201 protein-coding genes, 1 tRNA gene, 13 pseudogenes and 2 riboswitches (2 of these 217 only partly in view) are annotated in these 230,686 nt (G+C 63.5%); of the genes and pseudogenes, 94 read left to right on the top strand and 121 right to left on the bottom strand.

Translation table 11 applies throughout. From position 1 onward, the window contains the following. Window positions 1-1,172, bottom strand: partial view of an SUMF1/EgtB/PvdO family nonheme iron enzyme gene (locus B2D37_RS22275; RefSeq protein WP_079204736.1) — the 5' portion only. The gene continues 178 nt to the left of window position 1, outside the view; the window shows 1,172 of its 1,350 coding nt (coding positions 1-1,172); it begins with the start codon at window positions 1,170-1,172; its stop codon lies beyond the left edge, outside the window. A 311-nt stretch (window positions 1,173-1,483) separates the two neighbouring features. Here B2D37_RS22275 and B2D37_RS22270 point away from each other — a divergent pair, with 311 nt between their 5' ends. Beyond that, the gene (locus B2D37_RS22270) at window positions 1,484-2,323 is read left to right on the top strand and encodes a DMT family transporter (protein ID WP_079204735.1); all 840 of its coding nucleotides are present in this window, start codon (window positions 1,484-1,486) and stop codon (window positions 2,321-2,323) included. A gap of 131 nt (window positions 2,324-2,454) precedes the next feature. Beyond that, window positions 2,455-2,940, top strand: a complete 486-nt coding sequence (locus tag B2D37_RS22265) for an LEA type 2 family protein (protein WP_079204734.1) — start codon at window positions 2,455-2,457, stop codon at window positions 2,938-2,940. A gap of 24 nt (window positions 2,941-2,964) precedes the next feature. Here the strand turns inward: B2D37_RS22265 and B2D37_RS22260 are convergent, their stop codons facing one another. Continuing rightward, window positions 2,965-3,792, bottom strand: a complete 828-nt coding sequence (locus B2D37_RS22260; protein ID WP_079204733.1) for an AraC family transcriptional regulator — start codon at window positions 3,790-3,792, stop codon at window positions 2,965-2,967. A 199-nt stretch (window positions 3,793-3,991) separates the two neighbouring features. Between B2D37_RS22260 and B2D37_RS22255 the strand changes: the two genes are divergently transcribed. Then, complete coding sequence (locus B2D37_RS22255) at window positions 3,992-4,165, top strand: hypothetical protein (RefSeq protein ID WP_154067141.1); 174 nt, start codon at window positions 3,992-3,994, stop codon at window positions 4,163-4,165. A 59-nt stretch (window positions 4,166-4,224) separates the two neighbouring features. After that, window positions 4,225-4,773, top strand: a complete 549-nt coding sequence (locus B2D37_RS22250; RefSeq protein WP_079204731.1) for a cytochrome P460 family protein — start codon at window positions 4,225-4,227, stop codon at window positions 4,771-4,773. 90 nt (window positions 4,774-4,863) lie between these two features. Here the strand turns inward: B2D37_RS22250 and B2D37_RS22245 are convergent, their stop codons facing one another. Continuing rightward, entirely contained in the window at window positions 4,864-6,321 is a 1,458-nt protein-coding gene (locus B2D37_RS22245; protein ID WP_371915465.1) for a cytochrome c3 family protein, read from the bottom strand. Window positions 6,322-6,998: 677 nt separating this feature from the next. Between B2D37_RS22245 and B2D37_RS22240 the strand changes: the two genes are divergently transcribed. Further along, window positions 6,999-7,628 (top strand): glutaredoxin, encoded by a 630-nt coding sequence (locus tag B2D37_RS22240; protein WP_079204729.1) that lies wholly within the window; start codon window positions 6,999-7,001, stop codon window positions 7,626-7,628. Between the two features lie 54 nt (window positions 7,629-7,682). After that, window positions 7,683-8,452 (top strand): annotated as a pseudogene (locus B2D37_RS22235) (phytanoyl-CoA dioxygenase family protein). 40 nt (window positions 8,453-8,492) lie between these two features. Here the strand turns inward: B2D37_RS22235 and B2D37_RS22230 are convergent. Beyond that, on the bottom strand, window positions 8,493-9,809 hold the full coding sequence (locus B2D37_RS22230; protein ID WP_079204728.1) for a GspE/PulE family protein: 1,317 nt from the start codon (window positions 9,807-9,809) through the stop codon (window positions 8,493-8,495). A 269-nt stretch (window positions 9,810-10,078) separates the two neighbouring features. On the opposite strand from B2D37_RS22230, the gene B2D37_RS22225 reads away from it, so the two are divergent. The 3 genes from B2D37_RS22225 to B2D37_RS22215 all read left to right on the top strand — a co-directional run bounded on the left by B2D37_RS22225 (window position 10,079) and on the right by B2D37_RS22215 (window position 12,279). Further along, window positions 10,079-10,453 carry a hypothetical protein gene (locus B2D37_RS22225; RefSeq protein WP_079204727.1) on the top strand — a complete coding sequence of 125 codons (375 nt, stop codon included), beginning with the start codon at window positions 10,079-10,081 and terminating at the stop codon, window positions 10,451-10,453. A 144-nt stretch (window positions 10,454-10,597) separates the two neighbouring features. Further along, window positions 10,598-10,942: a zinc ribbon domain-containing protein YjdM gene (locus B2D37_RS22220; RefSeq protein WP_079204726.1), complete on the top strand. Its 345-nt coding sequence runs from the start codon at window positions 10,598-10,600 to the stop codon at window positions 10,940-10,942. 611 nt (window positions 10,943-11,553) lie between these two features. Then, window positions 11,554-12,279: a TorF family putative porin gene (locus B2D37_RS22215; protein WP_079205072.1), complete on the top strand. Its 726-nt coding sequence runs from the start codon at window positions 11,554-11,556 to the stop codon at window positions 12,277-12,279. A 115-nt stretch (window positions 12,280-12,394) separates the two neighbouring features. Here the strand turns inward: B2D37_RS22215 and B2D37_RS22210 are convergent, their stop codons facing one another. The 3 genes from B2D37_RS22210 to B2D37_RS22205 all read right to left on the bottom strand — a co-directional run bounded on the left by B2D37_RS22210 (window position 12,395) and on the right by B2D37_RS22205 (window position 14,670). After that, window positions 12,395-13,258 carry an oxaloacetate decarboxylase gene (locus B2D37_RS22210; protein WP_079205071.1) on the bottom strand — a complete coding sequence of 288 codons (864 nt, stop codon included), beginning with the start codon at window positions 13,256-13,258 and terminating at the stop codon, window positions 12,395-12,397. A gap of 267 nt (window positions 13,259-13,525) precedes the next feature. Further along, a complete protein-coding gene (locus B2D37_RS23260) occupies window positions 13,526-13,711 on the bottom strand; it encodes a hypothetical protein (protein ID WP_154067140.1) in 186 nt (61 codons plus the stop codon). A gap of 11 nt (window positions 13,712-13,722) precedes the next feature. After that, entirely contained in the window at window positions 13,723-14,670 is a 948-nt protein-coding gene (locus B2D37_RS22205) for a substrate-binding domain-containing protein (RefSeq protein ID WP_079204725.1), read from the bottom strand. A gap of 237 nt (window positions 14,671-14,907) precedes the next feature. Between B2D37_RS22205 and B2D37_RS22200 the strand changes: the two genes are divergently transcribed. From B2D37_RS22200 to B2D37_RS22190, 3 genes are all read left to right on the top strand, one after another. Beyond that, on the top strand, window positions 14,908-15,630 hold the full coding sequence (locus tag B2D37_RS22200; RefSeq protein ID WP_079205070.1) for a VC0807 family protein: 723 nt from the start codon (window positions 14,908-14,910) through the stop codon (window positions 15,628-15,630). 58 nt (window positions 15,631-15,688) lie between these two features. Next, a complete protein-coding gene (locus tag B2D37_RS22195; protein WP_079204724.1) occupies window positions 15,689-16,141 on the top strand; it encodes a YqaA family protein in 453 nt (150 codons plus the stop codon). 210 nt (window positions 16,142-16,351) lie between these two features. Next, window positions 16,352-17,620 carry an Hsp70 family protein gene (locus B2D37_RS22190; protein WP_079204723.1) on the top strand — a complete coding sequence of 423 codons (1,269 nt, stop codon included), beginning with the start codon at window positions 16,352-16,354 and terminating at the stop codon, window positions 17,618-17,620. A gap of 160 nt (window positions 17,621-17,780) precedes the next feature. Here B2D37_RS22190 and B2D37_RS22185 read toward each other — a convergent pair whose 3' ends face one another. Then, window positions 17,781-20,120, bottom strand: coding sequence for a YgiQ family radical SAM protein (locus tag B2D37_RS22185; RefSeq protein ID WP_079204722.1), 2,340 nt, complete (start codon window positions 20,118-20,120; stop codon window positions 17,781-17,783). Window positions 20,121-20,316: 196 nt separating this feature from the next. Between B2D37_RS22185 and B2D37_RS22180 the strand changes: the two are divergent. Further along, window positions 20,317-22,223 (top strand): annotated as a pseudogene (locus B2D37_RS22180) (diguanylate cyclase domain-containing protein). 23 nt (window positions 22,224-22,246) lie between these two features. Here the strand turns inward: B2D37_RS22180 and alr are convergent. From alr to rnr, 8 genes are all read right to left on the bottom strand, one after another. Continuing rightward, entirely contained in the window at window positions 22,247-23,326 is a 1,080-nt protein-coding gene (gene alr / locus B2D37_RS22175; RefSeq protein ID WP_079204721.1) for an alanine racemase, read from the bottom strand. Window positions 23,327-23,548: 222 nt separating this feature from the next. Next, window positions 23,549-24,943: a replicative DNA helicase gene (dnaB, locus tag B2D37_RS22170; protein ID WP_079204720.1), complete on the bottom strand. Its 1,395-nt coding sequence runs from the start codon at window positions 24,941-24,943 to the stop codon at window positions 23,549-23,551. 131 nt (window positions 24,944-25,074) lie between these two features. After that, window positions 25,075-25,524: a 50S ribosomal protein L9 gene (rplI, locus tag B2D37_RS22165; RefSeq protein WP_079204719.1), complete on the bottom strand. Its 450-nt coding sequence runs from the start codon at window positions 25,522-25,524 to the stop codon at window positions 25,075-25,077. 21 nt (window positions 25,525-25,545) lie between these two features. Continuing rightward, window positions 25,546-26,439 carry a hypothetical protein gene (locus B2D37_RS22160; protein ID WP_079204718.1) on the bottom strand — a complete coding sequence of 298 codons (894 nt, stop codon included), beginning with the start codon at window positions 26,437-26,439 and terminating at the stop codon, window positions 25,546-25,548. Between the two features lie 36 nt (window positions 26,440-26,475). Beyond that, window positions 26,476-26,706, bottom strand: coding sequence for a 30S ribosomal protein S18 (gene rpsR, locus B2D37_RS22155; protein ID WP_069519637.1), 231 nt, complete (start codon window positions 26,704-26,706; stop codon window positions 26,476-26,478). Window positions 26,707-26,734: 28 nt separating this feature from the next. Then, the gene (rpsF, locus tag B2D37_RS22150; RefSeq protein WP_079204717.1) at window positions 26,735-27,166 is read right to left on the bottom strand and encodes a 30S ribosomal protein S6; all 432 of its coding nucleotides are present in this window, start codon (window positions 27,164-27,166) and stop codon (window positions 26,735-26,737) included. 261 nt (window positions 27,167-27,427) lie between these two features. Beyond that, on the bottom strand, window positions 27,428-28,186 hold the full coding sequence (rlmB, locus tag B2D37_RS22145) for a 23S rRNA (guanosine(2251)-2'-O)-methyltransferase RlmB (protein ID WP_079204716.1): 759 nt from the start codon (window positions 28,184-28,186) through the stop codon (window positions 27,428-27,430). Further along, window positions 28,183-30,729 (bottom strand): ribonuclease R, encoded by a 2,547-nt coding sequence (gene rnr / locus B2D37_RS22140; protein WP_079204715.1) that lies wholly within the window; start codon window positions 30,727-30,729, stop codon window positions 28,183-28,185. Before rnr ends, rlmB begins: the two co-directional genes overlap by 4 nt. Before the next feature lie 205 nt (window positions 30,730-30,934). On the opposite strand from rnr, the gene B2D37_RS22135 reads away from it, so the two are divergent. Next, window positions 30,935-31,021, top strand: a tRNA-Leu gene (locus B2D37_RS22135). 172 nt (window positions 31,022-31,193) lie between these two features. On the opposite strand, the gene B2D37_RS24280 is transcribed toward B2D37_RS22135, so the two are convergent. The 14 genes and pseudogenes from B2D37_RS24280 to B2D37_RS22070 form a co-directional block, all read right to left on the bottom strand. Next, on the bottom strand, window positions 31,194-32,078 hold the full coding sequence (locus tag B2D37_RS24280; protein WP_371915464.1) for a methyl-accepting chemotaxis protein: 885 nt from the start codon (window positions 32,076-32,078) through the stop codon (window positions 31,194-31,196). Further along, window positions 32,052-32,312: pseudogene (locus B2D37_RS24275) on the bottom strand (HAMP domain-containing protein); the annotation flags it as partial. The gene B2D37_RS24280 and the pseudogene B2D37_RS24275, both read right to left, overlap by 27 nt. A gap of 944 nt (window positions 32,313-33,256) precedes the next feature. Beyond that, window positions 33,257-34,552, bottom strand: a complete 1,296-nt coding sequence (locus B2D37_RS22125) for an adenylosuccinate synthase (protein WP_079204713.1) — start codon at window positions 34,550-34,552, stop codon at window positions 33,257-33,259. Between the two features lie 109 nt (window positions 34,553-34,661). Then, window positions 34,662-35,849: an ATP phosphoribosyltransferase regulatory subunit gene (locus tag B2D37_RS22120; RefSeq protein ID WP_079204712.1), complete on the bottom strand. Its 1,188-nt coding sequence runs from the start codon at window positions 35,847-35,849 to the stop codon at window positions 34,662-34,664. Window positions 35,850-35,886: 37 nt separating this feature from the next. Beyond that, a pseudogene (locus B2D37_RS22115) lies at window positions 35,887-36,071 on the bottom strand (DUF2065 domain-containing protein). A 106-nt stretch (window positions 36,072-36,177) separates the two neighbouring features. After that, window positions 36,178-37,047, bottom strand: a complete 870-nt coding sequence (gene hflC, locus B2D37_RS22110) for a protease modulator HflC (RefSeq protein ID WP_079204711.1) — start codon at window positions 37,045-37,047, stop codon at window positions 36,178-36,180. Further along, window positions 37,047-38,201: an FtsH protease activity modulator HflK gene (hflK, locus tag B2D37_RS22105; protein ID WP_079204710.1), complete on the bottom strand. Its 1,155-nt coding sequence runs from the start codon at window positions 38,199-38,201 to the stop codon at window positions 37,047-37,049. Before hflK ends, hflC begins: the two co-directional genes overlap by 1 nt. 97 nt (window positions 38,202-38,298) lie before the next feature. Continuing rightward, window positions 38,299-39,600 (bottom strand): ribosome rescue GTPase HflX, encoded by a 1,302-nt coding sequence (gene hflX / locus B2D37_RS22100; protein ID WP_079204709.1) that lies wholly within the window; start codon window positions 39,598-39,600, stop codon window positions 38,299-38,301. A 14-nt stretch (window positions 39,601-39,614) separates the two neighbouring features. Continuing rightward, entirely contained in the window at window positions 39,615-39,893 is a 279-nt protein-coding gene (hfq, locus tag B2D37_RS22095; RefSeq protein ID WP_079204708.1) for an RNA chaperone Hfq, read from the bottom strand. Between the two features lie 102 nt (window positions 39,894-39,995). Beyond that, entirely contained in the window at window positions 39,996-40,970 is a 975-nt protein-coding gene (gene miaA, locus B2D37_RS22090; protein WP_079204707.1) for a tRNA (adenosine(37)-N6)-dimethylallyltransferase MiaA, read from the bottom strand. Between the two features lie 48 nt (window positions 40,971-41,018). Continuing rightward, window positions 41,019-42,890, bottom strand: a complete 1,872-nt coding sequence (gene mutL, locus B2D37_RS22085; RefSeq protein ID WP_079204706.1) for a DNA mismatch repair endonuclease MutL — start codon at window positions 42,888-42,890, stop codon at window positions 41,019-41,021. Next, a complete protein-coding gene (locus B2D37_RS22080) occupies window positions 42,887-44,317 on the bottom strand; it encodes an N-acetylmuramoyl-L-alanine amidase (RefSeq protein ID WP_218190350.1) in 1,431 nt (476 codons plus the stop codon). The genes mutL and B2D37_RS22080 overlap by 4 nt, the downstream gene beginning before the upstream one ends. 10 nt (window positions 44,318-44,327) lie before the next feature. Continuing rightward, a complete protein-coding gene (tsaE, locus tag B2D37_RS22075; protein ID WP_079204704.1) occupies window positions 44,328-44,795 on the bottom strand; it encodes a tRNA (adenosine(37)-N6)-threonylcarbamoyltransferase complex ATPase subunit type 1 TsaE in 468 nt (155 codons plus the stop codon). Then, window positions 44,792-46,282 carry an NAD(P)H-hydrate dehydratase gene (locus B2D37_RS22070; protein ID WP_079204703.1) on the bottom strand — a complete coding sequence of 497 codons (1,491 nt, stop codon included), beginning with the start codon at window positions 46,280-46,282 and terminating at the stop codon, window positions 44,792-44,794. The genes tsaE and B2D37_RS22070 overlap by 4 nt, the downstream gene beginning before the upstream one ends. A 59-nt stretch (window positions 46,283-46,341) precedes the next feature. Here B2D37_RS22070 and queG point away from each other — a divergent pair, with 59 nt between their 5' ends. Next, a complete protein-coding gene (gene queG, locus B2D37_RS22065; RefSeq protein WP_079204702.1) occupies window positions 46,342-47,415 on the top strand; it encodes a tRNA epoxyqueuosine(34) reductase QueG in 1,074 nt (357 codons plus the stop codon). 153 nt (window positions 47,416-47,568) lie between these two features. Here the strand turns inward: queG and orn are convergent, their stop codons facing one another. Both orn and B2D37_RS22055 read right to left on the bottom strand, forming a co-directional pair. Further along, window positions 47,569-48,111, bottom strand: coding sequence for an oligoribonuclease (orn, locus tag B2D37_RS22060; RefSeq protein WP_079204701.1), 543 nt, complete (start codon window positions 48,109-48,111; stop codon window positions 47,569-47,571). 80 nt (window positions 48,112-48,191) lie between these two features. Continuing rightward, window positions 48,192-48,998: a trans-aconitate 2-methyltransferase gene (locus B2D37_RS22055; RefSeq protein WP_256573122.1), complete on the bottom strand. Its 807-nt coding sequence runs from the start codon at window positions 48,996-48,998 to the stop codon at window positions 48,192-48,194. A gap of 139 nt (window positions 48,999-49,137) precedes the next feature. Between B2D37_RS22055 and rsgA the strand changes: the two genes are divergently transcribed. Then, window positions 49,138-50,169: a small ribosomal subunit biogenesis GTPase RsgA gene (gene rsgA, locus B2D37_RS22050; protein ID WP_079204700.1), complete on the top strand. Its 1,032-nt coding sequence runs from the start codon at window positions 49,138-49,140 to the stop codon at window positions 50,167-50,169. A gap of 48 nt (window positions 50,170-50,217) precedes the next feature. On the opposite strand, the gene motB is transcribed toward rsgA, so the two are convergent. Both motB and motA read right to left on the bottom strand, forming a co-directional pair. Then, window positions 50,218-51,237 carry a flagellar motor protein MotB gene (gene motB, locus B2D37_RS22045; protein ID WP_079204699.1) on the bottom strand — a complete coding sequence of 340 codons (1,020 nt, stop codon included), beginning with the start codon at window positions 51,235-51,237 and terminating at the stop codon, window positions 50,218-50,220. Between the two features lie 6 nt (window positions 51,238-51,243). Continuing rightward, a complete protein-coding gene (gene motA / locus B2D37_RS22040) occupies window positions 51,244-52,095 on the bottom strand; it encodes a flagellar motor stator protein MotA (protein WP_079204698.1) in 852 nt (283 codons plus the stop codon). Window positions 52,096-52,213: 118 nt separating this feature from the next. Between motA and B2D37_RS22035 the strand changes: the two genes are divergently transcribed. From B2D37_RS22035 to B2D37_RS22010, 6 genes and pseudogenes are all read left to right on the top strand, one after another. Continuing rightward, the gene (locus B2D37_RS22035) at window positions 52,214-53,746 is read left to right on the top strand and encodes an HDOD domain-containing protein (RefSeq protein ID WP_079204697.1); all 1,533 of its coding nucleotides are present in this window, start codon (window positions 52,214-52,216) and stop codon (window positions 53,744-53,746) included. 48 nt (window positions 53,747-53,794) lie between these two features. After that, window positions 53,795-54,610 (top strand): rhodanese-like domain-containing protein, encoded by an 816-nt coding sequence (locus tag B2D37_RS22030; protein ID WP_079204696.1) that lies wholly within the window; start codon window positions 53,795-53,797, stop codon window positions 54,608-54,610. 50 nt (window positions 54,611-54,660) lie between these two features. After that, the gene (gene asd / locus B2D37_RS22025; protein WP_079204695.1) at window positions 54,661-55,524 is read left to right on the top strand and encodes an archaetidylserine decarboxylase; all 864 of its coding nucleotides are present in this window, start codon (window positions 54,661-54,663) and stop codon (window positions 55,522-55,524) included. Window positions 55,525-55,753: 229 nt separating this feature from the next. After that, a complete protein-coding gene (locus B2D37_RS22020; RefSeq protein ID WP_079204694.1) occupies window positions 55,754-57,565 on the top strand; it encodes a molecular chaperone in 1,812 nt (603 codons plus the stop codon). 63 nt (window positions 57,566-57,628) lie between these two features. Continuing rightward, on the top strand, window positions 57,629-59,698 hold the full coding sequence (locus B2D37_RS22015; protein ID WP_079204693.1) for an EAL domain-containing protein: 2,070 nt from the start codon (window positions 57,629-57,631) through the stop codon (window positions 59,696-59,698). 173 nt (window positions 59,699-59,871) lie between these two features. Continuing rightward, a pseudogene (locus B2D37_RS22010) lies at window positions 59,872-60,649 on the top strand (zinc-binding dehydrogenase). On the opposite strand, the gene serB reads toward B2D37_RS22010, so the two are convergent. Continuing rightward, window positions 60,558-61,772 (bottom strand): phosphoserine phosphatase SerB, encoded by a 1,215-nt coding sequence (gene serB / locus B2D37_RS22005; protein ID WP_079204692.1) that lies wholly within the window; start codon window positions 61,770-61,772, stop codon window positions 60,558-60,560. The pseudogene B2D37_RS22010 and the gene serB sit on opposite strands and share 92 nt — an antisense overlap. 165 nt (window positions 61,773-61,937) lie before the next feature. Between serB and B2D37_RS22000 the strand changes: the two genes are divergently transcribed. Further along, on the top strand, window positions 61,938-63,461 hold the full coding sequence (locus tag B2D37_RS22000) for an AhpA/YtjB family protein (protein WP_079204691.1): 1,524 nt from the start codon (window positions 61,938-61,940) through the stop codon (window positions 63,459-63,461). 61 nt (window positions 63,462-63,522) lie between these two features. Here the strand turns inward: B2D37_RS22000 and B2D37_RS21995 are convergent, their stop codons facing one another. The 11 genes from B2D37_RS21995 to B2D37_RS21950 form a co-directional block, all read right to left on the bottom strand. Beyond that, window positions 63,523-64,227, bottom strand: a complete 705-nt coding sequence (locus tag B2D37_RS21995; protein ID WP_079204690.1) for a membrane integrity-associated transporter subunit PqiC — start codon at window positions 64,225-64,227, stop codon at window positions 63,523-63,525. 7 nt (window positions 64,228-64,234) lie between these two features. Then, window positions 64,235-65,188 carry an MlaD family protein gene (locus B2D37_RS21990; RefSeq protein ID WP_079204689.1) on the bottom strand — a complete coding sequence of 318 codons (954 nt, stop codon included), beginning with the start codon at window positions 65,186-65,188 and terminating at the stop codon, window positions 64,235-64,237. Beyond that, window positions 65,185-65,955 carry an ABC transporter ATP-binding protein gene (locus B2D37_RS21985; RefSeq protein ID WP_079204688.1) on the bottom strand — a complete coding sequence of 257 codons (771 nt, stop codon included), beginning with the start codon at window positions 65,953-65,955 and terminating at the stop codon, window positions 65,185-65,187. The genes B2D37_RS21990 and B2D37_RS21985 overlap by 4 nt, the downstream gene beginning before the upstream one ends. A gap of 1 nt (window position 65,956) precedes the next feature. Further along, window positions 65,957-67,087, bottom strand: coding sequence for an ABC transporter permease (locus tag B2D37_RS21980; RefSeq protein ID WP_079204687.1), 1,131 nt, complete (start codon window positions 67,085-67,087; stop codon window positions 65,957-65,959). Between the two features lie 15 nt (window positions 67,088-67,102). After that, window positions 67,103-69,361: a DNA topoisomerase IV subunit A gene (parC, locus tag B2D37_RS21975; RefSeq protein ID WP_079204686.1), complete on the bottom strand. Its 2,259-nt coding sequence runs from the start codon at window positions 69,359-69,361 to the stop codon at window positions 67,103-67,105. 7 nt (window positions 69,362-69,368) lie between these two features. Next, on the bottom strand, window positions 69,369-69,869 hold the full coding sequence (locus tag B2D37_RS21970; protein WP_079204685.1) for a TIGR02281 family clan AA aspartic protease: 501 nt from the start codon (window positions 69,867-69,869) through the stop codon (window positions 69,369-69,371). Window positions 69,870-69,904: 35 nt separating this feature from the next. Further along, the gene (locus B2D37_RS21965; RefSeq protein WP_371915416.1) at window positions 69,905-70,888 is read right to left on the bottom strand and encodes an esterase-like activity of phytase family protein; all 984 of its coding nucleotides are present in this window, start codon (window positions 70,886-70,888) and stop codon (window positions 69,905-69,907) included. Next, entirely contained in the window at window positions 70,885-72,774 is a 1,890-nt protein-coding gene (parE, locus tag B2D37_RS21960) for a DNA topoisomerase IV subunit B (protein ID WP_079204684.1), read from the bottom strand. Before parE ends, B2D37_RS21965 begins: the two co-directional genes overlap by 4 nt. Window positions 72,775-72,791: 17 nt before the next feature. Next, window positions 72,792-73,400 carry a YqiA/YcfP family alpha/beta fold hydrolase gene (locus B2D37_RS21955; RefSeq protein ID WP_079204683.1) on the bottom strand — a complete coding sequence of 203 codons (609 nt, stop codon included), beginning with the start codon at window positions 73,398-73,400 and terminating at the stop codon, window positions 72,792-72,794. Window positions 73,401-73,675: 275 nt separating this feature from the next. Continuing rightward, window positions 73,676-74,419 (bottom strand): 4Fe-4S binding protein, encoded by a 744-nt coding sequence (locus B2D37_RS23255; RefSeq protein ID WP_154067139.1) that lies wholly within the window; start codon window positions 74,417-74,419, stop codon window positions 73,676-73,678. Continuing rightward, window positions 74,416-75,810: an FMN-binding protein gene (locus tag B2D37_RS21950; RefSeq protein WP_154067138.1), complete on the bottom strand. Its 1,395-nt coding sequence runs from the start codon at window positions 75,808-75,810 to the stop codon at window positions 74,416-74,418. Before B2D37_RS21950 ends, B2D37_RS23255 begins: the two co-directional genes overlap by 4 nt. A 209-nt stretch (window positions 75,811-76,019) precedes the next feature. Here B2D37_RS21950 and B2D37_RS21945 point away from each other — a divergent pair, with 209 nt between their 5' ends. Further along, the gene (locus tag B2D37_RS21945) at window positions 76,020-76,232 is read left to right on the top strand and encodes a DUF3079 domain-containing protein (RefSeq protein ID WP_079204682.1); all 213 of its coding nucleotides are present in this window, start codon (window positions 76,020-76,022) and stop codon (window positions 76,230-76,232) included. 338 nt (window positions 76,233-76,570) lie between these two features. After that, window positions 76,571-77,827 (top strand): TIGR03862 family flavoprotein, encoded by a 1,257-nt coding sequence (locus B2D37_RS21940; protein WP_079204681.1) that lies wholly within the window; start codon window positions 76,571-76,573, stop codon window positions 77,825-77,827. A gap of 370 nt (window positions 77,828-78,197) precedes the next feature. Here the strand turns inward: B2D37_RS21940 and B2D37_RS21935 are convergent, their stop codons facing one another. Beyond that, the gene (locus B2D37_RS21935) at window positions 78,198-79,535 is read right to left on the bottom strand and encodes a DEAD/DEAH box helicase (RefSeq protein ID WP_079204680.1); all 1,338 of its coding nucleotides are present in this window, start codon (window positions 79,533-79,535) and stop codon (window positions 78,198-78,200) included. A 259-nt stretch (window positions 79,536-79,794) separates the two neighbouring features. On the opposite strand from B2D37_RS21935, the gene B2D37_RS21930 reads away from it, so the two are divergent. From B2D37_RS21930 to B2D37_RS21920, 3 genes are read left to right on the top strand one after another with little or no spacing between them, the layout of a single operon-like run. Continuing rightward, window positions 79,795-80,397: a LemA family protein gene (locus B2D37_RS21930; protein WP_154067137.1), complete on the top strand. Its 603-nt coding sequence runs from the start codon at window positions 79,795-79,797 to the stop codon at window positions 80,395-80,397. Between the two features lie 37 nt (window positions 80,398-80,434). Continuing rightward, entirely contained in the window at window positions 80,435-81,124 is a 690-nt protein-coding gene (locus tag B2D37_RS21925) for a YgcG family protein (RefSeq protein WP_079204678.1), read from the top strand. A gap of 26 nt (window positions 81,125-81,150) precedes the next feature. Then, window positions 81,151-81,768, top strand: a complete 618-nt coding sequence (locus B2D37_RS21920; protein WP_079204677.1) for a TPM domain-containing protein — start codon at window positions 81,151-81,153, stop codon at window positions 81,766-81,768. A 94-nt stretch (window positions 81,769-81,862) separates the two neighbouring features. Here the strand turns inward: B2D37_RS21920 and B2D37_RS21915 are convergent, their stop codons facing one another. The 3 genes from B2D37_RS21915 to B2D37_RS21905 all read right to left on the bottom strand — a co-directional run bounded on the left by B2D37_RS21915 (window position 81,863) and on the right by B2D37_RS21905 (window position 84,411). Beyond that, window positions 81,863-83,191, bottom strand: coding sequence for a mechanosensitive ion channel family protein (locus B2D37_RS21915; RefSeq protein ID WP_079204676.1), 1,329 nt, complete (start codon window positions 83,189-83,191; stop codon window positions 81,863-81,865). A gap of 101 nt (window positions 83,192-83,292) precedes the next feature. Then, window positions 83,293-83,910: a PolC-type DNA polymerase III gene (locus tag B2D37_RS21910; RefSeq protein ID WP_079204675.1), complete on the bottom strand. Its 618-nt coding sequence runs from the start codon at window positions 83,908-83,910 to the stop codon at window positions 83,293-83,295. 21 nt (window positions 83,911-83,931) lie between these two features. Beyond that, the gene (locus B2D37_RS21905) at window positions 83,932-84,411 is read right to left on the bottom strand and encodes an NYN domain-containing protein (RefSeq protein WP_079204674.1); all 480 of its coding nucleotides are present in this window, start codon (window positions 84,409-84,411) and stop codon (window positions 83,932-83,934) included. A 233-nt stretch (window positions 84,412-84,644) separates the two neighbouring features. Between B2D37_RS21905 and B2D37_RS21900 the strand changes: the two genes are divergently transcribed. Together B2D37_RS21900 and B2D37_RS21895 are read left to right on the top strand one after the other, a co-directional pair. Next, window positions 84,645-85,307, top strand: a complete 663-nt coding sequence (locus tag B2D37_RS21900; protein ID WP_079204673.1) for a YciC family protein — start codon at window positions 84,645-84,647, stop codon at window positions 85,305-85,307. Window positions 85,308-85,353: 46 nt separating this feature from the next. Then, window positions 85,354-85,788: a VOC family protein gene (locus tag B2D37_RS21895; RefSeq protein WP_079204672.1), complete on the top strand. Its 435-nt coding sequence runs from the start codon at window positions 85,354-85,356 to the stop codon at window positions 85,786-85,788. Between the two features lie 264 nt (window positions 85,789-86,052). Here B2D37_RS21895 and B2D37_RS21890 read toward each other — a convergent pair whose 3' ends face one another. Further along, window positions 86,053-86,898: an SDR family oxidoreductase gene (locus tag B2D37_RS21890; RefSeq protein ID WP_079204671.1), complete on the bottom strand. Its 846-nt coding sequence runs from the start codon at window positions 86,896-86,898 to the stop codon at window positions 86,053-86,055. Between the two features lie 32 nt (window positions 86,899-86,930). Next, window positions 86,931-87,170 (bottom strand): CDGSH iron-sulfur domain-containing protein, encoded by a 240-nt coding sequence (locus B2D37_RS21885; RefSeq protein WP_079204670.1) that lies wholly within the window; start codon window positions 87,168-87,170, stop codon window positions 86,931-86,933. 328 nt (window positions 87,171-87,498) lie between these two features. Here B2D37_RS21885 and B2D37_RS24270 point away from each other — a divergent pair. After that, a pseudogene (locus tag B2D37_RS24270) lies at window positions 87,499-88,244 on the top strand (bifunctional lytic transglycosylase/amino acid ABC transporter substrate-binding protein). Window positions 88,245-88,261: 17 nt separating this feature from the next. On the opposite strand, the pseudogene hrpB reads toward B2D37_RS24270, so the two are convergent. Further along, window positions 88,262-90,821: pseudogene (gene hrpB, locus B2D37_RS21875) on the bottom strand (ATP-dependent helicase HrpB). Window positions 90,822-90,960: 139 nt separating this feature from the next. Here hrpB and B2D37_RS21870 point away from each other — a divergent pair. The 5 genes from B2D37_RS21870 to B2D37_RS21850 all read left to right on the top strand — a co-directional run bounded on the left by B2D37_RS21870 (window position 90,961) and on the right by B2D37_RS21850 (window position 94,421). Next, window positions 90,961-91,380 carry a polyribonucleotide nucleotidyltransferase gene (locus B2D37_RS21870; protein ID WP_079204669.1) on the top strand — a complete coding sequence of 140 codons (420 nt, stop codon included), beginning with the start codon at window positions 90,961-90,963 and terminating at the stop codon, window positions 91,378-91,380. Between the two features lie 100 nt (window positions 91,381-91,480). After that, on the top strand, window positions 91,481-92,335 hold the full coding sequence (locus tag B2D37_RS21865) for a cation diffusion facilitator family transporter (RefSeq protein ID WP_079205067.1): 855 nt from the start codon (window positions 91,481-91,483) through the stop codon (window positions 92,333-92,335). A 153-nt stretch (window positions 92,336-92,488) separates the two neighbouring features. After that, window positions 92,489-93,244, top strand: coding sequence for a VIT1/CCC1 transporter family protein (locus B2D37_RS21860; RefSeq protein WP_079204668.1), 756 nt, complete (start codon window positions 92,489-92,491; stop codon window positions 93,242-93,244). A gap of 391 nt (window positions 93,245-93,635) precedes the next feature. Further along, window positions 93,636-94,115, top strand: coding sequence for an Lrp/AsnC family transcriptional regulator (locus B2D37_RS21855; RefSeq protein WP_079204667.1), 480 nt, complete (start codon window positions 93,636-93,638; stop codon window positions 94,113-94,115). A gap of 102 nt (window positions 94,116-94,217) precedes the next feature. Continuing rightward, entirely contained in the window at window positions 94,218-94,421 is a 204-nt protein-coding gene (locus B2D37_RS21850; protein ID WP_079204666.1) for a DUF2788 domain-containing protein, read from the top strand. 120 nt (window positions 94,422-94,541) lie between these two features. Here the strand turns inward: B2D37_RS21850 and B2D37_RS21845 are convergent, their stop codons facing one another. Beyond that, complete coding sequence (locus tag B2D37_RS21845) at window positions 94,542-95,108, bottom strand: pseudouridine synthase (RefSeq protein ID WP_177345300.1); 567 nt, start codon at window positions 95,106-95,108, stop codon at window positions 94,542-94,544. 203 nt (window positions 95,109-95,311) lie between these two features. On the opposite strand from B2D37_RS21845, the gene B2D37_RS21840 reads away from it, so the two are divergent. Further along, complete coding sequence (locus B2D37_RS21840; protein WP_079204664.1) at window positions 95,312-96,346, top strand: NAD(P)-dependent alcohol dehydrogenase; 1,035 nt, start codon at window positions 95,312-95,314, stop codon at window positions 96,344-96,346. A gap of 94 nt (window positions 96,347-96,440) precedes the next feature. Here B2D37_RS21840 and amn read toward each other — a convergent pair whose 3' ends face one another. The 5 genes and pseudogenes from amn to B2D37_RS21815 form a co-directional block, all read right to left on the bottom strand. Then, entirely contained in the window at window positions 96,441-97,916 is a 1,476-nt protein-coding gene (gene amn / locus B2D37_RS21835) for an AMP nucleosidase (RefSeq protein WP_371915415.1), read from the bottom strand. A 72-nt stretch (window positions 97,917-97,988) separates the two neighbouring features. Next, on the bottom strand, window positions 97,989-98,315 hold the full coding sequence (locus B2D37_RS21830; protein ID WP_177345254.1) for a DUF3703 domain-containing protein: 327 nt from the start codon (window positions 98,313-98,315) through the stop codon (window positions 97,989-97,991). 253 nt (window positions 98,316-98,568) lie between these two features. Beyond that, window positions 98,569-100,218, bottom strand: coding sequence for an acyl-CoA dehydrogenase family protein (locus B2D37_RS21825; protein ID WP_079204661.1), 1,650 nt, complete (start codon window positions 100,216-100,218; stop codon window positions 98,569-98,571). Then, window positions 100,215-100,856: a TetR/AcrR family transcriptional regulator gene (locus tag B2D37_RS21820; RefSeq protein WP_079204660.1), complete on the bottom strand. Its 642-nt coding sequence runs from the start codon at window positions 100,854-100,856 to the stop codon at window positions 100,215-100,217. The genes B2D37_RS21825 and B2D37_RS21820 overlap by 4 nt, the downstream gene beginning before the upstream one ends. 272 nt (window positions 100,857-101,128) lie before the next feature. Further along, window positions 101,129-103,508: pseudogene (locus B2D37_RS21815) on the bottom strand (7TM diverse intracellular signaling domain-containing protein). Between the two features lie 318 nt (window positions 103,509-103,826). Here B2D37_RS21815 and B2D37_RS21810 point away from each other — a divergent pair. The 5 genes from B2D37_RS21810 (at window position 103,827) to B2D37_RS21790 (ending at window position 107,905) form a co-directional block, all read left to right on the top strand. Then, entirely contained in the window at window positions 103,827-104,621 is a 795-nt protein-coding gene (locus B2D37_RS21810; RefSeq protein ID WP_079204659.1) for a hydroxymethylpyrimidine/phosphomethylpyrimidine kinase, read from the top strand. Window positions 104,622-104,634: 13 nt separating this feature from the next. Beyond that, window positions 104,635-105,264, top strand: a complete 630-nt coding sequence (gene thiE / locus B2D37_RS21805; protein ID WP_079204658.1) for a thiamine phosphate synthase — start codon at window positions 104,635-104,637, stop codon at window positions 105,262-105,264. A 54-nt stretch (window positions 105,265-105,318) separates the two neighbouring features. Further along, entirely contained in the window at window positions 105,319-106,608 is a 1,290-nt protein-coding gene (hemL, locus tag B2D37_RS21800; protein ID WP_079204657.1) for a glutamate-1-semialdehyde 2,1-aminomutase, read from the top strand. After that, on the top strand, window positions 106,608-107,264 hold the full coding sequence (locus B2D37_RS21795; protein WP_079204656.1) for a hypothetical protein: 657 nt from the start codon (window positions 106,608-106,610) through the stop codon (window positions 107,262-107,264). Before hemL ends, B2D37_RS21795 begins: the two co-directional genes overlap by 1 nt. A gap of 92 nt (window positions 107,265-107,356) precedes the next feature. Further along, on the top strand, window positions 107,357-107,905 hold the full coding sequence (locus B2D37_RS21790; RefSeq protein ID WP_079204655.1) for a tetratricopeptide repeat protein: 549 nt from the start codon (window positions 107,357-107,359) through the stop codon (window positions 107,903-107,905). Window positions 107,906-108,027: 122 nt separating this feature from the next. Here the strand turns inward: B2D37_RS21790 and B2D37_RS21785 are convergent, their stop codons facing one another. After that, window positions 108,028-108,351, bottom strand: a complete 324-nt coding sequence (locus tag B2D37_RS21785) for a DUF1820 family protein (protein ID WP_079204654.1) — start codon at window positions 108,349-108,351, stop codon at window positions 108,028-108,030. Window positions 108,352-108,482: 131 nt separating this feature from the next. Here B2D37_RS21785 and miaB point away from each other — a divergent pair, with 131 nt between their 5' ends. The 5 genes from miaB to lnt all read left to right on the top strand — a co-directional run bounded on the left by miaB (window position 108,483) and on the right by lnt (window position 114,118). Beyond that, window positions 108,483-109,814: a tRNA (N6-isopentenyl adenosine(37)-C2)-methylthiotransferase MiaB gene (gene miaB / locus B2D37_RS21780; RefSeq protein ID WP_079204653.1), complete on the top strand. Its 1,332-nt coding sequence runs from the start codon at window positions 108,483-108,485 to the stop codon at window positions 109,812-109,814. 200 nt (window positions 109,815-110,014) lie between these two features. Beyond that, entirely contained in the window at window positions 110,015-111,016 is a 1,002-nt protein-coding gene (locus tag B2D37_RS21775) for a PhoH family protein (protein WP_079204652.1), read from the top strand. Next, window positions 111,009-111,467, top strand: coding sequence for an rRNA maturation RNase YbeY (gene ybeY, locus B2D37_RS21770; RefSeq protein ID WP_079204651.1), 459 nt, complete (start codon window positions 111,009-111,011; stop codon window positions 111,465-111,467). Before B2D37_RS21775 ends, ybeY begins: the two co-directional genes overlap by 8 nt. A gap of 32 nt (window positions 111,468-111,499) precedes the next feature. After that, a complete protein-coding gene (locus B2D37_RS21765; RefSeq protein ID WP_079204650.1) occupies window positions 111,500-112,339 on the top strand; it encodes an HlyC/CorC family transporter in 840 nt (279 codons plus the stop codon). 258 nt (window positions 112,340-112,597) lie between these two features. Continuing rightward, the gene (lnt, locus tag B2D37_RS21760) at window positions 112,598-114,118 is read left to right on the top strand and encodes an apolipoprotein N-acyltransferase (RefSeq protein WP_079204649.1); all 1,521 of its coding nucleotides are present in this window, start codon (window positions 112,598-112,600) and stop codon (window positions 114,116-114,118) included. Between the two features lie 201 nt (window positions 114,119-114,319). On the opposite strand, the pseudogene B2D37_RS21755 reads toward lnt, so the two are convergent. Together B2D37_RS21755 and B2D37_RS21750 are read right to left on the bottom strand one after the other, a co-directional pair. Then, window positions 114,320-115,086 (bottom strand): annotated as a pseudogene (locus B2D37_RS21755) (YdcF family protein). Between the two features lie 26 nt (window positions 115,087-115,112). Then, the gene (locus B2D37_RS21750; RefSeq protein WP_371915414.1) at window positions 115,113-115,508 is read right to left on the bottom strand and encodes a hypothetical protein; all 396 of its coding nucleotides are present in this window, start codon (window positions 115,506-115,508) and stop codon (window positions 115,113-115,115) included. Between the two features lie 257 nt (window positions 115,509-115,765). Here B2D37_RS21750 and leuS point away from each other — a divergent pair, with 257 nt between their 5' ends. The 5 genes from leuS (at window position 115,766) to B2D37_RS21725 (ending at window position 121,918) form a co-directional block, all read left to right on the top strand. Then, window positions 115,766-118,372 carry a leucine--tRNA ligase gene (leuS, locus tag B2D37_RS21745; RefSeq protein WP_079204647.1) on the top strand — a complete coding sequence of 869 codons (2,607 nt, stop codon included), beginning with the start codon at window positions 115,766-115,768 and terminating at the stop codon, window positions 118,370-118,372. Window positions 118,373-118,446: 74 nt separating this feature from the next. Beyond that, entirely contained in the window at window positions 118,447-119,058 is a 612-nt protein-coding gene (lptE, locus tag B2D37_RS21740; protein ID WP_079204646.1) for an LPS assembly lipoprotein LptE, read from the top strand. Window positions 119,059-119,100: 42 nt separating this feature from the next. Beyond that, window positions 119,101-120,147 carry a DNA polymerase III subunit delta gene (gene holA / locus B2D37_RS21735; protein WP_079204645.1) on the top strand — a complete coding sequence of 349 codons (1,047 nt, stop codon included), beginning with the start codon at window positions 119,101-119,103 and terminating at the stop codon, window positions 120,145-120,147. A 253-nt stretch (window positions 120,148-120,400) separates the two neighbouring features. Continuing rightward, on the top strand, window positions 120,401-120,559 hold the full coding sequence (gene arfA, locus B2D37_RS21730; RefSeq protein ID WP_079204644.1) for an alternative ribosome rescue factor ArfA: 159 nt from the start codon (window positions 120,401-120,403) through the stop codon (window positions 120,557-120,559). Window positions 120,560-120,631: 72 nt separating this feature from the next. Further along, the gene (locus B2D37_RS21725; RefSeq protein ID WP_079204643.1) at window positions 120,632-121,918 is read left to right on the top strand and encodes a lytic murein transglycosylase; all 1,287 of its coding nucleotides are present in this window, start codon (window positions 120,632-120,634) and stop codon (window positions 121,916-121,918) included. Between the two features lie 15 nt (window positions 121,919-121,933). On the opposite strand, the gene B2D37_RS21720 is transcribed toward B2D37_RS21725, so the two are convergent. Continuing rightward, on the bottom strand, window positions 121,934-122,368 hold the full coding sequence (locus B2D37_RS21720) for a GFA family protein (RefSeq protein WP_079204642.1): 435 nt from the start codon (window positions 122,366-122,368) through the stop codon (window positions 121,934-121,936). 65 nt (window positions 122,369-122,433) lie between these two features. Continuing rightward, window positions 122,434-123,372, bottom strand: a complete 939-nt coding sequence (locus tag B2D37_RS21715) for a carbon-nitrogen hydrolase family protein (RefSeq protein WP_079204641.1) — start codon at window positions 123,370-123,372, stop codon at window positions 122,434-122,436. A 103-nt stretch (window positions 123,373-123,475) separates the two neighbouring features. Here B2D37_RS21715 and B2D37_RS21710 point away from each other — a divergent pair, with 103 nt between their 5' ends. Together B2D37_RS21710 and lipA are read left to right on the top strand one after the other, a co-directional pair. Further along, window positions 123,476-124,198 carry a helix-turn-helix domain-containing protein gene (locus B2D37_RS21710; protein WP_079204640.1) on the top strand — a complete coding sequence of 241 codons (723 nt, stop codon included), beginning with the start codon at window positions 123,476-123,478 and terminating at the stop codon, window positions 124,196-124,198. A gap of 275 nt (window positions 124,199-124,473) precedes the next feature. Then, on the top strand, window positions 124,474-125,526 hold the full coding sequence (gene lipA / locus B2D37_RS21705; RefSeq protein WP_079204639.1) for a lipoyl synthase: 1,053 nt from the start codon (window positions 124,474-124,476) through the stop codon (window positions 125,524-125,526). A 171-nt stretch (window positions 125,527-125,697) separates the two neighbouring features. On the opposite strand, the gene lipB is transcribed toward lipA, so the two are convergent. The 11 genes from lipB to B2D37_RS21650 form a co-directional block, all read right to left on the bottom strand. Next, entirely contained in the window at window positions 125,698-126,342 is a 645-nt protein-coding gene (gene lipB, locus B2D37_RS21700; RefSeq protein WP_079204638.1) for a lipoyl(octanoyl) transferase LipB, read from the bottom strand. Next, window positions 126,342-126,620, bottom strand: a complete 279-nt coding sequence (locus B2D37_RS21695) for a DUF493 domain-containing protein (protein ID WP_079204637.1) — start codon at window positions 126,618-126,620, stop codon at window positions 126,342-126,344. Before B2D37_RS21695 ends, lipB begins: the two co-directional genes overlap by 1 nt. A 244-nt stretch (window positions 126,621-126,864) precedes the next feature. After that, window positions 126,865-128,025, bottom strand: coding sequence for a D-alanyl-D-alanine carboxypeptidase family protein (locus B2D37_RS21690; protein ID WP_079204636.1), 1,161 nt, complete (start codon window positions 128,023-128,025; stop codon window positions 126,865-126,867). Between the two features lie 116 nt (window positions 128,026-128,141). Further along, entirely contained in the window at window positions 128,142-129,143 is a 1,002-nt protein-coding gene (locus B2D37_RS21685; protein ID WP_079204635.1) for a septal ring lytic transglycosylase RlpA family protein, read from the bottom strand. Beyond that, window positions 129,143-130,153 (bottom strand): lytic murein transglycosylase B, encoded by a 1,011-nt coding sequence (mltB, locus tag B2D37_RS21680; RefSeq protein WP_079204634.1) that lies wholly within the window; start codon window positions 130,151-130,153, stop codon window positions 129,143-129,145. Before mltB ends, B2D37_RS21685 begins: the two co-directional genes overlap by 1 nt. An 18-nt stretch (window positions 130,154-130,171) precedes the next feature. Then, on the bottom strand, window positions 130,172-131,275 hold the full coding sequence (gene rodA / locus B2D37_RS21675) for a rod shape-determining protein RodA (RefSeq protein WP_177345299.1): 1,104 nt from the start codon (window positions 131,273-131,275) through the stop codon (window positions 130,172-130,174). Window positions 131,276-131,313: 38 nt separating this feature from the next. Then, window positions 131,314-133,203 (bottom strand): penicillin-binding protein 2, encoded by a 1,890-nt coding sequence (gene mrdA, locus B2D37_RS21670; RefSeq protein WP_079204632.1) that lies wholly within the window; start codon window positions 133,201-133,203, stop codon window positions 131,314-131,316. Window positions 133,204-133,242: 39 nt separating this feature from the next. Further along, entirely contained in the window at window positions 133,243-133,710 is a 468-nt protein-coding gene (gene rlmH / locus B2D37_RS21665; RefSeq protein ID WP_079204631.1) for a 23S rRNA (pseudouridine(1915)-N(3))-methyltransferase RlmH, read from the bottom strand. Between the two features lie 12 nt (window positions 133,711-133,722). Further along, window positions 133,723-134,088, bottom strand: a complete 366-nt coding sequence (gene rsfS, locus B2D37_RS21660; RefSeq protein ID WP_079205066.1) for a ribosome silencing factor — start codon at window positions 134,086-134,088, stop codon at window positions 133,723-133,725. Window positions 134,089-134,125: 37 nt separating this feature from the next. Continuing rightward, window positions 134,126-134,770: a nicotinate-nucleotide adenylyltransferase gene (gene nadD, locus B2D37_RS21655; protein WP_079204630.1), complete on the bottom strand. Its 645-nt coding sequence runs from the start codon at window positions 134,768-134,770 to the stop codon at window positions 134,126-134,128. Beyond that, window positions 134,763-136,031 carry a glutamate-5-semialdehyde dehydrogenase gene (locus B2D37_RS21650; RefSeq protein ID WP_079204629.1) on the bottom strand — a complete coding sequence of 423 codons (1,269 nt, stop codon included), beginning with the start codon at window positions 136,029-136,031 and terminating at the stop codon, window positions 134,763-134,765. Before B2D37_RS21650 ends, nadD begins: the two co-directional genes overlap by 8 nt. Before the next feature lie 192 nt (window positions 136,032-136,223). On the opposite strand from B2D37_RS21650, the gene B2D37_RS21645 reads away from it, so the two are divergent. Beyond that, the gene (locus B2D37_RS21645) at window positions 136,224-136,940 is read left to right on the top strand and encodes a DNA-3-methyladenine glycosylase (protein WP_079204628.1); all 717 of its coding nucleotides are present in this window, start codon (window positions 136,224-136,226) and stop codon (window positions 136,938-136,940) included. After that, window positions 136,937-138,253, top strand: a complete 1,317-nt coding sequence (locus B2D37_RS21640; RefSeq protein ID WP_079204627.1) for a bifunctional DedA family/phosphatase PAP2 family protein — start codon at window positions 136,937-136,939, stop codon at window positions 138,251-138,253. Before B2D37_RS21645 ends, B2D37_RS21640 begins: the two co-directional genes overlap by 4 nt. 16 nt (window positions 138,254-138,269) lie before the next feature. Here the strand turns inward: B2D37_RS21640 and B2D37_RS21635 are convergent, their stop codons facing one another. The 3 genes from B2D37_RS21635 to B2D37_RS21625 are packed head-to-tail and all read right to left on the bottom strand — an operon-like array spanning window position 138,270 to window position 139,946. After that, window positions 138,270-138,860, bottom strand: coding sequence for an LON peptidase substrate-binding domain-containing protein (locus B2D37_RS21635; protein WP_079204626.1), 591 nt, complete (start codon window positions 138,858-138,860; stop codon window positions 138,270-138,272). Window positions 138,861-138,870: 10 nt separating this feature from the next. Beyond that, entirely contained in the window at window positions 138,871-139,587 is a 717-nt protein-coding gene (locus B2D37_RS21630; protein ID WP_079204625.1) for an LrgB family protein, read from the bottom strand. Continuing rightward, window positions 139,584-139,946 carry a CidA/LrgA family protein gene (locus tag B2D37_RS21625; RefSeq protein ID WP_079204624.1) on the bottom strand — a complete coding sequence of 121 codons (363 nt, stop codon included), beginning with the start codon at window positions 139,944-139,946 and terminating at the stop codon, window positions 139,584-139,586. The genes B2D37_RS21630 and B2D37_RS21625 overlap by 4 nt, the downstream gene beginning before the upstream one ends. A gap of 529 nt (window positions 139,947-140,475) precedes the next feature. Between B2D37_RS21625 and B2D37_RS21620 the strand changes: the two genes are divergently transcribed. From B2D37_RS21620 to B2D37_RS21595, 6 genes are all read left to right on the top strand, one after another. Then, on the top strand, window positions 140,476-140,931 hold the full coding sequence (locus B2D37_RS21620; protein ID WP_079204623.1) for a MaoC family dehydratase: 456 nt from the start codon (window positions 140,476-140,478) through the stop codon (window positions 140,929-140,931). A 131-nt stretch (window positions 140,932-141,062) separates the two neighbouring features. Next, entirely contained in the window at window positions 141,063-142,829 is a 1,767-nt protein-coding gene (locus B2D37_RS21615; RefSeq protein ID WP_079204622.1) for a C13 family peptidase, read from the top strand. A 50-nt stretch (window positions 142,830-142,879) separates the two neighbouring features. Continuing rightward, window positions 142,880-143,521, top strand: coding sequence for an oxidoreductase (locus B2D37_RS21610; protein ID WP_079204621.1), 642 nt, complete (start codon window positions 142,880-142,882; stop codon window positions 143,519-143,521). A 30-nt stretch (window positions 143,522-143,551) separates the two neighbouring features. Further along, window positions 143,552-143,905, top strand: coding sequence for a DUF5629 family protein (locus B2D37_RS21605; protein ID WP_079204620.1), 354 nt, complete (start codon window positions 143,552-143,554; stop codon window positions 143,903-143,905). A 17-nt stretch (window positions 143,906-143,922) separates the two neighbouring features. Next, entirely contained in the window at window positions 143,923-144,534 is a 612-nt protein-coding gene (locus tag B2D37_RS21600; RefSeq protein ID WP_079204619.1) for a class I SAM-dependent methyltransferase, read from the top strand. A 108-nt stretch (window positions 144,535-144,642) separates the two neighbouring features. Further along, window positions 144,643-147,225, top strand: a complete 2,583-nt coding sequence (locus B2D37_RS21595; protein ID WP_218190349.1) for an EAL domain-containing protein — start codon at window positions 144,643-144,645, stop codon at window positions 147,223-147,225. 33 nt (window positions 147,226-147,258) lie between these two features. Here the strand turns inward: B2D37_RS21595 and B2D37_RS23930 are convergent, their stop codons facing one another. From B2D37_RS23930 to B2D37_RS23920, 3 genes and pseudogenes are all read right to left on the bottom strand, one after another. Further along, a complete protein-coding gene (locus B2D37_RS23930) occupies window positions 147,259-148,194 on the bottom strand; it encodes a bifunctional diguanylate cyclase/phosphodiesterase (protein WP_256573118.1) in 936 nt (311 codons plus the stop codon). A gap of 85 nt (window positions 148,195-148,279) precedes the next feature. Beyond that, window positions 148,280-148,513, bottom strand: a pseudogene (locus B2D37_RS23925) (diguanylate cyclase domain-containing protein); the annotation flags it as partial. Then, window positions 148,501-149,028 (bottom strand): PAS domain-containing sensor histidine kinase, encoded by a 528-nt coding sequence (locus B2D37_RS23920; RefSeq protein ID WP_256573117.1) that lies wholly within the window; start codon window positions 149,026-149,028, stop codon window positions 148,501-148,503. The gene B2D37_RS23920 and the pseudogene B2D37_RS23925, both read right to left, overlap by 13 nt. Before the next feature lie 206 nt (window positions 149,029-149,234). Between B2D37_RS23920 and B2D37_RS23915 the strand changes: the two genes are divergently transcribed. Next, window positions 149,235-149,417: a hypothetical protein gene (locus B2D37_RS23915; RefSeq protein WP_256573116.1), complete on the top strand. Its 183-nt coding sequence runs from the start codon at window positions 149,235-149,237 to the stop codon at window positions 149,415-149,417. On the opposite strand, the gene B2D37_RS21585 is transcribed toward B2D37_RS23915, so the two are convergent. Both B2D37_RS21585 and B2D37_RS21580 read right to left on the bottom strand, forming a co-directional pair. Next, window positions 149,414-150,061 carry a response regulator transcription factor gene (locus B2D37_RS21585; RefSeq protein ID WP_079205064.1) on the bottom strand — a complete coding sequence of 216 codons (648 nt, stop codon included), beginning with the start codon at window positions 150,059-150,061 and terminating at the stop codon, window positions 149,414-149,416. The two genes, B2D37_RS23915 and B2D37_RS21585, sit on opposite strands and share 4 nt — an antisense overlap. Beyond that, window positions 150,058-152,355, bottom strand: a complete 2,298-nt coding sequence (locus B2D37_RS21580; RefSeq protein ID WP_079204618.1) for a PAS domain S-box protein — start codon at window positions 152,353-152,355, stop codon at window positions 150,058-150,060. Before B2D37_RS21580 ends, B2D37_RS21585 begins: the two co-directional genes overlap by 4 nt. 265 nt (window positions 152,356-152,620) lie before the next feature. On the opposite strand from B2D37_RS21580, the gene B2D37_RS21575 reads away from it, so the two are divergent. The 5 genes from B2D37_RS21575 to B2D37_RS21550 all read left to right on the top strand — a co-directional run bounded on the left by B2D37_RS21575 (window position 152,621) and on the right by B2D37_RS21550 (window position 159,342). Further along, a complete protein-coding gene (locus B2D37_RS21575) occupies window positions 152,621-154,243 on the top strand; it encodes an acyl-CoA synthetase (protein WP_079205063.1) in 1,623 nt (540 codons plus the stop codon). A gap of 227 nt (window positions 154,244-154,470) precedes the next feature. Beyond that, window positions 154,471-155,844 carry a solute carrier family 23 protein gene (locus B2D37_RS21570; protein WP_079204617.1) on the top strand — a complete coding sequence of 458 codons (1,374 nt, stop codon included), beginning with the start codon at window positions 154,471-154,473 and terminating at the stop codon, window positions 155,842-155,844. 70 nt (window positions 155,845-155,914) lie between these two features. Next, window positions 155,915-157,687, top strand: a complete 1,773-nt coding sequence (locus B2D37_RS21565) for an acyl-CoA dehydrogenase C-terminal domain-containing protein (protein ID WP_079204616.1) — start codon at window positions 155,915-155,917, stop codon at window positions 157,685-157,687. A gap of 320 nt (window positions 157,688-158,007) precedes the next feature. Then, window positions 158,008-158,874, top strand: coding sequence for an MBL fold metallo-hydrolase (locus B2D37_RS21555; protein WP_079204614.1), 867 nt, complete (start codon window positions 158,008-158,010; stop codon window positions 158,872-158,874). A gap of 96 nt (window positions 158,875-158,970) precedes the next feature. Then, window positions 158,971-159,342: a DUF393 domain-containing protein gene (locus B2D37_RS21550; protein ID WP_079204613.1), complete on the top strand. Its 372-nt coding sequence runs from the start codon at window positions 158,971-158,973 to the stop codon at window positions 159,340-159,342. 100 nt (window positions 159,343-159,442) lie between these two features. Here the strand turns inward: B2D37_RS21550 and B2D37_RS21545 are convergent, their stop codons facing one another. The 9 genes and pseudogenes from B2D37_RS21545 to B2D37_RS21505 form a co-directional block, all read right to left on the bottom strand. Beyond that, on the bottom strand, window positions 159,443-159,751 hold the full coding sequence (locus B2D37_RS21545; RefSeq protein WP_079204612.1) for a YceK/YidQ family lipoprotein: 309 nt from the start codon (window positions 159,749-159,751) through the stop codon (window positions 159,443-159,445). Then, window positions 159,744-160,373, bottom strand: a complete 630-nt coding sequence (ubiX, locus tag B2D37_RS21540; RefSeq protein ID WP_079204611.1) for a flavin prenyltransferase UbiX — start codon at window positions 160,371-160,373, stop codon at window positions 159,744-159,746. Before ubiX ends, B2D37_RS21545 begins: the two co-directional genes overlap by 8 nt. Before the next feature lie 204 nt (window positions 160,374-160,577). After that, entirely contained in the window at window positions 160,578-161,930 is a 1,353-nt protein-coding gene (mpl, locus tag B2D37_RS21535; protein ID WP_079204610.1) for a UDP-N-acetylmuramate:L-alanyl-gamma-D-glutamyl-meso-diaminopimelate ligase, read from the bottom strand. A gap of 270 nt (window positions 161,931-162,200) precedes the next feature. Further along, window positions 162,201-165,356, bottom strand: coding sequence for a GAF domain-containing protein (locus B2D37_RS21530; RefSeq protein WP_177345253.1), 3,156 nt, complete (start codon window positions 165,354-165,356; stop codon window positions 162,201-162,203). 127 nt (window positions 165,357-165,483) lie between these two features. After that, window positions 165,484-165,852: a response regulator gene (locus B2D37_RS21525; RefSeq protein ID WP_079204608.1), complete on the bottom strand. Its 369-nt coding sequence runs from the start codon at window positions 165,850-165,852 to the stop codon at window positions 165,484-165,486. 103 nt (window positions 165,853-165,955) lie between these two features. Beyond that, on the bottom strand, window positions 165,956-166,948 hold the full coding sequence (locus tag B2D37_RS21520) for a chemotaxis protein CheX (protein WP_079204607.1): 993 nt from the start codon (window positions 166,946-166,948) through the stop codon (window positions 165,956-165,958). A 65-nt stretch (window positions 166,949-167,013) separates the two neighbouring features. Further along, a complete protein-coding gene (locus tag B2D37_RS21515) occupies window positions 167,014-167,607 on the bottom strand; it encodes a hypothetical protein (RefSeq protein ID WP_079204606.1) in 594 nt (197 codons plus the stop codon). A gap of 179 nt (window positions 167,608-167,786) precedes the next feature. Next, window positions 167,787-168,027 (bottom strand): annotated as a pseudogene (locus B2D37_RS24265) (methyl-accepting chemotaxis protein); the annotation flags it as partial. Window positions 168,028-168,797: 770 nt separating this feature from the next. Continuing rightward, entirely contained in the window at window positions 168,798-170,696 is a 1,899-nt protein-coding gene (locus B2D37_RS21505; RefSeq protein ID WP_079204604.1) for a sigma-54-dependent Fis family transcriptional regulator, read from the bottom strand. Between the two features lie 319 nt (window positions 170,697-171,015). Here B2D37_RS21505 and B2D37_RS21500 point away from each other — a divergent pair, with 319 nt between their 5' ends. The 5 genes from B2D37_RS21500 (at window position 171,016) to B2D37_RS21480 (ending at window position 176,934) form a co-directional block, all read left to right on the top strand. Further along, window positions 171,016-172,536 (top strand): aldehyde dehydrogenase family protein, encoded by a 1,521-nt coding sequence (locus tag B2D37_RS21500; protein WP_079204603.1) that lies wholly within the window; start codon window positions 171,016-171,018, stop codon window positions 172,534-172,536. Window positions 172,537-172,725: 189 nt separating this feature from the next. Then, entirely contained in the window at window positions 172,726-174,006 is a 1,281-nt protein-coding gene (gene eutH / locus B2D37_RS21495; protein WP_079204602.1) for an ethanolamine utilization protein EutH, read from the top strand. A 73-nt stretch (window positions 174,007-174,079) separates the two neighbouring features. After that, window positions 174,080-175,474 (top strand): ethanolamine ammonia-lyase subunit EutB, encoded by a 1,395-nt coding sequence (locus B2D37_RS21490; RefSeq protein ID WP_079204601.1) that lies wholly within the window; start codon window positions 174,080-174,082, stop codon window positions 175,472-175,474. Window positions 175,475-175,531: 57 nt separating this feature from the next. After that, window positions 175,532-176,347 carry an ethanolamine ammonia-lyase subunit EutC gene (eutC, locus tag B2D37_RS21485; RefSeq protein ID WP_079204600.1) on the top strand — a complete coding sequence of 272 codons (816 nt, stop codon included), beginning with the start codon at window positions 175,532-175,534 and terminating at the stop codon, window positions 176,345-176,347. A gap of 131 nt (window positions 176,348-176,478) precedes the next feature. After that, complete coding sequence (locus B2D37_RS21480; RefSeq protein ID WP_079204599.1) at window positions 176,479-176,934, top strand: GNAT family N-acetyltransferase; 456 nt, start codon at window positions 176,479-176,481, stop codon at window positions 176,932-176,934. An 87-nt stretch (window positions 176,935-177,021) separates the two neighbouring features. Here the strand turns inward: B2D37_RS21480 and B2D37_RS21475 are convergent. Further along, window positions 177,022-178,625: pseudogene (locus tag B2D37_RS21475) on the bottom strand (protein kinase). A 121-nt stretch (window positions 178,626-178,746) separates the two neighbouring features. On the opposite strand from B2D37_RS21475, the gene B2D37_RS21470 reads away from it, so the two are divergent. Next, window positions 178,747-179,586, top strand: coding sequence for a zinc-dependent peptidase (locus B2D37_RS21470; RefSeq protein ID WP_079204598.1), 840 nt, complete (start codon window positions 178,747-178,749; stop codon window positions 179,584-179,586). Window positions 179,587-179,663: 77 nt separating this feature from the next. Beyond that, on the top strand, window positions 179,664-180,191 hold the full coding sequence (gene ppa / locus B2D37_RS21465) for an inorganic diphosphatase (protein WP_079204597.1): 528 nt from the start codon (window positions 179,664-179,666) through the stop codon (window positions 180,189-180,191). Between the two features lie 154 nt (window positions 180,192-180,345). On the opposite strand, the gene B2D37_RS21460 is transcribed toward ppa, so the two are convergent. Both B2D37_RS21460 and B2D37_RS21455 read right to left on the bottom strand, forming a co-directional pair. Continuing rightward, a complete protein-coding gene (locus B2D37_RS21460) occupies window positions 180,346-182,064 on the bottom strand; it encodes a ShlB/FhaC/HecB family hemolysin secretion/activation protein (protein ID WP_079204596.1) in 1,719 nt (572 codons plus the stop codon). Next, entirely contained in the window at window positions 182,061-188,552 is a 6,492-nt protein-coding gene (locus B2D37_RS21455; protein WP_079204595.1) for a YDG domain-containing protein, read from the bottom strand. The genes B2D37_RS21460 and B2D37_RS21455 overlap by 4 nt, the downstream gene beginning before the upstream one ends. Window positions 188,553-188,873: 321 nt before the next feature. Here B2D37_RS21455 and B2D37_RS21450 point away from each other — a divergent pair, with 321 nt between their 5' ends. After that, on the top strand, window positions 188,874-189,629 hold the full coding sequence (locus B2D37_RS21450; protein WP_256573115.1) for a Fic family protein: 756 nt from the start codon (window positions 188,874-188,876) through the stop codon (window positions 189,627-189,629). Window positions 189,630-189,821: 192 nt separating this feature from the next. Then, window positions 189,822-189,974: a hypothetical protein gene (locus B2D37_RS23250; protein WP_154067135.1), complete on the top strand. Its 153-nt coding sequence runs from the start codon at window positions 189,822-189,824 to the stop codon at window positions 189,972-189,974. Here B2D37_RS23250 and B2D37_RS21445 read toward each other — a convergent pair. Continuing rightward, window positions 189,922-190,218 carry a DUF2905 domain-containing protein gene (locus B2D37_RS21445; protein WP_256573114.1) on the bottom strand — a complete coding sequence of 99 codons (297 nt, stop codon included), beginning with the start codon at window positions 190,216-190,218 and terminating at the stop codon, window positions 189,922-189,924. The genes B2D37_RS23250 and B2D37_RS21445 overlap by 53 nt on opposite strands. Window positions 190,219-190,314: 96 nt before the next feature. Continuing rightward, entirely contained in the window at window positions 190,315-190,590 is a 276-nt protein-coding gene (locus B2D37_RS21440) for a hypothetical protein (protein ID WP_079204593.1), read from the bottom strand. A 233-nt stretch (window positions 190,591-190,823) separates the two neighbouring features. Here B2D37_RS21440 and B2D37_RS21430 point away from each other — a divergent pair, with 233 nt between their 5' ends. The 4 genes from B2D37_RS21430 (at window position 190,824) to ispA (ending at window position 194,177) form a co-directional block, all read left to right on the top strand. Beyond that, on the top strand, window positions 190,824-191,984 hold the full coding sequence (locus B2D37_RS21430; RefSeq protein WP_256573113.1) for an EAL domain-containing protein: 1,161 nt from the start codon (window positions 190,824-190,826) through the stop codon (window positions 191,982-191,984). A gap of 165 nt (window positions 191,985-192,149) precedes the next feature. Beyond that, on the top strand, window positions 192,150-192,920 hold the full coding sequence (locus B2D37_RS21425; RefSeq protein ID WP_079204590.1) for a sulfite exporter TauE/SafE family protein: 771 nt from the start codon (window positions 192,150-192,152) through the stop codon (window positions 192,918-192,920). Between the two features lie 130 nt (window positions 192,921-193,050). Next, window positions 193,051-193,293: an exodeoxyribonuclease VII small subunit gene (locus tag B2D37_RS21420; protein WP_079204589.1), complete on the top strand. Its 243-nt coding sequence runs from the start codon at window positions 193,051-193,053 to the stop codon at window positions 193,291-193,293. Continuing rightward, window positions 193,290-194,177 carry a (2E,6E)-farnesyl diphosphate synthase gene (ispA, locus tag B2D37_RS21415; RefSeq protein ID WP_079204588.1) on the top strand — a complete coding sequence of 296 codons (888 nt, stop codon included), beginning with the start codon at window positions 193,290-193,292 and terminating at the stop codon, window positions 194,175-194,177. The genes B2D37_RS21420 and ispA overlap by 4 nt, the downstream gene beginning before the upstream one ends. Before the next feature lie 227 nt (window positions 194,178-194,404). Here ispA and B2D37_RS21410 read toward each other — a convergent pair whose 3' ends face one another. After that, complete coding sequence (locus tag B2D37_RS21410; protein ID WP_079204587.1) at window positions 194,405-195,325, bottom strand: LysR family transcriptional regulator; 921 nt, start codon at window positions 195,323-195,325, stop codon at window positions 194,405-194,407. Window positions 195,326-195,483: 158 nt separating this feature from the next. On the opposite strand from B2D37_RS21410, the gene B2D37_RS21405 reads away from it, so the two are divergent. From B2D37_RS21405 to B2D37_RS21390, 4 genes are all read left to right on the top strand, one after another. Further along, the gene (locus B2D37_RS21405; RefSeq protein ID WP_079205062.1) at window positions 195,484-197,175 is read left to right on the top strand and encodes an AMP-binding protein; all 1,692 of its coding nucleotides are present in this window, start codon (window positions 195,484-195,486) and stop codon (window positions 197,173-197,175) included. Between the two features lie 55 nt (window positions 197,176-197,230). Beyond that, entirely contained in the window at window positions 197,231-200,512 is a 3,282-nt protein-coding gene (locus tag B2D37_RS21400) for a carboxyl transferase domain-containing protein (RefSeq protein ID WP_079204586.1), read from the top strand. 312 nt (window positions 200,513-200,824) lie between these two features. Continuing rightward, a complete protein-coding gene (gene dxs, locus B2D37_RS21395; RefSeq protein ID WP_079204585.1) occupies window positions 200,825-202,723 on the top strand; it encodes a 1-deoxy-D-xylulose-5-phosphate synthase in 1,899 nt (632 codons plus the stop codon). 131 nt (window positions 202,724-202,854) lie between these two features. Then, a riboswitch (cobalamin riboswitch) is annotated at window positions 202,855-203,079 on the top strand. 100 nt (window positions 203,080-203,179) lie between these two features. Then, window positions 203,180-205,081, top strand: coding sequence for a TonB-dependent receptor (locus B2D37_RS21390; protein WP_079204584.1), 1,902 nt, complete (start codon window positions 203,180-203,182; stop codon window positions 205,079-205,081). 55 nt (window positions 205,082-205,136) lie between these two features. Here B2D37_RS21390 and B2D37_RS21385 read toward each other — a convergent pair whose 3' ends face one another. From B2D37_RS21385 to nrdR, 13 genes are all read right to left on the bottom strand, one after another. Beyond that, window positions 205,137-205,934 (bottom strand): cobalamin-binding protein, encoded by a 798-nt coding sequence (locus tag B2D37_RS21385; protein ID WP_079204583.1) that lies wholly within the window; start codon window positions 205,932-205,934, stop codon window positions 205,137-205,139. After that, window positions 205,934-206,350 (bottom strand): MFS transporter, encoded by a 417-nt coding sequence (locus tag B2D37_RS21380; RefSeq protein WP_079204582.1) that lies wholly within the window; start codon window positions 206,348-206,350, stop codon window positions 205,934-205,936. Before B2D37_RS21380 ends, B2D37_RS21385 begins: the two co-directional genes overlap by 1 nt. Then, window positions 206,347-206,967, bottom strand: coding sequence for a GTP cyclohydrolase II (ribA, locus tag B2D37_RS21375; protein WP_079204581.1), 621 nt, complete (start codon window positions 206,965-206,967; stop codon window positions 206,347-206,349). Before ribA ends, B2D37_RS21380 begins: the two co-directional genes overlap by 4 nt. A 153-nt stretch (window positions 206,968-207,120) precedes the next feature. Continuing rightward, the gene (locus tag B2D37_RS21370) at window positions 207,121-207,768 is read right to left on the bottom strand and encodes a TIGR02281 family clan AA aspartic protease (protein ID WP_079204580.1); all 648 of its coding nucleotides are present in this window, start codon (window positions 207,766-207,768) and stop codon (window positions 207,121-207,123) included. A gap of 17 nt (window positions 207,769-207,785) precedes the next feature. Next, window positions 207,786-208,511, bottom strand: coding sequence for an ABC transporter substrate-binding protein (locus B2D37_RS21365; protein ID WP_079204579.1), 726 nt, complete (start codon window positions 208,509-208,511; stop codon window positions 207,786-207,788). A gap of 17 nt (window positions 208,512-208,528) precedes the next feature. Then, a complete protein-coding gene (locus tag B2D37_RS21360) occupies window positions 208,529-209,041 on the bottom strand; it encodes a phosphatidylglycerophosphatase A (RefSeq protein WP_256573112.1) in 513 nt (170 codons plus the stop codon). Next, the gene (thiL, locus tag B2D37_RS21355) at window positions 209,034-210,002 is read right to left on the bottom strand and encodes a thiamine-phosphate kinase (protein WP_079204578.1); all 969 of its coding nucleotides are present in this window, start codon (window positions 210,000-210,002) and stop codon (window positions 209,034-209,036) included. Before thiL ends, B2D37_RS21360 begins: the two co-directional genes overlap by 8 nt. 103 nt (window positions 210,003-210,105) lie before the next feature. Continuing rightward, window positions 210,106-210,531, bottom strand: coding sequence for a transcription antitermination factor NusB (gene nusB / locus B2D37_RS21350; RefSeq protein WP_256573217.1), 426 nt, complete (start codon window positions 210,529-210,531; stop codon window positions 210,106-210,108). A 68-nt stretch (window positions 210,532-210,599) separates the two neighbouring features. Continuing rightward, window positions 210,600-211,076, bottom strand: coding sequence for a 6,7-dimethyl-8-ribityllumazine synthase (gene ribE / locus B2D37_RS21345; RefSeq protein ID WP_079204576.1), 477 nt, complete (start codon window positions 211,074-211,076; stop codon window positions 210,600-210,602). Window positions 211,077-211,261: 185 nt separating this feature from the next. Next, entirely contained in the window at window positions 211,262-212,356 is a 1,095-nt protein-coding gene (gene ribBA / locus B2D37_RS21335) for a bifunctional 3,4-dihydroxy-2-butanone-4-phosphate synthase/GTP cyclohydrolase II (RefSeq protein ID WP_079204574.1), read from the bottom strand. 12 nt (window positions 212,357-212,368) lie between these two features. Continuing rightward, the gene (locus B2D37_RS21330; RefSeq protein ID WP_079204573.1) at window positions 212,369-213,031 is read right to left on the bottom strand and encodes a riboflavin synthase; all 663 of its coding nucleotides are present in this window, start codon (window positions 213,029-213,031) and stop codon (window positions 212,369-212,371) included. A gap of 125 nt (window positions 213,032-213,156) precedes the next feature. Further along, a riboswitch (FMN riboswitch) is annotated at window positions 213,157-213,317 on the bottom strand. A 257-nt stretch (window positions 213,318-213,574) separates the two neighbouring features. Next, a complete protein-coding gene (gene ribD / locus B2D37_RS21325) occupies window positions 213,575-214,693 on the bottom strand; it encodes a bifunctional diaminohydroxyphosphoribosylaminopyrimidine deaminase/5-amino-6-(5-phosphoribosylamino)uracil reductase RibD (protein WP_079204572.1) in 1,119 nt (372 codons plus the stop codon). Beyond that, complete coding sequence (nrdR, locus tag B2D37_RS21320; RefSeq protein ID WP_079204571.1) at window positions 214,690-215,157, bottom strand: transcriptional regulator NrdR; 468 nt, start codon at window positions 215,155-215,157, stop codon at window positions 214,690-214,692. Before nrdR ends, ribD begins: the two co-directional genes overlap by 4 nt. A gap of 144 nt (window positions 215,158-215,301) precedes the next feature. On the opposite strand from nrdR, the gene B2D37_RS21315 reads away from it, so the two are divergent. From B2D37_RS21315 to trxA, 3 genes are all read left to right on the top strand, one after another. Then, on the top strand, window positions 215,302-215,751 hold the full coding sequence (locus tag B2D37_RS21315; RefSeq protein WP_177345298.1) for a hypothetical protein: 450 nt from the start codon (window positions 215,302-215,304) through the stop codon (window positions 215,749-215,751). Continuing rightward, entirely contained in the window at window positions 215,748-216,404 is a 657-nt protein-coding gene (locus B2D37_RS21310; RefSeq protein WP_079204569.1) for a methyltransferase, read from the top strand. The genes B2D37_RS21315 and B2D37_RS21310 overlap by 4 nt, the downstream gene beginning before the upstream one ends. A gap of 71 nt (window positions 216,405-216,475) precedes the next feature. Continuing rightward, complete coding sequence (gene trxA / locus B2D37_RS21305) at window positions 216,476-217,348, top strand: thioredoxin (RefSeq protein WP_079204568.1); 873 nt, start codon at window positions 216,476-216,478, stop codon at window positions 217,346-217,348. 159 nt (window positions 217,349-217,507) lie between these two features. Here the strand turns inward: trxA and B2D37_RS21300 are convergent, their stop codons facing one another. After that, complete coding sequence (locus B2D37_RS21300) at window positions 217,508-217,846, bottom strand: hypothetical protein (RefSeq protein WP_079204567.1); 339 nt, start codon at window positions 217,844-217,846, stop codon at window positions 217,508-217,510. A 127-nt stretch (window positions 217,847-217,973) separates the two neighbouring features. Here B2D37_RS21300 and B2D37_RS21295 point away from each other — a divergent pair, with 127 nt between their 5' ends. The 5 genes from B2D37_RS21295 (at window position 217,974) to B2D37_RS21275 (ending at window position 221,915) form a co-directional block, all read left to right on the top strand. Then, entirely contained in the window at window positions 217,974-218,555 is a 582-nt protein-coding gene (locus B2D37_RS21295; RefSeq protein ID WP_079204566.1) for a DUF2796 domain-containing protein, read from the top strand. Window positions 218,556-218,619: 64 nt separating this feature from the next. Then, window positions 218,620-219,330, top strand: a complete 711-nt coding sequence (locus B2D37_RS21290) for an ABC transporter ATP-binding protein (protein ID WP_079204565.1) — start codon at window positions 218,620-218,622, stop codon at window positions 219,328-219,330. Window positions 219,331-219,332: 2 nt separating this feature from the next. Continuing rightward, a complete protein-coding gene (locus B2D37_RS21285; RefSeq protein WP_079204564.1) occupies window positions 219,333-220,598 on the top strand; it encodes an ABC transporter permease in 1,266 nt (421 codons plus the stop codon). Between the two features lie 11 nt (window positions 220,599-220,609). Next, window positions 220,610-221,131 carry a DUF3299 domain-containing protein gene (locus B2D37_RS21280; protein WP_079204563.1) on the top strand — a complete coding sequence of 174 codons (522 nt, stop codon included), beginning with the start codon at window positions 220,610-220,612 and terminating at the stop codon, window positions 221,129-221,131. A 181-nt stretch (window positions 221,132-221,312) separates the two neighbouring features. Further along, the gene (locus tag B2D37_RS21275; RefSeq protein WP_079204562.1) at window positions 221,313-221,915 is read left to right on the top strand and encodes a YajG family lipoprotein; all 603 of its coding nucleotides are present in this window, start codon (window positions 221,313-221,315) and stop codon (window positions 221,913-221,915) included. Window positions 221,916-222,050: 135 nt separating this feature from the next. Here the strand turns inward: B2D37_RS21275 and B2D37_RS21270 are convergent, their stop codons facing one another. From B2D37_RS21270 to B2D37_RS21245, 6 genes and pseudogenes are all read right to left on the bottom strand, one after another. Further along, the gene (locus B2D37_RS21270) at window positions 222,051-223,148 is read right to left on the bottom strand and encodes a lipopolysaccharide assembly protein LapB (protein ID WP_079204561.1); all 1,098 of its coding nucleotides are present in this window, start codon (window positions 223,146-223,148) and stop codon (window positions 222,051-222,053) included. A gap of 1 nt (window position 223,149) precedes the next feature. Beyond that, a complete protein-coding gene (locus tag B2D37_RS21265; RefSeq protein WP_079204560.1) occupies window positions 223,150-223,833 on the bottom strand; it encodes an energy transducer TonB in 684 nt (227 codons plus the stop codon). Continuing rightward, window positions 223,833-224,243: a biopolymer transporter ExbD gene (locus tag B2D37_RS21260; RefSeq protein ID WP_079204559.1), complete on the bottom strand. Its 411-nt coding sequence runs from the start codon at window positions 224,241-224,243 to the stop codon at window positions 223,833-223,835. Before B2D37_RS21260 ends, B2D37_RS21265 begins: the two co-directional genes overlap by 1 nt. A gap of 11 nt (window positions 224,244-224,254) precedes the next feature. Beyond that, a pseudogene (locus tag B2D37_RS21255) lies at window positions 224,255-224,739 on the bottom strand (MotA/TolQ/ExbB proton channel family protein). A gap of 55 nt (window positions 224,740-224,794) precedes the next feature. Then, window positions 224,795-226,144, bottom strand: a complete 1,350-nt coding sequence (locus B2D37_RS21250) for a MotA/TolQ/ExbB proton channel family protein (protein WP_079204558.1) — start codon at window positions 226,142-226,144, stop codon at window positions 224,795-224,797. Further along, window positions 226,141-226,911, bottom strand: coding sequence for a DUF3450 domain-containing protein (locus B2D37_RS21245; protein WP_079204557.1), 771 nt, complete (start codon window positions 226,909-226,911; stop codon window positions 226,141-226,143). Before B2D37_RS21245 ends, B2D37_RS21250 begins: the two co-directional genes overlap by 4 nt. A gap of 650 nt (window positions 226,912-227,561) precedes the next feature. Between B2D37_RS21245 and B2D37_RS21240 the strand changes: the two genes are divergently transcribed. Continuing rightward, on the top strand, window positions 227,562-228,248 hold the full coding sequence (locus tag B2D37_RS21240) for an OmpW family protein (RefSeq protein ID WP_079204556.1): 687 nt from the start codon (window positions 227,562-227,564) through the stop codon (window positions 228,246-228,248). Window positions 228,249-228,306: 58 nt separating this feature from the next. On the opposite strand, the gene B2D37_RS21235 is transcribed toward B2D37_RS21240, so the two are convergent. The 3 genes from B2D37_RS21235 to B2D37_RS21225 form a co-directional block, all read right to left on the bottom strand. Beyond that, entirely contained in the window at window positions 228,307-229,239 is a 933-nt protein-coding gene (locus B2D37_RS21235) for an NAD-dependent epimerase/dehydratase family protein (protein ID WP_079204555.1), read from the bottom strand. After that, window positions 229,232-230,116, bottom strand: a complete 885-nt coding sequence (locus B2D37_RS21230; protein ID WP_079204554.1) for a sugar nucleotide-binding protein — start codon at window positions 230,114-230,116, stop codon at window positions 229,232-229,234. The genes B2D37_RS21235 and B2D37_RS21230 overlap by 8 nt, the downstream gene beginning before the upstream one ends. Before the next feature lie 348 nt (window positions 230,117-230,464). Continuing rightward, a protein-coding gene (locus B2D37_RS21225) for an ABC transporter ATP-binding protein (protein ID WP_079204553.1) crosses the window boundary here: on the bottom strand, window positions 230,465-230,686 show its 3' portion. Its footprint extends 834 nt past the window's final position; only the last 222 of its 1,056 coding nucleotides appear in the window; its start codon lies off the right edge, out of view; the stop codon is at window positions 230,465-230,467.

Genomic DNA, 230,686 nt, shown 5'->3' with positions numbered 1-230,686 from the left:
ACCTCGAATCCGGGAAACGGCGCGAAGGCGCTCGCCGTCCACTCCCAGCCATTGCCGACCAGATCATCCACCCCCCAGGCGCTGCGCCCTGCCGGATGACTGCCGATGGGCTGCGGATCCCAGGCATGAAAGTCGAACACGCCGCGCGCGGCATCGGCCGGCGCATTACCCCAGGGATAGCGGCGCGGCTGGCCGTCCGGCGCACCGAACGCGGCCCGTTGATACTGCGCCTCGCTGGGCAGGCTCAGCCCGCGCCAGCGGCAGTAGGCCGAGGCCTCGGCCTGGCTCACCCACACCGGCCAGGCCGCGGGCAAGGCCATCAGATCGAACATCGCGCGCCACAGCCAACGCTCGCCGTCGCGCTGCCAGAACAGCGGATGGCAGATGCCCTCGGCGTTGATCCAGGTCCAATCTGCTGGTCGCCACCAGCGCGCATCGGCGTAGCCGCCGGCCTCGACGAACTCCAGGTAATCGGCATTGCTGACGTTGTGCTGCTGAATCCGAAATGCCGGCACCTGCTCGGCACAGGCCGGCATCTCGTTATCCCAGGCGAACGGCTCGGTTCCAGGGTCGACCCCCAGCGCGGCCTGGCCAGGCGGCACCTCGATCCAGGCCTGTGGCGGCGGCGCACCCTCGCTGCGCGGACGGTAGCCCGCGGGGCGGCGCTTCTGTTCGAGCGGCAGCTGATGCCACATGTACATCAGCGTTTCCAGGTGGGTGGCCTCGTGTTCGAGGATGCAGTGGGCAGCCTCGACCCGTTCGGGCGGCAGGCCATCCGCGCTAACCAAGTCATGCTCCGCCAACGCCGCCCGCACCTGTCGATCGGCCTCGGCGCAGAACGAATCCACTTCGTCGCGCCTGGGCCACCGGTCGGCCTCGTTGCCCCGCGCCCGGACGTTGCTGGAATCCTCATGCGGGTCGATGCCTCGGGCAAACAGCTGCTCGAGCCGTGCATCGATGCTCGGGCGCCCCAACCCCTGCTTGACCAGCGTATTGAAGCTGAACGCCGGAATGTGGCCTTGATAGAAGACGACGGGATTACGCAGCGCGATTGGACGACTGTAATAGGCCTCGTCGGTAATCAACCCAAACAGCTGGGCGGAGCGCTCACGGTTACGGTTGTACCAGGGCAATAGCCCGGGTCGCTCGGCAACAGGAATCGGTCTGGACATGAACGGCCTTCATCATTCGATGGGAGAGTAGGCAATTACTATCTATAGGCCGGTGGCCAAGCTCAAAGGTTCACATCGGCTCACCTCAACCAGGCGCCAAGCATTGGCCAATCCAGCAAATCCACAAGCAAAGCGTAGCCCACTCGCGCGCAGAACCCAGGCCCGTCGTCGGGCGCTGCGCACCCGTGGGCGCCGTCCGGGCGGCACCCTCGTCTCTCCAGAGCGAGCCTGGACAGCGCACGCCCGCTCTATGTTTAGATAGCCCGACTCTGGCTGGCGCCCCCGCCAGACTGCATACACCCGGATGGCCCATGACCGCTCGAACCCTGCTGCTGACCGCCCTGGCCATGCTCGCCTTTGCCGGCAACTCGCTGCTGTGCCGCCTGGCGCTGAAAGACACCGAGATCGACGCCGCTAGTTTCACCAGCCTGCGTATCGCCTCCGGCGCCCTCACCCTCTGGCTGTTGCTGCGCCTGCGTTCAGGCAACGGCGCCCTCGCCGGCAGCTGGTTCGCCGCTGGCGCCCTATTTGCCTACGCGGCGGGGTTTTCCTTCGCCTACATCCACCTGGACGCGGGCGTCGGCGCGCTGCTGCTGTTCGGCGCGGTGCAGATCAGCATGCTGGCCTGGGGCTTTTATCGCGGCGAGCGCCTCAGTCTGCTGACCGGCGCGGGCCTGCTTCTGGCCCTCGCTGGCATGCTCGTCCTGCTGTTACCCGGCGCCAGCGCGCCGGCCTTGGGCAGCGCACTGCTGATGCTGTTGGCTGGCGTGGCCTGGGGCGCCTATTCGCTGCTCGGCCGTGGCGTCGGCGATCCACTGGCCGCCACCGCCGGCAACTTCCTGCGCGCCGTGCCGTTGGCCGTGGTGGTCAGCGCGTTGCTGCTCAGTCGCCTCAGCTGGGATGTGCCGGGGTTGATCTACGCCCTGCTTTCCGGCGCCCTCACCTCGGGCATTGGCTACGCCATCTGGTACACCGCCTTGCGCGAGTTGCGGGCGTTCCAGGCCGCCACCGTGCAACTCAGCGTGCCGATCCTCGCCGCCCTGGCCGGCAGTCTGTTGCTCGACGAGGCCTTGAGCCTGAGGTTGTTGCTGAGCTCGGTCGCCGTACTCGGTGGCATCGCCCTGGTGCTGGGCGCCAAACAGCGCGGGTGAGGCATCGCGCGCCAGGTCGGTTGCGCGGACGCCGCTCAATCGATTCCGGCAAACCGCGCGAGCGACTGAGCAAAACTCATCCGCGACTGTCTTCTATCCTGTAGCCACAGCCCCCAACGGAATCTCACGCCATGTCCATCAGCGCCTCCCACCTGACCCGCGCCCTGCTCTACAGTCTGCTGCTGTTCAGCCTGGCGGCGTGCAGCAGCCTCGGCCTGCGCGACCCTCTGCGCATCGACCTGGTCGGCCTCGAACCACTGGCCGGCGAGGGCCTTGAGGTGCGCTTCGCGGTGAAGCTGCGGGTGCTCAACCCCAATGACACGGCCATCGACTACAACGGCGTGGCCCTGGACCTGGCAGTCAACGGCCAGCCGCTGGCCAGCGGGGTGAGCGACCAGCGCGGCCAGGTGCCGCGTTTCGGCGAGGCGCTGATCAGCGTGCCGGTGAGTATTTCCGCGTTCTCCGCCATGCGTCAGGCCTGGGGCGTGGCCGGCTACCAGCCAGGCCAAGGCCTGCCCTATGAGCTGCACGGCAAGCTGGCCGGCGGTTTGTTCGGGACCTCACGCTTTACCGACAGCGGCACCCTCAACTGGCCAGAGCCCGCGACCGTGCCGTAACCGGCCATTGCAGCCAGACCCTCCTCAAGCCTGCATCAGGCTCTTCAGCCAGTCCCGTGGCGACAAGCCGCAGCAGCGACTGAACACCCGCGACAGCGCTTCCGGGCTGGCATAACCGACTGCCGGCGCCACCAGGCCCATGGGCTTGCCATGCTTGAGCAGGCTCTTGGCCAGGCTCAGGCGCCACTCCGTCAGGTAGCCCAGCGGCGTCATGCCGACCGCCTCGCGAAAGTTCACCGCGAAGCGCGCCCGCGACATGCCAGCCCGCTGCGCCAGGCTTTGCAGGGTCCAACCGGCTTCCGGTTGTTCGTGCATGGCGTTGATCGCCTTGGCCAGGCGCGGCTCGGCCAACCCGGCGAGAATCCCCGCCTGCAACAGGTTGGCATCCATGGCGTGGCGCATCAGCAGAATCAACACGTACTCGACCAATCGATCGATGGCCGCCTGGCGCCCACAGTGATCGGCGAAGGCCTCGTCGAACAGCAAATTCAACACCGGTTCCAGGCTAGGGATCTGCGCCAGCGGCACCAGCATTTCGCCAGGCAGGGTACGCACTAAGGGGTTACCCAGGCCGCCGCCAAAATCGAAGGTGGCGCTCAGCAGCTCAGCCCCCGCCAGCTCTTCGGCATGCAGACGGTGGCTGCTGGGCCGGGGGAACAGCAGCAACGACGGTTGCTCTATCAGGTAACTGCGTATCTGTGGCCCGGAGACCCGCAGGGTGCCACGGCGCAACAGGTGCAGATAGCCGACGCTGCCGCCGTCGAACTGTTCGGAGAAGCCGCACAGCGGCCCGCTGTGGAACACCTTGGCGCTCAGGCTGAAACGGGCAAGCAAGGGAGAGAGACGGTCCATTCGATACCATCGGCTAGATTTAGAAGACTATTCATCATCACTAATATCGACTTCTCGGTCAAAGTGGATATCAAAGTCTCACCACTAGCCGAAGGAAACTCAGCGTGCCCGTATCGCGCCCGTTGACCTCACGCACACCGACGCACAAACCGCTGCCACGCTGAAGGCGCACATCGCCGAACTGGCCACGCGCGTGCTGGTGCAACGCGGATGCATCAGCGACAGCGAGTTGCTCGCCGCCCGCGAGGACGGCTTGGATGACGGCCTGATCCTCGCAGTCGTGGCTCAGGTGGCCCTCCACGTGCTGACCAATTTCACCAACAATCTGGCCCACACCGACATCGACTTCCCGCCGGTCAACGCCGCGTTGTAACGGTTCGGTGGCGCCAAGACGGGCGCCGCCGTTTCTCGTCCCCACAGAGGAGCATCCTCATGAAGACCCTAGCGTCCCTCGCCATCGCCCTCGCCAGCCTCAACGCCAGCGCCGCGGATCTGGCCGAGCACACCTTCAGCACCTACGTGAATGACCAAGGCGAAATCAGCCTGCCCGCCGATGCCCGCAAGAGCTGGAGCCATCTCGGTTCCTGGCTGGTGGCCGACGAAAAGGCGCCCGGTTATGGCTTCCATGACGTCTACAGCCAAGCCGAAGTAGTCGAGGCCTACCGCCAGACCGGCGAGTTTCCGGACGGCGCGGTGCTGATCAAGGAAATCCGCAAGGTCGAGCACGGCATGCAGACCACCGGCCAAGCCCAGTGGGCCGGCGATACCGCGGTCTGGTTCGTGATGGTCAAGGACCGCCAAGGCCGCTTCCAGGGCAACCCGCACTGGGGCGAGGGTTGGGGCTGGGCGCTGTACGAAGCGAAGAACCCGGCGCTGAATGTGTCGAAGAGCTTCGAGGAAACCTGCAAGGGCTGCCACGTCCCGGCCCAGCAGAACGACTGGGTGTTCAGCCAAGGCTACCCGACACTGAACAAGCCTTGAGCCGAGGCACTGGCGTGCCGACCCGGCAGTTCGGCACGCCTTTCAGCTCGCGTGATCGCCCCCTCGCTTACGTTGCGCACACTGACAGGGCTACGGCTCGCCTGCAGCGGCACTGGCCAGCGCCCTCGACAAAGGCACGCGTTGGGTGACGCTGGTCATCTGGGTAATCTCCACCTGCATCTCGCCTGCGCCCAGCAGGAAGTCGGCGAGCTTCTGCGAGAACGGCCAGTAGTTCAGGTGCGCGGTCAATGTCAGCGGCCCGACCGCGTCGGCCGGTACCTGAAAAGTGAACTCACGGACGATGTAGCCCTTGGGCAGGATGCGGTTATCCGAGAGAATTTGCGTGGCGTTCCAGACTTCGATATCCAGCTCGTTACCGTCCTTGTCGCCCAGGTGCACCTTGAAATTTCGCGTGTCCTCCTCGGTTTTACCGTCCTTCACCGCGCCCAGACGATAAATCTCACGACCCGTGGCATCGCGCACCTGAAAATCAATCCAGATCTCCCGCCCTTCCGGGAAGCCGGTCGGCAGTTTGTGTCCGGCGCCGACATTGGCCACCTTGACCGCGACCGTGGTGTATTGCCCTGGCAGCATGTCGGGAGGCAGGGGCTGAAACTGAATGTGCGCCGCGCTCGCCAGCATGTCGCGCGCACGCTGCGCGGCTTCGTGCTGGCCGAGATAGCTGAGCACCGTAGCGTTGGCCCCGCTGAACCAGTGCGAGGCGACCCGCTCACGGTCTGGTCCCATGATCGCGGCCTTGCCGGCAAAGCCCGGCATATGGCAGTCCTGACAGGTCTCATCGTTGAGGCTGTAGGGGCTCTCCAGCCATTCGTCATAGGTGCGTTCGACCGCCACGCTGCTGAAGGGATGGGTGACGTTGTGGCAGGTGGCGCAAAAGTCCGAGCGGGTGTGCAGCGCCGAATACACGGTGTCGTGATAAGGCGAAATGGCATCCCGGCGCGGGCCGAACTTGGTCGACTTGCCGTTCACTCGCGGGCTCATGACATAGGCGCCGTTATCCAACCCGGTGCGCGCACTAATGTTGTGACATGTCTCGCAATCGACCCCCGGCATCGGGTGGTTCTTGGCGCTGTCTTCGATCGAGGAGCGATTGACCTGCGAGGTGATCTGCCCGGTGGTGAGGCCGATCGGCGAGTGACAGCCGGTGCAGAAGTTATCCACCTTGCCCTCGGTGGCCTCGCTGGCCATTTTCAGCAAGGCCCGGTAGACCGGGTCGTCCCAGGCCTGGGACATCATCGACGTACGCCACTGCTTGTAGATCTCGACATGGCAAGTGCCGCACACCTGAGCATCATCGAAGTCCTTCACATTCAACACCAGATTGCCCGTGGTGTTGGCCCGGTGCGGAAAGAACGGCATGGCGCTCATCACACCCGTGAGCTTTGAACGAGCCGGCTCCAGCCATTTTTCATTGCCCGGCTGCTCGTCGCCCACCGCCATGTCGAAGGCCACCAGAGTTGCCAGCAGCGTTGCGGTCAGTAGCAAACCCAACGAATAGAGAAAATGTATGAACGCTGAATTAAGCAAGCGTGTGGTCAGCGGCCGCTCTTCGGGCGCACCCGCTTCGGCACGGATCACTGTTGCTGGAGCCTGCTCTGCCCTCCCCGCTACCCTGCCCATCGCACCACCTCCCTCAGCGCGACTTCGCCAGGCCACAGTCGCCACACGCGCTGCCGAATACTGCAGACAACACGAACCACTCGCGCCATCTACTCGCATGAGCAGGCTTTAGAAAAGGCGCCAATAGAGACCGGGATTGGCCCAGACAGACTTCGCACCATTGCCCTAGCAGCGCACCAGCCTGGATACCCGTCTCAAGCGCATGAAACACTCGTATTTACCTGAGCGTCCATAAGGTATTAGTTCCCAGAGACGGAGTAGTCAATATTTCGACAGTTTCCTTAATTTAAAACTCTTAACCCCTAACGACTTGATAAATCAAACTATTACAAAATATAAATACAAACAGACTGAGGCTTATAGCCAATCAAACGGACTGTTCCCGGGCGTCCATTGCCCTGGGCATGCAGAACGCTGTCGGTGATGTCCCCTATCGGCATGTTCTGGACCTGCTGCGCGCGAAGGTGGAGGACCAGCAGCTTGGCGGAACGCCACAGGCCCGGCCGGTAGACCGGAAGCGGCAGAATTGTTCTTGGCTATTCTCAAACCAGGGCCTGTTCCCTGCTACGTCCAAAGGCATGAACATGAGCAGTGCAGCCGTTCGTATCACCCTCTATCGCTGGGCCGGCGCCTTCGGCCCCTTCAAGATCAAAATCCCCTGCGGCGAGTGCGCCCTGACCCGCGACGTGATCAGCGATACCCTGGCCAACGAGCTGGCGGACATACCGGTCGACCTGCAGACCCGCGACTGGTTGAGCCTGTGGTGGCAGCCGCTGCTCAAGGGCGGCTGGCATGCGCCCATCGTGATGGTCGAGGGCCGGGTGATCAGCCAGGGCAATGCGCTCAACCGCGGCGTGCTCACCGAAGCGGTGATCGCCCTGCACGCCGGCCGTACCCCCGCGACCGGCCACCACCTGTTCGGCAAGGAAACCTGCCCCCACTGCCAGCGCGCCAAGGGCTACCTAAAGGCGGCGGAGATCGATTTTCGCTATCACGACGTGGTCAAGGACCCGCGCGCGCTCTACGAAATGCTGGCCCGGGTCAAGCCGCTGGTGGGCCCCAGCACGCCGATCAGCGTGCCGCAAATCTGGCTGGATGGTCGTTATATTGGCGGCGCCGATGCCCTGAGTGAGCGCCTGCACAGCAGCGTGGAGGCCAACCCCGAACGTGGCCAGTCGTCCCTGTCGGCGCATGACCTGACCCGTAAACCCTAACGCGTGGCCTCACGGGCAGTAGGCCACGCTGCCAGGCGCGGAGGAATCGACAGCATGTCCAGCCGTAGCGTTGCCCGCGAACTGACCGCCGAGCGCTTGCAGGTCATGCATGCGCAGGGCTTCGTGCTGTTACGCGGGTATTGAGTCCAGCCCAGGTCGGTGAACTGCGCGCCGCCATCGACCATCTGCGTCCGCAACACTGGGACTACAGCGGCCTGGTCGACCACTACAAATGCGTGTTCAACCGCGATCCGTTCTGGCTGCCCTACCTCGACCCGCCGGGGGTGATCGAACTGGCCGAGGCGGCCCTCGGCGCCGATTGCCACGTGATCGGCCAGACGGCCTGGCGCTGTCACCCCGGTTTTATCGGTGCCGAGCTGCACCTCGACTACCTGGCCATGCAGCTGCCGCCAACGCTGCTGGCCGACCCGGCCTTCCAGCTGCCCATGCAGATCTGTACCGCGCAGCTGTACCTCGACGACATCGACGCCGACCTCTGCCCGACCCTGGTGATAGCCGGCAGTCACCGCGCCGGGCGCCAGCCGCTGGCGGGCGAAAGCCAGTGGCAGGGCCAGGCCGCGCAAGCGCTGCTGTGCCGCGCCGGCGATGTGCTGATGTTTCGCAGCGAGCTGTGGCATGCCAGCAGCCACAACCGCACGGCGGACCGCACGCGCTACCTGCTGCAGGTGCATTACGGCCGACGCATGGTCGCGCAGAAGTTCTCGCCCTACCTGACGTGGTGCTTCGCCCCGGAGGTGTTGGCCGCCTGCACGCCCCGCCAGCGCCGGCTGCTGGGCGAGCACGAGGAGGCGGAGTACGACTGAGCGCCCCGCAACCCTGCCGCAAACCTACCGGCGCTGGCGTTTACTCCAGGCGCACCCGATACACCTCGGCCAACGAAATCAGTGAGTCGCGCGCCAGGGCCAGAGCGCTCTGGGTCAGGGGGCGCATGCCGTCGGCGATGGCCTGCGCCTCGATGGTCTGGGCCGCCACCGCGGGCTGGATCAGGGCGCGGGCGAAGGTGTAGCCGATCTGCGGTTTGACCTGAATCTGGCGAATTCCATCGATCTGGTACTCCACCGGGTCCTCGACCGTGATGATATTCACCCCGGTGTCCTTGATGCCATTGAGGGCGGCATACAGGGTGGTGCTCTTGCCTGAACCGGTCGGGCCGGTCACCAGCAGGATGCCCTGGCTGTGACTGCTGAGGATGCGAAAGCGCTCGGCATCCGCGCGGCTGAAACCGATCTGATCGAGCGTTTTGAGGCTCTGCTGGGTGTCGAGGATGCGGATCACCACGCTTTCGCCATGCACCGTCGGCATGATCGACAGGCGCAAATCGATAGTGCGATCGGCTAGCCGCACCAGATGACGACCATCCTGGGGCAGGCGCCGTTCGGCGATGTTCATCCCGCCGATGATCTTGAGCCGGCTGACAATCGCCGGCAGGTTGCCGGGCTTGATCCGGCGGATCTCCATCAGCACGCCATCGATGCGAAACAGCACGGTGACCTCGCGCTCGCCGGGGCGCAGATGGATGTCCGAGGCGTGACGGCTGATTGCATCTTCCAGCAGGCTATCGACGAAGCGCACCGTCGGCTTGTCCTCGGCCAACTGCTTGATGCAGTGCAGGCTCAACTCGGGCTCCGGGCCTTGGTGTTCGGGCAACTCCAGCGCAGTGGCCGCGCCGTAGTGCAGATTGATCGCCGCATCCACCTCATCGTCCCGCGCATGGATGGCTTCGACCTGCTTGCCGGTAACAAAACCGAGCAGGTGCAGCAAATCGCCGTTCGATGGCGTGGGCGTGGCCACCACCAACAACTCGCCCTCCAGCATCAGCGGCAATACCTGCTGCTCCCGAGCCAGGCGCTCAGGCAGCAGGAGCAATGCCGGTTGCTCGACCCTGAAGACATCCAGATTGACCCGCGCGATACCCAGTTGCTGCACCAGCGCCTCGGCCAGATGCTGCTTATCGATCAGCTCCTGCTGGAGCAGGATCTGCCCGAGCCGTCCGGTGTCGGGCTGTTGCTCCTGCAGATGCAACGCCTGCTGCAGGTTCTGCGGAGCGAGGTGCCCGCCATCCACCAAGAGATCGCCCAGCAGCTGATGGGGTCGCTCGGTTGCAGCCCGCAAACGCAAATGATCAAGCAATTGCTGGCGATCGGTGATCAGTCGCGACATGGGCAACAGGCCTAGGCAGGGAGCATCCGCCCAGTCTAAGCGCTAGCAATCAGCCAGTACTGCGTTGAATCAATAAAGCTCCTTGGGCCCTCACTGGTTAGCCCAGGTGCCGGCACGCGCGCACGCCAGCAACAGTCCGCACGGTCTTTTGCCAGCACTGGCGCCTGCGGTTTTACACAAATTTTACATCGGCATTCGGTGATTTTTCACCGGCCTGCCAGTCAAATTCTGTAACCGGCACCTGCCGACGATTTGCAGGAGATCCGCTCATGACTGGTCGTGTTCCTTTACTGGCCGTGCTTGTAGCCAGCCTGGCCCTGGCGGGCGAGGCCTCGGCGCATGGTTCCGAGCGCAATGCCGTGATTGCCGGCGCGCTCGTCGGGGCCGTAGTCGGCGGCGTCATCGTCGCCAATAGCCGCTATGACCGGGTGCCGGTGTATGTCGAAATCGGCGCGCCGCCACCACCTGTCCACTACGAGCCCTATCCGCGCTACTACCAGGCGCCGCCGGTGTACTACCAGCCCTACCCGGTGGAGGTCAGGCCGTATTACCAGTACGGGCCGGGCCACAAATTCCGCCAGCACAAGCACCACTACCGCAAGCACCAACGGCATAACCGCGGTTATTACGCGCCACGCTGGTAGCGCCGCCTTTGCCTCCCGCTTATCGCGGCCGGCGGGTGGTCTGCGTGACAGGCCGGGGAGTGCCGCGCGCCGCGCAGGCTCAACCCCACGACAAAACCCTATATAATATGCGGCTTTGAATAATCCTGCCCCAAAGGACCCGCCGTGAGCACTCTGCCTCCCTGCCCCAAATGCAATTCCGAATTCAGCTATGAAGACGGCCAGCTGCTGATCTGTCCGGAATGCGCCCACGAGTGGTCTGCCGATGGCGCAGCCGACGCCGCGACAGACGACGACAAAGTGATCAAGGATTCGGCCGGCAACGTGCTGCAGGATGGCGACACCATCACCGTGATCAAAGACCTCAAGGTCAAAGGTTCCTCGCTGGTGGTCAAGGTCGGCACCAAGGTCAAGGGCATCCGCCTGTGCGACGGCGACCACGACATCGACTGCAAGATCGACGGCATCGGCGCCATGAAGCTCAAATCCGAGTTCGTCAGGAAGGTCTGACCGAGCGAGCGTTCCCACGCCCACGCGGGAACGCTCACCCAGGATGTGCTGTACATAGCCGCCAACCCCCAGCCAAATTCAGCGCCTGCAGGATGCGCCGCGCGCCCATCACCCCACGCAAACGCCGCTCCCCGATCACCTGCTTTCACCGGCCCCCGAAAACCTAGAAAACCTAGAAAACCTTGACCAGGCTGGCCGTTGAAAATCTAGGCAAGGCAACCAAGACATAGCAAAAAAGGCCGCTACGCCGCGCAGCGGAGTAACTGCTGCAGGCTGGCCCACAGGGCGAACGGCCGTGAGTCAAAGACGGCGTTTACCTACTGTAGGTGAGCATCTTTGATGGAGCCGCCGAGCCGGGCGCTCGCATTCGCGGCCATTTTTAACGCCGCATTGCAACGCAGGTAGATTTCAACGGTCTACTAGCACTGCCCATCAATCACTCGCCGCTCACTCGACGGGGAACCTCGCCCGTGAGCCCAGTGGCTATCCTTGCAACCTCGCTAAACCGGCCGTAGCGGTTTCAGCCGCCGCGGCAAGACTCTGCGATACGGAGGTTCACTTCCTGCGCTTCGCTGCAGCGTATCGCTGCTTTTTAACGGCCAATGGACGTGATGTTAAAGAAAACTCTGCTGACACTATTCCTGCTGCTGAGCGCTGGCTGCATCGCCACTAGCGATGTACTGGAACGTGAAGTCGGCGACTTCGACCTCAAGCTCGGCACCGCCCCGACCCGCAGCATGGCCCAGGGCCTGATACAGCCGAGTAGCGCAGGTGCGTTCCACGGCGGGCTGGATCTGACGCATGCGAGTGGCTGGTACATCGGCCAATGGTCGCCCAGCGTCGGCCTGAGCAATGGCAGCCAGCTGAAGATGAATACCTACCTGGGCTTTGCCCAGCAACCCTTCAATTCATCCCTGGGCTATGAGCTGGGGCTGATCAGCTACAGCCTCCCGCAAGCCAGCGATTTGAATCACCAGCAATACTACGCCGGCCTGAATTTCGCCGGCAGCCGGCTCGGTGCGGCGCTGAGCAATGCGCCCGGGCGCCGCGACAGCACCTTGTTGCTCGATCTGGGTTCGCTCACCCCGTTCGGCACCGGACTGCAGCTGGCCTATGCCAACCACGCACTGGATGAGCCGCAGCGTCTCGCCGACGGTCGCAGTGTGCGAGTGTTCCACGACTGGTCGCTGAACCTGTCACGGCCCTGGTTCGGCATCCAGTTCGACCTGTCCTACAGCGATTCGAACCTGAGCGGTACGCAATGCACGGCCTATTCCGGGCTGAATGCCCGGTGCGATACGTTGCTGATGTTCGAGGCCGAGCGGCCGCTGTACTGAGCGCTGGTGAAACACGGGGCCATTTAGCCCACTCAACTCCCCTTCGCTTTCACCCAGCGTGCCTTGCCGCGACCGCACTCGATATTTTCACAACCTCTGAGCGCCGCGGCGCGGCTCATTCCTTGACGTCCATGAACTCCTCGGCCCAGGCCATGTACTCCTCGGGCAAGGTGTATTTGTGCGCCAGTTCGGAGGCGCTGAGATCACTGGCATCGACGCCGCGCTGTTCGCGCAGACAGTCGTAGGTCGCCTTGATCGCGGCGAAGTAGGCGGCGTGGCCGTTGACCACTATGCGCACACCGAGGCTGGCCAGGCGGGCGTTATCGCGCAGCCTGGGGTTGCCGTAGGTAACCAGCATCAGCGGGATGCTCAGGTGTTCGGCGATCTGCTCCAGGTGGGCGAAATCCTCGATGCCGACGAGGCAGATGCCATCGACGCCGGCGGCTTGATACGCGAGGGTGCGGCGGACCACTTCGTCGACCGCCAATAAGCCGGCATGGGTACGGGCGATGATTGCCAGAGCCGGATCGACCCGCGCCTGCAACGCCGCGCGCAGCTTGCCGACGCCCTCCTCAACGGTAATCAGGTCGGTGGATTTGCGCCCGAACTGGGCCGGCAGCAGGGTGTCCTCCAGGGTCAGCGCGGCGATGCCGGCACGCTCCAGCTCGACCACGGTGCGCATTACATTGAGCGCATTGCCGTAGCCGTGGTCGGCGTCGGCGATCACCGGCAGGCGGCTGACCCGACCGATACGGGTGGCCTGTTCGACGAATTCGCTGAGGCTGATCAGGGCGAAGTCAGGTGCAGCCAGCACCTGCAGCGCGGCCACCGAGCCGCCGAGGATGCCAACCTCGAAGCCCAGATCGGCGGCAATCCGCGCCGACATGGGATCGAATACCGAGGCGCTGTGATAGCAGGTGTCCGAGGCGAGCAAGGCACGAAAGGCACTGCGCAACTCATGGTGGGAAGCTCGTTGCATGATCGGCATAAGGTATTTTCCAAAACAGCTGTTGAATCGGCGATGTCCGGCCTGGCGTGATGGTTCGGTAACCAAGGCGTCGAGCCCAGCATGGGGCCGCAAGCAGCACTAAAGGTGGCGCGAAGCGCCGCGGACATGGCGTTAGGTTGATTTAACCTGCAGCAATTATCCCACCAACTCAGCGCAGCTGCGCTGGCAGCATGGCAGGGAGGCAAGGATTGGCGGGAAATCACCTCAGCGCGGTCATCATGACGCATTTCCGCCCGCTCACCCGCTCAGGGTTTCGTCGCTGCACCACTCTGCCTGTGACGGCAGCAAGCGCAGGATCTGTGCGGCCGACCCGCCAGGTTCGATCAGTGCCTGGATGATCGCCACCGACAGGCAGGGGAAACGCAGGAGGAACCTGATGGCCGCGCTGTAGCGCGCCAATGACGGTACCAGACGCCAGAGCACCCGGCCTGACGTCAAGGGCGCCAGGGTAATACCAAGAGTTCCTTGACCTCCGGCCGATCGAGGTTCTCCCGGGTCACCAGCATTACCTCCAGTTCGATCTGCCGCCGCCGCGGCTCCACGCGTTTGTCGCGCAAGGCGCGCTGGGCCAGGCGTACGCTCCGATAGCCCATGGCGTAGGGCTGCTGGATTACCATCGCGTCGAGCTGACCGTTCCCGAGTGCATCAGCCAGCAAGTGGCCGCCATCGAAGCCCACATGCCGCAGCCGTCCAGCCGCGTGCAGACGCAGCAGCGCGGCATGGGTGACGCGGGTGGTGGAGTCGTTTGGGGTAAACAGCGCATCGAGCTGTGGCAGCTGCGCGCGCAGGGCACTGAACGTCACCTCGGGATCATCGCCGAGGGCTTGATTGAAGACGATGCGTAGCCCCGCAGCCTTCACCGCCTGGATAAACCCGCGCTGACGCTCGTCGGTGGAGGCGGCTGGCGGACTCATGCCGATCACCCCGACCCGCCCTTTGCCGCCCAGCACTTGTCCCAGGTGCTGCCCAGCCAGCTGACCGGCCTGGTAATTGTTGGAGGCAATCACCGCTTGCACATCGGCGCCGCCGACATCGCGATCGATGTAGAAGCTGAGAATTCCCCGCGCCTTGAGTTCGCTGACCTTGGCGATGATCTCGGTGCCGCTCGGGGCGATGATTAGCGCCTTGCACCCGCGTTCGACGACCCGGTCGATCAGTTGCAGCTGCGTCTCGACCCGGCCCTCGCGACTTGGCCCGCGAAAATAGATGTCGACGCCGGTTTCCCTGGCCGCCTGCAGCGCGCCGGCTTCCACCTGAGTCCAGAAGATGTGGCCGCCGGCAGGCACTACGCCGATGCACTCCTTCGCCGCAAGCGGGCCAGCCAGCAAGGCGTACACGGCCAACAGCAGGTTGGCCCAGCGCACACGCGTGAAGAACTGCATCGCTGGCCTCCTACGGTCAGGCAACCGCCAACACTGAGTAATATCACCCTAGCATCAGGGTGTTAGGAGCGCCGGGTAACCCGCAAATTATTTCAGCCAGAATTTCGTCGGCTACCGCAAGACCGCCTGCCGGCACAGCCCTGCCGCACAACCTTGTCACAGTCCAACCGACAGTCGGACTGGCGGCAGAGGCCCAAGCAGGCGATGATCAGCACTCATTCCTGCGCCATGAACGACATGACCGATCCCATGCACAGCTCTACCGCCACACACAAGCCCCGTCCGTTTGTGGATTTGCTCGTCAGCATCCTGATTCCCTCACTGATTCTCATGAAGCTCAGCGGCGAATCCAAGCTCGGCGCCGATGGCGCGCTGATTCTGGCCCTGGCTTTCCCCCTCGGCTGGGGCACCTTCGAGCTGCTCAAGTACCGCAAATTCAACTTCATCGCCCTGCTCGGCTTGGTCAGCGTACTGCTGACCGGCGGCATCGGCCTGCTCAAGCTGGACAACCAGTGGCTGGCGATCAAGGAAGCGGCGATCCCTTGCTTGATCGGCATTGCCGTGCTGGTGTCGACTCGCACCCGCTACCCGCTGATCCGCACCATGCTGTTCAATAAAAAAGTGCTCAATGTCGACAAGATCCATGAGCGCCTGGAACAGGGCGGTCATATCCAGCACTTCGAAACGCGCCTGCTGACCGCCACCTACTACCTGAGTGGCACCTTCTTCTTTTCCTCGGCGATGAACTATGTGCTGGCCAAGTGGATCGTGATCAGCCCATCCGGCAGCGAGGCCTTCAATGCCGAATTGGGCCGGATGAATCTGCTCAGCTACCCGATGATCGCAATCCCCTCGATGATCATGCTGATGGTGATCTTCTATTACCTGTGGCGCACCATTCACGGCCTGACCGGCTTGAAGCTGGACGAGATCATGGCCGGCGCCGAGCAGGAGTCGTAATTCCCCCTGCGACTAAGGCGGCGCTGCCTAGTCCAGGCTGCCGCCAGGCCCGCCCACAGTGCTGACCCTTTCCGTCTACCTGGGCCTGTTTCTCTCCGCCTTCGGCGCCGCGACCTTGCTGCCTTTGCAGTCCGAGGCGGTGCTGGTCAGCCTGCTGCTCAGCGAGGCCTACCCGTTGTGGCTGCTGGTGGCGGTGGCCAGCGTCGGTAACGTCCTCGGTGCGCTGGCCAACTGGCTGCTGGGGCGCTACCTCGAACACTTCCGCCAGCGTCGCTGGTTCCCGGTCAGTGAACCGCGGCTGCAACAGGCCCAGGGCTGGTATGCGCGCTACGGGCGCTGGTCGCTGTTGCTCAGCTGGCTGCCAATCATCGGCGATCCATTGACCCTGGTCGCCGGGGTGATGCGCGAGCGCTGCTGGATTTTCCTGTTGATCGTCAGCCTGGCCAAGACCGGGCGTTACCTGGCGCTGGCCGCGCTGACCCTGGGCTGGGGTTCATTCGTCGCGGCATAGGGTAATTGCGGCAGCATTGCGCGGACATATCCCATAGAATGCCCGGCCGTTTTTTGTGTTCAGCACATCCATGTGCCTCACCTTCGGGGCTTTCGCGCAAAAACGCTCCCGGCGTTTTTGTGGCCATGCCATCCATGGCGGCACCCTCCGGGACGTCGCTACGCGACGTCAAAAATTTCTCCCGGTATTTTTTCAGGAACAGCGCGACGCATGACCTTCTCTACTCCCGCCCGCGCCTGCGGCATCGACTTCGGCACCTCCAACTCCACCGTCGGCTGGCTGCGTCCTGACGCCGAGACCCTGATCAGCCTGGAAGACGGCAAGATCACCCTGCCTTCGGTGATTTTCTTCAACCTCGAGGAACGCCGCCCGGTCTACGGCCGCCTGGCCCTGCAGGAATACCTGGAAGGCTATGAAGGCCGGCTGATGCGCTCGCTGAAAAGCCTGCTCGGCTCCAAGCTGCTGAAGAGTGAAACCACGGTGCTGGGCAGCGCCCTGCCGTTCAAGGACCTGCTTGGGTTCTATATCGGTGAGCTGAAAAGTCGCGCCGAAGCCGTGGCCCAGCGACCATTCGAGGAAGTGGTACTCGGTCGCCCGGTATTTTTCGTCGACGATGACCCGCTCGCCGATCAGGACGCGCAGAACACCCTGGTGACCGTGGCACACAAGCTCGGTTTCAAGGAGGTGTCCTTCCAGTACGAGCCGATCGCCGCGGCCTTCGACTACGAGTCGGGCATCGCCCGCGAGGAGCTGGTGTTGATCGTCGATATCGGCGGCGGTACCTCGGACTTCTCCCTGGTGCGTCTGTCGCCCGAGCGGCGCGCTTTGGCCGAGCGGCATGACGATATCCTTGCCACTGGCGGCGTGCATATCGGCGGTACCGATTTCGACAAACAGCTCAGCCTGCAGGGCGTGATGCCGCTGTTCGGCTACGGCAGCCGGATGAAGAGCGCCGCGCCGATGCCCACCAGCACCCACCTGAACCTGGCCACCTGGCACACCATCAACGCGGTCTACTCGGCGCAATCGCAGCGCCAGTTACAGAGCATGCGCTACGACATCGTCGACCCGATCGGCATCGACCGCCTGTTCAAGCTGATCGAGCGCCGCGACGGCCATTGGCTGGCGATGCAGGTGGAAGACAGCAAGATCGGCCTGACTGAGCAGGACGCCCGGCCTATCGACCTGAGCCGGGTAGAACCCGGCCTGGTTGCCGAGCTGACCCGCGAGTTGTTTGAAAACGCCATCGAGCCGCTGCTCGAACGGGTGCGCGCCAGCGTGACGCAGCTGCTCGGCGATGCCGGGGTAAGCGTCGAGCAGGTCGATACGGTGTTCTTTACCGGCGGCTCCAGCGGCATCCCGGCCTTGCGCCAGAGCGTCGCGGCGATGCTGCCCAACGCCCGGCATGTGGAAGGCAACACCTTCGGCAGCATCGGCAGCGGCCTGGCCATCGAGGCAATGAAACGCTACGGCAGCTGATCGACAGCGGTTAAGGCGGGACTCTAAACAGCGCAAAAGCTCGCGGCTAAAGCCCCGTCCACATACACAGTAACTCCCGTGGGAGGGGCTTTAACCGCGACAGACTGATCGATGGGTTACGCCGCTGCGCGGCTAACCCATCCACAGACCGTAAAACCAGTTAGCGCGGTACGGCTGGCTTCTTCGCTGGCTTCTTGCCTTTGCCCTTGCCGGCATCGGCGCGTTCCTTGGCAGCCTGCTGGTTACGCACCTGGGCGGCGGCCTTGGCCTGCTCGCGCTTGTCCCAGGGGTTGCCCGCACTCGCGCCCGCGCCGGTGTCACGCGGCGGCAGGCCGGTGTGCTGGGTCAGCAGCGGCCGAGTCTTGTCGCCAGAATTGCGAGCTGCAGCCGCCCCACCGACCTTCTTGCTGCCGACCGGGGTGGAGTTCTTCCGTCGCGCGCTCTGGTAGCTGTCGGTGGCCGGCTGATGCAGCGGAATCAACTGGTTCTTGCCCGGCCCGATCAGGTCGCTACGGCCCATGCGTTCCAGCGCTTCGCGCAGCATCGGCCAGCCTTTCGGGTCGTGGTAGCGCAGGAAGGCCTTGTGCAGGCGGCGCTGCGCCTCGCTCTTGACGATGGGCACGCCGTCGCTCTTGTAGGTGACCTTGCGCAGCGGGTTCTTGCCCGAATGGTACATGGCGGTGGCGGTGGCCATCGGCGAGGGGTAGAAGGCCTGTACCTGGTCGGCGCGGAAGCCGCTGCTCTTGAGCCACAGGGCGAGGTTCATCATGTCCTCGTCGCTGGTGCCGGGGTGCGCGGCGATAAAGTACGGGATCAGGTACTGCTCTTTGCCCGCTTCTTTCGAGTACTTCTCGAACATGCGCTTGAATTTGTCGTAGCTGCCGATGCCCGGCTTCATCATCTTGTTCAGCGGGCCTTCCTCGGTGTGCTCCGGGGCAATCTTCAGGTAACCGCCAACATGGTGGGTGACCAGTTCCTTGACGTACTCCGGCGACTCCACGGCGAGGTCGTAACGCAGACCCGAGGCAATCAGGATCTTCTTCACCCCCGGCAAGGCGCGGGCCGAGCGATACAGCTGGATCAATGCCGAATGGTCAGTATTGAGGTTTTCGCAGATGCCGGGGAACACGCAAGACGGCTTGCGGCAGGCCGATTCGATTTCCGGGCTCTTGCAGGCGATGCGGTACATGTTGGCGGTTGGACCACCAAGATCGGAGATCACCCCGGTAAAGCCTGGCACCTTGTCGCGAATTTCTTCGATCTCGCGAATGATCGACTCTTCCGAACGATTCTGGATGATCCGCCCCTCATGCTCGGTGATCGAGCAAAAGGTACAACCGCCGAAGCAGCCACGCATGATATTGACCGAGAAGCGGATCATCTCGTAGGCCGGAATTTTCTCCTTGCCGTACGCCGGGTGCGGCACCCGCGCATAGGGCATGCCGAACACGTAATCCATCTCTTCGGTGGTCATCGGAATCGGTGGCGGGGTGAACCAGACATCCACCTCGCCATGCTTCTGCACCAGGGCGCGGGCGTTACCCGGGTTGGTTTCCAGGTGCAGCACGCGGTTGGCGTGGGCGTACAACACCGAATCGGCACGCACCTTCTCGAATGAAGGCAGGCGGATTACCGTCTTGTCGCGCTCCAGCCGTGGGTGCGGCAGCAACTGCACCACCTTGGCCTCATTCGGATCGTCCTGCGGTCCCTTCTCCTGCTCGATGGCGCAGGCCTGAGTGTCCTGGGTGTTCACGTAGGGGTTGATGATCTTGTCGACCTTGCCCGGCCGATCGATACGGCTGGAGTCAATCTCCATCCAGCCGTCCGGCGTATCGCGGCGGATAAAGGCGGTGCCGCGAATATCGGTGATATCTTCGATCTTGTGGCCGTAGGACAGGCGCTGGGCCACTTCGACGATGGCCCGCTCGGCGTTGCCGTAGAGCAGAATGTCGGCACAGGCGTCGATCAGGATCGAGTGGCGGACCTTGTCCTGCCAGTAATCGTAATGAGCGATGCGCCGCAGCGAGGCCTCGATGCCGCCAAGCACGATCGGCACATGCTTGTAGGCTTCTTTGCAGCGCTGGCTGTACACCAGGCTGGCACGATCCGGGCGCTTGCCGGCCAGTCCACCAGGGGTGTAGGCATCGTCGGAACGGATTTTCTTATCGGCGGTGTAACGGTTGATCATCGAATCCATATTGCCGGCCGCGACGCCGAAGAACAGATTCGGCTCGCCGAGCTTCATGAAATCGTCTTTGCTGCTCCAGTCCGGCTGGGCAATGATGCCGACCCGAAAGCCCTGAGACTCGAGCAGGCGACCGATGATCGCCATGCCAAACGACGGATGGTCGACATAGGCATCGCCGGTGACGATGATGATGTCGCAACTGTCCCAGCCAAGCTGATCCATCTCTTCCCGGCTCATCGGCAGGAAAGGCGCCGGGCCGAAGCACTCGGCCCAGTATTTTGGATAGTCGAACAACGGCTTGGCTGCGTGCATGGATATGACCGAGATGTCAGGATTAAACGGTCGCGGAATATAGCACAAATTTTGACCAAGTCCGACCCTGATACTAGGACAATCCCAGGTAACGGGGCCTGCGCCGGGCACACGGCATTTGTGATCACATTCAGACTTATGGCTATACTCGACCGATCGCGTCGCCGGTAACAGTGCCGGGCATAAGGAGTATGCAGTGCAGCGGATAGTCTCCTCGTTCATTCTACTGTTGAGCCTGTTCTGCCTGCCCGCCGCGGTCAGTGCGGCGACTATCCTGCTCGACAGCGCCAGCAGCGGGCGCATGCTCAACGGGCAGATTGAACTGCTGGAGGACACCGGCGCTCGGCTGAGCATCGCCGACATGGCGGACCCGGCCGTGCAAAGCCGTTTTCAGCCGGCGGATGGCCGGGCCACCGTCGGCCAGAGCCGCCACCCTGGTGGATCAAGGTCAGCCTGCAGCGCGGCCAGGACACACCCAGCCAGTGGTGGCTGGAAAACGCCGGCATCACCATCTTCGACCTGCAACTCTACCTGCCCGACGGCCAGGGCGGCTGGCACGCGCGCACCACGGGCACGGCGGCGCCCTACGCCGAGGGTCGCGACTACGCCTATAGACGCATGCTGTTCAAACTGCCCGAGTTGGGTGAAGAACCCCTGACCTTGTACTTCCGCAGCCTCGACCCCGCCGGCAACTCCTTCCCGTTGACCATCTGGCAGCTCGGCGACCTCGCGCAACAGGCCAGCAACGAAAATATCGGCTTCGGCCTGATCTACGGGATGATCCTGGCGTTGCTGCTCTACAACCTGTTCATCCTGATCGCCCTGCGCGACAAGGCTTATCTCTGGTACGTGCTGGCCACCGCCTGCGTGCTGGTGTTCATCCTCAGCATGACCGGTCACGGCTTCCAGTACCTGTGGCCCGACAACGCCGTGCCCTTCTGGCTGGATCGCATCACCCTGCCCTCGCTCTGGGGCATTTTCGTCATGCGCTTCACCCAGGAGCTGCTCTACACCAAACACGGCTTGATCTGGCCGCATCGCCTGCTGAATACCGGCTACCTGCTGTATGTCATCGCCATCACCATCAACGCCTTCGGCTACCGCGCCGAAGCTGCCTTGCTGATCGCCCTGACGCCGCTCGTTACGGTGCCCACCGCCCTGTTCAGTGCCGGCGTGCGCTGCTACCAGGGGTTTTTCCCGGCGCGCTTCTACCTGCTCGGCTACGGCGCCGTACTCGGCAGTACCGTGGTGTTGGTGATGCGCGCGGCCGGGTTGATCGAGCCGCACAACTTCACCGCCTACCTGTTCCCACTGTCGGTCGCCGCAGAAACCATCCTGTTTTCCTTTGCCCTGGCCTATCGCATCCAGATGCTCAAGCAAGAAAAAGCCGCAGCGCTAAGACAAGCCGATTGCGAGAAAACCGCACGCCTGGCACTGGCCCAGGGCAACGCCGACGACCTGCAGCGCGCGGTGGAGCTACGCACCGCGGAGCTGGCCGCAACCAACCAGCGGCTGCTGCAACGCGAACTGGAACTGCAACACGCCGCCTTCCACGATCTGCTGACCGAACTGCCGAACCGCCGCTATCTGGTCGAACGCACCGAAACCGCCCTGGCCAACGCCGAACGCCACGGCGAAAGCGTGGCATTGATGCTGATCGACCTCGACCACTTCAAGCCGATCAACGACCGCTTTGGCCACGATGCCGGCGACCTGATGCTGCAAGTGGTTGCCAAGCGCCTGCGCGAACACGTGCGCAGCGGCGATACCGTGGCCCGCTTGGGCGGCGATGAGTTCGCCGTGCTGATCTGCGGCGACGAGGCCGAACGGCACGCCCGCGAGATCGCCTCGCGCCTGCTTGCCGAACTGGCGCAGCCGGTACTCTATGGCGCCGAACGGCTGACGGTGACCATCAGCATCGGCGTGGCCCTCTACCCGCAACACGCCAGCCACTTCGCCAGCCTCTACAAGGCCGCCGACGAGGCGCTGTACAGGGCCAAGGCCCGCGGCCGCTCGGGCTCGTCAGTGTGTGGCGACGACGGCGAACTGAGCAGCAGTGCACGCCTGCATCTGGATGTGCTCAAGGTCACCAGCGGCCTGTAGTGGCCTAGCTCGCCAGCACCCGCTCAGGCGTTGCGATAACGCCGCGGTACGCGCTGGGTGACCTTGCTCAACAGCTCATAGCCGATGGTGCCGGCCGCCCGCGCAACCTCATCCACCGGCAGTTGTGCGCCCCACAGCTGCACTTCATCACCCATCCGGGCGGCTGGCAGATCGGTGAGATCGACCGTCAGCATATCCATCGATACCCGCCCCGCCAGCGCCACACGCTGCCCGCGCACCAACACCGGCGTACCGCTCGGCGCATGGCGCGGATAACCATCGGCGTAGCCGCAACTCACCGTGCCTATGCGCGACGGCCGCTCGGCTCGCCAACTACAGCCATAGCCGACGCGTTCACCGACGGCCACATCGCGGCAGGCAATCAGCTGCGCCGTCAGGGTCATCGCCGGCACAAGACCCAGCTCGGCAGCGCCCAGCTCGGCAAAAGGCGTGGCGCCGTAGAGCATGATGCCCGGCCGCAACCAATCCATATGCGCCGCCGCAATGGTCAGAATGGCCGCCGAGTTGGCCAGCGAGCGCTGAGCGAAGTCCAGGTCGAGCAGCTCGAGGAATGCCTCGAGCTGCCGCTCGGTCATTTCATGGCCACGCTCATCGGCGCAGGCAAAGTGGCTGAGCAGGTTCAACTCGGCCACCGCCGCCGCGCCGTGCAAGCGCGCATGCCAGGCGCGCAGGGCGGGCCCATTGAAACCCAGGCGATGCATGCCACTGTCCAGCTTTAGCCAGATATTCAACGGCCGGCTCAGCTTGGCCGCGAGAAGATCCGCCGCCTGCTGTTCGCCCTGCAGCACCAGATCCAGGCCCAATTGCGCAGCCAGTTGATATTCCGCCGCCTCGAAACAACCTTCGAGTAACAGGATCCGCGCCTCTGCATGCAGCGCCCGCACCTCGACCGCCTCCTCCAGGCAGGCCACGGCAAAACCATCGGCATGATCAAACAACGCCGTCACCACCTCGCCTACGCCATGTCCATAGGCATTCGCCTTGACCACCGCAAAGGCCTGCCGGCCCGGCGCACAGCGCTTGGCCACGGCATAGTTATGGCGGATGGCGGCAAGATCGATGGTGGCAACGAGGGGGCGCATGGGCGGAATGTCCTGAAAACAAAACGGGCGGCCAGTTTAACCACTGGTCGCCCGTTGTTATTGATCCGACTCGGCAAGAACCTGCATTCAGCCTGCTGCAGGTTCAGAGGTTGTGAAAATATCGAGCGCCGTCGCGAGACCGTCTCCAGGCGTTCGCGGCAAGGCACGCTGCAGCGCTCGTCTGGAGGCGACCGCAGTAGGCGTGCGTTTTTTCACAAGCTGTCAGTCCTCGTCGAACTGATAGCTGCCCGGCGCCAGGTTCTCGAAGCGCGAATATTTGCCGAGGAAGGCCAGCCGCGTAGTGCCGATAGGCCCGTTACGCTGCTTGCCGATGATGATCTCGGCCACGCCCTTGAACTCGGTCTCCGGGTGATACACCTCGTCGCGATAGACGAACATGATGATGTCGGCGTCCTGCTCGATCGCCCCGGATTCACGCAAGTCGGAGTTGATCGGGCGCTTGTTCGGGCGCTGCTCCAGGGAGCGGTTGAGCTGCGACAGGGCGACCACGGGGCAATTGAATTCCTTGGCCAGGGCCTTGAGCGAACGAGAAATCTCCGAGATTTCGTTGACTCGACTGTCGCTACTGGAGCCTGGAATCTGCATCAACTGCAGGTAGTCGACCATGATCATGCCGATCTCGCCGTGCTCGCGGGCCAGGCGCCGGGTACGCGCGCGCATCTCCGACGGCGAGATACCAGCGGTGTCGTCGATAAACAGCTTGCGATCATTGAGCAGATTGACCGCCGAGGTCAGGCGCGGCCAATCGTCGTCATCCAGCCGACCGGCACGCACCTTGGTCTGATCGATGCGGCCGAGCGAGGCCAGCATCCGCATGACGATCGAATCCGCCGGCATCTCCAGCGAGTACACCACGATTGCCTTGTCGCTACGCAACACGGCGTTCTCCACCAGGTTCATGGCGAAGGTGGTCTTACCCATGGACGGTCGGCCGGCGACGATGACCAGATCCGCAGGCTGCAGGCCGCTGGTCTGCGCATCCAGATCGGTAAAGCCGGTGGACAGACCGGTGATCGCATCGCCCGAGTTGAACAGGGTGTCGATGCGGTCGATGGCCTTGACCAGGATGTCGTTGATCCCCACCGGGCCGCCGCTCTTCGGTCGCGCCTCGGCGATCTGGAAGATCAGGCGCTCGGCCTCGTCGAGAATCTCCTCGCCGGTGCGGCCCTGCGGGGCATAGGCGCTGTCGGCGATCTCGCCGCTGATGCCAATCAGCTGACGCAGGGTGGCACGCTCGCGAATGATCTGCGCATAGGCCTTGATGTTGGCCACCGACGGAATGTTCTTCGCCAGTTCACCCAGATAGGCCAAACCACCGACTTGGGACAGCTGGCCTTCCTTGTCCAGCTGCTCGGACACGGTGACCACGTCGAAGGGGTGATTGCGCTCGGCCAGCTTGAAGATGGCGCGGAAGATCAGGCGGTGGTCGTGTCGATAGAAATCGCCATCGGATACCGCGTCGAGCACCCGCTCCCAGGCGTTGTTGTCGAGCATCAGACCACCCAGCACGGCTTGCTCGGCCTCGATCGAGTGCGGCGGCACTTTCAAAGCGGAGGTTTGCAGGTCGTATTGCTCGGGAATGCTGATGTCGTTCATAGGGCTCTGGGAAAGAAATCTGGTGTTGAAAAACAAAGGGCACGGCATCGCTTGCGCAATGCCGTGCCCGATGTTAACGGGCTTGCACCTAAGCGCAAGCCCGTTGAGCAGCTAGCTTCAGAGCGAGGCTCTTAGACGGCTGCAACCACAACGACGCGGACGGTCGCTTCAACGTCGGAGTGCAGGTGCACAGCCACGTCGTATTCGCCAATCTGGCGAATGGTACCGTTCGGCAGACGCACTTCAGCCTTGGCCACTTCCACGCCAGAGGCGGTCAGAGCGTCAGCGATGTCGTGCGTGCCGATGGAGCCGAACAGCTTGCCCTCATCGCCCGCGGTAGCGGTGATGGTGACTTCCAGTTCAGCCAGCTGAGCGGCGCGAGTTTCAGCAGATGCTTTCTTATCGGCAGCCAGCTGTTCCAATTCGGCGCGACGCGCTTCAAACGTAGCCACGTTGGCAGCGGTTGCAGCGGTTGCTTTGCCGAATGGCAGCAGGAAGTTACGGCCGTAACCGGCCTTAACGTTCACTTTATCGCCCAGGTTGCCCAGGTTGGCGATTTTTTCCAGCAGGATCAGTTCCATTTGGTAATAACCTCTTAACTTTTAACCTTCACCGTTCGCGGGACCCGAGCCGTGCTTGCGCTCGAAGCGACCACGAAAATCAAACAGGCTGTCGACAATGGCCAAGACCACCAGTAACGGATAAGTCAGCTGCATGAACAGCAGCAGCGTGATGTACAACCCGACCAGCCAGAACTTGGCCAGTCGCCCTTGCACCACCAACCCATGCAACAGGGCAACGGCGGCAAACACCAACGGCACGCTGCACAGCGGAGTCAACATGGCCATCTGCGGCCCCAGATTGGGGCCCAGTAGCATGCCAACCAGCAGCAACATCGCCGGTGCCAGCGGCAGTCGCAACGCGCGAAACTCGCGCCCGAAACCGCCAGGGTTATACAACAGCGCCTGCCAATAACGCCCAAGCAACAGGCTCAGCAGGCTGACAATCTGCAGCAAAGCTGCCAATAAACCGGTCAGCACCGGTGCAATCAGGCTATCCAGGCGCGCTCGCTCGTCCACCGACATCTGCTGGTGAACCCCATCGAGCATTTGCGGCAGGAGCTTTTGCAGCTCACCTGCCATCGCCGCGATGGGTTCGCGGAACACCGCACCCAAAACCAACCCGTACACCAGACCCAATGCCACGCTGCAAAGCAGCACACGATCCCAGGACAGACTGGCGCGTAACAACAACGCCAGCCCCAGCGCACCGAGCAACACCAACAGGGTGCGCGGCTCACCGAAATACCACCAGCCAATCGCCGGCAGCAGGGCCCAAGCGAGGATGCCCAGGGCATCACTCAGACCGCGCCGCAGGAGCACCAGGCAACCTGCGGCAGCACTTAACCAGAACAGCAGCGGCAATGCCGCCGAAACAACCACCACAAGGATGGCCTGCATACGGCCGCGCATAATAAATTCAGCTAAGGCGCGCATGCGTTTTATCCCTTACTTCTTGTCGAACATCCGATCTCAGCGGCCGTGGCTGTCGGTGTAGGGCAGCAGGGCCAGGAAGCGGGCGCGCTTGATAGCGGTAGCCAGCTGACGCTGATAACGAGCCTTGGTACCGGTGATACGGCTAGGAACGATCTTGCCGGTTTCCGAGATGTAGGCTTTCAGGGTGTTGAGATCTTTGAAATCGATCTCCTTCACCTCTTCAGCGGTGAAACGGCAGAATTTACGACGACGGAAGAAACGTGCCATTTGATAGGCTCCTCAATGAATCCGTGGATTACTCGTCAGCGTTGTCGCTGTCGTTGTTGTTGTCACTGTCATCGCGGTTCGAGTCGTCAGACTCAGCGCTTTCAGGACGGTCACGACGCTCACGGCGCTCACTGCGGTTTTCTTCGGCCTTGAGCATCTCCGACGGTTCAACAACTGCTTCGTCGCGACGGATGACCAAGTTACGGATCACGGCATCGTTGTAACGGAAGTTGTCTTCCATCTCAGCCAGGGCTTTACCAGTGCACTCAACGTTGAGCATCACGTAGTGAGCCTTGTGGACGTTGTTGATGGCGTAAGCCAGCTGACGACGACCCCAATCTTCCAGGCGGTGGATTTTACCGCCGTCTTCTTCGATCAGCTTGGTGTAACGCTCAACCATGCCGCCGACTTGCTCGCTCTGGTCCGGGTGAACCAGAAAGATGATTTCGTAATGACGCATAAATGCTCCTTACGGGTTGTAGCCTGCCGCCAAACGCGGTCAGGCAAGGAGTGAATATCACTTGTGTGTCTTGCTGAAACAGAAAGGCGCAGTAGCGCCTGCCGTCGCGACAAGGGCCGTCATTCTAGAGAAGCCCCCAGGTACAAGCAAGGTCGACTGGTGATTATTTGAACAGTCAGACTGCGCTGACGCGGATTACGCCTGAGCTACGCCAGACAGAGCGTTGCGAAGCCCTGTCTGGCGTGGTCGACCCCGCTGCAGTCAAGGCTTGCTCTTACCCTTGCTACTGCGCTGGCGCAACGCCTCGAACAGACAGACCCCGGTCGCCACCGAGACGTTGAGACTGCTGACGCTGCCGGCCATCGGCAGCTTGACCAAGTAATCGCAATGCTCGCGAGTCAGGCGGCGCATGCCCTTGCCCTCCGCCCCCATGACCAGCACTGTCGGTCCGGTCATGTCGTGCTGATACAACTCCTGCTCCGCCTCACCGGCAGTACCGACTATCCACAGCCCGCGCTGCTGGAGCTTTTCCATGCAGCGCGCCAGGTTGGTCACTGCCACCAGCGGAATCACCTCGGCAGCGCCACAGGCCACCTTGCGCACGGTGGCATTGAGCGTGGCGGACTTGTCCTTTGGCACTATCACCGCCAGCGCACCTGCCGCATCGGCAGTACGCAGACAAGCGCCGAGATTGTGCGGATCGGTCACCCCATCCAGTACCAGCAACAGCGGCGGGCCTATAGCGCGATCGAGCAACTCCTCGAGCATCGCCTCCCCCCACACCTGGCTGGGACTGACATCAGCGACCACCCCTTGATGCACACCCTCAACCCAGGCATCCATCTCGCGCCGCTCGCACTGGCTAACGGCGATCCGCGCCTCTGCGGCCAATGCCAGCAGGACTTGCACCCGCGGATCATTGCGCCCTTCCGCCAACCACACCTGCTTGACCCGCTTGGGGTGATGACGCAGCAGGGCTTCCACGGCATGCACGCCGTAGATTTTTTCCAGCTGACTCATGACTTCGCCTTACGCTTGCGTGGCCCGCCACCAGCGCTCGGCCCCCCGCTTTTTGGCGGACCCTTGCGGTGCTTGGCGGATTTGGCGTCAGCACTCGCCGGCTTGGCGGACTCGTTTTTAGCACCGCGCCCCTTGCCTTTGGATTCGGCTAGCAACGATTTTTTCAGTTCGCGGCTTTTCTCCACATCGGTACCACCAGCAGCGGTAGCTCGCCCGTCCCTGCGCCCGGTTTTACCCGCAGCCGACTCGAAACCACCGCGCCGACGCCCAACCGGGGCATCCACGACGCTCTGCGCCATTTCGAAGTCGATCTTGCGCTCGTCCAGATCGACCCGCATGACCTTGACCTCGACCGTGTCGCCGAGGCGGAAGTTACGCCCACTGCGCTCGCCGGCCAGGCGATGATGAACCGGATCGAAATGGTAGTAATCGCCTGGCAAGGCGGTGACATGCACCAGACCCTCGACGTAGATATCGGTCAGCTCGACGAACAGACCGAAACCGGTCACGGCGGTGATCACCCCCGGAAAGGTTTCGCCGACACGGTCTTTCATGAACTCGCACTTCAGCCAGTTGACCACATCGCGGGTCGCCTCGTCGGCGCGCCGCTCGGACATCGAGCACTGCTCGCCGAGCTGCTCCAGGATCGGCTCATCATAGGGATAGATGCGCGCCTTGGGCATGCTCGCCGCGCCCGCACGCGTGACGTGCGGGGTGTCGAGCTTGGAGCGAATCACGCTGCGTATCGCCCGATGGATCAACAGATCCGGGTAACGCCGGATCGGCGAGGTGAAGTGGGCATAGGCCTCGTAATTCAGACCGAAGTGGCCCTGGTTATCGGCGCTGTACACCGCCTGACTGAGCGAACGCAGCATCACGGTCTGGATCAGGTGGTAATCCGGGCGACCGCGAATGCTTTCCAGCAGCGCCTGATAGTCCTTCGGCGACGGGCCATCCTTGGACTTGCCGCGATGCAGCGACAAGCCAAGCTCGGTGAGGAAGGCCTTGAGTTTTTCCACGCGCTCGGGCGGCGGACCATCGTGCACGCGATACAGCGCCGGGATTTCATGCTTCTGCATGAACGCGGCGGTGGCCACGTTAGCGGCGAGCATGCACTCCTCGATCAGCTTGTGCGCATCGTTGCGCTGGGTCGGGCGAATCTCGGCGATCTTGCGCCCGGCACCGAAGACGATCCGCGTCTCCTGGGTCTCGAAGTCGATGGCGCCACGCTCATGACGCGCCGCCAACAACACCTGATACAGGGAGTAGAGCTGCTTGAGGTGCGGCAGCACTTCCTTGTACTCACTGCGCAAAGCTTTGCCTTCGGTGCCTTTCGGCTCTTCGAGCATGGCACTGACCTTGTTGTAGGTCAGGCGCGCATGGGAATGGATCACCGCCTCGCAGAACTGGTAATCGATCATCTTGCCGGTCTTCGAGATGCTCATCTCGCAGACCAGAGCCAAACGATCCACTTGCGGATTCAGCGAGCAGAGACCGTTGGACAGCTCCTCCGGCAGCATCGGGATCACCCGCTCGGGGAAATACACCGAGTTGCCACGCACCTGCGCCTCGGCATCCAGCGCCGAATCGACTTTCACATAGTGGGAGACATCGGCAATCGCCACGTACAGCTTCCAGCCACCGGAGAACAACCGCCAGTTGCTGCCATTCTTCTCGCAATAGACCGCATCGTCGAAATCGCGGGCATCTTCGCCGTCGATGGTCACGAACGGCAGATGACGCAGATCGATGCGCTTTTCCTTGTCCTTGTCATCGACTTCAGGCTTGAGCTTGCGCGCTTCCTTGACCACCGCCTCGGGCCAGACATGGGGAATATCATAGCTGCGCAGCGCAACATCGATTTCCATGCCTGGCGCCATGTAGTTGCCAACCACTTCCATTACGTCGCCCTGCGGCTGAAAGCGCGGGGTCGGCCAATGGGTGATTTTCACCTCGACGAACTGGCCCTGCTTGGCTGCGGCATTACGCCCCGGCGTGACCAGCACCTCCTGCTGGATCTTCGGGTTGTCGGCGACCACGAAACCGATACCGCTCTCTTCGTAATAGCGACCGACGATGGTTTCATGGGCGCGGGTCAGCACTTCGACGATGCCGCCTTCGCGGCGCCCACGCCGATCCAGGCCGGTAACCCGCGCCAAGCCACGGTCGCCATCGAAGACCAGGCGCATCTGCGCCGGACTGAGGAACAGGTCATCGCTGCCGTCATCCGGAATCAGAAAGCCAAAACCGTCGCGGTGGCCGCTGACGCGCCCCAGGATCAGGTCCAGCTTGTCCACCGGCGCATAGGTGCCACGACGCGTATAGATCAGCTGACCATCGCGCTCCATGGCACGCAGCCGACGACGCAACGCCTCGATCTGCTCTTCGGTGGTAAGGCCGAACTCGTCAAGCAACTGCTCACGATTCGCCGGGGAACCACGCTCGGCGAGATGCTGCAGAATCAGCTCGCGACTCGGGATGGGGTTTTCGTATTTTTCCGCTTCACGAGCGGCCTCAGGGTCGAGGGATTGCCAGTCGGCCATTAGAGAGAGTTCACCTTTTCTATATAAATTCGGTTTTCCATGTGCCTATTGAAGCGCGAAACCACTATCCGGGTCAGCACAGCACACAGAATAAACTTTTTTCTTCACAGGGCTTTACAAGTAAAAAGTCGAACCGTATTATGCGCGCCACAACGACGGCAAACGTAGTTGTAGTTGATAGCAAATGAGCGATCATTGCAATCAAGCCCAGGTGGTGAAATTGGTAGACACGCCAGCTTCAGGTGCTGGTGACCTTACGGTCGTGGAAGTTCGAGTCTTCTCCTGGGCACCAATTCAAAAAACCGAGCCAAGCGCTCGGTTTTTTCTTGCCTGCGATTTAGTGCGACGGACCAGAAACCTACCCGAAAACACGCATTGTGCAGGCCGGACCGGACCGCGAAGCCCGGTAGGGCGATAGTGCTGAGCGTCGCTCCTCAGCGCCAACCTCGCATTTTCAGCCAATCCTAAACGCGGAACTGCCCCAGACTGGCTTTCAGTTGCTTGGCCAAGCCATCCAGCACTCGCCCACTGTCGGCCGTGGCAGTTACCGCCTCGGCCGCACGCTGGGCCTCGGCATGAATCACCTCGACCCGCCCACGCACCGCATCGGCACCTTGCGCCTGATGCGCCGCCGCCTGAGTCGCCGCATTGATGGCGCCATGCACCTCCTCCACCGCCGCCTGCACCGACTGCTGCACCTTGGCACTTTCCAGCAGCGCAGCCAGCCCCTGATCCGCCTGCTGACCTGCCTGCCCGATCGCGCCAACCGCCTCACGCGCGCCTTTTTGCAAGGCACCGATATGCGCCTGAATATCGCCGGTCGACTGCTGGGTCTTGCTCGCCAGCGCACGCACTTCGTCGGCGACCACAGCGAAACCACGACCACTTTCCCCAGCCCGCGCCGCCTCGATGGCGGCATTCAAGGCCAGCAGGTTGGTCTGCTCGGCGATACCATGGATCACCGTCAGCACCACTTCGATCTGCTCACTCTGCCTGGCCAGCCGCTCAATCACTGCAGCCCCCTCCCCAACCCGCAGCACCAGGGTCTCCATCGCCCCACCGACCCGCACCGCAATCGCCGCATTATCCTGAGTAGACTGACGAATCGCCGCCACCCGGCGCAACGCCTCTTGCATCGCCTGGCTTTCCGCCTGCGCCTCACCCGCCATTTGCGCCAAAGCCCGCAGGCTACCTGCCACCTCGTCGCGCTGGCGCCCGGCGGCAGCCTCAGCCGCAGCACTGCGCAACGCCAGAGCGTCGATTTCCCGCCCGGTGAGCACCGCCACCTCACCGGCCTCGCGCACGATGGGTTGCAACCTGGCGACAAACCGATTGACTGCGGCCGCCATGTCACCCACTTCGTCACGACTGTCCAACTCGACCCGCCGGGTCAGGTCACCCTCACCCTCTGCCAGATCCTGCAAGGCCGCGATCAGCAATTGCAGGCGGCTCAACACCCGCCAACCCAGGACCAGCGCCACCGCCAGCAACGCCAGCAAACCGACCACCAAAAGCCCGACAGCGATGCGCCAACGCAAGCTCTCAGCAGCAGCCCTGACCGAACTCAGGCTACCCTGCGCCATACCCTCGGCCGCCTGCTGCGCCTCGGTCAGGCGCCGCTGCAGCGCCCGAGTGCTTTCGCCTGCGGCACTGGCCAGACTGGCATCCACCAACTCGCCCGCATTGCCTACCAGCGCAGAGAAACGCTGATCCAGCGATTGTAATTCCTGCTCCACCGCAGCCCTGGACAGGCCCAACTGGACCTTGCCGATCTGCGCCCCCATGGGACTGATGGGCTCCTCGACCATGAATACCTGCGGGTCGCGCGAAGCCGCTTCGACCAGCTTATCCAGCTTGGTGTCGCCCTGGCCCGCAGCGACCAAGGCCCGCACCCGGGCATCGCTGCGATTGAAATTGCGGGTCAGGCGCTGCCCCTGCGCATCGTAATAAACGGCAAACAAAACCGTAGGATCACGCTGAGCGATGCGCGTGAACGCCGTCAGCGCCGGCACATCGCCATCCCAGATGGCCTTGGGCGCAACACCAGCCAGCAACTGCGCCATCGCACTACCCGACTGCTTGAGATTCTGCTCGAGCACGCCGCGTAACTGCTCCTGCTCGGCCTGAAGCCGCCCGGACAACGCCGCACCAAGGCTCTCGCGGGTATTTGCCGACAGCGCCGCCAAGCTCTGCACCACCTCGCGCTCGGCGGCATCCAACTCGCCACCCAAGCGCTGGCTATCGCCCTCCAGGCGCGTCGCCAGGTCGGCAACCAAGTCATCCACAGTGGTGCGAGTCAGCCATACGGCCAGGAATACCTGCACCAACATGGCCACACCCAGGGCAATAAATACCGGGCGCAACAAACGGCTGTGCAGCAATGCGAACATGGCGGACAAGGTTCCACTCCTTTCAAATCAGGCCAGCTTATAAGCAGTGATCGGCCGCAAAATACAAAGCTGAAGCCCTTGCCACAAAACGACAAAGGGCCGCCCATGGCGACCCTTTGCTGTACCGCTCATGACAATCAGGCGAACGGGTGACGCAGCACGATGGTCTCGTTGCGGTCCGGGCCCGTGGAGATGATGTCGATAGGCGCACCGACCAGCTCTTCCACGCGCTTGATGTAGGCCCGCGCGCTGGCCGGCAATTCGTCCAGGGTCTTGGCGCCCAGGGTCGACTCGCTCCAGCCCGGCAGATCCTCATACACCGGTTGCAGGCCCAGATAGCTGTCGGCATCGGTCGGCGCGTCGACCAGCACTTCGCCGTACTGATCCTTGTAGCCAACGCAGATACGAATGGTTTCGAGACCATCGAGCACATCGAGCTTGGTCAGACACAGACCGGAAATGCTATTGATTTCGATGGCGCGCCGCAGGATCACCGCATCGAACCAGCCGCAACGACGGGCACGACCGGTGGTGGAACCGAATTCATGACCACGCTTGGCGAGAAAAGCCCCGGTTTCATCGAACAATTCGGTGGGGAATGGCCCGGAGCCGACGCGCGTGGTGTAGGCCTTGGTGATACCGAGGATGTAATCCAGGTACATCGGGCCGAAACCCGAGCCAGTTGCAATGCCGCCAGCGGTGGTATTGGAACTGGTCACGTAGGGGTAGGTACCGTGATCGATGTCCAGCAGCGAACCCTGGGCGCCCTCGAACATGATGTCCTTGGACTCGCGGCGCATCTCGTGCAGCACCGCCGTCACATCGGCCATCATCGGCTTGAGCAGCTCGGCGTATTCCATGCACTCATCCAGGGTTTTCTGGAAATCGATGGCCGGCTCTTTGTAATAGTTCTGCAGCACGAAGTTGTGGTAATCGAGCAACTCACCCAGCTTGGCAGCGAAACGTTCGCGATGGAACAAATCGCCGATACGCAGTCCGCGACGCGCCACCTTGTCTTCGTAAGCCGGGCCAATGCCGCGACCGGTGGTACCAATCTTGAGATCGCCACGGGCTTTCTCGCGCGCCTGATCCAGGGCCACGTGATAGGGCAGGATCAGCGGGCAAGACGGGCTGATACGCAGGCGCTCGCGCACCGGCACGCCCTTCCCTTCCAGCTTGATGATTTCCCGCATCAGTGCGTCAGGAGCAACCACTACGCCATTGCCGATCAGGCACTGGACGTTCTCGCGCAGAATGCCCGACGGGATCAGATGCAGGACGGTTGTTTCGCCGTCGATCACCAGAGTATGACCGGCATTGTGGCCGCCCTGATAACGCACGACGGCTGCAGCCTGTTCGGTGAGCAGGTCGACGATCTTACCCTTGCCCTCATCGCCCCACTGGGTGCCCAGGACTACGACATTCTTACCCATAACACTTGTCCTCTTCGCGCAAGCTTGATGTCGACCACGGCCGACGGAAACAATTTAGGACGGCCAATTTGGACGGCCCGCTGGGGATAGAGCCAGAGTGCCGGTCGGCCTAGCCAGCCAACGGCGCGACCTGCCAACGACCATCACACAGCAATAATTGACGATCACAGCCCACCTCGCGAGCATCGGCCAAAGCCTGCCCAGGCAGAGCCTGCACCACACGCTCGCCTTCACCACGCAGTCGCTGCACCGCCTGCCACAGGTACACATCATGATGATCCGGCGCCCAGATTCCCGCAGGCAGTTCGCCGAGCGGCATCTGACCAAGACTGACCAGGGTTTTCAGGTCGGTGGAGAAGCCCGTCGCCGGACGCGCCCGACCGAAATCCGCGCCGATATCGTCATAGCGACCGCCCTGGGCTATCGACTGACCGACACCCGGCACGAAGGCCGCAAATACCACGCCGGTGTGATAGCGATAGCCGCGCAATTCACTCAGATCGAAGTACAGCGGTAACTCCGGATAACGCAGACTCAGTGTATCGGCAATCGCCAGCAAGTCATCCAGCGCAGCATGCACATCGTCCGGCGCCTCGACCAGACAAGCCTGCGCCAGGTCCAACACTTCACGACCGCCACAGAGCTCGGCCAGGGCGCGCAACATCTTGCACAACGCCGCCGGCAAGGCCTCGGTCAGCAGCACAATCTCATCCAGGGCCTTGCGTTGCAGCGCATCGAATAGTTGCTGCTCGACCTCGCCAGTCAAGCCGGCGGCACGTGCCAGGCCACGGTAGATACCTACATGACCGAGATCCATGTGAATGTCGGGCACCTGTGCCAACTCCAGGGTATCCACCAGCAGGCTGATAACCTCCACGTCACTGGCTGGACTGGCATCGCCATACAACTCGGCACCCAACTGGATCGGGCTGCGCGAGGTGGTCAGCGCGCGCGGCTGAGCATGCACCACACTACCGGCATAGCACAGCCGGCTCGGCCCTTCGCGGCGCAGAGTATGCGCGTCGATACGCGCCACTTGCGGCGTGATATCGGCACGAAAACCCATCTGCCGACCCGACAACGGGTCGGTCACCTTGAAGGTGCGCAGATCCAGATCCTGGCCTGCGCCGGTAAGCAGCGACTCCAGGTATTCGATATGCGGCGTCACCACGAATTCATAGCCCCAGCGCTGGAATAGGTCCAGCACCTGACGGCGCGCGACTTCAATGCGCGCCGCTTCCGGCGGCAGTACTTCTTCGATGCCATCTGGCAGGAGCCAGCGGTCTACCGTTGCCATATCGCCATTCCCCTCTTGAACCGGGCGGCACAAGCCTTCAGTGAAGCAGAAAAAGGAGAGCTGTACCCAGCAACATGCTGACCAGCCCCATCAGTCGCAGTCGTCGATCCGACAGCCTTGCAAGCTGTGCGGCTGCCCCACGCCAAAGCGCGGACAGAGGAAGGACAGGGTGCCTTCCAGCACCAGCAGTGGACAAAACGCAACGTCCAACTCCTGCCACATGATACCCACAGACGCAAAAAAGCCGGGATTTTCCCGGCTGCCGCATGATACCACGTTTTCTTCAACGGTCACCCCGACGGACGTCTCGCGCCCGCCGGGGTAAAGGTCAAGGCTTGGATTTTTCCAGGTAGCGGAAGAAATCACTGCTCGGATCAAGCACCAACACATCACGCTTGTCCGCGAAGCTCTCGCGATAAGCCTTCAGGCTGCGATAGAAGGAGTAGAACTCCTGATCCTGACCATAAGCCTTGGCGTAGATCGCCGCCGCCTGGGCATCACCATTACCGCGCAGTTCTTCAGCCTGGCGGTACGCGTCGGCCAGCAGCACACGCCGCTGACGATCGGCATCGGCACGAATACCTTCGGCCAACTCCTTACCCTTGGCACGATGCTCGCGAGCCTCACGCTCACGCTCGGAGCTCATGCGGTCGAATACGCTACGATTAACCTCTTTCGGCAGATCAATACCCTTGACCCGCACATCCACCACTTCAATACCCAACTCGCTCTGTGCAGCGCGATTGAGCGAAGCCGTAACGTCCGCCATAAGCGCATCACGCTCGCCGGACACCGACTCGTGCAGGGTGCGCTTGCCGAACTGGTCACGCAGCGAAGCTTCCAGACGACGTGCTAGACGCTCGTCGGCAATCTGCTTGATACCGGAAGTCGCGGTGTAGTAACGCTCGGCATCGAGCACTCGCCACTTGGCGAAGGCATCGACCATCAGCGCTTTCTTTTCCAGAGTAAGGAAACGCGAACTGGAGGAATCCAGGGTCAGCAGGCGGGCATCGAACTTGCGCACCTGATTGACGTAAGGAACCTTCACGTGCAGACCCGGCTGCACATCCGGCTGAACGATACGGCCGAATTGCAATAACACGGCCCGCTCGGTTTGCGCCACGATATAGAAGCTGTTCCAGGCCACCAACGCCAGCACTACGCCAACAATCAGGGCGATCAGCGATTTATTGCTCATCAACGGCTCTCCCTTGTGCGCAGCTCAACCTGACGCGGGTCTATTTTCACTCGCGAACTTGCATCACTGGCGCCAGCACTCGAGCTCGAGTTGGGCGCAGACGAACTACGGCCATCGATCATCTTGTCCAGCGGCAGATACAGCAGGTTGTTCTGGCCCTTGTCGCCAGTCACCAACACCTTGCTGGTGTTGCTCATCAACTCCTGCATGGTGTCCAGGTACAAACGCTCACGCGTGATTTCCGGTGCCTTGCGGTACTCGGCAACCAGGGCGGTAAAGCGATCCGCCTCACCCGTTGCACGGGAAACCACTTCTTCGCGGTAGCCGCTGGCGTCTTCGATCAGACGTTGGGACTGACCGCGAGCCTCCGGCACCACGCCATTGGCATAGGTTTCCGCCTGGTTTTTCTCACGCTGCTCATCTTCACGGGCGCGAATCACATCGTCGAAGGCTTCCTGCACTTCACGCGGCGCCGCCGCACTCTGCAAGTTGACCTGGGTCACATTAATGCCGGTGCGATAGGTATCGAGGAAGCGCTGCAAGCGATCCTTGACCTCACTGGCCATCAGCTCACGGCCTTCGGTCAGCACCTGATCCATCTCGGTCGAACCGACCACATGGCGCACGGCGCTATCGGTGGCGTGCTGCAAGCTGATTTCCGGCTGATCGACGTTGAGCACGAAATCCTTCAGATTGCTGATCTTGTACTGCACGGTCAGCGGGACTTCGATGATGTTCTCGTCCTCGGTGAGCATCTGCCCCTGCTTGCTGTAAGCACGCTCGCGGGTGACGTTCTCCTGGAATTTGCGATCGATCGGCGGGAAGTAGATGTTCAGGCCCGGCCCTACGGTTTCGTAGTACTCGCCGAAACGCAGCACCACGGCCTGCTCCTGCTCATCGACCACGTAGATCGCGCTGTACAGCCAAACGGCCGCGAGCAAGCCCAAGCCAATGAATAGCAGACCGAAACCACCGCCTTTACCAGCACCGTCGTCACTGCCACGTTTCTTACCGCCACCGAACAGCCCATTGAGGCTTTCCTGCAGCTTGCGGAAGGCTTCGTCGAGATCCGGCGGCCCCTTGCGATCACCGCCTTTGCGGCCGCCCCAAGGATCCTGATTGTTCGAGTTGCCACCCGGCTCATTCCAAGCCATAGCGCTCTCCATCTAAGTAAAGCAAAGACGCGCCCACGGCGCGCCGACCAATGCTACCGAATGCCAGCCATCAACGGCAAAGCCACTGACGCAGGCTTTATTGCAAAGTGTGTTGCTCGATAAACTCCAACGGCTTCAAACCTGCACGGGTAACCAGTCGATTCAACTCAATCCGCGGCAGGCGTACGGCCAACAAACTACTGCCATCCTCGGCATGTTCCTCGCTCTGCACCGCACCCAAGGCAAAAAACTGTGCCCGCAGCCGCGCCAGGCACTGCGGCAACTGCAAGGTAGCGATAAACAGATCATCGCCCAGCAACTCGGCAATGGCCTGCTTCAACAAGGGCAGGCCACGTCCGTCACGAGCAGACAACCAGACCCGCTGCGGCTTGCCGTTCGCGTCTCGCTGAATTTGCGGTTCAACCCCGTCGAGCAGATCCAGCTTGTTGTATACCTCGAGCATCGGCAACTCGTGTGCGCCGATCTCGCCCAGCACCGCCATGACCTGCTCGATCTGCTGATCGCGCTCAGGCTCATGCGCATCGATCACATGCAGCAGCAAGTCGGAATTACTCGACTCTTCGAGCGTCGCCCGAAACGCCTCGACCAGCTTGTGCGGCAGGTGCCGAATAAAACCCACCGTATCGGCCAACACTACCGGTCCCAGGTCATCCAACTCCAGTCGACGCAAGGTCGGATCCAGGGTGGCGAACAACTGATCGGCAGCGTACACATCAGACTCGGTCAAGGCATTGAACAGGGTCGACTTGCCGGCATTGGTGTAGCCGACCAGAGACACTGACGGGATGTCCGCGCGCTGGCGTCCGCGCCGCGCCTGCTTGCGCTGACTGCGCACTTTCTCCAGTTTCTGTTTGATCTGACGAATGCGCACCCGCAGCAAACGGCGGTCGGTTTCCAGCTGAGTCTCACCCGGACCACGCAGGCCGATCCCCCCCTTCTGCCGCTCCAGGTGAGTCCAGCCGCGAACCAGGCGCGTGCTCAGATGATCCAACTGGGCCAGTTCGACCTGCAGCTTGCCTTCGTGAGTACGGGCGCGCTGGGCGAAAATATCGAGAATCAGGCCGGTTCGATCCAGCACCCGGCACCCGAAAACCCGCTCGAGGTTGCGCTCCTGACTGGGCGTGAGCACGTGATTGAAGATCACCAGATCCGCCTCGAGGGTCTTGACCTGGTCGCGTAACTCCTCGACCTTGCCACTGCCAATCAGGTATTTCGCCGTCAGCCGGTTACTCGGCACGCTAAGAAAGGCAACCGTGTCAGCGCCAGCCGAAATGGCCAACTCCTGAAACTCTTGCGGATCTTCGCGCGCCGCGGAGTCTTGACCGTCCAGATGAACCAGAACAGCCCGCTCACCCCCTTCATGGCGCTCGAAGAACAATACGACCTCCTAAATCAGGCGTTGCCCGGCTCGGCTTCAGCGGCTTCAGCGGCTTCAGCCAGCTCAGTCTCGGAAACGCTCGGCAAACGCACGGGGCGGCTTGGCACCACAGTGGAGATAGCGTGCTTGTAGACCATCTGGCTGACAGTATTTTTCAGCAAAATCACGAACTGGTCGAAAGACTCGATCTGACCTTGTAGCTTGATGCCGTTGACCAGGTAGATGGAAACCGGGACGCGTTCCTTACGCAGGGTATTCAGGTAAGGGTCTTGTAGCGAATGCCCTTTTGACATGTGTAGCACTCCTTTGAAAAATCAATAATTAATAGTTTTAGTGAGATAAGAAATGGCTTCAGGCCGCCATACCCCCAAGGATAGACGGCCAATGGCAAGGTCTCAGGTCAATATGGAGGCCGCTGCCAGGTATTTCAAGGCACGCGGCAAATTGTCACAAGCCAGACTATCCAGCCAGTGCAAATCGGCCCAACTGCGCAACCAGGTAAACTGTCTTTTGGCCAACTGACGCGTGGCGATAATGCCGCGTTCGCGCATTTGCGCCTCGCTCAGATTACCTTCCAGAAAATCCCACACCTGGCGATAACCCACCGCCCGTATAGACGGCAACCCCGGATGCAGGTCACTTCTCTGACGCAGGCGTTCGACCTCGCCGACAAAGCCCTGTTCCAACATCACCTGAAATCGTTGCGCAATTCGCGCATGCAACACCTGGCGCTGCGCCGGAGCGATGGCCAAGTGCGCGACAGTATAGGGGAATTGTCCCGCACCGGCGGCGCCCATGACATGATTTTGCTCAGCCTGGCGCTGGCGGTGCGCGGTCATGCTCAAACCGCTGACGCGGTAGACCTCCAACGCCCTAACCAGCCGTTGCGGGTCATTGGGATGGATGCGCGCCGCGGACTCCGGGTCCACCGCCTGTAGCTCACGATGCAGGGCATCCCAGCCTTCGGCCTGGGCACGCGCCTCCAACTCGGCACGCACCTGCGGGTCGGCGCCAGGCATATCGGCCAACCCTTCGAGCAACGCCTTATAATACAGCATGGTACCGCCGACCAGCAGCGGGATGCGCCCTCGCCCACTGATCTCGGCCATCGCCGCCAAGGCGTCGGCACGAAATTCAGCCGCCGAGTAGCTTTCGGCCGGGTCGCGAATGTCGATCAGGCGATGGGGAAATTCGGCAAGAATGGCGTTGTCGGGCTTGGCGGTGCCGATGTCCATGCCGCGGTAGATCAAGGCCGAATCGACACTGATCAGCTCGCACGGCAGCACCCGCGCCAGCTCGAGGGCCAGATCGGTCTTGCCGGCGGCGGTAGGCCCCATCAGGAAAATTGCCGGAGGCAGGCGCTCGGACATCGTCAATGCTTCTCGGTGTGGCGCGAGCGCCAATCGCCCGCAGCCTGGTCAGCGACCACGCAGGAACAGCTTATCCAAGTCGTCCATGCCTAACTGCGTCCAGGTCGGTCGGCCATGGTTGCATTGACCGCTGCGCTCGGTGTGCTCCATGTCGCGTAGCAGAGCGTTCATCTCCGGCAGGCTCAGGCGTCGATTGGCACGCACCGAACCATGACAAGCCATGGTGCCCAGCAGTTCGTTGAGGTGCGCCTGAATCCGGTCACTGGTGCCGTACTCGAGCAGATCGGACAACACATCCGCTACCAGTCGATTGGCCTCGGCCTGCTTGAGCAGCGCGGGAATCTGCCGGATAGCCAGACTTTCCGGCCCCAGACGCTGCAACTCGAAGCCCAGACGCTGGAACCAAGCCGCATGCTCCTCGGCGCAATCCGCCTCACGCTGGCTGACGGCAAGCGATTCGGGCACCAGCAATGGCTGCCCGCGCAAGCCTTCGCTGGCCATGGCGACCTTCAGCCGCTCATAGGTGATCCGCTCGTGCGCCGCATGCATGTCGACCAGCACCAGACCCTGCACGTTCTCGGCGAGGATATACACACCCTTGAGCTGGGCGATGGCATAACCGAGCGGCGGCACATCGCCCTGCCCCTCGGCCAGGCTCGCCGGCGTCGCGCTTAGCGGCGCGAAAAACTCTCGGTAGGCGCCCTGCGCCTCGGCAGCCGGTACTCCGGCCTGCGCCCGCTGCCCCTGATAACCGGCCCCCGGCGAGCGCCAGATCGACTCGCTAGGCGCCGGCTCGAGCAAACTGGCCGCCAGGCCGATCTCGCCCTGGGCACCGAACTCGCCCGCCGCCTGCCCGGTCGGCGCCAGCATGCCGGCCACCGCTGCCGGTGCCGCCAGCTGATCTTCCGGGCGCACATCGCCCAGGGCGCGATGCAGGGTGCCGTAAAGAAAATCATGGACCATGCGCCCGTCGCGAAAACGCACTTCGTGCTTGGTCGGGTGCACGTTGACATCGACCACCGAGGGGTCGATTTCCAGGAACAGGACAAAGGCCGGATGACGACCATTGAACAGCACGTCGCGATAGGCCTGGCGCACCGCATGGGCGACCAGCTTGTCGCGCACCGTGCGCCCGTTGACGTAGAAATACTGCAGGTCCGCCTGGCTGCGCGAGAAGGTCGGCAAGCCGACCCAGCCCCACAGACGCAAGCCATTGCGCTCGACCTCGATGGGCAGCGCCTGTTCGAGAAAGGCCGCACCACAGACCGACGCCACGCGTCGCGCACGACTGACATCGTCATGCGCCTCGTGTAGCCCCAGCACGGTCTTGCCGTTATGGCGCAAGTGGAAAGCCACATCGAAACGTGCCAGCGCCATGCGCTTGATGACTTCCTGCAGGTGATCGAATTCGGTTTTCTCGGTCTTGAGAAACTTGCGCCGCGCCGGGGTATTGAAGAACAGGTCGCGCACTTCTACCGAGGTGCCGACCGGGTGCGCAGCTGGCTGCACGCGCGGCTGCATGTCGCGGCCTTCGGTTTCCACCTGCCAGGCCTGCTCGGCGTCCGCCGTGCGCGAGGTCAGAGTCAGCCGTGCGACCGAGCTGATCGAGGCCAGCGCCTCGCCACGAAAGCCCAGGCTCATCACCTGTTCGAGGTCTTCGAGCTCACGAATCTTGCTGGTGGCATGCCGGGCCAACGCCAACGGCAGATCGTCCGGAGCGATGCCACCCCCGTCGTCACGCACCCGCAGCAGCTTGACCCCACCTTGCTCGATATCCACATCGATGCGGCGGGCGCCGGAGTCCAGGCTGTTCTCGAGCAGCTCCTTGATCACCGAAGCGGGCCGTTCGACCACCTCGCCGGCGGCGATCTGGTTGGCCAACCGCGGACTCAGCAACTGGATACGTGCGTCACCACTCATGGTTGAGCCGCCAGCGCAGTGCTGGGAATCTGCAGGGTCTGACCGACCTTGATCACGTCAGACTTCAGCGAATTGGCATTGCGCAGGGCGCCCAGGCTGACCTGATAACGCAGCGCGATCAACGCCAGGCTCTCACCGGAGCTGACCACATGCTCGCGCGGCCCCTGGACGATTTTGCCGTTATCGCGTTGCCAGGCGACGTAGCTGCCGGGCGGTGGATTCTGCTGAAAGAACTGCCGCACGCCGGTGACGATAGAACGTGCCAGCGCCTGCTGGTGGCCGGAACTGGCCAGTTTGCGCGCCTCACTAGGATTGGAGATAAACCCGGTCTCGACCAGGATCGACGGCATATCCGGCGACTTGAGTACCATGAAACCCGCCTGCTCGACCCGGCGTTTATGCAGCGGGGTGATCCGGCCCATATTGCTCAGCACCTTGTTGCCGACATTCAGGCTGGACGACAGCGAGGCCGTCATCGACAGATCCAGCAATACCCCGGCCAGCATGCGGTCCTTATCGTCCAGGCTGACATTGCCGGCGCCGCCGATCAGGTCCGACTGATTTTCCGAGTCGGCCAACCAGCGCGCCGTCTCCGAGGTGGCACCGCGATCCGACAGGGCATACACCGACGCGCCAAAGGCCGCCGCCCGCGGCGCCGCATCGGCATGAATCGAAACGAACAGATCCGCGCCCTTCTTGCGCGCAATGTCGGTGCGCTTGCGCAATGGGATGAAGTAGTCGCCGGTACGCACCAGCTCACCGCGGAAGCCTTTCTCGGCATTGACCTGGCGGAGCAACTCCTTGGCAATCGCCAGGGTCACTTGCTTCTCGAACAGGCCCTTGATCGGTGACAGCGCGCCAGGGTCTTCACCACCGTGACCGGCATCGATGGCGATGACGATATCGCGCTTGCCACTGGGTAGCGGCGTCCACTTGGGCGGTGCCTGGGTCGGTGTTACCGGCAACTGCGGCGCAGTGGCAACCTGCGTCGCGGGCAGGCTGGGGGCAGCACCCGACTCCTGATCGAACAGATCAACCACCAGGCGATGGCCATATTGCTGGTTGGGCGCCAGGACGAAACTCTTCGGCGTGACCTGCGCCGACAAATCGATCACCACCCGCAGGTCCTCGGGCGTGCGCTGCGCCGAACGCATGCCGGTAATCGGTGTATTGCTCAACGCCAGGTTATCGAACTGGGTCGCGAGTTTGGCGCCGCTAACATCGATGACGATACGGTTCGGCGCTGTGAGGGTAAAGACACTGTGCTGCACCGGACCGGACAGGTCGAACACCAGACGTGTGTTGTCCGGCGCACGCCACAGCCTTACGCTGCGCACATCCGAAGCGGCAAAAACCTCGACAGCCAGTGCCGCCAGTACCACTCCAACCGCGATGAAACGCGCGCCTATGCGCATACCCGACCCCATTTTTTTTTGATCATGCCCCGGCGGCCAAAGTGGCACGCCAGGTTTCGCCGCGCTCGCCTTGCACCTGCAGATACAGGGAACGGCCGGGCGCTTGCGCGGTAATGGTAATATCCATGTCGGCCTTTGGCAAAACGCCTGCTCCGCGCTCTGGCCACTCGACCAGGCACAAGGCATCGCCCTCGAAGTAGTCGCGCACCCCCAGGTACTCCAATTCCTCGGGGTCGACCAGGCGATACAGGTCGAAATGGAACACGCGAACCGCGTCGATTTCGTAAGGTTCGACCAGGGTAAAGGTCGGACTCTTCACCGCCCCGATATGACCCAGACCGCGAATGATCCCGCGCGACAGGGTGGTTTTGCCAGCGCCTAGATCGCCATGCAGATAGATCACCCCACGCCCGCCAGTCACCTGAGCGATACGCGCGCCCAGGCTCAACATCGCCGCTTCATCTGCGGCATACAGCTCTAATTCGGTCAAGCTGACTGCTCCTGCAACAATTGACGAATGGTGGCGCATAGGTCACTCGCCGCCAACCCACAGCCCTGCTCGGCCAGATGCTCGCCGGCACTTGCATGCAGCCAGACTGCCAGACTGGCCGCCGCCAGCGCCGGCAAGCCCTGCGCCAGCAACGCGCCAATCAGGCCCGCCAGTACATCGCCCAAACCGGCGCCGGCCATTACCGGGTGACCGCGATCACAGAGCAACAGCTGCCCGGCAGGATCGGCCAACAGCGTGCCCGCGCCCTTGAGCACACACACCGCCTGATAGCGCTGGGCCAGGGCTCGCGCCGCGGCCGGGCGATCAGCCTGCACGGCGGCGGTACTGACACCCAGCAAGCGCGCGGCTTCGCCCGGATGCGGGGTGATCACACCACCAGCCGGCATCTTGACCGCAGCCGCGGCCAGCAGGTTCAGGGCATCGGCATCCCACACCTGTGGCGCGCCGCTGATCGCCGCCAGCGACAACAGGCTGCGACCCCAGGCTCCCCGACCCAGGCCCGGCCCGACCACCCAGACACTGGCCGAAGCGCCCAACGCCCGAAGCTGATTGGCCGAGGCCACGGCGAAGCCCATTACCTCGGGGATGCGCGCCTGCGCCGCGGCCAGATGCTCGCCACGGGTGGCCAGGGATACCATTCCAGCGCCGCCGCGCAAAGCGCTCTGCGCGGCGAGCAAGGCCGCGCCGGCAAAGCCGCGGTCACCGCCGACCACCAGCACATGGCCCAACTGTCCCTTGTGCACGCTGCGCGGTCGCGCCGGCAAGCGCGGCAGAGTCGCCCCGGCCAGGCGTTGCGCCACGCACGCCTGCGCAGCGACCAGCGCCGGATCGGCCTGCAGGTCATCGAATACCAGTTCGCCGACCCAATCGAGCGCCTCACCGGTGAACAGCCCCAGCTTCAGACCGATCAGGCTCACCGTCAGCTGCGCACGCACAGCCACGCCCAGCACCTGACCGCTGTCGGCGCACAGGCCCGAGGGAATATCCACCGCCAGTACCGGCAGGCCACTGGCGTTGAGCAGGCGGATCGCCTGGGCATAGGGTTCGCGCACCGCGCCGTTCAGGCCAGTGCCGAGCAGCGCATCGAGCACCACGCCATTCAGCGCGGCGCACTCGCTCCAGGGCTGGATCGTCACGCCAGCGGCCTGCGCTTCATCGCGCGCCTGCGCTGCAGCGCCCTGCAATTGCGCCGGATCGCCCACCGCCAGCAGTTGCACGCGCCAGCCGGCACGCAGCGCCAGAGCGGCCACCAGGTAACCGTCACCGGCATTGTTGCCGCAGCCGGCCAGCACCGTCAGCGCCCCGACGTCCGGCCAACGGCGGCGCAGCGCCCGCCAGATGGCATGGGCGGCGCGGCTCATCAGCTCGAAACCGGGGGTACCGGCAGCGATCAGGCGGGCATCCAGTTCGCGCACCTGGGCGGCGCTATATAAAGCGCAGGGAAGATTGTCTGGCGATTGCGGCATGCGTCGGCTCCGATGTCTGGCAGAATTATACCTACCTCCGCTCCGGTTACCCGCCCCATATGACAACTGCCGCACTCGACCTCATCGCCCTCGCCCAATCGATCAAGGACTGGGGCCGCGAGCTGGGCTTTCAACAGGTCGGCATCGCCGGGCTGGAGCTGGGTGAACACGAGGCGCACCTGCAACGCTGGCTGGACGCCGGCTACCAGGGCGAGATGGACTACATGGCCGCCCACGGCAGCAAGCGCTCGCATCCTGACCAACTGGTGCCCGGCACCTTGCGGGTGGTCTCGCTGCGCATGGATTACCTGCCCGGCGACACACAAATGGCCCAGCGCCTGGGCGAGCCGGAGAAAGCCTATGTCTCGCGCTACGCCCTGGGCCGCGATTACCACAAGCTGATCCGCAAACGCCTGCAGCAACTGGCCGAGCGCATCCAGCAACAGGTCGGCCCATTCGGTTACCGCGCCTTCGTCGACAGCGCACCGGTACTGGAGAAAGCCATCGCCGAACAGGCCGGACTCGGCTGGATCGGCAAGAACACCCTGGTGCTCAACCGCAGCGCCGGCAGCTACTTTTTCCTTGGCGAGCTGTTCGTCGACCTGCCCCTACCGGTCGATGCGCCGCACGCCACAGAACATTGCGGGCGCTGCACCGCGTGCCTGGACATCTGCCCGACCGGGGCTTTTGTCGGCCCTTACGTGCTGGATGCACGGCGCTGCATTTCCTACCTGACCATCGAACTGAAAGGCTCGATCCCCGAGGAACTGCGCGCACCGATCGGCAACCGCGTGTTCGGCTGCGACGACTGCCAGCTGGTCTGCCCGTGGAACCGCTTCGCCCGCCCCACCGAGCAGGGCGACTTCCAGCCGCGCCATCAACTGGACAACGCCGAGTTGGCCGCACTGTTCCGCTGGAGCGAAGAAGAATTTCTCAGCCGTACCGAAGGCTCGCCATTGCGCCGCGCCGGCTACGAGCGCTGGCTGCGCAACCTGGCGGTAGGCCTGGGCAATGCACCCTCGAGCATCCCGGTGCTTGAGGCGCTGCAGGCCCGCCGCGAACACCCCTCGGCGCTGGTGCGCGAGCATGTCGAGTGGGCGCTGGCACGCCACGCCGAGCGGGGCGCACCCTAGCAGGTCGTTGAAAACCTACCTGCGTTGGCAATACTGCGTTAAAAACGGCATCAAAATGCTCATTTACAGCAGTAAACTGCGCTTTTTCGGCCGTTTTTTCCTTGTCTTGCCTGCCTCGCCTACGTTTTTTCAACGGCCTGCTAAAGCCAAGGCTCAAGCCTTGATGAAATGCTCGCGGTAGTACTGGAGTTCGGCGATGGACTCGCGAATATCGTCCAGCGCCTGATGGCTGGCTTTTTTCTGGAAACCTTCCTTGAGCTGCGGCGCCCAGCGCTCGGCGAGGATCTTCAGGGTCGAGACATCCAGATAGCGATAGTGGAAATAGGCTTCCAGATCCGGCATGTAGCGATAGAGGAAACGCCGATCCTGACCGATGCTGTTACCGCAGATCGGCGACTGGCCCTTGGCCACCCACTGCTCGAGGAAGGCAATGGTCTGCGCCTCGGCCTCGGCCTGGCTGATCGTGCTCTCCCGCACGCGCTTGACCAGGCCACTTTCGCCATGGGTGCGGGTGTTCCATTCATCCATGCCGGCAAGCGCCTCATCACTCTGATGCACCGCAATCACCGGGCCTTCGGCCAGGATATTGAGCTCGCTATCGGTAATGATCGTGGCCATTTCGATGATCACGTCTTGGTCCGGATCGAGCCCGGTCATTTCCAGGTCGATCCAGATCAGATTCTGCGGGTTCTGCATGCTGTACTCCTCGGCTGATAGCGGCAGTTTAGCGAATAAACCCACACGGGATCTGGCGGACTTACCCTCGCCACGCACGGTCACGCCCGACCGACTCCCGGCATCTGCCATAACAACAGGCGTGAGCGGCGCCAGTCATGCAGTTCGACCTGCTGATCGGCCGGCACCCCAGGCACCTCGAAGCTGTTGCTGACCAGCCAGGCACCAGCAGTCATTTGCGCCACGGCTCTGGTCCATAGCGCCGCCATCGGCGCGGGTGAGAGGAAACAATAGACCACGTCGAATTGCGCCAGATCGGTGCGCCAGAGATTCTCGTAGCGAATCCGGCAGTTGTTCTGCGGCAATGCGCGCAGCCAGGCGATGGCAAACGGCAAGGGCGCGGTCTCCACCCCAACAAACTGCGCCTGGGGAAAGCGCCGCGCCAGCCAGAGCAAGGCCCCCGCCGGGCCGCAACCGAGATCGACGAAGCGAAAATCGACTGGCTGCCGGACGAGCAACTCGGCCAGCTGCTGACGACTGCGCGCCCCGGTCAGATACAGCGGCACCCGCTCGCCGAAGCTGTTCCAGTTGCACAGCAATAGCAGCAGAAAGCCGGCAAGAAACACCCAGGACGGCAGCGGCGCACCGCTGAACAAAATCAGCGCCGGGGCAAAGCCCAAGTTCAGCCACCACCACCAAGACGATAAACCGAACCAGCGACCGACACTCGCCGCCAGCAAGCCCAGGATCAAACCGGCGGCCAAGCTGCTGGGCCGCCAGTTCGAGAACTGCACCGCCAGAACGATCACCCCGCCCACCACCAGCGCCGCGCATAGCTGGGCGAGCAACGCCAGCAGGGCCGGAGAGCGTCCGGCCACTCGAGCAATCATCGGTACGCGCGCAACCATTTATCGCCTCTACTTATCGCGGCTACGTGCCAATCGCCACGGCGCTGCAGTCTAACCCGCAACGCTGCAGCGCGAGTCTGCATGTGCCGCGTGCTAGACTCGCTGGCGGATTTCACCGCAAGTCAACCTCGGAACTTTCATGGCCAAACGCCAACTCAACCGCCGGCAAAGCTGGCGCATCGACAAAATTCAGGGCGAGCGAGCATCCCGCGCGGCCAAGCGCGAGTCGCAGGCCGTGCAAACCCTGGAGGGCGGCGACCTCGGGCCGGAACAGCTCGGCCTGGTCATCGCCCACTTTGGCGTACAGGTCGAAGTCGAAGCCGAGGACGGCGAACTGGCCGGCCAGGTGTTTCGCTGCCACCTGCGCGCCAACCTGCCGGCCATGGTCACCGGCGATCGCGTGGTCTGGCGTGCTGGCAATCAAGGCATCGGCGTCATCGTTGCGCAATTGCCACGCAAAACCGAACTGTGCCGCCCGGATACCCGCGGCCAGCTGAAGCCGGTGGCGGCCAACGTCGACCTGATCGTGATCGTCTTCGCCCCGCTACCCGAGCCCCACGCCAACCTGATCGACCGCTATCTGGTGGCCGCCGAACACGCCGGCATTCGCCCCTTGCTGCTGCTGAACAAGGCCGACCTGATCGACGAGCAGAACGCCGTGGCGCTGAACGTCCTGCTCGGCGTGTATCGCCAGCTCGGTTACCCCGTACTGGAAGTCTCGGCCCATCAGGGTGACGGCATGGAGCAGCTCAAGCAGCAGCTCGACGGCCACGTCAGCGTCTTCGTCGGCCAGTCCGGGGTTGGCAAGTCATCGCTGGTCAACAGCCTGCTGCCAGGCGTGGACACCCGGGTCGGACCGCTGTCGGAACTGACCGGCAAGGGCACCCACACCACCACCACCGCACGCCTGTTCCACTTCCCCGGCGGCGGCGAGCTGGTTGACTCGCCCGGTATTCGCGAGTTCGGCCTGGTGCATGTCAGCCGCGCGGATGTCGAAGCGGGGTTCATCGAGTTCAATGAGCTGATCGGCCAGTGCCGCTTTCGCGACTGCAAGCATGACCGCGAGCCTGGCTGCGCCCTGCTCAAGGCCTTGGAAGACGGTCGCGTCCAGCCACAACGGATGGCCAGCTATCGGCATATCCTGGCCAGCCTGCCCGACGCGGACTACTGAAACGACCAGGCCGCGAGTACTCGCGGCCTGGAGCGTACATGCAGCAATTTATTCGCTCGGTTGGTCGAACTGCAACACCCCGTCCTCGAAAATATTCAAGCGCTCACGCAACGCCTCCGGCCCAACCGGATCCGGGATGAGCGGCGGCGGTAACTCAGGTAGTGCGGCGCCGCCAGGCACTGCAGGCGCGGCATCGACGGCGCCATCCTGCTCGCCTTCGATAGCGCGCTGAGCCTTTTTCGTCAGCACGACGATATCGATACGCCGATTGACCGGATTCAATGGATCGTCCCGGTCGAACAATGCCGACGAGGCATAACCCACTACCCGAGCCACCTGCACCTCGTCGTAACCGCCCGCGATCAAGGCGCGGCGAGCGGCATTGGCCCGATTCGCGGAGAGTTCCCAATTGCCGAATTCGCCAGCACCGGCAAACGGCTTGGCATCGGTATGGCCGCTGATGCTGATCTTGTTCGGCACCGCCTTGATGGTGTCAGCCAGGGCCAGCAAGATGTCCTCGAACTGCGGCTGCAGGTGCGCACTGCCGCTATCGAACATCGGCCGGTTTTCGGCGTCCATGATTTGGATGCGCAAGCCATCCTGGGTGATCTCGAAGAGAATCTGATCCTTGAAGCGTTGCAGTTGCGGATTATCCTCGACCTTGCTCTGCAACTCCTGCAGCAGCAACTCGAGGCGTTCGCGCTCCAGCTCGTCGGCCATTCCTTCGGCCAGCGTAGGGTCGACCTGGGCCGGCTCGATCTCGACTTCCTCGCCCTCGGTTTGATCATCGACCTGCTGGTTGAGCGTGCGATCCGGCGCCGGAGTGGGCGAACCACCGAGATCGATCACGAAGGGACTGGCGCTTTCGGAAAAGCCGATCGGATCCTTGAAGTAACCGGAAATCAACTTCTTCTGTTCAGGGGTAGCCACGGACATCAGCCACATCACCATGAAGAACGCCATCATCGCCGTGGCGAAGTCGGCGAAGGCAATCTTCCAGGCACCACCATGGTGGCCAGCGGCAACCTTCTTGACCCGCTTAACGATGATCGGCTGATTGTTTTCCATTTTCCGTTAGCTTCCGCGCATCGCCTGCTCAAGCTCGGCAAAACTCGGCCGATGGGCCGGGTAGAGCACCTTGCGCGAGAATTCGACGGCCAACGACGGCGGCATGCCGGATGCCGACGCGACCAAACCAGCCTTTATGGCCTCGTAGACATTGAGTTCTTCCTTGGCGTCATGCTCCAGGGCACCCGACAAGGGTCCGAAGAAGCCGTAGGACGCCAGAATACCCAGGAAGGTGCCCACCAGCGCAGTACCCACCTTCTCGCCGATCTGAGCGTTATCCGCTTCGGCGAGAATCGACATGGTAATCACGATGCCCAGCACCGCGGCGACGATACCCATGGCAGGCATGGCGTCGGCAACCTTGGCCACGGCATGCGCGGGATGCTCCAGCTCTTCCTTGAGGCTGGCGATCTCCATATCGAACAAGCCTTCCAGCTCATGCGGCGCCATATTGCCCGAAGACATGATGCGTAGGTAATCGCAGATATAGGCCATCATCCGCTCATCTTTGAGGATGGTTGGATACTTGCCGAATATCGGACTGGCCGACGGCTCCTCGATATCGGCCTCGATCGCCATCATCCCCTCGCGGCGGCTCTTGTTGAGGATTTCGTAGATCAGTTTCAGCACCTCGAGATAGTAGGCGTGACTGAAACGCGAGCTGAACATGCTCAAGGATTTCTTGAACACCTGCATGAACATGCTGCCCGGGTTGGCCTGCAGAAAAGCCCCCAGCGCGGCGCCGCCGATGATCATCACTTCAAATGGATGGACCAGCGCCATGAACTGGCCGCCGGACAGAATAAAGCCGCCGAGCACGCTAGCAATTACAACGATGATGCCAATTATTTTTGCCATAGAAAGGAAACTTGCGCGGCCTGTGGTGAGGGTTATGCAAAACAACCCTTCTATTTATCGGAACTTATGCGCGAGACTATAGCCAGTTAAGTCTAAAAGCCAGCATGGCTAAGCACCGATGCCAACCTCAAAGCCCCTACCGCGCACCCTCGAAGACTGGCTCGAACAGCTGGACAAGCAATTGTTGCCGGTGCCTGTCGATCACCACCTGGATGTCTGTCGTGCCTTGTCCGACAGCCGTCGCTCGCTGCGTGAAATAGCCGAATTGATGCAGGCCAGCCCAGCCCTCGCATTAAGTGTTCTACGCGAGGCCAATCGGCAGGCTGGCAGCTTCAGCGCCCCCTCCGAAAGCCTGGAAAGTGCGCTCAGCCGACTGGGTTTGCAGCGCACCCTGGAGCTGGTGAAACGCCAACCCGCTTGCCCCCTCGACGAAATCCCCCTGGCGCTGCGGCAGATCCAATTGATCAGCCTGCACGCGGCGCAGCAAGCCGGCGGCTTGTTCAGTGGCCGTCTGGCGCGGCTCTGGCAGGAGATCCACTGGGGCAGCCTATTATTTCTCGCACCCATCTGGTCGCTACTGGCGGCCCATCCCGAGCTGTTCGAGCAATGGGAGCAGCGCGTACTGGCCCAAGCTGAGCCGGCAGCCAAGGTCGAGCAGGATCTGCTCGGCGTCCCTTTGCTGGCCCTGTGCCTGGCATTAGCCGAGCGCTGGCGCCTACCCGACTGGGTGATCCAAGGCTACCGCCTGCTGATCGCAGATCGCCGTCAACTGGTCAAGGCGCTGCACATCGCGCGCGACAATCAGCACCCCCTGCACCAGCAGCAAATGCTCGATGCCGATACACCTCTGCGCCGTTGGCTGACCCAGCCAGCCAACAGCATCCTGCTGGCCAACGGCCTGGCGCTGTCGGCCCACCACGCCTGGAATAGCCCCCACAGCCTGCGCTGGCAGCACCTGACCGGGCTCTACCTGCAACTGCCGCTGAGCGATGTGCAGCAACAGATTCACCAGCACGCGGCGCAGAGTGCACGCCAGCAAGCCACGGCCGATCTCTGGCATCCGGCCCAAGCCCTACTCTGGCCCTGGGATGCGCGGCGCTTGCAAGGCAAAACCATCACCCCTGCGGCGACGGCAACGCCGGCAACGCCTACAGACAATGGATGGCGCCAACATTGCGCGCAATTGCTTGCGCAACCGAGTGCATTCCACAACCTCGACCAGCTCACCAGCGGTGCCACTCAAGCCCTGCAAGCCTGCGGCATGTCGCGGGTATTACTGCTCCTGGCCGACCCCAGCCACAGCCGCCTGCGAGCCCAACAACAGGCCGGCCTGGACAAGTCGGCAAGCACCCTGGTCATCGACCCACAGCAGAGCCAGGTGCTGCGGCGCCTGCTCAAGGCACCGGCACAGCTGCGCCTGACGCCAGCCAATATCGCGCAATTCTCGGCCCTGCTGCCAGGCTCGCTGAAGGCGTTATTTCCCAGCGAGCACCTGCTGATCCGCTCACTGGCCAGCAACGACCGTGAGGTAATGGTCATCGTCGCCGACCAGGCCGGCGCCGTGCTCAGCGATGCCAGCGTGCAAGCCTTCGGTAAAACCGCGCAATGTATTCAACGTGCCCTGGACAGTTTTGCCAACCGTGAGCGTTAGCCTTTCCGTTACAATCCGCCCCTTTCCCTATTATTGAAGAGGCCCAGCATGACTGCCTTCGCTGCGTTGCCATTGGTTATCGAACCGACCGAGCTGGCCAAGCGCCTGGATGCGCCCGAACTGATTCTGGTCGACCTCACCAGCGAGGCGCGCTATGCCGCCGGACACATCCCCGGCGCGCGCTTCGTCGATCCCAAGCGCACCCAACTGGGCCAGCCGCCGGCACCCGGCCTGCTTCCAGACCTCGCGCAACTCGAACAGCTATTCGCCGAACTGGGCCATAATCCGAACGCTGTCTATGTGGTCTACGACGATGAAGGCGGTGGCTGGGCCGGACGCTTCATCTGGTTGCTGGATGTGATCGGCCACAGTCATTACCACTACCTCGACGGCGGCCTGCAGGCCTGGCTGGCCGAGGATCGCCCGCTCAGCACGGAGCAACCCGCCGGGTGCGTCGGCACGCTCAAGCTGACCCTCGATGACAGTCCGACAGCCAGCCGCGAATACCTGCAAAGCCGCCTGGGCGCCGCCGACCTGGCGATCTGGGATGCCCGCTCGCCCGCCGAGTATCGCGGTGAAAAGGCCTTCGCCGCCAAAGCCGGTCACATTCCTGGCGCAGTCAACTTCGAGTGGACTGCCGGCATGGATCCGGCTCGCGCCTTGCGCATTCGCCAGGACATGCCCGCGCTACTCGCCAGCCTCGGCATCAGCCCGGACAAGGAAGTCATCACCCACTGCCAGACCCACCATCGCTCCGGCTTCACCTACCTGGTGGCCAAGGCGCTCGGCTATCCGCGGGTCAAGGCCTACGCCGGTTCCTGGGGCGAGTGGGGCAACCACCCTGACACCCCAGTCGAACGCTGAGCCAGCAAGTAACTGCCATCCGCATGCCGTCGAATCCTCAAGGAACACCCATGAAAGATCGCCTGTTCATCCTCAGCCAGTACCTGCTGCCGCACCACCTGCTGTCGCGCCTGATCGGCTGCGCAGCCGAATGCCGCACGGGCTGGTTCAAGAACCGCCTGATCAGCTGGTTCGTCAAGCAGTACCAGGTCGACATGAGCGAGGCGCAGATCGAAGACCCGAGCGCTTTCGAGCACTTCAACGCGTTCTTCACCCGCACCCTGAAAGAGGGCGCGCGCCCGCTCGACACCACCCCTGGCGCGATCCTCAGCCCGGCCGACGGCGCCGTTAGCCAACTGGGCAAGATCGAGCATGGCCGGGTATTCCAGGCCAAGGGCCACAGCTTCAGCGTGCTCGAACTGCTCGGCGGTGACAGTGAGCGTGCCAGCCCGTTCATGGGCGGTGAATTCGCGACTATTTATCTGTCGCCCAAGGACTACCACCGCGTGCACATGCCGCTGGCCGGCACCCTGCGGGAAATGGTCTACGTGCCGGGCCGGCTGTTCTCGGTCAACCAGACCACCGCGGCAAATGTTCCGGAGCTGTTCGCCCGCAACGAGCGGGTCGTTTGCCTGTTCGACACCGAGCGCGGGCCGATGGCCGTGGTGCTGGTCGGCGCGATGATCGTCGCCTCGATCGAAACCGTCTGGGCCGGCCTGGTCACGCCACCCAAGCGCCACCTGAAAACCGTCCGCTATGATGAGGCGGCGCGCGCGCCTATCGCCCTGGACAAGGGGGCGGAACTGGGTCGCTTCAAACTGGGTTCGACGGCTATCGTATTGTTCGGCCCCGACCAGGTGCGCTGGGCAGAAACGCTGGGCGCCAACAGCGACGTGCGGATGGGTCAGAGCATCGGCAATAGCCAGGTCGACTAAATATTGCCCATAGCGCCGCAAGGGACGAACCACTTGCAGCGGCCACATACGGGCTGCACACCCGGCAACCCTCACTGCCGGGTAGGCAGGTAGGCAGCCTGATCCATCACGATTCAAGCACCGGGCCTATGCAAGGCTGCGGCCCAAGCCAGATACTGCTAAAGTTCGCAGCATTGATTATCAAGAGAATGACTCGGCTGAACTCCGGGCGTTGGAGTATCCAAGTTAGATGGATAAACAGACTTCCCACTTACTGCTCCGCGCCCCCACCCCGCTAAAGCCAAGCCTGTCTTTCTGCGATGCCAGCCCGCGCGACCTCAAGCGCTGGATCGCCAACCTGCCAAAAGCCAATATCGGCGAAACCGCCCGCCAGCTTTACCAAGCCCTGATCGAGCTCAACCAGTTGCGCACTGCGTCGGATAACCGCCTGCACTTGCTGGAGTTGCTGCGCCCGGAGGTTTACTACGTCTGCAAACACCTGGAGCGGCACTTCCTCAACCAAGCGATTGTCCTCGATGAACGCCCACGCAAAGTCGCCAATCTCTGCCAGGCCCTGCAAAACCATCTGGCCCTCGGTTACAAACTGATCATCGCCAGTCTGATTCCGCAAAATAATGGCGAGCGCAACCCACTACTGAGCGTCGCCCTGCAGCGCGCTACCCACAGCCTGTGCGGCCCACTGATTCGCGCCAGCCAATTGTATTGTCCCGTGCCTGAAGGTCTCTGGCTGGAACTGCACCAGCTCTACCAGATCGCCCGTGAGCGGAATCTGCACAAACTGGCGATCCGCGATCCACTGGCTCGCCACACGCCGAGTTTGAGCACCGAGCAGAGCTATGTGGTCGCCTTGCTGCTCGGCTGCGCCCGCTGCAACCAGATGCGGCAGAATGGCATCGCGCGCCTTGCCGAAGTGCTCGAGCCCTGGAGCGCGCTGGTCAGCCTGCAAGCCGGCGATGCGCCCTCGAGCCTGTTTGCGCTCACTCCGCAAGTGGATGGCCCACCGCGCTACACCTCGCTGTTTCAGGACAAAGAGCTGCACAACGCGCTGGGTATCGACCCACATCCACTGGTTGATGCAATCCAGGAGTACCTGCTGCTGCCTGCGGAAAACGCCGGCCAGTCGCGCCTGCTGGTACCCGAAGGATTCAGCACGGACATGCTGCAACACCTCAGCGCCGCCTGGGGCGACATCTCCGAACGGACCTTCAATCGCACCCACGGCCAGGGCACCCTGAAGTTGTGCATTGGCATGAGCGCACTGCATTTTTTCCTGGCGAATGAACGCCCCTTCAACGAGATCCTGCAACAGCCGAGTGAAACCAAAACGGCGGTATTCGGCGCCGACACCAGCACTGGCACCCCGGATGTCTGGGCGAAAGCCTTCGACACAGAGAAGAGTGCCAGCTGGGACACCCGATTGCCCTTGGAGGAAATCGAGTACAGCAAATCCACCACTCAAGAGACGCTGACAGAGTCCGCGGGCATCGAGAGCCACCCGACCTTCGCCCTGCCGATCGTCAACCACAGCCCCGGTGGCTACTGCCTGTCCTGGCCCAAAGAGGTGCCGAGCCAGCTGCAAGCCGGCGAACTACTCGGCGTACAGGATTCGCCAGAACAGGGCTGGAGCGTCGCGGTGGTACGCTGGATCCGCCAGGTGCGCGGTGGCGGCACACAGATGGGCATCGAGCTGATCGCCCCGCATGCACAACCTTGCGGTTTGCAACTACTGCGCAAGGCCGAACATAACAGCCAATACCTGCGCACACTGCTGCTGCCGGAAATCAGCGCGATCTCCCGACCCGCTACCTTGATCACCCCACGCCTGCCCTTCCAGGAAGGCAACAAGGTGATGATCAACATCAATGGCACGGAACATCGCGCCGTGCTCAGCCAGCGCAAAACCAGCACCGGCAGCTTCACTCAGTTCGAATACCGTAGTGTCGAACAAAAACCCAGCGAGACCGGGAAACCCGTCACAGCCCATGGCAGCCACAGCGCAGGAGGGGAGGAAGACTTTGACTCGCTATGGAAGTCGCTGTAGATTGCCGAAAGACCAATTTTCGTCGCCTTTTCGCGCACGTTCGCCACAGATTTGACTCCTGATATGGCCATCGAAAAAAAAACCATTCGCCTGCTGATCCTCGAAGACTCGCAGAACGAGGCCGAGCGTCTCGTCAGTCTGTTCCGTAACGCCGGCCGTGCTACGCGCGTGCATCGCCTGACCTCCAGCGACGACCTGGCCGAGACCCTGCAGCAAAGCTGGGATCTGTTGATCTGTGCGCCCAGCAGCGAAAACCTCGATCCGGGCGACGCGATCAACGCGATTCGCCGCCAGGCGAAAGATATTCCCGTCATCCAGCTGCTCGCCGACAACGACTCCGACAGCATCACCGAAGCCCTGGCGCTGGGCGCCCAGGATGCGCTGCCGCAAGGCGAAGACGAGCGCCTGGTGCTGGTGGCCAAACGCGAACTGGCCAACCTCGAAGAACGCCGCGCCCGGCGCGCCGCCGAAGTGGCCCTGCGCGAAGCAGAGAAACGCTGCCAGTTGCTGCTCGACAGCTCGGTCGATGCCATCACCTACGTGCATGACGGCATGCATATCTATGCCAACCGTGCCTACCTCGAACTCTTCGCTTATCCGGATGGCGATGAGCTGGAAGGCATGCCGATGATCGACCTGATCGCCAGCGCCGACCAACGCAACTTCAAAGACTTCCTGAAAAACTACCAGAGTGCCGAAGGCAGCGCCGAACTGGCCTGTACCGGCGTCCGGGCCAACGGCCAGACCGTCCCGGTGCGCATGAGTTTCTCGCCGGCCGCCTACGATGGCGAACCCTGTATTCAGGTGGTGATCCACGCAGCAAGTGGCAACGCCGAACTGGAAGAGAAGCTGCGCGAAATCAGCAGCCAGGACCTGGTCACCGGCCTGTACAACCGCAACCATTTCCTCGGCCTGATGGACGCTGCTGCCGAGCGTGCAGTGAATGCCGGCCAGCCGGCCAGCCTGGCCTATATCCGCATCGACCGTTATGCCAGCCTGCTGGCAGAAGTTGGTCTGGCGGGAATCGACTTACTGCTCACCGACCTGGCCAGCCTGCTGCGCGGTCACTTTACCCACGAGGCGCAACTGGCGCGCTTTGGCGACGATGTATTCACCGTCTTGCAGCCCGGGAAGACCCCGGAGCAAGCCGAAGCCGGCCTGGCAAGCCTGCTGAAAAAGCTCGAAAGCCACCTGTTCGATGTCAACGGCCGCACGGCACAGAGCACCCTGTCGATTGGCGTCGCCGGCCTCAACGAGAAAACCCCGAAAGCTCAGGAAGTGGTCGACCGCGCCCAACGTTGCGCCGACGAACTGGCCGCGGGTAACGCACTGAAATTGTTCAACCCTGGCGATGAGCTGGCCGCGGCGGCCAACCGCGGCAACATAGTCGCCATGGTCCAGCAAGCATTGGAGCACAACAGCTACCGCCTGCTATTCCAGCCGATCATCAGCTTGCGCGGCGACAGCCATGAATACTATGAGGTCTTGCTGCGCCTGCTCAGCCCGCAAGGCGAAGAGGTTCCGCCGCACGAGTTTCTCAACGCCGCCAAAGAGGCTGGCCTGGGCGAGAAAATCGACCGCTGGGTGATCCTCAACTCGATCAAGCTGCTCGCCGACCACCGCAATAAGGGCCACAACACCCACCTGTTCGTCCACCTGTCGAGCGCCAGCCTGCAGGATCAGACCCTGCTGCCATGGCTCAGCGTAGCCCTGACAGCCGCGCGCCTGCCCTCGGATGCACTGACCTTCCAGCTCAGAGAACCGGATGCCATCGCCTACCTCAAGCAGGCCAAGGCACTGACCCTGGGTTTGAGCGAACTGCACTGCAAGGTAGCGCTCAGCCAGTTCGGCTGCGCAATCAATCCCTTCAACACCCTCAAGCACCTGCACATCGATTTCGTCAAGATCGACGGCTCCTTCTCCCAGGACCTGTCTACCCCAGAGAGCCAGGAAGCACTGAAAACCCTGCTGGCCAGCCTGCACGCTCAAGCCAAGCTGACCATAGTGCCCTTCATCGAGAGCGCCAGCGTGCTGGCCACGCTCTGGCAGGCCGGGGTCAATTACATCCAGGGCTACTACCTGCAAGGCCCTAGTCAGGCGATGGACTACGACTTCTCGGCGGGCGACGAGTAGCCCCTCCTGACAGCCAAGCGACTGGCTGTCACTGCCCCCGAATACAACCCTCTGCTGCGCCAAAGCCAGCCCTCTCGGCCGGTACCACGCCCACTTGACCCGGGGCATCCTCCCGGTCAGCCCATGAGTTTGCGGGTTTCGATACCTTGGCTGCCCTGGAAAACCCCGTAACCATGATGAAAACCGTGGCATGGGTCGCGCCCGGTCGCAGCGAGCGGCAAGACAAGCCCATTCAAAAAATCGGTTCAACCGATGCCTTGCGGCGCATCACCACCACTATCTGCGGCAGCGATGTGCGCATCCTCAAGGGGAATACCTGGTAGCCGTCGGCCTGCCCATCGGCCACCAGCCGGTGGGCATCATCGAGCAACGCGAACGTAACGTGCAGGGTTATCGCGAAGGCCAGCGGGTCATTGCGCCATCGCGGGCGCCAAGTTGCGCGGTGTCAGCACCTTCATTGCGCTAGGTCATGTCGATACGCGCCTGGCGGTTGCCCACCAGCTCGGCACTGAGGTCACCCTCAACTTCGAGCAGGTGGACGTGGTGACAGAAATCATGCGCCCGACCGGCGGTCGCGGCATGGATGCCTCGATCGAGGCGCCGGGCCTGCAGTCCACTGTCGAGAGCACCCTGCGGGTACTCAAGCCCGGCGGCACCCTGCCCAGCCTGGGCACTTACTCCTGCGATCTGCAGATCCCGCTGGACGCTTTCAACGCCGGCCTGGGCGACAAGAAGATCGCCTCCTCGCTGCGCTCCGGCGGCAAGGAACGCATGCGCCAACTGATGAATATCGTCGAGTCGCAGCGGGTCGACCTGGCACCGCGGGCCACCCCTCACTATGCACTCCACGACATAGGCGCTACTCCAGACCGTCGCGATCGCGGAAGCCAAGCAGATAGAGGACGCCATCCAGGCCCAGGGTCGAGATGGCCTGCTTGGCCGACTGTTTGACCAGCGGCTTGGCGCGGAATGCCACGCCCAGGCCGGCGATGGCCAGCATCGGCAGGTCGTTGGCGCCATCACCGACGGCGATGGTCTGCTCTAGGCGCAACCCTTCTTTCTCAGCCAGCTCGCGCAGCAGGTCGGCCTTGCGCTGGGCGTCGACGATCGGCTCGACGGCCACGCCAGTGACCAGGCCGTCGACGATCTGCAGCTCGTTGGCAAATACGTAGTCGATGCCCAGTTTGGCCTGCAGTTGCTTGGCGAAGTAGCTGAAGCCGCCGGACAGAATCGCGGTCTTGTAGCCGAGGCGGTGCAACTCGCTGAACAGCGTCTCGGCCCCTTCGGTCAGACGCAAGGAGGCGCCGACATCGGCCAGCACGCTTTCCGGCAAGCCCTTGAGCAGGGCCAAGCGCTCCCTGAAGCTGGCGGCGAAGTCCAACTCACCGCGCATGGCCCGTTCGGTAATCGCCGAAACCTGCTCACCGACCCCGGCGGCCTTGGCCAGTTCGTCGATCACCTCGGCCTCGATCAGTGTCGAGTCCATGTCGAACACCGCCAGACGGCGATTACGGCGGAACAGCGAGTCGCGCTGGAAAGCGATGTCGACATTCAACTCCTGGGCCACACTGAGGAACTCGGCACGCAAGGCCGCCTGATCGGCAGGCTCGCCGCGCACGGAAAACTCGATACAGCCCTTGCCCTGCTCGGCCGGCATATCCAGCGGCATGCGCCCGGACAGACGATCGATATGATCGATGTTCAGGTCGTACTTGGCGGTAATCGCGCTGACGCGCTGCAATTGTTCGGCGGTCACCTTGCGGGTCAACAGCGTCACGATATGCCGTGCCTTGCCCTGACCACCGACCCACTGCTGGTAATCCGCCTCGGACACCGGCGTGAAACGCACCTGCTGCTCGAGTTTGTAGGCGGCGAACAGCAGATCCTTGAGTACCGAGGAGCCCTGCTCGGTAGGCGGAATCTCCACCAAAATGCCGAAAGACAGAGTGTCGTGGATCACCGCCTGGCCGATATCGAGGATATTCACCCCGCCTTGGGCCAGTACACCGGTGATGGCGGCAGTCAGACCGGGACGGTCTTCGCCGGTAATATTGATCAGGACGATTTCGCGCAAGGCGCACCCTCCGGGGCTCGGTTAATGGTCAACAGCAGTGCAAGCCTGCTGAAAAGCCGCATATTCTACCCATTTTCGCGACCATACGGACACGCACGGCGCTTTTCCCTATGCATAGCGGTCGCTATACTGCGCGACACCTACAGTCGATAAGAGCCGAGCTCTGTGAACCGGCCCGCCCCCGTAAAACCCGATAATTTCTTCCTGCTGCTGTTCCAGGCTCTGCGTCAACGCCGCGTGCCCCTGGCCTTGCGCATCGCCAGCCATAGCCTGCTACTCGTGGCCATGGCGCTGGTGATCTACGCCTGGGTGATCGGTATGCAGTTCAAGCATGCGATGGAGCAGCAGGCCGAAGCCCTGGGCACCAGTCTGATCACTCAGACGGCCACTTCAGCCACCGAGTTGCTGGTGTCCAATGACATCCTCAGTCTCAGCGTGCTGCTGAATAACCTGGTGAAAAATCCGCTGGTGGCTCACGCGGCGATTTACAGCGTGGATAACCGCGTGCTCGCCGAAGCGGGTTCGCGCCCGAGCAAAACCATGCTGGGCGAGACCGAAGGCCTGTACTCGACCCCGATTACCTTTCAGGAAGTCATCGCCGGCCAATTGCGCATCAGCCTGGATATGCGTCAATTCCAGCAACCGATGACCATCAGCCTGCAGAGCATGGGCATCCTCAGCCTGATTCTGCTGGCCCTGACCCTGGCCCTGAGCATGCGCCTGGGCCGCCATATCTCCACCCCGCTGCTACAGCTGCGCGTCTGGTTACGCGACCCGGATGACCCGGCGCCCGGTGCCGGCCGCCAGGACGAAATTGGCGATCTGGCGCGCCAACTGCAAATGCGCCTGGTACCGGAAAAACCAGAGCCGGAACCAGAACCGGAGGACTTCCACGACGACGAGGTCGATGAGCACGACTTCGGCGATGAAGACGATGACGATGACGATGAGCCGACCTTCGAGGTGCGCGACCTGCACGACGAGCGTTTCGACGGCCTCAAGCAGACGGACGCTGACAGCGCCGTCGGCCAGCCGCACGATGATGATCCCTTCGCCGAGCTGCGTGACCACGGCGATCAATCGGCAGCGATTCCCACGCTGACCGTCGGCGGCCCACAACAGAGCGCCGTGCTGGCCATTCAGTTGGGCGCCCAGGAGCAGCTCCGACGCCTGCCGCGCACACGCCTGCTGGATTTGCTGCAGCGCTATCGCGATTGCCTGAACCAGGCCTCGGCGCTCTATCAAGGCGAATTGCACACCCTCAACGACGGTAGCAGCCTGATGCTGTTCCATCGCCAGGACAGTGGTGAGGATTACCTGACCCATGCCATCTGCTGTGGCGAACTGATGCGTGCACTCGGCCATGCCTTGCAAATCGAGGTTGCCGACAGCGGCATCACCCTGCAACTGCAATTGGGCCTGACCCAGGGTGAAGACCTGCTCGATTTGAGCCAGGGCGAGCTGTTGCTCAGCGAGACCGCCCAGGATGCGCTGGCCTTGTCCCAGCACAGCCGCAACCTGCTGCTGCTCGAACGCCGTGTGGGTGATGATGCCCTGGTACGCCAGCGTGCGCGTATTCGCACCATCGCCAGCCCGGAAGGGGCCTGCTGCGTGGAGCGCCTGCTGGAGCCTTACCCGTCATTGCTGGAACGCCAGCTGGCGCACATGCACGAACACCGCACGCACTGAAGGCGTTAGCTGGCCGACTGTCGGACCTCGATTACACGAAAACCCGACAGCCTGCTGGTGCTCAGAAGCGGAACACTTCCGTTTGCGTGGCCGGCTCAAGCAGCGGAATCGGCCGACTCTTGACCGGCGGTTTGGTCGGCGCGGCGACCGCCGGCTTGCGCGGCGCAGCTGTCCCGGCAATCGACATGGCCTTGATTGCGCCGGCCAATTCATCGGCCAATTGCTGCAACAGCTGACTCTGCGCCCGCACTTGCCCGACCACCGTGCCGCCGTGCTCGGCCTGCAGGCGCACCACCCGACTGCTACGCTGCACCCCGGCAGAATCGAGCAGACGCCATTGCGCTTCGAGTACCGCAGGCTGCTGCACCCCAGAATCCAGCCGGCTGATGTTCAGTACAACCTGTACCTGACTGGAGAAACCGACGCGATCCGGATACAGCGCGACGCGGCTGGTATCGAGCTGTCCGGCCAATTGGCGCAGCAGCAGTTGGCCGACATCGTCCTGCAGACTACCGGCCCAGCGGGTCTTCTGGCTGAACGAGAGGCTGTCGTCGAGCTCGCGCTGCACCAGGTTCTCGCGCAACAGATAGTCCGCCAGTTTTAACGGGCCGAGCAGTAACGCCGGCCCTTTATCGTCCTGTGGCAGCTCAGGGTTGCCCTGCTCGAGCTGATAGAACTGTGCAGGTGGCTGCAGTATTGCGCAGCCCTGCAGGGTCAAGACCGCAAGAAGCAACAACAACGGCGGCGAGAAGTGCAACGATCTCATTAAAACATTACCTTGATTTGCCAAATATAAGTGATTGGGGCTGCTGATCGAGCCCTTCCATCGTGCGCTGCAACGCTTTTCCAGCCCGACTGAGCTCCTGCAGGGCACGCAATGCTTCGTACTGTACCTCGGATTCCGGGCCGAGACTGCGACGACTGTCGGCTGCCAGCTGGTTGATTTGCTGCAAAGCCTGTACTGCATGCTGCGCCGCGCGACGAATTTCGCCCACTGCGTCCCGCAGGTCAACACTGCTCTGCTGAACATTATCCATGATCGGCGGCAGTTGCTGTTCCAGGCGGCCACTCAGGCGGTCGAGCTTAACCAGCAACTGACTCATGCTCACCAGGCCTTGTTGCAATTGCGGGGAGCCGGTCAATTTTTCCAGCGACTGCAGGGTTCGCGTGGCCGAGACGACCATCTCCTGCAACGGCAATTCGCGCAGGCTGCCAGCCAGCTCGCGCAGCACATCGGCAATCTCATCGATACGCGACGGCACACTGGGAATGGTCGGCAAATCCAGTTCATGCCGCGTACGCACATAGCCGGCCTGCTCCGGAAACATGTCCAGCGCGACTATCGCCTTGCCGGTCAGCAGGCTGGGCGTCTGCAACTGAGCGCGCAGACCACGCTCAACCAGTTGACCGATGAACTGATCGAAACTGCGGGAGCCGGCCTGCTGCCGCTCTGGAGCATTGATGCGCAGCACCACCGGCATCACCACATCCTTGAGCTCAGGGTCGTAGGACAGGCGAATCTCACGCACCGTGCCGACCTTGACCCCGCGGTAGGTGACATCGGCGCCAACATCCAGGCCATCCAGGGCACCGGTAAAATACACCACGTACTCACTGGGCTGACTGAACCAGCTGTCGCGCGACAGCAGCAGCAGACCCGCGGCCAGCAGGGCCAGGCCGCCGAGCAGGAAGGCACCAATCATAAAAGGTTTACGCGCTTCGCTCATGCCGTCTCCACGTTGTCAGCCGTTTCGCCCCGGCGCAAAAAGCGCTGCACCTGCTCCGGCCCATCGGCCAGCAATTCCTGCAGGGTGCCCAGGGCAATCTGGGTGTGGCTCTGATTGTCGAGAAACAGACAGGTATCGGCTACCGCCTGGATGCTCGCCAGCTCATGGGTCACCAGCACAATGCTCGAACCCAGGCTATCGCGTAGCTGCAGGATCAGTTCGTCCAGGGACTGCGAGCTGATCGGATCGAGGCCGGCCGAAGGCTCATCGAAGAACAACACCTGCGGGTCGAGCGCCAGCGCCCTGGCCAAGGCCGCGCGCTTGCGCATGCCCCCAGACAGCTGCGACGGATACAACTCATCGCAGCCGGCCAGGCCAACCAGCGCCAGCTTCAATGCCGCCAGCTCAACCAACTCAGCCGGCTGCAAATGCTGGCGGTAGGCGGCTAGCGGCAGGCAGATATTTTCTCGCAGGGTCATCGAACCCCACAATGCGCCATTCTGGTAGAGCACGCCGAAGTGCTGCTGCAAGGCGCCACGACTATCCTCGTCGCCCGCCCAGAAGTCCTCGCCATTGAACAGCACCCGTCCGGCCAGTGGCGCCTGCAGGCCGATCAGGTGACGCAACAGGGTGCTCTTGCCGCAACCGCTGGCGCCCATGATGACGAACACCTCGCCCCGACGGATGGAGAAATTCAGGTCGTGCTGAATCACCAGACTGCCGTAGCCGGCACTGAGATCCTCGGCGACCAACAGCGCATCGTTCATCTCAGACCCCCAGCCGGGTGCAAATCAGGGTAATCAATGCGTCACTGACCACCAGCGCCACGATGATGCTGACCACCGCCCGGGTGGTTGCCTGCCCAACGGCCTGGGCATTGCGCCCGCAGGCCAAGCCGTAGTGACAGCCGATCAGACCGATCAGCACGGCAAACACCAGGCTCTTGCCAATCCCCACCAGGAAATCGTTGAGGCTAAGCATTTCCAGGCTCTGCCTGAGGTAGAGCGGCGCGGAAATATCGAACAGACCGGAGCCGATGACGAAACCGCCGAGAATGCCGAGGGCGTCGGCGAACACGCAGAGCAGCGGCATGCTCACCACCAGCGCCAGCAATCGCGGCAGAACGAGAAACTCCAGCGGCGGAAAACCGAAGGTCTTCAGTGCATCGATCTCCTCGTTGGCCTGCATGCTGCCCAGCTCCGCCGCGTAGGCCGCGCCGGTACGTCCGGCCATGATCACCGCGGTCATCAGCGCGCCCATCTCGCGGGTCATGCCGATGGCGACCATATTGGCGATGTACAGCTGGGCACCGAAGGCCTCCAGCTGGGCAGCGCCGACGAATGCCAGGATCAGGCCGACCAGCATGGCGATCAGCGCCACTATCGGCAGCGCGCCCGGCCCGCACTGTTGCAGGGCCAGCCAGAAATCACCCCGGCGCATGCGTCCGCGACCGCGCAGCTGACGCCCGAGGGCCAGCAGCACCTCACCAAGAAAGCGGCAGGCCTGAGCGACACTGGCCAGCACGCCGAGTAACAGCAGCCCCAGCCTGGCCACCGCGCCATAGGCCGGCGCCGGTTCTTCCTGGGCCTGGGTCGACGGCTGGGCGGCCATCTGCAACAGCCGTTCGACACCGTCCGGCAAGCCTTGCCAACGCAGCTCCACGTCCTGCGCCACGGCCAGGCGCTGCAGGCGCCGCAGCAGCGCCAGCAGACTGCTGTCCCAGGCCGCCACGGCGACATCCACCGGCAACTGCGCAGGCAATTGCCGCTGGCTGTACCAGATAGCTTCAAGGTCGGGTTTGGGCGCTTGCAGCAGCCAGGCTCCGTCCACGCACAGGCGCGCCGGCTGGCCATCCGCTACCGACCAGTGCAAGCCGGCGCCCTGTCCGCTCCCAACCATCCAGTCCTCCGTCCGCTAACCCTGCTGCTCTACCAGCAGCGCATCGACCCGCTGAAAGCCACGCGGCAGCTTGTTGCCACGGCGGCCCCGCTCACCCTTGTAGTGCTCCAGGTCATCCGCCTTGAGCGACAAGGTACGCTTGCCAGCCTGCAACACCAAGGTCGCGCCGCTCGGCAACACTGCCAGGTCGGTGAGGTATTCCTCGCGACTGGCAACCCGCTCGCCGGGGATGCCGATGATCTTGTTGCCCTTGCCCTTGCCCAGTTGCGGCAAGTCGCGCACCGGAAACAGCAGCAGCCGTCCCTCGGTGGTCACGGCAGCCAGCCAGTCCAGCTCGCGACTGAGCAACGGCTTGGGCGCCAGCACCTTGGCGCCAGGCGGCAGGCTGAGCAGCGCCTTGCCGGCCTTGTTCTTGGCTTGCAGGTCCTCGCCCTTGACCACGAAGCCGTAGCCGGCATCCGAGGCGACCACATAGAGGGCGCTGTCGTCCGGCAGCAACACACACTCGAAGGTCGCCCCCGGTGGCGGCGTCAGACGTCCAGTCAGCGGCTCGCCCTGGCCGCGCGCCGACGGCAAGGAATGCGCCGCCAGCGAATAGCTCCTGCCGGTCGAATCGATAAATACCGCGTACTGGTTCGAGCGTCCCGGTGCAGCGGTCTTGAAGCCGTCCCCAGCCTTGTATGACAGGCCCGTGGCGTCGATGTCATGGCCCTTGCCACAACGTACCCAGCCTTTCTCCGAAATCACCACGGTGACCGGCTCGGTCGGCATCAACTCGGTTTCCGACAAGGCTTTGGCCTCGGCGCGGGCGACGATCGGCGAACGGCGGTCATCGCCGTAGGTTTCGGCGTCCTTGATGATTTCATCGCGCACCAGCTTCTTCAGCTTGGCTTCGCTGCCGAGCAAGGCCAGCAACTTGGCGCGCTCCTTGGCCAGGGCGTCCTGCTCGCCGCGGATTTGCATCTCTTCCAGCCGCGCCAGCTGGCGCAGGCGGGTTTCCAGAATGTATTCGGCCTGCACATCGGTGAGACCGAAGCGCTCCATCAGCACCGGCTTGGGCTGATCCTCGGTGCGGATGATATGGATCACTTCATCCAGGTTGAGGAAGGCGATCAGGCGACCTTCCAGCAGGTGCAGGCGATGCTCGACCTTGTCCAGACGGAACTGCAGGCGCCGGCGTACCGTGCCCACCCGGTATTCCAGCCACTCCTTGAGCAACTGGCGCAGGTTCTTCACCTGCGGTTTGCCATCCAGGCCGATGACATTGGTGTTGACCCGGTAGCTCGACTCCAGCTCGGTGGTGGCGAACAGGTGCTGCATCAGCTCAGCGGCATCGACCCGATTGGAGCGCGGGATGATCACGATGCGGCACGGGTGCTCGTGGTCCGACTCGTCGCGCAGATCGGCGACCATCGGTAGCTTCTTCGCCTGCATCTGCCCGGCGATCTGTTCCAGCACCTTGGCCCCGGACACCTGATGCGGCAGCGCGGTGACCACGATGTCGCCGTCCTCGACGCGATAGACGGCGCGCATGCGCACCGAGCCCTTGCCGGTTTCGTAGATCTTCAGCAAATCTGCGCGCGGGGTGATGATCTCCGCCTCGGTCGGATAATCCGGGCCGAGCACATGCTCGCACAGCTGCTCGACCGTGGCGTCCGGCTGATCGAGCAGGCGGATACAGGCCGCGGCCACTTCGCGCAGGTTATGCGGCGGCACGTCGGTGGCCATGCCCACGGCGATGCCGGTGGTGCCATTCAACAGGATATTGGGCAGGCGCGCCGGCAGGGTCGCCGGCTCGTTGAGGGTGCCGTCGAAGTTCGGCACCCAATCCACGGTGCCCTGGCCCAGCTCGCTCAGCAGCACCTCGGCGTAGCGTGACAGGCGCGCCTCGGTGTAACGCATGGCGGCGAATGACTTGGGATCGTCCGGCGCGCCCCAGTTGCCCTGGCCGTCGACCAGGGTGTAGCGGTAGCTGAACGGCTGGGCCATCAACACCATGGCTTCATAGCAGGCCGAGTCGCCGTGTGGGTGGAACTTGCCGAGCACGTCGCCGACGGTACGCGCCGACTTCTTGTGCTTGGAATCGGCGTCCAGGCCCAGCTCGCTCATGGCGTAGATGATCCGCCGCTGTACTGGCTTGAGACCGTCGCCGATATGCGGCAGGGCGCGATCCATGATCACGTACATCGAATAATTGAGATAAGCCTGCTCGGTGAAGTCGGCAAGGGAGCGGCGCTCAACACCGTCCAGGCTCAAATCGAGGGGTTCGCTCATGCGTGCCTCATTGCAAAGTGGATTGTTGCGAAGTCGACTGGCGCAGCACCAGGGTGCCGTCGCGCTGGGTAAATTCGAGTTGTTTCAGGGCACTCATGCCGAGCAGCACTTCGTCGCCGTCCATGCCCGGAGTGATCAAGGCGGCCACATCGCGCAACTGGATCTCGCCGAGCTGCAGGCTGACCAGCCGGGTACGGTAGCCGATGACGGTGCCATTGGCGGTACGGATCTGCACCGGCGCACCGCGCGCAAGACCGAGGCGTTCGGCCAAGGCCGCTGGCACGGCGACGGCGGTGGCGCCGGTATCGAGCAGCAGGGTCACGCTGGCGCCGTTGATCTGGCCGCCCAGCAGGTAATGACCGCCGCGACTGCTCAGCAGGCGCACCTCGATATAACCATCGACATGCTCCGACTGCGGTGCCTGGTTGGGGTTGTTGCGCCGCTCCTCCCATTTGCCGAAGAAGTGCGTGGCCAGCAGCAACGCGGCGCCCCAGGCCAGCACCAGCATTACCCGGCCGACCCGCCGCCCTGCCGCTGGCGTGCTCACCGACGACCCCAGCCGCCTTTGGGTGCGGCGAAACGCCAGACTACCGGACGCTGTTCGCCATCGGCACGGCTGTGCTGACCATTGTCGATACCGACCCAGGCCCCCTGCTCATCGATCCACAGCGCCTCGGCCAAGCCATAGGGCGATGGATATCGCCGCGCATCGGTCAAGGCTTCGCTGGCAAACGACCAGCAGCGCTCGACCGCACCATCGCTCAGCTTGCGTCGACAGATGCGATGGGCCTGACGCTCGAGGGTGAAGAGTTTTTCCTTGTGCAAGACCACGGCGGAAAAATCCCGGGGTTGCGCCTCGCCGCCCAACTGCGGCGGTGATGGTGCCCTACCGCCTTCACTCATCAGCACACAACCAGTGGTGCAGCGCCAGCTCGAACCCTGCTTGTGCAACGCCAGCAGGCCGCGACGCTGGCGCTCGGCCGCCAACCACAGACGCTCGCCGGCAGGATCGATCGCCACCCCCTCGAACAGCGAGTTGAAGTGCCAGAGCATGCTGCTGGCACGCGCCTGGCGCACCATGCCAGCGGGCAATGCCAGCCACTGCGGTGCCCCGGCAGGAGGAATCTGCAACACGGCGGCGCGCGCCTCACTGACCAGATAGCGATTGCCGATGGCATCGCAGGACAAGCCTTCGAAATCCAGGTAACCGCCACGCACCAGACCGGTGGCCCAGGTGCGCATGCGCAAGCCCCAGGGCAGCGAGTTCGAGGGCGCGGGTGGGGCGACAAAGTGCTCGGCCTCGGCCTGCCAGACGGCGTCACCGCCAGCCAGGCGATACAGCCGGTCATCCTCGCGATCGGAAACGGCCCAGAGCGCCTCGCCGCACCAGGCCAGCCCCGACAGATTGCCGGCGGCGATGCCATCGATCGGATGCTCGCTGACCAGCTTCAGCTCTTCCAGGGCCTGGGTTTCGGCCAGCGCCGGGGCGGCGACCAGCAACAGGGCCACAGCCAGGCGCCGGATCAAAGCAACACCTCGGCCAAGTTGCCCTTCGACTCCAGCCAGGACTTGCGGTCGCTGGCACGCTTCTTCGCCAGCAGCATGTCCATGAGTTCCTGGGTGCCAGGAAAATCTTCCAGAGTCAGCTGCACCAGGCGCCGGGTATTGGGGTCCATGGTGGTTTCGCGCAGCTGCGGCGGATTCATCTCACCCAGGCCCTTGAAGCGGGTGACCTGCGGCTTGCCGCGACGCTTCTCGGCGACCAGGCGGTCGAGGATGCCATCGCGCTCGGCGTCGTCCAGGGCATAGAAAATCTCCTTGCCCAGGTCGATGCGGTACAGCGGCGGCATGGCCACGTAGATGTGCCCGGCATCCACCAGCGGGCGAAAATGCTGGACGAACAGCGCACACAGCAGGGTGGCGATGTGCAGACCGTCGGAGTCGGCGTCGGCGAGAATGCAGATCTTGCCGTAGCGCAGCTGACTCAGGTCGTTGGAGCCGGGATCGATGCCGATGGCCACCGCGATGTTGTGCACTTCCTGGGACGCCAGCACTTCGCCGACATCCACTTCCCAGGTATTGAGGATCTTGCCGCGCAACGGCAGGATCGCCTGGAACTCCTTGTCGCGCGCCTGCTTGGCGCTGCCGCCGGCGGAATCGCCCTCGACCAGGAACAGCTCGGAGCGCATCGGGTCCTGGCCGGCGCAGTCAGCCAGCTTGCCGGGCAGCGCCGGGCCCTGGGTGATGCGTTTGCGCTCGACCTTCTTGCCGGCCTTGAGGCGGCGGTTGGCGTTATTGATCGCCAGTTCGGCGAGCTGCTGACCGAGCTCCGGGTGGGCGTTGAGCCACAAACTGAAGGCATCCTTGACCACCCCGGAGACGAAGGCCGCGGCCTCGCGTGAGGACAGGCGCTCCTTGGTCTGGCCGGAGAACTGCGCATCCTGCATCTTGGTCGACAGGACGAAGGCGATGCGCTCCCAGATGTCTTCCGGGGCCAGCTTGACCCCGCGCGGCAGCAAGCTGCGGAACTCGCAGAATTCGCGCATGGCATCCAGCAGGCCCTGGCGCAGACCGTTGACATGGGTACCGCCCTGGGCCGTGGGGATCAGGTTGACGTAGCTCTCCTGCACCGTATCGCCGCCCTCCGGCAGCCACAGCAGCGCCCAGTCGACCGCCTCCTTATTGCCGCGGAGGCTGCCGCAGAACGGCTCGAGCGGCAGGCGCTCGAACTCGCTGACCGCATCCACCAGGTAGGAGCGCAGCCCCTCCTCGTACAGCCACTCGACCCGCTCGCCAGCGGCCTTGTCCTCGAAGCTGACGTGCAGCCCCGGGCAGAGCACGGCCTTGGCCTTGAGCACATGCTTGAGGCGGCTGACCGAGTACTTCGGTGAATCGAAATACTTGGTATCCGCCCAGAACTGCACGCTGGTACCGGTGTTGCGCTTGCCGACCGTGCCAATCACGGCCAGATCGCTGGCCTTGAAGCCATCGGCAAAGGTCATGCGGTATTCGCTGCCATCGCGCTTGACCCGCACTTCGACGCGGGTCGACAGGGCGTTGACCACGGAAATCCCGACGCCATGCAAGCCGCCGGAAAACTGGTAGTTCTTGTTGGAGAACTTGCCGCCGGCGTGCAGCTTGGTGAGGATCAGTTCGACCCCAGAGACGCCCTCCTCGGGGTGAATATCCACCGGCATGCCGCGGCCGTCGTCCAGTACTTCCAGGGAATTGTCCTCATGGAGGATCACCTGGATCGAGCTGGCATGCCCGGCCAGGGCCTCGTCGACGCTGTTGTCGATGACTTCCTGGGCCAGGTGGTTGGGCCGGCTGGTGTCGGTGTACATGCCCGGGCGCTTGCGCACCGGATCCAGGCCGGAAAGGACTTCAATGGCGTCTGCGTTGTAACTGGCCATGGGGTCTCTGGTGGTTATTAAAGGTCGGAAAAGTCGGTATCGCGCCACAGGTGGGGCGCAATACCGGCGAAGGCAAAGAGCATCGGCAAGCGTGCGGCAAAACCCTGAAAGCCATGATCGCCACCGGCCTGGATGCGCAGCGCGCAGGCGCGGTAATTGGCTTGGGCATCGCGGTAATCGAGGGTTTCATCGGCAGTCTGCAGCCACACCTGGCAGCGCGCGGGGTCTTGCGGTGGCGGCACGTCCAGTTCGGCCAGGGCCAGCACATGATCGGCCGTCAGCTCCCAGGTTTCACCGCTGTAATAATTGTGCTGTGGACCCAGGTGGCCATCGAAACGCAGCTGCGGACGTACTGCCGGATTGATCAGCAACGCACGCAAGCCATGGCGTTCAGCCAAGTGGGTCGCATAGTAGCCGCCCAGGGAGCTGCCGACCAGCACAGGCCGGCCGAGCTCGGCGATCAAGGCCTCGATCTGGGCAATCGCCCGGCGCGGATGATGATCCAGCGCCGGTACTCGCAGATGCGCGGCCAAACCCAGGCGGGCCATGGCGCGCGACAACTGGCTGGCCTTGAGCGAAGCGGGCGAGCTGTTGAGGCCGTGGAGATAGAGAATAGATGCAGTCATGGAGCGGGAGGCTACTAGGACAGAGCGGCAAGCGGCAAGTAGGGCATGCGCAGGTTTAACTGACGGGCATGAGCCATCGGCCCAAACCAGACGCGGCTTTCGCGGCCTGACCTGTACTTCTGGTGAGCGCCGAACAGGGCAAGCCTGCTGGCAATATCGGGGCGTTGACGCAGCCAGCGTCTACTTGACGCTGGCGCAGCGGTTGAGGTGAAGCGCCTGCGGGCCCTCACACAGCATTGCTCGGCCGCGCGTTGGTATCGGTCAATAGCCAAGCCCTACCCTTGCCCCGGCAGCCAATCGGTCACGATGATCCCCTCTCGGCCTTGCTGCCTGCCGGCTTTGTCGGCCTGCTTGCGCGCGCTGATAGTGGCCACGCATTGGTCGTCATTGTTGAGGATCACGATGCATTCCAGGCACTGGATGCACTCGTCGTAGTCGATCCGTCCATCGCGCTCGATGGCGCCGATTTCGCAGTGGTTCTTGCAGTGCTGACAGGGTTTGCCGCAGGCGCCGATGCGCTTGAGCCAGGCGAACAGATGAAACTTGCCGAGCATGGCCAGGCCGGCGCCGAGCGGGCAGACGTAGCGGCAATAGAGCTTGTGCACGAACAGACCGAGGCCGAGCAGGATCACGGCGTAGAGCACGAACGGCCAGCTACGCACGAAGAACAGGGTCATGGAGGTCTTGAAGGGTTCCACTTCGGCCAGGCGTTCGGCCAGGCTCAGGGAGTAGAAGGCCGCGAGCAGCAGGCCGAGCAAGATTACATATTTGAGCTTTTGTAGACGCTGGTGGCTGCGCGCGGAGACTTTCCACTGCCTGATCCGCAGGCTCTTGGCCACCCAACCGAGCATTTCCTGCAGGGCGCCGAAGGGGCAGAGCCAGCCGCAGAACAGACCGCGGCCCCAGATGAGCAGGCTGACGAAGGTGAAACTCCAGAGGATGAAGATCAGCGGATCCATCAGGAAAATGCGGATATCGAAGTCGTGCCCCAGGGTCAGCAGCAGAGTGAAGATATTCACCACCGACAGCTGGCCCTGGGCGTAGAGCCCGATAAACCCAGGGTGAACAGCAGAAAACCGCCACGAAACAGGTGAAAGCCTCGGCTGTGCGCGCTGATGCGCTGCTGGAAGATGAACACGCCGCTCAGCAGAATCAGCGAGCCAACCAGCAGGGCGATCTGCCACCAGCGTTCCTGCCACATGCGCAGCCAGATGGGCACCGGCTCGGCTTGGGCGACGGCCTGCTGAATATCGAACAGACGCTCGTCGAGCTGGAACGCTCGGCTGAAGTGGCTGTTGCTTGCCACCAGATGATTGCGCCGCAGGCTCACGTTCAGCTGCAGAGCGGCGGGCTGCGCCGGGTTGAAGGCGGCGTGGGTCTTGATCCGGAAGACATGCGCATCCACCTCCTGCAGCGGCGTGGCGAGCGTCGCCAACACCTCGCCATTATTCAAGTTCATGTCGTACAACTCGATGGCCTGGCCGTTTTGCACCAGCACCAGGCGGCTGGTGGCGGTCGCCGGAGTGAAATCGCTCGGAACATGCCGATACAGGCCACTGGACATGACCAACAGCGCCTGTTCGCCGGGCAGCAATTCTTCGTTGAGCTGCTGCCAGCCGGCTTCGCCGAGCAGGTTGCGGCCAATGCTCGGCGCGTTGAGGTAGGCGAAATGCAGCTCGCTGAAGGGCACGCGATCGTCCTCCTGAGCAAACTCGGGGTAATCGCGCAACGGATGCCCCAGCTCCGCTTCGACCTCCGCGCGGCCCAGCGTCCAGCGCTGCACGTAGCCGCTGCCGAGCAGACGCTGCCAGTCCATGGGCTGGTAGAGATCGCTTTTCGCCGTGGCCAGCGGCCCGCTGGCAAAGCCTTCGAGCAGTTGCCGGGCGACGCTCATCGCGGCCTGCAGCACGGTTTCATTGAGGATCACCACCGACACCGTGGCCTTGCTGACGCCGTCGAACTGGGTGGTCGACTCACCGTCCGCGCTGCCGGTGCGGCGGCCGCCGACGATGATCGGCCGGCTGATGGGGTGCTGCCGGTACTGCTCGACGAAATCCAGCAGCGGCTGCACCCCCAGGCCATAGAGAAACACCGGCTCGTGGTGTTCGAGCACCTGCACCCCGGCCAACACGCCCTGCAGGTCCATGCCGATGAGCAGGCGGATGGGCTTGCCGGAGAAGCCCTGGAGGCTCGAGTAGTCGCTGGACTCGAAGGCGTAGCCGAGCAGTTCGTCGAGCTGGTAAACGCTGTAGACCGGCGGCGCCGCCTGCTTGGGCTCGATCCGCGTGGCCTTGGGGAACAGCTGCAGGATCTCCTCCGCCAGCGCCTCAGCGGCCAGCGGCTGACTGAACAGCGCGCACACCAGCACCAGCACCCGCAGGCAGGAAAAGCGGCTGAAGCAGGATGGCATGGCGCGCCTCGTCGGTTTTGTCCCTATCCAGCCATGCTATCCAGCGTGCAGCCGAGCGCCATGCGACTTGCCGGCAGGTAAGGCGCTACTTCAGTCGTAGAAAGGCGGAATCTGCAGCCGCGCATGGGCTTCTTGCGCGGGATCAAGCGCTTCTTTCGGCGACAGGAGTAGCCTTGCTGCAACGGCCTGTTAAAACCCAGGAGGCCAGCATGGCCAAGAAATTCCCCTTACATCCACCGCATCCCGAGCGTATCTGCTGGGGCTGCGACAGGTATTGCCCGGCGGGCTCGCTAGAGTGCGGCAATGGCTCCGAGCGCACCATGCACCCGGCCGAAATGCTCGGCGAGGACTGGTACCTGTTCGGCGACTGGGGGATCGAACCGCCAAACGAGACCAAGAAGCCGGAGGACGAAGCACTCTGAGTTGTCAGCGCAGCGACAACCCGCCAGCCTTTGTACCGCGCCGGTGAACCAATGGTGTACTGCCTGCGGCGAGTGCACCCTATAGGCCGCGAATGACGGTCCGTAGGGCGGCCTCGGAGCGCAGCGACAGCCCGCCAGCTTGGCGCCACGCCACCGCGCCAATGGTGCACTGCCTGCGGCGAGTACACCCTAGGCCGCGTGGATTGCTGAAGCGGCCCAATGATTGGCCATCGGCAGTGCATCTCGCCGCTCGACGATTTCCGGCGGCCTGTGGCAAGCCGCACACGCCGGCCCTCGGGTAGAATGCGCCCTCTTCCGCCACGATTAACCCCTCGCCCATGACTGACTCAGCCCAGCACACTGCCTCTTGCGTCGCCATCATCGGTGGCGGCCCCGCCGGCTTGATGGCCGCCGAGGTGCTGGCGCTGGCCGGGGTCAGGGTCGAGCTGTTCGATGCCATGCCCTCGGTTGGGCGCAAGTTCCTGCTGGCCGGGGTGGGCGGGATGAATATCACCCACTCCGAAGCCAAGGAACCATTCCTCTCGCGCTACGCCGAACGCCGCGAGGACATCGCCCGGCTGCTCGCCGAGTTCGATGCCGACGCCCTGCGCAGCTGGATTCATGGGCTGGGCATCGCTACCTTCGTCGGCACGTCCGGGCGGGTGTTTCCCAGCGACATGAAGGCCGCGCCGCTGCTGCGTGCCTGGCTCAAGCGCCTGCGCGAACTGGGGGTACAGATCCATACCCGCCACCGCTGGCTGGGCTGGCGCGATGACGGCGCCCTGCGCATTGCCTCGCCTGCCGGCGAAACCGCAGTGCAGGCCGACGCCACCCTGCTGGCCCTGGGTGGCGGCAGTTGGGCGCGGCTGGGTTCCGACGGCGCCTGGGTGCCACTGCTGCAGGCGCGCGCAGTGGCGATCACGCCGCTGCAAGCGAGCAACTGCGGTTTCGAGGTGACCGGCTGGAGTCCGTTGCTACGCGACAAGTTCGCCGGCGCGCCGCTGAAAAACGTCAGCCTGCGCCTGGACGACGAAACCCCGCGCCCGGGCGAGTTCGTCCTCACCGCTGGCGGCGTAGAAGGCAGCCTGGTCTATGCCTTGTCGGCGCGCATCCGTGAGCGCATCAACAGCCAGGGCAAGGCCACGGTCTATCTCGACCTGCTGCCGCAGCGTCCGCTGGCCACGCTGCAAACGGCGCTGGGCAAGCCGCGCGGCTCGCACTCGATGGCCAAGCACCTGCACCGCCAAGTCGGCATCGACGGGGTCAAGGCCGCGCTGTTGCGCGAACTGGCGCCGAGCGACTGCTTCGCCGACCCCGCCCGCCTGGCCGCCGTGCTCAAGGCGTTGCCGCTGACCCTGGTCAGGTCGCGGCCGCTGGACGAGGCGATCAGCACGGCCGGCGGCGTGCCCTTCGAGGCACTGGACCCGCGGCTGATGCTCAAGCAGCTGCCCGGAGTGTTCTGTGCCGGCGAGATGCTCGACTGGGAAGCGCCGACCGGCGGCTACCTGCTCACCGCCTGCTTCGCCAGCGGCCGGGCGGCGGGGTTGGGCATACTGGAGTGGTTACCCAACCGTAGGATGAGTCCGATCACCTAGGTTGAGCGCAGCGATACCCATGCACCCCTCAGCATCGCGCGCACGCGGTCCCCGACAGTGCCGAGCGCCCGCGAGTGCAATGCTGAGTTACGCGGCGGCGTCATCGCCGGCGTCTCCCCAAACCCCGGCGTCGAGCCTGGCTGCGCGCAGAATCGTAGGGCGGGTTAGGCGCGCCACCCGCTCCCGGTCGACCGCAGGCCAACGCGCGCCGTAACCCGCCGCAAGCGACCAGCCAAGGCGCAGAATGGCTGCGGACGCAACGGCGGGTTACGCGGCGCGAATAGCCTGGCTCGACGTCAATGCAACTTGCCGCTAATCCGCCCTACGAAGCTAGGACGCCGGGCGGAATGCTTCGCAAGCTCAACAGCAACTACGTTTTTCTGCCGCCCTTGGCCGGTTTGCCGCCGAAACTCGGCACCTTGCGCACGGCCTTGACTGCAGGCGCAGCGGGTTCGTCGCTTTCCAGCCAGCGGCCAAGACTGCCGGATTTGCCGCCGCCGACCACTTTTGGCTTTTTCGGCTTCTTCGATTTTTTCACCACCTGGCCGCCGGCCAGGGTCAGCGGCACCCGATGGTCGGGGATGAAATCAGGCTCGTCGATGCGTTGCAGTACCTGCTGGGTCAGGGTCTCGATGGCCGACAGCAGCTCCACCTCGTCGGCGCAGACCAGCGACACTGCCTGGCCCGTGGCGCCGGCACGACCGGTGCGGCCGATGCGGTGCACGTAGTCTTCGGCGACGGTCGGCAGGTCGAAGTTGACCACCAGTGGCATGTCGTCGATATCCAGGCCGCGGGCCGCCACGTCGGTGGCCACCAGCACCTTGATCTCGCCATCCTTGAAGCGTTGCAGGGCGCGCAGACGGGTGGCCTGCGGCTTGTCACCGTGGATCGCATCGGCACTGATGCCGTGGCGCTGCAACTCGGCTTCCAGCTCATCGACGCCCTTGCGGGTCTTGACGAACACCAGTGCCTGGCTCCAGCGCTTGCTCTGGTACAGGTGCAGGAACAGCTCGCTCTTGCGCTTCTTGTCCACCGGAATCAGCCACTGCTTGACCGACTTGGCCGCGGCATTGCGCGGACTGACCTCGATGCTCAGCGGGTCGTGCAGCATCTGGTTGGCCATGACGCGGATGGCTTCGGAGAAAGTTGCGGAAAACAGCAGGGTCTGGCGTTTTTTCGGCAGTGCGGCGAATACGTCCTGCAGCTCACGGGCGAAGCCCAGGTCGAGCATGCGGTCGGCTTCATCCAGCACCAGCACCTGCAGCTGGTTGAACTTGACCGCGTTCTGCCGGTACAGGTCGAGCAGCCGGCCGGGGGTGGCGACCAATACGTCGAGGCCCTTGCGCAGCTTCATCATCTGCGGGTTGATGCTGACCCCGCCGTACACCGCGTAGCTGCGCAGCGGCAGGTCTTGCCCGTAGGTCAGAAAGCTCTGCTGCACCTGCTCGGCCAGCTCGCGAGTCGGCACCAGCACCAAGGCGCGCACCGAGTTGCTGGCCACCTGCGGCCCTTCCATCATCAAGCGCTGCAACAACGGCAGGGCGAAGCCGGCGGTTTTGCCGGTGCCGGTCTGTGCCGCGGCCATCAGGTCGAGGCCCTTGAGGATCGGCGGAATGGCCTGGGCCTGCACTGGGGTGGGGGTGGCATAGCCGAGGCCGTCGAGGGTGCGCAGCAAGGGATCGATCAGGCCGAGGGAAACGAAGGTCATGAGGGCAACCAGAACAGGGAGACTAATAGGCGAATGCGCGCAGTTTACCCTGCCCCGGGCTGGCCATCGCGTTTCTGTTGCGCGACCGGCGCGAACGCGCGGCCCAGCCGCGAAACTTGCGCCTCCAAGGCTGTCAAATGGCTACCGATGCGCGCCGGACAACCACCGCGCAGGACCGTCACGATTGGCTTATCGCCAGGGGGACAGGTAGGGTGAAACTCTATTTATGACTGAAAACGGAAATCAACGGACCATGCAGATGACATCGAGATACGGATTCAGCGGGCGAGTGGCGGCCTTGTTGGTCATGGCTACGCTGCTCAGCGGCTGTGGCGTCAACAACATTCCCACCTACGACGAACAAGTCAAAGCCGCCTGGTCCCAGGTGGAGAACCAATACCAACGACGTGCCGACCTGATTCCCAATCTGGTGGAGACCGTCAAGGGCTTCGCCAAGCAGGAACAGGAGACTCTGGTTGCGGTGATCGAGGCGCGCTCCAAGGCCACCTCCATCCAGGTGGATGCCAGCACCTTGGACAATCCGGAAAAAATGCGCCAGTTCCAGCAGGCCCAGGAACAACTTACCGGCGCCTTGAGCCGACTGATGGCGGTCTCCGAGCGTTACCCGGACCTGAAGTCCAACCAGAACTTCCTGGCGTTGCAATCCCAGCTGGAAGGCACGGAAAACCGCATCGCGGTGGCCCGGCGCGACTTCATCACCTCGATTAGCCGTTACAACACCGAGATCCGCACCTTTCCCGGGCGCGTCTGGCATAGCCTGATGTACAGCGATATGCCGCTGCGCGAGAATTTCGAAGCGACCACTCCGGCGGCGGAAAATGCCCCAGAAGTGAAATTCTGATGGCAGTCACGCTACGCCTGCCGCTGTTCTTGCTGCTGTGCGCCTGTGCCTGGATGGCCCAGGCCAGGAACCCGAGTTCCCGCCACTCAGCGGACGGGTGGTCGATCAGGCCGAGCTGCTCGATGCGCAAACCGAAGCGCGCCTGACGCAATTGCTGGCGGCGCATGAAACAGCCAGCACCGAGCAAGTGGTGGTGGTTACCCTGCCGAACCTGCAAGGGCTGGCCATCGAGGAGTTTGGCTTTCAGCTGGGCCGCCACTGGGGCATCGGCCAGAAAGGCGAGGACAACGGCGCATTGCTGCTGATCGCCCGTGACGAACGCAAACTGCGCATCGAGGTCGGTTATGGCCTCGAGGGTCGCCTGACCGATGCGCAATCCTCGGTGATCATCAACCAGGTCATCACGCCCGCCTTCAAGAGCGGTGATTACGCCAAGGGCATCAGTGACGGTGTCGCGGCGATTCTCCAGGTGCTGGGCGGTCAACCACTGGCCGCCAGCGCCGAGCCGGAGAAAAAGCCCAAGGCGATCCCCTTCTTCGTCTTGCTGCTAATCGTTATCGGCCTGATCGGCGGTGGGCGCGGCGGACGTCGCGGGCTACTGCTCGGCGGACTATTGGCTGCGGGCATGGCCAGTGGCGGTTCGCGCGGCGGCGGCTTCGGTGGCGGCGGCGGTTTTGGTGGTGGCGGCGGTGGCTTCGGCGGCGGCGGTGCTTCCGGCGGCTGGTAATTCAATTCAACGAGTAAACAGACCCCATGGCTTTATTGAATGAAAGCGAACAACAGCAGGTCAACCGTGCGATCAGCGCGGTCGAACGCGAGACCGATGCCGAGTTGGTGACGGTGCTGGCGGCCCAGGCGGACGATTACACCTACATCCCGTTGCTCTGGGCCAGCCTGGTGGCGCTGCTGGTGCCTGGCGCGGTGAATTACTTTGTCGCCTGGCTAAGCGCCCAGGAATTGCTGCTGGTGCAGTGGTTGACCTTTGTCGGCTTGAGCCTGCTGCTGCGCATTCCCGCGTTGGCCAGCCGCCTGATTCCGCGCGCCGTGCGCCACTGGCGTGCCTCCAACCTGGCGCGCCGGCAGTTTCTCGAGCACAACCTGCACCACACGACGGGTGCGACCGGCATGCTGATCTTCGTTTCGGAGGCCGAGCACTATGTGGAGATTCTGGTCGACCGCGGCATTTCCAGCCGGCTGCCCGATGCCACCTGGCAGGCCATAGTCGCGGACTTCACCCAGCGGGTGAAACAGGGCCAGACCCTGGAAGGTTTTCTCGGCTGCATTCAGGCCTGCGGCGAGCAACTGAAACTGCATGTGCCGGCCACCCACGAGCGCAACGAACTGCCCAACCATCTGGTGATCCTGCCCTAAGTCATTCAGGCCATCGAGGTACTACCGCGGCGAAGGATAAAAGGGGCAGGCGCGTTGAATAAATCAACCCCTTCCCCTTTTTTAACAGCGGCGTTTAATCGCCCTGCTTGCGATCGACTGAAAAACCTTTGTTTACCACCCGGATCTCTCGCTGTGGGAAGGGTATTTCATAACCGTGTTCTTGTAGCGCTTCCAAAATCATCAACAGCAGGTCACCGCCCACCCGGTTCTTACCGTCGTCGATGCCTTCCATCCAGAACTCAACAAACATGTTGATGCCGGAATCGCCAAAGCTGTCTATTTCACAATCGGGACGTTCCTCAAACGGTACAGCGTCGCCACTAAACACCTGCGGGTGACTGGCGACTACCGCCTTGATAATCTCGACCAGCTTCCTGATGTCGGAATGATAGGCGACCGAAAAATCAACTCGATAACGTTGACTCTTGTCCTTGTGCGTCCAGTTGGTAAATATTTCGGCGATGAATTTTTCGTTAGGCACCACAATATCTTTGCCATCGAAGGTTTCCAGCGTGGTGGAGCGCATATTCAACTCGCGCACGATTCCGGTGCGACCGTCATCCAGTTCGACATAATCGCCAATCGACACAGAGCGGTCCAGCAGGATGATAATTCCGGATATAAAGTTGGACGCAATGGCCTGCAGCCCTAAACCAATACCGACACCAATCGCGCCGCCAAACACCGCGAGCGTGGTGAGGTTGATGCCCATGACCTGCAAGATCAACAGGGCTATCAGGAAGAATATCGCCACCTCGAAAAGTTTCGCAGCCACTTCGCGGGTGCGTATATCGAGGCTTTCCTGATGGGTGATGAACGATCGGCCGGTTTTACTGCTAATGCGCCCTAGCCAGAACAGCAGCGAACCAAAAATGGCAACGCGGGCGATACCGTAAACTGAAATTTCAATATTGCCTACGGTTACTGATATGGATTCGAGTATGGCTATTAAGCCAGTCAGAATACCCAGCAGGTGCAGAAACAACAGCGGCAGGCCCAGCCATTTGAATACCCCCGCCGCAATCTTGTTCTGGATAAAGTCACGGACAACCGAATAAAACAGCAGCAATATGGCAACCGTCAGCGCTGTCTGCACCAGCCAACCCTGATTTAATGCGCCCTCACTTACTTCAACGGATATTCGCAACATCAAGATCGCGAGCACCGGAAAAATCAAACTGCCCACCTTGCCAATAAATTTACGCAAGGGATGGGTGGCAGCTTCTTCCTGACTTACATCAAGGAAGGGGGCATATTTCCTGATGCGACCAGCAAGCATCCAGGCAACCAGGTAAATCGCTAGAACAATGCCAATCTGCGTATAGATTTCCGGCTGGGAAAATGCCGCGCGAGCGTTATAGACAACGTTTTTAACTAGTTGAATGAGCTCGTCTACTATCATTTTTTGGCAACCTTAAATTCTACCTAACAGGCAAACCAGGCCATTGAAGTGTTGCTATCGGGCTCCGGCTGAAGCGGCAAGCGTACTAATAAGCAGCCTAGTTACTCCCCACGCAAGCGTTGCAGGGTCAGCGCCATTTTGGCCGCGGGAACCTTCTGCAGGCTGCACAGCAACTCGTGGGAAACCCCGGCGATGCCGTGCCGCTCACGCAACAGCGCGGCCATGAAGCAGGTCAGGTTGGCCGCCATTTCCGCATCGGCCAGCGCACGGTGCGCCTGGCCGGTGTCCGGCAGTTGCGCCCAACGGTTCAGGGTGCCGAGCTTGTGGTTCGGTGCCTGCGGCAACAGGCGGCGCGCCAGCAACAACGAGCAGGCGAACGGCTGCACCCGCGTGCGGCGGATCAGCGCCAGTTCGGCATCCCAGAACTTCTGGTCGAAGGAGGCGTTATGCGCCAGCAAGGGAATATCGCCGACAAAATCCGCTACCTCGTTCATCACCTGCGCCGCCGGCGGGGCGTTGCGCAGCATGGCGTTGCTGATCCCGGTGAGCTGCTCGATGAAAGGCGGCACCCAGGCGCCACTGTTCATCAGGCTCTGGTAACGCGCAACTATCTGCCCGCCTTCGACGATGACCACGCCGATCTCGGTGGCGCGGGCCTGCTGCGCCGGCGACATGCCAGTGGTTTCAAAATCGAGGACGGCTATCGGAGCTTCGAGCATTTATCAGTTTCTCAACGACTATCAATTTCTTAACAACAACGCGCCTTCAATCGGCACATAACGGCTGGCCGCACGGACCAGTGATTGTGCCGTCAGCCCCGGCACGCCGTAGGCCACGGCCTCGACCCCGTAGCTGCTGCGGATCTTCTCCAGCAGCAGATCGAAATCGCCATCGCCGGACGCCAGCACCACCTCGTCGACTCGCGGCGCGGTGTCCATGATGTCGATGGTGATGCCCACGTCCCAGTCGCCCTTGGCCGAGCCGTCGCTGCGCTGGATATAGGGCTTGAGCTTCACGGTAAAGCCGAGATTGCGCAGGATCTGCTGGAACTGCTGCTGCTTGGCATCGCCACGGTCGATGGCATAGGCATAGGCCTCGACGATCTGCCCGTGCTGGCTGATGTCGGCCCACAGCGCGGCATAGTCGAAGTGGCAGCCATAGGCCTGGCGCACGGTGTAGTAGAGGTTCTGTACATCGGCGAATACGGCGATCTTCTTCACCGGTAATCCTCTTGAGGGCAACAAACGCCGCTCAGTATGCCAGATACGCCGGGCCGGCTTGTGCGCATGCGCAACAGCGGCCTGATCAGTTACGCCATTTATCCGGAGACCCAAGCCGGCGCATTTGCGTACCGACCACTCGCAACCCGCCGCGGCCTTGCCACGCACCATTTGGAGCGCCTGGCGCTATCGGCTAAAGTGGCGCCCCGCTCTCTCGACCGCGACCACTGCCCATGAATGCGTTTCACGTCTTGCGCGACGCCTGGTTTTTCTTCAGCCACAACCTGCTGGCGATCATCCGTCTGTGCTTGCCCCTGGTGGTACTCGAAGCCGTGGTGCAGCAATTCGTCAGCGCTCAGATCGGGATCGAAGCGGCGGCGGTTTACAGCATTCTGGTTGGCCTGTTGTTCTACCCGCTCTATACCGCGGCGCTGATCCTGTTCCTCGATGCGCGCAGCCGGGGCGAAACGCCAGCCAACCGCGACCTGCTCGCCGCCAGCCTGCGCCTGTGGCCGAGCTTTGCCCTGCTGGCAGGCCTGAGCACCCTGGCGATCATGCTCGGCGCCTCGCTGTTCGTGCTGCCGGGCCTGTGGATGATGATCAAGCTGGCATTCGCCGAGTACCTGCTGGTACTGCGTGGGCTGAGCCCGATAAAGGCGCTGCATGAGAGTTTCGAGCGGACCAGCGGCTACTTCTGGCAGATTCTGACCTGCGTACTGTGCGTCATGCTGCCGTTGTGGCTGCTCGCCTGGGCCAGCCAGCCGGCCGAGGGCACGCAACCGGACGTGCTGCTCAGTCTGCTGCTCGACAGCGCCAACGGCTTTCTCCAGCTGTTCGCCACCGTGGTGCTGTTTCGCCTGTTCATGCTGCGCGCTACGCTGCCGGCAGAGGACTAAATCCGGGCTAGGCTGTTAGGGGTCAATCATCAAGGAGGACCGCAAAATGGCCGACGCCAACCCCAGCATCCTGTCGCACATATCCCTCGGTACCAATCAGTTCGACAAGGCCGTGGCCTTCTACGATCAGCTGCTGCCGACCCTTGGCTGCAAACGCATACTCGCCCACCCAGGGGCCGTGGCCTATGGCCGCGAATACCCGGAGTTCTGGGTGCAGACGCCGATCGATGGTCAGCCGGCGAGTGTCGGCAATGGCACTCACTTCAGCTTTGTTGCGCCGGACCAGGCCGCCGTGCATGCCTTCTACGCAGCAGCCTTGGCAGCTGGCGCGAGCGGCGAAGGTGAACCCGGCCCGCGCGCCGAATACGGCGAACCCTATTACGGCTGCTTTGTCCGCGACCTCGACGGCCACAAGATCGAAGCGACGTACTGGGATCTGGAACAGGACTATGAATTGTATATCGAGCCGGTCGAAGACTGAGCCCCTCGCTTACTGCGGCCGTCTCCAGGCGCCCCTCGCTCAGACCAATCACCTCGAGCAACCCGCGATCCGTGGGGTGTCACTCGCCGCAGGCAGTGCGCCATGGTTGCGCGGCGCGGCACAAAAGCTGGCGGGTTGTCGCTGCGCTCCGATCGGATCGCCGCCCGGACCGCCCTACCGTTCGCCCAACAACCTCGTGCACCAGGGTTCATCGCTACGACACACATTCGGCCACGTCACGTTGGCTATTGTCACGAGCGCGGCTCAACCGCGGCCCGGGCGTTGCGGCTTCATACCGGAGAGGCGCGGCAACAGCACTCGCTCGAACAGCCGTGGGAAGAAGCGCGCCAGCACCCGCGCCCGCCAGTCGACGTTGGACAGGATTAACAAGCGCTTGCGCTTGAGCGCCGCCAGGTAGATGGCTTCGGCGACATCCTGCGGCGAGGCGACCTTGCCCATCGCCAGCGGCGGCTGCGGGGCCACCGAACCATCACCGACCAGGGCGTTTTTGCGCAGGTCGGTGGCGGTAAAGCCGGGGCACACCAGCATCACGCTGACCCCGCTGTCCTTCAGCTCGTAGCGCAGGGTTTCGAACAGGCCATGCAGGGCATGTTTGCTGGCGTTGTAGGCGCTGCGGTACAGCAACGGGGAGAAACCGGACAACGAACTGAGCACGATGATCTGCCCAGCGCGGGCCTGCAGGCTGGGTAGCGCCGCCTTGGTGCAATGCAGGGCACCGAAGTAGTTGACCGCCATAATCCGCTGGAACACCTCCAGCTCGGTCTCGGCGAAGCTGCTGCGGTGGGTGATCCCGGCATTGTTGACCAGCACGTCGATGCCGCCAAAGCGTTCGACGGCCAGGGCGACGGCACGCTGCACCGCCTCGGCATCGGCGACGTCGCAGACCAGCCCCAGCGCCTCGGCGTTGTGATGATCGGCCAGGTGCTGCACCAGGCTATCGAGCGCCTGCTGCTGCAGATCCAGAATCACCAGGCGCGCGCCGGCCTGGGCCAACCGCACGGCCAGGGCGCGGCCAATCCCGGCGCAACCGCCGCTGATCAACACCACCTTGCGATCGAATACTTTACTGGCGAAGACCTTGCGATACATGGATTGCCCCCCGGCTCTGCTGATTGCTGGTACTACAGCTTGTTATGGCTGCCGTCGCAACAGGGCGGCGCCTGGGTATGCTTGCATCCGCAAAAGTACAGGGTGTCGCGCTGCTCGGCATGGTATTTCAGCGGCGTGATGTCAGTGCCTTTATGGCTGCCGTCGCAAAACGGCTGGCTCGCGCTACGCCCGCACCGACACCAGAAATAGTCTTTCCCGGCCTGCACCTCGACCGCAAAGGGGCCTCGTTGGGCAATCAGCGGCTCAGTCATGCTAGCTCCTCACTTCATCATACGAATCCACACCAGCAAAGTCGGCGGCACCAAACCTCATCCAACCGTTGCGCGCCAGCCTCCTGGTTTTTTCAGCATAGTCCACGCACGCCTTGCGCCCTGCGTACCCCGGATTCGGAAGAACTCAGGCCGGCAGGCTGCCAGCCTTGCTAGTGGCGATGATTTAACGAGGTTCGCGTGCCCGCTGTCAGCGACGCTCAACCGGGCCGACAAGAGATTTCGCTGGACAGCGTTCATTGCTCCTCGTCATTCTCAGCTATGTGATGGTTTTATAACTACAAGACGGCCAAGCGCCGCAACCAAGCCAATGCTTAGAATCTTCTGCCTAGTTCTTACCGCCGCCCTCTGGGCCAACGCGAGCCCGGCTCACAGCGCCAGCGACGGGGCACGCCCGCAGATTCAGGTCGGTTTTTATGAATTTCCGCCCTACTCCTACACTGACGACCAGGGCCGCCCACAAGGAGCGCTCCTGCGCTTGACCACGCGGTTGCTGCAGCACGCCGGCTATCAGGCCGTATTCCGTTCTTACCCGGGCGAGAGGCTGTACAACGGCCTGCGCGATGGCAGCATCCAGCTCTGGCCCGGCGCCCCGGGCAAAGCCGGGCTGGCCGAGCACACTCTGGAAACCCGCGCGCAATTGGGGCAATCGTCCTCAACCTGTATTTTCGTCGCGACACCCTGCTGCCGCGAATTCCCGAAGACCTGCAAGGACGCGGGGTGATCATGATCAGCGGCTACAGCTATTGGCCACAGACCAATGCGCTGCTCAACGACCCAGCCCTGGCGATCATGCAACACCGTACCGCGACCCACAGCGCCGCCCTGGAAATGCTGCAGCGGCGCCGCGGCGACTTTCTGCTGGATTACCAGACTCCGGTGGAACAAGCGCGACTCCGTCTGGGCATGACCGAACTGCCCTATGTGCAGCTGCAACGCGTGCCCTTGAAGCTGATCGTCTCGCGCCACGCCCCCGCCGCCGAGGCCCTGCGCGATGCTCTGGACCGCGCCTACCAGGAACTCGACGCGGCAGGCGAGGATCTGCGCCTGCCCTAGGAACTGGTCTTTACCCGTTATTTGCGCGGTTTGGCCCGCGCGGTGGGTTCGGCGATCAGCGGATCGTCCGGCCAGTAATGTTTGGGGTAGCGACCCTTGAGGTCCTTCTTTACCTCGCTGTAGGTGCTGCGCCAGAAGTTGCCCAGGTCCTGGGTCACCTGCACCGGGCGACGCGCCGGCGACAGTAGATGCAGCTTGACCACTTGCCGGCCGCCAGCGATACGCGGCGTCTCGGCCAGGCCGAACAGTTCCTGCAGACGCACCGCCAGCACCGGCGGCTGCTCGCTGTAATCCAGGCCGATGCGCGAACCGGACGGCACCTGCAGACTGCGCGGCGCCAGTTCATCGAGGCGCTGCGGCAGCGGCCAGGGCAACAGCCCCTGAAGTATCCCGGCCAACTCGAGATTGGCGAAATGGCTGAGGCGCTTGACCTTGTCCAGATAGGGTTGCAGCCAGTCTTCCAGGCTGGCGAACAGCGCCGCATCGCTGACATCCGGCCACTCGCTGACGCCCTTGGCTGTCAGCTCCAGCGTACGCAGCAAGGCCACCCGCGCCTGCCACTGGCGCAGTTCCGGGGTCCAGGGCAGCAGCGCCAGGCCCTTGCGCCGCACCAGACCGAGCAAGGCGCGGCTGCGTGCCGCCTCGTCCAGGCCAGTCAAGGGTTCGCGACTAAGCACCAATTCGCCCAGCTTGCGCTGGCGTTCGGCGCGCAGCACGCCTTCGCGTTCGTCCCAGTCCAGCTCCTCGTGCACGCTGACCTGCTCGGCCAGCACCGTCTCGAACAGCTGCGGATCGAGGTCGGCGGCCAGGTAGATGCGTTCCTCGCGCTGGCCCTGACGGCTGCCGAGATCGGCCAGCACCAGCCATTCGTGCTTCATCAGCGCATCGGTCTCGGCGAACAACGCCGCCCGGCCGTTGGCCAGACGGTATTCGCCGCCTCCCGCCCGGCGCTGCTGGGCCACCCGGTCCGGGTAGGCGAATGCCAACAGGGCGCCGAGCCAGCGCGGATGTTCGGGATCGGCCACCGCCGCGGCGACGGCGGTGCGCTTGAGGTAACCGTGAAACTGCCGGGCCAACTGCCGCGCCCGTTGCACCCCGCCTTGGGCGCCACGCGCAGCCTTACTCGCGCCGCAGAGCAGGGCCAGACGGCTGTGCAAATCGGCTCCCGCCCGCACTGTCCGCCGCGCATGATATCGCGCTCGCCGAGCAAGGCGGCGAGGTCGCAGGCCAGCGCGCCCAAGCCCAGCGCCTGGCCGCGCAGCAGCAGATGGGCGATGCGCGGGTGCGCCGGCAATTCGGCCATGGCCTGGCCATGGCTCGTCAGGACCCCGCGCTCATCCAGCGCGCCCAACCGGGTCAGCAGATCCACGGCCTGGGCATAGGCCGCCGCCGGTGGCGGATCGAGCCAAGCCAGCTCCGCCGGCGTCACGCCCCAGCGCGCCAACTGCAGGGCCAGGCCGGCCAGATCGGCCTGGAGGATTTCCGCCGCGCCGTAGGCGGCGAGTTGCTCGTGCTGATGTTGCGACCACAGACGATAACAACTCCCGGCTGCAGGCGCCCGGCACGACCGGCACGCTGGGTGGCGCTCGCGCGGGAAATCCGCTGGGTGTCCAGGCGCGTCATGCCGCTGCCCGGATCGAAGCGCGGCACCCGCGCCAGACCGGCGTCCACCACCACGCGCACGCCGTCGATGGTCAGGCTGGTCTCGGCGATATTGGTCGCCAGCACCACCTTGCGCATACCGGCAGGTGCCGGCTCGATGGCCGCGCGCTGGGCGCTGAGGTCGAGCTCGCCATGCAGCGGACACAGGAGGATCTCGCTGCGCCCGGCCAGCGCCTCGGCCAACTGCTCATTGACCCGGCGGATCTCCGCCTGCCCGGGGAGAAATACCAGCAGGCTGCCCGGCTCGTCGGCCAGCGCCTGCAACACCGTCTGCACCACCTTGGGTTCCAACCACTCGCCGGGTTGATAAGGCGCGCCCCAGCGCAGTTCCACCGCAAACATCCGCCCCTCGCTGCGCAGCACCGGCGCATCGTCGAGCAGCGCGGCCAGCTTCTCGCCTTCCAGGGTCGCCGACATCAGCAGCACCTTGAGCGCCGGCTCGCCGGAATCCTCGCCGCGCCCCGCGCCTTGACGAAATAGCGCGCGACCGTTGAGGCACAGGGCCAAAGCCAGATCGGCATCCAGGCTGCGCTCGTGAAATTCATCGAAAATCACCAGACCGACGCCTTCCAGCGCCGGGTCGTCCTGCAAACGGCGGGCGAGGATGCCCTCGGTGACCACCTCGATGCGGGTGCGCGGTCCGACCTTGCTGTCCAGGCGGATGCGGTAGCCGACGGTTTCGCCAACCGCCTCGCCCAGCTCGCTGGCCAGGCGTTCAGCGGCGGCACGCGCGGCCAGGCGGCGCGGCTCGAGCATGATGATGCGTTGCCCGGCCAGCCAGGGTTCGTCGAGCAGGGCCAGCGGCACGCGGGTGGTCTTGCCGGCGCCGGGCGGGGCCTCCAGCACGGCCTCATGACGGCTCGCCAGGGCTTGGCGCAGCGCGGGTAACAGGACGTCGATAGGCAAGGAATTCATGAACGCTCCAATCTGGCCGGCGATTATAGCGGCGAACCGCCACCCTGCTCTGCAGGTCTTACCTTAGTCATATCAATGCGCAGCAGTTTTGCCCCAGCCGGCTTGCTATAGTTGCGCCACTTATATCTGGAGGTATGCCATGCGCACCCAATACCGTGTTATCGGCGGCGCTCTCGCCGTCGCCCTGCTCACCCAATTGAGCGCATGCGGCACGTTGTTCTTCCCCGATCGGCGCGGCCAGATCGAAGGCCGGATCGACCCGGTGGTGGCGGCACTGAATGCCGTCGGCATCCTGTTTTATGTGATCCCCGGCCTGATCGCCTTCGGCATCGACTTTGCCACTGGCGCCATCTACCTGCCGAACGGGCAACATGCCCAGGTCGATCCGCAAGAGCTGAACAAGGCGATGGATGCCGATGGCAAGATCGATAACGCCCGCCTCAAAGCCCTGATCGAGCAGCACACCGGTCACAGCCTGCCGCTCGACGACCCACGCCTGATCCACAGCAGCGCCAGCGCCGAGCAACTGGCGGTCTACGGTCTGCGACCGGCCGCTTAAGCGCCCGCGAGCCCCGCCACAACCCTGGCCTAGTTCTCTAGGCCAGGCCTGACACCGAGAGCAAGATTTTGTGACTATACCGCCGCAGCATGCCCGCCTGATGCGCCAGGCCACCTTCGCGGCGCTGGCCGTGGCCTTGACCCTGGCATTGGCCAAAGCCATCGCCTGGTGGTTGAGTGGCTCGGTCAGCCTGTTGGCCGGCCTCACCGACTCGCTGCTGGATGGCGCCGCCTCCCTGCTTAATTTGATCGCCGTGCATTATGCCTTGCGCCCGGCGGACGAAGACCATCGCTACGGACACGGCAAGGCCGAGGCCCTGGCCGGACTTGGCCAGGCGCTGTTCATCGGCATCAGTGCGGTACTGGTCGGCATGCATGGCGTAGAACGCCTGCTCAACCCGCAACCACTCGGCGCAGCGACCCTGGGCGTGGCGGTGATGCTGCTGTCGCTGGCATTAACCGCCGTCCTGCTGCTGTTCCAGCGCCATGTGGTGCGCGAAACCGGCTCCACCGCGATCCGTGCGGACTCGCTGCACTACCGTTCCGACCTGTTGCTCAACGCCAGCATCCTGCTCGCCCTGCTGCTGGCCAGCTTCGGCTGGCCGCAACTGGATGCGTTGTTCGGTATCGGCATTGCCTTCTTCATCCTCTGGAGCGCCTTGAGCATCGCCCGCGAGGCCTCGGCCGTGCTGATGGACAAGGAGCTGGCGCCGGAGCTCAGCGAGCGCATGCACCTGCTGGCCTGCGGCATACCCGGCGTGCTCGGCGTGCATGACCTGCGCACGCGCATGTCTGGCACCCGCTGGTTCGTCCAGCTGCATGTGGAGTTGCCCAGCGAACTGAGCCTGTTGCAGGCCCATGAACTGTGCGAGCGGGTGGAGCACGCGATTCACGCCGAATTCTCCCGCGCCGAAGTGCTGGTGCATGCCGATCCACTCGACCCCAGCGCCGCCTGATGATCATCGCGGTCGCGGCAAAAACCCGCCTGCGGCCAAGGCCTGGATAGTCACCCAAGCGCCGATCGGCGGGCAGGCGGCCGGCCAAACCCATCGCACAACGCATTTCCCGCATATGCTGAGAGGGCGTATCCGCTCTGTGGACATGGCCCCATGAAGAAGCCCAGCCTCGAGACGCTTTACCGCGAGCACCAGCCCGCCGCCATCGAAAAGCGCCTGAATAGCAAGAACAAGCCGCAAACCATCTCCGATGCCGTGCTCGGCGGAATAGACGGCTGCGTCACCACCTTTGCCATCGTCGCCGGCGCTGTCGGTGCCGGATTTTCGGCCTCGGTCGCCTTGATCATGGGCTTCGCCAACCTATTTGCCGATGGTTTCAGCATGGCCGTCAGCAACTACGAGGCGATCAAGGCTCAGCGCGAGTTCCGCGAACAGGCCCGGCGCATGGAAGAGGAACACATTGACAGGGTGCCCGCCGGTGAACGCGAAGAAATCCGCCAGGTGTTCTGCCGCAAGGGCTTCAGCGGCGACATTCTCGAGGCGATCGTCAGCACCATCAGCCAGGATCGCCAACTCTGGGTTGAAACCATGCTCATCGAAGAGCACGGCCTGCAGACCGTCGAGCTGGACCCTGCGCGCTCAGCCGCGGTGACCTTTACGACCTTTCTGGTCGCCGGCGCCATCCCGTTGCTACCGTTCTTTTTCACCAGCCTGGACACCCAGCGCCAATTCTTCCTGAGCACGGCCCTGGCCGCGGCGGTGTTCTTTTCCATTGGCATGTTGAAGAGCCTGGTATTTGCCAAGCCGCTGCTGCGCGCCGGCCTGGGCACCCTGCTCACCGGCGGCGCGGCGGCCGCTCTGGCGTACCTGACCGGCTATCTGCTGCGCTACGTCTTCGGCATCGAATGATGCAATGAACAGAGAGAGCGGCCAAACATCGTTCCGACGAGGACGCTGATGTCTTGGGATCGCGCCAAGAAAAAAGGGAGACCTTACGGTCTCCCTTTTTTCTTGCCTGGGGCAAGTGTCCGCTATTGGCAATTCTGTTGCCGCTTTCGTCGCCCGCCTGATTGGGCAGTGCGGACCCGGGTGCCGTGACGGCCTGGTAAGGCCGGCGGCGCCGGTTCGCCTGATTGAGCGAGCCGGGTGGACGTGTCGTCCGGGCCGTGAAACTAAGGCAAAGATTACAGATACCGGCGCAGTTAAAGATTGCGAATAATGCTGATTAACACGCCACTTGCGCAATTTTTAACTAACAGCGCATGATTGATCGCAACCAATAGATTAAAGAACGCCAGACATGACCAGACTCGATCGCTACGACCTGAATATCCTCACCGAATTGCAGCGCGACGCCACCCTGTCCAATCAGGACCTGGCCGAGCGCATCGGCCTGTCACCTTCGCCCTGCTCACGGCGGGTCAAGCAACTGGAGGACGACGGCTACATCCTCGGCCAGGTCGCCCTGCTCGATCGCAAGAAGCTCGGCCTGACCCTCACCGCCTATGTCCTGATCGGCATGGACAAACACACCCCCGAGCGTTTCGAGCACTTCCAGGACATGATCCGCCAATGCCCGGAAGTGCTGGAGTGCAGCCTGGTCACCGGCATGGATGCCGACTACCAGCTCAAGGTGGTGGTGCCGGACATGGATCATTACCAACAATTCCTCCTCGGCACCCTGACCCGCATCGAGGGCGTCTCCAGCGTGCGCTCGAGCTTCGTCCTGCAACAGATCCTCTCCAGCACCCAGTTGCCACTGCAGCACCTGCGCAGCTGACCGGCGCTTACCGACGGTCGCCGACAAGCCCAAGGGCTGGCGTATAATCGCCGGCGTTTTGCCCTGCCCCTGGCAGCCCGATGTCAGCCAATTGAGGTCACGATGGATCCGCAAGTGCTCGAAGAATTGATGATGACCGTACTGGTCGGCGGCCTGGTGCTGTTCATGGCGTTCATCGTTTGGGACCTGGCGAAGAAGTCCAAGGCCGGACGTTTCGGCAGCATGATCCTGTTCCTCGCCCTAGGCCTGGGCGTGCTCGGCTTCCTGATCAAGACCGTGGTGATTGCCAGCCTGGAAGGCGTCTGAGCCATAGCAATCCGCATTGTAGGGTGTCACTCGCCGCAGGCAGTGCACCGTGGGTCACCGACGCGGCACAAAGCTGGCGGGCTGTCGCTTCGCTCCGAACGGAACGCCGCCCGGACCGCCCTACAACCGCGCCTCGACTTCTTTCCACTCGCCGGGTTGCAGACCGTCCAGACTCCACGGGCCGATGCGCACGCGCACCAGACGCAGGGTCGGCAGGCCCACAGCCGCGGTCATGCGCCTGACCTGACGGTTGCGCCCCTCACGAATCACCAGCTCCAGCCAGGCGGTCGGCACGCTTTTACGAAAACGCACCGGCGGATCGCGCGGCCATAACTGCGGCTCATCCAGCAAGCGCGCCTCGGCCGGCAGGGTCGGCCCGTCGTTCAGCTCGACGCCTTCGCACAGGCGCTGTAGCTGTTCGGCCGTCGGCTCGCCTTCCACCTGCACCCAATAGGTTTTCGCCAGCTTGTGCTTGGGATCGGCAATTCGCGCCTGCAGGCCACCGTGATTGGTCAGCAGCAGCAAGCCCTCGCTGTCACGATCCAGGCGCCCGGCCGGGTAGACCCCGGGAACCGCGACGAAGTCCTTGAGGGTGGCGCGACCCTGCTCGTCGTTGAACTGGGTCAATACATCGAAGGGCTTGTTCAGCAGCAGCAAGCGCGGCGCGGTCGGTGGCGCCTTGGCCACCCGTCGGATGACAGGCTTGCCGGCGGATCGCGATGGCGTGGCAGAACGGGGCGGGCGTGGCATGCAGGCTCCGGGAGCAGAAACGGGGCGGCCAGTGTAACCGAGGCCACCCTTCGACCATCAGCCCGGCTTATGGGGGATTCCTTCGGCCGCGCGGGCGACTATGCTGGTTGGGTTCTGTTACCCGCACAGAGGGAATCCGCATGAGCTCGTCCGAATCCGTACTCGACACCTTCACCGGCTGGGCCGCCAAGACGCCAGGCGCGCCTCTCGAACAGCACAGCTACGACCCCGGCCCACTGGGCGCCGAGGAGGTCGAGGTGGCCGTCGAATACTGCGGCATCTGCCACTCCGACCAGTCGATGATCGATAACGAATGGGGCAACGCCCGCTATCCCTTTATCCCCGGGCACGAGGTGGTCGGCCGCATCGTCCGTGTCGGCGAGCAGGTGCGCGGCCTCGAACTTGGCCAGCGGGTCGGTATCGGCTGGTACAAGGGCAGCTGCATGCACTGCCACTCCTGCATGGAGGGCGCGCACCAGCTCTGCGGTTCGGTAAAACCGACCATCATCGGCAGCAACGGCGGTTTCGCCGACCGCCTGCGCAGCCACTGGGCCTGGGCCATCCCCCTGCCGCAAGGACTGGACCCCAGTCTGGTCGGTCCGCTGTTCTGTGCCGGTTCGACGGTATTCAGCCCACTCCTGGAGTTCAACGTAAAACCCACCGACAAGGTCGGCGTGGTCGGCATCGGCGGCCTGGGTCATTTGGCCCTGGGCTTTCTCAACGCCTGGGGCTGCGAAGTCACCGCCTTCACGTCGTCGCTAAACAAGCAGGAAGAAGCCAAGCGCCTGGGCGCGCACAAGGTCGTCGCCTCGACCGACAGCGCGGCCCTCAAGGCCATCGCCGGCAGCCTGGATTTCCTCCTGATCACCGCCAGCGCGGATCTGGACTGGAATGCCTTGATCGGCACCCTCGGAGGCAAGGGTCGCCTGCACTTCGTCGGCATAGTGCCGAGCGCCATCCCGGTGCATGTGTTCAACCTGATCCCGCGCCAACGCAGCCTGTCCGGCTCACCGGTGGGCTCGCCCGCGAACATGGTGACCATGCTCGAGTTCTGCGCCCGTCACCAGATCCTGCCGCAGGTCGAGATGTTCCCCATGAGCCGGGTCAACGACGCCATCGACCACCTGCGCGCCGGCAAGGCGCGCTACCGGGTGGTGCTGGACGCCAGCAAGTAATTGCCGAGGCCATGAGGTGCGCCCGCCCTACCCCTGTAGGAGCGGGGGCGGACGCCCAGTCCCATGCCCGCGAACCGAGACGGCGGTCAGCTAGCTAGCGGAACGGCGGCTCGTCGAAGCTGCGTAGCTTGCGCGAGTGCAGCGAGTTGAGCTGACTGCGCAGCAGATCGAGGGCGGCGATGCCGATGTGCAGGTGCTGGGTCACCGCCCGCTCGTAGAAGGCGCCAGCCGCACCAGGCAATTTGATCTCGCTGTGCAGCGGCTTATCCGAGACGCACAAGAGGGTGCCGTAGGGCACCCGCAGGCGATAGCCTTGGGCGGCGATGGTGCCGCTTTCCATGTCCACCGCCACGGCGCGCGACAGGTTGATCAGCGGCCGCTCCTGAGCCCAGCGCAACTCCCAGTTGCGATCATCGTAAGTCAGTACGGTGCCGGTACGCAGGCGCCGCTTGAGCGCATCGCCATGCTCGCCGGTGACTTGCGCGGCGGCCTCTTGCAAGGCCATCTGCACTTCGGCCAGGGCCGGCAGGGGAATATTGGGCGGCAGCACCCGATCGAGAATGCCGTCGCGGCGCATGTAAGCGTGGGCCAGCACGTAATCGCCGATGGTCTGCGATTGGCGCAGGCCACCGCAGTGACCGATCATCAGCCAGCAGTGCGGACGCAGCACGGCCAGGTGGTCGGTGATATTTTTTGCGTTGGACGGCCCCACGCCGATGTTCACCAGGGTGATGCCGTCGCCAGGACTGGCGCCCTGCAGGTGGTAGGCCGGCATCTGATAGCGGTGCCAGACCACGGTCTCGATGATCGCCTGCATTTCGCCTTCGGCCATGCCGCGTTCGATCACCACGTTGCCCGGCAGCACCATGCGCATGAAACGCGAATCAGCCTGCAGCACATCCAGGCCGTGACGAATGAACTGGTCGACGTAGCGGTGATAGTTGGTCAGCAAAATCCACGGTTGCACATGGCGCCAGTCACTGCCGGTGTAATGCACCAGGCGGCGCAGGGAAAAATCGACGCGCGCCGCATCGAACAGCGCCAGCGGCAATTGCTCCGCGCTCTCCCAGTCGTAGAGGCCATCGGCAGTGCCGTCGGTGGCGGCGGACAGGTCGGTGCTGGGGAAGACCCGCGCCAGTTGGGCGGCGGTAACCCCCGACCCTGCCAGCTCATCGCCATGCTCGACCACATAGGGATAGGGAATATTCTGCTGACTGATACCCACTTCGACACACACGGTAAAGTCATGCATCAGCGGCTGCAGTTGCTCCAGCAAGTAACTGCGGAACGCCTCGGGGTGAGTCACGGTGATGCTATAGGTACCCGGCACCTGGACCTTGGCATAGGCACGCAAAGTCGTGGGCACCTCGCCCTGACACAGGTAGGTCAGGCGCAGCTCGGGGTAGTGGAACTGGCGCAGTTGCTCGGCGTCCGGCTTGATACCCTCCTTGACATAGCGCTTGAGCGCCCGATTCAGGGCGCTGGTGGCCTGCTGATGGAGGGCGGCCAGGCGATCCACAGCCTCTTCGGCAGTAGTGGCGACGACGAAGTCTTCTGAACTGAGGGTCACGGCAGCTATTCCTGGCTGAATACACCTCCCTATCTTGCCCTGATCGCCGCGCCTTGGCATAGCGCGGCGTGGCTACTCCAGCAATCGCTGGAGATCCTCCGGCAACGGCTGCGCAGTCAAGGGCCCGACCCGCCGGGTGCCGGGGTTACCGAGCGGATACCAGCCAAGCAGCGAACCCAGGCTACCCGGCACCCGCAGCAACTGCGCGGCCAACTCCGCCCAGTCACGCTGGCGCCAGGCCCAGGCCAGCAGCCAGAGGTGGCTGCGCAGGTGATCGGCGAAGCGCGACTGGCCGAGGATATGCGCGCGCTCCAGATGCCGCAATTCGGCCTGTAGATCGATGCCGCGCTGCAGGCGGGCCTGATGGTACTCGTGCTGGAAGGCTTGTTGGCGGGTCATTTCACTCACTCCATTGCAAGGGGGGCCGCCAGTCTGCAACCGCGGGGCGGCCCCCGGGTCAAGCGCTGGATCAGTTACATCGCTTACCCCTATTGATGCAGGGGTACCTGAGCAGCTCGATAGCAGCACCCTGCCCGCTGCCATCCCCGCTGACGCGGGGAACACTTACAGAGGAGGCCGACTGGCTGCCACCGTACGGTTCACCCCCGCTGGCGCGGGGAGCATGTCGCTACTCACCTCCCTCCCTACTGCCTCAAAGCAGCTGCGGCGTGCTGCGCGCGACCAGTGCGGCGACGTCGATGCCGCGCGGCAGGGTGCCGTAGACCCGTCCGCCGCCGCCCAGACGGCTGGCGATAAAGGCATCGCTTACCACGGTGTTGCCGGCTTCCAGCAGTAGCTTGGCCTGCAGGGCCAGGGCCACGTCTTCGGTGAGTTGGCGGGCGCGGTACTGGATGTCGTCGGCATCGCGAAAATCCGCCTGGAGTTGGTCGATATGCCTTTTCAGCCGGGCATCGCCATGGCCGTCGCCCAGCTCGGCGAATAGTGCATCGAGCACGCCCGGCTCCTTCGACAGCGCGCGCAGCACGTCCAGGCACTGCACGTTGCCGGAGCCTTCCCAGGTCGAGTTGACCGGTGCCTCGCGGTACAGCCGCGGCAGGATGCTGTCTTCGACGTAGCCGGCGCCGCCCATGCACTCGGCGGCCTCGTTGATCATGGCCGGCGCGCGCTTGCAGATCCAGTACTTGCCCACCGCCGTGACCAGGCGGGCGAACTTGTCTTCCTGTTGGTCATGCGCGCTGTCCAGCGCCTTGCCCAGGCGCAGGGTCAGGGCCAGGGCGGCTTCGCTTTCCAGGGCCAGGTCGGCCAGGACGTTCTGCATCAGCGGTTGCTCACTGAGCACACGGCCGCCAACCTGACGGTAGGCGCAGTGATGGGCGGCCTGGGTCAGGGCCTGACGCATCAGGGCGCTGGAGCCGATCATGCAGTCGAAGCGGGTCAGCGCGACCATTTCGATGATGGTCGGCACGCCGCGCCCCTCCTCCCCGACCATCCAGGCCAGGGCGCCGCGGTACTCGATTTCACTGGAGGCGTTCGACCAGTTGCCCAGCTTGTTCTTCAGGCGCTGGATATACAGTTCGTTGCGCGTGCCGTCCGGGCGATGGCGCGGCAGCAGGAAGCAGGTCAGGCCCTTGTCGGTGTAGGCCAGGGTGAGGAAGGCGTCGCACATCGGCGCCGAGCAGAACCACTTGTGGCCGACCAGCTCATAGGCCTGACCCGGCCCGCCCGCGCCGACCGGGTAGGCGCGGGTGGTGTTGGCGCGCACGTCGGTGCCGCCCTGTTTCTCGGTCATGGCCATGCCGATGGTGGCGCCGCTCTTCTGCTCGATCGGCAGGTTGCGCGGGTCGTACTGGGTCGAGAGGATCTTCGGTAGCCAGATCTCGGCGATATCAGGCTGCAATTGCAACGCCGGCACGCTGGCGTAGGTCATGGTCAGCGGACAACCGCTGCCGGCTTCGGCCTGGCTGTGCAGGTAGCTCATGGCGGCGCGGGCGACCTGCGCACCGGCACGCGGCTCGGTCCAGGGCCGAGTGGGGATGCCATGCTCGATCGCCGCGCTCATCAGCTGGTGATAGGCCGGGTGGAACTCGACCAGGTCGATGCGCTGGCCATAGCGGTCGTGACTCTTGAACACCGGCTTGTTCTCGTTGGCGAGGAAGCCGGCGGCCATCAACTCGCCACCGGCCAAGGCACCATAACCGTCGATCCGCGCCTCGGCCCAGCCACCACCGAAGCGTTTGTTCCACTCCTGCAAGGGCAAGTCGATACGGTACAGATTGACCCCGTCCAGCGGCGGCACCTGATTGAACACTTCATGGGTTTCGGCTTGCTGACTGGCATTCATGACTGAGGCTCCTCGGCGCCGACGGCGCGTAGACAGAAGGTGACCAGACCCTGGCTGACTTCACTCAGGCTCAGGGCGGGATAACCCGCTTCGCGGGCAGCGCGCGCGGGGGGAGACAAGGGACCGACCAGGGCTTCGGCAATAGCGCCGACCAGGCAGGCAGCGCTCAAGCCGAGATGGGTGACGCGGAATACACCTGCAGCATTGCCTTCCTCGAGCAGCTCGCCGAACAACTCGGCATAGGCCTCGCGGTAGAGCAGACGCTGCTCGTCGACCTGTGGCTCGACCGGCTCGGCGATCAAGGCAAAGGCCAGGCGCCGGCTGTGCCAGGCCCGCGCAGCGAACTGCCGCAAGCCGGCGGCCAGGCGCTCGGCTGGTGGGCCCGGGGCACGCAGGGTCTGCAGCAGCGCCTCGAGCTCGCCCTGACTGGCGATAGCGAAGACTTCGGCGGCCAATTCGCCCTTGTTGTGAAAATGCCGGTACAGGCTGCCGGTGGCGATGCCCACGTCCTCGGCCAGCGCCTGCATGGTCAGGGCGGCAAAACCGCCAGCGACTACGCGGGCCAGGGCGCGGGCGAGAATCCGCTCGCGTAGCGCTTGATCGCGGTCGAGACGCAGGGCACTGGTACGATAAGTCATAGCCTGAATCCTGATTCATTAATTGAATTCAGTGAATCATGCTTCAGCGTTTGCGCAAAGGGGCATTTCGGCCAAGAGAGAGGGTTGGAGTCTGGACAACCGACGCGCCACATCGAGGTCGATCAGGCTTTTGCGTCCGATTTCGGTGGCGCAGATTCCGCTCGGATAGAGCCTATGCCCAAGCGCAATCCGGGAGAGCGACCGCTGATTGCGTCGACGCTTAGTCGGACTACGCGCCTGCGGTCCACCCCCATCATGCCTATGCGTTCGGTTCAGCCGGCGCGGCACAACACCCAGTCATGCAACAGGCCGCGCAACGCCTCGAATTTCACCGGCTTGGCCAGATAGTCATTCATTCCGGCCGCCAGACAGTGCTCGCGGTCGCCGCTGTGGCTGTGGGCGGTGATCGCCAGCACCGGCAGCTCAAGGCAACCGGGCAAAGCACGCAGCGCCCGGCAGGTGGCGAAACCGTCCATCACCGGCATCTGGCAATCCATGAGCACCGCATCGACCGATTCGCCACGCAGCACCTCAAGGGCCTCGGCACCGTTGTCGGCGGTGCGCACGCGGTAACCGAGCTTGAGTAACATGCCACGGCTCACCAGTTGATTGATCGCATTGTCCTCGACGATCAGCACCGTGCACCGTTCGGGTGGCGCAGCGCCTGGGTGCCGGTGCGGCGCACGAGGGCGGGCTGAGCGGCCGCCGGCAGCGGCAAGGCCAGCGGCACATGCAAGCGGAAGCGACTGCCCTGGCCGGGCTGTGACTCATGACTGAGGCTACCGCCGAGCAGATCGACCAGCTGCCGACAGATCGCCAGACCGATGCCCAGGCCACCGTACTCGCGGGTCATGGAACCGTCCAACTGCTGGAAGCGCTGATACAAGGACGCGTCCTGCGGCGCAGTGAAACCCACCCCGGTGTCGATCACCTCGATGCTCAGCGGCAGGCTCTCGGGCACTGTGCCGGCGCGGCCGACCCGCAGGCGAACCTCACCCTGGGCGGTGAACTTGACGGCGTTGTCGAGCAGATAGCTTAGGCACTGCGCCAGCTTGCCGACATCGCCTTCGAGGGTATCGGGCAGGCTTTCGTCCAGCTCCAAGACAAAGCGCAGACCCTTGTCCTCGGCATGCCGCGCGTACTGCGCGCGCAGGCCGTCGAGCAACCCGCGCAGGCTGAACGGCTCGCGCCGCGGATAGAGCTTGCCGGCCTGCAACTCGCTGAGGGCGAGGATGTCGTTGACCATGCGCATCATGTCCCGCGCCGAACTGGCGGCGGTTTTCTGGTACTGCGCCAGCTCGGCGTCCAGACTGACCGTCTGCATCAACTCCAGCGAGCCGATCACCCCGTTCATCGGCGTACGCAGCTCGTGGGTGACGGTGGCGAGGAATTCGTCCTTGAGCCGGTTACTGTTGGCCAGTTCCTGGTTCAGCGTCTCCAGCTTGCGCCCGCTATCCTGGAGAATCCGCGTGCGCTCCTCCTTCATCGCGTTGATCCGGTCGGCCAGGGCCAGCGACAGCAAGCCGACCTCCAGCGCCGAACCGATCTGGCTGGCATACATAGTCAGGAACATATTGGGCAGGTAGCCGAGCACCATCAGGCTGTTGATTGCGCCGCCGAGCAAAAAGGCGCTCCAGGCGATGATGAAGTAACGCGCCACGCGCATGCCGCGCAGCCAGGCGATGACCCCGGCGGCGAAGACCACCACGGTGAACAGCAGCGCCAGGTAGGTGGCCAGGCGCAGCGACAACGCATAGCTGACGGTCAGCGCCAGGATCATCACCCCGACACCGCTGGCCATCAGCGCCAGCAGCGTGCGGTCGACCCAGGGCTGTGTTCGGCGGTATGCAGGAAGCTGCGCGCGAACTGGCAGCCGAACAGCGCGGCCGAACCAATCAGAAAGGGCGTTGCGGCATTCGCCCACCAGGGGTTGTTGGGCCAGAAATACTCGATGCCGGCGCCGTTGACCGATACCTGATAGAGGCCGAACGAGGCGATATAGAGGATGTAATAGAGGTAGCTGGCATCCCTGACGCTGAGGAAGATGAACAGGTTGTAGATCAGCATCACCAGCAACACGCCGTAGATAATGCCGAGTACATAGACGCGTGCGGGCTGCTCTTCCAGGTAGGCATTGGGTGCCCACAGACTCAGCGGCGCCTGGATCGAACCCTGGCTTTGCAGGCGCAGATAGACGCGCCGCGGCTGGTTCGGCTGCAGGTCGAGTTCGAACAGGTAGTTGTGGTGCTTGATCTGCCGGCTGGCGAATGGCAGTGAGTCGCCGGTCCGCTGGGCTAGCTGGAACGTGCCCCGGGCGTCCGGCAGATACAACGCCAACTGATCCAGCGGCGGATAGGCCAGCTCCAGCAACCAGGGCTGCGGCCCGTCCGGCCGCTGCGGACGATATTCCAGGTCCAGGCGCAGCCAGAACACCGAACGCGAATAGCCGGCGTTGAGCACCGGCTGGTCATGCTGGCGAAAACTCGCCTGCAGCGCCGACGAGGTCACCTCGTCGATAGTCGCGTCACCGCGCACGTCCTCGAACACCTGGATGACCTGGCCAAGCGGCAGCATGCGGGTATGTTCATCGAACACCACGGCAGAGGCGCATAGCGGCCAGACTACGAACAGAAGAATCAGGAGGTAGCGCATGCGGACCCACGAAGGCGAAGTCGGGTAATGTCGGGATGCGCCGGAGAGCCCTCCTCTCCTGACTGACGCCGCCTCGCCTACCCGGTAATTTGAATGGCAGTCACTCTAGCACAGGCCTTGCGGCGGGAAACGGCGGCTGGCGCAAACATCCTGAACAGGCCATGCAAGGCTCTGCAATCAACGCCAGAGGCCGGCAGCAGCGCCTGACGAAAACTGCCGGCACGCTCAGGATCCCCCGCTGCAGCCGGGGCAATTTGACGTGAGCGCCGCGCACGCCCCGCGGTTCAATCGGGCCGTTTAATGCTAAGCTCGCGCACCATGAAAACGCCTACTTCCCGCCCCGTAGTGCTCTGCTTATCCGGCCACGACCCCAGTGGTGGTGCCGGCCTGCAAGCCGATATCGAAGCCTTGCTCGCGCAAGGCTGCCACGCCGCTCCGACGGTCACCGCGCTGACCGTGCAGGATACGGTGAATGTCTCCGACTTCCGCGTACTCGATCGCGACTGGGTGCTGGCCCAGGCCAATGCGGTGATCGCCGACCTGCCGATAGAGGCCGTCAAGCTGGGCATGCTCGGCTCGGTCGAGATGGTCGAGACCGTGCTGCAGATCATGCACAAGCTGCCGGGCATTCCGCTGGTCTGCGACCCGGTCTTGCGCGCTGGCGGCGGTGGCGCCCTGGGCAAGGATGAAGTCGGCTACGCCATGCGCGAACGCCTGTTTGCGGTCTCCACCATCGCCACGCCGAACCTGCCGGAAGCGCGCATCCTCGCCGAACTGCCGGACGGCACACCTGACCAGTGTGCGGAAAAGCTGCTGCCCTATATCCAGCACCTGCTGATCACCGGCGGCCACGGCGATGAGCACCAGGTACACAATCGCCTGTATTGCCGAGACGGCAGCCGTCACACCTTTACCTGCCAGCGCCTGCCGGGCAGCTACCACGGCTCCGGCTGCACCCTGGCCAGCGCCCTGGCCGGCCGCCTGGCCCTCGGTCAGGAGCTGGTCAGCGCCGTGCAGTTCGCCCTCGATTACACCTGGCGCACCCTGCGCGACGCCGAACAACCCGGCCACGGCCAGCACATCCCGCGCCGCCTGCCCCTGGATTTCTGCTGATGGAGAGCCGTCGATGAAACTGCGTGGCCTGTATGCCATCACCGACAGCCAACTGCTGGCTGGCGGCAAGCTGTTGCCTTACGCCGAGGCGGCGCTGAAAGGCGGCGCCACGCTACTGCAATACCGCGACAAATCCAGCGACGAGGCGCGCCGCCTGCGCCAGGCCGAAGCCCTGCGTGAGCTGTGCAACCGCTACGGCGCCGGACTGATCATCAACGACGACGCCGAACTGGCCGCACGCCTCGGCGTCGGCCTGCACCTGGGCCAGACCGACGGCTCGCTGTCCGTCGCGCGCGCCCTACTCGGGCGCCAGGCGATCATCGGCGGCACCTGCCATGCGCAACTGGAACTGGCCGAAGCGGCCGCCAAGGAAGGCGCCAGCTATGTTGCCTTCGGCCGCTTCTTCGACTCCAACACCAAGCCCGGCGCCCCCAGTGCCACGGTCGAACTACTGGATGAGGCGAAAAGACGCATCAGCCTGCCGATCGTCGCCATCGGCGGCGTGACCCTGGACAATGCCGCCCTGCTGATTGCCCGTGGCGCCAGCATGGTGGCGGTGATCCACGCACTGTTCGGCGCCGACTCGGCCGCCGAAGTCGAACGCCGCGCTCGCGCCTTCAGCGCCCTGTTCGCCACCCACTAACTGATTTGCGGGGCGGCCCGACTCGCCCCGATTCGATATCTGAGAGGCCCTGCCATGTCCCGTTCCGAAATCCTCTTCGCCCACGCCCAGGAGCATATCCCCGGCGGAGTCAACTCGCCGGTACGCGCCTTCAAGAGCGTCGGCGGCACGCCGCTGTTCTTCAAGCACGCGGCCGGTGCCTATGTAACGGACGAGGATGACCAGCGCTACGTGGACTACGTCGGTTCCTGGGGCCCGATGATCCTCGGCCACAGCCACCCGGATGTGCTCGACGCCGTGCGCCGCCAACTGGAACACGGCCTGTCCTACGGCGCGCCAACCGCCATGGAAACCGAGATGGCCGACCTGGTCTGCGCCATGGTGCCGTCCATCGAGATGGTGCGCATGGTCAGCTCCGGCACCGAAGCGACCATGAGTGCGATCCGCCTGGCGCGCGGCTTCACCGGCCGCGACAGCATCATCAAGTTCGAAGGCTGCTACCACGGCCATTCCGACAGCTTGTTAGTTAAAGCCGGCTCCGGCCTGCTGACCCAGGGCGTACCGAGTTCGGCCGGGGTGCCGGCGGCCTTCGCCAAACACACCCTGACCCTGCCGTTCAACGACAGTGCCGCGGTCGAGCAGATGCTCGCCGAGGTCGGCCAGGAAGTCGCCTGCATCATCGTCGAGCCGGTGGCCGGCAACATGAATTGCGTACCGCCGGCACCGGGCTTTCTCGAAGGCCTGCGCGCGCAGTGCGACAAGCATGGCGTGGTGCTGATCTTCGACGAAGTGATGACCGGCTTCCGCGTCGCCCTCGGCGGAGCCCAGGCGCATTACGGCGTCACCCCGGACCTGACCACCTTCGGCAAGATCATCGGCGGCGGCATGCCGGTCGGCTGCTTCGGCGGCAAGCGCGAGATCATGCAGTGCATCGCTCCGCTCGGCCCGGTCTACCAGGCCGGCACCCTGTCCGGCAACCCGCTGGCCATGGCCGCCGGCCTGGCCACCTTGAAGCTGATCAGCCGCCCGGGCTTCCATGCCGAGCTGAGCGACTACACCGCACGCATGCTGCAGGGCCTGCAGGATCGCGCCGATGCCGCCGGCATCCCCTTCGTCACCACCCAGGCCGGCGGCATGTTCGGCCTGTACTTCAGCGAGCGCGAGGCCATCGTCACCTTCGAAGACGTGATGAGCAGCGATGCCGGGCGCTTCAAGCGCTTCTTCCACCTGATGCTGGATGGCGGCGTCTACCTGGCTCCGAGCGCATTCGAAGCCGGCTTCACCTCCATCGCCCACGGCCAGACGGAGCTGCAGATCACCCTGGACGCCGCCGAGCGCGCCTTCGCCGAACTGAAAAAAGCCTGATGCAGTACAGCACCGCCCTGTCCGACGGCATCCTGGCGTTGGCCTGTCTGGCCTGCGTCATTGCCATCGGCAAGGCGCGCAAGGGTTATGGCGAAGCCGATCAGCCGGCGCTGTTCTGTGCCCTGCTCGGCTTTCTCCTGGCGGCCGCCGCCGCCAGCGTCGGCGTCATGCGTTACGCCGTCGACCCGGGCTGGCAGGCTGCCCACCTGTGGCTGAGCCAGGCCAGCAATTTTCTCGGTCTGCCGCTGCTGGGCGTGGCCGCGCTTGCCCTGGGCCGTGGCTGGGCCTGGAGCCGACCGAACTGGGGCCGCGTGGTGCTGGGGCTGTGCGCCTTCTTCGAGCTGTTCCGGCAAATGAACCTGCTCGAGGACTACCGCCTGCTGCTGACCCTGACGAGCCTGCTGCTGATTGGCTATGCCGGCGCTATCCAATGGCCGCGGCGCACGCCCGCATGTGCCGCGGTGGCAGTTGCCGGCCTGTTTTTGCTGGCCACGCTGGCGGTCGGCAGCGACGACTTTATCGGTCCGTTGCGCCGCATCGACCTGCTGCATGCCTTGCTGACGCCGGCCTACCCGCTGCTGGCCTGGCTGCTACTGACCCTGCCGGGCCACGCAGAAGATTGCGCCGACAGAGAAAACCCCGTAAAGACTTTGTAAGAACGCCACTGCTTATTTCATAATGCCAACGCCGACGCACCTTGTCGGCCGGATTCGACCCCCGCACCGCTTCCCGAGGTACACGGATTTCCATGAACTGCACCGGCCGCACCCTATCTCTGGGCTGCCTGCTGCTTCTTCTGCCGCTGCTTGCGCTCGCAGGTGGCAACACCCTGCTGATCCCCGCAACCGGCAGTTGCTCGCTGAATACAGCGCCCGAAGACCTGCCCGACGCGCTGGCCGCCTGCCAGCAAGCGGCGCAGAACGGTGACCCGCAAGCCGAATATGAGCTGGGCGAATTCTTTTACGAGGGCAAGCGTGCGCCGCGCGACCTGGCGCAAGCGCTCAACTGGTTCGAGCAGGCTTCGCTGCAAGGTCATGCCCAGGCGCAATACCGCCTGGGCATGATGTTCTTCCGTGGCGAAGGCGTACCGGCGAACAACGTGCAAGCTTATATAGTGCTGAAGATGGCCGCAGTAAATGGCTCGGACGAAGCCATGGACAGTGCAGACCTAGTCTCGGCGCGCATGCAGCGCGAGGAACTGGAGATTGCCGGCCAGGTACTCGGCGAAATATTCCGCAACTACCTGCTCGAACTCCAGGCCGCCGACGGCCAATCGCCGTTCGCGCCACTGCCGTAGCCTGGACTGACTCGCAGGACGGGCCAAGCCGCGCAGGCTGAGCCGATACACCGATCACCAAGCGACATGGGTATCGCTTCGCTCAACCCATCCTACCGGCTACATCAGGTTCGCTTGACGCCTTATTTATCCGGCATCGGCATCGGGAACGGCATGACGTTGCCGCCCCCCTTGGCCTCGCTGATCTTCGGCGTGCCCAGCCGCTCGACCTCGTCGATACGGATGATCGCGTGCATGGGCAAGAAGCTGCGCACCACGCCGTCGAACTGGGCCTTGAGTTTCTCTTCGCTGGGATCGACCACCACCTGGGTCCGCTCCCCGAAGACGAACTCCTCCACTTCCAGGAAGCCCCACAGATCGCTCTGAAAGATCTGCTTGGCGTACATTTCGTACACCTGACCCTGGTTGAGGAAAATCACCTTATAGATAGGTTCGCGTTTGCTCATGAATGCAAGTCTAGACTGGAGGGGAAATAAGAGGGCGCAAATCATAGCACAGCCACCGGGCAGGCAATGCTAGGAAGCCAGCCGTTCGGCCACTATAATGTGCGGTTCTTCGAATCACCCTTTGAGGGCGCATGACCAAGAAGCTTTATATCGAAACCCACGGTTGCCAGATGAACGAGTACGACAGCTCGCGCATGGTCGACCTGCTGGGCGAACATCAAGCCCTGGAAGTCACCCCACGGGCAGAAGACGCCGATATCATCCTGCTCAACACCTGTTCGATCCGCGAAAGAGCCCAGGACAAGGTGTTTTCCCAGCTTGGCCGCTGGCGCGAGCTGAAACTGGCCAACCCGGACCTGGTGATCGGCGTCGGTGGCTGCGTGGCCAGTCAGGAAGGCGCGGCGATCCGCGACCGCGCGCCCTATGTCGACGTCGTCTTCGGCCCGCAGACCCTGCACCGCCTGCCGGAAATGATCGCCGCCGTGCGCAGCACCAAGCTGCCGCAGGTGGATATTTCCTTCCCCGAGATCGAAAAATTCGACCGCCTGCCCGAACCACGGGTCGACGGTCCCAGCGCCTATGTCTCGGTGATGGAAGGCTGCAGCAAGTACTGCACCTTCTGCGTGGTGCCCTATACCCGCGGTGAGGAAGTCAGCCGACCACTGGCCGGCGTCCTCGCCGAAGTGCTGCACCTGGCCGAAAACGGCGTGCGCGAAGTCACCCTGCTCGGGCAGAACGTCAACGGCTACCGCGGCGAAGCCCAGGAGGGTCAGCTCGCCGATTTTGCCGAATTGCTCTACGCCGTGGCCGCCATCGACGGCATCGACCGCATTCGCTACACCACCAGCCACCCGCTGGAATTCTCCGATGCGCTGATCCAGGCCCATGCCGAGATCCCCGAACTGGTGAAATACCTGCATCTGCCGGTGCAGTCGGGCTCCGATCGCATTCTCGCGGCCATGAAGCGCAACCACACCGCCCTCGAGTACAAATCGCGCATCCGCAAGCTGCGCGCCGCAGTGCCGGACATCCTGATCAGCACGGACTTCATCATCGGCTTCCCCGGCGAAACCGAGAAAGATTTCGAGCAGACCATGAAGCTGATCGAGGAGGTCGGTTTCGACTTCGGCTATTCCTTCATTTACAGCTCGCGCCCCGGCACCCCGGCGGCGGACCTGGTCGACGACACTCCGGAAGAGCTGAAAAAGCAGCGCCTGGCGATCCTGCAACAACGCATCAGCCAACAAGGTGCCGAAAACAGCCGGCGCATGGTCGGCACAGTGCAGCGCATCCTGGTCAGCGATTACTCGAAAAAGGACCCCGGCATGCTCCAGGGTCGTACCGAGAGCAACCGGGTGGTCAACTTCCGCACCGACAACCCACGCCTGATCGGTCAGTTCGTCGACGTGCATATCGACGACGCGCGGCCCAACTCGTTGCGCGGCAGCCTGCTTGGTGAGTGAGCGGACGCGGATTATGAAGCAATGCCATGGACCCGCACGCCATGCGCAGCATTGGCCTCGGGCCTATGCCGCGCACTCCGCACCCTATCCAGACCGACCACAGACGATGCTAAAGTTGCAGCAGTCCGCGCTTTCCCGCGCGCACGCCTAGCGGTATTCTTCGCCTCACTACCCAGCCGACTGGCGGCCATCAAACGACCTTGAACGCATCCATAGAACCACATCGCTTTATCCTCGAACCCTTTGAAGCTCGCCGCTTTGCCAGTCTCTGCGGGCAATTCGACGAGCACCTGCGCCTGATCGAACAGCGCATGGCCATCGAGATCCGCAACCGCGGCAACCAGTTCGAGCTGATCGGCACACCGGAGCAAACCACCTCCGCCGAACAATTGCTGCGCCGCCTCTACCGCGAAACCAAAAGCACGGAGCTGTCACCGGACATGGTGCACCTGTTCCTGCAGGAATCCGGCATCGAGGATCTGGCCAACCCCAACGCCGAGCCCAGCATCGCCCTGCGTACGCGCAAAGGCATGGTGCGGCCGCGCGGGGCCAACCAGCAGCGCTACGTCAAAGCCATTCTCGAGCACGACATCAACTTTGGCGTCGGCCCGGCCGGCACCGGTAAGACCTACCTGGCGGTGGCCTGCGCCGTGGATGCCCTGGAACGCGAGCAGATTCGCCGCATCCTGCTGGTACGCCCTGCGGTGGAAGCCGGCGAGAAGCTCGGCTTTCTGCCTGGCGATCTGTCGCAGAAGATCGACCCCTACCTGCGCCCGCTATACGACGCACTCTACGAGATGCTCGGTTTCGAGCAGGTGGCCAAGCTGATCGAGAAACAGGTGATCGAAGTCGCGCCGCTGGCCTATATGCGCGGCCGCACGCTGAACAACAGCTTCATCATCCTCGACGAAAGCCAGAACACCACCCTGGAACAGATGAAGATGTTCCTCACCCGCATCGGTTTCGGTTCAACGGCCATTATTACCGGCGATATTACCCAGGTCGACCTGCCGCGCGGCACCAAGAGCGGCCTGACCCACGTGATCGACGTGCTGCACGACGTCCCAGGCATCAGCTTCACTCACTTCAAGTCCAAGGACGTGGTGCGCCACCCCCTGGTGCAACGCATCGTCGAAGCCTACGAACGTTACGACAACCGCATGCACGGCAAGCTGGCAGACGAGGACGACGGCAATGCTTGAGCTGGACCTGCAGGTCGCCAGCAAAGCTGCCGACCTGCCGAGTGAGGCGCAATTTCGCGCCTGGTGCGAAGCCGCCCTGCGCCAGCGTAGTGCCGATTCCGAACTGACCATCCGCCTGGTCGATGAGACCGAAGGCCGCGAGCTCAATCACACCTACCGCCAACGCGACTACGCCACCAATGTGCTGTCGTTCCCCGCCGATGTGCCCGACGAAATGCTCGACATCCCCCTGCTCGGCGATCTGGTGATCTGCGTGCCGGTGGTCGAGCGCGAGGCGCTGGAGCAGGCAAAGACCCTGGAAGCGCATTGGGCCCACATGGTGATCCACGGCTGCCTGCATCTACTCGGTTACGACCATATCGAGGATGAGGAAGCCGAGGAAATGGAAGCCCTGGAACGAGAATTGCTGGCTGATCTGGGTCATCCCGACCCTTACGCCGACCACGAATAACCAACCCGACACAAGGATTTGAGTACAACCCCATGAGCGAAGACCGATCGAGCAACGAGCAGAAGTCCTGGTTGAATAAACTGACCCAGGCTTTTGCTCATGAGCCGAAAAATCGCCAGGAACTGCTGGAAGTTCTGCGCGAAGCACACCAGAACAAGCTGCTCGACAGCGAAGCGCTGGCCATAGTCGAAGGCGCCATCCAGGTGGCCGACCTGCAAGTTCGCGACATCATGGTCCCGCGCTCGCAAATGATCAGCATCAAAGCCAACCAGACGCCCAAGGAATTCCTGCCCTCGATCATCGAAGCCGCTCACTCGCGTTATCCGGTAGTGAGCGAGAGTCTCGACGATGTGATCGGCATCCTGCTGGCCAAGGATCTGTTGCCACTGGTGCTGCTGAATGAGCAGCCGAACTTCGATATCAAGGATGTGCTGCGCCCGGCGACCTTCGTCCCCGAATCCAAGCGGCTCAACGTGCTGCTGCGCGAGTTCCGCGCCAACCACAACCACATGGCCGTGGTAATCGACGAATACGGCGGCGTGGCCGGCCTGGTGACCATCGAAGACGTGCTCGAGCAGATCGTCGGCGACATCGAGGACGAGCACGATGTCGAGGAAGACAGCTACGTCAAGCCACTGCCCAGCGGCGACTTCCTGGTCAAGGCGCTGACCCCGATCGACAGCTTCAACGAATCCTTCGACACCCAGTTCTCCGACGATGAGTTCGATACTGTCGGCGGCCTGGTGATGAGCGCCTTCGGCCACCTGCCCAAGCGCAACGAAGTGACCGAAATCGGCGAATTCCGTTTCCGCGTACTCAACGCCGACAGCCGCCGCATTCACCTGCTGCGCCTGACCCCACTGGTGCGCTGAAGCGCTTGCAATGCTTTGGTCGGATGGCCCACTGAAAAATGTAATGCGCAACGACTAGGCGCGCAGGCCTAGTCGCTGGCGCATTCGAGGCCGCATGACTCGCTTCGCGGCGTAGCAACGCTGCATAGCCGGGCGTAGTAGTTTTTCAGTGGCCGGTTAGGCGTGCAACGCCGTACCCATCAATACCCCCGACAAACCTTCCCCCCTTCCGCATTCCGCTCTACCCTTGCGCCACCCCAATCCAAGGACCTGCATTCAATGCACTGGATAACTCGCTCCGGCTGGCCGGGCAACCTGATCGCCCTCGCGGCCGGCGCTATAACCACGCTGGCGCTTGCGCCTTTCGACCTGTGGCCGCTGGCACTGCTCTCGCTTGCTCTGTTTTATCTCGGCCTGCGCGACCTGAACCCGCGCCAGGCGGCATGGCGCGGCTGGTATTACGGCTTCGGCCTGTTCGCCGCCGGCACCAGCTGGGTCTACGTCAGCATCCACGACTACGGCGCCGCCTCGCCGGCCCTGGCCGCCTTCCTCACCCTCGGCTTTGTCGCCGGCCTGGGCCTGCTGCTGGCCCTGACCGCCTGGCTGTGGGCGCGCTGGCTACGCCGCAATGAAGCACCACTGGCCGACGCCCTGGCCTTCGCGGCCCTGTGGCTAGCCCAGGAAGTCTTCCGCAGTTGGTTCCTCACCGGTTTCCCCTGGCTCTACGCCGGCTACAGCCAACTCGACGGCCCATTGGCCGGCCTCGCACCCGTCGGCGGAGTATGGCTGCTGTCCTTCGTCCTGGCCTTGAGCGCGGCGCTGCTGGTCAACCTGGCGCAACTGCGCGCGCGCAAGGTCTTTCTCGCCACCGGCGTGGTGCTGCTGGCCGCCCCCTGGATCGCCGGCCTCGCCCTCAAGGGCCACGCCTGGACCAGTCCGGCCGGCGAGCCGCTCAAGGTTGCGGCCATGCAAGGCAATATCGAGCAGAACCTGAAATGGGATCCGGCCCAACTCAACGCGCAACTGGCGCTGTACCGCGAGCTGAGCTTCAGCGCCCAACCGACTGACCTGATCATCTGGCCGGAAACCGCGGTGCCGGTGCTCAAGGAGCAGGCGGCCGGCTACCTCAGCGTCATGGCTCGCTTCGCCAGCGAGCGCCAGGCCGCACTGATCACCGGCGTACCCATTCGCCAGGCCAACGAGCGGGGTGAGCCGCGTTACTACAACGCGGTCAGCGTGGTAGGCCAGGGCGGTGGTGACTACCTCAAGCAGAAACTGGTGCCCTTCGGCGAATACGTCCCCCTACAGGAGGTGCTGCGCGGGCTGATCGCCTTCTTCAACCTGCCGATGTCGGACTTTGCCCGCGGCTCGGCCGACCAGCCGCTGCTACAGGCCAAGGGCTACAAGATCGCCACCTTCATCTGCTACGAAGTGGTCTACCCGGAGTTTGCCGCCGGGCTCGCCGCACAGAGCGAACTGTTGCTGACGGTGAGCAATGACGCCTGGTTCGGCAGCTCGATCGGCCCGCTGCAGCACTTGCAGATGGCCCAGATGCGCGCCCTCGAAGCCGGACGCTGGATGATCCGCGCGACCAACAACGGCATGACCGTGCTGATCGATCCCTTCGGCCGGATCACCGAGCAACTGCCGCAGTTCGAACAAGGCGTGCTCTACGGTGAGGTGGTGCCCATGCAACAGCTGACGCCTTATCTGTATTGGCGCGGCTGGCCACTGCTGATCCTCTGTACCCTGCTGTTTGCCTGGGCACTACTGGCCGGGCGCATGGCCAAGACGCTGTAGCTGCGGGGATTAGCGCTGCCTGGCTGCGCGGCCAGCGCAAGCAGGCTGCGCATTCGGCGGCCTGCTTTGGTCGCCCGGATTACCTTGACCGATGAGAGCTGGGCAGGCTGGGTGACGCCTTTTGCATCTACCCGCGCGATTGGTGGATGAATAAAGCCTGCCGCAGACCTTGCCCATGAACACAGGATCTACGGGAGCAACTTACGGCTGGCCGTAGACCAGGGGATAGAACAACAAGCCCAGCGCCTCGTTGAGCAACAGACTGCTCTGCCATAGCGCCTTGCTTTCCGGTAGCCAGCCGCCCGCCGGGCGGCCGTTGGCTACGCCGAGAAAGCCAACCGGCGCGCTTAACACCTGAAACCCCGCCTGTTCGAAACACCAGCGCGCCCGGGGCATATGCCAGGCCTGAGTGACCAGCAGCACACGCCTGACCCCGTCCTGGTGCAGCAACTCGGCGCTGTGGGTCGCGTTTTCCCAGGTCGTGCGGCTCGCCTCTTCCTGCCAGCGCACCGGCATGCCGTAATCACGCGCCAGCACCTCAGTCATCAGGGCGGCTTCACTGGGCGGCTGACCATCATGCCGGCCGCCACTGATCGCCAGCGGCACGCCCGAGGCCTTGGCCAGACGCGCGGCATAGCGCAAGCGTTCCAGCGCCAGCGAACTCGGTTGATCGCCACCCCAGGCCGGATCACCCTGTTCGCGCCCAGCGCCGAGCACGACAATCGCATCCACCTGCTGCGCCAGATCGACCCAGCGCGCCTCGGCCAGCGCCGGCTCACGCTCCAGCAGACGCGCCGACCACTGCACCGCGACGGGCAGGCTCAGCAACCACAGCCCCCGACCGCCAGGCCGAAACAGGCGGTGGCCACACGCGGAAAACGCTTGCGTAACCACCAGGCGACAAGCAACGCGAGCAGCAATACGCCCGGCGGCAGCAACAGTTGTTTGAATATGTAGCGAATAGCCATCAGACACCTCTCGGGTGCCCGGCAGCCTAACGTTGATCGCTCGCCCGGAACAGCTGCGAACCACACGAAGTGCAGGCGTGCACCCTCTGTCCTGGTCGCCAGCTGGCAACCACACCGCATAGCGCGCAACACAGCTGTACCCGCCGTTTGACCAGCGGTTTGATCTTGCCGAGTGGCTTACCCGCCGTTCTCAGCGTGGCACGGTTGGCCTTGGCTGCGCGCGCGGGCCAGTGCTCGATCACCGCCAACTCCTCGGCCGCGGCATGCCAGCCACGCAACCAATTCAGGTCATGATCCATATAGGCATGAATCAACTCCAACTCCGCCGCGGTCAGGTCGCGCAACTCCAACTCATCCGGCGCCTTGGCAGACAGGCGAGCCATATTGTCGGCTTCATCCAGCGCCACGGAAAGGCGCTGCAACAACCGCTCATATAGCCCCCCGACCCCGACGCCTCTACTCGTCGCAACTCACCCATCCAATCACCTCATGCCGGACTCAATCGTCCGGCTCATACATCAAGCTTAGCGGCAGGCTTTGAACCGGCCCAGCGCCGCGACAAACGGCGAGGCGTCGGCCTTGGGCCGGCCTTGCAGTGCAATCAGGGTTTCCCTCAGTTGCGGGGGGTCATGTATGCTACGGCGTTTCCAGAAAGTCCCTTTCCTTAGCGCCAGTAGCCATGCACGAACAGTATCAGCCACGCGAAATCGAAGCCGCCGCGCAATCCCACTGGGACTCGCAAAAATCCTTTGTAGTGAGCGAACAGCCAGGCAAGGAAACCTTCTATTGCCTGTCGATGTTCCCCTACCCCAGTGGCAAGTTGCACATGGGCCATGTGCGCAACTACACCATTGGTGACGTGATTGCCCGCTACCAGCGCATGCTCGGCAAGAACGTGCTGCAGCCGATGGGCTGGGACGCTTTCGGCATGCCGGCGGAAAACGCCGCGATGAAGAACAAGGTCGCGCCCGCCAAGTGGACCTACGAGAACATCGAGTACATGAAGACCCAGCTGAAAAGCCTGGGCCTGGCCGTCGACTGGTCGCGCGAAGTGACCACCTGCAAGCCGGACTACTACCGCTGGGAACAATGGCTGTTCACCCGCCTGTTCGAGAAAGGCGTGATCTACCGCAAGAACGGCACGGTCAACTGGGATCCGGTGGATCAGACCGTACTGGCCAACGAGCAGGTCATCGACGGTCGCGGTTGGCGATCCGGCGCGGTGATCGAAAAACGCGAAATCCCCATGTACTACTTCAAGATCACCGCCTACGCGGAAGAGCTCTTGAGCAGTCTGGACGACCTGGATGGCTGGCCGGAACAGGTCAAGACCATGCAGCGCAACTGGATCGGCAAATCGCGCGGCATGGAAGTCAGCTTCCCCTATGACCTCGCCAGCATCGGCGAGAGCGGTGCGCTGAAAGTCTTCACCACCCGCCCCGACACCCTGATGGGCGCGACCTATGTCGCAGTAGCCGCCGAGCACCACCTGGCGACGCTTGCCGCGCAGAACAACGCCGAACTGCAAGCCTTTATCCACGCATGCAAAAGCGGCAGCGTCGCCGAAGCCGACGTGGCCACCCAGGAAAAGAAAGGCCTGCCCACCGGGCTGTTCGTCGAGCACCCGCTGACCGGTGAAAAGCTGCCGGTATGGGTCGCCAACTACGTGCTGATCCATTACGGCGACGGTGCGGTGATGGCCGTACCGGCTCACGACGAGCGCGATTTCGAGTTCGCCCGCAAGTACGACCTGCCGATCAAGCCAGTGATCCGCACCAGCGCCGGCGATGAAACTCCGGCGCCCTGGCAGGACGCCTATGGCGAGCACGGCAGCCTGATCAACTCCGGCGACTTCGACGACCTGGATTTCCCGGGGGCCTTCGACGCCATCGAAGTCGCCCTGCAGAAGAAGAATCTCGGTCAATCGCGCACCCAGTTCCGCCTGCGCGACTGGGGTGTCAGCCGCCAACGCTACTGGGGCTGCCCGATCCCGATCATTCATTGCGACAGCTGCGGCGACGTGCCGGTGCCGGAAGACCAGTTGCCGGTGGTGCTGCCCGAGGACGTGGTACCGGACGGCGCCGGCTCGCCGCTGGCGCGCATGGCCGAGTTCTACGCGTGCAGCTGCCCGACATGCGGCGCACCGGCCAAGCGTGAAACCGACACCATGGACACCTTCGTCGAATCGTCCTGGTACTTCGCCCGCTACACCTCTCCGCAGTACAGCAAAGGCATGGTCGACCCGGCCGCCGCCGACCACTGGCTGCCGGTGGATCAGTACATCGGCGGTATCGAACACGCCATTTTGCACCTGCTCTACGCGCGCTTCTTCCACAAGCTGATGCGCGACGAAGGCCTGCTCAACTCCGACGAGCCGTTCAAGAATCTGCTGACCCAGGGCATGGTGATCGCCGACACCTATTACCGCACCCTGGAGAATGGCGGCAAAGACTGGTTCAACCCGGCCGACGTGGAAATCGAGCGCGACGCCAAGGGCAAGGTCATTGCCGCCAAGCTGAAGAGCGACGGCCTGGCCGTGGAAATCGGCGGCACCGAGAAGATGGCCAAGTCGAAGAACAACGGCGTCGACCCACAGGCGATGATCGATGCCTACGGTGCCGACACCTGCCGGCTGTTCATGATGTTCGCCTCGCCGCCAGACATGAGCCTGGAGTGGTCCGACTCCGGCGTCGAGGGCGGCAGCCGTTTCCTCCGTCGAGTCTGGCGCCTGACTCAGGCCCACGTCAGCGCCGGCCTGCCGGGGACGCTCGACAAAACCGCCCTGAGCGATACCCATAAAGAAATCCGCCGCGCCATCCATCTGGCGATCAGGCAAGCCAGCCAGGATATTGGCCAGCATCACAAATTCAACACTGCCATCGCCCAGGTGATGACCCTGATGAACGTGCTGGAAAAGGCCGCCCAAGAGACCGCCCAGGATCGCGCCCTGCTCCAGGAAGGTCTGGAAAGCGTGGCCCTGCTGCTGGCCCCGATCACTCCGCATATCAGCCATCAACTGTGGCTGGAACTTGGCCACCCGGGCGCGATCATCGACGCCCAGTGGCCGGCAGTGGATGAGTCGGCGCTGGTGCAGGACAGCCTGCAGCTGGTGATCCAGGTAAACGGCAAGTTGCGCGGCCATATCGACATGCCTGCTTCGGCCACCCGCGAGGAAGTCGAAGCGGCGGCGCGGGCCAACGAAAATGTATTGCGCTTCACCGAAGGCTTGAGCATCCGCAAAGTGATTGTGGTGCCGGGCAAGCTGGTCAACATAGTCGCCAACTAAATAGTCGCCAACCGACAAAGCTCGACACGGCCGCAAAGCGCCGCGTCGAGAGGTTCGCCAAGGGGATAGCAAAGATGATGAAACGGAATCTGTTGGTAATCGGCCTCGCTGCACTGCTCAGCGCCTGCGGCTTCCAGCTGCGCGGTACCGGTGACGTCGAGTTCGCCCTCAAGGAACTCGACGTCAGCGCGCGCAACGCCTATGGCGATACCGTCAAGCAGGTGCGTGAGGTACTGCAAGACAACGGCGTGCGCGTCCACTCCGGCGCCGCCTATCACCTGGTACTGAGCAACGAGCAGGAAAACCAGCGCACTGCCAGCTACACCAGCTCTGCACGGACTGCCGAGTACGAACTGACCATGACCCTCGATTACGAGATTCGTGGCGCACAGAACCTGCTGCTGACCAGCAACCAGCTAGAAGCGCAGAACTTCTACGCGCAGGACGGCAACAACCTGGTCGGTTCCGATCAGGAAGCGGTGCAACTGCGCAGCGAAATGCGCCGCGAGCTGGTGCAGCAACTGGTCCAGCGCCTGCAACAGGTTACCCCGGCCCAGCTCGACCAACTGCAGCAGACCGCCGAAGCCAAGGCCAAAGTCGAAGCCGACGCCCTGGAAGCCGTGCGCCAGCGTGAAGCCGCACAACCGCAGCAGTCGCCCGTGCAACTGCCGATACCAAGCCAGTAGACCTGTCGGGGTCGCAGCCGCGGCCCCGCCTGTTAGCGCCTGATGAAACTCAACCCCGCACAACTCGGCAAACACCTCCAGGGCAACCTGGCGGCGGTGTATGTGGTCAGTGGCGACGAACCGCTGCTGTGCCAGGAAGCCTGCGACACCATCCGCGCCGCCACCCGTGAGCAGGCGTTCAGCGAACGCCAGGTGTTCAACGCCGACGCCAGTTTCGTCTGGGGTAACCTGCTCCAGGCCAGCGCCAGTCTCTCGCTGTTCGCCGACAAACGCCTGCTGGAACTGCGCCTGCCTTCCGGCAAGCCCGGCGACAAAGGCGCGGCCGCCTTGCTCGAATACCTGTCGCGCCCGCCGGAAGACACCGTGCTGCTGATCAGCCTGCCAAAACTCGATGGCAGCGCGCAGAAAACCAAGTGGGCCAAGGCGCTGATCGACGGACAGCACTGTCAGTTCGTCCAGATTTGGCCGGTGGATGCCCACCAGTTGCCGCAATGGATTCGCCAACGCCTGGCCCAGGCCGGCCTCAGCGCCAGCCAGGAAGCGGTCGAGATGATCGCCGTGCGGGTGGAAGGCAACCTGCTGGCCGCCGCCCAGGAAATCGAGAAACTCAAGCTGCTCGCCGAAGGCGGCCAGATCGAGGTCAGCACGGTGCATGCGGCGGTCGCCGACAGCGCCCGCTTCGATGTATTCGGCCTGATCGATGCGGCACTCAACGGCGAAGCCGCGCATGCCTTGCGCATCCTCGAAGGCTTGCGCGGCGAAGGCGTCGAGCCGCCAGTGATTCTCTGGGCGCTGGCCCGCGAAATCCGCCTGCTCGCCACCATCGCCCAGCAATACGGCCAGGGTATGCCACTGGACAAGGCCTTCAGCTCGGCGCGTCCACCGGTCTGGGACAAGCGCCGGCCATTGGTCAGCAAAGCCCTGCAACGTCTTTCTGCCGCACGCTGGGCCTCGCTTCTGCTGGACGCCCAGCGCATCGACGCGCAGATCAAGGGTCAAGCCGCGGGCGACCCCTGGAGCGGCTTGCGCATGCTGGCCCTGAGCCTGTGCGGGCAACGCCTGAGCCTGCCCAGCGACCCCGGCCTGTAACCCCGGCCCGCCGATTGCCGCCAGGGGAATGAACCCAGCAACGGGTATCTCATCCCTCCCCGCGCACAGCCGCATGCCTCACGCGCCCTCCTCGCCCCCGCTGCTAGTGGCCTGATCACGGGGTTCGTTTACCCATGGACTCAAGCGTGCCAATGTAGTTAACCCACCGTGCAGGCCACTAGCTGGACATCGTTTAACCAGCGGATCATCATTCAGCCACCCGCACGTCGCGGGCCGCCAATGAGGATCCAGCATGGCCAAAAACCGCAAACAGCGCCCGAACAAGGCCAAATCCCTGATCGCCCAGCCGCTGTTCCGCTGTCGTCAGGAAAAACCCGGCAAAGGCAAAGGCAGTTACCGCCGCGAAGCCTCCCAGCAAAACTGGGAGGCTTCGGTCCTTCTGGCAGCCTGAAGCCCCACTGCAGCACGCCTGAAGGCTCAACCGTGCTAAGGTAGCGGCCTGCAAAAACGCCTTGAGACCACCATGCCCAACCTGCTATTTCGCGGCCTGAGCCACTTGACCTCGGCCTGCTTCCTTCTGTTCATGACGGCCTGCGCCGAAGCGCCCGCGCAATCGCTGGTGGCTGCTGCCGACAACCCGAGTAGCCCGCCGAACAACCAGCCCGAAGCTGTCAGTGAAAAGCTCAGTTTCGCCGACTGGCGAACTCTGCTGCGCAGCGACGCGATTGCCGCCGGGATCGACCCAGCGCTGTTCGATCGCGCCTTCGCCGGCGTCAGCCCCAACCCCGACGTATTGCTCGCCGACAGCAGCCAACCGGAGTTTACCCGTCCGGTATGGGAATACCTGGATGGTGCGGTCTCCTCCCAGCGCGTCGCCCGCGGCCAAAGCCTGTTGCTGCAACATGGTAATACCCTCGAACGCGTCGAGAATCGCTATGGCGTGGATCGCGAAACCTTAGTGGCAATCTGGGGCCTGGAGAGTAACTTCGGCAGCAATATCGGCCATCACAACGTGATCCGCTCGCTTGCCACCCTGGCCTACGAAGGCCGCCGCCAAGTATTCTGGCGCAGCCAACTGCTCGCCGTGCTGCAGATCCTCCAGCATGGCGACATTACCCCGGAACGCCTGGTCGGCTCCTGGGCCGGCGCCATGGGCCAGACCCAGTTCATGCCCACCACCTACAACGAACATGCCGTGGATTTCGACGGCGATGGCCGCCGCGACCTCTGGAGCTCCTCGGCTGACGCCCTGGCCTCGGCAGCCCACTACCTACAGAACTCGGGCTGGCAGAAAGGCCAACCCTGGGGGTTCGAGGTGCGCCTGCCGCAGGCCTTCGACTACAGCCTGGCCGATCCGGAAGTACGCCGCAGCCTGGCCGAGTGGACAACGCTGGGCGTCGAACCGCTCAATCCGCCAGCCCAGCACCTGGCAACCGAAACCATGGCGACCCTGCTGCTGCCGGCCGGGCATCGCGGTCCTGCCTTCCTGTTGCTGAGCAATTTCCGCAGCATCCTCAAGTACAACAACTCGACCTCCTACGCCCTGGCTATTGGTCTGCTGTCCGACGGCCTGCGCGGTGGCGATGGCGTACGTGCCGCCTGGCCCCGTGGGGAGCGGCAACTGGGTCGCAGCGAGCGCATCGAGTTGCAGCAATTACTTTTGCGCAACGGCCTGGAACCGGGCCCCGCCGATGGCATCATTGGCGCCAACACACGCAAAGCCGTGCGTGCCTTTCAACTGAAACTGGGCTGGCCAGCCGACGGCTATCCGACCCAGGAGCTGCTGGTGCGGCTGCGTACGCCGCTCTGATACAGAATGGCCGGGCTATTCAGCCATACTCAGCCCCGAGCCGCCCATCTCTACGGGCACATCCTGTAGTTTCGCCAGCCCATCTTTGATGTGCAGCACTGTCTCCTGATAATGCACATGGACCTCTGGCGTGTATGCCAGTCGCGGGACGAGGGCGGCATACACATCGACCAGCCCCATTTCCGGATGATCGGTGAACAGGTGGCCGCCGCAGCTCTTGCACCACTTGCGGCTACTGCGCGGCGTCTTGTTGTAGCTGCCGATGTTGTCGGCGCCGCGAATCACGGTCAGCGCCTCGGGCTGCCACAGAGTGAAGGCATTGACCGGTGCGGCCGACCACTGCCGACATGACTGGCAGTGGCAATAGCCCATTGCCACTGGCTCGCCGCTGACACTGAACTGGACCGCGCCGCAAAAGCACTGACCCTGATAGGTTGGTTCGCTGTTCATGTTCTGTCTCCTGTCGATTGCCACGTATTGCCGAGCGCCCATCGCCCAGATAGTGCCGACTCGCACTAATCGATATAGCGCACGGGCTGCGCCGGCGTGCGCCTTACCTGCAATTCGAAGATATCCGGGCGCGCGTAGTGACCACTGACGTCGAGCGTGCGCCGCGCTGGCGCCACCCGCGTGCTGTCGATATCCGCGTAGAGGATGCCGACCTCGCGGTGCAGCGGTCCGGCGACGGTCCGGCCCTGCGGGTCGATCACCACGGAGTCGCCGTCATTGATCCACTCGCCTGGTTCAGGGAACAACTGCGCCCGTCCGGGGAAGCCGTCGGGGATGTCCTCGCCGCGCAGCACGGTGCCGCTGCCCAGTACCCAGCAGCGGCCTTCCAGGGCGATGTGACGCAGGGTCGCCAGCCAACCCTCGCCGCAGTCGTAGGTGGGCGCAACGTAGATTTCCACGCCCTCGGCATACAGGGCGTAGCGCGCCAGCGGCATGTAGTTTTCCCAGCAGATCAGCGTACCGAGCCGGCCAACCGGGGTGTCGACCGTGCGCAGCCCGCTGGCATCGCCCAGGCCGTGGACCATGCGTTCGGGGTTGGTCGGCATCAGCTTGCGATGGCGGTTGAGCAAGGTACCGTCGGCACCGATCAGCACCACGCTGTTGTAGAGCGTGCAGCCACCCCGGCTGCGCTCGCATTCATTGAGACCGCAGACGATGGTCAGCCGATGATTGCGGGCGACCTCGCAGAGTGGCTCGAGGTCACCGCGGGCAATGTCCACGGCATTGGCCTGCAGTCGCTCGTGAAGCTGGCCCATCAGCGCCCCGTCCCTGCCTGCGGCCAGCCGCCAGATCCACGACGGGTAGCCGGGAATGAACAACTCGGGCAAGACCGCCAGCTCGGCGCCTGCCGCCGCGGCCTCGGTCAGCGACTGCACGGCCAGCGCGAGTGTGGCCTGGCGATCGAGCAATACCGGCGGGCGCTGGATAATCGCAATCATGGTCATCACCGTTCTCCTCGTTGTGGTGAACCTACGAAGGTCAGCCTGCGCCTGGCGTAATGGTCGAACTAGTCCAGAATCTGAAGTGTTGTCACTCGGAGGTAGGACGATGGAAGACAGCTACGGTCAGTTCTGCACCGTCGCGCGTGGCGCCGAGGCGCTGTGCAATCGCTGGACGCCGCTGGTGGTGCGCGAACTGTTGTGCGGCAGCAAGCGCTTCAACGACCTGCACCGCGGCGTGCCGCGGATGTCCACCAGCCTGCTGAGCCAGCGCCTGCGTCACCTGGAAGAAATCGGCGTGGTCCAGCGCAACGCCGTCGGCAAAGTCTGGGAATACAGCCTGACCGAGGCCGGCGAAGACTTGCGACCCATCATCATGGCGCTCGGCCATTGGGGCGCGCGCTGGATCGGTAGTCGCCTGCGCAACGATGAGCTCGACGCGGGCCTGCTGATGTGGGATGTGCGCCGCTTTGTGCGCATCGCCGAATTCCCGCCGCGGCCGGTGGTAATCCATTTCAGCTTCCGCGACGCGCGGCCCGGCGAGCGGCAATGGTGGTTGCTGGTCGAGCAGGGCATGGCCGATCTGTGCCGCGACGACCCCGGACGCGAGCCGACCCTGGTGGTAGACGCGACAGTGCGCGCCCTGACCGAAGTCTGGAGCGGCGAACGCAGCCCGCAAGAGGTGCTGCAAGCGCGCGAGCTGCAGGTGCTCGGCGCGCCTGGGGATGCGCAGAACCTCTGGTGCTGGCTTGGCACCAGCGCCTTCGCCACAACCCGCAGCAACGCCCGCCACGCACCGCGGCCGCAGAACGCTGGCAACGATTCCTCGTAGGGTGCGCGCGGCGCCCCCTACCCTGGCCAATCGCAGCGACAGCACACTCACGCCCCCAGAAATAACAAAATCTCCTGACGGGGGCCTGCTGTGCGGACATCCTGGCCAGTTGGTCTTGACCTCATGGGCCCGCTGGTCGGCATGCTAAGTGGAACGCACCAACGGGCCTGGACCGCACGGCGCTCGACGGACTGCACGGTCAGCTTCTGTGGTAAGCTGCGCGGCGGCCACAAGCCGCCTCGTCCACGGAGCCTCTAGCGGAGCCCAAATTGCCGATGTCCGATACCTCCCCGCCCAAAACCGTTTCCAGCGGCGAAAAATTTCGCACCACTCAAGGCACCACCGCGATCAAGGACGGGCAGAAGCGCCGCGCCTCAAGCGAACCCCAGGTATTTGAACCCAAGCCCAAGTGGCTGCGGATCAAGGCGCCCGGCGGCAGCCGTTTCGAAGCGGTCAAGCGCAATGTCAGCGAACACCGCCTGAGCACCGTGTGCCAGGAATCCCACTGCCCGAACATGGGCGAATGCTGGTCTAACGGTACCGCCACCATCATGCTGATGGGCTCGGTGTGCACCCGCGCCTGCCGCTTCTGCGCGGTGGATACCGGCAACCCCAACGGCTGGCTGGACCTGGAAGAGCCACAAAACACTGCCAAGTCGGTGGAGTTGATGGCGCTGCGCTATATCGTGCTGACCTCAGTGGATCGCGATGACCTGGACGACGGCGGTGCCGCGCACTACGCCGCCTGCGTGCGCGCGATCAAGGAGCGCACCCCGCAAGTGGTGGTGGAAGCCCTGACTCCGGACTTCGACGGCGACCTGCTGGCCATCGAGCGCGTGGCGGACTCCGGTCTTGAGGTCTTCGCGCAGAACATCGAGACGGTCAAGCGCCTGACCTATGAAGTGCGCGACCCCCGCGCCGGTTATGAGAAGACCCTGCGCGTGCTGGAGCACGCCAAGCGCCACCGCCCGAGCATGCTGACCAAGACCAGCCTGATGCTGGGCCTGGGCGAGACCGACGAGGAAATTCTCGAGACCATGGATGACCTGCGCGCCATCGGCGTCGACATCCTCACCCTTGGCCAATACCTGCAACCCACGCGCAACCACTTGAAGGTCAAGCGCTGGGTCAGCCCGGAAGAGTTCAATCGTTTCCGCGACATCGGCCTGCAGAAGGGTTTTATGGAAGTGGCCGCCGGCCCGCTGGTGCGCTCCAGCTACCGCGCCGACCGGGTGTTCGAGAAGAACAACCTGGGCCTGGCCGCCCCTGTGCCGGTGCCGGGCCAGCAGGTCAATAGCACCCTGATCCCGACGCTCAATCTGAACTGATAGGACCGCGCAACGCCTACCCCTGCGCTTTGCCTCGCCGCCTGTCGGACTTAGGGCTTTTGCCGCAGGACAGCCCTAAGCCCGACAGGCGGCGACGGGCAGGCGCCTTGTTTATCCGCCATGGACAGCGCATAGCGGATGGATAAAGCGCTCCACCCTCCCCGCTATTTATCAGTCTATTGCGCCCGCCAGAGTCTTCTGCTCAGGGTAGTCGAGGTGTTTGGCCAGCTGCTCTCGCAGCCGGGCACTTACCTCGGAGAATTCTATCGGCCCAGCGACCAGATCGGCCAACTGGGTCATGGCCATGCCGGCATAGCCGCAGGGATTGATCCGCCGGAACGGCGCCAGATCCATGTCCACATTCAGCGCCAGGCCATGGAAAGACCGGCCATTGCGAATGCGCAGGCCGAGCGAGGCGATCTTCGCCCCATCCACGTAAACCCCAGGCGCATCGGGCTTGGCACTAGCGCTCACCCCATAGCTGGCCAGGGTGGCGACCAGGCTGCGCTCGATACGGCTGACCAGCTCGCGTACGCCAAGACCAGAGCGACGCAGGTCCAGCAGCAGGTAGGCCACCAGTTGACCGGGGCCGTGATACGTCACCTGGCCGCCGCGATCGACCTGTACCACCGGGATGTCGCCGGCAAACAAGACATGCTCAGCCTTGCCAGCCTGGCCCTGGGTAAATACCGGCGGATGCTGCAACAACCAGATTTCGTCGGCGGTGTCCGCGCCACGCTCATTGGTGAAGCGCTGCATGGCCTGCCAGGTCGGCTCGTAGTCGACCAAGCCGAGCTCGCGAAAGCCCAGGCTCATCACAACACCATGTGCACGCGGCCAGTGGCACGCAGATCGAGATGAAGCGCTTGCAACTGCTCCACCCCGGTGGCGGTGATCAGCACCTGCACCGTAAGGAAACGGCCATTGCGGCTGTCACGCACCACCAGCGAGGTCGAATCGAAATCCGGCGCGTGGCGCTGGATCACTTCGACCACCAGTTCGGTGAAGCCTTCGCCAGCATCGCCGATCACCTTGATCGGATAGCGCGCGCAGGGGAACTCGATTTTTGGGGCTTGAACGTCAGTATCAGTCATGGCATCAGCAGGCTTGTGGCCTGTCCAGAACAGGACGCCCCGGGTACAGGCGTACGGGGCAGAATCAGAGGCGATGGAAATATCGAGCGCCGTAGCGAGAGCGTCTCCTAGTGTTCACAGCAGGCGCGTTACGCGAAAAATGGAGGCGTTTAGTGAGCTAAATGACCCCGTTTTTTGCGTAACGCAACGCCAGCAGCAGACGCCAGGGGGCGGTCGCAGTAGGCGAGAGTTATTTCACAACCTCTCAGTTGAACAACCCGAAGAAGAACAGACGAATGCTATCCCACAGACGACGGAATAGGCCACCTTCCTCGACGGTTTCCAGGGCTACCAGATCGACGCTGTGCACGACCTCATCGCCCAGTTTGACTTCGACCTTGCCGATCACGTCACCTTGCTGGATAGGTGCGATCAGCTGCGGGTTGAGGGTCATGCCGGCTTGCAACTTGTCCAATTGGCCTTTCGCCATGGTCAGGGTCAGGTCACTGGCCAGGCCAGCCTTGAGCTGACGAGTGGCACCTTTCCAGACCTGGGCCTGGGCCAACTCAACACCTTTTTGATAAAAGGTGCGGGTCTCGAAGAAACGGAAACCGTAGGTCAGCAGCTTCTGGGTTTCGGCGGCGCGGGCTTGCTCGCTATTGGTGCCAAACACCACGGAGATCAAGCGCATGCCATCACGCACGGCGGAAGACACCAGGCAATAACCGGCTTCTTCGGTGTGCCCGGTTTTCAAACCGTCGACGGTCTTGTCGCGCCACAGCAGCAGGTTGCGGTTGGGCTGCTTGATGCCGTTCCAGAGAAATTCCTTCTGCGCGTAGATGGCATAGTGCTGCGGATCTTCGAAGATGATGGCGCGCGCCAACTTGGCCATGTCTTTGGCCGAAGAATAGTGGTCAGGGTCCGGCCAGCCGGTGGCGTTGCGAAATTGGCTGTTGCTCATACCCAAACGCTGGGCATTGCTGTTCATCATGTCGGCGAAGGCTTCTTCGCTACCGGCGATATGCTCGGCAATCGCCACGCTGGCGTCGTTACCGGACTGGATGATGATGCCATGCAGCAGGTCGTCGACCGAGACTTCCTTGCCGACTTCGATAAACATCTTCGAGCCGCCCATGCGCCAGGCTTTCTCGCTGATACGCACCATATCGGTCTGCTTGATCTGACCGCGATTGATGTCCAGGGTCGCCAGGTAGGCGGTCATCAACTTGGTCAGGCTGGCAGGTGGCAGGCGCTCATCGGCATTCTCCTCGATGAGGATGTTGCCGCTGGCGGCATCCATCAGCACATAGGACTTGGCAGCCAACTGTGGCGGCGCTGGAATCGCCATCTGGCTGGCCCAGGCGGCCGGTGCGCTGAGCAGCAGGAGTGACAAGGAAACGCGTTGGGCAAAGCTGGTGATATTCATCCGTCTCTCTAGATTGCTAATGGTCGAACAGGCCCAAACGGGCAAATCAGGTAGTGCTTGCAGCCGCAGCGGACGGCGCTTGGTGCCGCGTATTCAGTCCGGAGCTAAGTGCCATCTCAGTCCTCCTTGACCAGCCTTGGTTCACCGAGGTTGGCCAAGCGCACACTGAGCTGCAATTGCTCAGCCTCGCCGCGGCTGCTCACCGGCCCCAGGCGCACGCGATGGAGAAGCTGCTGGTTGCGCACCACTGAGCTGATGAACACCGGCGCAGCCACCGTATCGCTCAACTTGTCCTTGAGCAACTCCGCAGCGTCCGGATTGGCGAAGGCTCCCACCTGGAGATACAGGCCAGAGGCTGCGACTGAAGCGTTTTTTTTTGCGTCTATCTGTACCGGCAGTACGGCCGCGGCATGCTGTTCTACGGGCGGCGAGTACTGCGCAAGCGGCGCTGCAACCGGCTGGGCGACGGTCTTGACCTGAGCCGCTGATTGCGCAGCCAGCACCAGTGGCACCGGGCGCCCCTGCTGGGCCCACCACTCGTGGGGATCGATGCCCTCGACCTTGACCCGTGCGGTACCGTTTTCGGCATAACCGAGCTTTTTCGCGGCGGCAAACGACAGATCGATGATCCGATCCGAATAGAACGGGCCGCGGTCGTTGACTCGCACTATCGCACTCTTGCCATTGTCCAGATTGGTCACCCGCACGTAGCTCGGCAACGGCAAGGTCTTGTGCGCGGCAGTCATGCCGTATAGATCGTAGGTTTCGCCGTTGGCAGTGGCCTGACCATGGAACTTGGTGCCGTACCAGGACGCCGGGCCTATCGCGTGATAGCGGCGCGCGTCAGGAATCGGGTAGTACTGCTTGCCAAACACCACATAGGGGCTGGCCTTGAACGAGCCATAGTGCGGCATGGGCACGGCGTCTGGGATCAGCGAGATGTCGACATCCCACCAGGGCGCGCCGTCCTTGTGCGGGCGGCTGAAGTCACCAGGACCGGTAATAGTCGCGCCCGACTTGGCCGGCGCCACCGGTTGCGGCGCACGGGTGGACGCGCAACTGGCCAGTAATAGCGCGAGAGCAGAGTAGGCGGCAAATCTGAACGGCAAGCCCGACATTAATTGGCCCCTCGTGCATCTACCAGCAATTCGGCCAACTGATTGACCGCCATGGCGTACATCACACTGCGGTTATAGCGGGTAATCACAAAGAAGTTCGGCAACCCCAGCCAGTACTCATCGCCCTGGGCACCTTCGAGGCGGAAGGCGGTGACCGGCATTTCGCCGTCCAGCGTGTCGCTGCTCGACCAGCCGAGGCGACGCAACTCGTCGACGTTCATCTGCGGATCGAGGCCGACGCTCAGGCCCTGCTCGACCTGTTCGCCGGCGACCGTGGCGACGCTGACCACTGGCTCGCCAGGCAGCCAGCCGTGGCGCTTGAAGTAGCTGGCCACGCTGCCGATGGCATCCACCGGATTGGTCCAGATATTGATATGGCCATCGCCGTCGAAGTCCACCGCATAAGCGCGGAAACTGCTCGGCATGAATTGCGGCAAGCCCATGGCTCCGGCATAGGAACCTTTGAGGGTCAGCGGATCGACCTGCTCCTCACGCGAGAGCATGAGGAATTCACGCAACTCCTTGCGGAAGAAGGGTGCGCGCGCGGGATAATCGAAGGCCAGGGTCGAGAGCGCATCCATCACCCGGTAGCTGCCGGTGTTGCCACCGTAAAAGGTTTCCACGCCGATGATTGCCACTATCACCTGCGCCGGCACGCCGTATTCGGCCTCGGCGCGCGCCAGGGTCGCCTCATGCTCACGCCAGAAGTCCACACCGCGGGCGATCCGCGAGTCGGTGATAAAGATCGGCCGGTAGTCCTTCCAGGGTTTGACCTTCTCCGCCGGACGCGAGATGGCGTCGAGAATCGACTGTTTGCGCTGCACTGCGGCGAACAGACGGCCTAGTTGCTCCGAGGCAAAACCATAATCGCGGTTCATCTCGGCGATGAACTCACTGACCTGCGGCGAATCCTGATAATCGGCGGCGAGCGCCGGCTGAACCACACCCAAGGCGGCAGCCAGACCGAGCCAATGTGTTTGCCGTGCAGCCCAGCCACGCAATATGTGCATTGAATTCATTACCCCAATTTAAGCCTGTGCAATCCACTTACGGTGCGTGTGGATCGACATCAAAATGCCAAACCCTGCCAGCAGGGTAATCAGCGAAGTACCGCCATAGCTGATGAACGGCAACGGCACCCCCACCACTGGCAGCAGACCGCTGACCATACCGATATTGACGAAAACATAAACGAAGAACGTCATGGTCAGCGCGCCCGCCAGAAGCTTACCGAACAGCGTCTGCGCTTGCACGGTAATCACCAAACCGCGTGCGATCAACAGCAGGTAAACCAGCAGTAACAAACAAACGCCGACCAGGCCGAATTCCTCGGCGAGCACGGCGATGATGAAATCGGTGTGGCTTTCCGGCAAGAAGTCCAAGTGCGACTGGGTGCCAAGCAGCCAGCCCTTGCCGAAGACCCCGCCCGAGCCGATCGCCGCCTTCGACTGGATGATGTTCCAGCCGCTGCCCAGCGGATCGCTCTCGGGATTGAGGAAGGTCAGCACGCGCTGTTTCTGGTACTCACGCAGGACAAAGAACCACATACCCACCGCAATCGGGATCAACGCCCCCAGCGCACCGATGACCCAGCGCCACTGCAGCCCGGCGATGAACAGGACGAAAACCCCCGAAACGATCACCAGCATCGAGGTACCTAGGTCCGGCTGCAGCAGGATCAGCACGAACGGCACCAGAATCAGGGCCAGACTGGTCGCGATGTGCTTCAAACTCGGCGGCAAGCTGCGCTTGGCCAGGTACCAGGCGATGGTCGCCGGCATGATGATCTTCATGAACTCCGAGGGCTGGAAGCGAATCACCCCGGGAATATTGATCCAGCGGGTGGCGCCCATGGCGTTGTGACCCATCACATCCACCACCACCAGCAGGCCGACACCCGCCACATACGCCAAAGGCACCCAGCGCGCCATGAAACGCGGCTCGAGCTGGGCGATGATGAACATGCCCACCAGGCCGATGCCAAAGGAGCTGGCCTGCTTGATCAACAGGTCGACATTCTTGCCGCTGGCCGAATACAGAATGAACAGACTGCCGACCGCCAGGATCAGCAACAGCAGCAGCAAAATGCCGTCGATATGCACGCGCTGCAGCAGGCTGGCGCGACGGCGCAGTACATCTTCGCTGGACAGCACTCGATCGAAATTACCGCTCATCGCTGACCGACCTCTGCACTCACCGGCTTGGCGTATTCGGCCTTGAGCTGGCCGCTGTCGTCGAGCAACCAGGCATCCATTACCTGCTTGACCACCGGAGCGGCCACACCCGAGCCGGACTCGCCATTTTCCACCATCACCGCCACGGCGATCTGCGGGTTGTCCGCCGGAGCGAACGCGACGAACAAGGCGTGATCACGATGGCGCTCCTGGATCTTGTTGCGGTCGTATTTTTCACCCTGCTTGATCGCCACCACCTGCGCCGTGCCGCTCTTGCCGGCCATTCGATACTCCGCCGCGTCGCCAACCTTGCGGGCGGTGCCGCGCGCCCCATGCATCACTTGCTCCATACCGAGCCGCGCGTAATCCCAGTATTTGGCATCGCGCAACAGAACATCCGGCAGCGGCTCAGAATCCACCGGAGGTACCCCCTCGACGGTCTTGGCCAGGTGCGGACGAATCCACTTACCCTTGGTGGCAATCAGGGTCACCGCCTGGGCCAATTGCAGCGGTGTAGTCTGCATATAGCCCTGGCCGATGCCGAGAATCAGGGTTTCCCCCGGGTACCAAGGCTGACGGTAGCGCCCCCGTTTCCAGTCCCGCGACGGCATCAGTCCGGACGTTTCCTCGAACATGTCCAGTGACACTCGCTGGCCCAGGCCGAAGCGGCTCATGTAGTCGTGCATCCGGTCGATGCCCAGCTTGTGCGCCAAATCGTAAAAGTAGGTGTCATTGGAGCGCATGATCGCCATCTCCAGACTCACCCAGCCGTCGCCGCTGCGGTTCCAGTTGCGGTATTTGTGGCTGTTGCCGGCCAGTTGATAGAACCCCGGATCGAACACCCGCGAAGTGGGGGTGATCACCCCGGCATCCAGGGCGGCTACGGCCATCATCGGTTTGATGGTCGAACCCGGCGGGTAGAGGCCGCGCAAGACGCGGTTGAATAATGGCTGGTCGATCGAGTCGCGCAGTTCGGCATAGGCCTTGAAGCTGATGCCGGTGACGAACGGGTTGGGATCGAAACTCGGCTGACTGACCATCGCCAGTACCTCGCCGGTACTCGGCTGGATTGCCACAATGGCGCCGCGACGACCGCCCAACGCGGCCTCGGCAGCTTCCTGCAGGCGCACATCGATAGTCAGCATGACATCCTTGCCCGGCATCGGATCGATGCGCTTGAGCACCCGCAGCACCCGGCCGCGCGCGTTGGTCTCGACCTCTTCGTAGCCGACCTCGCCGTGCAACTGCTCTTCGTAGAAGCGCTCAATACCGGTTTTGCCGATATGGTGAGTCCCGCTATAGGCCACCGGGTCGAGTTCCTTCAGTTCTTTCTCGTTGATCCGCCCGACATAGCCTACCGAATGCGCGAAGTGTTCGCGCTGGGGATAATGCCGCACCAGTTGCGCCACCACCTCAACCCCAGGCAGACGGAACTGATTGACCGCGATCGTGGCGATCTGCTCTTCGCTCAACTCGAACAACACCGGCACCGGTTCGAACGGCCGACGGCCCTGGCGCACGCGTTTCTCGAACAGCGCCCGCTCATCGCTGCTCAGCCCCAGCACCTCGACGATCACATCCAGCACCGGCTCCCAGTCACCCGCCCGTTCACGGGTCAGGGTCAAGCTGAAACTCGGCCGATTGTCGGCGACTATCACCCCGTTGCGGTCGAAGATCAGCCCACGCCTCGGCGGAATCGGCTGAACGTGAACCCGATTGTTTTCCGAAAGGGTCGAGTGGTACTCGTACTGCACTACCTGCAGGTAATACATGCGCGCGATCAGGGCCGCAGTCAGCAGCAGAAACACCAAGGCACCGACCAGCGCACGCCGGCGAATCAGGCGCGCGTCTTTTTCGTGGTCCTTGAGGCGAATCGGCTGCGGCATCTATGACTGCTGATTATGGGTGGGAAATGTGGAGGGAAATCATTTGTGGTACGGGTGGCCGGACAACACGGTCCAGGCCCGATACATCTGCTCGCCGATAACAATCCGTACCAGCGGGTGGGGCAAGGTCAACGGCGACAGCGACCAGCGCTGTTCACTGCGCGCCTGTACTTCCGGCGCCAACCCTTCGGGGCCGCCGACCATAAGGTTGACGGTGCGCGCATCCAGGCGCCACTTGTCCAGTTCACCGGCCAACTGCTCGGTACTCCACGGCCGCCCTTCGACTTCCAGAGTGACGATGCGTTCCCCCGGCTGCACCTTGGCCAGCATGGCTTCGCCTTCCTGGCGGATCATCCGCGCTACATCGGCATTCTTGCCACGGGTGGTCAAAGGAATCTCGACCAGCTCCAGGGCAAGCTCTGCCGGCATGCGCTTGGCGTATTCCTGCCAGCCGTCTTCGACCCAGCGCGGCATGCGCGAGCCGACGGCAATCAGTTTGATCCGCACGACGCTGCGCCCTTACTCTTGTTCCGGCTCAGGGCTGAACTGCGCACGGCTCTGTTCGGCACCCTGCCAGAGACGCTCGAGGTCGTAGAACTGCCGTGCGGTTGGCAGCATCACGTGGACGACGATGTCACCCAGGTCAAGCAACGCCCACTCGCCTGTGTCCAGGCCTTCGCTGCCCAGCGGACGCACGCCCTTCTCCTTGACCTTCTCCAGCACGTTGTCGACCAGCGACTTGACGTGACGGCTGGACGTGCCGCTGGCGATCACCATGTAGTCGGTGATGCTGGTCTTGTCGCGCACATCGATGGTGGTGATGTCTTGCGCCTTGATGTCTTCCAGGGCAGCGATGGCCAGTTTGACCAGGTCTTCGCTGAGCATTTTTTGCTTCTTCATAAGTAACTCGTTTGCCTTGTGTTCAGTTCGACGCACGGTAGAGCCCGTGCGCATGGATATAGGTGAGTACCGCATCGGGCAGCAGATAACGCACCGATTGGCCGCTCGCCAGCAGCGTGCGGATCTGCGTGGCAGACACCGCCAGGGGCGTCTGCCAGATAAAGGAAATCTGTCCCCCGGGCCCCTCCAGGGTCAACGGGTCGTTGATGCTGCGGGCCGCCAGCAGATTGCGCAAGGTTTCCGGCGCTTCGCTGTCGGCATCCGGGCGCTGCAGCACCAGAATATGGCAGTGCTCCAGCAACGCGTTCCAGCGATGCCAGGTGGGTAGCCCGCAGAAGGCATCCCAACCGAGAATCAGGAACAACTGGTCGTCGGCCGCCAACTCGGCGCGCAACGACTCCAGGGTGTCGATGCTGTACGACGGCTTGTCGCGTTTGAACTCGCGGTCGTCGACGCACAACGGTGACAAGCCGGCCACCGCCAGTTCGACCATGGCCAGGCGATCGTGCGCCGAAACCTGTGGCGCCTCGCGGTGCGGCGGCCGCGCACTGGGGATCAGGCGCAACTCGTCGAGGGCCATGAACTCCGCCACTTCCAGCGCACTGCGCAGGTGGCCGATATGCACCGGATCGAAGGTGCCGCCGAATATGCCGATGCGTTTAGGCATTCTGCCCGCGCAGCTGACCGTCGCCGATCACCACATACTTCTCGCAGGTCAGGCCTTCCAGACCCACCGGGCCGCGGGCATGCAGCTTGTCGGTGGAAATGCCGATCTCCGCGCCCAGGCCGTACTCGAAGCCATCAGCGAAACAGGTTGGTGCATTGAGCATCACCGAACTGGAGTCGACCTCGGCGAGAAAACGCCGGGCGCGGCCCTGGTGCTCGGTGACGATGGCGTCGGTGTGGTGCGAGCCGTAGCGATTGATGTGCTCGATGGCCTGATCCAGACCGTCGACCACGCGGATCGACAGGATCGGCGCCAAGTATTCGGTGCTCCAGTCCTCTTCCGTCGCCGGGATTGCCTGGATCAGCGCGCAGGTGCGCTCGCAGCCGCGCAACTCGACGCCCTTCTCGACGAACATCTGCGCCATGGCCGGCAGAAATACAGCAGCCACGGCCTGATCGACCAACAGGGTTTCCATAGCGCCGCAGATGCCGTAACGGTAGGTCTTGGCGTTGAAGGCGATGCCCTGGGCCTTGGGCATCTCGGCCAGGGCGTCGACATACACATGACAGATGCCGTCCAGGTGCTTGATCACCGGTACCCGTGCGTCGCGACTGACCCGCTCGATCAGGCCCTTGCCGCCGCGCGGCACTATCACATCGACGAATTCGGGCATGCTAATCAGCGCACCGACGGCGGCGCGGTCGGTGGTTTCCACCACCTGCACCGCGGAGGCCGGCAGATCGGCCGCGGCCAAGCCCCGCTGGATGCAGGCGGCAATCGCCCGGTTGGAATGAATGGCTTCCGAGCCGCCACGCAGGATGGTGGCGTTGCCGGACTTCAGGCACAGGCTGGCGGCGTCGATGGTCACGTTGGGCCGCGACTCGTAGATGATGCCGATCACGCCGAGCGGCACACGCATCTTGCCGACCTGAATACCCGACGGACGGTAACTCAGGTCGCGGATCGCGCCGACCGGATCGGCCAGGCTGGCGACCTGGCGCAGACCTTCGATCATGCCGTCGATCCGCGCCGGGGTCAGCGCCAGACGGTCCAGCAGCGCCGGCTCCAGGCCATTGGCGCGGCCGGCGGCCAGATCCAGCTCGTTGGCGGTGGTCAGCTCGGCGCGCGCGGCATCCAGGGCCTCGGCGGTGGCCTGCAGGGCACGGTTCTTCTGCGCGGTGCTGGCGCTGGCGACCACGCGCGAGGCGGCGCGGGCCGCACGGCCCAGGCGGGTCATATAGTCGAGTACGGACTCGGTCATGGTCTCGGTAGCCTGGCAATAACTAAAGCGGCTGATTATAGCGGCGCCACCGCCCCACGCACAGCGGCGCCTGGCGGATAGTGGACAAGCAGTAGCAATGACCTGTCGGCCAAGACAGACTCAGCCACCGATACGGCGCTTGTTGCTATCATCGCGACCCACCTGAGGCCTGCCTGCAACCCGTGAAATCACATGCCTGACGAACCCGCCCGCAGCCTGCCCTGGCCACATGCCCGCCCCCTGAGCGTCAGCTTCTTCGACCGCGACGCGCGCTTACTCGCCCGCGAGCTGCTCGGCAAGGTCATCCGTCACCGCTGCGGCACGCTCTGGCTGAGCGCACGGATCATCGAGACCGAAGCCTATTACCTGGACGAAAAAGGCAGCCACGCCTCGCTCGGCTACACCGAGAAACGCAAAGCCTTGTTTCTCGACGGCGGGCACATCTATATGTATTACGCGCGCGGCAACGACTCGCTTAACTTCAGCGCACAGGGCCCAGGTAACGCGGTGCTGATCAAGTCTGCCCATCCCTGGCTCGACCCGTACTCGGACGGCGCCAGCCTGGCGCAGATGCAGGCCAACAACCCGGACAGCCAAGGCCAGCCGCGCGCCCTGGACAAGCTCTGCGCCGGGCAGACCTTGCTGTGCAAAGCGCTCGGCCTGAAAGTCGTGGACTGGGACGCGCAGCGCTTCGATCCGCAACGGCTGTTCGTCGAGGATGTTGGCGAGCGGCCGGCGCAGGTCGTGCAAACCGCCCGCCTGGGCATTCCCCGGGGACGCGACGAGCAGCTGCCCTACCGTTTCGTCGACGCCGCCTTCGCCCGCTGCTGCACGCGCAATCCGCTGCGTCGTGGCCAAGTCGAGGGACGTGACTACCATCTACTCGGCCCACAGGATGCCCACCGATGAGCCAATGGCTCGACAGCTTGACCGCCTGGCTCAGCAGCAACCCGCAATGGCTGGGTATGGCGATTTTCCTGATCGCCTGTACCGAATGCCTGGCGATCGTCGGCATCATCATACCGGGCACATTTTTGCTGTTCGCCGTCGCCGTGCTGGCCGGTAGCGGCGCGCTGACCCTCGGCGAAACCCTGGCCCTGGCCTACTGCGGCGGCCTGCTCGGCGACGCCCTGTCCTACGCCACCGGGCGCTATTTTCACCAGGATATTCGGCGCCTGCCCGGCTTGCGCCATCACCCGCAATGGCTGGCCGGTGCCGAACTCTATTTCCAGCGCTATGGCGTCGCCAGCCTGTTGGTCGGGCGCTTTATCGGCCCATTACGGCCCATGCTGCCGATGGTCGCCGGCATGCTCAACATGCCTGTCGGGCGCTTCATCGTAGTCAGCCTGCTGGCCGCAGCGGGCTGGGTTATTGCTTACCTGTTGCCGGGCTGGGCCACCGGCGCGGCGCTACGCCTGCCGTTGCCGGAGGGTTTCTGGCCGCAGGCCGCACTACTCGCCGGCGGCTTGGCGCTGGTGCTGGTTTTCAGCGTGCACAGCAGCCTGCGCGAACAGCGCCGCGCCAGCCTGCTCGCCGCGGGTTTGAGCCTGCTGCTGCTAGGCGCTCTGTTCATCGGCTGGCCGCAACTGATTCCGCTCGACCAGGGCCTGCTGGCGTTGTTTCAGGAACAGCGCAGCGCCAGCCTCGACCAGCTGATGGTGCTGATCACTCGCCTCGGCGACTTCACCAGTCAATTGGCTGCCGGAACCCTGCTGTGCCTGTTGCTGTTGCTGGCCCGCCAGTGGCGCGCCGCGCTGTTTGCCGGCGCCACCCTGCTCGGCACCGCGCTGGCCAACGGCGCATTGAAAGCCTGGTTCGCCCGCAGCCGCCCGGAGGTCCTGCTCGAACCGTTGGGCAGCTTCAGTTTCCCCAGCGGCCACAGCTCCGCGGCGGTGGCGTTCTTTCTGGTACTCGGGGTGTTGGCCGGGCGTGGTCAACCGGCCCGCCTGCGCCTGGCCTGGCTACTGCTCGCCTGCCTGCCAGCGCTGAGCATCGCCGTGTCGCGGGTGTACCTGGGGGTGCATTGGCCGAGCGACATAGTCGCCGGTGCCTTATTGGCTGGCAGCCTGTGCGCCCTGAGCCTGAGCCTGACGCAAAGGCGCACGCCGCTGCCGGCGTTACCCGCCAAGGTGTGGTGGCTGGTTGTGCCCGCCTGCCTGGCGTTGCTGGGGCTCATCGCCACCTGGCATCTGTCGGCCGGGCAGCTGTTATACCGCTATTGAGCCGCCCGCCAGGCTCCTAGCCAGTCACTTCACCCTGCAGCTGATCGAGCACGGTTTGCAGCAGACTCAGGCGCGCCTGCGGCTCGTCAAGCGCCAGCAGTTGCACCTTCTGCTCCGATGCCAATGGCAACAGATAGGCCAGCTGATTGGCCAGGGCCGCTTGACTGCTGACCGCATCAGTCATGCCCAGGGCGGCGACCAGCGGGTGCTCGGCCAGGGCCTCGAGCAACGCGACGAGATCCGCATGTTCGCCCCCCAGGGGTTGCTCCGCCGCCTCCTCCAGCCAGTCAACCTCGGCGACGGTCAGTTGATCCGGTAACACCTGGGCGTGGCGCACCTTGAAGCGCCGACCACCTTCGACACGAATCCCCAGCAGGCCGTTGGGCCGCTGCTGAAAGTCGCGGATCAGCGCCTCACAACCAATCGCCGAGAAGTGGCCGGCGGCCTCGCCGACTTCCTCGCCTTCGACAATACACACCACGCCGAAGCCCTCGCCCTGCTTCATGCAGCGACTGATCATGTCCAGGTAGCGCGCCTCGAATATCTGCAAATCGAGCAGGCAACCCGGAAACAACACGGTATTGAGCGGAAACAGGGATAGATTCATGGGGTTGTCCTCAGACCAGGAAGATGATCGCCAGCGGCAGCAATACTGCAGTAAGCATGCCCATCAGACTCATCGCCAGCGCGGCGAACGCGCCGCATTCTTCGCTTTCCTGCATGGCCCGCGCAGTACCGACCGCATGCGCGGTCATGCCCAGGGCCATGCCGATGGCCGCGTGATGGCGCACACCGCACAGGCGCAACAGCGACGGCCCGAGCATCGCCCCGACCACCCCGGTGATCATCACGAATACCGCCGCCAGTGCGGCAATACCACCGATCTGGCTGGCCACCAGCATGGCGATCGGCGAGGTCACCGACTTCGGCGCCATACTCATCAACATGATCGAGTCGGCACCAAACCACCAGGCCAGGGCCACGCCAAGCACCGTAGCCACCACCCCGGCGACCAGCAAGGTCAGCACGGTCGGCCAGAACAACTGGCGAATCCGCCGCAGATTGAGGAACAACGGCACCGCCAACGCCACGGTGGCGGGGCCGAGGAACAGGGTCAGGGCCTCAGCGCTGACCCTGTAGTCGGCGAAACTCAGGCCGCACAGCAACAGCACGCCGATAACGATCGCCATCGACACCAGCACCGGCTGCAGGAACATCCAGCGGGTCTTTTCGTAGGCGGCGATGGACAACTGGTAAGCACCCAGAGTAATCCCGGCGCCAAACAACGGGTGATGCGTGACCGCCTGCCAGGCACCGTACCAGTCGAGACTCATACCTCACCCCGCCGCCGCTGCTGGCGCTCGATGAGTTTTTGCATCATCCAGCCGGCGAACACCACCGACAGCACCAGCGACAACCCCAGCGCCCCGATCACCGCCCAGAAGTCCGCGGCAATCGCATCGGCATAGGCCATCACCCCGACCGCAGGTGGCACCAGCAACAGCGGCAGGTACTTGAGCAGGTTGCTGGAGGCAAGACTCAGGGGCTCGCTGACCTCACCGTGCACCAGCAGGAACAGCAACAGCAACAGCATGCCGATAATCGGCCCTGGCAACATCGGCAGTAACAAGACGTTGAGTCCGGTGCCGAGCAACTGGCACAGCACCAGCCAGGACAGGCCGCGTAACAGCATGGGGTGAATCTCCGATTGAAGTGACAAACAGCGTCGCGGCGGTACAACCGACCAGCAGTTAGCGCATAAGCATAGCGCCCGGACCTCAGGCCACGGCGCACCGCGGCCATTATAGGCTGGCAAAGCGCCCGTCGAAAAAGACCGCGTGAGAACCTAGCGAGCGAAGGTAGGCGAGGCAAAAACAGCTGAGAAACGCAGCGCAGCAGAGTAACAGCCAACTGCTGGCCCGTAGGGCGAGCGCAGCGAGTCAAGCGGACTGGGCTCGCACACGCGGGAACGAACGGTACATGAGCATGGCGCGTTGCGCTCGCCCCCTACGGGGCCACGCTAAAGCGCATTAGCCGCAAGCGGTTTGTCCAACCTGCTGTTAACGCCGCATAACCGAGGACAGTAGCGCTCACCCGGCCGCTATAACCCACTATTCAGCAAGACATTGCAGGCTTGACCCGGTGCGCGCCGCGTGATGATCTAGGGCCTGAGCGGTTCGACTCGAAAAACAACAAATCACCCGTCTCCTCAAGGAGGAACTATGCCGTCAGTACCCGTAGCAGAACTCAACAATTATGTAGGCAAGGAACTGGGACGCTCCGACTGGCTGACCATCGATCAGCAACGCATCAATCAATTCGCCGAATGCACCGGCGACCACCAGTTCATTCACGTCGACCCGGAAAAAGCCAAGCGAACCCCCTTCGGCGGCACCATCGCCCACGGCTTCCTGTCGTTGTCGCTGATCCCCATGCTGATGGAAGACATCATGATCACGCCCGAGGGCCTGAAAATGGCCATCAACTATGGCCTGGACAGCGTGCGCTTCATCCAGCCGGTCAAAGTCGACTCCAAGGTACGCCTGGTGGTGACCCTGACCGACGCCACCGAGAAGAATCCCGGCCAGTGGCTGCTCAAGGCCCGCGCGGTATTGGAAATCGAAGGCCAGGATAAACCGGCCTATGTGGCCGAACCCCTGACCCTCTGCTTCGTCTGATCTGCGCAAGCATAACCGGCGTTCACTCAGCCGAGCGAACGCCGGTTATGCAGCGGCGCTGGGCGGCGCGGCAGCGCAGAGTCAATGGTTTACGGCATACTTCCGGCAACACCTGGATCTGGATGCTTGCCATGCGCCGCCTCGCCAACCTGGCTTCCCTGAGCCTTGCCCTGCTGCTTGCCGCCTGCGGCGACGGTGAGCCCTTGTTACCCGCGGATGCGACCCTGCCCGACGGCGCGCGCTATCGCGGCGAGGTGATCGACGGCTTGTTGCAGGGCCCCGGCCGCCTGGATTACCGCAACGGCAGCTGGTTCGTCGGCACCTTCAAGGATGGCCAGTGGCATGGCCCCGGCGAATGGCACGGCGCGAATGGCGAGCACTACGTCGGCGAGTTCGAGCAAGGCGCTTTTGCTGGCCAGGGCACACGCCACTACCGGGATGGCAGCAGCTACCAGGGCGGTTTCGCCGCGGGTCGGTTTGCCGGCGAAGGCACCCTCAAGCAGGCCGGCCTGGTTTATCGCGGCGCGTTCAAAGACGATCTGTTCCATGGCCTGGGCACCCTCGATCGTGCAGACGGCAGCAGCTTCCACGGCCAGTTCAGCAAAGGCTTGGCGAATGGCCAGGGCGTGCGCAGCGACGAGTACGGCAACCAGTTCAGCGGCCAGTTCGATAAAGGCCAGCTGCAAGGCCCCGGCAGTTTCAAAAACACTGACGGCGATCTCTACAGCGGCGCTTTCCGTGACAACCAGTTCCACGGCAAAGGCCGCTACCAGAGCGCCGCTGGCGATGTCTGGAGCGGGCTGTTCGTCGCGGGCGCACTCAACGGTGCGGGCGAGTTCCAGGGTACTGACGGCGACCGCTACCTCGGCGAATTCCGCGACTGGCGTTACCACGGTCAAGGCCGCCTGCACCTGGCCGATGGCAGCCTTTATCAGGGTCGCTTCGAGAATGGCGAATACGCGGGCAAAGGCACTCTGACCCTCGCCCCAGGCAACCAGCAGAGCGGCACCTGGCAGCGTGGTCAACGCCTGCGAGACGAACAGGGGCGCATGCTGCCCGACCCGTTGGAGCTCGGCCTGCTGGCGCAGGGCCGCCTGCTCGACCAGGCCATTGCCGACCTGCCCGCCTCCACCCCCGCCATCGAACTGTATGCCCTGACCCTGGCCGGCGACGGCAAGCAGAGCGTGTTCCTGCGCGAAGCCGATTACGTCGCCAAGCTGCTTGGCGAGCGCTTCGCCGCCTACGGCCGCATCACCCTGGCCAACCACCGCGATCACCTCGCCGACCGCCCGTTGGCCACCCGTGAAAGCCTGACCCGGGCGGTGCAGGCACTGGCCGAACGCAGCGGGCCGGAAGATCTGATCTTCATCTACCTGACCAGTCACGGTTCGCGCAAGCATGAGCTGAGTCTCGATCAACCGCGCCTGCAACTGAGCGATCTGCCGGCCAGCGAACTGGCCGTCCTGCTGCAGCCGCTGCGCGAGCGGCACAAGGTGGTGGTGATTTCGGCCTGCTACTCCGGCGGCTTCATTCCCCTGCTGCAAGACGACAAGACCCTGGTGATGACCGCCGCTCGCGCCGACCGGGTATCCTTCGGTTGCTCGGAGGACAACGACTTCACCTATTTTGGCCGCGCGCTGTTCGCCGAAGCCCTCAACGAGACCGATGACCTGCAGCGCGCCTTCGAGCTGGCCAAGGCAAAAGTCGCCGAGCGCGAACAAGCCGATGGCTTCGAGGCCTCCGAACCGCAAATCTGGCCTGCCAAGGCGGTCCTGCAACACTGGCGAGCCCTGCGCGAGCAACAGGCGCGCCAGGCATCCAGCGCAGCAGCCGACGACAACAGCGGCGCCAGCCCTGGCCCGCCTATCGAACAAAGTAACGAGCGCAGTACACAGTAGTTTTTCAACGGCCTGTTAAGCTGATGGATATCAGCGGAGACCCCACGATTATGTATTTGACGCCCCAGCACATCCTCCTCGCGGGTGCCACCGGCCTGATCGGTGAACACCTGTTGGATCGCCTGCTCAACGAACCTACGGTCGCGCGCGTGCTGGCGCCGAGCCGCCGGCCATTGGCCGAACACTCGCACCTGGAAAACCCGGTGGGTGAACTGCTCGGCCTCTTGCCCCAACTCAACGGCCCCATCGACACGGCCTTCTGCTGCCTGGGCACCACGATCAAACAAGCCGGCTCGCAGGATGCCTTTCGCGCCGTCGACCATGATCTGGTCGTGGCCTTCGCCCAGCGTGCCCGCGAGCTCGGTGCACGTCACCTGCTGGTGGTCAGCGCCCTCGGCGCCGACGCCAAGTCCTCGGTATTCTATAACCGGGTCAAGGGCGAGATGGAGCAAGCACTGCAAGCCCAGGACTGGCCGCAGCTGACCATCGCCCGACCCTCCCTACTGCTCGGCCCGCGCAACGAATTCCGCCTCGGCGAACGCCTGGCCGCGCCGCTGGCGCGCTGGTTACCGGGCAAATACCACGGCATCGAAGCCACCGTACTGGCCCGCGCCCTCTGGCGCCTGGCCCTGGAAGAAGACCGCGGCCTGCGCGTCATCGAGTCCGACCGGCTGCGCCGCCTCGGCCGCTGATCCCCTTACCCCACCCTATCGAGCCAAACCATGAGCACAGCCCACAACAGCCTGATCGAAGCCCTCGAAGCCGCTGATATGCTTGAAATCGACGACCTCTACGCCTGGCAATTCAACCTGGACAAGGAGCTGCTGGCCCAGGTCAGCGCCGGCTCGGCCAGTGCCGACAGCAAGGATCAGCCACTGCTGAGCATCGACTGCGCCGACGGCAGCGCGCGCCGCCGTTGGCAGTTCTCCCTGGCTGCGGTGAGCGCGGCGAGCTTCGATGCCGAGACGGACAGCTGGCACCTGACGGATGGCGACGCAGAGCACCGGATCAAATGCTTCGCGGCAATCCGCGGCGACAATCTCGACAACGACGACGCCGAAGTCAGCGACGACTGATCCCAACGGAGCGCGCCATGCACCTGTATGACCGCTACATCCTGCCGCACCTGATCGACTTCGCCTGCGGCATGGGTGAGGTAATGCAGGCCCGCGCGCAGATCGTCCCGCTGGCCGAGGGGCGGGTGCTGGAGATCGGCATCGGCAGCGGACTGAATCTGGGGTTCTACGATGCGGCGAAAGTCAGCGCGATCGTCGGCGTCGATCCCTCGGCCGAAATGCAGCACCTGGCCCGCAGCCGCGCCGCGCGCTGCGCCATACCGGTAGAAATGATCGCCCTGGAGCTGGGCCAGATCCAGGCCAGCGACGCCAGTTTCGACAGCATCGTCTGTACCTTTACTCTGTGTACCATCCCGGACGCCGTGGCCGCGCTGCAAGAGATGCGCCGGGTGCTGAAACCTGGCGGCCGCCTGCTGTTCTGCGAACACGGCCTGGCCCCGGATGCCCCGGTAGTGCGCTGGCAACAGCGGCTGACGCCCTACTGGAAACCCCTGGCCGGCGGCTGCCACCTCAATCGCGACATTCCGGCGCTGATCGGCGCTGGCGGTTTCACCATCGCCCAGCTGCAGACTGGCTACCTGAAAGGGCCCAAGCCCATGACCTTCGTCTATCGCGGCTGGGCGCAGTGAGCCAGACGCACAGGATCATCGGTAGTAGCTATCCGACATCAGAGGCAATCACCCCGTATGCTGTCCATGGTTGCTGGATAAACTCATTGGATTGAAAGCGGTTAGCCCATGAAGCCACCCTCGACACGCCCCTGCCACACCGGCCTTAGTGGCTTACTGGCGCTGTGCATGGTCTGCGCCTCACCGATCTGGGCGCAGCAGCGCGAGGTGCGCGTGGGGGTCTACGCCAACGAGCCGAAGATCCTGCTGGGCCAGAACGGGCAAATCTCCGGGATCCTCGGCGAGTTGCTGAATGAAATCGCCCGCCAGGAAAACTGGCAACTGACCCCGGTGCCCTGCGACTGGCAAGCCTGCCTGGAACTGGCGCAAAACGGTACGATCGACCTGCTGCCGGATGTGGCCTTCAGCGAGGCACGGGCACAGGTCATGGACTTCCATAGCAAACCCGCCCTGTACAGTTGGTCGCTGCTCTACAGCCGCCAGAACATCGAGCTTAGCTCGCCGCTGGATCTCCAGAACCGACGCATAATGGTGCTCGCCGGCTCCATCCAGCAGGACTATCTGGTCGCCATATACGCAGGCGCTCAGATGGCAGGAGAGCTGCTGCCGGTGACGAGCCTCAAGCAGGGCTTCGAAATGGTCAGCGAGGGTCAGGCCGACGCCGCTGTGGCCAACCAGCAGTTCGGCGACATGCACGCCGCTCTCTACGGCCTGCGTGGCACACCGCTGATGATCCCGCCCGTGCGCATGTTCTACGCCACCCGCAAGGGCACCAACGACGACCTGCTAGCCGCTATCGACCAGCACCTGCTGGCCTGGGAAGGCAACCCCGAGTCCTTCTATTTCCAGACGCTAAGCCGCTGGAGCGGCGCGCCCGCTTCCCCGGGGATTCCGGCCAAGGTCTGGTGGGGCCTGGCCGGACTGCTGCTCGCGACGCTGGGCTTGGTGCAGCTGCTGCGCCGCCAGGTGAGCGAAAAAACCCGGCACCTACGCGCCAGCGAGGAACGCCTGAATACCATCCTCGACAGCGTCGAGGCCTATATCTACATCAAAGACCCCGAACTGCGTTACCAGTACGCCAACCGCAAGGTCTGCGAGCGGTTCGGCGTGCCGCTGGCGCAGGTGGTAGGGCAGACCGACGAACGCTTCTTCGATGCGGCCACCTCCGCCAACCTGCATGCCAATGACAGCCGCGTGCTGCACCAGGGCGAACGCGTCGAGACCGAGGACATCACCCACGCGCTGAGCGACGGCAGCCAACGCACCTACCTCTCGGTGAAGCTACCGCTGCGCCACCCGGACGGCCGTATCTATGCCCTGTGCGGCATCTCCACCGATATCAGCGAGCACAAGAAAAACCTCGAGCAGATCCATCGCCTGGCCTTCTACGACCCACTCACCGGCCTGCCCAACCGCCGCCTGCTGCTCGATCGCCTGCAGCATGCCCTGGCCCAGGCGGCGCGCAACCAGCTCGAAGGCGCCCTGCTGTTCATCGATCTGGACAACTTCAAGGATCTCAACGACACCCTCGGTCACGATATGGGCGACCAACTGCTGCAGCAGGTAGCCCGGCGCCTGAGTGAACAGGTACGCGCCGAAGACACCTTGGCCCGCCAGGGCGGCGACGAGTTCGTGCTGGTGCTGGAAGGGTTGAGCGCTCAGCCCGACGAGGCCATCGGCCAGATCGAAACGGTGGCGAGCAAGCTGATCCAGGTTCTCGCCGAGCCCTATGTTCTGCAGGGGCGCAGCCACACCAGCAGCGCCAGCATCGGCATCGCCCTATTTTCCGAGGCCCAGGGCACGCTGGATGAACTGTTCAAGCGCGCCGACCTGGCCGTGTACAAGGCCAAGGCCGCCGGCCGCAACACCCTGAGGTTCTTCAACCTCGAGATGCAGACCGAGGTCAACGCCCGCACCAACCTGGAAAACGACCTGCGCCAGAGCCTGGGCGCACGTCACTTCATCCTGCACTATCAGCCGCAGGTCAACGCGCAGGGGCAACTGCTCGGCGCCGAAGCCCTAGTGCGCTGGCAGCACCCCAGTCGTGGCCTGGTAGCCCCCGGCGAATTCATCCCGCTGGCGGAGAGTACCGGCCTGATCCTGCCCCTGGGCCGCTGGATCCTGCACTGTGCCTGCGAGCAACTGGTGGTTTGGGCCACAGACCCCGAGCGCGAACCACTGACCATGGCGGTCAACGTCAGCGCGCGGCAATTCCACCACCATGATTTCGTCGACGACGTACTTGCCGTACTGGATGAAACCGGGGCCAACCCGCAGCGCCTGGAGCTGGAACTGACCGAGAGCCACCTGGTGCAGGACGTGGAAACCATGATCGTCAAGATGGGCCAACTCAAGGCGCGCGGCGTGCGCTTCGCACTGGACGACTTTGGCACCGGCTATTCGTCGCTCAGCTACCTCAAGCGTCTGCCGCTGGACCAGCTGAAGATCGACCGCTCCTTCGTCCGCGACCTGCTCAGCGACCCCAACGACGAGGCCATCGTCCGCACCATAGTCGCACTGGGCGCCAGCATGGACCTGGACGTGATCGCCGAAGGCGTGGAAACCCTGGCTCAGCGCGATGCCTTGCTGCGCCTGGGTTGCCAGCGCTTTCAGGGTTATCTGTTCGGCAAACCGCAGCCGCCACAAATGTTCGAGCAGTGGTCCAAGCCTGCTGGCGCCAGCAGCGCCTGAGCCGGCGTATCAGGCAAACGGCTGACAGCGTGTTCACGCCTCAGACGCAGCCCCTGCAAGCCTGAGCCGAAACAAAGCGGACGCGGCAAAATCCGCCACGGCCATGGCCCGGCCAAAAAAGTAGCCCTGGTAATGCAAGCAGCCATTGCTCAGCAGACTGTCGCGTTGCGCCAGGGTTTCCACGCCTTCGGCAATCACCTCCAGCTTGAGGCTTTGCCCCAGGGCGATAATCGCGCACACGATGGCCAGGCTGCTGGGATTGTCCGGCAACTCACGAGTGAACGACTGGTCTATCTTTAGCTGATCCAGCGGCAACTGCTGCAGATAAGCCATGGACGAATAACCCGTACCGAAGTCATCAATGGAGAAGCGGATGCCGATGTCTCTCAGCGTCTGCATGCGCCCGCTGGCTGTGTCCATGTCCGTCAGGAGCAATGACTCGGTCAGCTCCAGTTTGAGGAACTGGGGGTTGGCTCCGCTATGCTGCAGGGTCTGTTGCAGCGCCTCGATCAGCCCACAGCGCTCGGCGATAGCGATAAAGGCGCTAGGCGCCAACAAGCCGCGCTGCGGGTGCTGCCAGCGCACCAGCGCCTCGGCACCGGTCAGGCGCCCCAGCTGATCCACCTGCGGCTGCAGATACAGCAGGAACTCACCGTCCTGCAGCCCCCGGCGTAGGTCCTCCTCCAGCTGCAGGCGAGCGCTGACCGCCTCCTGCATCTGCGGGTCGTAAAAACTCAGGGCGTTCTTGCCCGCGGCCTTGGCCGTGTACATCGACAGGTCGGCGCGCTGCATCAGTTCATCCACCGAATACTGCTCGTCATTGAACAGCACCACGCCCAGGCTGGCGCTGCTGAACAGGCGATGGCCGCCGGCCAGATAAGGCTGGCGCAGGCCGTCCAGCACCTTGGCGCCCAGGTGCTCGACCTGGGAAGCGGCTTCCTCGGTACGGGTCTCCAGCCCCTCGATCATCAGCACGAACTCGTCGCCCCCCCAAACGGGCCACGGTATCGCGCTCACGCAGGCTATGGCGCAAGCGCTCGGCCACCTGACACAGCAGTTCGTCACCGACCTGATGGCCATACAGGTCGTTAACATTCTTGAAGTTGTCGAGGTCGAGGAACACCAGCGCCGCATGCTGGCCATTGCGCCGACTCAACGCCCGCGCCTGCTGCAGGCGGTCACGCAGCAGGCGCCGATTGGGCAGGCCGGTAAGGGCATCGTAGAACGCCAGGTGCTTGATCTCCTCCTCGGCGGACTTGCGCTCGCTGATATCGGTCAACGACGCCACATAGTTGCTGACCCGCCCACGCTCATCGCGCACCACGCACCACGCACCGCGCTGATGGTCAGCCACTCGGGAAAGACTTCGCCACTCTTGCGCCGGTTCCAGATCTCCCCCTCCCAGATACCCGTCTCGATCAGGGTCTCCCACATGGCTTGGTAGAACGCCGGGCTCTGCCGCCCGGAGCTGAGCATCTGGGTGGTCTGGCCGACGACTTCAGCGGCGCTGTAGCCGCTGATCTGGCTGAAGGCACGGTTGACCTTGAGGATCCGCGTGCTGGCAGCGGTGATCAGCATGCCCTGCTGGGACTCGAAGGCAATCGCGGCAATCTGCCGATCCCGCTCGAGATTGACCCTGTCGGTAATATCACGAGCGATGAACACCATTGCCCGCTTGCCCTGCAGCGGGGTATCCAGGCGCCGGGCGCGACCCTCGAACTGCCGATGGCCGGAAGGCGTACGCATGCCGTATTCCAGGGTTTGCGGGCTGTCGCTGGCCAGGGTGTGCGTGAGAAAGGCCATGAGCGCTCCGTCTGACCAACGGACAGCACATCGGCCAGGCGCTTGCCGACCAGGCCCTCACCGCCGCCATAGAGCAGCTGCGGGTCGGGGGCCATCACCTCCAGGTAACGCCCCTCCTCGTCCAGTACCAGGGTCAGGTCCGGGCTGGCCTCGCTGATCGCCCGCAGACGAGCCGCGCTCTCACGCAGGGCCTGACGATCCCGGGCTTGCTGGAAGAGGTCCTGCAACAAAAGCCCCAGCAGCAGGGTGGCCGGCGTCAGCACCAGAAAAATCGGCACGGCCACCAGCTGCAACGCCTGGCTGAAATACGCGCGGGGCAACAGGATCAGGCTCAGCAGCAGCAACAGATGCACCAGCGCGCCGAACAGCAACACCCGGATTGCGCCTAGCTTGCTGGCTCGCGCAGCTGCAGGGCATCCACCAGGCCGGCGGCGATGGCCATGCCGACCAGATCGGCGAGGGTCGCGGCCTGCATGCGCTTCATCACCCGCGAGCGGTACAGATCGACGGTTTTTACGCTGATTTCCAGCTGCTCGGCGACTTCCCGGTTGGTGTAACCACACACCAGCGGCAGCAGCACATCGCGCTCGCGCGGGGTGAGGCTGTCCAGGCGCGCCTGCACCGCCTGCAGGCGCTCATCCACCGCTGGGGTCGCCGGCGGCCGACTCAGGGCCTGCTGCACGCTGTCGAGCAGCAACTGCTCGTTGTAGGGCTTCTCGATAAAGTCCACCGCGCCGGCACGAAAGGCGCGCACCACAATCGGCACATCGGCATGGCCACTGACGAAGATGATCGGCATGTCGATCCCACGCTCGCGCAGGGCTTCCTGCACATTCAGCCCACCCATGCCGGGCATGCGTACATCCAGCAGCACGCAGCCACGGGTCTCGGCCGCACAGGCCTCGAGAAACTCCCGGCCGCTGGTAAAGGGCAAGGCCTTGAGCCCCACCGACTCCAGTAGCCAGACGGTGGAATCGAGCATGCCCTGGTCATCATCGACCACATACACCTGTTGTTGCGTTTGCCCGCTCATCCCCTGCTCCTCTGGTTGTTCTTGTTCGCGGCCTCGTCAGCCCGGCCCAGTGGCAGCCGACATTCCAGGCAGAGTCCGGCGGCCTTGCCCGGATGCGCCTCCAGGGCGCCACCAAAGCCTTCGATAATGCTGCGACTCATCGACAGACCCAAGCCCAGGCCTTCCGCCTTGCTGGTGTAGAACGGGGTGAAGATGTGCTCCAACTGCGCCGCTTCCACGCCAGGGCCCTGGTCACTGACCCAGACGCACAACTGGCCGCCACGCTCGCCCGCGCTCAGTTCGATGCGCGAGGGTTGGCCCGGATGGGCTTCGCGGTTGGCGTCGATGGCGTTGCGCAACAGGTTGAGTAGCACCTGTTCGAGCAGTACCCGGTCGGCGTAGACCGGCGGCAGATTATCCGCCAGTTGCTCGACGATATTCACCTGCCAATTGCTCGCCTCCCACTGACATAGACGCATCGCCTCGCGGGCCACCTGGGCGATATCCAGGGCCTGGGTGCGGCGCTGGCCCTTGCGCAGGAAGGCGCGCAGGCGTTTGATCACCTCGGCGGCGTGGTTGGCGTGTGCGGTGATGCGTTCCAGGCCCTGGGCCACCTTGTCCGCCGCCTGCGGATTAGTGCCGAGGGCCTTGAGGTAGCGCTGGCTGGCACTGGCGTAATTGACCACCGCCGCCAGCGGTTGATTGATCTCATGGGCGATACCCGAGGCCAGCTCGCCGAGGGTGACCAGGCGCGCGGTGTGCGCCAGCTCGTCCTGGTGGTGGCGCTGCTGGGCCTCGCGCAGCTCGCGCTCGGTCATGTCGCGGGCCACCAGCGAGTAGTAGCGCTCGCCGCCGCTGCCGCGATGGGCCAGCAGCACCAACGACACCGGCAGCGGCGCCTGCTGCCCCAGCGGCAGCAGGCGCACCTCGGCGCTCCACACGCCACAGCTATCGGCGGTGGCCCAGCCGCGGGCCTGCAAGTGCTGCACATCGTCCTCGCCGAGCAACGCATCCAGCGCGGGCAGCGGCTGGTCCGGGGCGATATTCAGGGCATGCCGGGCCGATGGATTGAGGTAGGTCAGGCATCCGCCCGGCTCGATAAACAACACCAGGTCGGTATTGGCCTCGACCACTTCGGCCAGGCGCCGCTTGTTCTCCTCGGCTTGCACCCGCGCGGTGATGTCGCGCGACACGCTGACCACTTCCACCACCGCGCCGGTGTAGGTTTCGCGGATCGCCCGGCTGGCGGTCTCGAACCACAGGTAGTGGCCGTCGCGGTGGGCAATTCGCGAGGTCATGGTGTGGTAGCCGTCCTGCTCCAGCGCTTCGCGGGTGCTCTGCACCAGTTGCGCCTGATCCTGACGATGGAACAGCGCCTGTACCAGGGTGCCGCGCAGCTCTTCGGGCCAGTAGCCGAGCAGCGTCCAACTGGCCGGCGAGGCGTCGAGGAAACGCCCGTCCGGGGTGTGCCGGGAAATCAGGTCGGTGGTGTTTTCGGTGATCAGCCGGTACAGCCGGCTGGCTTTGGCCGCCTCGCGTTCGGCGCGAACCTGAACGGTGGCCAGCCGACAACGGGCCAATACCCGCTGCTCCTGCGGGTCGGGGATGAACAGCCAGATCAGAATCTGCCCGTCTACCTGAGCCTCGACCTCCTCGATGGCCCGATTCTGCTGCAAGCAGGCGCGCACCAGTTGCGCCGCGTTGACCGGCAGAAACGCCGCCACCGTCGGCAATGGCCGCCCGCCCAGCAGCTTGAGCATGGCCGCATTCAATTGCAGCGGCTGCGCCTGCGCATCCAGCAGCAGACTCGGCTGCGGGTCGGCGCCGAGCAAGGCATTGCCGCGCGACTGCAGTGGCAGGCTGGCCAGCAGGGCCAGCAGCAGTTGCTGGATCAAGCCGAGCCAATCGAGACTGACTCCCTCCTGCAGTTCGATCAGCAACAGTCCGGGCTGGCCCTGATCCAGCTGCAAGGTCAGCACCTGGCCGTGACTGATGGCGGCGCGGCGCACGCGCCCGGCCAGCCAGCAGGGCAGCACACGCAACTCGGCCAGACTCAGGCGCGGCTGCGCCGCCAGCGCCTCGAACAGCAGCTGATCGCTGGCCTGCAAGGGATCGCCAAAGCCCGGCGGCAGGTGCGGGGCACTGCCTTCATGGCTGTAGATACCCGTGCCTGATTTCCAGCCAAGAAAAAACGCCTGACGCACTTCAGGGCAGGCCTGCAGGGTACGGCGCAAGGCATCGGCGCGCACCGCCAAGGGTAGCGCCTCGCGCTGCAGACACAGCCAGCTGTGTAACTGCACCTGGATCTCACTCATCGTCACGCGTTCCTTTCAGCAGGCTGCCAGCCACGAGAGGGGCATGGCGTGGTCAGCCGCGAGCATCAGGGCAACGGCGACGTAATGCAAAGCGACCAAGGACTATACCCGACGAAACAAGCTAGTAAATATACTATACAACTATGGTTTAGTTGCCATATCTATGCCCATAAATATATAAATGCCGCCTAGCTGAAAAACCAAGCGCCTATTCGCCCCGCCGAATAGAAGCCACAAGAGCAAACAATCTGCCATGGGTACCCGCATGTCGATCTACGAACAGGGCCTTGAGCCTACCGCCGTTAACCACATCGCCCTCTCGCCACTGAGCTTTCTCGAGCGCACCGCAAGCGTGTACCCGCACTACCCGGCGGTGATCCATGGCTCGATTCGCCGCAACTGGAGCGAAACCTATGCCCGCTGCCGGCGCCTGGCATCGGCCCTGGCCGGCCGCGGCATCGGTAAGGGCGACACGGTGGCGCTGATGCTACCGAATACCCCGGCGATGCTCGAAGCACATTTCGGCGTGCCGATGATCGGCGCGGTGCTCAACCCGCTCAACGTGCGCCTGGATGCCGAGGCCATCGCCTTCATGCTGCAGCACGGCGAAGCCAAGGTGCTGATCACCGACCGCGAGTTCTTCGATGTGGTGCATGCCGCCGTCGGCATGCTCGATCATCCGCCGCTGGTGATCGATGTCGATGACCCGGAGTTCGGCGAAGGCCAGGCGGTCAGCGACCTCGACTACGAAGCCCTGCTGGCCGAAGGCGACCCACAATTCGCCTGGCAATGGCCGGATGACGAATGGCAGGCGATCAGCCTCAACTACACCTCAGGCACCACCGGCAACCCCAAGGGGGTGGTCTACCACCACCGCGGCGCCTACCTCAACTCGCTGGGCAACCAGATGACCTGGGCCATGGGTCACCATCCGGTGTACCTGTGGACCCTGCCGATGTTCCATTGCAACGGCTGGTGCTACCCCTGGACCATCACCGCCCTGGCCGGCGTGCACGTGTTCCTCCGGCGCGTCGACCCGCAGAAAATCCTCCACCTGATCCGCGAACATCGGGTCAGCCACCTGTGCGGCGCCCCCATCGTGCTCAACGCCCTGGTCAACATGCCCGAGTCGGCCAAGGCGGCCATCGAGCACCCGGTCAATGCCATGGTTGCCGGCGCGGCGCCGCCGGCCAAGGTGATTGGCGCGGTCGAGGACATGGGCATCAAGGTCACCCACGTCTACGGCCTCACCGAGGTGTATGGCCCCGTGACCGTGTGCGCCTGGCATGCCGAATGGGATGAGCTGCCGCTGGATCAACGGGCGCAGATCAAGTCCCGCCAGGGCGTGCGTTACCCGACCCTGGAAGGCCTGATGGTCGGCGATCCGAAAACCCTGGAGCCGACGCCGCGCGATGGCGAGACCATCGGCGAGATCTTCATGCGCGGCAACACGGTGATGAAGGGCTACCTGAAGAACCCCAGCGCCACGGCCGAGGCCTTCGAGGGCGGCTGGTTCCACACCGGCGACCTGGCCGTGTGTCACCCCGATGGCTACGTGGAAATCAAGGATCGCCTGAAAGACATCATCATCTCCGGTGGCGAGAACATCTCCACCATCGAGGTGGAAGCCGTGCTCTACCGCCACCACGCGGTGCTGGAAGCGGCCGTGGTCGCCCGCCCGGATGAGAAGTGGGGCGAAACGCCCTGCGCCTTCATCACCCTCAAGGTCGATCAGCAGGCCAACTGCGAGAGCGAGATCATCGCGTTCTGCCGTGATCACCTGGCCGGCTTCAAGGTGCCGAGAACCGTGGTCTTCACCCAGTTGCCGAAGACCAGCACCGGCAAGATCCAGAAATTCGTCCTGCGCGACATGGCCAAGGCACTGTAGCAGCCACCCTTCCCTCAAGCGTTTGTGTCCTGTGGGAGGGGCTTTAGCCGCGACTGTCGCCGCTGAAGCGCCTCCCACAAGTGCGCCCCATCATGCTCATCGGCCTCGCTGGCGAGATCGGTGCATACACAAGCCCGCAAGAAGGAGAAGGGGGGTAAACAAACCGTTTGCACAACAACAATAAGCGGCACGCGCCCCGAGGCGCTGCGCCGACGGAGGCAGCACCCATGCAACTGTACCAACGCAAAGATGGCGAACAGCAACCCTGCTGGTCTTTCGGGCCTTTCCGAGTGCGCCTGCCGTTTATCCACTACCGCTGGGAAACCGCGGAAATGCTCCAGGCGCTGATCATGTTCGTGGTCAGCCTGGCGATGATTCCGCTGCTGGAAAAATACCTCGGCCTGCCCTACGACGTGGCCCTGGCCTATGTGGTGGTGTGTGGCATCGGCTTCATGCTGCCGGCGCTGCTCGGGGTGCCTTTCGTGCCCGGCTGGATCACCCCGGGTATCCCGGTGGTGCTGCTGTTCCTGGGTAACTTCAAGCCCGGTCCGGAAGCGATTCAGGCGCTGTTCGCCCTGCAGTTCCTGGTGTTCGTGATCTTCCTGGTGCTCGGCGTCACCCGCCTGGGCAGCACCCTGGTCAAGATCATTCCCAACTCGATGAAAGGCGGGATCATCATCGGCGCCGGCATCGCCGCGCTGATGGGCGAAATCTCCAGCGGCGGACGCCTGGCCAATACGCCGATTTCCCTGGTGCTGGGCAGCCTGATTTGCCTGTACCTGATGTTCTCGGTGTCGTTCAAGGGCCTCACCGAACGCGTGCCCTTGGCCCGCAAGATCGTCAACTACGGCATGGTGCCGGGCATGTTGATCGCCATCTTCATCGGCATCGCCGTCGGTGAGTACAAGATGCCCGACGTGCGCTTCGGCATCACCGCGCCGGCCTTCGCCGATATGTGGAACTACCTGCCGTTCAACGTCGGCTTCCCCGGCCTGGACGTGTTCCTGCTGGCCGTGCCGACGGCGGTTATCGCCTACATCATCGCCTTCGGCGACATCATCGTCGGCCAGTCGCTGATGCAGCGCGCCGACGAACTGCGCACCGACGAAGTGATCGAGAACAGCATCGACCGCGTGCACCTGGTGACCGCCCTGCGCAACGCCCTGCATGCCTTCTTCGCGCCCTACCCAGGCCTGGCCGGACCGCTGTGGACTGCCGTCGCGGCGACCATGGCCGAGCGTTACAAGTACGGGCGCAAGGCCATGGACTCGATCTATAGCGGCGCCGGCACCTTCTGGATCACCGGTTTCATCGCCCTGTTCGCCCTGCCGCTGGTAAGTTTCTTCCAGCCAGTACTGCCGATCGCCCTGTCGCTGACCCTGATCCTCACTGGTTATATCTGCCTGATGGTCGGTTTCGAGCAACTCAACAACAACACCGAACGCGGCGTCGCCGGCACCATGGGCGTGGTCCTGGCCGTCTACGGCGCGGGTTGGGGTCTGGCCGCCGGTGCGGCGCTGTACATCCTGGTCGAGCGCACCCACCTGCTCACGTTCGCCTCGAGCAAGGACAAGACCAGCGGTGCCCCCGAGGTCGACTAACGCGCTATAACCCTATTCACCATTGCCCACGCCGCAGGTTCGCCTGCGGCACTTTGTTTTGAGGTGCCCCATGTCCGAGTACAACGCCCCCCTGCGCGACCTGCGTTTCGTCCTCCATGAAGTCTTCGACGCGCCAGCCCTGTGGGCACGCCTGCCAGCCCTGGCCGAGACCGTGGATGGCGACACCGCCGACGCCATTCTCGAAGAAGCGGCCAAGGTCACCGGCCAGCTAATCGCCCCGCTCAACCGCAGCGGCGACGAGGAAGGTGCACAGTGGGTCGCCGGCGAGGTGCGCACCCCGGCCGGCTTCAAGCAGGCCTACGCCACCTATATCGAAGGCGGCTGGGTCGGCCTGTCCGGCAACCCGGCCTACGGCGGCATGGGCATGCCCAAGATGCTCGCGGTGCAGTTCGAGGAAATGCTCTACGCCGCCGGCTCCAGCTTCGCCCTCTATTCGGCGCTGAGCTCCGGCGCCTGCCTGGCGATCGACGCGCATGCCAGCGAAGCACTGAAAAGCACCTATTTGCCAGAGATGTATGCCGGCCGCTGGGCCGGCTCCATGTGCCTGACCGAAGCCCACGCCGGCACTGACCTGGGGATCATCCGCACCAAGGCCGAGCCCCAGGCCGATGGCAGCTACAGCATCAGCGGCAGCAAGATCTTCATCACCGGCGGCGAGCAGGACCTCACCGAGAACATCATCCACCTGGTCCTGGCCAAGCTGCCGGGCGCGCCGGCCGGACCCAAGGGCATCTCGCTGTTTCTGGTGCCGAAAGTCATGGTGGGCGGCGACGGCAGCCTGGGTGCGCGCAACGCCGTGAGCTGCGGTTCGATCGAACACAAGATGGGGATCAAGGCGTCCAGTACCTGCGTGATCAACTTCGACGGCGCCAGCGGTTACCTGATCGGCGAAGCCAACAAGGGCCTGGCGGCGATGTTCACCATGATGAACTACGAGCGGTTGTCGATCGGCATCCAGGGCATCGGCTGCGCAGAAGCCTCCTACCAGGCCGCCGCCGCTTACGCCCGCGATCGCCTGCAGAGCCGCGCCGCCACCGGCAAGGTCGCGCCGGACAAGGCCGCCGACCCGATCATCGTGCACGCCGACGTGCGCCGCATGCTGCTGAGCATGAAGGCCATGACCGAGGGCGGCCGGGCATTTGCCTGCTACGTCGGCCAGCAGCTCGACCTGAGCAAGTTCGGCGCCGATGCCGACGAGCAACACAACGCCGCGGCCCTGGTCGCCCTGCTCACCCCGCTGGCCAAGGCCTTCTTCACCGACATCGGTCTGGAAAGCTGTGTACACGGCCAGCAGGTGTTCGGCGGCCACGGCTACATCCGCGAGTGGGGCCAGGAGCAATTGGTCCGCGACGTGCGCATCGCCCAGATCTATGAAGGCACCAACGGCATCCAGGCCCTCGACCTGCTCGGGCGCAAGGTAGTGGCCAACGGCGGGGCCGGACTGCGCCAGTTCGCCGCCGAAGTGCGCCACTTCGCCCACCAGCACCAAACGCCTTATGGCAGCGAGCTGGTCACCGCCCTGGAGCGCCTGGAAGGCGTCAGCGGCTGGTTGCTGGAGCAGGCCAAGACGGATGCCAATGCGGTCGGCGCCGCCTCGGTGGATTACCTGCACCTGTTCGGCTACGTCGCCTACGCCTACATGTGGGCGCGTATGGCGGCAGTGGCCGAGGCCAAACGCGACGAGGATCAAGCCTTCTACGGCGGCAAGCTGGCCACCGCGGCGTTCTATTTCGCCCGTCTGCTGCCGCGCACCCTGAGCCTGGAGGCGAGCATCCGCGCCGGCAGCGCGCCGCTGTATGGGCTGGGCGCCGAACAGTTCTAAGCCTAGGGCGGGTGCAACCCGCCACTGCCTGCTTGGCGGGTTGCACCCGCCCTACATGGTTGAGCGTTTGCGCGGTGTGCTGGTAACGAGACACCGCGTTTTTTTATTCAAGCCGCAGGGTACGCGGGGCCGCCCAGCAGGCCGTTGAAAAACGTAGGCGAGGCAGGCAAGACAAGGCAAAAGCAGGCGAGGAAGCGGAGTTTACGTGCTGTAAATGAGCATTCCGAGCCTGTTTTTAACGCCGTATTGCCAACGCAGGTAGTTTTTCAACGGCCTGCTAGGCCGTGCGCACCGCTAGCAGAGACCCAGACGAGAAGACTATGCGCACCCTGACCACCCTCACCGGCAACAGCCAGAAACTCGATGGCGGCGCCATGTTCGGCAACGCGCCCAAGGCCCTCTGGCAACGCTGGATGACGCCCGATGAGCAGAACCGCATCGACCTCGGCTGCCGCGCCCTGCTGGTGCAGGAAGCCGAGCGCAATATCCTGGTGGAAACCGGCATCGGTGCCTTCTTCAGCCCGGAGCTGAAAGACCGCTTCGGCGTCCAGGAAGACCGCCACGTGCTGCTCGACAGCCTGGCCGAGTTGGGCCTGTGCGATGCCGACATCGATATCGTGGTGCTCACGCACCTGCACTTCGACCACGCCGGCGGCCTGCTCGCCGCCTGGGAAAAAGATCAACCGGCACGCCTGCTGTTCCCCAATGCGCGCTATGTCACCGGCAAGCGCCAGTGGCGGCGCGCCTGCAACCCGCACGTCCGTGACCGCGCTTCCTATATCCCGGAACTGCTGAGCCTACTGGAAAGCAGCGAGCGCCTGACGCTGCTGGAGGAAGCCGAACAGTGCCAACTGCTCGGCCCGGACTGGCACCTGCACTGGAGCGATGGCCATACCCCGGGGCTGCTGCTACCCGAAGTGGCCATGCCCGGCGGCCCGGTACTCTTCCCCAGCGACCTGATCCCCGGCGCACCCTGGGTCCATCTGCCGATCACCATGAGCTACGACCGCTTCCCCGAGGGCCTGATCGAGGAGAAGGAAGCGCTGCTCGCCGACCTGCTGGCCCGCGGCGGTCGCCTGGTCTTCACCCATGACCCTCAAATCGCCATGGGTCAGGTGCTGCGCGATGGCAAAGGCCGCTATGGCCTGGAACAGAAAGTAGCCGAGGTCCGTGCGCTGGCCGACTGAGCTACGCCGTGCGCACCTGGGCGCACAGACGAATGCCGAATGCCGAATGCGCCGATATGTGCCAGGCTTTACACAGTGCAGTCACACAGAGCCACCATGGCCACGCTCAAAGTCTTCTACAACAGCGCCTGCCCGGTGTGCAAAGCCGGCATCGATGGGCAGCGCCAGCGCATGCAGGCCGACGGCAGTTGCCCGGTCGAGTGGATCGACGTTGATCAGCAACCCGGCGCCTGCGCAGAACTCGACACCCCACTGGAGCAGGTGCGTGAGCGTCTCTACCTCAAGGATGAATCCGGGCGCATCGCGATCGGCGTGGACGCCTTTGCCGAGCTGTTCCAGCGCACCCCTGGCCAGCAGTGGTTGAGCAGACTGCTACAGATTCCCGGCCTGCAGCTGCTGGCACGCTGGAGCTACAACCTGTTCGCCCGCGCGCTGTACCACTGGAATCGCTGGCTGAAGCACTGGTAAACAGCGCCCGCACAGCCCATCCAACCTCGCGTGCAGACGACCTTTATCCTTATCCAAACAGCGTACGGCAGCACACCCCTTGTCGCCGGCACTCGGCTAGCTATAAGCCGCCGCTGACGCCCAGGCTCACGCCCAATTCGGTCGCCAGCGAGAACGGCAGCAACAGGGTGTCCAGCAGCGCACTGGCGGGCAGGTCGAGGCCGGGGTATGGCGGCGCCTCCGCGCCGAAACGCTCCTGCGCGCAGCAGCCGTTGTTCAGCGCATACAGGTCCAGGCGGGTGCCGGCGTAGATAACCGGCGCGCCCGACTTGGCTGCATCCAGGGTGCGCACCGTGGCGCAACCGCTGCTCGACAGGATGAGCAACAGGCACACCAGCCAACCGCCCGTGCGCACCCGCGCATTACTCATCCGACACCTGATGCTGTTCGCCCCAGCGCGGCAACATGTCCTGGGGCACGCCCAGGCAGTTGAGGATGCGCGCGACGACGAAGTCGATCAGGTCGTCGATGGTCTGTGGCTGGTGATAGAAGCCCGGCGCCGCCGGCAGGATCACCGCGCCCATGTTCGACAGCTTGAGCATGTTCTCCAGGTGGATGCTGGAAAACGGCGCCTCGCGCGGCACCAGAATCAACTGGCGACGCTCCTTGAGCACCACATCGGCGGCGCGCTCGATCAGGTTGTTGCAAGCGCCGGTGGCAATCGCCGAGAGGGTGCCGGTCGAGCACGGCACCACCACCATGGCGCTCGGCGCCCCCGAGCCGGAGGCTGCCGGGGCCATCCAGTCTTCCTTGCCATAGACGCGAATCTGCCCTGGCGCGGCGCCGGTGTATTCATTCAAGAACGTCTGCATGGCCTGGGGCTTGGCTGGCAGGGTCACGTCCGTTTCGGTGGCCAGCACCAACTGCGCGGCCTTGGAAATCAGAAAGTGCACCTCGCGATCTTCCTGCACCAGGCAGTCGAGCAGGCGCAGGCCGTACTGGGCGCCGGAGGCACCGGTCATCGCCAGGGTAATGCGTTCGGGACCGCTCATAAATTCACTCTCAAAGCTGTTGCGCTTGCTTATGCTGCGTTGATAGTTGCTCGGCTAACCGCCTGCGGTTAACGCGCTTCAGCGCGACCCGAAGGGCGAGTGAAAAGAGTCATGCTCATTTACCGCTTGTAAACTCCGCTTCCTCGCAAGCTTTCGCCTTGCCTAATCTGCGCTCACGACGCTTTGAGCGCGAATTTTCACTTTTTATAAGGCCAGCGCCTCGGCCAGCTTGCCATGCAAGCCGCCAAAGCCGCCGTTGCTCATCACCACCACCTGGGTGCCCGGCGCGGCTTCGGCCTTGACCCCTTGGATGATCGCCTCCAGGGAATCGCAGACCTGGGTCGGCACTGTGGATGCGGCCACGCTCGCCGCCAGATCCCAGCCGAGGTTGGCCGGTGCGTACCAGTACACCGAATCGGCCTGGACCACCGAACCCGGCAAGCCGTCGCGGTGGGCACCGAGTTTCATCGAATTGGAGCGTGGTTCGATCACTGCGATCAGCCTGGCAGTGCCGATGCTTTTGCGCAGGCCGTCGAGGGTGGTGGCAATCGCCGTCGGGTGGTGGGCGAAGTCATCGAAAATGGTCACGCCATTGACCTCGGCAACCTTTTCCATCCGCCGCTTGGCGTTGATAAAGCTGCACAGCGCGGCGATGCCGAGCTCCGGGACCACACCGACATGCCGCGCCGCCGCCAATACCGCCAGGGCATTGGCCACGTTGTGCTGACCGGTCAGTTGCCAATCGACCACGCCCTGGGCCCGGCCGTCGAACCACACCTCGAAACGCGCGCCATCGGCGCTGAGCAAACGTGCCTGCCACTGGCCACCTTCGCCGGTGGTCTGCACCGGCGTCCAGCAGCCCATCTCGATCACCCGTTGCAGCGCCCCTTCGGCGGCCGGGTGGATGATCAGGCCGTCACCGGGAATGGTCCGCACCAGGTGATGGAATTGCCGCTCGATGGCCGCTAGATCAGGGAAGATATCCGCGTGATCGAACTCCAGGTTATTCAGGATCGCGGTGCGCGGGCGGTAGTGAACGAACTTGCTGCGCTTGTCGAAGAAGGCGCTGTCGTACTCGTCAGCCTCGACCACGAAGAACGGCGTGTCGCCCAGGCGCGCGGATATGCCGAAGTTCTGCGGCACCCCGCCGATCAGGAAACCTGGGCTCATGCCGGCATGCTCCAGCACCCAGGCCAGCATGCTGCTGCTGCTGGTCTTGCCATGGGTGCCGGCCACCGCCAGCACCCAGCGCCCTTGCAGGACATGGTCGGCCAGCCACTGCGGGCCGCTGACGTAAGGCAGGCCCTTATTGAGCACGTATTCAACCGCCGGATTACCGCGCGACAGCGCATTGCCGATCACCACCAGATCCGGCGCCGGATCGAGTTGCGCGGCATCGTAGCCCTGGGTCAATTCGATGCCCTGGGCCTCGAGCTGGGTGCTCATCGGCGGGTAGACATTGGCGTCGGAACCGGTGACGCGGTGTCCCAGCGCCTTGGCCAGCACGGCCAGCGAACCCATGAAAGTGCCGCAGATGCCGAGAATATGGATATGCATGAATAACCTCGAAAACAGACCGGCCAGACGACCAACAATGCCCATGAAAATCTCGCCGCAGGTTAGCACAGCGGTCACGGGCAAGGGTTGGACAGCAGGGTGGCGGGGTTATCGCTGTAGGTTGGCGCTGAGGGACAATTAGCGTAGCCCGGCTGGGGGCCGGAACTAGATCAGGGATATCCCCGGGTTGCATCCCGGGGGATATATTCGTCTGGCACGCTGGGCGGGAGCGACTCCGGATGCAATCCTGAGTCGCTCCGCTGACCATGCTTAGCTGGCCCTGGCGAACTCCGGCGCCACTATGCACAGCTTGGCGGATAGATGGATAAGGGTGGTGAAGCCACGGAAGTCGGCCTTATCGTCACCCGCGTCGAGCCTGACCTCGATGCTGCCGCCCTCGGACTCGAGGAACTCGCGCACCGCATCCATACCGACCCCACGCCCCGAGATTTCAGTGACTTCATCGGCGGTGGAGAAGCCGGAGGCGAAGATCAGATTGGCGATCTCGCTGGCCGCCGGTCGCGCCGCATCGGCCGGGTACAACCCCTGCTCGACGGCCTTGCCGAAGATCTTGCTCAAGGCGATACCGCGGCCATCGTCACGCACGGAAAAGCTGATGGCACCGTCTTGTTTCCGGGCGTCGACCTGGATGCGACCCTGTTCGGGCTTGCCCTTCTGGCGGCGCTCGGCCGGCGTTTCGATGCCGTGATCCAGGGCGTTGCGCAGCACGTGCATAAAGATGTTGTTGAGCAAGCCATGGGCCTCTCGGCGCGCGTAGATATCCTTGTCGTTTATCTCAATCGCGGGCGCGGGCTTGTCCAGTTCACCGGCCAGCGACTGCACCGACTGCAGCACATCGGCGATGACCGTTTCCAGCGGCTCGGCCTCGATGGCCGCGAGGGAGTGGTAGGTCTCGCGGACGATGCTGATCACGTTGGCCGGCAGCCCGGTGTCGGCGAGCGCGGCGATGCTCTCCATCAAACGGCGGATCTGCGCGCGGTCGACCCGCGCGCCGGCAATGCCCTGCTTGCCATCACGGCCGAGTTTGTCCTTGAAGATGCCGCTGTAGACCTTGATCGCCTGCTCGGCAAACGCCAACTCGCCGAGCAGCGCCTGAGGCTGCCACTGCATCTCCTCGTTCTTGCGCAACTGGTCGTAGGTGTTCTCGATCCGGTGCACGGTGTCGGTGATGTGCTTGAGCCCGTAAGTGCGGGCGTTGCCTTTGACCGTGTGGATATTGCGGAACAACTCGGCCAGCTTGCCCAGATCCTTCTGTTCGGTTTGCTCGATGATGGTGCGGCAACGGTCGACGAAGCTGGAGGAGCCTTCGATAAAGTCGTTGAATTTGTCGGCATCCACGGCAAGGATTTCGCCAATGATCATCAGTTCCTGGCGCTGGCCTTCGGCCTCGGCCTGCAGCGCTTTTAGCGCGGTGACGTCGCGCACCGTAACCATCAGCTTAGTGATCACATCCTGCTCGTCGACGATCGGATCCCAATCCAGCTCAATCAGTTTATTTGGCTTATCGCTGAACTCCAGGGTCAACTCACCAACCAGCAAGTGCGAGTTGAACTCGTACATCATCGCGTCTTCGCCGACGATGGACGCCACCGCGGTGGAGGCGGCATCGATGACATCGGCGCTGAGGGTCGAACGGCGGAACATGAAGTCGACGAAGTTGCGGTTGGCGATCTCCTTGGTTTCGAAGATGGTTTCCAGGTAGGCCGCATACTCAGGGTGAATCAGCCCACCCTCGATGATGGTGAACAGGCCCTGGTGCATGTTGGAGAACATGTTGGCAATGTCTTCGTTCTTCTGTTCCAGCGCGGCGGTGCGCTCTTCGACTTTGCGCTCCAGGGTGCGGTTGTGCTCTTCGATCACCTCGACCATGCGGATGTTCTTGATCGTGGTGACCAGAGAGCGCGCCACCGAGGCGACGAACTCGTAGTCGCTGTCGGCGAAGGCCACTTTGTTCACATCGCCGGAGAAGTTCATCACGCCGATCAGGATGTCTTTGTCGACCAGCGGCACGCACAGCAAGGCTTTGGCTTTTTCGCTTTCGCCGCCGACATAGGAACTGTCGCGGCTGGTATCGGGCACGAACAAGGCTTTCTTCGAGGCCGCCGCCCGGCCGATCACCCCTTCGCCCATGACGAAGGTGATCGCCGAAGGCGCGCCGTCCATCTGCTTGGGCGGCAGGAAGGCCTTGGCCTCCAGCTCGTCGTCCTTGTTGAACAGGTACACCGAGCCGCGCTCTATACCCATCTTCTCGTACATGGCGTGCAGCACCAGCTCCAACGCGGTGTCCTGATCGCGCGCGGCGGCCAGGGTGCCGCCGATGCGGTTGAGCTTGGCCAGGTCGATCATCTTCTTGCGAATTGCCAGGCGCATGGAGTTGAAGTTCTGCGTGGCCAGAGCCAGCAGAATGATCAGGATGGCGATGGTGCTTTTGAAGCCGAAGCCGACGCTGTCGCCCAGCTCGGTTTGCAAGCGGTTGAATTGTGCATCGGCGGACGCCAGCACCTCGTCCAGGCCATCGACCGCTTTCTGCACCGCCGCCTTGGAGGTATTCAGTTGCTCCCAGGCGGTTTGCGCCTGGCTCAGCTGTTCGCGCTTGTGGTCGATCAGGCTGGGTTCGGCCTTGAGCCGCTCGCGCAGTGCCTCGACACTGGCGTAGGCGCTATCCAGAACGCTCTCGCTGTCCATTGGCTTGAACAGCGGTACGGCCTTGTCGAACCAGAACATCGAGCCATTGATGATGAACTCGAAGTCATCCTGGGCGCGTTCCAGGTTTTCGAGATCGCCGCCGTTCTTCAATTCCTCGGCGGCTTTGGCGACACCGGCCATCAGCGCATCCGCCTGATTGGCGAAGCCCTGGGCCAGGGCCAGATCCGCTTCCAGGGCTTTGCTCGGCGCGCGGGCGTTAACGATTTCCATAAAGCCCGCGCCGATGTCGTCGGACAGGTTCATGACCTCGACGACTTCATCTTCGACCTTCTGCTTGGCCACCAGCACCGCCAGCTTGGCATCGAACATACGCCGCACGGCTTCGGTGTAGGTCTCGTAGCTGTTCTTGATCTCGGCAACCAGGGCTGTGCGTTGCGGGTCCGCCTGAACCAGGCCTTCGAGGCGCTGGTAACCCTCGGCGAATTCCTGGGCACCCTTGTCGAAACCGTCGCGGTAGGGGCGAATGTCTTCTTCGCGGAGAGAGTTGAAGCCCAGGGCGCTGAGGTTGGCCAGCTTCAGCAGTTGGATTTGGACCCTGTTGACTTCGCTCACCACAGGCACCGCGGTCTCGTGGACACGCTGGTTGGAGCGGCTGATATCGCTGAGATTCCATAAGGACATGCCTCCGGAGATTGTCAACAACACCAGAATGATCGCAAAACCTAAGGCGACTTTCTGATTGAAACTGAGTTTAAGCATGGGCATGGCGCCACCTAAATCGGACTCGTTATTCTTATATTCCAATGATCAAGCTAGGCATCCAGATCGGCAGCCTATGGCCGAGCGATCGCCTCCATTTGCGACCGCCTGTACTCACAACCGCGGTTTAACCGGCGACCAGCTTCTGGATGGCGCCCAGGGCGTTGGCGCCGTTGAAGGGTTTGACGATCCAGCCCTTGACCCCGGCGGCTTTGCCGCGGCTCTTCATGTTGGGATCGTTTTCGGTGGTGAGCATGATGATGTTGACGGTCTGGTTGCCCAGTTCGCTGCGCACCTTCTCCGCCATGGTCAGGCCGTCCATGTTCGGCATATTGACGTCGGAAATAACCAGTTTGATGGCGCGGTCGTTCTTCAGCTTGACCAATCCATCCTTGCCGTCGACCGCGGTTTCGACGCTGAAGTTATTGGCTTTGAGGAAGGCGGCCACTTCATTGCGAATCGCCGCGCTGTCATCTACCACGAGTATTTGTGCCATTGCTTTGAGCCCTGTCTAAGACGATCTAATTGAATGCAGATGCAATCAATATTGTTATTTTTCGAGTGATCGATAGTCCGCTGGCGAGCTCCTAAACTTCTCCTCAAAACAATTCAAGACAACCGCTTTGCACCAAGTCCTCGACTTTGTTTTCGTCGGCCGCCAGGTATGCCTCCGGTGACCAGCGGATGTTGAAGATGAATTTCTGATACAGCGTGACCGGCGCCAGGCGATGGTGCTGATCGCGCAGCGTGTATTTGAAGCACAGCTGGGAGCGGTCGGTGCCGAAGGAGATGTATTCCTTGTACTGGTTGACCGTGATCGGCACGCTGATCCGCGTGTTGTCGTCGAGCGTCGGCGGGTGCAAGGCCAGCAGCCGGGTACGCAAGCCACCCCAGGCGAGGTTGGTGATTTCGCTGAGCATGCCCATGACGTCGCGAAAATCCACCGTTGCGCTGTCAATGGCGGTGCGCCCATCCTTGATCAAGCCGAGCATGGGTTGCTCCTCGGCCTGGATCATCATGTAACCGCTGAACCAGGGTGCCTCCACCGGCAGTAGGCTGAGGATGTCGCCGTAGGTAAGCTTGTCCTTCACCAGATAGGGCAGCTCGTTGCTCACTTCGATATCGCGAAACAACGCGTTCAGCGAGCTATGGGTGACTTCCTCCATGCGGCGGATCAGCGAGATGGGGTATTCGGTGTCCGCCAGGTATTGGTCGAGCAGTTGCTTGAGGCTGTCCGGCTTATCGATGTCGTAGACCCCGGCGATACCGACTTTTTCGTCGGGAGTCAGGTCATCCAGATCGTCGCGCCCACTGCGGCGAATGAAGATCGGCAGCTCGCGGCGCAATTGATGAATCCGCCGGGCCAGTTCGAAACCATCGCCCAGGCCCTCGGCGGTGTCGCTGCTGCTCTCGGAAATCAGCACCGCGCCCAGGTCGATATTGCTCTGCAGCATCTGCATGCTGGAGCGTTCGGACTGTTTGAGACCGATCAGCCCGAGCTCGGTGCAAAGCGCTTTGAGCTTGCCCTGGGCACTGGCGTCATCCTCGAAGATCAGGACCTTACTGACGAGCCGCTTTTCAAAACCGATCATATGCAGGTTATCCACAGGCAGAAAGCGAAGGTTCAGCAGCGCGGGTCAATAACCAGAGCGCTAGTTCAAAACAATTCCAACTCGCCAGAACTATCGGCTTGGGTATTAATTTCGCCAACGTGCTCCTGATAATGCTGCAGGCTGAAGTCGTCGTCGTGTTTGACGCAAACCAGAGCGCTTGCAGTGAACAAAGCCGGGCTACTGGTTGCAAGCTGGGCGCGGGCGTGCGCGCTATACGACGGCTTGATGGCGTCGTTGAATTTGAGGCTGGCGTGGTCGAGAAAATTCGGTGTGGACATACCCAGTGGCGGGCAGCTGCTCTGTAAATGGCGCTTGAGGTTGCCGCAAAAGCTGTTGCTCATTTCCAGCAAGTAATCGCTATACACCGAATCATCGAGTTCACCGGGCCGAGTCGACGTGGCCTCGGCGACGAACTTGCGGTTGGCGGCATCCATGGACAGGTGCAACAGGCACATGATGCGGAATTTGAACGAAGAAATGGTCAGCACGATGCACTGCTCGTGGCGCACCTCCTCCAGCGTCTCGACTTTGCCGATGACCCAAGGCGCACTCGGCGCGCAGCCCTTGAGCGTTTGCTCCAAGGTGGTCTGGAGCAACTTGTTGAGGGTGCTTTCGAGTTCGTAGTTGGCTTTGCGCATGGTCTAGTGGGCACCTTCCAAGGTTTGCCCCAGGTTGCTGATCCGGGTCTGCACGCCGTGGATGGCGGTCACTATCATGTTGCCGCCGGCCTGTACGTCCTGAAACGCCAGGGTGGCGATCAGTGCATTCTTGTTCAAGTTGGTGCTGTAGTCCTCGTTGAGCGCCTGGGCGCTGGTGGAGAGCTTGCGCACCTCGTCGGCGACCACCGCGAAGCCACGCCCGGAGTCGCCGGCCCGCGCCGCTTCGATGGCGGCGTTAAGTGAAAGGATGGCGATCTGACCGACGATGTTTTTGAAGTCGCCGATCTGCTTCTGCATGATCTTGTTGTGCACCATGATGCTGTTCATGCCTTCATGCCAGCGCTCGATGGTCTCGGTAATGTCCAGCAGTTCCTGTACCGAGGTTTTGATCTGGGCCATCTCCCGCGCCATTTGCTGCAGGCTGGCCTGGCGCGACTGGCGCAGGTGGCTGAGCTCCTGTTCCAGCGACTGGCGCGTCTGCTGGGAGTCATCGCTCAGGTTGCGGCGCGCCTGCTCGGCCTCGGCCTTTACCTGCGCCAAGCTCTGCTGCAGGGCAGCCAACTGTTCGCGGCTTTGTTGCTGCTGTTGTTCGAGCACCGCGGGCAGCAGCATCGTCCGCCGCTGTGCTTCGCTGTCGTCCAACGCCTGCTGCAGGGCCGCCAAGGCGCGCGCATGCTTGGCGCGCAGCAGCCAGACGCCGACCCCAGCAGCCAGCAACAGCAGCGCCAGGTTGACTACGCCGAACAGGGCGCTCTCGCCATTCACGCTGGAACCGGTGACGGCAAGGGTTCCCACCAGGCCACCGGGGGACGGGAGACAAAAGCAGGGTGCACTGAGTGACAGCGACATAGATGATCTCGACCAATACGGTGAATAACGTCCCGCGCAGAAGAACCGCGGGGAAATTCCAGCCCGATAACCCTGCGCCGTGGTAAACCGCGCTCGCTCGTGATGGTGCGGCGGAGCCGCTTCCTTGGGTATCTGCTGTTTGCCCACGAACTTGAATGCGCGGGCTGCCTGGCCTGAAAACTGGCGCCAATATCCTGCCCGCAAGACTAGTCCCAGGCAAAAATAAAAGCCATCACCAAGATGGCAGATTGCCAGCCATTCGCCGTGCCGCTAATTTTGCCGGCAACGGCCAGCCTGAGGCTGGCACTCTAGTCAACGGGTCAGCCACGGCTGCTGATGGCATGCTTGCGCAACTTGCGGTACAGGGTGTTGCGGCTGATGCCCAGCTGCTCGGCACTGTGCGTCATGTGCCAGCGCTGGCTCTCCAGCACGGCGAGCAAGGCGCTGCGCTCGGCATCGTCGAGCGGCGCACCGGCTGCCGGGGGGCTTGCTGCACCCAGGGCCGGCATCCGGCGAATCTCCACTGGCAGTTCGGCGTGGCGAATGATGCCGTCCTCACACAGCGCCACCAGAGTGCGCAGCACATTACGCAACTGCCGCACATTGCCCGGCCAACGGTAGTCGAGCAGGGCCTGCTGCGCCCGATCTTCCAGGCGTACCACCTGGCCACGAGCCTCCTCGCCAAGCAGGTGCTGCAGCAGCTGCAGCTTGTCGCTGCGCGCGCGTAGCGGCGGCAGCTGCAGGACCAGGCCATTGAGGCGGTAAAACAGGTCCTCGCGAAATTGTCCGCTGGCCACTTGCTCAACCAAGTCGCGATGGCTGGCGCTGATCACCCGCACGTCGATGGGTTGCGCCTCGCCGCCGATGGGCTCCACCCGGCGCTCCTCGAGCACGCGCAGCAGGCGGGTCTGCAGCGCCAGCGGCATGTCGCCGATCTCGTCGAGGAACAGGGTGCCGCCGTCGGCCTGCTGCAGCTTGCCGCGCATGCCCTCCTTGCGTGCACCGGTAAAGCTGCCGCCGCGATAGCCGAACAGCTCGCTCTCGATCAGGGTCTCCGGGATCGCCGCGCAGTTCAGTGCGACGAAGGGCTTGCCACCGCGCGAGCTGACCTGGTGCAGCGCCTTGGCGAAAGCCTCCTTGCCGGTACCGGTCTCGCCGCCGATCAGCAGCGGCACATCGCGTTCGTAGACCCGCAGGGCGCGGCGAAAATCGTTCTGCAGGTCCGCATCGGCCAGGCACAGCCCGGGGGTCGCCAAGACTTGCCCACCCTGGGCTTGCGGACTGCGGCGCGCCTGGCCACGGAGCATGGCGAAGAGCAGCTGACCGCGCTGGGTATACAGCGGCCAACTGGCACTGGGCTGCGGCGAGGCGCGGCCGAACAGGTCATCCAGGCGGCAGTCGAAAATCTCCACCAGGGTGCGCCCGAGCAGACGCTGACGCGGCAGACCGAGCAGGTTGATCGCGCTCTGGTTCACCGCACTGACCCGGCCATCGCCATCGAAGGCCAGCAGGCCCTCGCTGAACTGGCCGATATATTCGGCCTGGGCATGGAAACGCAGCAGCCATTCGCCCTCGAAGCTGCGCAGGAAGTGGCAGCCCTCGATGGCCTTGGCCGACAGATTGACCAGGGCCATGGTGTGAAACTGGCTCTGCCGCGAGACGTCGTGGCGCGCCGAGGACACATCGAGCACCGCCAGCAGCTCGCCATGCGGGTCGAACACCGGGCTGGCCGAGCAGGTCAGGCCGGTATGCCGGCTGCGAAAGTGCTCGTTCTGGTGGATGGTCAGCGGCTGGCGCTCGACCAGGCAGGTGCCGATGCCGTTGGTGCCCTCGCAGGCCTCACTCCAGTCGGCGCCGAGCCACAGCCCAGCCTGCTCGAAGGTGCGTTTTTCCGCCTGTTCGGTGACACAGTTGAGGATCAGCCCACGCGCGTCGGTGAGCAGCACCGCATGGCCGGAACCGGCCAGCTGACGGTGCAGGCTGTTCATCTCGTTGCTGGAAATCTCCAGCACCTGCTGCAGCTGTTCGCGGCGCTCGAGCATGCGCGCGTGTTCGAGCACCGCAGGCGCCATCGATTGCGCAGGGTCGAGGTGGTGCTGCTCCAGGCAGCGCAGCCAGGAACGCGCAACCGAGGGATCGGCGGCCGGGCCGGCGACTTGCGCCTTGCCCTGCGCCACGGTCAGCACCTGCTGGGCGTGGCGGTTCAGATGATTGTGCATTTTTATTGTCCTCCGCTACGGGGTGGCGGTAGGCAACCCGTGCCCTGGCGAGACACCGCAACGGCGCAGCATCCACCAGCTCAGGCGCTATTGCAACGCCGCGCAGACCGGCGAGTCACGGGCTGTACCGGCGGCGTGACAAAGTGTCACCCCCGGCTGTGCCGAAGTCGCGACAGTACTTTCGGATGAGACCCTTCAGCTACAGGCTCGACCGCTCTAGCACGAGACTTTCATCAGCCTGGCCCGACCCTTGCTCTAGGACTTTGCAAGCGCAGCAGCGCTGCACTCCCCAATAAGCACAAGAGCCAGGAGCACCAGCATGATCTACGCAAAACCCGGAACACCAGGCGCAGTTATCAACCTCAAGCCGCGCTACGGCAACTTTATCGGTGGCGAGTTTGTCGCGCCGGTCAATGGCGTGTACTTCAACAACACCAGCCCGGTCGATGCCTCGCTGATCGGTGAGTTCCCCCGCTCCAGCGCCGAAGATATCGAGCTGGCCCTGGACGCCGCCCATGCCGCCGCCGATGCCTGGGGCAAGACCTCGGTGCAGAACCGTTCGCTGGCGCTGCTGAAAATTGCCGATCGCATCGAAGCCAACCTCGAACTGCTGGCCGTGGCCGAAACCTGGGACAACGGCAAGGCCGTGCGTGAGACGCTGAACGCCGACGTGCCGCTGGCCGCCGACCACTTCCGTTACTACGCCGGTTGCATCCGCGCCCAGGAAGGCAGCGCCGCCGAGATCGACGAGCACACCGCCGCCTATCACTTCCACGAGCCGCTGGGCGTGGTCGGGCAGATCATCCCGTGGAACTTCCCGCTGCTGATGGCCGCCTGGAAACTCGCGCCGGCCCTGGCCGCCGGCAACTGCGTGATCTTGAAGCCAGCCGAGCAGACGCCGCTGTCGATCAGCGTGCTGATGGAGCTGATCGGCGACCTGTTGCCGCCAGGCGTACTCAACGTGGTCCAGGGTTTTGGCCGCGAAGCCGGTGAGGCCCTGGCCACCAGCAAGCGCATCGCCAAGATCGCCTTCACCGGCTCCACCCCGGTCGGTTCGCACATTCTCAAGTGCGCCGCCGAGAACATCATTCCGTCGACCGTGGAGCTGGGCGGCAAATCGCCGAACATCTTCTTCGAAGACATCATGAACGCCGAGCCGGCCTTCATCGAAAAGGCCGCCGAAGGCCTGGTGCTGGCGTTCTTCAACCAGGGCGAGGTGTGCACCTGTCCATCCCGCGCGCTGGTGCAGGAGTCGATCTACGACGCCTTCATGGTCGAGGTGATGAAGAAGATCAAACTGATCAAGCGCGGCGACCCGCTGGACACCGAGACCATGGTCGGTGCCCAGGCCTCCGAGCAGCAGTACGACAAGATCCTCAGCTACCTGCAGATCGCCCAGGAGGAAGGCGCTGAACTGCTCACCGGCGGCGCGGCGGAACGCCTGGAAGGCGACCTGGCCAGCGGTTACTACATTCAGCCGACCCTGCTCAAGGGCAACAACAAGATGCGCGTGTTCCAGGAAGAGATCTTCGGCCCGGTGGTGGGCATCACCACCTTCAAGGACGAAGCCGAGGCCCTGGCGATTGCCAACGACACCGAGTTCGGTCTGGGTGCCGGTCTGTGGACCCGCGACATCAACCGCGCCTACCGCATGGGCCGGGCGATCAAGGCCGGTCGCGTATGGACCAACTGCTACCACCTGTACCCGGCGCACGCCGCCTTCGGTGGTTACAAAAAGTCCGGCGTCGGCCGCGAGACCCACAAGATGATGCTCGACCACTATCAGCAGACCAAGAACCTGCTGATCAGCTACGACATCAACCCGCTGGGCTTCTTTTAATCGACCCTCCCGGCGACTGCTGTCGCCGGGAGGCACGCTCAATCCGATATTACTTGCTTCCTATTCGGCACCATCATGCTTGCCGAATAGGCTTGTGCTAGTCGCAGCGCCGGCAAATAACCGCGCGCTGACGGTCATGCATGAGGCGTGAAACCTCAAACTAAAACAACAATAGATCAGGACACATTCATGGACCAGATTGGCAATTACGTGCTTTATCTAATCATGCTCTGCGCCGTACTAGGCGCGTTCGCTGCCATCTACAACAGCGAAGAAGGGCTTGGTAAAGAATTCATGGAGGGCATCCACGCCATCGGTTATATCTTCGTGCCGGCGGCGGGCATCATGGCCTCCATCCCCTACCTGACGGTGGTGATCGAAAAAGCCTTTGGCCCGTTCTTCGCCTTGCTCGGCGCAGATCCTGCGCTGGCTGCAACCATGATTATCGCGTCGGACATGGGCGGTTATCAGCTGGCCTCGGCACTCGCCGCGAGCAAAGAAGCACTGGTAATGGCACTGATCACGGGGTTCATGGGCGGCGCGACCATCGTCTTTTCGATCCCGATGGGTCTGGCGATGCTAGACAAGCGCGACCATAAATACATGGCGCTGGGCGTCATGTCCGGCATCCTGACCATCCCGCTAGGCGTGTTGATCGCCAGCCTGATTCTGGCGCTCGGCAACCCGATGGTGCGTGATCTAGTGGCCACCAACGGCGAGGCGACGTATCAACTCGCACTGGGCCTGGGCAGCATTTTCGCCAACCTGCTGCCGATTCTGATCTTCGTGCTTGCCCTGGCCCTCGGCTTGCGCTTCTTGCCGGACATGATGATCAAGGGCTTTATCATCTTCGGTCGGACCATGGACGCGGCGATCAAACTGGTGCTGGTGTTCTCCATCGTCGAATACTTCACCGGGGTCTTTACCTTAGTATTCGGTGGCTGGGGCTTCCACCCGATCATCGCCGACGCCGAAGATCAGGCCCGCGCGCTGGAAACTGCCGGTTACATCGGCATCATGCTGGCGGGTGCGTTCCCGATGGTGTATCTGCTGCGCAAATACTTCGGCCAAGCGCTGGAAAACCTCGGATCTAAAGTCGGCCTGAGTGCGGTTGGCAGCGCCGGTATGCTGGCGACCATCGCCAACATTCTCGCGATGTTCCGCCTGGTGCGGTTTATGCCGCCAAAAGACAAAGTGATCAACATCGCCTTTGCTGTCTGCGCCGCCTTTCTGCTGGGCGATCACTTATCGTTCACCGCCAACTTCCAGCCGACCATCATCCTGCCGGTACTGATTGGCAAGATAAGTGCTGGCTTTATCGCCGTCGGGCTCGCGTACTGGCTGTCAGTACCGAAGGCCCTGCAACTTGAGGCGCAGGACCGTGCCGCCGGGATCATTGCCGAAGATGAATACCTGGATGTGCCGAAGGCCGACAACGGCTTGCCGATCGGAGCCAAGGCAACGGCCTGAACCTGCCGCATTAATGTGCGCTGCCGGCGTCTACGCCCGGCAGCGCACCGGCCTATTTGCAACGGAGACTGAGATGGCACGTTTTTCCCATTCCGTCGGCGCGGAGACTTTCCGTTTCGACAGCCTCAGGGAGGTCATGGCCAAGGCCAGTCCGGCGCGCTCCGGCGACTACCTGGCAGGCGTCGCCGCCGCCAGCGACGGCGAGCGGGTGGCCGCGCAGATGACCCTGGCCGACATTCCCCTCGCGCATTTCCTCGACGAGGCGCTGATCCCCTATGAAGAGGATGAAGTCACCCGGCTGATCATCGACAGCCACGACCGCACGGCCTTCGCCGCCGTCAGCCACCTGACCGTCGGCGGCCTGCGCGACTGGTTGCTCTGCGACCAGGCCAATGAATCCTCGCTGCGTGCCCTGGCCCCCGGCCTGACCCCGGAAATGGCCGCCGCCGTGTCGAAACTGATGCGCGTGCAGGACCTGATCCTGGTGGCGCAAAAGATCCGCGTGGTCACCCGCTTTCGCAACACCGTCGGCCTGCGCGGACGCATGTCCACCCGCCTGCAACCCAACCACCCGACCGATGAGCCGGCCGGTATCGCCGCAAGCATTCTCGACGGCCTGCTGTACGGCAATGGCGACGCCATGATCGGCATCAACCCGGCCACCGACAGCGTCGTGAGCATCTGCGAGATGCTGCGCATGCTCGATGGCATCATCCAGCGCTATGAGATCCCCACCCAGGCCTGCGTGCTGACCCACGTCACCAGCTCGATCGAGGCGATAAACCGCGGCGTGCCGCTGGACCTGGTGTTCCAGTCGATCGCCGGCACCGAAGCGGCCAACGCCAGCTTCGGCATCAACCTGCAGGTGCTCCAGGAAGGCTACGAGGCCGGGCTATCGCTCAAGCGCGGCACCCTCGGCAACAACCTGATGTACTTCGAAACCGGCCAGGGCAGTGCCCTGTCGGCCAACGCCCATCACGGCCTCGACCAGCAGACCTGCGAAACCCGCGCCTATGCGGTGGCGCGCCATTTCAAACCGTTCCTGGTCAACACCGTGGTCGGTTTTATCGGTCCGGAATACCTGTACAACGGCAAGCAGATCATCCGCGCCGGACTGGAGGATCACTTCTGCGGCAAGCTGCTTGGTCTGCCGATGGGCTGCGACGTCTGTTACACCAACCACGCCGAGGCCGACCAGGACGACATGGACACGCTGCTGACCTTGTTTGGCGTGGCCGGGATCAACTTCATCATGGGCATCCCCGGCTCCGATGACATCATGCTCAACTACCAGACCACCTCGTTCCACGACGCCCTCTACGTGCGCCAGAGCCAGGGGCTGAAGCCGGCGCCGGAGTTCGAAGCCTGGCTGCAGCACATGGGCATCTTCACCCAGGCTGACGGTCGCGTGCGCTTCGGCGACAACCTACCACCGGCATTCCGCCAGGCCCTCGCCCAGCTGGGCTGACAACGCCGCCGGAGAGGCGGGCCTGGCCCGCTCGACAACCGCGATCAAGGAACCACCATGGAACAAGAGTTGCCCGTTTGCGCCACCACCGAGAATCCCTGGCAGGAGCTGCGGCGCCTGACGCCGGCGCGCATCGCCCTTGGCCGCGCCGGCACCAGCCTGCCCACCACGGCCCTGCTGGACTTCCAGTATGCCCACGCCCAGGCGCGTGACGCGGTGCACCTGCCATTCGACCATGCCGCCCTCAGTGCCGGCCTGGCGGACCGCGGCCGCGCCAGCGTGCTGCTGCACAGCGCTGCGGCGGATCGCGATAGCTACCTGCAGCGCCCCGATCTGGGACGCCGCCTGAATGACGCATCGATCCGCCATTTACACGACTACGCCCAGGCCAACCCCGGCGGCGTAGACCTGGCGGTAGTGGTGGCGGACGGCCTGTCGGCTCTCGCCGTGCATCGGCATGCGCTGCCTTTTCTCGCGCGCATGGAAGAACTGGCTACCGCCGAAGGCTGGTCGCTGTCGCCGGTGGCCTTGGTGGCCCAGGGACGCGTGGCAGTGGCCGATGAAGTCGCCGAGCTGCTCAACGCGAAGATGGTGGTGATTCTGATCGGCGAACGCCCGGGCCTCAGTTCGCCGGACAGCCTCGGCCTGTATTTCACCTATGCGCCGCGCGTCGGCCTCACCGATGCCTACCGCAACTGCATCTCCAACGTGCGCCTGGAGGGCCAGAGTTATGGCATGGCCGCCCATCGCCTGCTGTACCTGATGCGCGAGGCCTGTCGGCGTCAGCTGTCCGGGGTCAATCTGAAAGACGAGGCGCAAGTGCCGTGCCTGCACACGGCACCAGCAGGCATGAGCAATTTCCTGCTGAGCTAGTTTTCGTCAGCGAGATCAGATCAAACGCTTGTTTTGATTGCGCTTTCCAAAAGCATTAGGCAGCATCCAGGCGTCCACTGGCGCAGCTCATGCGTTGCCAGCCCAGCCAATCACTAATACCGAGGCTCGCCATGCGTATCGTCCCTGCTACCTTGGAGCACCTGGATCTGCTGACCCCGCTGTTCGTCAAATACCGTGAGTTCTTCGGCGAACTGCCGTTCCCCGACTCCTCGCGCAAGTTTCTGGAAACCCGCCTGCGCCGCAAGGAATCGGTGATTTACCTGGCCATGGCCGACGACGAGGACAAGTTGCTGGGGTTCTGCCAGCTCTATCCGAGTTACTCCTCGCTGTCGCTCAAGCGCGTGTGGATCCTCAACGACATCTATGTCGCCGAAGACGCGCGGCGTCAGCTGGTTGCCGACCGTCTGCTGCAAACCGCCAAGAACATGGCCAAGGAAACCAACGCCGTGCGCATGCGCGTCGCCACCAGCCGCGATAACGAGGTGGCGCAGATGGTCTACGAGTCGATCGGTTTCGTCGAAGACGAGCAGTTCAAGAACTACGTACTGCCCATCAACAGCGATTGACCGGGGACCGCGCCGACCCAATCCAGCTGCCATGCCGGCAGCGGGATTGAGGCCGGCCGTGGTGTGCGCCAGCGCCGTGCGTTACGCCTACCCCATCAGACTAAGCCATAAGCCAAACCCCAGCTGAAGCACCAAGGCGCCGAGCAATGCCAGGCGCCAGGGCTGTGCGCGCAGGTTGATCCGCACCAGAGCCGGCGGATGCGCCAATGGCTCTTGCAACGCCTGGCGAAACTCCGACAACGCCTCGAACCGCGCCGCCGGCTGGGGCGCCAAGGCCCGCGCCAGCACGCCGTCCCAACCGGCCGGCAAGCGCGTGGTGAAGCTGGCCAGCGGCACATACCGGCTCGACGCCGCGCCTTCCGGGCAAGCGATTTCCGGCCATTGGCCACAGATCAACCAGTAGGCCAGCGCCGCCAGGGCGAACTGATCGGCGCGCCCATCCAGCTGTTGCTCGCCGCGCAACTCCGGCGCCTGCGGGATCGCCTCGGCGGGCAGCCGCTGACGGGGGACGCCCGGCAATAGCGCGGCATATTCCGGCAACAACAGCAGACGTCCGCTCTGGCTGATCAGGATATTCCGTGGGCTCAGCCACAGCCCCTGCATACCTCGGCGCTGCAGGGCGCGCACGGCCGCAATCGCCTGATCGAGCAGGGCCAGCAGGGTCGATCCATCCACAGGCCCATGGCCCGCGGCCCAATCAACCAGGCTGCGCATCCCCGGCCCAGGCAGTTCGAACAGCAGGAAGGCATGCTGACGCGGCCGATGCGACGACAGCACCCGTGGCAAGCTGGCCACCGGACTGCGGCGCAAGGCCCATTCGCGCTGCCAGAAAACCTCGTCGGCCGCCTGCGCGGCGAGCCACAGCAAGGCCTCGCGGCCGCTTTCGTCGCGCGCCTGGAACAGCCGACCGGCTGGACCGAACGGACACTCGCCGAGCAGCGTCCAGCCATCCAGCCATCCAGCAGGATGCCCGCCGCGGCCTCACCCAGGGCCGGCCATTGCTCGCGCGGCGTCGGCGGCGGCAGGCTTGCGGCCGCACCCGCTAACAGCAGCACGGCGGCGCCCGGCGCCTTGAGCAAGGGCGCCAGCAACGCCGGCAGGCGCTCCACGGCGAGCACCGCGCAGCCGGTGCGGAAGCTGTCCAGGTCGGCCACGCCGAGCAACGGCTGCGGCGCCAGCAACAGCGCCTCGCCCTCAGTCAACGGCAAGCTGTGCTGCACCAGCGCCAGCTCCGCCTGCAGGCCCAATTGCATGTCCTCACGCCCCGACAGGCTCTGCAGACTCCCGCCCTTGTAGCGCCGCAGACCCACCGCACCGGCCTGCAGAAACTGCGCAGCGCCGCCCTGCAGCAACAGCACCCCGGCATCCAGTTGCGGCACACGGCGCCCCGTCTGCCGACTGTGGAACAGCTGCCGATTGAGCGCCGCCAACACCTGCCGCGCCGCCTGCGCCTCGCTCCAGCCCGCAGGCGTGCAACGATAGTCGGCAAACAGCGCATCCAGATAACCCTTCAGCTGCTGCACCACATCGGGGCACTCGCGCGCCCACAACAAGGCCACCAGCAACACCGGCGGTCGTCCCTGGCGCCCGGCCAGCCAAGTCGCGCGAGCGCGCGCCGCCTGGCTTGGCAGGTCTATACCGCCGCCCAGCACCAGGCTGACGGCAGGATGATCCATGCGTTCTATCGGCATCGGCAGCCCTCCCCGTGCACCACTGCCTAATGCGTTGCAGTCTTTATGCCGCTTCGTTGCAACTTGCCGCACGCACAGACGCCGCTTATGGTGAGCGGCCGTGCAACCCGAGCCAGTCCCCATGTGGTCGTTCCGCGCCTGGCGCCGCCGGCGCATCCTAGCCCGCCATCCAGTCTCCCCCGCGACCTGGGCCACCGTGCGTCAGCGCCTGCCGCTGCTCGACGGTCTGAGCGACAGTGAACAACAGCGCCTGTGCGAACGCGCCGTACTGTTCCTGCACGACAAACACCTGAGCACCCTGCCCGGCGTCGAACTGGATGCCAGCGACCGCCTGACCCTGGCGGCCCAGGCCGAGCTGCCGCTGCTGCACCTGGCCGACCTCAACTGGTACCAGGACTTCCACGAGATCGTCCTCTACCCCGACGATTTCGTTAGCCCGCAACGTCACCGCGACGCCAGCGGCGTGGTTCACGAGTGGAATGGCGCGCACAGCGGCGAGGCCTGGCAGCAGGGACCGGTGATCCTCGCCTGGCCCGGCGTGCAGGCCGCCGGCGGCTGGGACGGCTACAACCTGGTGATCCACGAATTCGCGCACAAGCTGGACATGCTCAATGGTGTCGCCAACGGCCTGCCGCCGCTGCACGGCAGCATGCGCATCGGCGACTGGACCAGTGCCATGCAAAGTGCCTACGACGCCATGAACAGCCAACTCGACGCCCATCCGCACCGCGCAACGGCCATCGACGCCTACGCCGCCGAAAACCCGGCAGAATTCTTCGCGGTCACCAGCGAATACTTCTTCAGCGCCCCGGATTTGCTCGCCGCCGCCTTTCCCGCGGTCTATGCGCAGCTGGCACTGTTCTACCGCCAGGATCCGCTGGCGCGCCTGCAGCGCTTGCAGGCGGCGCATCCTGGCTATCGCACTAGATCCAAAGGCGGCCATCACGCGACCAATGGCTAGGCTCCCCGGCATAGCAACTGGCGGGGAATACGCCTATAATCCCGCCACTTTTTTAGCCCTTCCCCGGGAGTCACTCCATGAGCTACAGCAAGATTCCAGCCGGTCTAGACGTACCGAACGACATCTACGTCGCCATCGAAATCCCGGCCAACCACGCGCCGATCAAATACGAAATCGACAAGGACAGCGATTGCCTGTTCGTCGACCGCTTCATGGCCACCCCGATGTTCTACCCGGCCAATTACGGCTACATCCCCAACACCCTGGCCGACGACGGCGACGCCCTCGACGTGCTGGTCGTGACCCCGTACCCGGTGGCCCCTGGCGCAGTAATCCGCGCGCGTCCGGTTGGCGTCCTGCACATGACCGACGAAGCCGGCGGCGACGCCAAGCTGATCGCCGTCCCGCACGACAAGCTGAGCCAGTTGTATGTGGACATTAAGGAATACACCGACCTGCCCGCCCTGCTGCTTGAGCAGATCAAGCACTTCTTCGAGAACTACAAAGATCTCGAAAAAGGCAAGTGGGTCAAGGTAGAAGGCTGGGGCAACGCCGACGCAGCCCGCGCCGAAATCATCAAGGCAGTGGCGGCTTACCAAAAATAAGCTGACACCACCCCCTAAAAGCCGGCCACAAGCCGGCTTTTTTATGCCTGCGAAATGTGGCCCGCCACTGCGCAACGATCCGCCCCAGCATTTGCAGTCCCGATCAGGCCGCGCCTGAAGCCCTTGCGGCTCAGGCACGCTCGCGCCCCGCGGTTCAGAACCCCCAGCTAACGCCCAGCCAGCCGCGCACCGAGTCGGCATCGCTAAGCAACTCTGGCGTGGCGCCGATGGGCGTCGCGATGCTGGCTTTGGCGCTCCACTGGCTTGGGCCGGACCAGTTGAGTCCTACGCCCGCGCCGCTCAGGGTCGCGCTGTTGGGACCGCTCAGGCCGGACCAGCGGTTCTGGTTGAGGGTGACATGGGCGCTGTCGATAAACGCCAGCGCCTGCCATTGGCCAGCCCACGCCGCACCGAGGTCATGGCGCAGTTCGGCGCTGCCCATATACCCGCTATCGCCAGACAACACGCCGATATCATAGGCGCGCACCGAGTAAGGGCCGCCCGCGCTCATTTTTTGCGAGGAGTCCAGGTTGCCGTCGGCCCATTGACCGGACACGCTGAGATACAGGCTGTTATTCAGACTCAGCCGCTGCAGGCGTACCAGACTGGCGTTCCATTTCGAGAACCCGCCTCGGCTATTCGCGCTGGCAGCATCGGCCGCCTGCGCCGCGCTGTCGTCGAACTCGACCCGGCCAACGGTCACCCCCAGGTTCCACAGACTGATGCCGCCGGATCCCAGGGTATCGCGCGCGTCGCCGGCCAGGCTGGCCGTCCAGTTATCCAGATGGCGATCGGTGCGAATCGCACTGAGGTCGACGCGGTCGCGCAATTGCAGGCGGTCATACTGAATCTGCCCGGAGAGGTTCAGGTTCCTGCTGCGCAGCAGTGGATGCTTGGCCCACACACTGCCTACTTGAGCGCTGCCGTGGGCATCAAGATCCTCGAACTCTTCAGCCAGCTTGTAGCGCAGTGCCGAATAGCTGCCGCCCAAACGAGTGCCCTGCCCGTTCAGCAGTGACTCGTAACCGAGGCGGCCATAGTTCAGCCCGCTCCCCGAACTGAGCGCACTCAGGCTCAACACATCGCCATGGCCCAACGGGTTATTCAGATTCAGCGTGCCGCCGAGCCGCTCGCGCCCGGTGTAGCGGTTGCCGTAACCGTCCAGCGCCAGATTGCCCGAGACCGTCGGACCGGCCAGGGTGTTGACCAGCAGATCCGAGGTGCCTACCGTCTGTCCCGGTTTCAGGGTGGCGTTGATCGCGATACCCGGAATATCCGAGAGCAGCAACAGTTGCTGATCCAGCTCTGCCTGGCTGATGGCCTGCCCGCTTTTCAGGGGCGCGAGAGTGGCCGTCAGCAGCGAATCGTTGACCCGGCTGCGGTTATCCAAACCGATCTCGCCGTAGTGCGCCTCGACCACTTCGATAAGCACTTCACCGTCGCGAATGGTCTGCGCCGGAATGATCGCCCGAGCCAACGGATAACCGTGATCACGATAGTACGCCGTGATGCGCTCGGTCAGCTCGCCCAGTTGCGGCAGGGTCATGTCGGTGCCTTGCGCATCCGCCACCAGGGCGTGCAGGGTCGCGCGGTCAAACTGACGGTTGCCCGAGATGCGCAGGGTCTTGACCCGAAAAGGCGCGCTCGCCGGCAGCGTGGCGGCGCTCGGCTCGATGCGCAAACCGGTCCCGGTGGACGACGGCACAGCCGGTTTAAGCGGCTGAATCTCCCGCAGAAGCGAGCCGGCATTCGGCACTTCAGGGCCCGCCGCCTGAGCACAGAACGGCGAAACAGCCAACAACAGCGCAGCACACAGCGGCTTGAGGGTTTGCAGAGGAATCACCTTATTGTTCACAACGAGTTTCTTATTCATTTTTCGGCAACCATATTGTCCGGCAGCTTCACGCCGCCATTGACAATTTGCAGTGAAGGACCGGCGCTGCCGATCGTCATTTGTGTATTCAACACCGCACTGTTATTGGCATCGGCCGCGGAAGAAACGCCCGCCGCGCCGCTGTCTGCATTGGCGCTCTGCGATACACGAATGGACGATGACAGGTTGAGGGCCTGAGGCTGACTGCTGGCCTGAGGCGACAGCACGCTGGAGGCCAGTTGCGTGGTGACATTGACTACCGGATTGGTGGCAACGCCTGGCGTGAGCGTCAGGGCGCGGGCATTGCCGGCGGCCTGGGCGAACAGATAGTTGCTGGCCGTCAGGCCGCCGCCATTGATGGCGTACACGCCGGGCTGGCTATTGATGCCAGCGGCGGTCGTCCAGATCGGGGCGCCGCGGGTCGAGCCCGCCAGGGTTTCGCCGGACACAAATCCGCTCACCCCCCCGGAGAGGGCACCCGGCGCCCGCCCGGAAAAGAAGCTGGCCGGCGTGGCCGCGTAAGTGAGCGTGGCGCGGGTGATATCCGCCGCGGTCGAGCCTTGGTCGCTGATGCGGTAGTTGCCAAGGTCGGCCCCGGCATAGTGGCTGACCAGCGCCACGGTCTTGCCGGCGCCGACGTTTTTGCTATCAAACGCACCCGCCGCACCGACGGTCACCTTATCGCCCGCCAGGAGCCCATTCAGGCTGGCCGTCGCCGTATTCAGGCTGACGCCCGTGTTGCCGTCATACACCTTGCTGTCGGCGGTGATGCCGGTCACCGACAAATCAGCCTTGCCGATGGCGGCCGTCAAGCCGGTTTGCTGCAGCAGGTTGTAGTTGCCGGCGTCGCTGCCGCTCAGGCTGTTGCCGCTAACGGTGACGCTCTGCGTGCCGGCGTTCTTGCTGGCAAAAGTGCCGCTGACGCTGCCGATCACCGCCACGTCGTCGCTGCCCAGCTTGGCAATCGATGCCGTGCCGCCTAGTGCGGCGGCGGTGTTGGCGTCATACACCTTACCGCTGGCGGTAAGGCCGGTCACCGACACATCAGCCTTGCCGATGGCGGCCGTCAAGCCGGTTTGCTGCAGCAGGTTGTAGTTGCCGGCGTCGCTGCCGCTCAGGCTGTTGCCGCTAACGGTGACGCTCTGCGTGCCGGCGTTCTTGCTGGCAAAAGTGCCGCTGGCGCTGCCGATCACCGCCACGTCGTCGCTGCCCAGCTTGGCAATCGATGCCGTGCCGCCCAGTGCGGCGGCGGTGTTGGCGTCATACACCTTGCCGCTGGCGGTAAGGCCGGTCACCGACACATCAGCCTTGCCGATGGTGGCCGTCAAGCCGGCTTGCTGCAGCAGGTTGTAGTTACCGGCGTCGCTGCCGCTCAGGCTGTTGCCGCTAACGGTGACGCTCTGCGTGCCGGCGTTCTTGCTGGCAAAAGTGCCGCTGGCGCTGCCGATCACCGCCACGTCGTCGCTGCCCAGCTTGGCAATCGATGCCGTGCCGCCCAGTGCGGCGGCGGTGTTGGCGTCATACACCTTGCCGCTGGCGGTAAAGCCAGTCACCGACAAATCAGCCTTGCCGATGGCGGCCGTCAAGCCGGTTTGCTGCAGCAGGTTGTAGTTGCCGGCGTCGCTGCCGGTCAGGCTGTTGCCGCTAACGGTGACGCTCTGCGTGCCGGCGTTCTTGCTGGCAAAAGTGCCGCTGGCGCTGCCGATCACCGCCACGTCGTCGCTGCCCAGCTTGGCAATCGATGCCGTGCCGCCCAGTGCGGCGGCGGTGTTGGCGTCATACACCTTGCCGCTGGCGGTAAAGCCAGTCACCGACAAATCAGCCTTGCCGATGGCGGCCGTCAAGCCGGTTTGCTGCAGCAGGTTGTAGTTGCCGGCGTCGCTGCCGGTCAGGCTGTTGCCGCTAACGGTGACGCTCTGCGTGCCGGCGTTCTTGCTGGCAAAAGTGCCGCTGGCGCTGCCGATCACCGCCACGTCGTCACTGCCCAGCTTGGCAATCGATGCCGTGCCGCCCAGTGCGGCGGCGGTGTTGGCGTCATACACCTTACCGCTGGCGGTAAGGCCGGTCACCGACAAATCAGCCTTGCCGATGGCGGCCGTCAAGCCGGTTTGCTGCAGCAGGTTGTAGTTGCCAGCGTCGCTGCCGCTCAGGCTGTTGCCGCTAACGGTGACGCTCTGCGTGCCGGCGTTCTTGCTGGCAAAAGTGCCGCTGGCGCTGCCGATCACCGCCACGTCATCGCTGCCCAGCTTGGCAATTGCTGCCGTGCCGCCCAGTGCGGCGGCGGTGTTGGCGTCGTAAGTCTTGTCGTTGGCGGTCAGGCCGGTCACCGACAAATCAGCCTTGCCGATGGTGGCCGTCAAGCCGGTTTGCTGCAGCAGGTTGTAGTTGCCGGCGTCGCTGCCGGTCAGGCTGTTGCCGCTAACGGTGACGCTCTGCGTGCCGGCGTTCTTGCTGGCAAAAGTGCCGCTGGCGCTGCCGATCACAGCCACGTCATCGCTGCCCAGCTTGGCAATCGATGCCGTGCCGCCCAGCGTTGCTGTGGTGTTGGCGTCGTAAGTCTTGTCGCTGGCGGTCAGGCCACTGACACTCAGGTTGAACTTGTTGATGGTACTGGCGATGTTGTCGGCATAACTGATGTTGTAGTTTCCGCCGCTGTTGCCGTCATTGACCGTAACGCCGGTGACGGTGACAGTCTTGTTGCCACTACCGACGTTCTTGTCGGCGAAGGTAAAGCTGCCCCCGGTAAGCGAGTCGCCAGTAAACAGAGTACCGCTGGCCACGACAGCCGTACCCACTGCAGTGAGGCCCCCGTCGTAGGTCTTGGTGATGTTGTTAGTACTCAGGGTCAGGTCTGCTTGATTAATGGTCAGGTTCCCACCCGTAATGTCATAGCCTTGCTGGGTGGAGTAGTAACCGTTATAAAAACCCGCATTGGTTCCTGTGGCGGCGGCACCCAATACATTGGCGATGAGCGTGAATGCACCACCGCTTTGGGCTGCGCCGTTGTAAGTCACGGTAGCATCAGGTGCGCCGCTGAGCGTCAAGCCGGTCAGGAAGCTGGTGAGCAAGGGGGCAGTATGGCCTTCATAAATACGCCAGACGGCACCGCTGCCACCGGTATTGGCGATGGTATTGGGGGTGGCCGTATTCCAGCTACTGAAGCTGGCTTGCTGCATCAACTGTGCGCCGGTTAGGCCCGTCGCTCCAGTTGTTGTGCCGCCGCCTATGCCGGTCGCCTTGACGCTGCTGTTCCAGTAGCTGCTACTGATCGTACCGCTGTTGGACCCCACCAGCCCGCCGACGAAGGCGCCGCTGCCGATGACGAGGCCCGCAGCGTAGCTGTTACTGATCGTGGCGCCATAGTGCCCGCCCACCAGCCCGCCGATCGCCAGGGAGCCACTCACGCTGCCGGTGGCGTAGCTGTTGCTGATCGCCCCGCCATTTGTGTGCCCCACCAGTCCGCCGAGGAAGTTGGTTCCACTCACGTTGCCGGTGGCGTAGCTGTTGCCGACTGCACTTGCGTAGCTATACCCCGCCAGCCCGCCGAGGTAGTTATTGCCGATCACGCTGCCCGTCGAGTAGCTGTTGCTGATCGCGCCACCATTTGTGTACCCCACCAGCCCACCAACGTAGTAGTCGCCGCTGACGCTGCCACCGAGCAGTCCGACGTTGCGGATTACAGAACCCGTGCCCGTGTTTCCAAACAAGCCGACGTAATTTGTTAATGGCCGATTGATGGTGAGGTTGGAAATGGTATGACCCAGGCCGTCGAAAGTGCCACTGAATTTGATAGTTGAATTGCCGAGTGGAACAAAGCCCGCACTGCCCCAAACATCGGTGCTGATACCGCCAATGAGACCGGTGGTCGCAGCATTGACATTGGCACCCAAGGTGTAGCTCGCCGAGAGGTTCATCGCCATCAGTTGCAACTGATGTGCATTATTGATAGTGGTCGAGTATTCGGAAGCCAACATGGGTCGGGTTGCGCCGGGTGAGCCGTTCGCATTGTTCAAACCACCGTCGGCGTCGACCATTACCCAGTTATTGCCCGATGCACCGGGTGTGCTGGTGAAAGTGAATCCTGTGAAATTGGATGCTGTTTGCATCTGGGTGGTGGTCAAGCCCAAGCCGGCTGCTGACGTGGACTGCCCGGATGTCTCGGTGTTCCAGTAGCTGTTGGTGATCGTGCCGCCGTTCCAGCCAATCAGCCCACCTGCTTGATTTTGATGTACCTGCATGACGCCATTCGCATAGCTGTTGCTTATATTGCCAGTGTTTATTCCAACCAGACCGCCGAAGTTATCCTGCTCATTCGAGTCACTGGTGACTGCGGCGGTGCTGTACGCATTTGCAATAATCGATTCATTCACACCAACCAGTCCACCGAGCCGATTCGAGCCGAATACAGTGCCTGACGAATAACTGTTTTGAATGGTTCCCTGGTTAAACCCAACCAAACCACCCGCATAGGTACCACCTGTAATCGCACTGTCGGCATAACTATTGCTGATCGTTCCTCCTGTGAAGTTGGTCCCGACCAGCCCGCCGACGTTGCTGCTGCCGCTGACGCTGCCGGTCGCGTAGCTGTTGCTGATCGTGCCGGTCTCGTTGAAGCCCACCAGTCCGCCGATTCTGTCGTTGCCGCTGACGCTGCCGGTGGCATAACTGTTGCTAACTGTGCCTTTGTAGTTGTACCCCATCAATCCGCCGACGTTTTTATTGCCGATCACGCTGCCGCCGAGCAACCCCACGTTCTGAATCACAGAACCCGTGTTCGTGATTCCAAACAGGCCAACATAAAATGTTGATGGCCGGTTAATGGTGAGGTTGGCGATGGTATGGCCCAGCCCGTCGAAGCTGCCGCTGAATCTGGAGGGTTCTACGCCGATCGGATTGAAGCCTGCGCCCGCATTCCAATTTGAAGTGCCACTGGCGTCGATATTGTTCGCCAATACATAGTTTTTCCCCAGCATGCCACTGCTAGCTATGCCCTGCAGACCATAGACATCGGCCAGTCGGTAGGCACTGCCACTGCTGCCGTCGCCGCTCAGTGCGCGGATAAAGCTGCCGCCGTTAATCCGGAAGTCAGTGGCGTTGAAAGTCGGCAAGGTCCCAGTCTGACTCCAGTTGCCGCTAGTCAAGGTAAAAGTACCCACGCTGACCGCCGCAGGTGCGCTGATGCTGCCGGCTGCATTGAGAGTGAGCCCCCCATTTGTCGCAGTGATTGCATTGTTGATGGCGATATTGCGCTCGGCCGTCAGTGTCAGCGTATTAGCACTGCTCCAACTCAGCGCCTGATTGACGGCAATGTCACCGTTGCCTCCGGTTGTGCCCATGGTGGCGGTGGCGATCTCAAAATTGGTGTTCGCCAGGTTGCTGGTGACTGTATCTGCCGTCATATCGCCGCCGCTGGCAGCAATAGTGAAATCGCTGGGATCAATCAACCAGGTGCCGGTCTTGCCGTGCGCGGCGGCGGTGGTTATTTTTGCGTTGTCGGCCACTTTTACATGGGCGGCCGAGGTTTCGATAAAGCCGCCATCGCCGCCGTTGGGCGCGCTGGCATCCAGGGTGCCGGCGACCTGGACGGTACCGGCCTGCATGCCGCCGAGCAGCACGATCACGCCGTCATGATTTTCCACCGTGCGCGCTTCGATCACGCCGGTGTTATTGACCACGCTGGCCAGCAGCGCGTCCTTGGCGCCGGCACTCATCAGCACCCGGCCGCCGTTTGCCTGGATCAGCCCGCCGTTGTCGGCCAGGTTGTTCAACAGACTCTGATCCACCTGCATCTGCACCAGGCTGTTGTCCGCGAAGGTCAGGGTGGCGGCGCTGCCGGCACCCAGCGCGACGCTGCCACGGGGCGCGGTAATCGTGCCCTGGTTGCTGACGGTATTGCCCAGCAGCGCCACGTAACCGCTGGCGGCCGCATTGAGCGTGCCGCGGTTGATCACGCTGCCCGCGCCGTCGCCGCTGAAGCTGCGGCTATCGCTATTCAGGCTGGCGTCATTCAGGTCCAGGGTGGACGCGACCAGCGCGCCGACGTTCACCTGGGCGCCCTGGCCAAATAGGATACCGTTGGGGTTGATCAGGTACACCTGGCCGTTGGCGTTGAGGTTGCCGAGAATTTGCGTGCCGTTGCTGTCCATGATTCGGTTGACCGCGATGGCGGTCGCCGAGGGCTGGTTAAAGTTCACCGTTTCCTGGGCTGCAATATTGAAGCTATCCCAGTTCAGCGACAGGTTCTGGGTCGCCTGGGTGATGGTGGTGGTGGCCCCGGACTGGGCAATGCTGCCCGTGCCTGACACCACTTGCCCTCCTTCGGGCGCGGCCTGGGCGAGCGCCGAGGACAGCCCCACTACCGCCACGAGCAATTTTCGGCTGGCGCCTTTGCCCCGGCCTTTGGTCGTTTCGGCGACCGCAATCCAGGCACCCAGCACCTGACTCCAGACCAAACGATATAGGTGGTTCAATGATCCACGGCCTTTCATGGGGGCTGCCTCTTTCGCGATTTTTTGTTGGAGCGGCTGCGCAAGCAATGCACAGGGCGACCCGTTCCCCCGCAGAGGGAACGGGTTAAAAAGTAGCCATTAAACGTGGATTTATGTCGAAAGGCTATTAATAACAATGGCACTATGCCACGCCGTTTTACCCGCGACTCAGACGTACTCGCCATCCCCTGTTTTGTTGCATTCTTGAATGCCGCCGGTACTGCACGATCACGCCGTTCACCCTCAGCCTGGGTTCGTGTGCACGCACCGTAAAGCGCGCCACAGGAGCAGCTAAAGCTGCATGACAACGAACGCTATTCAGTGCCGGGCAAGTTGCGCGCGGAGCCAGACAAACAGGTGCAGGTGGCTAACCATCTGGCGCCCGATGCGCGGGTGGTGGAGCACATGCTGGCGCTGCTGCAACAGCTGATGGGCCGTTACCCCGACCCGCGCACCCGGCTGATTACCGCCCTGGCCTATCACCATCGCCAGGCCTGGGTTCATCCGTTTATGGATGGCAATGGCCGGCTGGTACGACTGATTACCCATCTGCAACTGGTGTTTCTGGACCTGCGGCCTAACCTGTGGTCGCTGTCGCGAGGCCTGGCCCGGCGTCAGTCCGAGTACTACGCGATGATGGCCAATGCCGACCGGCCACGCGAAGGCGATCTTGACGGCCGCGGCCAGCTCTCGCTCAAGCACTACCTGGGCTTTATCCGTTTTATGCTGGACGCTTGTATCGATCAGATCGACTACATGACCGAGGCGGTTGATCCGGTAAACATGCGTGCGCGGGTCGAGCGGCTATTCAAAAACCATGAGCGGATAATCGCTGCCAAAGTCCGCCCCGGCTCGGCCCCGGCCGTGCATGCGCTGCTGAGCATGGCCGCGATGCCACGCGCGACCTTCAAGACCTTTCTCGGCCTGAACGAGCGCCTGGCGATTGAAGAGCTCAAGCGCCTGATCGCGCTGGGTATTGTGCTCAGCCCTACGCCCAAGTCACGGAAAGTGGAGCCTGGCCTGCCGGTGTGGTTTGCCCAGGCAATATTCCCCGATCTGCATCGCCGGTTTATATAGGTCGTGATCTGGGTGGGAGGGGCTTTAGCCGCGACGCTTTCAGCGCATTCAAGTCAATCGCGGCTAAAGCCCCTCCCACGCAAGCCTGACGTTGATCAGTGCCCTATAAACCTGGCAACAGCCGCTCCTTTGCCTTCTAATCCCGCGTCGGCAATGGTTACTATCCGGCCATGATGCCAAAAGGATATTGCCGTGAACGAAGCTGAAACCCGCGCCGAACTGATCGATCCGGCCTTGTGCGAAGCAGGTTGGGGCGTGGTCGAGGGCAGCCGTATCCAGCGGGAATTTTCGATTACCCACGAGCGTATCCAGGGTGCTGGCAAGCCGCCCGGCCGCTGCTGGTGACCCGCGACACCCAGTGCGGCACCCACCACAGGCCGCCAGTGGCGCGCAGCGCGACCATGAAGCCAGCTACCTGCGCCTGTGGCGAGCGCACTGAAGCGGCCGAGCCCAAGGGCCAGCGGCGGAACAGGTTGACCAGCAGGGTCAGAACGATGCTGAGAGTCGGCATCGAGGTCAGGGGAATCAACACCCGCCCGTGCCGGGACTCGATGTGGGTATCGCCCGGCGGGCGGCCAACCAGTGCCACAGCCAGGGCGCAAAATGCAGCAGCGCGGCCAGCAGCAACAGCGCTGCACCGAGGATCATCAAGCCGCGAGCCATGCCTGTCGCGCCCCCTCCGTGGTTAACCACTAGACCGGCCCGGCTCAGCCGGACTGCAGGTCATCAAGACCGGCCTGGTCAAGCAGTCGCGCAGAGGCTTGATGTCCTGCTTACTGTACACGTTGCGCTGGTGGTGCGGGCGGCGCAGGATGAACTCGTGTTGGTTCAACGGCACGCGAAAGCGCGCAGCGAGGATAGGCTCGAGCGTGGCGCCCAAGTGATGCAGCAGCGACTCGACTTCGCACCAGTGGATATTGCCGCACAACGGGTTCTGGAAAATCGAGTCAGCAGATGGCAATGCTCATGGCTCATGGCCCCGACTTCACCGCATCGACGATCCTAAGCCGGGTTAGGCTCCCCGCCTGACCTGTTGAATTGAAAGCCGTCAGCCTCCATGTGCCGGAAAATGCTGCCTGCAGCGAAATCTAGGAAGAGATTCATGATAACGATTGACCGGCCTACGCCAATGAGCCATTCATCATTGGACGTAAACTTGATATTTCCCTTGACTGGCCTGGACTCCAATCCCCCTTGCTGGATGAAATTCTTGCGGAGGCGCTGCATGTCGTGCGCTCCAATTTAAAGATGGAGGTTGCCTTCATCTCCACGTTCCAGAACGGATTGCGCGTATTTAGGCATACCGACGCACACCCTTATCCGACGCTGGTCTGTGTGGGGAACGCCGACCCACTGGAAGACAGCTATTGTCAGAGAATCGTCGATGGCCGCTTCCCGGAGCTGATTCAGGATACCGCTCAAGTACCCGAAGCCATGGCACTGCCAGTGACGCAAGCCCTGGGCATCGGCGCTTATATGGGTGTGCCCATCCATTTCAGCGACGGCTCACTGTACGGCACCTTTTGCTGCTTCAGCTCCCAACCCAATTACACGCTGAACGATAGCGATCTCTGCACCCTGCGCCTGTTTGCTGACTTTTCGGGACGCTTAATCGAAAAGCAGGTCCTCAGCACGAAACGCCACGACGAAATGAGGGCGCAGATAACCTCAGTGCTGAACAACAGGCTGATTAACATCGTCTACCAGCCCATCATCAACGTGGCTCAAGACAAGGTGGTGGGCTACGAAGCGCTCGCTCGCTTCCCCAGTGAACCGCAGCGCCCTCCTGATCTGTGGTTTGGCGAGGCGGCCGAAGTCGAGCTGGAGGTACAACTCGAGATTATGGCCATTGAAGAAGCGCTGAAAGGCCTCAAGCATTTTCCGGAAGAATCCTATATCTCGCTCAACGCCTCACCAAGCACCATCCTCTGCGGCGCCCTTGCTCACGCGCTGGTCGAGCAGCCTTTAACCAGACTGATGCTGGAGGTAACCGAGCACATATCGGTCGAGGACTACGGCTCGATTGCTATGGCCTTGGAACCACTACGGCGAAAAGGCATGCTGCTGGCGGTGGACGACGCGGGCGCCGGCTACGCCAGCTTCCGTCATATCCTTATGCTCAAGCCCGATGTGATCAAACTCGACAGAAGCCTGATCCAAAACATAACCAGCAACACCGACTATCGCGCCCTGGCGGGAGCGCTGATTCGCTTCGCCGAAGAGACGGGCAGCAAAGTGGTCGCCGAAGGCGTGGAAACCGAGGAAGAGCTCGCCTTGCTGCGCAGCCTGCGCGTCAACAACGTGCAGGGCTTTCTCTTGGGCCGGCCGATGCCGATGAGCCACTACGTCTTTTGACACGGCAAATCCATCGGCTCGCATGCCAACCTTTAGATCATTTACCTTAAGGAGCGATCGACGACGAAGTCGACTGCTGCACAGGCACTCAGCACGCTCCTCATCCGCTGGCTTGGTCGGCGCCAACGACCTGAGTATGCTGTCGTCTATTTGCGCGGCCCCTGAATGATCCCCACCGATATCCTCCTGCTGGTGCTTGCCGGTTTCGCCGCCGGCGGCATGAATGCCCTGGCCGGCGGCGGTACCTTTTTCTCCTTTCCAGCCTTGCTCGCGGCCGGTCTGCCGCCGGTCACGGCCAACGCCACCAATGCCGTGGCGCTGTGGCCCGCCAGCCTGGCCGGCGCCTGGGCGGCACGGGCATCGCTGCGCCCACTGGGCCGCTATCTGCTGCCGCTGCTGTTTGCTGGCTTATGTGGCGGCCTGCTCGGCGGCCTGTTGCTGCTGGCCGGCGGCGATGCTGTGTTCGCCAATCTGATCCCCTGGTTACTGCTCACCGCCACCGCGCTGTTCGCCGCCAGTCCCTGGCTCAGCCGCTGGCTGGCCGCACGCCGCGCCGAAGCCGCACAACCGCCGCACAGCAAGCTGTCACTCGCCGCGCATATCGGCGTGTCGATCTACGGCGGCTATTTCGGTGCCGGCATGGGCATCCTGCAACTGGCGGCATTCTCCATCGAAGGCCACCCGCTGGGCCGCGCCAATGCTCTGAAGAACCTGATCTCGGCGGTGATCTACAGCGTCGCCACCATCACCTTCGTGGTCGCCGGACGGGTCAGCTGGTACGAGCTGGTGATCCTGCTGGTCGGCGCGACATTCGGCGGCTATGCCGGCGGTGCCCTGGGCCAGCGCTTGCCGCCAGCGCTGCTGCGCGCCTTGGTTATCTTGGTGGGTAGCAGCATGACTATCTATTATTTCTGGGTGACCTATTTCTCCGGATGAGGGAGGGGGTGGATGCTGCCGCGGCCTGCCTCACCCTGTGCGACGACCGTCGATTTGCCCGTGCGGCGTGGCCTGCTAGTGTCGCGCCGGTTACAATGCCTACCCGAGCCACCGCCAGAGAATGCCCGCCATGGCCCGTAAAAAAGCCTCACTCGACTTCGAGCAATCCCTCACCGACTTGCAGAACCTGGTCGAGCGCCTGGAAAACGGCGAGCTGTCGCTGGAAGACTCGCTGACTGCCTTCGAGCAAGGCATTCGCCTGACCCGCGACTGTCAGACTGCCCTGGCTCAGGCCGAGCAGAAAGTGCAGATCCTCATGGAACGCGATGGCGAGTTGGAGGAAGCCCCCTTCGACGCGGAACGACAAGCATGATCGAGACCTACCAGGCGCAGTGCCAACGCCAGGTCGATGCGGCGCTGGAAAGTCTGCTCGAAACCCCGCACGGCCAATTGCAGCAGCTCTACCAGGCCATGCGTTACAGCGTATTCAACGGCGGTAAACGGGTGCGCCCGCTGCTGGTTTACGCCGCCTGCGAAGCCCTCGGCGGCGATCCTGAACAGGCCGATGGTGCGGCCTGCGCGGTCGAGCTGATCCACGCTTACTCGCTGGTACACGATGATTTGCCGGCGATGGATGACGACGACCTGCGCCGTGGCCAGCCGACCACCCATAAAGCATTCAACGAGGCCGTGGCCATCCTCGCCGGCGATGGCTTGCAGAGCCTGGCCTTCGAAGTGCTCGCCGATGCCCAACGCAATCCACAGAGCGCCGAACTGCGCCTGGCCATGATCAGCCGCCTGGCCCAGGCGGCTGGCCCTGCGGGGATGGTCGGTGGCCAGGCCATCGACCTCGGCTCGGTCGGCCAGAAACTCGATCAAACGGCGCTGGAAATCATGCACCGGCACAAGACCGGCGCCCTGATCGAAGCCAGCGTGCACCTAGGCGCCCTGGCCAGCGCCCGCGCCGACCAGCGCACGCTCACGGCCCTGCATAGCTATGCGCGGGCCATCGGCCTGGCATTCCAGGTGCAAGACGACATCCTCGACGTGGAAAGCGACACCGCCACCCTGGGCAAGACTCAGGGCAAGGACCAGGCCCACAATAAGCCGACCTACCCGGCGCTGCTCGGCCTCGACGCAGCCAAGGCCTACGCCCTGGAATTGCGCGATCAGGCGCTGCATGCCCTGCGCCCCTTCGGCTACCCCGCCGAACCGCTGCGCGAACTGGCCCGCTATATCGTCGAACGCCAGCACTAGAGCAACTGACGCCCTTGTCGCCCGGATGCAGTCCGGGGAACTCCAGTGCCGACCAGCGCTCCCGGATTGCGCTGGGCTACGGTTTTTGGGCGTTTCGTAGGAGCGGCCCATGGCCGCGATAGGGCATGCCTGCAAAAAGCATCGCGGGCATGGCAACTAGGCGTCCCCCCGCGCCTACGAAGAGGGCGAGCGAACGCCCACCTTAATCGGATACAGCAGTCACCCGATCAAAACCGCTGCCGCGCCAACTCCAGCAATTGCCCGCGCAGCCATTGGCTGCCCGCCTCGTTCTCGGCCTGGCGCGACCAATACAGGTTGAGGGTCACCGGCGGCAGCTGCAGGGGCATCGCCAGCAAGCGGTTGCCCAACCCAGCGTTGATCAACTCGGCATAGCGCCTGGGCATGGTCAGCAGCCAGTCGTTTTCGGCCACCAGCAGCGCCGCGGTCAAATAATGCTGACAGCGCTGGCGCACCTGGCGGACCAGGCCCAAATGGCCGAGGGCCAGGTCTTCGACGCAGATGCCACGGCGCCGCGAAGTAACCGCCACATGCTCGGCGGCCAGGTAGCGCTCGGCGCTCAGCTCGCCGCCGAAGGCCGGCCCGGCGACCACGCACAGCGGGTCCTGCAGCAGCAGTTGCTGACGCAGCTCGGCATCGGTGGGCCGGGCAATTTCCACCGCCAGGTCGACTCGGCCGATCGCCAGCTCGCGCCGCAACTCGGCCCAATGCAGGCTGCCGCTGCGCAGCTCCACCTGCGGCGCCAGCCGTTGCAGATGGCCGAGCACGGCCGGCAGCACCAGCGGCTCCATCTGCTCCGGCATGTTCAGGGTGAAGCTGCGCCTGTCGCATCGCGGGTCGAACAGCCGCCCGCGGGTCACGCTGTGGCGCAGGCCGCTCAGCGCATCCTGAATCCCCGGGGCCAGCTGCTCGGCCAGGGCCGTCGGTGCCACCCCGCGGCCCTCGCGGACGAACAGCGGATCGCCCAGTTGCTCGCGCAGGCGCGCCAGGGCATGGCTGACCGCCGACTGGCTGAGGTGCAGCCCCAGCGCCGCACGGGTCAGATTGCGCTCGCGGTAGACCGCCTCGAACACGCGAAACAGGTTGAGGTCGAGGCGTTCCAGGGCTGGCCATTCATGCGTTTTATTCATGGTTATTAGCGCACTCTTCGAATCACCTGGAGCCTAGCAGCGCCAAACCTTGAAGCAACCATGCATAGCATTCATGGATGGCGATGCATAAGCATCAGTTCTGCCCGGCGGCGCAGCCACCTAAGATGCCCGCAGACAAAAACAACAGGGGCACCGCCATGACCGAAGAGGCCTACCTCGAACAGCTGGCCGCACTGCAAGCCGCCGCCTGGCCGGCCGGCACACCGCGCGAGCCGCACTACCCGCATGGCCAGCAGCCGTTGTCCGAGTACCTGCGCGCCTGGGCCCGGTTGCAGCCCGAGGCGCCGGCCCTGGACTTCTACGGAATGCGCCTGAGTTATGCCGAGCTGGACCAGCAGTCCGACCGCTGCGCCGCGCTGCTAGTGGAGCTGGGGATCGAACCGGGTGACCGGGTGGCGGTGTTTATGCCCAACTGCCCGCAGCTGCATATCGCCTTCTACGCCATCCTCAAGTGCGGCGCGGTCTATGCGCCGGTCAGCCCGCTGAGCAAGGCCCTGGAGCTGGGCTACCAGCTCAAGGACAGCGGCGCGCGCATGATTCTCTGCTTCGACCAACTATTGCCGGTGGTGCGGGCAGTGCGCGAGGACTGCCAGCTTGCCCATGTGCTGGCGACCAGCCTGTCCGAGTTGTGCCCGGCTGAGCCGAGCATCCCGGTGCCCGATTTGCTGCTGGCGCCTAAGGTCATGGCTGAGGACTTCATCGACTTCTACCCGGCGCTCGCCGCCTGCAAGACGCCAACGCCAGCGCACCGTCCGCAGCTGGCCGACATCGCCGCGCTCAACTACACCGGCGGCACCACCGGCCTGCCCAAGGGCTGCGTGCATAGCCATGGCGATATGCTCTACACCTGCGCCAGCTTCCTCGCGGTAGCCCTGCGATTGCACCCGGGCAGCGTGCTGCTGAACTTCCTCCCGGAATTCTGGATCGCCGGGGAGAACGCCGGCCTGCTGTTCCCGGTGTTCAGCGGCTGCCAGCTGGTGCTGCTGGCGCGCTGGGACGCCCCGGCCTTCATGGCGGCGGTCGAACACTACCGGGTCAGCCACTGCGGCCTGCTGGTGGACAACGCTGCCGAGGTGCTGGAGCACCCGCAGGTCGGCGACTTCGATTTCAGTTCGTTGCAGCAGACCGGCAGCATCTCCTTTATCAAGAAGCTCACCACCGAGTACCGCAGCCAGTGGCGTGCGCTGACCGGCACCACATTGTTCGAATTCAGCTTCGGCATGACCGAGAGCCACACCTGCGACACCTTCACCGCCGGCCTGCAGGACGATGACTTCGACCTCAAGAGCGCGCCGACCTTCGTCGGCCTGCCGGTACCGGGCACCCAGTTCAAAGTCTGCGACTTCGCCACCGGTGAACTGCTGCCGCTCGGTGGCGAAGGCGAGCTGTGCCTGCGCAGCCCGTCGCTGCTCAAGGGTTACTGGAATCGTCCGGAAGAATCCGCCGCCGCCCTGCAAGACGGCTGGTTGCACAGCGGCGACCTCGGCCAGATCAGCGCGCAGGGCTTTATCCGCTACCTCGGCCGACGCAAGGAAATGCTCAAGGTCAATGGCATGAGCGTATTTCCCAGCGAGCTGGAGGCGTTGCTCGGCCAGCACCCGGCGATCCTCGCCAGCGCCGTACTCGGCCGCAGCGATGAACACAGCGGCCAGCGCCCGGTGGCCTTCGTGGTACTCAAACCCGGCAGCGACGCCAGCGCAGACAGCCTGCAGGCCTGGTGCCGCGAGGCCATGGCGGTTTACAAGGTGCCGCAGATCCGCCTGCTCGACAGCCTGCCGCTGACCGCCACCGGCAAGGTGAAAAAGAACGAGCTGGAAGCCCTGCTCTAGCCCCTTCGCCCCAATCAACCCAACAGGTGCGCACGGCGCACCCTCCGGAGCCGCCATGCCCTTTGCCGCCCTGCTGATCGCCAACCGCGGCGAGATCGCCATCCGTATCGCCCGCGCCGCCGCCGAACTGGGCATCCGCTCGGTGGCGGTGTACGCCGAGGACGACGGCGCCTCCCTGCATCTGCGCAAGGCCGACAGCGCGGTCGCCCTCAAGGGCCGTGGTGTGCCGGCCTATCTGGATATGGACCAGTTGATCACTATCGCCCAGGAACAAGGCTGCGAGGCGATCCATCCCGGTTACGGTTTTCTCGCCGAGAACGCCGAGTTTGCTCGCCGCTGCCAGGCCGCCGGCCTGTGCTTTATCGGCCCCAGTGCCGAGGTGCTGGAACTGTTCGGCGACAAGGCCGCCGCGCGCGCGCTGGCCGAGCGCTGCGAGGTGCCGCTGGTGTCTGGCCTTAACCGCGCCGTGACCCTGGACGAGGCCCGCGACTTCCTGCGCAGCCTCGGCGACGGCGCCGCGGTGATGCTCAAGGCCCTGGCCGGTGGCGGCGGACGCGGCATGCGCCCGGTGTTCGCGGCAGCCGAGCTGGACGCAGCCTTCGCCCGCTGCCAGTCGGAAGCGCGCGCGGCCTTCGGCAGTGACGCGCTGTATGTCGAGCAGCTGGTGCGCGATGCCCGGCATATCGAGATCCAGGTGCTGGGCGACCACACCGGCGCGGTCAGCCATCTGTGGGAGCGCGATTGCAGCCTGCAACGGCGCCAGCAAAAACTGCTGGAGATCGCCCCCAGCGCGGATTTGCCTGCCGCTACCCGCGAGCGGATGATCGCCGCCGCGCTGAAACTGGCCGGCGCGGCGCGGTACCAGGGCCTGGGCACCTTCGAGTTCCTCCTGGATAACCAGCAGCCCGAGCGCTTCTACTTTATGGAGGCCAACCCGCGCATCCAGGTCGAGCACACGGTGACCGAGCAGGTCACCGGCATCGACCTGCTGCAGACCCAACTCAGGCTGGCCGCCGGGCATAGCCTGGAGCAACTGCATCTACTGCAGCCGCCGCCGATCAATGGCTGCGCCGTGCAACTGCGGATCAACCTCGAGAGCATGAACGCCGACGGCAGCACCCGGCCGGCCAGCGGCACCCTGACGGCCTACGAACCGCCCAGCGGTCCCGGCCTGCGCGTCGATGGTTACGGCTACGCCGGCTACCCGGTCAGCCCCAGCTACGATTCGCTGCTGGCCAAGCTGATCGCCCATGCCCCGGACTACCCGAGCGCACTGCGCCGCGCCTACCGCGCGCTCTGCGAGTTCCGCCTGGAGGGCGTGGCGAGCAACCTGCACCTGTTGCAGAACCTGCTGCGCTTGCCAGAAGTCGCTGCCAATCGAGTCAGCACGCGCTTCGTCGAAAGCCAGCTGGAGCGATTGCTCGCGCCACAACAGCAGGCCCATCCGCACCTGTTCTTTGCCGGCAGCCAGGCGGCGGCCGGTGCGGTGCAACAGGCGCTCGATGCACCGCCCGGCTGCCTGCCCTTGCACGCGCCCAGCAGCGGCGTGCTGGTGTGCCTGGAGGTGGCCGCAGGCGACGCCGTGGCGGTCGGCCAGAGCATCGCCGTGCTGGAGGCGATGAAGATGGAGTTCGTGGTCAAGGCCAGCCACAGCGGCATCGTTCGCGCCCTCGCCGTGCAGCCCGGCAGTGCGGTCGGCGAAGGCCAACCGCTGCTGTTTATCGAACCGGCCGAGGTCGCTGCGGCGCACAGCCACAGCGAGCAAAGCCTGGATCTCGAGCATATCCGCGCTGATCTGGCCGAAGTGCTCGAACGCCACGCCATCACCCGCGACGAACGCCGCCCGCAAGCCGTGGCCAAGCGGCGCAAGACCGGGCAACGGACGGTGCGCGAGAACCTCGCCGACTTGCTCGACGCCGGCAGCTTCAGCGAGTACGGCGCCCTGGCCCTGGCCGCCCAACGGCGCCGGCGCTCGCTGGAGGAACTGATCGAGCAGAGTCCGGCCGACGGCCTGGTCAGCGGGATCGGCACGGTCAACGCCGAGTTGTTCGGCAGCCAGGCCGCGCGCTGTATGGCCATCGCCTACGACTACACGGTGTTCGCCGGCACCCAGGGGGTGATGAACCACAAGAAGACCGACCGCATGCTCGGCCTCGCCGAGCAATGGCGCCTGCCTTTGGTGTTATTCGCCGAGGGTGGCGGCGGCCGGCCCGGCGACAGCGATTTCGTCGGCGTCGCCGGCCTCGACTGCCACACCTTCGTCGGCATGGCCAAATTGTCCGGGCTGGTGCCGCTGGTCGGGGTGGTCTCCGGGCGCTGCTTTGCCGGTAATGCGGCGCTGCTCGGCTGCTGCGATGTGATCATCGCCACCGCCAACGCGACCATCGGCATGGCCGGCCCGGCGATGATCGAGGGCGGCGGCCTGGGTAGCTTCAAGCCCGAAGAGGTCGGCCCGGTCTCGGTGCAGGGACCGAACGGGGTGATCGATGTGCAGGTGGCCGACGAGGCTGAAGCGGTGCGGGTGGCCAAGCAGTACCTGAGCTACTTCCAGGGCGCGCTGCCTGACTGGCAGTGCGCCGATCAACGCGAGCTGCGCCAGCTGATCCCGGAAAACCGCCTGCGCGTCTACGACATCCGCCAGGTCATCGCCACCCTGGCCGACGCCGGCTCGGTGCTGGAACTGCGCCGGCTGTTCGCCCCCGGACTGATCACCGCCTTTATCCGCATCGAAGGCCGGCCCTTCGGCCTGCTCGCCAACAACCCCGCGCACCTGGGCGGCGCCATCGATGCGCTGGCCGGCGACAAGGCCGCGCGCTTCATGCAGCTGTGCGACGCCTTCGATATCCCCATGCTGTCGCTGTGCGATACACCCGGCTTTATGGTCGGTCCGGAGGCGGAGAAACAGGCCACGGTGCGCCATGTGTCGCGCATGTTCGTCGCCGCCGCCAGCCTGACGGTGCCGTTGTTTACCGTGGTCTTGCGCAAAGGCTACGGCCTCGGCGCCCAGGCCATGGCCGCCGGCAGCTTCCACTCGCCGCTGTTCACCATCGCCTGGCCCAGCGCCGAGTTCGGCGCCATGGGCCTGGAGGGCGCGGTACGCCTGGGTTTTGCCAAGGAACTGGCGGCTGTGGCGGAGCCTGACGCGCGCCAACAGCTGTTCGACAAGCTGGTGGCCAAGGCCTACCAGAGCGGCAAGGGCATCAATATGGCCAGCTTTCTGGAAATAGATGCCGTGATAGACCCGGTCGAAACCCGTGCCTGGCTGGTGCGCGGGCTGAATGCCGTGCCCAAGCCAGCTGCGCGCGCGGGCAAGAAGCGCTCTGTCGATAGTTGGTAAGACGCCCTGCCTAGCAGCCTGTCGGACTTAACACTGCCCTACTGCGGAAAAGCCGGATTTGATCATTTTTTGCGCGCTTTCTCGTTAAATAGAGCGACTATTCGCCTCAAAAGCGCGCAAAAACTGCTGCAAACCGGTCTTCCCCTCGCTACGGACGGTCAAGTCCGACAGGCTGCTAGCCCGGATGTAAGCCGAGCTAGGCACTGTGCAGCGCATCGGGCCATGCTTTTGCAGGAGCCCGCAGCTTGTTTGGGCAGTTCCCGGCGCTTCGGGTAAACTGCCGCATCTTTTACACCTATAACGATCAGCCTGATGCCGACGACCTTCCACGAGATTCCGCGCGAACGCCCACTGACGCCCCTGCTCGACCGCGCTAATACGCCGGATAAGCTGCGCCGTCTGGGCGAAGCCGAGCTGGAAACCCTGGCCGACGAACTGCGCCAGTACCTGCTCTACACGGTCGGCCAGACCGGCGGGCATTTCGGCGCGGGCCTTGGGGTGATCGAACTGACCGTCGCCCTGCATTACGTCTTCGACACCCCGGACGACCGTCTGGTGTGGGATGTCGGCCATCAGGCCTATCCGCACAAGATCCTCACCGGCCGCCGCGAACGCATGGCCAGCCTGCGGCAGAAAGACGGTATCGCCGCCTTCCCGCGCCGCGCCGAGAGCGAGTACGACACCTTCGGCGTCGGCCACTCCAGCACCAGCATCAGCGCCGCCCTCGGCATGGCCATCGCCGCACGCCTGCAAGGCAGCAAGCGCAAGAGCGTGGCAGTGATCGGCGACGGCGCGCTGACCGCCGGCATGGCGTTCGAGGCGCTCAATCACGCCTCAGACATCAGCGCCAACATGCTGGTGATCCTCAATGACAACGACATGTCGATCTCGCAGAATGTCGGCGGCCTGTCCAACTACCTGGCCAAGATCCTCTCCAGCCGCACCTACGCGAGCATGCGCGAGGGCAGCAAGAAGATCCTCTCGCGCCTGCCCGGCGCCTGGGAGATCGCGCGCAAGACCGAGGAACACGCCAAAGGCATGCTGGTCCCCGGCACCTTGTTCGAGGAACTGGGCTGGAACTATATCGGCCCGATCGACGGCCACGACCTGCCGACCCTGCTCGCCACCCTGCGCAATATGCGCGACCTGGAAGGCCCGCAGTTCCTCCATGTGGTGACCAAGAAGGGCAAGGGCTTCGCCCCGGCCGAAGCCGACCCGATCGGTTACCACGCGATCACCAAGCTGGACCCGATCAACGCCCCGGCCGCCGCCCCGAAGAAAGTGGGCGGCCCCAAGTATTCCAGCGTGTTCGGCCAGTGGCTGTGCGACATGGCCGCCGAGGACCGACGCCTGGTCGGCATCACCCCGGCGATGAAGGAAGGCTCGGACCTGGTGGCCTTCAGCGAGCGCTACCCCGAGCGCTATTTCGACGTCGCGATCGCCGAACAGCACGCCGTGACCCTGGCCGCTGGCATGGCCTGCGACGGCGCCAAACCGGTGGTAGCGATCTACTCGACCTTTTTGCAGCGCGCCTACGACCAGTTGATCCACGACGTCGCCGTGCAGCACCTCGACGTGCTGTTCGCCATCGACCGCGCCGGCCTGGTCGGCGAAGACGGCCCGACCCACGCCGGCAGTTTCGACCTGGCCTACCTGCGCTGCATCCCCGGCATGCTGGTGATGACCCCCAGCGACGAAAACGAACTGCGCCACATGCTCACCACCGGCTACCTGTTCGACGGCCCGGCGGCAGTGCGCTACCCGCGCGGCGGCGGCCCGAACGCGCCCATCGAAACAGCGCTTGAACCCCTGCCGATCGGCAAGGGCGTCATTCGCCGCACGGGCCAACGCGTGGCCCTGCTGGTGTTCGGTGTGCAACTGGCCGAAGCGCTCAAGGTCGGCGAAACCCTGGACGCCACGGTGATCGACATGCGCTTCGTCAAACCGCTGGACGAAGCCCTGATCCGTGAACTGGCCGCCAACCACGAGCTGCTGGTGAGCATCGAGGAGAACAGCATCATGGGCGGCGCCGGCAGTGCGGTCAGCGAATTCCTCGCCCGTGAGAACATCCTCAAGTCGATGCTCCACCTGGGCCTACCGGACTACTACGTCGAACATGCCAAGCCGGCGCAGATGCTCGCCGAGTGCGGCCTCGACCAAGCCGGTATCGAGGAGGCGGTGCGTCAACGCCTGGCGAGCCTCTCGACCTGATCGCAAGCGTGGCGTGGCGCGGGCGGTGGGCTGCAACCCACCGTGCAGACTTTGCCGCATAAAGGGCCGCAGCCACGCTCCCTGTCCTAGCGCATGAATTGCTTTAGCCGCTGCGTACGTTTATGGTGCGCGGCGTTTTACTTGTCCGAGGTCGCCGACAGCCGCAAGGCCCAGGCGTGAAAAGGGAAGCAGGTGCGTAGCCGTCGATTCGACTGCCGCAATGCCTGCGCTGCCCCCGCAACGGTAACCGACAGCGCTCACGCGCACGCTTTCTCGATACGCCACTGGGTTCGCCTGGGAAGGCGGGAAAGTGCCAGTCGGCAGCCCGGAGACCTGCCTCGGCGTGAAGTGACTGGTGTTGCGGAGGGCATCACCGTCAAGCGCTGGCTATCGCCTCCTCGCCCGGTGCTTGTCCCTGCCCTCCTCAAAAGTTTTCTGTCTTTTGAGGTTTTACCGATGAAATTGTCCCGAATTGCCCTGGCTGTAGCGCTGCTGCCGCTGGCTGCTCATGCCGAACCTGCCGAGCCCTATCAGGCTCAGCCCATGGTCATTAGCCGCGGCACACCGCTGCAAGCCCCAACTCCGGCGAGCATCAGGGTCATCGAGCGCAAACAGATCGAAGCCAGCGCTGCAAGCTCGCTGATCGAGGTGTTGCGCGGCCAGGCCGGTATACAAGTCCGCGACGCCATTGGCGACGGCAGCCGCGCCACCTTCAGCCTGCGTGGCTTTGGCGAGAACGCGGTGAACAACACCCTGATTCTGGTGGATGGCCGCCGCCTCAACCAACCCACTCAGGCAGGTGCCGACCTCAGCAGCGTGCCCCTGGCCAATATCGAGCGCATTGAGATCATTCGCGGCGCGGGCACAGTGTTGTACGGCGACCAGGCGGTTGGCGGGGTGATCAACATCGTCACGCGCACCCCACGCAGCAATGGCGGTTATCTGGAAGCCAGTCGCGGCAGCCATGACCTGGAAGCCCTGCGCGGCCATGTCTATCAGCAGCTCGGGGCGGGCTTCTCCACCTACCTGAGCGGCGAGTCGCGTACTGCCGACAACTACCGCGACCATAACAACGCCAGCTACAGCAACGCCTTCGCCCGCCTGCGTTATGAGCATGACAGCGGCCACGCGCTGTACGAATACCAGACGGTGGACGATGAGCTGCTCTTCCCCAACGCCCTGTCCCTCACGCAGAGTCGCCAGGACCGCAAACAGAGTAATTCCAGCGACTGGAACGACCGCAAGACCCAGGTACAGCGCTTCGCCATCGAGCAACGCCTGGACGATATCTGGACCGCTGACTTCGACTACAGCCTCAGCGATCAGGACGGAGTGGGGAGTTTATTTGGCAGCTCCTTCGATCAGGACACCCGCACCAAAAGCTACAGCCCACGCATCACCGCACGCTTCGATGACAGCCTGGGTGATGCCGAATGGCTACTGGGCCACGATCATATTACTGGCGATTCGCAGGCCTCCTGGGGTACCGATTTCCACCAGACTCAGCGCGACTGGTACAGCCAGCTGAGCCAGGGCCTTGGTCGCGACGTCACCCTCACTGTCGGTTACCGCAGCAGCGAAGCGGACGACCGCAACAAGGCCGCTGGCAAGACCCACCGCGACCGTGAAGACAGCACCAGCATTGGCCTGAACTGGCAAGCCAGCCAACAGATCCGCACATTTTTCAAGCGCGAGGATGTGCTGCGCTGGGCCAATGTGGACGACAACGGATTTGTTCTGCCTCAGGTCGCGTTCCTCAAACCACAGACCGGTGTTTCCTGGGAGAGTGGGGTCGAGTGGCAGGACAATATTCAGCGCTATCAGCTGACGGTCTATCGCCTCGACCTGCAAGATGAGCTGCTGTATGACCCACTGATCGCCAACCCTTCAAGCTGGAGCGGCGTAGGTGCGAATATCAACCTGGACAAGACCCGCCGCGAAGGCCTGATGCTCGAAGGCCAGCGCCAGTTGAGTGAGCGCCTGAGCCTGGGCGGCCAATACAGCTTTACCGATGCGGAGTACCGCGCCGGCAGCGCCAAGGGCAATGAGGTGCCGGGGGTGGCTCGCCACAGCGCCAGCATCCAGCTGGGCTACCGCCTGCTTCCAGGCCTGAATACGCAACTGGAGGCGGTGTACACCGGCGCGCAGTACCTTTCCGGTGACGACGCCCACAGCCAGCCGCGCGAAGGCGGTTACACCCTGCTCAATGCCGCGCTGGTCTATGACTACCGCCAGTTCACCGGCAAGCTGCGGGTGAACAACCTGACCGGCAAGCAGCACAACGTATATGCCAACCTCTACGGCCGCTACCCGGCGGCGGAAGAGCAAGTGCAGCTGAGTGCTGGCTACCGTTTCTAAGCCACCACCAGCAACGACCAGACCCCGCAATTGCGGGGTCTGGTCGTTCAGGCCGCTAGTGCGCCCTGGCTAACTTCTCGCACAAGCGCTCTATCGCCCCTAGCATCTGGAAGCTCGGCCGTTCCAGGCCGGTATCCGGCACCAACCATAACTGCTTACGCGCAACTGCCGGCACACCAGGCCAGATGTGCCAGGCATCCAGCTGGCGTTGCTGGCTGGCCAGAATCACCTCAGGATTACCCTGCAACACCGCTTCCACGCTGACCTGCGGCGCGGGCAAGTCGAGATCGACAAAGATATTCTCAGCGCCGCACACCCCCAGGGCATCGCTGATGATCTGCTGCCCGCCGATGGTGTACAGCGGCACATCCCATACCTGGTAGAACAGGCGCAACGGCCGCTCACGCCGGTAGTGCTGGCTCAGCCTGGCCAGCCCCTGACTGAACTGCCGACTCAGGCGCTGGCCCTGTTCGGCGCGACCGATTCGCGCGCCGATCTCGGCAAATTGCTCGGCTAAGTCGGCCAACTTGTGCGGCTCGGTGATCAGCAGCGGGATGCCGAAACGCGCCAGCTGCTGGCGCTGGGCACTGCTGATGCTGTCCGGCCACAACAGGATCAGATCGGGTTGCAGCTTGAGCAGGCTTTCCATTTCCAGTTGCCCATACCGCCCCACCGAGGGCAGATGGGCCAGCGCCACCGGCCGCTCGCCGCCGTCCAGCACGCCGACCAGCAAATCGGTAGCATCCAGCTCCACGACGATTTCACTCAGGGAGGGCGCCAGGCTGACCACCCGCTCGACCGCGCTCACCGGCCAGGCCAGCAACGCGAGCAAACAGGCGCAAAGACGGCGCATCAGCCGAGCTGACGGGGAATGCGGTAGAGGTAGAACAGGACGGCGCTGGACAGCGCCAGGAGGATCAGCGGAATCGCCTCCAGCCCGGCAAACACCGCGATGGCGGCAATCCAGGCCGGTAAGCCGGCACCAAGCAGGGCCAGCCGGCGCCGCGCGGCCAAGGCCAACCAGGCGGCAGGCTCTTCTGGGCTGTCGAGGGCTTTTTCGGTGGCGATCAACGCGTGCTTGTAGGCATGGAACAGCGGCAGGCTGACGAACATCGAAGCCAGGCCGGCGATGAACATCGGCATGCTCAGCACACCGACGTGCTGATCCGCACCGAACAGCAGGTTAAGCACAAACAGCGGCGCCAGAACCACCGCCAGCTGCCACCACCAGGCAAGCGCCAGGCGACGGCGCACATTGGCGCGGGTCACAGGCTTTCTTCGACCTCGCCCTGATGCAGGCTGCCGAGCATGTGCCCGAGCTTGCCGGCCTTGGTCGCCAGGTACTTCTTGTTGTGCGGGTTATGCTCGATCTGCAGCGGTACGCGAGTGGCCACGTTGATGCCCATATCGCCCAGCGCCTTGACCTTGCGCGGGTTGTTGGTCATCAACTTGAGAGCTTTGATGTGCAGGTGTTCGAGCATCGGCAGGCAGATCACGTATTCACGCTGATCGGCACCAAAACCGAGGAGTTCGTTGGCCTCAACCGTATCGGCGCCGCCATCCTGCAGCTCATAGGCGCGGATCTTGTTCAGCAGGCCAATGCCTCGGCCCTCCTGACGCAGATAGAGCAGGACGCCACGCCCTTCGGCGGCAATTGCACGCATCGCGGCTTCGAGCTGGAAGCCGCAGTCACAGCGCAGGCTGAACAGCGCATCGCCAGTCAGGCACTCGGAATGCAGGCGCCCCAGCACCGGCTCGCCATCGGCGACATCGCCAAAGGTCAGCGCGACATGCTCCTTGCCCGTGGCCGTTTCGAGAAAACCATGCATGGTAAACACCCCGAACGGGGTAGGCAGCTGGGAGGCGGCGACGAATACGACGGACACCGGATGCTCCTAAATAGATAAGGGCTGGAAATTTGCGAGGGCGCATTGTAACAGCAGCCCCCGCTGGCGGGTCAGCCTGAATTACCGATGATAAGCATCGGATAAACCGCAAGCTGCAAGCCAGGCCGGGCCGCCTGGATGTTCATGTGCAGCTTAGAGCTTGGACTCCAGCACCAGCAGGTCCTGCTCCACTCGCCAGCCGACCCGACTGAGGAAGCTCATGCCGAGCAACGCTTCGGTGGGCGAGCCACCCTCCAGCACCACCGCCTCGACGCCCAGCACTTCCAGAGTGCCGACCTTGACGCTGTTGAGGTTGACCCGCCAGCCGCGCACGGTGCCGCTGGCAGTACTGACCTGCAGTGGCCGACCGACCACGCGGTAGTCGATGCCCAGGCGGCGAGCGTGTCCATCGTTGAGGGCGACTGAGGTGGCACCGGTATCGACCAGGAACTGCATCGGCTGGCCGTCCACCGAACCGGCGACCCAATAATGCCCGCCAATGCCTTTGGCAATGCTTAGCTGACGCGTGCTCGGCTCGGCAAAACCATCACTGTATTCACGACTCAGGCCATAGGCACGCTCCACGCCATCGACGCGCAACACGGCACCGCGACTGTCGGCACTGACCACCACCACCCCACCGGGCCCGGTCTGGCCGGCTTTCACCAGTTTGCGCTGACCGTCGACATTGAGCACCGCGGCGCCGGGAAACAGGCCGACCACCAGCACCCGGGGCGCCGCCCAGCTCGACCCGCAGGCCAGCAGCAGCGCCGCGACAGTCAACAATTTCAGTCCACGCATCAGACTCTCACATTCGGTTAATCGAAGGGATAGGGTTGCTGCCAGCGCTCGAACAGTGGCCGCAAGCTGTGTGATTCGACCAGCTGCTCCATGCGTCGATCGTACAACTGGGCCAACGCCCGACCACGCGGATTATCGGCAAACCCCAGATACAGCGGCAAACGGGTCAGCTCGGTAATCCGGTAGCGCGCCGGGTCGCTGGCGGCAGCGAGCACCTCGTCGACCTCATCGCGCGCATCGATATAAAAATCCGTACGGCCAAGATTCAGCATATTGAGAATATCGCTTTGTCGTTGGACGTCCCGGTAGCGCGTCAAATTCGGCAGATAACGCTGATATTCATAGCCACGCATCCACACCAGGCGGAACTCGCCGAGCGTCACCAAGGTTGGCACCGGCTGTTCGATCAATCCCAGCGCACTGATTTGGTCGGTATCGTAATGCCAGCGCGGGTACAGCACGCCCTCGTCCACCTCATTGTGATAGGAACCGATCCAGGCATCGGCCTCGCCGCGCTGCACCAGGCCAATCGAGCGGGTATAAGGCACGCTCTGGATCACCAGTTTGATACCTTCCGGCTCGAACACCTGGCGCAGAATATCCCACGCCAGGCCTGTACCGTCGGCATGGGTATGATCCTTCCAGACGTCGCTGGCCAGGCGAATATCCTGAGGCAGAACCGACTCGGCATAAGCCACGGAACAATTCAACACGGCCAGCAATGTCGCCAGCCCCCAGCCCATGATCGACCTCGGCACGCTTACAGCCCCAACCCCGCCGCCAGACCATTGACCCAGCCCCACACGAGCAACTGCATGGCCAGCCAGGCGAACACCCCGGCCAGCACATCGTCGAGCATGATGCCGACACCGCCATGCACGTGGCGGTCGATCCAGCTGATCGGCCAGGGCTTGAGGATGTCGAACAGGCGGAACATCAGGAAACCCACCAGCAACCAGCCCCAGCCTTCCGGCACCAGCCACAGGGTGATCCACATGCCGACCATTTCGTCCCAGACGATGCCCTCATGGTCATGCACGCGCAGGTCTTCGGCAACCTTGCCGCACAGCCAGAAGCCGAACAGCATGGTGACGCCGAGCATCAGCCAGTAGCCCCAGTCCGGCAGCATCTGCCACAGCGGGATAAACGGCAGCGCCACCAGCGAGCCCCAGGTGCCCGGCGCCTTGGGCAAGGTGCCCGAGCCAAAGCCGAAGGCGATGAAATGCCACGGATTGCGCCATACCGATGGCGGCACGCTTAGCGGTTCAGTCACCGTCACTCCCAAAATGTTGATAGCCCCGCGCCTGCGGGGTGATGGATTGACCGCGTTGATCCAACAGCTGTACACCCGACCCGGCTTCGGCGCGACCAATCACATGGATCGGCCAGCCCTGCGCCTGCAAGCCGGCAAGATGCTCAGCCGGCAGGGTAAAGGCCAACAGGTAATCGTCACCACCACTCAGCGCGCAGTCACGCGCGCCACTGGCACCGAGCAAGCTCAGCAGCGCCTGCGACAGCGGCAGGCGCGCCTGTTCGATCAACAGCGCCACGCCCGAGGCGAGGGCGATATGCCCGCAGTCGGCCAGCAGGCCATCGGAGATATCCAGCGCCGCCGTGGCCTTGCCGCGTAGCGCCTGGCCCAACGCCAGTTGCGGTTGCGGCGACCAATAGCGCGCCAGCAAGGGCTCGGCAATCGCCGTTGGCGCCTGACGCTGACCGAGCACCAGCGGCAACGCGCCGGCGCCATCGCCCAACTCACCGCCAACGCAGAGCAAATCGCCGACCCGGGCACCGGAGCGGGTCAAGGCCAGGCCGCGGGGCAGCCGACCGAACACCGTCAGGGTCAGGCTCAATGGTCCGCGCGAGGTATCGCCACCGATCAGGCGCAACCCACAGTCCTGCGCCATCCGATCGAGGCCACGGGCGAAGGCTTGCAGCCAGGCCGGTTCGGCGCGGGGCAGAGTCAAGGCCAGGGTGAAGCCGATGGGCGTCGCGCCCATGGCCGCCAAGTCACTGACCGACACGCCCAGCGCACGCTGAGCCAGCAGAAAAGGATCGGCTGATTCGGGAAAATGCACCCCGGTAACCAGGGTGTCGGTGGATACCGCCAGCTGTTCGCCAGCCGGCAGCTCCAACAGGGCGCAGTCATCGCCGATGCCCAGCGCCACGCCTGCGCCGGCCTGTGCACAGGACGCCGCGGCGAAGTAATGACGGATCAGCTCGAACTCACCCAAAGACGGCAACTCCTGACAGATGCAATGCCCGCTGCAGCGAATCAGCAACGGCGACCAGGCGGATGCCCGGCAGCCGCAACTCGCGGCAGCGCGTCAAGAGCGATCAGCGCCGGTTGGCGCGGACTTCGTCGGCTCGCAGGCGTGGCGCCAGCTTGTCCAGTACGCCGTTGACGAACTTGTGCCCGTCGGTGGCTCCGAACACCTTGGCCAACTCGATACCTTCGTTGATCACCACGCGATAGGGCACATCGAGGCGGTTCTTCAGCTCGTAGGTCGACAGACGCAGAATCGACAGTTCAACTGGATCGATCTCCGCGATCGGGCGATCGAGCAGGACCTCGAAGGCACCGTCGATCTCGCTTTTCTGCCGCGGCACGCCGTGCAGGATTTCGTGGAAGTAGGCGCCGTCGACCGTGCTGAAATCGTTATCGACGCGGAACTGCGCCTCGATTTCATTCACTTGCTGACCGGCCATATGCCAGGAATACAACGCCTGCATGGCCAGGGTGCGCGCCTGACGACGCGCCAGGGTTTTGCCACTCGGCGCTTTCGGGCCTTTGGGTGGCTGCGGCTTTGGCTGGTTACCGTCGTTCTGGCTCACTTGGCCTCCAACTGCGCCAGCAGGCTGACCATTTCCAGGGCGGACAGAGCAGCTTCCGCACCCTTGTTGCCGGCCTTGGTGCCGGAACGCTCGATGGCTTGCTCGATGGAGTCGACGGTCAGTACGCCGAAGGCCACCGGTACGCCGAACTCCATGGACACCTGGGCCAGGCCCTTGGTGCATTCGCCAGCCACGTATTCGAAATGCGGGGTGCCGCCACGGATCACCGCACCCAGGGCGATGATCGCGTCGAACTCGCTGCGCTGAGCGATTTTCTGCGCCACCAACGGAATTTCGAAGGCACCCGGTGCACGGATGATGGTGATGTCGCTTTCGCTCACGCCGTGGCGCACCAGGGTGTCAACGGCGCCGCTTACCAGGCTTTCGACAACGAAGCTGTTGAAGCGGCCGACCACCAGGGCGAAGCGGCCCTTGGGGGCAATGAAAGTACCTTCGATGGTCTTCAGGGTCATAAAACAATTCTCATATAGCGTTAAAGAGCCAGGGGGCAAAAAATCCATAGTCCAACGGAACAGCGCGTAGCGAGCGCAGGACAGACAAGGCGGAAACAGGCGAGGCTGCAGAGTTTACTGGTGTAAATGAGCAAGCCGAGCCTGTTTGCAACGCAGTATGTCCAAGCGCAGTAGCGCGGCGGTCGTTATTCAGCGGGCAGGTATTCTACAACTTCCAGGTCGAAACCGGATATCGCATTGAACTTCATCGGCGAACTCATCAGGCGCATCTTGCGCACCCCGAGGTCGCGGAGGATCTGCGAGCCGGCACCGACGGTGCTGTAAGTGGTCGGGTTAACCACTTTCGTCTCAGCGCCCAACTGCCGTTCCAGATGCGCCAGCAGGTCCTGGCCGGTCAGCGGGTTGCCCAACAGCAACACCACGCCGCTGCCATCCTTGGCGACTTGCGTCATCGCTGCACGCAGGCTCCAGCGGCCGGGTTGTTTGACCATGAACAGGTCGCGCAGCGGGTCCATGTTGTGCACCCGCACCAGCGTCGGCTCATCGCCACAGATGGTGCCCAGGGTCAGCGCCATGTGCACATCGTTCTCCACCGAATCGCGGTAGGTCACCAGGTTGAACTGGCCCAGTTCGCTATCCAGGATCTGCTCGCTGACGCGCTCGACGGTGCGCTCGTGAATCAGCCGGTAGTGGATCAGGTCGGCGATGGTGCCGATCTTGATGTCGTGCAGCGCCGCGAACTCTTCCAGCTCGGGGCGACGGGCCATGGTGCCATCGTCGTTCATGATTTCGCAGATCACGCCGCTCGGCTCGAAGCCACCCATGCGCGCCAGGTCGCAGGCCGCCTCGGTGTGGCCGGCACGGGCCAGCACACCACCGGGCTGGGCCATCAGCGGGAAGATATGGCCGGGGCTGACGATGTCGTCGGCTACCGCGTGCTTGGCCGCGGCAGCCTGCACGGTACATGCACGGTCGGCGGCGGAAATACCGGTGGTGACACCGACGGCCGCCTCGATCGAGACGGTGAACTTGGTGCCGAAACCGGAGCCGTTGCGCGGTGACATCAGCGGCAGCTTGAGGGTCTCGCAGCGCTCGCGGGTCATCGGCATGCAGATCAGGCCGCGGGCGAAACGCGCCATGAAGTTGATGTGCTCGGCGCCAACGCACTCGGAGGCGATGATCAGGTCACCTTCGTTCTCGCGGTCCTCGTCATCCATGAGGATGACCATCTTGCCGGCGCGGATGTCTTCAACCAGTTCTTCGATGCTATTGAGAGCCATGAGGCTATTCCTTCAATTCTTCAGGTAGCCGTGTTCGGCCAGAAAGTGTTCCGTCATGCCCGAGGCGTTTGGCTCGGCGGCTTTGTCGCCGAGCAGCAGACGCTCCAGGTAACGCGCCAGCAAGTCGACCTCGAGGTTGACCTGCCGACCGGGGCGATAGTCGACCATGATGGTCTCGGCCAGGGTGTGCGGCACTATGGTCAGCTCGAATTCGGCGCCATTCACCGAATTGACGGTCAGGCTGGTGCCGTCGACGGTGATCGAGCCTTTGTAGGCGATGTACTTGGCCAGCTCGCGCGGCGCGCGAATGGTGAACTGCACGGCGCGAGCGTTATCGGCGCGGGCAATCACTTCACCCACTCCGTCGATATGGCCGCTGACCAGATGACCGCCGAGGCGACTGGATGGCGTCAGGGCCTTTTCCAGATTGACCTGGCTGCCGGGCTTGAAGTCGATAAAGGCGGTACGCGCCAGGGTTTCGCGGCTGACATCGGCCCAGAACCCGTCGCCGGGCAGCTCCACCGCGGTCAGGCAGACGCCGTTGACCGCGATGCTGTCGCCCAGTTTGACGTCGCCCAGGTCGAGCTTGCCTGTGGCCACATAGACGCGCACGTCACCGCCCTTGGGCGTCAGCGCACGGATGTTACCAATGGATTCGATTATGCCGGTGAACATGGGTCCTCCGGTACACGAGTGACGATGATGTTGAACAGCATGAATGAACTCCTGTTTTGAGCAAAACAGGGCAATGCCGATCGATAGGGATTTCACGGGTACGCATGTCGCGCCCGAGGAGGGAATCCCGCTCTCTCTTTATCCGGACTATACCGTCGGCCCCGGAATCACACCGGGTCTGCTGTCCTTGCTCGGTTGCTTACACAACCTGGGCAAGCGCTCGCGGGCTAGGCAATTGAGCGCCATTACCGCCGGTGGGGAATCACACCCCGCCCTGAGAACGTTACGGCCACCGTGGTGGCCGAGACGCGTTTTACCATAATTGCCGCCCGGGCGCATCGCCCCGCGACAGCCTGCGCTGGCCGATGGCCAATCTGGCGCCGCGCGCACGCCCTCCATAGCCAGCCGGAATGGCCAGGGGCCGTCCGCGCCACCCAGCTTTTCACCCGCTCGCGCCGACACGCAGGGGGACGGCGCGCAACAATCGGCGGCTTAGCTGCGTTCAATCTGGCGCCTAACCCAGCCGTCGAAACCGCGAAGCCGTCAACCCTCGCGCTGCGGCAGCGCAATGATCCGCCAGTCGTCACCGACCGCGCGTATCTCGACGATCTTCAACGCCTGCGCCTCGGCCATGCGCGCCAACGGCAACTCGAGCAACGGCCGCGCACTGGAGCCGAGAAACTTCGGCGCGACGAACAACTGATACTCATCGACCAGGCCCTCGCGGGCGAATGCGCCGGCCAGACGTGGACCGGCTTCAACCAGGACTTCATTGGCCCCGCGCCCGGCCAGCTCGGCCAGCAGCTTGTGCAGATCGACATGGCCGCTACTGCCCGGCACGGCCAACAGCTCGTGACCGGCGTCCAGGTAGCGCTCACGCGCCAGCGCCGCCGCGCAGGTCGCCACCAGGGTCGCGCCGGCCTGAAAGAAAGGCACATCCAGCGGCACCCGCAGGCGGCCATCGACCAGCACTCGCAGTGGCGGCCGGGTCGCCGCCAGCGCCGTCAGCTCGGCATCCAGGCCCAGCTCATCGGAGCGCACGGTCAAGCGGGCGTGGTCCGCCAACACGGTGTCGGCGCCGGTCAGCACCACGCTGGCGCGGGCCCGCAAGCGCTGCACGGCGGCGCGGGCAGCCGGCCCGGTAATCCACTGGCTCTCGCCGCTGGCCATGGCGGTGCGGCCGTCCAGGCTCATCGCCAACTTGACCCGCACGAAGGGCAAACCCTGCTCCATGCGTTTGATGAAGCCGGCGTTGAGCGTCCGCGCTTCTGCTTCCAGCACACCGCTGTGCACTGCAATGCCGGCCTGCAACAGGCGCGCCAGGCCATTGCCGGCGACCTGCGGGTTGGGATCCTGCATGGCCACCACCACCCGCGCGACGCCAGCGGCAACCAGCGCATCGGCGCACGGTGGGGTGCGGCCGTGATGGCTGCAAGGTTCCAGGGTCACATAGGCGGTGGCGCCACGCGCCTGCACACCGGCCTGGCGCAGCGCATGCACCTCGGCATGCGGCTCACCGGCGCGCACATGCCAGCCTTCGCCAACGACCTGCCCGTCGCGGGCGATGACGCAGCCGACACGCGGATTCGGGTGAGTGGAATACAGGCCTTTGCGGGCCAGCTCCAGGGCGCGGGCCATGCAGGCATGGTCGAAGCTCATCATTGCTCTTTCGCGGGTTCGCGGGACAACCGGTCGATTTCCTCACGGAATTCGTTGAGATCCTGAAAGCGCCGGTATACCGAGGCGAAACGGATGTAGGCGACCTCATCGAGCTTTTGCAATTCGCTCATCACCAACTCGCCGAGCACCAGCGACTTGATCTCGCGCTCGCCGGTAGCACGCAGCTGGTGCTTGATATGGGCAATGGCCGCCTCCAGACGCTCGATGCTCACCGGGCGTTTCTCCAGGGCGCGCTGCATGCCGGCACGCAGTTTTTCCTCGTCGAACGGCTGGCGACTGCCGTCCTGCTTGATCAGCCGCGGCATCACCAGCTCGGCGGTTTCGAAGGTGGTGAAACGTTCTTCGCAGGCCAGGCATTCGCGCCGACGACGCACTTGCCCGCCCTCGGCGACCAGGCGCGAATCGATGACCTTGGTGTCGTTGGCACCGCAGAAGGGACAGTGCATAGGAGGGCAGCCGCCTTGAACAGGAAAGCGTCATGGTAGCGCATCCCGCGGGCAAGACAAGCCGAGGACTTTGCGGTATACAGGCGCGCGCTCAACTACTCTTTCAGGCACACCGCTTCTTGCAGGCATACCCCTTAGATGAACATTGCCATGCGACTGCTCGCCCCGCTCACCCTGGCCGGACTGCTCGCGGCCTGCGCCGGCGAACCCGCCTCGCCGCCCCAGCAGCCAACCACGCCGGCGCCTGCAGCAACCATCGACGCGGCGCCTGCGCCCCTGCCGGGCCACCTGCGTGAACTCAGCGGCCGCCTGCTCGGCGCGCCCAGCGCTAGCGAAGTCGAACTGGCCCTGCTGCTGGTCGATGCGCGCGGCCTGCCCCAGGGCCTGCTGGGTAATATTCAACTGACCGGCAGCGGCGCGGCCCTGCCCTTTCGCCTGCCGTTCAATCCTCAGGCCTTCATTCCCGGTACTCGGGTCGAGCTGCGCGGGCGGGTCAATCAAGCCGGCCGCCTGATCCTGCGCCTGCCGCCACAACCGATTCGCCACAACGACAGCCAGCAACTCGGCGAGTTACGCCTGGTGCCTGCGCCATGAGCACAACCGCCGCCCTGCAAGCGGCGTTGAGCGAGCGGCTCGGTGACGCCAGGCTGGTGGCCGAGCGCTTGCCCGGTACCGCGCTGAAACTCTGGCTGATCGATGCCGCCAATATGGCGCGCGCCTTCAACCCCGAGGAAACCCGGCGGATTCTCGAGGAGCCGCCCTACTGGTGTTTCTGCTGGGCCAGCGGCCTGGTGCTGGCCCGCTGGCTGGCCGAACACCCGGAGTGGGTGCGCGGCAAGCGCGTACTGGATTTCGGTGCCGGCTCCGGCGTCGCGGCGATTGCTGCGGCCAAGGCTGGCGCCCTCGAAGTGGTGGCCTGCGACCTTGACCCGCTGGCCCTGGCGGCCTGCCGAGCCAATGCCGCACTCAACGAGGTGGAATTGGGCTACTCGGCGGATTTTTTCCAGGAAGCCGACCGCTTCGACCTGATCCTGGTCGCCGACGTACTCTACGACCGCGCCAACCTGCCACTGCTCGACCAGTTCCTCAGCCGCGGGCTCCAGACGCTGGTGGCCGATTCACGGGTGCGCGACTTCCAGCATCCGCTGTACCAGCGCCTCGGCGTGATGGAGGCCTGCACCTGCCCAGACCTGGCCGAACCGGCCGAGTTTCGCCAGGTCAGCCTCTACCACGCACAACGCCACTGACGTCCGCCTTGTTTCCGCAAAGCGGCGCCCACATTTATAGTGTTTAGCACTTTCGTCCAGCGAGACCGATCATGAGCGACATCCCTTATATTTTTGACGTATCCGGCGACGCCAGCTTCGAGCAGCTGGTCGTGCAGAACTCCTTCCACAAACCGGTGCTGGTGGATTTCTGGGCCGAGTGGTGCGCCCCGTGCAAGGCGCTGATGCCCTTGCTGGCGCAGATCACCGAGAGCTACCAGGGCGAGTTGCTGCTGGCCAAGGTCGACTGCGACGCCGAGCCGGACATAGTCGCGCGCTTCGGCATCCGCAACCTGCCGACCGTGGTGCTGTTCAAGGACGGCCAGCCGGTCGACGGCTTCTCCGGCGCCCAACCAGAGTCGGCGATCCGCGAAATGCTCAAGCAGCATGTCGCCGAGCCGCCGGCGCCGCAGGCCGACTTGCTGCAAAGCGCACAAATGCTGTTCGCCGAAGGCCGCATCGGCGAGGCGGAAGCCCTGCTCAAGCAACTGCTCGGCGAAGACAGCGAGAATGCCGCCGCGCTGATTCTCTACGCCCGCTGCCTGGCCGAACGCGGCGAGCTGGGCGAAGCCGAAACGGTGCTCAATGCCGTCAAGGGCGATGAGCACAAGCAGGCCCTGGCCGGTGCCCGCGCCCAGCTGACCTTCCTCCGCCAGGTGGTCGACCTGCCCGACGTCGCCAGCCTGAAAACCCGCCTGGCGCAGAACGCCGAAGATGACGAGGCGGCCCACCAGTTGGCGATTCAGCAATTGGCCCGCCAGCAATACGAGCCGGCCCTGGACGGCTTGCTCAAGCTGTTCGTGCGCAACCGCAACTATGCCGACGGCCTGCCGCACAAGACCCTGCTGCAGGTGTTCGACCTGCTCGGCAACGAGCATCCGCTGGTCACCAGCTACCGACGCAGGCTGTATCAGGCGATCTACTGATCGTCTGAACGTAGGGCGGGTTTCACCCGCCCTACGGGCTATCGGGCCTCGCGGCTAAAGCCCCTCCCACGAGCACCGCTAACCCTGTGGGAGGGGCTTTAGCCGCGACAGGTCAGAGAGGGATAACCTGTCGCTGTGCGGCTACCCCATCGGTACTTATTAACCAACCCAATGATAGATAGGCGCATCCACGCCGGCCTCCATGCGCACCTGGCTGCAGTGGCGCAAGCGCACCAGCAGGCGTTTACCGGCGGCCTCGCTACCGGCCAACGCGGCCAGCTGCACGAGCAGCTGCGGCCCCTCGATCTGCCCGGCCTTCTGCAGCAAGTCCAGGGTGGTCTGCCACAGCGCATCGCTGGCCACGGCCGCGGCGCCAGACACCGGCGCGGCGGTGGCAGCTGGCGCAACGTGCTGCGCCAGCTGCGCCCAGTCCTGGGCATCCAGTTCCACTGTCAGATCCACCGGCCAATCGCCGACCCGTCCACGGATTCGCACCATCTTGCTGCCCTCGAGTAATCGACAGGCATGCTCCCACGTCGGTTGCAGCGCGCCAAGTGAAGCTGGCCAGAGGCATATAAAGTTGTTATAACGTAACAACTAACTTGAATGCTGACCGGAGATCACCATGCGTTGCCTGCTGCTTGCCCTGCCTTTCGCCCTGCTGCCCCTGGCCGTCGCCCAGGCCAACGAGCACAGCCACGCGCACACCGAACACGACAGCCTCGACGCTCACCAACATGGCACCGCCCGGCTCAATGTGGTGCTCGCCGGAACAACCCTGGAACTGCAGCTGCAAAGCCCGGCGATGAACCTGGTCGGTTTCGAACATGCGCCCAACAGCGTCGCCGACCGGGCCAAGCTCGCCGCCGCGCGCGGCAAGCTGGAGCAGCCGCAGGCGCTGTTCGGCCTGGGCGCCGGTGATTGCACGGTGAGCACACAAGAACTGCAAAGCCCGCTGTTTGCAGATGCCGCACACGATGAGCACGACCACGACGAACAGCACGCCGATGATGAGCAGAGCGAGCACGGCGACATCCATGCGCACTACCAACTCGACTGCGCAACACCAGGTGAGCTGAAACAACTGGACCTGAGCGAGCTGTTCAAGCGCTTCCCTGCCACCGAGAAAATTCAGGTACAACTGATCGGCCCGAACGGCCAGCAGGGCGTCGAACTGACCCCGGCCCAAGCCTCGCTGAATTTTTAACCCGCCCATTCGCCGCCGCATGGCCGGGATAACTCGGCCGCTACTTCATGAGTGTCGCCTTTTCATGCGTTCAGCCCTGATCAGCCTGTCCAATCTCGGTTTCGCCTGGCCCGGCCAGGCGCAACTGCTGGACATCCCCAGTTTCACCCTGCAGCGCGGCGAGAGCCTGTTTCTCAAAGGCCCCAGCGGCAGCGGCAAGACCACCCTGCTCGGCCTGCTCGGCGGTGTGCAAACGCCTAATCGTGGCAGCATTCGTTTGCTCGACCAGGAACTAAGCGTACTCTCGGCCAGCGCCCGCGATCGCTTCCGGGTCGACCACACCGGCTACATCTTCCAGCAGTTCAACCTGCTGCCGTTTCTCTCGGTGCGCGAAAACGTCGAGCTGCCCTGTCACTTCTCCAAGACTCGGGCGCAGCGTGCCATCCAGCGCCACGGCAGCATCGACCAGGCTGCCGCCACCCTGCTCGCCCACCTTGGGTTGCAAGAGCCAACATTGCTCGAGCGCCGCGCCGACGCACTGTCCATCGGCCAGCAGCAACGGGTCGCCGCGGCCCGCGCGCTGATCGGCCAGCCGGAACTGGTGATCGCCGACGAGCCGACCTCGGCGTTGGACGCCGATGCCCGCGAAGCCTTCCTCCAACTGTTGTTCGCCGAATGCCGCGACGCCGGCGCCAGCCTGCTGTTCGTCAGCCACGACCAGAGCCTGGCGCCGCTGTTCGACCGCAGCCTGTCGCTGGCCGAACTCAACCGCGCCGCCAGCGCGCTGGAGGTCTGACGGTGTACTTATTACGCCTGGCCCTGGCCAGCCTGGGCAACCGCCGTTTCACCGCCCTGCTCACGGTATTCGCCATCGCCCTGTCCGTTTGCCTGTTATTGGCCGTCGAACGCGTGCGCACCGAAGCCCGCGCCAGCTTCGCCAATACCATCAGCGGCACCGATCTGATCGTCGGTGCGCGCTCCGGCTCGGTCAACCTGCTGCTGTATTCGGTGTTCCGCATCGGCAATGCCACCAACAACATTCGCTGGGACAGCTTCGAGCACTTCGCCGAGCACCGCCAGGTCAAGTGGGCGATCCCCATCTCCCTCGGCGACTCGCACCGCGGCTATCGGGTGATGGGCACCAGCCCGGCCTACTTCGAGCACTATCGCTATGCTCGCAGCCAGCCCCTGCAACTGGCCAAGGGCCGCGCTTTTGCCGATGACCCGTTCGAGGTGGTACTTGGCGCCGAAGTAGCGCGGGCGCTGAACTACCGGCTCGGCGAAAAACTGGTGCTGGCCCATGGCGTGGCCACCATCAGCCTGGTCAAGCACGACGACAAGCCCTTCAGCGTGGTCGGCATCCTCAAGCCTACCGGCACCCCGGTGGATCGCACCCTGCATATTTCCCTGGCCGGGATGGAAGCCCTGCATGTCGACTGGCAAAACGGCATGCCGGCCCGTGGCGCTGGCGTGGTCAGCGCCGAGCAAGCACGAAGCCTGGACCTGCAGCCGAAACAGATCACCGCCTTCCTCCTCGGCCTGAACAGCAAGATCGCCACCTTCAGCCTGCAACGCGAGCTCAACGAATTCCGTGGCGAGCCGCTGCTGGCGATCCTGCCCGGGGTCGCCCTGATGGAACTGTGGAGCCTGATGAGCACGGCGGAACAAGCCTTGTTCGTGGTCTCGCTATTTGTGGTGTTGACCGGACTGATCGGCATGCTCACGGCGATTCTCACCAGCCTCAACGAACGCCGGCGGGAAATGGCGATCCTGCGCTCGGTCGGCGCGCGGCCTTGGCATATCGCCAGCCTGCTGATCCTGGAAGCCTTCGCCCTGGCGCTGGCCGGCGTACTGCTGGGCCTGTTGCTGCTGTACCTGGGCATCGCCGGGGCGCAGAGCCATGTGCAGGCCAACTACGGCCTGTATCTGCCACTTGACCTGCCGACGGCCTATGAGTGGACCCTGCTCGGCGCTATCCTGAGCGCCGCCCTGTTGATGGGTTGTATCCCGGCCTGGCGGGCCTATCGGCAGTCACTGGCCGATGGTCTGTCGATTCGCTTATGAGGCAACCGTAAATGTCCCGCCCGCTACTCGCCGCCCTGCTGTTCGCCCTGGCCCTGCCCATATCGGCCGCCGAGGTCCGTGAGCTGGCCTGGTCAGACATGGTGCCGGCCGATGCGCCGCCGCAGGTCGTCGAACCCGCGCCCATGCACGACCTCTCGCAACTGGCCGACGCCTTGGCCGAAGCCGGCCCGGCCAGCATGCAACAGTCGCCCGCCGCGCCCGTGGTCCAGCAACTGGACGGCCTGGCGGTGAAGCTGCCCGGTTATATAGTGCCGCTGGATGTCACCGACGAAGGCCGCGTCACCGAGTTCCTGCTGGTGCCCTACTTCGGTGCCTGCATCCATGTACCGCCACCGCCGTCGAACCAGATCGTGCATGTCACCACCGAGCTGGGCGTGCTGCTGGATGCGCTCTATCAGCCGTTCTGGATCGAAGGCACGCTGCAGGTCGAACAGAGCAGCAGCGAACTGGCCGAAGCCGGCTATCAGATGCAAGCGGACAAGATCTACGCCTACGAGCTGCCGGATAGCTGAAAATCCACAGCAAGGTAAGTGCCCCTTTTGGAAAGGGCTAAGGTTGAGCACTCGCGTCAGATGATTAAGCGCTAGCTCTATTAATGGCTTTTTGCGACCATCCGACTCGCCAGATATATCTACCCAAAGTAGCATTGGCGAATTTTGATTTTGGTCTTTCAGTCAAACATGGAATTGTTTTATGAAAAAAATAACATTCATTGCTGCTCTAATAATCACCTGCTCAGGGTGTGCTTTCAAGCCTCAAGCGGTTCAAGTGTCCCCTGACCTCAAACTGAATCATGTGATGGAAGGCCAAGGCAGCGCTATAAATCTGCTTGTGGTAGATGAACGTTCATCTCAGTCTCTAGGCGCACGGGGCGCAGGCGCAGGCGCGGAACTAACTCTTCAAGGAAATCTAGAGCAAATAATAACTTCTGCTATCGAAAGTGGGCTCAAACAACAGGGATTCGTAACTCCCGCTCAACCTGAACGCACCAATACTAGGCTGAGAGTTGAAATTAGAAATTTAGATTACAAAGTGATAGCTGGCGTTTGGTCTGGCACGATTCGAGCCGAATCAGGGTTGAAAGCCATTTGCAAAGCTTCCTCAGGAGTCGAGTATGAGAAGCTATATAATGGGGTATTTCAAGAAAAGGGCCGTCAATTAATCGGCAGCGATGTTGAGAACAATGCATTTGTTTCAAGCGCTGTATCTGATGCCACTAATCGATTACTGAATGATGCTGAGTTGGGGCGTTGCTTGGCCGATCAAGCAGCGGATAAAAGCACTGCGGCTAAGTAGCTACCCGTGAAAGCCCAGTGAAAGTGGCCATCCATACTTTCGAGAGCAGCGCTGGCCAATAATTAAATCCCACACACACTAGTACAAAAAAGCCGAACATTAGGGTCCGGTTTTTTTGTACTAGCCATCTAGCTGTCAGCCGGCGCTGGCCATGCGTTTTTCTCGCTCGGCACTCAGTTCACTTTCCGCCCAGTTGCGCCAGGCGCGCACCTTGCTGCGCTCGGCACCGGCACGTTCGGCCTTGGCCAGGGCATCCAGCCCGGCCTGCCAACGCGCCTGTTCCAGCTCCAACTGGGCCAGGTTCAGCCAATGCTTGGCACTGCCCGAACGCCCCGCCAGTTCGCGGTAGATGCGCGCCGCCGCGGCGCGCTCGCGGGCCTGCCACCAGAGCAGGGCCAGGCGTTCTTCGCGGCTGACCGTGCGTGGCAGCAAGCCCTGTTCGAGCATGCCGGTGAGCAGCTTGGCGCCTTGCCAGGGTTGCTCGGCCGCGCCGGCCAGCAGCACCAGGTTGTCCAGCTCGGTCGCATTGAAGCGCAGGCCTTTGCTGTGCGCGGCGCGCAGGGTCGCCAGCGCCTTGTCGTGCCGGCCGCTCAACTGCTGCAAGGCGGCCAGTTGCTGCCACCCCTGCACACGATCGGGCTGACGGCCGAGCAGTAGGCGCTGCCAGCGTTCGGCGGCGGGATAACGCTTGAGCTCGGCATTGACTGCGACGAGGAACTGCAACCAGCGGTCAGCCGCGCGCGGATTGCCCTGCACATAACGCTCGGCCAACGGCAGCGCCTTGGCTGGCTGATCCATGCCCTGGTAGGCCTGCACCAGCATCTGCAGGACCTCTTCACTGGCCGCCGCCTGCTGCGGCGCCAGCAGGCTGACGACCTGGACGTAGCGGCGTTCGAGCAGGTTGAGCCGGGCCAGGTTGAGCTGCTCGCTGGCCTGCGTCTCGGCGTCCAGCTTGCCGCTGCTGACCGCCTTGCCGAGCCACTCGATGGCCTTGGCATTCTGCCCCTCGGCCCAGGCCAGATAGCCGCGACTGCGCCACAACAAGGCTTGCTCCAGGCTATCCGGTTTGGCCTTGGCTGCCTCCAGCGCCCGCCTGGCCACGGCGTAGTCGCCCTGCTGCTGAGCCGCTTGGGCAGCATTCAGGGCGCGGAACACGCTCGGCTCGACGCTTTGCCCAGCCGCCTGTGCGGCAGCCGCCGTGCACAGCATCAATAACAGTAACCAACGCTGCATCTCAGTGATCCCCCTCAAGACGGAAGTACAGGGTTTTCACCGCTTCGCGGGCCACCGCCAGGCCGCTCTCGGTACGCGGGGCGAAACGCCAACGCACGGCGGCGCGCCGCGCTTCGCGCTCGAATACATTCTGCGGGCTGGCTTCGAGCACCCGCAGATTCTCCACCGCTCCGGCGCGGTTGATGGTGAACGCCAGCTTGACGTGCCCTTCGATGCCGCGCTGCAAGGCGTAGCGCGGATAATCCGGACTGACATCGTTGAGCGGCATCACTTCACTTTCCGAGCCGCCGGTCTGGCCAGCGGCTTCATTTGGCGCCGGCGCGCTGGGCGCAGCAGCGCCGGCGCTCAAACCACTGAGGCTCGGTGTCGGCGCGCTATTGACGGCGATACCGCTGCTCAGACTCGGCAGTTGCAGGTCCAGCGTCGGCAGCTTGGCACTCGGTGTGGCGGCGACCGGGGTGGGCGCAGACGGCGCTTGCGGAGTTTGCGGTTGGGGTGGCTGCGGCGCCTGCTGGCGGGTGCGCGTCGCGGTGTCGCTGGCATTGCCATCGAGGCGCACGAAGTTGGCCACCGTCAGCGGCTCGTCTGACGGCTGGCTGCGCGGCGGCGCGACCATGTACAGCATCAGGGCAAACAGCGCCAAGGCCATCAGGCAAGCGCCGAGAAAGGCCAGCGGCACACGCATCAAAGCGCTCCCGAGGTCGCCGCCAGGGCGACATCCTGCACCCCGGCCAGGCGCGCCTGATCCATCACCTGCACCACCAGACCGGTGCGTGCATCCTGGTCGGCCTGCACCACCACCGCGCCGTCCGGTTGATCGACGCGCAGGCGTTCGACATGCGCACGCACGCTGCGTATATCGACGACTTTCTTGTCCATCCACACCTGACCATCGGCGGTGACGGCGATGAGGATATTGCCCTTGTCCTGCGGGCTGGCGGTTTGCGCCTGAGGGCGCTGCACCTCGACACCGGACTCCTTGATAAAGGAGCTGGTGACGATAAAGAAGATCAGCATGATGAAGACCACGTCGAGCATCGGCGTCAGGTCGATGCCGGTGTCTTCGTCTTGCTGGTGGTGTCGGCGCATTCGCATAGTGTGCAGTCTCAGTCTTGGCGCAGCTGGTCAGCCAGCCGCTCGAGGCCCGGCGCGCATCACGTTCGAGGCGCGCCAGGCTGAACAATCCAGTAATCGCCAGGACCATGCCGGCCATGGTCGGCAGGGTCGCCTGCCACACACCGGCGGCCATGCCGCGCGGGTTACCGCTGCCGTTGATGGCGAGCACATCGAACACCGCGACCATGCCGCTGACGGTGCCGAGCAAGCCGAGCAGTGGATACATCGCCACCAGGGTCTTGCTCAGGCGCAACGGGCCGAGCAGGTGTTGCCGCGCCTGCGCCAGCCAGGCGGCGCGCACCGCCCGTTGCCAAGTGCCGCTGTCGTCTTGCAGCAGTTGCTGCCAGGCCTTGCGCCGCTCGCGCCCCCACTGCGGGAAGACCCGCCGCACATACCAGAAGCGCTCGAACACCAGGGTCCAGAACAGCACGCAGAGCCCGGCCAGCGCCCACATCACGACGCCACCGGCGCTCATGAACTCGAGCAGGGCATAGCCGCTGTCGACCAGCCGCAGCCATACGTCGAGCCAATCAGTCACGCCGCGGCGCCCCGGACAGGTGCAGGGCAATCAAGCCGGCGCTCTGCTGTTCGAGCAACTGGATCAGACCCTTGCTGCGACTGGCTAGCAGGCTGTGCAGGAACAGCAGCGGAATCGCCACCACCAGACCCAGCACCGTGGTTACCAGGGCCTGGGAAATTCCCTCGGCCATCAGCCGCGAATCGCCGCCACCGCCCTGGGTGATGGCCTGGAAGGTGACGATCATGCCGGTCACGGTGCCGAGCAGACCGAGCAACGGGGCCACCGCACAGAGCAGCTTGAGCAGGCTCTGACCTTTCTCCAGCGGCGGGGTTTCCTGCAGGATCGCCTCGTCGAGCCTCAGCTCCAGGGTTTCCAGATCGGCCAGCTGCGGCTTGGGCCCGAGCACGCCGATCACCCGGCCCAGCGGATTATCGTCACACGGCACGCTGAGATTACCGACTTGCGCCTTCACCCCTGCGGCTACGCGTGCCAGATGCACCATGCGCCAGATTGCCAGGAGCAAACCGAATACACCCAAGGCGACTATCACCCAGCCGACCAGGCCGCCCTGTTGCAGGCGATCCCACAGGGTCGGCTGGCGTTGCAGTTGTGCCAACAGCGTGCCGCGACTGGGGTCGATGGGCAGGCTGGAGAGCGCCTCGCTGCTGTGCAGATAGTCATCAACCTGCCCCACCCCGGACGGCTGCCGCGGTGGCGCCAGCAGCTCGCCGGCGTCGGCGTCGTAACGCAAATAGGCATCCTCGCTAAAGGCCGAGAAAGCTCCGACGCGCAGCACTGCCTGCTGATTGCGCGTGCCATCGGTGGCGACCACCGGCAATTGCATCTGCTCAACCCGGCCGCTGGCGGTCAGGTCTTCCAGCAGCAACATCCAATAGCCATCGAGATCCGCGGCGGACGGCAAGGTCCGGCTTTTCGCCAGCGCCTCGAGGCGCTGCAAGCGCTCGGGATACTGCGCATTGAGCAGGCTGTCCTGCCATTGCCCGGCGACATCGCCGGCGCTCTGGCGGACCACGCCGAAGAACTCGCCCAGATGACCGACACGCTGGGCGAGGCGTTTTTCCTGCTCGGCCAACGCGGCTTCCTGACGCTCGAATTCGGCTTTCAAACGCTCGGCTGCGGCCTTCTGCGTGTGCAAGGCCGCGTTTGCACTAGCGAGCAACTGCGCACGCTCGCCACGCTGGGCGACAAACGCCTGCTCGCGACTCTGCATGGCTGCGACTTCGGCGGCGCGCTCGCTGCGGATGCGTTGCAGCAGTTGATCCGGGCTGAGCGGTGCGGCAGCGCCAGCCATCGTCGGCAACAGCGCCAGGGTCAAGATGGCAAGAACACGACGGCTCATGGCTTGGCCTCCTGAGCCAGGGTTTTCACGGGAAGATCGAGCAGGGCCGGCGCCTGTTCCTGGCGGGCGATGGCGATGGCCTGGTGCAACGGCCGCCGCGCACTGCTATCGAGCGCTACCCAACTGCGCTTTTGCGGGTTCCACCAGCCACTCTCGTGGCCGTCGAGGGTCTGGAAGTACAGCATGACCCGACCGAGACGGAGAAATTCGACGCTGCGCGAACCGCCGTCGACCGGCAGCTCACCGCGCCAGGCCTCCAAGGTGCGGCCGTAGTCGCTCTCGACCTGATAGGCCTCGAGGATGCGCCGGTACTTTTCCGCCAGGCTGACATCGGCCCGCGGCAGCAGATCCTGCAACTGCGCCAGACGGTCGCTGCGCTCATCCGGCAGGAACGGCAGGTCGGCGGCAATGAATTCGCCGAGCACCTCGACCATCCGCCGCATCTGTGGTGTCACCGCTTCCTGGGTGCGCTCGATACCGTCCAGCTGCTCCTGGTAACCCGCCAGCTCCTGGCGTTGGGCCACGACCAGTTCTTGCAACTGCTGGTTATAGCCTTTCAACGCCTCGGCCTGTTGCAAGGCATTGCGGTACTCACCGAGCATTTCGCGACTGGCATCGTCGAGCTGTTCGATACGCGCCTGGGACGCCTTGGCTTCCACGGCCAGGCGCTGGCTCTCGTCCAGCGCGGCGTCCAACGGTGCCGCCAGCAACGGCGTACTGCTGAGCAATACAGCGGCGGCCAGCGAACGCAGGGGGTACAGGTTCATACGACGGGAGTCCTCGAGCGGCGGGCTTACATTAAAAAGAAACACAATAACCTTTCCAAAACGCAATCTACTGCAAGGCTGAGCGGCATTCGGCAAACATCTCACGGCGGACCTCCGGTCCACGCCGTGGTTCGCCCCGCCAGGTGCAGGCTGCGTCCAATGCGGTATTCGGGGCTGGCGCTGACAGGCGCCTCGCTGCAGAGGACATGGCCGATGTAGTAATAAGAGCAAGCTGGTAAAGATAACCATTATCAACTGCATTAGCATCATCCAGCAACCTCCCATGCTCGACTCATGCGCAATCTCTTGCACCGGGCACGCTGCAGACTCGCGCGGCAATGTCTGCGAGAGGGTAAGCGTACGGCAGCCGCAGGCACTCAAGGCAGAACACCGCGGGCGAGTGTACGAGGAAGAGGGCGACGACTGATCAGGCCAAACCCACCAGCTTATGCGGCCAAATGCCACACGCGGCTCCTGCCGCGCCCCGCAAGCAACAACGGCGGGGCCTGTGCGCCATCTGCGGGAACCCCTGCAAGGCAGTGGCCTGTCGCTACCAGACCAGTTCATTGAGCTGGGTCAAAACTCGATTTGCTTAGGCTCCTAACATTGCCCTCAGCCCAACCAACTGAAGACTCGACCGGAGCTCACTTATGCGCAAGTCCCTGCTCGCTATTTCCATCCTCGCCACCGCATTGGCCGCCCCTTTCGCCCAGGCCTACCAGGCAGGCGACATCATCGTGCGCGCAGGTGCCGCTACCGTCGATCCGCATGAAAGCAGCAGCGATCTCTGGGTCGGCGCACTGAACAGCGACGTGGCCGGCACCAAAGCCACGCTGAACAGCGACACCCAACTGGGCCTGACTGGCACCTACATGCTCACCAGCCATATCGGCATCGACCTGCTCGCCGCCACCCCGTTCAGCCATGACGTCGGTGTGAAAGGTATGCCGGGCGGTTTTGCCGGGTTGAATGGCAAACTGGGTGAACTCAAGCACCTGCCACCGACCCTGAGCGTCGTCTACTACCCGCTCGACGGCGCCTCCGCCTTCCAGCCCTATGCGGGCGTGGGCATCAACTACACCTGGTTCTTCGACGACAAGCTGAGCAGCGAAGCCGAAGGCAAGGGTTTCAGCGGCCTCGACATGAAAGACTCCTGGGGCCTCGCCGCCCAGGCGGGCATGGACTACATGCTGACCGACAACCTGCTGTTCAACGCTCACGTGCGTTACATCGACATCGACACCACCGGCACCACCTCCTTCGGTGGCGAGAAGGTCAAGGTCGATGTCGAGGTCGATCCATTCGTCTACATGGTCGCCCTCGGCTACAAGTTCTAAGCCACACCGCCACCGACAAAAAAGCCGGCCTCAGCGCCGGCTTTTTTGTCGCTACAGATCAGCCTTGGCCCAATAGCTTGCGCAAACCCTCACGCATGGAGGTCGCCGGCGGCAGCTGGTAACACTCCAACAAACGCTGGTTATTCGCCCGCGAATGACGGATATCGCCGGGCCGCGCCGCCTGATACTCAAGCGCCGGCAAGCCGCCACATAAACCGCCGATTTCGGCCAACAGCTGGTTGAGGCTGACGGCCTGATTCCAGCCGACATTCACCGCCCCCACGACAACCTGCGGCAGGTCCAGCGCCTGCGTCAGCAGCGCCAGCAGATCGCCGATATAGAAAAAATCGCGGGTCTGCTCGCCATCGCCGAACACGCCGATCGGCAAGCCTTGCTGCGCCCGCTGGGTGAAGATACTGATCACCCCGGAGTAAGGTGAGGACGGATCCTGACGTGGGCCGAAAATATTGAAGAAGCGAAAAATCGCCGGTTCCAGGCCATGCTGACGGCGATAGAAGTCCAGGTAATGCTCACTGGCCAGCTTATCCGACGCGTAAGGGGTCAACGGCGCCTTGGCAGTACCCTCATCAATCGCCTGGCCTTCGCCATTGTTGCCGTAAACCGCCGCACTGGAGGCATAGACCACCCGTTTGACGCCGTGCCGGCGCATGGCCTCGCAGACATTCAAGGTGCCGACGAAGTTGCTCTGGTGAGTACTCACCGGATCGTCCACCGAGGCTTGTACCGAGGCCACCGCGGCCAGGTGCACCACAGCAGCACAACCGGCCACGGCCTGATCGACCAGGACCGCATCGGCCACATCGCCCTCGAGCAGATGCAGCCGCGGGTTGTCCAGCGGCAGATTGGCGCGCTTGCCCATGGAAAGGTTGTCCAGCACGCGCACCCTATGGCCTTGCCCCAATAGCGCGTCAACCAGGTGCGAGCCGATGAAACCGGCGCCGCCGGTAACCAGAATAGGCGTGTCAGACATGGCGATAGTAGCGATCCAGTAAGCTCGGCAGCCCAGAGCGCCAGGCGCGCGGCTTGATACCGAAGGTGTGCAGGATTTTCTTGCAGGCCAGCACCGCGTGCTGCGGCTCCTCGGCGGCATCCGGGCGCGTGGCATGGGCCTGCGCCGCGATGTCTTCGAGCAGATTGCTGCGGAAGTGGCGCGCCTCGCTCAACACTGCCTGAGCCAACCCCAGCGAGGTGGTTGCCTCGTTGCCGCCATAGTGGAAAGTGCCCCACAACGGCGTCTCGCAATCGAGCTGTTTGAGCACGGCGAGGATCACCCGCGCGGCATCATCGACCGGGGTCGGGTTGCCGCGCCGGTCATCGGCGAACGACAAGTTTTGCTCTCGCTCGGCACGCGCCAGGAAACGCCCGAGCTGGCCGTCCGGGCTCTCGTCCAGCAGCCAGCCGAAGCGCAACAACACATGCCGCGGACACACCGCGCGCACGCGCTGCTCGATACGCCACAAGGCCTGACCATGCACGCCCAAGGGTACCGGCTCTTCCTTTTCGCTGTAGGCGGTAACCCGCGAACCATCGAACACCCGGTAACTGGACGGCTGTAACAGGCGAATCTGATGATGCTGACAAAGCTCGGCTAGCCGCTCGACCGCTTGCTCCTGGGCAGCAAGACGCGCCGCGCTCACCCCTTCGGCCTGAAACCAGTCGAAATAGTAAGCCAGGTTGATCAGTGCATCGGGGCGCGTGTCGTCAAGCAACTCGGTCAGGCTTCCGACATCCCAGCCGGTTTCCGGCGGGCGCGGCGCAAGGAAGCCGATGTCCTCCTCGGCGCCGAGACGGATCAGTGCCTGCCCCAAGGCATTACCGCCACCCAACAGCATTAAACGCATACGCATGGTGTCTCGCAACGGCCGATGCCGTCAGGCGACGTCAATGGGCAACCCGGCATAACGCTAGCCACGCCCCCCTGCTCATCACTCCTGACCCCCGGCCACCGCCTCTCTCCCGGTTTGGCATTATCGAAATTAGACGCTGATATCGCGCCAAAGTGTCGCATTTTGCGGGTTTACGCGCACGCCGTCATTAGGCGCGCCTAATGCAGCGCACGACAGCAGAGGCCAAACCAGCGACGACCTGGCGCAAGGCCCTCGCCAGACGGCGCTCGGCAGACAGCTTCATGCATCCTTCATGAGCTGGCGGCTGGCTGCCCACGAACGCGCTACCCGCAGCAAACCTACCCACACTCAGGCGGTCAGTACCCGACAGGCTGCGGCCGGAATGGTCACCGACACCGGGTTGCCTATGCCCAGGCCAATCCCCTGACAAGGCGTGTTCAGCGCGGTCAGCGAGACGCCGGAGCACTCGATGGTGGTTTCGATGGTCGCGCCGCTGTCGCGCACGAAAGTCACGGTGCCCTGCAGACGATTGCCTGCGCTGGCCTGGGGCAGCGACAAGGTCAAGTCTTC

The organism is Pseudomonas sp. CC6-YY-74 (assembly GCF_002025205.1).
GTDB lineage: Bacteria > Pseudomonadota > Gammaproteobacteria > Pseudomonadales > Pseudomonadaceae > Aquipseudomonas > Aquipseudomonas paeninsulae.
Note: the sequence above shows the minus strand (reverse complement) of the source record. Positions and strands in the feature narration are given on the sequence as shown.

Coding starts and splice junctions, on each gene's coding strand:
- B2D37_RS22270 (WP_079204735.1), top strand. CDS start 1,484: ATGACCGCTCGAACCCTGCTGCTGACCGCCCTGGCCATGCTCGCCTTT.
- B2D37_RS22265 (WP_079204734.1), top strand. CDS start 2,455: ATGTCCATCAGCGCCTCCCACCTGACCCGCGCCCTGCTCTACAGTCTG.
- B2D37_RS22260 (WP_079204733.1), bottom strand. CDS start 3,792: ATGGACCGTCTCTCTCCCTTGCTTGCCCGTTTCAGCCTGAGCGCCAAG.
- B2D37_RS22250 (WP_079204731.1), top strand. CDS start 4,225: ATGAAGACCCTAGCGTCCCTCGCCATCGCCCTCGCCAGCCTCAACGCC.
- B2D37_RS22240 (WP_079204729.1), top strand. CDS start 6,999: ATGAGCAGTGCAGCCGTTCGTATCACCCTCTATCGCTGGGCCGGCGCC.
- B2D37_RS22230 (WP_079204728.1), bottom strand. CDS start 9,809: ATGTCGCGACTGATCACCGATCGCCAGCAATTGCTTGATCATTTGCGT.
- B2D37_RS22225 (WP_079204727.1), top strand. CDS start 10,079: ATGACTGGTCGTGTTCCTTTACTGGCCGTGCTTGTAGCCAGCCTGGCC.
- B2D37_RS22215 (WP_079205072.1), top strand. CDS start 11,554: ATGTTAAAGAAAACTCTGCTGACACTATTCCTGCTGCTGAGCGCTGGC.
- B2D37_RS22210 (WP_079205071.1), bottom strand. CDS start 13,258: ATGCAACGAGCTTCCCACCATGAGTTGCGCAGTGCCTTTCGTGCCTTG.
- B2D37_RS22205 (WP_079204725.1), bottom strand. CDS start 14,670: ATGCAGTTCTTCACGCGTGTGCGCTGGGCCAACCTGCTGTTGGCCGTG.
- B2D37_RS22200 (WP_079205070.1), top strand. CDS start 14,908: ATGACCGATCCCATGCACAGCTCTACCGCCACACACAAGCCCCGTCCG.
- B2D37_RS22190 (WP_079204723.1), top strand. CDS start 16,352: ATGACCTTCTCTACTCCCGCCCGCGCCTGCGGCATCGACTTCGGCACC.
- B2D37_RS22185 (WP_079204722.1), bottom strand. CDS start 20,120: ATGCACGCAGCCAAGCCGTTGTTCGACTATCCAAAATACTGGGCCGAG.
- alr (WP_079204721.1), bottom strand. CDS start 23,326: ATGCGCCCCCTCGTTGCCACCATCGATCTTGCCGCCATCCGCCATAAC.
- dnaB (WP_079204720.1), bottom strand. CDS start 24,943: ATGAACGACATCAGCATTCCCGAGCAATACGACCTGCAAACCTCCGCT.
- rplI (WP_079204719.1), bottom strand. CDS start 25,524: ATGGAACTGATCCTGCTGGAAAAAATCGCCAACCTGGGCAACCTGGGC.
- B2D37_RS22160 (WP_079204718.1), bottom strand. CDS start 26,439: ATGCGCGCCTTAGCTGAATTTATTATGCGCGGCCGTATGCAGGCCATC.
- rpsR (WP_069519637.1), bottom strand. CDS start 26,706: ATGGCACGTTTCTTCCGTCGTCGTAAATTCTGCCGTTTCACCGCTGAA.
- rpsF (WP_079204717.1), bottom strand. CDS start 27,166: ATGCGTCATTACGAAATCATCTTTCTGGTTCACCCGGACCAGAGCGAG.
- rlmB (WP_079204716.1), bottom strand. CDS start 28,186: ATGAGTCAGCTGGAAAAAATCTACGGCGTGCATGCCGTGGAAGCCCTG.
- rnr (WP_079204715.1), bottom strand. CDS start 30,729: ATGGCCGACTGGCAATCCCTCGACCCTGAGGCCGCTCGTGAAGCGGAA.
- B2D37_RS24280 (WP_371915464.1), bottom strand. CDS start 32,078: ATGGCGGCCGCAGTCAATCGGTTTGTCGCCAGGTTGCAACCCATCGTG.
- B2D37_RS22125 (WP_079204713.1), bottom strand. CDS start 34,552: ATGGGTAAGAATGTCGTAGTCCTGGGCACCCAGTGGGGCGATGAGGGC.
- B2D37_RS22120 (WP_079204712.1), bottom strand. CDS start 35,849: ATGGCAACGGTAGACCGCTGGCTCCTGCCAGATGGCATCGAAGAAGTA.
- hflC (WP_079204711.1), bottom strand. CDS start 37,047: ATGAGCAATAAATCGCTGATCGCCCTGATTGTTGGCGTAGTGCTGGCG.
- hflK (WP_079204710.1), bottom strand. CDS start 38,201: ATGGCTTGGAATGAGCCGGGTGGCAACTCGAACAATCAGGATCCTTGG.
- hfq (WP_079204708.1), bottom strand. CDS start 39,893: ATGTCAAAAGGGCATTCGCTACAAGACCCTTACCTGAATACCCTGCGT.
- miaA (WP_079204707.1), bottom strand. CDS start 40,970: ATGTCCGAGCGCCTGCCTCCGGCAATTTTCCTGATGGGGCCTACCGCC.
- mutL (WP_079204706.1), bottom strand. CDS start 42,890: ATGAGTGGTGACGCACGTATCCAGTTGCTGAGTCCGCGGTTGGCCAAC.
- B2D37_RS22080 (WP_218190350.1), bottom strand. CDS start 44,317: ATGGGGTCGGGTATGCGCATAGGCGCGCGTTTCATCGCGGTTGGAGTG.
- B2D37_RS22070 (WP_079204703.1), bottom strand. CDS start 46,282: ATGCCGCAATCGCCAGACAATCTTCCCTGCGCTTTATATAGCGCCGCC.
- queG (WP_079204702.1), top strand. CDS start 46,342: ATGACAACTGCCGCACTCGACCTCATCGCCCTCGCCCAATCGATCAAG.
- orn (WP_079204701.1), bottom strand. CDS start 48,111: ATGCAGAACCCGCAGAATCTGATCTGGATCGACCTGGAAATGACCGGG.
- B2D37_RS22055 (WP_256573122.1), bottom strand. CDS start 48,998: ATGGTTGCGCGCGTACCGATGATTGCTCGAGTGGCCGGACGCTCTCCG.
- rsgA (WP_079204700.1), top strand. CDS start 49,138: ATGGCCAAACGCCAACTCAACCGCCGGCAAAGCTGGCGCATCGACAAA.
- motB (WP_079204699.1), bottom strand. CDS start 51,237: ATGGAAAACAATCAGCCGATCATCGTTAAGCGGGTCAAGAAGGTTGCC.
- motA (WP_079204698.1), bottom strand. CDS start 52,095: ATGGCAAAAATAATTGGCATCATCGTTGTAATTGCTAGCGTGCTCGGC.
- B2D37_RS22035 (WP_079204697.1), top strand. CDS start 52,214: ATGCCAACCTCAAAGCCCCTACCGCGCACCCTCGAAGACTGGCTCGAA.
- B2D37_RS22030 (WP_079204696.1), top strand. CDS start 53,795: ATGACTGCCTTCGCTGCGTTGCCATTGGTTATCGAACCGACCGAGCTG.
- asd (WP_079204695.1), top strand. CDS start 54,661: ATGAAAGATCGCCTGTTCATCCTCAGCCAGTACCTGCTGCCGCACCAC.
- B2D37_RS22020 (WP_079204694.1), top strand. CDS start 55,754: ATGGATAAACAGACTTCCCACTTACTGCTCCGCGCCCCCACCCCGCTA.
- B2D37_RS22015 (WP_079204693.1), top strand. CDS start 57,629: ATGGCCATCGAAAAAAAAACCATTCGCCTGCTGATCCTCGAAGACTCG.
- B2D37_RS21995 (WP_079204690.1), bottom strand. CDS start 64,227: ATGAGATCGTTGCACTTCTCGCCGCCGTTGTTGTTGCTTCTTGCGGTC.
- B2D37_RS21990 (WP_079204689.1), bottom strand. CDS start 65,188: ATGAGCGAAGCGCGTAAACCTTTTATGATTGGTGCCTTCCTGCTCGGC.
- B2D37_RS21985 (WP_079204688.1), bottom strand. CDS start 65,955: ATGAACGATGCGCTGTTGGTCGCCGAGGATCTCAGTGCCGGCTACGGC.
- B2D37_RS21980 (WP_079204687.1), bottom strand. CDS start 67,087: ATGGTTGGGAGCGGACAGGGCGCCGGCTTGCACTGGTCGGTAGCGGAT.
- parC (WP_079204686.1), bottom strand. CDS start 69,361: ATGAGCGAACCCCTCGATTTGAGCCTGGACGGTGTTGAGCGCCGCTCC.
- B2D37_RS21970 (WP_079204685.1), bottom strand. CDS start 69,869: ATGCTGGTGCTGGCCTGGGGCGCCGCGTTGCTGCTGGCCACGCACTTC.
- parE (WP_079204684.1), bottom strand. CDS start 72,774: ATGGCCAGTTACAACGCAGACGCCATTGAAGTCCTTTCCGGCCTGGAT.
- B2D37_RS21955 (WP_079204683.1), bottom strand. CDS start 73,400: ATGACTGCATCTATTCTCTATCTCCACGGCCTCAACAGCTCGCCCGCT.
- B2D37_RS21950 (WP_154067138.1), bottom strand. CDS start 75,810: ATGCCATCCTGCTTCAGCCGCTTTTCCTGCCTGCGGGTGCTGGTGCTG.
- B2D37_RS21945 (WP_079204682.1), top strand. CDS start 76,020: ATGGCCAAGAAATTCCCCTTACATCCACCGCATCCCGAGCGTATCTGC.
- B2D37_RS21940 (WP_079204681.1), top strand. CDS start 76,571: ATGACTGACTCAGCCCAGCACACTGCCTCTTGCGTCGCCATCATCGGT.
- B2D37_RS21935 (WP_079204680.1), bottom strand. CDS start 79,535: ATGACCTTCGTTTCCCTCGGCCTGATCGATCCCTTGCTGCGCACCCTC.
- B2D37_RS21930 (WP_154067137.1), top strand. CDS start 79,795: ATGACATCGAGATACGGATTCAGCGGGCGAGTGGCGGCCTTGTTGGTC.
- B2D37_RS21920 (WP_079204677.1), top strand. CDS start 81,151: ATGGCTTTATTGAATGAAAGCGAACAACAGCAGGTCAACCGTGCGATC.
- B2D37_RS21915 (WP_079204676.1), bottom strand. CDS start 83,191: ATGATAGTAGACGAGCTCATTCAACTAGTTAAAAACGTTGTCTATAAC.
- B2D37_RS21910 (WP_079204675.1), bottom strand. CDS start 83,910: ATGCTCGAAGCTCCGATAGCCGTCCTCGATTTTGAAACCACTGGCATG.
- B2D37_RS21900 (WP_079204673.1), top strand. CDS start 84,645: ATGAATGCGTTTCACGTCTTGCGCGACGCCTGGTTTTTCTTCAGCCAC.
- B2D37_RS21895 (WP_079204672.1), top strand. CDS start 85,354: ATGGCCGACGCCAACCCCAGCATCCTGTCGCACATATCCCTCGGTACC.
- B2D37_RS21890 (WP_079204671.1), bottom strand. CDS start 86,898: ATGTATCGCAAGGTCTTCGCCAGTAAAGTATTCGATCGCAAGGTGGTG.
- B2D37_RS21885 (WP_079204670.1), bottom strand. CDS start 87,170: ATGACTGAGCCGCTGATTGCCCAACGAGGCCCCTTTGCGGTCGAGGTG.
- B2D37_RS21870 (WP_079204669.1), top strand. CDS start 90,961: ATGCGCACCCAATACCGTGTTATCGGCGGCGCTCTCGCCGTCGCCCTG.
- B2D37_RS21865 (WP_079205067.1), top strand. CDS start 91,481: ATGCGCCAGGCCACCTTCGCGGCGCTGGCCGTGGCCTTGACCCTGGCA.
- B2D37_RS21860 (WP_079204668.1), top strand. CDS start 92,489: ATGAAGAAGCCCAGCCTCGAGACGCTTTACCGCGAGCACCAGCCCGCC.
- B2D37_RS21855 (WP_079204667.1), top strand. CDS start 93,636: ATGACCAGACTCGATCGCTACGACCTGAATATCCTCACCGAATTGCAG.
- B2D37_RS21850 (WP_079204666.1), top strand. CDS start 94,218: ATGGATCCGCAAGTGCTCGAAGAATTGATGATGACCGTACTGGTCGGC.
- B2D37_RS21840 (WP_079204664.1), top strand. CDS start 95,312: ATGAGCTCGTCCGAATCCGTACTCGACACCTTCACCGGCTGGGCCGCC.
- B2D37_RS21830 (WP_177345254.1), bottom strand. CDS start 98,315: ATGACCCGCCAACAAGCCTTCCAGCACGAGTACCATCAGGCCCGCCTG.
- B2D37_RS21825 (WP_079204661.1), bottom strand. CDS start 100,218: ATGAATGCCAGTCAGCAAGCCGAAACCCATGAAGTGTTCAATCAGGTG.
- B2D37_RS21820 (WP_079204660.1), bottom strand. CDS start 100,856: ATGACTTATCGTACCAGTGCCCTGCGTCTCGACCGCGATCAAGCGCTA.
- B2D37_RS21810 (WP_079204659.1), top strand. CDS start 103,827: ATGAAAACGCCTACTTCCCGCCCCGTAGTGCTCTGCTTATCCGGCCAC.
- thiE (WP_079204658.1), top strand. CDS start 104,635: ATGAAACTGCGTGGCCTGTATGCCATCACCGACAGCCAACTGCTGGCT.
- hemL (WP_079204657.1), top strand. CDS start 105,319: ATGTCCCGTTCCGAAATCCTCTTCGCCCACGCCCAGGAGCATATCCCC.
- B2D37_RS21795 (WP_079204656.1), top strand. CDS start 106,608: ATGCAGTACAGCACCGCCCTGTCCGACGGCATCCTGGCGTTGGCCTGT.
- B2D37_RS21790 (WP_079204655.1), top strand. CDS start 107,357: ATGAACTGCACCGGCCGCACCCTATCTCTGGGCTGCCTGCTGCTTCTT.
- B2D37_RS21785 (WP_079204654.1), bottom strand. CDS start 108,351: ATGAGCAAACGCGAACCTATCTATAAGGTGATTTTCCTCAACCAGGGT.
- miaB (WP_079204653.1), top strand. CDS start 108,483: ATGACCAAGAAGCTTTATATCGAAACCCACGGTTGCCAGATGAACGAG.
- ybeY (WP_079204651.1), top strand. CDS start 111,009: ATGCTTGAGCTGGACCTGCAGGTCGCCAGCAAAGCTGCCGACCTGCCG.
- B2D37_RS21765 (WP_079204650.1), top strand. CDS start 111,500: ATGAGCGAAGACCGATCGAGCAACGAGCAGAAGTCCTGGTTGAATAAA.
- lnt (WP_079204649.1), top strand. CDS start 112,598: ATGCACTGGATAACTCGCTCCGGCTGGCCGGGCAACCTGATCGCCCTC.
- leuS (WP_079204647.1), top strand. CDS start 115,766: ATGCACGAACAGTATCAGCCACGCGAAATCGAAGCCGCCGCGCAATCC.
- lptE (WP_079204646.1), top strand. CDS start 118,447: ATGATGAAACGGAATCTGTTGGTAATCGGCCTCGCTGCACTGCTCAGC.
- holA (WP_079204645.1), top strand. CDS start 119,101: ATGAAACTCAACCCCGCACAACTCGGCAAACACCTCCAGGGCAACCTG.
- arfA (WP_079204644.1), top strand. CDS start 120,401: ATGGCCAAAAACCGCAAACAGCGCCCGAACAAGGCCAAATCCCTGATC.
- B2D37_RS21725 (WP_079204643.1), top strand. CDS start 120,632: ATGCCCAACCTGCTATTTCGCGGCCTGAGCCACTTGACCTCGGCCTGC.
- B2D37_RS21720 (WP_079204642.1), bottom strand. CDS start 122,368: ATGAACAGCGAACCAACCTATCAGGGTCAGTGCTTTTGCGGCGCGGTC.
- B2D37_RS21715 (WP_079204641.1), bottom strand. CDS start 123,372: ATGACCATGATTGCGATTATCCAGCGCCCGCCGGTATTGCTCGATCGC.
- B2D37_RS21710 (WP_079204640.1), top strand. CDS start 123,476: ATGGAAGACAGCTACGGTCAGTTCTGCACCGTCGCGCGTGGCGCCGAG.
- lipA (WP_079204639.1), top strand. CDS start 124,474: ATGTCCGATACCTCCCCGCCCAAAACCGTTTCCAGCGGCGAAAAATTT.
- lipB (WP_079204638.1), bottom strand. CDS start 126,342: ATGAGCCTGGGCTTTCGCGAGCTCGGCTTGGTCGACTACGAGCCGACC.
- B2D37_RS21695 (WP_079204637.1), bottom strand. CDS start 126,620: ATGACTGATACTGACGTTCAAGCCCCAAAAATCGAGTTCCCCTGCGCG.
- B2D37_RS21690 (WP_079204636.1), bottom strand. CDS start 128,025: ATGAATATCACCAGCTTTGCCCAACGCGTTTCCTTGTCACTCCTGCTG.
- B2D37_RS21685 (WP_079204635.1), bottom strand. CDS start 129,143: ATGTCGGGCTTGCCGTTCAGATTTGCCGCCTACTCTGCTCTCGCGCTA.
- mltB (WP_079204634.1), bottom strand. CDS start 130,153: ATGCACATATTGCGTGGCTGGGCTGCACGGCAAACACATTGGCTCGGT.
- mrdA (WP_079204632.1), bottom strand. CDS start 133,203: ATGCCGCAGCCGATTCGCCTCAAGGACCACGAAAAAGACGCGCGCCTG.
- rsfS (WP_079205066.1), bottom strand. CDS start 134,088: ATGCTCAGCGAAGACCTGGTCAAACTGGCCATCGCTGCCCTGGAAGAC.
- nadD (WP_079204630.1), bottom strand. CDS start 134,770: ATGCCTAAACGCATCGGCATATTCGGCGGCACCTTCGATCCGGTGCAT.
- B2D37_RS21650 (WP_079204629.1), bottom strand. CDS start 136,031: ATGACCGAGTCCGTACTCGACTATATGACCCGCCTGGGCCGTGCGGCC.
- B2D37_RS21645 (WP_079204628.1), top strand. CDS start 136,224: ATGCCTGACGAACCCGCCCGCAGCCTGCCCTGGCCACATGCCCGCCCC.
- B2D37_RS21640 (WP_079204627.1), top strand. CDS start 136,937: ATGAGCCAATGGCTCGACAGCTTGACCGCCTGGCTCAGCAGCAACCCG.
- B2D37_RS21635 (WP_079204626.1), bottom strand. CDS start 138,860: ATGAATCTATCCCTGTTTCCGCTCAATACCGTGTTGTTTCCGGGTTGC.
- B2D37_RS21630 (WP_079204625.1), bottom strand. CDS start 139,587: ATGAGTCTCGACTGGTACGGTGCCTGGCAGGCGGTCACGCATCACCCG.
- B2D37_RS21625 (WP_079204624.1), bottom strand. CDS start 139,946: ATGCTGTTACGCGGCCTGTCCTGGCTGGTGCTGTGCCAGTTGCTCGGC.
- B2D37_RS21620 (WP_079204623.1), top strand. CDS start 140,476: ATGCCGTCAGTACCCGTAGCAGAACTCAACAATTATGTAGGCAAGGAA.
- B2D37_RS21615 (WP_079204622.1), top strand. CDS start 141,063: ATGCGCCGCCTCGCCAACCTGGCTTCCCTGAGCCTTGCCCTGCTGCTT.
- B2D37_RS21610 (WP_079204621.1), top strand. CDS start 142,880: ATGTATTTGACGCCCCAGCACATCCTCCTCGCGGGTGCCACCGGCCTG.
- B2D37_RS21605 (WP_079204620.1), top strand. CDS start 143,552: ATGAGCACAGCCCACAACAGCCTGATCGAAGCCCTCGAAGCCGCTGAT.
- B2D37_RS21600 (WP_079204619.1), top strand. CDS start 143,923: ATGCACCTGTATGACCGCTACATCCTGCCGCACCTGATCGACTTCGCC.
- B2D37_RS21595 (WP_218190349.1), top strand. CDS start 144,643: ATGAAGCCACCCTCGACACGCCCCTGCCACACCGGCCTTAGTGGCTTA.
- B2D37_RS23930 (WP_256573118.1), bottom strand. CDS start 148,194: ATGATCGAGGGGCTGGAGACCCGTACCGAGGAAGCCGCTTCCCAGGTC.
- B2D37_RS23920 (WP_256573117.1), bottom strand. CDS start 149,028: ATGGCCTTTCTCACGCACACCCTGGCCAGCGACAGCCCGCAAACCCTG.
- B2D37_RS21585 (WP_079205064.1), bottom strand. CDS start 150,061: ATGAGCGGGCAAACGCAACAACAGGTGTATGTGGTCGATGATGACCAG.
- B2D37_RS21580 (WP_079204618.1), bottom strand. CDS start 152,355: ATGAGTGAGATCCAGGTGCAGTTACACAGCTGGCTGTGTCTGCAGCGC.
- B2D37_RS21575 (WP_079205063.1), top strand. CDS start 152,621: ATGTCGATCTACGAACAGGGCCTTGAGCCTACCGCCGTTAACCACATC.
- B2D37_RS21570 (WP_079204617.1), top strand. CDS start 154,471: ATGCAACTGTACCAACGCAAAGATGGCGAACAGCAACCCTGCTGGTCT.
- B2D37_RS21565 (WP_079204616.1), top strand. CDS start 155,915: ATGTCCGAGTACAACGCCCCCCTGCGCGACCTGCGTTTCGTCCTCCAT.
- B2D37_RS21555 (WP_079204614.1), top strand. CDS start 158,008: ATGCGCACCCTGACCACCCTCACCGGCAACAGCCAGAAACTCGATGGC.
- B2D37_RS21550 (WP_079204613.1), top strand. CDS start 158,971: ATGGCCACGCTCAAAGTCTTCTACAACAGCGCCTGCCCGGTGTGCAAA.
- B2D37_RS21545 (WP_079204612.1), bottom strand. CDS start 159,751: ATGAGTAATGCGCGGGTGCGCACGGGCGGTTGGCTGGTGTGCCTGTTG.
- ubiX (WP_079204611.1), bottom strand. CDS start 160,373: ATGAGCGGTCCCGAACGCATTACCCTGGCGATGACCGGTGCCTCCGGC.
- mpl (WP_079204610.1), bottom strand. CDS start 161,930: ATGCATATCCATATTCTCGGCATCTGCGGCACTTTCATGGGTTCGCTG.
- B2D37_RS21530 (WP_177345253.1), bottom strand. CDS start 165,356: ATGCTTAAACTCAGTTTCAATCAGAAAGTCGCCTTAGGTTTTGCGATC.
- B2D37_RS21525 (WP_079204608.1), bottom strand. CDS start 165,852: ATGGCACAAATACTCGTGGTAGATGACAGCGCGGCGATTCGCAATGAA.
- B2D37_RS21520 (WP_079204607.1), bottom strand. CDS start 166,948: ATGATCGGTTTTGAAAAGCGGCTCGTCAGTAAGGTCCTGATCTTCGAG.
- B2D37_RS21515 (WP_079204606.1), bottom strand. CDS start 167,607: ATGCGCAAAGCCAACTACGAACTCGAAAGCACCCTCAACAAGTTGCTC.
- B2D37_RS21505 (WP_079204604.1), bottom strand. CDS start 170,696: ATGCACAATCATCTGAACCGCCACGCCCAGCAGGTGCTGACCGTGGCG.
- B2D37_RS21500 (WP_079204603.1), top strand. CDS start 171,016: ATGATCTACGCAAAACCCGGAACACCAGGCGCAGTTATCAACCTCAAG.
- eutH (WP_079204602.1), top strand. CDS start 172,726: ATGGACCAGATTGGCAATTACGTGCTTTATCTAATCATGCTCTGCGCC.
- B2D37_RS21490 (WP_079204601.1), top strand. CDS start 174,080: ATGGCACGTTTTTCCCATTCCGTCGGCGCGGAGACTTTCCGTTTCGAC.
- eutC (WP_079204600.1), top strand. CDS start 175,532: ATGGAACAAGAGTTGCCCGTTTGCGCCACCACCGAGAATCCCTGGCAG.
- B2D37_RS21480 (WP_079204599.1), top strand. CDS start 176,479: ATGCGTATCGTCCCTGCTACCTTGGAGCACCTGGATCTGCTGACCCCG.
- B2D37_RS21470 (WP_079204598.1), top strand. CDS start 178,747: ATGTGGTCGTTCCGCGCCTGGCGCCGCCGGCGCATCCTAGCCCGCCAT.
- ppa (WP_079204597.1), top strand. CDS start 179,664: ATGAGCTACAGCAAGATTCCAGCCGGTCTAGACGTACCGAACGACATC.
- B2D37_RS21460 (WP_079204596.1), bottom strand. CDS start 182,064: ATGAATAAGAAACTCGTTGTGAACAATAAGGTGATTCCTCTGCAAACC.
- B2D37_RS21455 (WP_079204595.1), bottom strand. CDS start 188,552: ATGAAAGGCCGTGGATCATTGAACCACCTATATCGTTTGGTCTGGAGT.
- B2D37_RS21425 (WP_079204590.1), top strand. CDS start 192,150: ATGATCCCCACCGATATCCTCCTGCTGGTGCTTGCCGGTTTCGCCGCC.
- B2D37_RS21420 (WP_079204589.1), top strand. CDS start 193,051: ATGGCCCGTAAAAAAGCCTCACTCGACTTCGAGCAATCCCTCACCGAC.
- ispA (WP_079204588.1), top strand. CDS start 193,290: ATGATCGAGACCTACCAGGCGCAGTGCCAACGCCAGGTCGATGCGGCG.
- B2D37_RS21410 (WP_079204587.1), bottom strand. CDS start 195,325: ATGAATAAAACGCATGAATGGCCAGCCCTGGAACGCCTCGACCTCAAC.
- B2D37_RS21405 (WP_079205062.1), top strand. CDS start 195,484: ATGACCGAAGAGGCCTACCTCGAACAGCTGGCCGCACTGCAAGCCGCC.
- B2D37_RS21400 (WP_079204586.1), top strand. CDS start 197,231: ATGCCCTTTGCCGCCCTGCTGATCGCCAACCGCGGCGAGATCGCCATC.
- dxs (WP_079204585.1), top strand. CDS start 200,825: ATGCCGACGACCTTCCACGAGATTCCGCGCGAACGCCCACTGACGCCC.
- B2D37_RS21390 (WP_079204584.1), top strand. CDS start 203,180: ATGAAATTGTCCCGAATTGCCCTGGCTGTAGCGCTGCTGCCGCTGGCT.
- B2D37_RS21385 (WP_079204583.1), bottom strand. CDS start 205,934: ATGCGCCGTCTTTGCGCCTGTTTGCTCGCGTTGCTGGCCTGGCCGGTG.
- B2D37_RS21370 (WP_079204580.1), bottom strand. CDS start 207,768: ATGCGTGGACTGAAATTGTTGACTGTCGCGGCGCTGCTGCTGGCCTGC.
- B2D37_RS21365 (WP_079204579.1), bottom strand. CDS start 208,511: ATGGGCTGGGGGCTGGCGACATTGCTGGCCGTGTTGAATTGTTCCGTG.
- ribE (WP_079204576.1), bottom strand. CDS start 211,076: ATGACCCTGAAGACCATCGAAGGTACTTTCATTGCCCCCAAGGGCCGC.
- ribBA (WP_079204574.1), bottom strand. CDS start 212,356: ATGGCTCTCAATAGCATCGAAGAACTGGTTGAAGACATCCGCGCCGGC.
- B2D37_RS21330 (WP_079204573.1), bottom strand. CDS start 213,031: ATGTTCACCGGCATAATCGAATCCATTGGTAACATCCGTGCGCTGACG.
- ribD (WP_079204572.1), bottom strand. CDS start 214,693: ATGATGAGCTTCGACCATGCCTGCATGGCCCGCGCCCTGGAGCTGGCC.
- nrdR (WP_079204571.1), bottom strand. CDS start 215,157: ATGCACTGTCCCTTCTGCGGTGCCAACGACACCAAGGTCATCGATTCG.
- B2D37_RS21310 (WP_079204569.1), top strand. CDS start 215,748: ATGAGCACAACCGCCGCCCTGCAAGCGGCGTTGAGCGAGCGGCTCGGT.
- trxA (WP_079204568.1), top strand. CDS start 216,476: ATGAGCGACATCCCTTATATTTTTGACGTATCCGGCGACGCCAGCTTC.
- B2D37_RS21300 (WP_079204567.1), bottom strand. CDS start 217,846: ATGGTGCGAATCCGTGGACGGGTCGGCGATTGGCCGGTGGATCTGACA.
- B2D37_RS21295 (WP_079204566.1), top strand. CDS start 217,974: ATGCGTTGCCTGCTGCTTGCCCTGCCTTTCGCCCTGCTGCCCCTGGCC.
- B2D37_RS21290 (WP_079204565.1), top strand. CDS start 218,620: ATGCGTTCAGCCCTGATCAGCCTGTCCAATCTCGGTTTCGCCTGGCCC.
- B2D37_RS21280 (WP_079204563.1), top strand. CDS start 220,610: ATGTCCCGCCCGCTACTCGCCGCCCTGCTGTTCGCCCTGGCCCTGCCC.
- B2D37_RS21275 (WP_079204562.1), top strand. CDS start 221,313: ATGAAAAAAATAACATTCATTGCTGCTCTAATAATCACCTGCTCAGGG.
- B2D37_RS21270 (WP_079204561.1), bottom strand. CDS start 223,148: ATGCAGCGTTGGTTACTGTTATTGATGCTGTGCACGGCGGCTGCCGCA.
- B2D37_RS21265 (WP_079204560.1), bottom strand. CDS start 223,833: ATGCGTGTGCCGCTGGCCTTTCTCGGCGCTTGCCTGATGGCCTTGGCG.
- B2D37_RS21260 (WP_079204559.1), bottom strand. CDS start 224,243: ATGCGAATGCGCCGACACCACCAGCAAGACGAAGACACCGGCATCGAC.
- B2D37_RS21250 (WP_079204558.1), bottom strand. CDS start 226,144: ATGAGCCGTCGTGTTCTTGCCATCTTGACCCTGGCGCTGTTGCCGACG.
- B2D37_RS21245 (WP_079204557.1), bottom strand. CDS start 226,911: ATGAACCTGTACCCCCTGCGTTCGCTGGCCGCCGCTGTATTGCTCAGC.
- B2D37_RS21240 (WP_079204556.1), top strand. CDS start 227,562: ATGCGCAAGTCCCTGCTCGCTATTTCCATCCTCGCCACCGCATTGGCC.
- B2D37_RS21235 (WP_079204555.1), bottom strand. CDS start 229,239: ATGTCTGACACGCCTATTCTGGTTACCGGCGGCGCCGGTTTCATCGGC.
- B2D37_RS21230 (WP_079204554.1), bottom strand. CDS start 230,116: ATGCGTATGCGTTTAATGCTGTTGGGTGGCGGTAATGCCTTGGGGCAG.